The sequence below is a fragment of the Streptomyces sp. Pv4-95 genome (assembly GCF_045782725.1).
Taxonomy (GTDB): Bacteria; Actinomycetota; Actinomycetes; order Streptomycetales; family Streptomycetaceae; genus Streptomyces.
The window spans coordinates 7,894,843-8,122,554 of sequence record NZ_CP127172.1; the positions used below are offsets into that span (position 1 = coordinate 7,894,843).

Sequence of the window (227,712 nt, forward strand, 5' to 3'; positions counted from 1 at the left end):
GCCAGAAGCGCTCGTGGCCCGCCCGCCACTCGGCCACGGTGGCGTCCCCTTCCCCCTCGTCCACCACATGAGCGAGATCGACCTCGGCCAGTGGGACGACGCGCACGCCGGTGACCTCGATGACCGCGACCGGACGGTCGTCCGAGTCGACGACCACCGAACGGCTACCGACTTCCGGCAGGGGCTCCCCGCCGTGCTCGTAGTCGACGGCGAGCCCCGTCGTGGAGGTCTTGGAGCCGTTGAGGACGGCCGCGACCAACTGGTCGCGCAGCGGGCCGGGGAAGGCGAACTCGGTCCTGGGCATCGACGCGGAATTCCGGGACGAGGTGGCGTCATGCTTCATGCGCGCCACCGTATCGACCCGGCCGTGCAAGGGCGGCGAATCGGTCTGCTTCGGCTCGGGGCCCGAATCGTCCGGGCCCCGCTCTTGGAGTGGCCTCCAGTTCACATGTACGAGCTGTTTGGGGGATTGCCCCAAGCATTTGCCAGAAGATTTACGGATCAGCGTGGCAGTTGCAGTATGGGAGGGTGTGACTGTCGATGGACGAGGAGGCGGAGACGGTGGGCGGTGTACGCGGCCTGGACGGCAGCGCGGGGGATGTGGACTACCGAAGTATCGGCTCCGGCTATTCGAGCTTCCGTCGTCCGGACCCGCGCATCGCCCAATTCGTCGCCGACGCGCTGGGCGATGCCCGCAGGGTGATCAACGTCGGTGCCGGCTCCGGGTCTTACGAGTCGGTGGCACCCGCCGTAACGGCCGTGGAGCCGTCCGAGTCGATGCGTGCGCAGCGCGCGGCGTGCCTGCCCCGGGCGGTGAACGCGGTGGCGGAGAGCCTGCCGTTCGATGACGGGCAATTCGACGGTGCGATGACGCTCTTCAGCGTCCATCAGTGGAGCGACGTCGAGGCGGGCCTGCGCGAGATGCGGCGGGTGACCCGAGGCCCGGTGGTCGTGCTGACCTGCGATCCGGAGCTGGTACGGAATTTCTGGCTGTACGAGTACGCGCCCGAGGTGCTCGACACCGAGGCGCGTCGGTACCCGTCGATCGACGCATTGGCCGCCTCGCTCGGCGCGGTCGTCGATGTGCGGTCCGTGCCGATCCCGTTGGACTGTACGGACGGCTTCAACGAGGCGTACTACGGCCGCCCCGAGATGCTGCTCGATCCGGCGGCCCGGCAGGCATGCTCGGCCTGGAGTTTTGTCGACGACGGCGTGCGCGAGCGGTTCACCACGCGCCTGCGGGACGACCTGGATTCCGGTGCGTGGGACGACTGCTTCGGCCATCTGCGCAGGCAGGCGTTCTACGAGGGCTCGCTCGTCATCGTGCGCGCGACACCGCAAGAAGACGAGGAGCACCACCATGGGCGTACCTGATCGGATGGACGAGGAACTGCGCGCCCTGGGCCTGGTGGAGGCGCAGCGCAGAGCGGCAGCCCTGTTCGCCGAGGTCGAAGTCAGGCGCCTGGTGGCGCCCGGGGCGGGCGAGCGGGAGGTCAGCGACCGGATCCGGGACCTCGCCAACGAGATGTTCGGGACGACGAAACACTGGCACAAGCGGATCGTCCGTTCGGGCCCCAACACCCTCTTCCCGTATCGGGAGAATCCGCCGGACCGGGTCATCGGCGAGAGCGACATCGCCTTCGTCGACTTCGGACCGATCTTCGAGGAGTACGAGGCGGACTTCGGCCGTACCTTCGTCTTCGGTGACGACCCGGTCAAGCACCGGCTGCGGGAGGACCTCCCGAGCGTCTTCGCGGCCGGCCGACGCGCCTTCCACGCCGACCCCGACATCACGGGCAAGCAGCTCTACGCCGAGGTGGAGCGGCTGGCGGCCGAGTCCGGCTGGGCCTTGGGCGGCTGGCACGCCGGGCATCTCGTCGGGGAGTTCCCGCACGAGACGATCGACGGGGCCAGGACGGAGTCGTACATCGTGCCGGACAACGCCCGCCCGCTCCGTCGTACCGACCGGGCCGGCTGGCGCTGCCACTGGATCCTGGAGGTCCATCTGGTGGATGAACGCAACGGATTCGGCGGATTCTACGAGCAGTTGTTGGACCTGGCCTGACGGCGCCGATCGACTGCGGGCCCCGGAGGTGTGTCGCCGGTGGTCAGGCGGCGGCGAGGGAGATCTCGGTCGACTTGATCAGCGCGACGACGGAGGAGCCGGCGGCCAGTCCGAGGGCTTCGACGGCGTCCTTGGTGATGGCTGCGGTCAGCTCGCCTCCCTCGACGGAGACCTTGACCGAGCCCATGGCGTTACCGGTGGCGACGTCGGTGACGGTGCCCGCGATCTGGTTGCGGATGGAGAGGCCGTCGACGGGGGCGGTGGCGAGCGAGACCTCGGTGGACTTCACGAGGGCCTTGACCGCGGCCCCCTCGGCGAACCCGAGGTCCTTGACGGCGTCGGCGGTGATGGCTGCCGTGATCTCCTGTCCGCCGGCCAGCCGGACCCTCACGGTCGCCATGGCCTCGCCGGACGTGACGGACGTGACGGTGCCGGGGAGCTGGTTGCGGATGCTCAGACTCATGAAGAAACGCCTCGCAAAAGTCGGGGAAGGCAAGGCCGTTTGAAGCCCGCGCCATTGCTTACGCTACGCGATGCCGAATGCATCCGTGGGTGAGCCCATCGCAGCTGCCAGCCGAATGGCCCTGTGGGGCCGCATAACGTTGGCCGCCTGGAATTCGCCGGCCGATCCAGCCGCTGAGTGCCGTCTGACCAGTGACTTTCGGGGGAGTGGACGTTGAATCGGATGCCCGGCCGGCGTTCATGAATTGCAGATAGGGCATTTCCCGGCCGTCAATTGCCGCAGATGCAAACCATGGCGATTCGAAGATCACGCATTTTCCGGGCGCCCGCGCGGGGTGCGGCCGCGCCGGAAACTCGGGTCGCCCGTTTTCAGCCGGGAACTGACGGCGGATCGAGGCCGCCGTTGTCAGTAGACGTCTCGGACGTAGCGCCTGTCCGCGGCCAGGCGCCTGACGTACGCGGTTGCTTCGTCGTCGGCCATGCTGCCGTGGGTGGCGACGATGTCCTTGAGCGCCTGGTCGACGTCCTTGGCCATGCGGCCCGCGTCACCGCAGACGTAGAAGTGGGCGCCGTCCTGGAGCCATTGCCACAGACGGGCGCCGTTCTCGCGCATGCGGTCCTGCACATAGACCTTGTTGCGCTGGTCGCGGGAGAAGGCCAGGTCGAGGCGGTCGAGGTGGCCGGACGCGCGGTGCGCCTCCAGGGACGGGCGGTGGTAGAAGTCGGTGGCCTGGCGCTGCTCGCCGAAGAAGAGCCAGTTGGGGCCGGTGTGACCGCGGGCCAGGCGGTCTTCGAGGAAGCCGACGAAGGGCGCCACTCCGGTACCGGGCCCGACCATGATCATGGGGGTGGTGGCATCGGTGGGCGGCCGGAAGTGCGGGGAGCGCTGTACGAAGACCTGGACCGGGCCGTCGTCCGCGCACTCGGCGAGGTAGGTCGAGCACACTCCCTTGCGGTCGCGGCCGAGGTCGTTGGTGTAGCGGACGACGGAGACGGTGAGGCGGACCTCGTTCGGATGGGCGAGGGGGCTGGAGGAGATGGAGTAGAGCCGGGGCTGGAGGCGCTGGAGGACGCCGGCCCATTCGGCTGCCGAAGCGCGGACGGCATATGCGCCGACGACGTCGGCGGCCTGGCGGCCCCAACTCCACTTCGCCAGGGCGTCCTTGTTGTCGGGCCGCAGAAGTCGCCTCAGGTCGTGGCTGCCGGTTCGCTCGGCGACGAACTTGAGCAGCTCGGTGGTGATGCGGGAGATGTCCAGCCGCGTGCGCAGCGCTTCTTCGAGGGGGAGAGGCATGCCGTCCCCGAGGTCGACGGTCTCGTCGGGGTCCAGGCCGGTGAGCGCGAGCCACTCGGCGACGAGTCCGGCGCTGTTGGCCGGCCACACGCCGAGGGCGTCGCCGGCCTCGTAGGCGAGGTCGCCGTCGCGGGTGTCGAAGGCGAACTGCCGGACCTCCTTCTGGGAACCGGGCAGGCTCAGCAGCCTGTTGCCGACGAGGAGGGTGGCGAATGGAGATGCCTTGGTGTGGACGGCCGGTGCGGGAGCCGGTGGAGGGGAGAGGGTGCCAGGTGCGGCCGTGGTCGTCGCGGAGGGCTCGGGGGCTGTCCCGGGAGCCCCGTCCGCCGGCACAGGCTGCCTGCTGTCGGCTGTGGCGAGGGCGTTGACCACTTGGCCGAGCCACCGCTCGGCGGCCTCTTCGTAGTCGGGTTCGCAGTCCGTACGGGCGAGGAGGCGGGTGGCGCCGAGTTCGTCGAGGCGTTGGTCGAGGCGACGGCCGTGCCCGCAGTAATCGTCGTAGGCGGAGTCGCCGAAGGCCAGTACCGCATAGCGAATGCCCTCCAGCCGCCCGGTGTCCGGGGCGGACAGGGCCTGCCAGAAGTCGGCGCCGTTGTCGGGGGCGTCGCCGTCGCCGAAGGTGCTGGTGACGATCAGCAGATCGGTGTCGGTGGCGAGGTGGACCGGTGTGGCGTCCGCCATGGGCAGCAAATCGGGGGTCCGGCCCGCCTCGGCGAGGTGTGCGGCGGCGGTGGCGGCGAACTCCTCGGCGTTGCCGGTCTGCGAGGCCCAGAGGATGACCAGGCGGCGGGTCGGCACGGCCGTCCCGGGGGCCGGTGAAGTCGTCCGGGCGGGAACGGGATCAGGTGCCGCGGTGCGGGAGAACATGCCGGCGAGGACGCCGTCGACCCACTGGGCCCGGCCCGGTTCGAAGGGGGCGCCCGGCGGCAGGACCGGGACGCGCCCGTCGGGCGGGGCCACGGCGAGTCCGGAGAGGTATCCGGACAGGTAGCGGCGCTCCTGCTCGGCCAGCGGCGCGGGGGCGAGGTCGGCGAGCCCGAACAGCGTGGCGAGGGCGGAGAGGGCGGGAGCGGCGGAGTCCGCCGCGGCGGCCGGCTGGGCCGGTGCGGACGTCATGGGCGCTCCTTCGTGCGCGGTGCCCGCCGGGGTGGTCTCCGGTTGTGTATCCGGGCGGGACTCCGGGACCGGGCCGGCGGTCTTGGCCAGTGTGACGGCGCAGACCTTGAACTCGGGCTGGAAGGAGAGGGGGTCGATGGCGTCGTTGGTGACGGCGTTGATGCTGAGGTACTCGCCGAACAGGTCGTTCCAGTGGAAGGGGGCGAAGCAGGTGCCCGGGCGGACCCGGTCGGTGACCACGACGGGCAGGACGGCACGGCCGCGGCGGGAGGCGACCTCCAACCGGTCGCCCTCCGCGACCCCGAGCGCGGCGGCATCGTCGGGGTGGACCTCGACGAAGGGGCCGGGGTCGAGCTTGTTGAGTTTGGCGACCCTTCCGGTCTTGGTCATCGTGTGCCACTGATGTGGGAGGCGGCCGGTGTTGAGGACGAAGGGGTACTCGTCGTCGGGGAGTTCGGCCGCCGGCAGGTGCGGGCGGGCGAAGAACTGCGCGCGTCCGCTCGCGGTGGGGAACGCCAGGCGGGGGCGGGTGCCGTCCTCCCGTTCCAGCGGCGTCCGGCTGACGCCGTCGTTGAGGTAGCGGATCGGGTTGCGGTCCGGGCCGTCGGCGGCGGGCGCCGGCCACTGCACCGGGGTGGCGCGCAGCCGCTCGTAGGTCACGCCGCGCAGATCCCAGCCGGTCTTGGGGTTCCAGGCCCGCTTGAGCTCCTCGAACACCTCCTCGGAGGAGGCGTAGGTGAAGGCGTCGGCAAACCCCATCGCGCAGGCCACCCGGGCTATCAACTGCCAGTCGGGCAGGGCCTGTCCGGGCGGGTCGAGGGCGCCCTGGGCAAGTGTGAGGTTCCGCTCGGAGTTGATCAGGATGCCGTCGGACTCCGCCCACAGGGCCGCGGGCAGGACGACATCGGCGTAGGCGTTGGTCTCGGTGTCGGCGAACACGTCTTGTGTGATGACGAGTTCGGCGGCCTCCAGACCGGCGATGACGGTCTTGCGGTTGGCGACGGAGGCGACCGGGTTGGTGCAGATGATCCAGCACGCCTTGATGTCACCGGCGGCCATCTGCTCGAACATCTCGACGGTGCCGCGCCCGACCTCGGTGCGCAGGGAGCCCTCGGGTATCTTCCAGAGGTTCTCGATGAAGGCGCGGTCGTCATCGACCAGCACGGAACGCTGGCCTGGCAGGCCGGGTCCCATGTAGCCCATCTCGCGTCCGCCCATGGCGTTGGGCTGGCCGGTCAGTGAGAAGGGCCCGGAGCCGGGGCGGCAGATGGCTCCGGTGGCGAGGTGCAGATTGACCAGGGCGTTGGTGTTCCAGGTGCCGTGCGTGGACTGGTTCAGGCCCATGGTCCAGCAGCTCATCCACTCGCCGGCCTCGCCTATCCACTGCGCCGCCCGGCGGATGTCGCTCTCGGCGAGTCCGGTGATCTCGGCGACCCGGTCGGGCGGGTAGTCCGCGAGGAAGGCGGGTATCTCCGCCCAGCCCTCGGTGAAGTCGGCGATGAACTCCTCGTCGGTGTGCCCGTTCGCGACCAGCAGATGCAGCAGGCCGTTGAGCAGGGCGAGGTCGGTACCGGGCTTGATCTGCAGGAAGAGGTCGGCCTTGTCCGCCGTGGCGTTGCGGCGGGGGTCGACGACTATCAGCTTGGCGCCGGCGGACTTCACCCGGTCCATCATGCGCAGGAAGAGGATCGGGTGGCAGTCGGCCATGTTGGAGCCGATGACGAAGAACGTGTCCGCGCCGTCGAAGTCCTGGTACGAGCCGGGCGGGCCGTCCGCACCCAGCGACAGCTTGTAGCCGGATCCCGCGGAGGCCATGCACAGGCGCGAGTTCGACTCGATCCGGTTGGTCCGGATGAACCCCTTGGCCAGCTTGTTCGCGAGGTACTGCGCCTCCAGGGACATCTGCCCCGACACGTACAAGGACAGCGCGTCGGGCCCGTGCTCGTCCAGGATCGCCCGCAGGCGGCCCGCGACCGCCGCGATGGCCTCGTCCACGTCGGTCTCGGCCGGCTGATCGCCCCGCTCCGCGCGCACCAGCGCCTTGTCCACGCGCCCGGAGGCGGCCATCATGTCCGCGCTCGTCGCCCCCTTGGTGCACAGGCGGCCGAAGTTCGTGGGGTGTGCCTTGTCACCGGCAGCCTTCGCGGCCCGGCGCCGGCCGTCGCCGGGGTCCCGGGTCACATCGAGCACGATCCCGCAGCCGACCCCGCAGTACGAGCAGACCGTGCGGACGCTGTGGTCCGTCGCGCCAGTTGCCACCCAAACTCCACTCCGCGGTGTGTCCATCTCCTGAACCGGGCCGCCCCCGTCGGCGACGGCAGCCTAGGACAGCACCCTAGGAAGATCGAAATGACGCCCGCAGCGCCCGCCGACCCGCTGTTCACGGGTCTCCCCGAACGTCTGCGCGTCTTGCACCGCCAGGGCGACGCCACGGACCTTCCGGCCGGGGCCACCGTGTTGGCCACGGGCGGCCGTTCCCCTGCGCAGGCGTTCAGGATCGGCGGTTCGGCATGGGGGCTGCAGCTCCATCTGGAGGCCGATGGAGCAGGGGTGTACGAGGCGCCGGTCGACGCCTGCGCCGCGCTCCCCGAGGACGCGGCCATGGCCCGGGGCGAAGCGGCCACGGTCCCGGATCTGGTCGAGTCCTTCCCGGGCCAGGTCGCATCCGCCACGGACCTCGTCGAGGCCGCTCCGGCGGAACCGCCCGTCCTGGACGCGTACTGCGACGGCGTGTTCGGGCGCTTCGCCGCCCTGGTCGCCGACCGGGCGGCCCGGACCGCCAACAACACCTTCTTCACTCCTCGGGCCGCCACGTGGGAGGAGCGTTTCGCCGCGGACGGCCCCCGATACACGGCGGCCGTGGCCCGGATGGGGCTGCGTCCCGGTCAGCGTGCCCTGGACGTGGGCTGCGGCACCGGCCGCGCCCTGCCCGGGCTGCGGGCCGAGGTGGGCGCGCGGGGTGTCGTCCTCGGCGTGGACCTCACCCCCGCGATGCTCACGGCCACGGCGAAGGAAGGGCGTACAGGCATCGCCCGGCTGCTCCTGGCCGACGCCTGCCGACTGCCGCTGTGCGACGGTGCGGTGGACGGCATCTTCAGCGCCGGCCTGGTCGATCATCTCCCCGATCCCGCGGCGGGACTGGGCGAATGGGCCAGAGTGACGGCCCCCGACGGTGTCCTGCTGCTCTTCCACCCGTCCGGCCGGGCCGAGCGAGCCGCCCGCCACGGCCGCCCGCTGGATCCGGCCGATCCCTTGGCCGAGGAGAACCTGCGGCCCGCGCTGCACGCCGCCGGGTGGTCCCTGACCTGCTACGAGGACGCTCCGCGGCACTTCCTCGCCCGTGCCGTACGCGGTGAGCGGACGGGCTAGAACACCGGCAGCGCCAGCAGCGTTCCCGCGTTGAGCACGAAGAGCCGGTTCCCGTCCCCCGCGGTCGAACGGTTCTGCCCGCCGGTGAGCGGGTAGGTCTGGGCGACGCCGCTGGTGGAGCGGGGAAAGCCCGTGACGCCGGTGTCCCGGCTCTCCACCACCCATACGCTGTCCGCCTGAACGACCGGAGGCTGCCAGGGCGGCGCCACTCCCGCCACGATCACCGGGCTGTTCGCCTCCTCGCCGTTCGCGCGGAGGTAGCGCAGCGCATCGCCGTCCAGGACGAACACCACCCCGCCCGCGACGGTGGGCGGGCCCCAGCCGTACGCCCCACGCTCCACGTCGCGGTGCGGATTCTGGCTCCACAGCTCCTTGCCGTCGCTCGCGCGGATCGCCGCGAGGGTGTGGCCGCCGAGGAAGACCGTGCCGCTCTCGACGGCGGGGGCCAGGGCCGCCGTGGCCTGGCCCTTGCGGACCCACGCCTTCGCACCGTCGCGAGTGTGCACCGCGAGCACGTCGCCGGAACCGCTGCACACCACCAGGACGCCCGAGCCGAGCGCCGCCGTGGGACGCCCACCGGTCAGCGGCAGGGGAGGGCGCCGGGTCCACCGCACCCGGGCGTCTGCCGTCGCGACACAGCGCAAGGCCCCGTCGGACGTCAGGACATAGACGTGGTCGGCGTCGGCCGCCAGCAGGGCGCTCGCCTTCACGTCGGCGGTCCACATGGGGGCGCCGGTCGAGGCGACGTAGGTGCGCAGCACCCCGTCCGCGTCCGCGGTGGCCACCAGGCGTCCGGCGATGGAGAGATAGCCCGCGTCGGCGTGCGCGTCGCCCGCCCGCCACCGCTGCTTGCCGTCCGTGACCCGATGAGCGGCGATGCCCCCGCCGGCCGCCGCGCACACCACCACGTCCCGCACCGGAAGCGGAGGCGGTGATCCGGCGTCCGCCACTCCCGGAAACGGGCCCCACAGGAGCTGCGGTGTCCCGGTGTCGGTGCCGAGTTCGGCGGGCTTCGCCTTCGCGGCCGGCGGCACGTCGAAGGGGTCGGACGGGGCGGAGGGCGTGTCGTCACCGGAGAGCCACCACGCGGTACCGCCGGCGCCGGCCGCCAGCAGACCGCCGGCCCCTGCCAGGGTGAGCAGGAGACGTCGGCGTGAAGGGCGGGCGCGGTCCGCTCCCACCGTGGACGGGGACAGCGGCGGGGGGCCGGCCCGCCCGCCCTCGCCGACCAGCCGCCGGGCCACGGCCTCCCGTTGCCGGATGTCATCGGCCAACGGCCCGGCCTTCCACAGCCGTTCGGCGCCACGTGCCGGCCGGGCGGCATCGGCGACCTGCTCGGGACTCGGGCGGACCGCCGGGTCCTTGGCCAGGCACGGTGCCACCAGGTGGCGCAGGGGTTCCGGCACCAGCTCCAGGTCAGGGGTGCCGTGCACCACCTCGTACAGCACCGCCGACACCTCCGCGCCCGTGTACGCGGGCCGGCCGCCCGCCGCGAAGGCGAGGACCGTGCCGAGCGAGAAGATGTCCGCGGCCGGGCCGACGCGGCGTCCCAGCACCTGCTCGGGCGCCCCGTATCCGGGCGTGACCGGGATCTGCCCGGTCCGGGTCAGCGTCAGGCCGTGCTCGGGGCGGGCGATCCCGAAGTCGATGATGCGCGGGCCGCGTGAGGTCAGCACGACGTTGGACGGCTTCAGGTCGCGGTGGACCAGGCCGGTGGCGTGGATGTCCCGGAGCGTGTGGGCGAGGGAGCGCGCCAACTCCCGCAGCGGGGCGTCACCGAACGGCCCGAACCGCCCCACCGCGTCGTCCAGGGTGGGGCCGGCGAGGAACTCGGTGGCGATCCACGGCCGCCCCGACTCCAGCTCCGCGCCCAGCACCCGCGCGACGCCCTCGCTGGTCACCGCACGTGCGGTCTGCGCCTCCCGTACGAAGCGCCGGGCGAGATGTTCGTCGCCCGCCAGCTCGGGCAGCAGCACCTTGACCGCCGCGGGTTCTCCCGCCGCGTTCCGCCCGAAGTACACCTTTCCCATACCGCCTTCGCCGAGGACGCCGACGACGCGGTACGGGCCGAGGCGGAGTGGGTCGCCGGGGCCGAGCGGTTTCACGGTGATCTCTCCTTGATGGTGGGGCGCGGGGCCGGCGGCGCTCAGGCGAGCGGCAGGGCGAAGGTCTGTCGCTCCTCGCGGACGTACAGACGGCCGCGGCCGTGGTCGGCGGTCAGCACGGTCGCCGTGGTCTCGTAAGTCCAGACGGCACGGCGGGTGCGCAGATCCACCGCGCGCAGCCCCTTGTCGTCGAGGCTGTAGACGTACTTCTCGCCGACCACCGGGGGTACGTCGCGATTCAGCCGCCGGCCCGTCAGGCCCTTCTCCAGCCAGTTGAGGCTGCCGGTGGCGGCGTCGACGGCGACGATCCCGCGGTCCCCCTCCGTGCAGTAGACGACACCGTCGCGGAGGGCGGGCGAGCCGTACAGTCGGGCCTCGCCCGCGCTGCCGCCGACATTGCGGCGGTCACCGAAGAGCCATCCGATGCTGCCGTCGGAGACCTTGCCGGCCTCCAGGACCTTGTCGCCGAGGTAGACGTGCCGTTCGTCGTGGACGAGCGGGCTGGGGAGCTTCTCGTAGGAGGGCCCGGAATTCGACCACCGCTTCTTGCCGTCGGCGAGGGCGTGGGCCGACACATCCAGCGAATGCATGAACGAGTCGGCCTGGTACAGGAGGATGCGGTCCCCTTCGACCGCACCGCTGACCATCGGCGGTTCGTACCGGTCGGTGGCCGCCTCCACCGGGCTGCGCCAGCGTTCCCGGCCGGCGCGCAGGTCGACGGCGACCAGATACCAGCGTTTGCCGGAGGCGGCGCGCGCGACCAGGTACGCACTGTCCTTCACCACGCACAGCAGCTGATTGCGGGGCTCGTCCCCCGCGAAGGCCGACAACTCGACCAGGGGTTTGCCGGGTTGGCCGTCGGTGGGGTCGAGCTCCCACACGGCGACCTTGCCGCCCTCGTCGTGCTCGCGCAGCGCGTAGACCTTCGTGCCGTCGGTGGCCGAACGCCACGGGTCGGCGATGTTCGCCTGCCAGGTGGCCTCGCCGCTCTCGGGGTTGATGCCGGACAGCACGATGCCCGCCGGCACCGCAAGGCCGTGCCCCGCCAGTCGCACCTCGCCGCGGCTCTCCGGGCAGCGGATGAGGCTTGTCCACAGCCGGGACGGTGCCTTCACCTTTTTCGCCGGGCCCTCGTCGTCCGTGCCACCCGTGCCGCCGCGGCTGCCGAGCCAGGCCCAGACGCCACCGCCCGCCAGGCCGGCGCCGGCGAGTGCGCCGCCGCCGGTCACCGCCAGCATCCTGCGCCGCGACATGCCGGGGCGCGCCGGCACGGTATCCGGCACCGTCTCAGGGGGCGGGGGCGGCAGCCGGTGCGGCGGCTGCCGCCAGACGTCGTCGCCGCGGCGCGCGATCTCCCGCAGCACGGCGTCCGGCAGGACATCCGCGAACCGGTGCGGGCCGACGCCTTCCACGAGCGTTTTGGCCAGCTCGGCGGTCGTCGGGCGGTCGGCCGGGTTCTTGGAGAGGCAGCGGGACAGTACGGGGACGAGCTCCGGCGGGACACCGCCGAGGTCCGGTTCTGCGTACCGCACGCGGTAGAGCAGGTCGGTGGGCTGTCCGGAGCCGAACGGGCCGTGCCCGGTCACCGCGAAGACGAGGACGCCGGCGAGCGCGAAGACATCGCCCGCCGCCGTGTGTTCGAGGCCGGCGGCTTGCTCCGGCGACATGAAGGCGGGGGTTCCCACGGCGTCGCCGACGTGCGTGAGCGGCACCTCGCCGACCGCACGGGCGATACCGAAATCGATGATCTTCGGACCCGCTGCCGTCACCATGACGTTGGACGGTTTGAGGTCGCGGTGCACCGCCTCCGAGCCGTGCAACTGCTCCAGCCCCTCGGCCAGTGCGGCGCCGAGCACCCGCACGGCGGCCGCCGGCAGCGCGCCGCCGACGCTCACGGCGTCGTCCAGCGGCGGACCGAGCACATACTCCGTCGCCAGCCAGGGCATGGGCGCCGACGGGTCGGCGTCGTGGACCGCGGCGCCGTGACGGCCGCCGATGACGCGCGCGGCGTCCGCCTCCAGCTGGAAGCGGGAGCGCAGTGCGGTGTCCGAGGACAGTCGGGCGTGCAGCGTCTTGACGGCCACGGTGCGTCCACCGGCCGTTCGGGCCAGATAGACGGTGCCCATGCCGCCGCTGCCGAGCCGGGCCAGCAACCTGTAGGGCCCGACGGAGTGCGGGTCGTCGTGAAGAAGAGCGGACAGCATCGGTTCAGCGCACCTCTGCGGGGAGTTCCGTGGCGAGCGCGCTCGCCGCCTGCTCGGACAGCGCCGCGACGACGCGGCCCGGCAGCGGCACCGTCGCTGTCCCCTCGGCATGAGTTCCGTACGCGGCGCCGGGCGCCAACTCCGCCAACATCCGCGCAGGTTCGGGCCGCGCCGCCGGGTCCCGGGACAGGCAGGCCGCGATCAGCGGACGCAGCCCGGCGGGGATCTCGTCCCGCTCCGGCACGGTATGGCCGGTCGCCGCATACGCCAGAACGGCGCCCAGCGCGTGCACGTCGCCGGGCACATCGACCGCTCCGCCCGCGGCCTGCTCGGGCGCGAGACAGCCCGTGTCGAGGCCGGGCAGCCCTGCCCGCGGCGTGCCGTCGGGCGCCGCGGCGCGCACCGCACCGAAGCAGGCCAGCAACGGCCCGTACGCGGTGAGCAGGACGGACGCCGGGCAGATGCCGCCGTGCACCACGCCCAGGACGTGCGCCGACGCCAGCGCCTCGGCAAGTGCCGCGCCCAGGACGCGCACCGCCCCCTCGGGCAGCGGTCCGCCGTGCGCGCCGAGAGCCGCGTTGAGCGGCAGGACGGGACGGTAGGGCGAGGCGTGCCAGGGAAAGGCGGCGGTGCCGCCGAACTGCGCCACCGGCCAGAACCCGGGTTGCGTCAGCCGGTTGGCCCACTGCGCCTCGGCCGCCCAGCGGACCGGGTCGGCGCCCGGGGCGGGCAGGCTCACCAGGACGGTGCGCGCCCCGTCCGCACTACGCGCCAAGTAGCGGCGCTCGGGCACCGTACGCGCCTCGGCGGCCGAGTCCAGTCGCGCAAGCGTGACGTATTCACCGATCCGCGGTGGATCGTCCTGCCGCAGTCCCTCCATAGCCGTCCCCCTCAGCTACTCGTATCAGTATGTGAGCCTAGCGGCGGCCGTCACGGCACCGACCCGGGGGTCGGTTACGGGCCTTGGGCCCCGCGCGCCCTCAGGAGGGCAGGGGCGAGGAACGGCAGCGGCAGACAGTCGAGACGCATCCACCGGCATGCGAAGGACCTGACCGGGCACCCGGCAGGAAGGTCCTCGACCCAGGGAGTTTCTCGTGCTGGTCATAGGCATCGTCGCCGTCTGTGTCGTTCTTGCCGTCCTGGCCTTCCTCGTGCCTCGCCTGTCACGCCACCCCGAACGCGGGACCCGGCGCACCCTGGGAGCCGGTTCGCGTGTCGGAGGCAAGGCTCCCGGGATCCTGGGGCGGATCCTCAGCAAGTCCTTCCGCAGCAGCTCCAAGGCGGTGGGGCGCAGCGGCTCCGCCGGGCGACGCGCCCGAGGCCACCTGCCGTTCTAGAGATCCCGACCCCGTCGGCGGGTGCCCGCAAGGTGTCCGCGGGATCCTTCGACGGCCGGGGCGGTCGGCTGGATCACCAACTCTCGCCGCCACCGAACTCGTCGCGCTCACCGGCCGACGGCCACCTGTCCCCCCTCACGCCGCCGCATGGGGACCCGTCGCGCCGCCTATCCCCTCATCGGCTGCCCGCTCCGCCGGGCCGCGGTGGATCGGTGTCCGCGAGCCTGTCAGGGGAGCGCCCGTACCGCCGTTGCGTGCGGCGACGATCTCGGCCGCGATGGACAGGGCGGTCTCCTCGGGCGTGTGGGCGCCGAGGTCGAGGCCGATCGGCGAGCGGAGGCGGGCGAGTTCGCGCTCCGTGACGCCGGCCTCGCGGAGCTTGCGGTTGCGGTCCTCGTGGGTGCGGCGCGACCCCATCGCGCCCACGAACGCGACAGGCAGCCGCAGTGCCTCCCGCAACAGGGGGACGTCGAACTTGGCGTCATGGGTGAGCACGCACAGGACGGTACGGCCGTCGGTCTCGGTGCGCTGGAGGTACCGGTGCGGCCAGTCGACCACGATGTCGTCGGCCTCCGGGAAGCGGGCCCGCGTGGCGAATACCGGGCGGGCGTCGCAGACGGTGACGTGGTAGCCGAGGAACGCGCCCGTACGCACCAGAGCCGCGGCGAAGTCGATGGCACCGAAGACGATCATGCGGGGCGGCGGCACGCTGGACTCGACGAACACCGCGAGTCCCGCGTCGCAGCGCGACCCGGTCTCCGAGACGTCGAAGGTGCCGGTACGGCCGGCGTTCAGCAGGGCGCGGGCCTCCGCAACCGCTGTGCGGTCCAGCTCCGGGGACCCGCCGAGCCCGCCTTCGTAGGAACCGTCGGGGCGTACGAGCAGCGCTCTGCCGAGGAGTTCGGCGGGCCCCCGGGCCACGCGGGCGAGCGCGGCGGACTCGCCGTGGGCGGCGGCCACCAGCGCCGCCGCCCACAGTCGCCGTTCGTCCGGCGCGTCGGATCGCACCGGCGTGACCAGGACCTCGATGACCCCGCCACAGGTCAGCCCCACCGCGAAAGCGTCCTCATCGCTGTATCCGAACCGTTCGCGCGCCGTCACGCCGTCCTGGAGCGCCTGGGTGCACAGGTCGTACACCGCACCTTCCACGCACCCCCCGGAGACCGAGCCGATGGCCGTGCCCTGGCGGTCGACGGCGAGGGCGGCGCCGGGCCGGCGCGGCGCACTGCCGCCGATGGCCACGACCGTGGCGACGGCGAAGTCCCGGCCCTGCTCGACCCATCGGTTCAGCTCTTCGGCGATGTCCAGCATGTCGGTCTCCTCCTGTTGGGTGGGCCGGCGGCGCCGGCGGCAGCTCCGCCGGCGCCGTACGGGCTCATCCGGCGGCGGTCCCGCCTCCCGCCATCAGGACGCGGTCGGGCCGGATCGGCAGGGCCCGGTGGCGTACCCCGGTCGCGTGCCAGACGGCGTTGGCGATCGCCGCCGCGGCACCGACGATCCCGATCTCGCCGATGCCCTTGAAGCCGACCGGGTCGTCCGTGTCCGGGTCGTCCACCCAGTCCGCCTCGATCAGCGGTACGTCGGCGTTCGCGGCGAAGTGGTAGCCGGCGAGGTCGGCGCCGACGTGCCCGCCCGACGCCTGGTCCCTGATCGCCTCCTCGTGCAGTGCCATGGAAAGGCCCCAGGTCATACCGCCGATGAGCTGGCTGCGCGCGGTCAGCGGGTTGACTATCCGGCCCGCGGCGAAGATGCCGAGCATGCGCCGGACCCGTACCTCACCGGTGGTGACGTCGACGGCGACCTCGGCGAACTGCGCGCCGAAGGAGTGCCGTTCCTTCTTCGAGAGCGCGCCCACGGCCTCGGAGGTGTCCGACCGGGCGGTGATCCCCTCCGGTGGGATGTCGCCGCCCAGGGCGAGTTGTTCCCGCAGCTCGGCCGCCGCTGCTGTGACCGCCCAGGCCCAGGAGCGGGTGCCCATCGAGCCGCCGGCGATCATCGCCTGGCCGAAGTCACTGTCCGCGATCCGGGTCCGGATACGGCCCGGCTCCACCTCCAGCGCGTCCGCGGCGATCAGGGTCAACGCGGTCCGGGCCCCGGTCCCGATGTCCGCGGCGTTGATCCGTACGGTGAAGGTGCCGTCGGCCTCCGCCGTCACGGCAGCGGTGGACGGCATGGCCATCACAGGGAACGAGGCCGCCGCCGTACCGGTCCCGATCAGCAGGCGTCCCTCGTGGCGCACGCCGGGGCGTGAGTCCCGGCCCGCCCAGCCGAACCTGCGGGCGCCCTCTTCGAAGCAGGTCAGCAGATTGCGGCTGCTGAACGGCAGCCCGGAGAGGGGACCCGTGTCCGGTTCGTTGCGTGCACGCAGCGCGATCGGGTCGATGTCGCACTTCTCGGCGAGTTCGTCGAGCGCGCACTCCATCGCGAACGAGCCCGGCGCCTCTCCCGGCGCGCGCATGTATGTCGGGGTCGGCACATCCAGCGGCACCACTCGATTGACGCTGTGGTGCGCGTCCGCGTCGTACATCACGCGCCCCACATTGGCGCTCGCCTCGACGAACTCATGGATGGTGGACGTCAGGTTCTGGGCCTGGTGGTCGAACGCGCGCAGCCGCCCGTCGGTGTCGGCGCCGAGCCGGAGCCGCTGCGCGGTGGGGCTGCGGTAGCCGGTGACCGAGAACATCTGACGGCGGGTCAGTACGACGCGGACCGGGCGGTGCAGAACAGTCGTGGCCATCACGGCACACACCTGGTGCACGCGGAGTCCCTTGGACCCGAAGCCGCCGCCGACATGCTCGGACCGCACGCGCACCGAGGCCGGATCGAGGGAGAACAGATTGGCGAGCTCCGCCGCCACCCACATCGTGCCCTGATTGGAGTCGACGACGTCGAGCCGGCCACCCTCCCAGCGAGCCGTCGCCGCGTGGGGCTCCAGCATGGCGTGGTGCTCTTCGGGCGTGCTGTACTCCGCGTCCACGACAACGGCGGACGCGCTGAGTTCGGCCTCCACGTCCCCCTTCTCCGCGACGGAGTTCTCCGGCGTGTACGTACCGGGACGTCCGGCGGAGAACGCCACGTCGTGCGGCTCCTCGTCGTACCGGACCACCAGGGCCTCGGCGGCCTCCCTGGCCTGCTCGGAGGTCTCGGCGACGATCAGCGCCACCGGCCAGCCCGCGTACGGCACCCGGTCCTGCTGGAAGACCCCGAGGGTCGGGTCGGGCCGCCCCAACAGGCCCACGTAGTCGGTGTCGACGCGCGGGGCGTTCCCGTGGTGCAGGACGGCGAGCACACCCGGCATCGCCAGCACGGGGTCGGCCTCGATGGAACGGATCCGGCCGCGGGCAATGGTGGACAGCACCAGCCAGCCGTGGGCGAGTTCGGCGAAGGGGATCTCGCCGGCGTAGCGGGCCGCTCCGGTGACCTTGGCCAGTCCTTCGAGCCGGGTGTGTGAAGTGCCGACGGCGCCTGCGACCGCGGTCGTTCCGGTCGTCGTGGTCATCGGGCGGCCTCCTCGGTCAGCTCGGTCAGCACGGCTACGACGAGGTTGCGCATCAGGGTCACCTTGTATCCGTTGTCGGGCAGTGCCTCGGCCGCTGCGAGTTCGGCGTCCGCGGCGGCCGCGAACGCCTCGGCGCTCGCCGGACCCCCGGTGAGAGTCCGCTCGGCCTCCCGGGCCCGCCATGGCCGGGAGGCGACCGCCCCGAAGGCCAGGCGCACCTCGTGGACGACGCCGTCGCGGACATCGAGGGCGGCGGCGATGGAGCCGATGGCGAAGGCGTACGACGCGCGCTCTCGCACCTTGCGGTAGCGGGAGGTGGCGGCCACCGGAGCCGGCGGCAGGGTGATACCGGTGATCAGCGCACCGGCCGGCAGTGCGGTCTCCAGGTGCGGGGTGTCGCCCACCGGGAGGTAGAAGTCCTCGATCGGAAACTCGCCGGGCCCGTCCGCGGTTTCGTACGTGACGACCGCATCGAAGGCGGCCAGCGCGACGCCCATGTCCGAGGGGTGGACGGCCACACAGTGCGCGGACGCGCCCAGGATCGCGTGGTTGTGGTGCTCACCCTCGATCGCGGGGCAACCGCTGCCGGGTACACGCTTGTTGCACGGCTTGCTCAGATCGGGGAAGTATCCGCAGCGAGTGCGCTGGAGCAGATTTCCGCCGACGGTGGCCATATTGCGCAGCTGCCCGGAGGCGCCGGCCAGCACAGCCTGGGCCAATGCCGGGTAACGGCGGCGTACTTCGGGGTGGGCGGCGAGGTCGCTGTTGGTGACGGTGGCACCGATCCGCAGGCCGCCGTCGTCCGTGGTCTCGATTCCGTCGAGGGGAAGCTCGCGTACGTCGATGAGCAGCGCGGGCCGCTCCACCCCCGCCTTCATCAGGTCGACGAGGTTGGTGCCGCCGCCGAGGGCGCGTGCGGCGGGATCCGCGCCGAGCAGGGCGACCGCTCCCGAGATGTCCTCCGCGCGCTGGTAGCCGAATTCCCTCATGCCGTCACCTCGGTGTCCGTCGCGCCGGCGAGGTGGTCAGTGCCGACGTGCCCGTGCGGGGACGGAATCTGTGCGGCCCCGTCCTCGGCCGCCCGTGCGACCGCCTGAACGATCGACACATACGCGCCGCAGCGGCACAGGTTGCCGCTCATCCGCTCCCGGATCTCGTCAGCGGTCAGCGGCGGCACGCCCGCTTCCGGCCGTACGTCGGCACTCGCGGCGCTGGGCCAGCCCGCCGCGTGCTCCTCGATCACCGCGATGGCGGAACAGATCTGGCCGGGTGTGCAATAGCCGCACTGATAGCCGTCCAGGTCGAGGAAGGCCTGCTGCACCGGATGCAGCCGCTCGCCCTCGGCCACGCCCTCGATGGTGGTGATCACGCGCCCCTCCGCGGCGACCGCGAGCTGGAGGCAGGAGACCGCTCGGCGTCCGTCGAGCAACACCGTGCAAGCACCGCATTGGCCTTGGTCGCAGCCCTTCTTGGTGCCTGTCAGATCAAGGTGCTCGCGCAGTGCGTCGAGCAGGGTGGTGCGGTGGTCGACGGGCAGGGAGTGCTTTTCGCCGTTGATGTTCAAGGTGATGGCGCTGGACGTCGATAGGGCCATGATCAGCCTTCTTTCGCGTAAGTGTGCGCGGCGGGCGGCAGCCCTGGGGCCGAGGTCGTCGGCCGGGAGGCCGAGCTGTCACTGTCACGCGGGAGCGGGAGCGTCGTACGGGACGATCCCGGCGGAAGTACGGGAGGAGAGATGGCGCTGTGCGTAGGGCGGCGGGAGCCGGGGAGACCTGCGGGTCATGCGGTGGCACGCGGTCGGTCGCGCGGCCGCCACCTGTCCCCACCGGCCAAATCTGCCGCTATGGTGGACCCAAGCGGACAGCTGTCCGCCAGTCGTCAAAACTACCGGACAGTTGTCCGGTTAGCAAGGCCGACTCATCGCAGAACCATCCGTGAGTCCCGTGCGACGCGTGATTCCCGGAAGGAGGACACGTGGCCCCGGCAGAAGACGCGCCACTGCGCTCGGACGCGCAACACAATCGCGAGCGCATTTTGGAAGCGGCACTGGAGGAGCTGACACGGTCGGCCGACGCGCCGCTCAGCATGATCGCGAAGAAGGCCGGCGTCGGACAGGGAACGCTCTACCGCAACTTCCCCAACCGCGAGGCACTCGTGCTGGAGGTCTACCGCTACGAAGTCCAGCAGGTCGCCGACAGCGCGTCCCAACTCCTCCGGTCCCGCGCGCCCGACGATGCCCTGCGCGAGTGGATGAACCGCCTCGCCCAATACGCCATGGCGAAGGCGGGTCTTGCCGACGCGATGCGCCAGGCCAGCGCGCAGGGCTGCCTCGCCGGAGTGGGCCACGGCTCGGTCACCTCGGCCGTCACCCTCCTGCTGGAAGCCAACGAGGAAGCCGGGACCCTCCGCCCGGGCGTGACCCCCGACGACTTCATGCTCGCCATCGCCGGCCTCTGGCAGATCAGCCCGCACGGCGCCGACTGGCAGTCGCGCGCAGAACGCCTCCTGGACCTGGTCATGGACGGCCTCCGCGCCGGTGCGCCCGGAGCGTGAGCCGCGCGGCGCCGGTGCGACCGGCGCGTTGCCGACCCAGGTGCGCCGCAGGCCGGCCCTGCGGCGCACCCCCCTTGCGGTCACCGGCCCGATGAGGCGTCCACCGTCGACAGGGCTCCCAGCGCCTCCGGCAGCGCCCGGGCATGCACCACGCCCAGCCGTTGTGTGGCCCGGGTGAGCGCGACGTACAGGTCGCTCGGCCCCAGCTCCTCCGGCTCCACCACGATCACCGTGTCGAACTCCAGCCCCTTGGCCTGCCGGGGATCGATCAGCACCACCGGGCTGGTCAGGTCCGGCGAGGAACCGGCAGAGGCGTCCGGAAGCGCCGGCAGGAGGGCCTCGTGACGGGAGCGTGAGGCGATCACCGCAAGGCGGCCGTCCTCCCGGGCCTCCCGTGCGACGGCCTCGGCGACTGCTTCCGGCAGGTCCTCGGCGCGCTGAGCCCAAGGCAGTACACCGGTGGACCGGATGGAGCGCGGCGGCTCGAACGAGGCGTCGCCGGCCCGGGGGACCGCGGCTGCGACCTCCATGATCTCGGTCGGCGTACGGTAGTTGACCCCGAGCCTGACGTGCTGCCAGCGGTCGTCGACATACGGCGCGAGGACCGCCTCCCACGAACCGCAGCCACCCGGTTCCGCGGTCTGCGCGGGGTCACCGACCAGCGTCATCGAGCGGGTGGGACACCTGCGCATCAGCAGCCGCCACATCATGGCGGACAGCTCCTGCGCCTCGTCCACGATGATGTGGCCGAAGGCCCATGTGCGGTCGGCCGCGGCGCGTTCGGCGGCGCTGCGGTGATCGGCCTCCTCGTGCCGGTCGGCGAGCAGCTCAGCATCGACCAGGTCGTGTGCGGCCAGCACCTCCGAATCCTCGTCGTCACGGTCCTCGAACTCCTGCGTGCGCGAGCCGTAGGAGAGGTCGAGCACGCCCTGCGCGTAGGCGATCCGCTCCTGGCGTTCCGACTCGGCGGCGGCCTGCGCGGCGGAGTCGTCCTCACCGAGGAGCTCGGCGGCCTCGTCCAGCAGGGGCACGTCCCCCGGCGTCCATGCGCCGTCCGCACGGCGGATCGTCTCCGCTTCCGCCTCCGGGAGGTGGACCGGTTCGGCGAGGAAGTCGGCGACCAGCTGCTGCGCCGTGAGGGAGGGCCACAACTCCTCGATGACGCCGTGCACGTCGCGGCTGACGGCGACCGCCTTGCCGAGCTGGGCGAGGTCGTCGGGGCCGAGGAGGTTCGGCCCGCCGAAGGGGTCCGCGCCGATCCGCTCGGCCAGCTGAGCGGTGAGTGCGTCGATGACGTGGAACGCGAAGTGGGGACGGGCCAGATTGTGCGGCAGCCCGGTGTCCCGGGCCCGGCGCCGGGCCTCGCCCACCATGTCCGCGTCCAGCCGCAGCTCACCGTCCTCGTGGTCGACGACGATGACCGGGTCGGGCAGCGTCTGCCGGTCCCGGACGTAAGCCGCCAGCGCATCCGCCATCGCCGCGCCGCCCTTGACCTCGGCGGCCCGAGCGGTGTCGGTTCCCGTCGCGGTGACCCCCGGGAAGAGTTCGGCGGGGGAGGCGAGCAGGACCCCGGTCTCGCCGAGCGAGGGGAGCACCTCGGCGATATAGCCCAGGAACGCCGGGTTGGGCCCGACGATCAGCACGGCACGCCGCGCCAGCTGCTCCCGATGGGCGTAGAGCAGATACGCGGCACGGTGCAGCGCGACGACGGTCTTCCCGGTGCCCGGGCCGCCCTCCACCACAAGGACACCGTGATGCGGGGCGCGGATGATCCGGTCCTGTTCGGCCTGGATGGTCTGCACGATGTCGTGCATCCGCCCGGTGCGCGCCGCGTCCAGCGAAGCGAGCAGTACGGCGTCCGCGTCGGAACCCTCGTGGCCGGTGCGTTCGGAGTCGGCGAGGTCCAGGATCTCGTCGTGCAGGGCGGTGACCCGGCGGCCCTCGGTCGTGATGTGGCGTCTGCGGCGCAGGCCCATCGGAGTGTGCCCGGTCGCGAGGTAGAACGGACGGGCCACCTCCGCCCGCCAGTCGATGACCAGGGGCGTACGCTCCGCGTCATCGCGCCGGATACCGATCCGGCCGATGTGGTGGTCCTGGCCGTCACGGAACGCCAGGCGACCGAAGCACAGACCGTTCTCCCCGGAGTCGAAGGCCGCGAGCAGGCCGGCCTGCTCCGCCACCAGCACATCTCGCTCCAGGCGCGCCTGAAAGGTGCTCACCTCCTGCGGCAGGGCTCCCCGCACCGCCGCCTCGGCTCCGCTCCGCAGCTCGGCGAGACGCCCGTAAAGCAGATCGAGGAATTCTTGCTCGCTCTGTATTTCCGTGTTTGACAATGCAGCTCTGCTCCGATACTATTTGAAATGAAGATGAGGGTTCTGTTTTTGGCAAGTTCAAAACATAGAAGCCCCAAATATACGCAGAGATATACCCCGGCCGTCAATTCGGTGCGGGGTATTTTTGTCGCGCGGTGCGGGGGCGCGACAGGTCCGCCGTGGGGGCGGGGGCATCGGGTCGCAGCCCCCGATGCGTACAGGTCGGGGCAGGAGCGGGTTCTACGGACGATCCCCGCTCGACAAGAAGCCCCGCCCTACAGCTGACGTAGGTGGTCACGCAGCCTACGGGCGGCCTGCGCCATGAGGGCGTCGGCTCCGGGCTGGGTACTGGCCGGGACGATCGATTCGGTGAGAACGGCGATGGCGAAAGCCTGGCCGTCGGAGTGCTCGACGACACCGATCTCGTGGCGGAGATTGAGGAGCGTGCCCGTCTTGGAGGACCACGTGGTGGCGTCGGAGCTGAAATCCGGGGCGAGCCGGTGCCTGAGCACATTGTGGGCCATGAGATCGCGCACGCGCGCCGCCACTTCGGAGGGAATCTTCGATGGCGTCCACAGCGCCTGGAGCAGCTCGACGTAGGCACGTGCGCTCCCGGTGCTGGCGCGGGTGGTGTCGAGCTGCGGCACCCGGTGACCGCGGCCGGTGGTGCCGGCGTCGATGGCGAGGGTCTGGGCGAGGTGGGCCTGTGCGGCGTCGAAGCGCTCCGCGGGCGTGTCGGACAACTCGCGCATGCCGTGCCGGATGGTGAAGCCGCGCAGACCGAACTCCTGGAGGATGTCGGTGACCCGGCCGGGCGGGGTGAGCTCGAACAGTGCGTCGGCGGCCGTTCCGTCGCTCACGCAGGTGCTCAGGTAGAGCAGGTCGTCGATCGCGATCCGGGCGGGGTGCCGAAACCGGCTCAGCCCGGTGGGGCCGGGCGTGGTGATCCGCCCGGGTTGCACGTCGAGGACCGTCGCCCCGTCCAGCTCGCCCCGTCGGATCCGCTCCGCCGTGGCCAGCGCGAGCGGAACCTTGACCAGCGATGCCGAAGGCAGCTCGGTGTCCGGCTCGATTCCCAGCTCCTCACCCGTGTGCAGATCCCGCACGAGCGCACAGCACCGCATGCCGCCGTCGTGCAGCTCCCGCTGGATGTCACGAATCACCGTCGCTGAACTCACGCCGCCGTCCCGTCCGCACCGGCTGCCCGGGGCTCCGCGCTGAGGCAGCGGGCGATGGCGTCGCCCAGCCGCTCCGTGAGGTCCTGCGGATCGCCGTCCGCGGCGGCGAGGGCGAATCCCCGGCCGAGTGCGATCTCTCCGATGGGCCGCCAGGTCAGGGCCAGTTCGTCGGCCTGTGCGGGCGAGCACAGCAACAGGTCGCGGGTGCACAGGACTTCTGCGGCCGCGGACGTCAGGTCGTCCGCGGTGACGAGCTGCGCCGGCCGCAGACCCACCGCGTCGCGCAGTCGCGTCAGCGGGTCACGGATGTGCGGCACGTCGTCCTCCGGTTGGATCCAGATACGGCAGGCAGGGCCGACGGAGACTCGTCCGACACGCAGCGTTTCGAGGTAGACGCGCTTGACGCCGGGATCCTGGGCACTCGCCAGCCCGAGCGGCACCGACCATGCCGCCTCGTCCGGAGGCACTGCCAGCAACGCGGCACGCACCTGCTGCGAGTGCAGGAGTTCCCTGCGCCGAGCAGGCGACGTCACCCGCAGATCGAGTGTGACGCCATGCCCCCGGGCCTCGGCGACGAGGTGTGCGAGGCCGGCGGTGGAGCAGGTGCCGGGCACCGCGAGCCGCCACGGCTTGCGCTTGGCGGCTTCCGCCTCGTCCAGCAGCACATCGGCCGTCTGCACGAGCTGTCGGGCGGCCGGCAGCATCGCCCGGCCGAACGGGGTGAGGACGGCCCGTCGCGACGTGCGCTCGAACAACCGCTCACCGAAGCGTTCCTCCAGGGCGGCGACGCGACGGCTGGCCACCGACTGGGACATCCGGGCCGCGTCCGCGCCGACGGTGAAACTGCCGTACTCGCTGACGCTCACAAACGCACGGCACGCCCCCAAGAGATCCACAACCAGGACCCTATGCCAGATCGGCATGGAAGAGCGCATGAGGGTATTGGACCGCATCACCCGGCGCAGGTGAGGGTGCTTGCCACACACGACCACGCAACGGATGGGGTGTGCCACCCCATCCCCTGTGCGCCCTGCATACGGGGCACCCGGAGGTTTGGACCATGCAGCACACTCGCGCCAGGCGAGCCGTTCTCGGTGCGTTCGTCGCGCTCGCCCTCGTCCCGCTCGCGGCTTGCGGCGAAGGCGATTCCCGCGCCTCGTCGTCCCCGTCCGCGACGAAGGGACCGAGCACGGACGCGAAGCCGTCCGCCCGTGAGTTCAAGGAGCTCGAGCGCAAGTTCGACGCGCGGCTCGGCGTCTATGCCGTCGACACCGCAACAGGACGCGAGGTGGGCTACAAGGACGGCGAACGGTTCGCCTACGCCTCCACGTTCAAGGCACTGGCCGCCGGTGCCGTGCTGCGGAAGTACTCCCTGAACGGGATGGACCGGGTGATCAGGTACTCGAAGGACGACCTGGTGGCCAACTCTCCCGTCACCGAAAAGCACGTCGAGACCGGGATGAGCCTGGGAAAGCTGTGCGACGCCGCGATTCGATTCAGCGACAACACCGCTGCCAACCTGCTCTTCGAGGAGCTCGGCGGGCCCAAGGGGCTCGATGCCGCACTCGCGAAGATCGGGGACGACGTCACCAGGATGGAGCGCATCGAGCCGCAGCTGAGCCAATGGGACCCGGGCAGCACGCGTGACACCAGCACGCCCCGGGCGTTGGTGAAGGATCTGCGCGCGTATGTACTCGGAGACGTCCTCGGCAAGCCGGAACGCGCACAGCTCACGAAGTGGCTGAAGACCAACACCACCGGAGGCGAGCTCATCAGGGCCGGGGTGCCCAAGGAGTGGGTGGTCGGCGACAAGACGGGAATGGGCAGCAACTACGGGATCCGCAACGACATCGCCGTGGTGTGGCCCCCTGGCGCCGCACCCATCGTCATCGCGATCACGACGAACCGCAGCGAAGAAGGCGCCGACTACGACAACAAGCTGATCGCGGAGGCGGCATCCGTGGTCGCCAAGACGATGTCGTAACAGCATGCGGATGTGCCGCGGCGGGGGAGTGGGTGGGCGATGACCCGGCCGGGCTGCCGAGGGGGCGGTGTGCGACGGGCCGGGCAGCCGTGGGGCTGCCCGAGCCGAATGCCCGGCCCGCCCGGCAGTGAGGTCGACGAGGCTCAGGCCGAGAGCGCCGGCTCTTCCCACTCGGCGTCATGCGCGCAGGCGGCAGCGAGTTCGTCCATGGACACCTCCAGCACCGTCGCCAGAGCCGCCACGGTGAAGAAGGCGGGAGTCGGCGCCCGCCCGGTCTCGATCTTGCGCAGCGTCTCCGCCGAGAGCCCCGCCGCGGCGGCCACCTCCACCATGCTTCGGTCGCCGCGCGCCTGCCGCAGCAGCGCCCCGAACTGCTCTCCGCGCTGACGTTCCCACGGAGTCAAAGGAGTTCTCACCATGCCCGTGATTCTACCGGTATAAGAATTGGCTACAGGTGCGTGAGCAAGGGAGCTGCGGCGGCGCGCTCACCTCTCCTCGGATGCCAGCCCTCCTTCGCGCCCACCCCCTTTCCCGCGGTGATCTGCACCGCGGTGAAGGGGGACGCGCTGGTGCACGGCGTCCCCACCGACTACCGCTTGCGCGACGGGCGACCTGGTCAGCGTCGGCTGCGGCGTGGCGTCGGACGGCTGGACCCTGCTCACCACTGACGGCAGCCGAGCGGCGCACATCGAGCGCGCCGACGCGATCGCCGAGGACGGCCCCGCATTCTGACCCTGCCCTGACATCGGGAGACCGCCAACTCACTTAACCCACATCGTTGTTCACGCACATGCGAAGATGAGGCGATGTGGTCACGACTGCCGTTCGGTGACAAGTTGCGGAGCGAGCTGGGCTCACCTCGCAAGGCTCGGCGGCTGGGCAGCAGTCCGCGATCGCGGGTATGGCGGGTCGAGGTGTCCGGAGCACCCGTCGTGGTCAAGCAGCTCATCGACGCCCCTGAGGCCGCCGAGAGGTATGCCCGGGAGTGGGCAGCGCTCAAGCTCTCGGCTCACGTCGATCCGCCCGTCGTGCCGAAGCTCCTGGCTGCCGATCCGGATGAGAGAGTTCTGGTCCTGGAGTACTTGGAGCATCAGAAGCCCCGCGAGGACTGGGTGGTCGACTACGCCGCGGCGCTGGCCCGGCTCCATGCGTCCACCAGCGCCGACGCCGCGGGGGCCCTGCCCGTCTGGTCCGGCCCGACTCATGAGGACGTCGCCTCCTTCCTCGGGCTTGCACAGGCGCTCGGCGTCACGGTGCGCCCAGGGGTACGGGACGAGTTGGACGGCCTCGTGGATCGCCTGGGCAGTGCGCTTGGCCATGCCCTGCTGCATGGCGACCCTTGTCCCGGTAACGACATGCATACCGGCGACGGCATCAGGTTCATCGACTTCGAACAGGCGGCACTGGGCAACGGGCTCGTGGAACTCGCCTACCTGCGCATCGGGTTCCCGACCTGTTGGTGTGTCACTGCCCCGACGCAGCCGCTGCTGGACGCGGCGGAGGCCGCCTACCGCGTCGCCTGGCGCCAGGCGACGGGCGCCGATGTCCAGGACGGTCTCACCGACGCATGCGCCGGCTGGTTGCTGCGCGGTGATGCGCTGGTCCAGCGTGCCCAGCGCGGGACGACCGATCACCTGGCCAGGATCCCGAACCGCGATTGGCGCTGGGGCACAGTGACGGCCCGGCAGCGGCTCCTCCACCGCCTCGGAGTCATCAGCCGGATAACCGCCGACGGTGGAGACCTGGTGGGTCTGGGACATCTGGCCGCGGATGTGCGCAAGGGCATGCTCACCCGCTGGCCCAAACTCGAACCGCCGCCCGTACGACGTCCGTGAGGGGCTCGCCTCGCCATTCCTCAGGCGAACGAGCGGCTACTCCTCACTCCTGCTCCGCGCCATCAGCGCCGTGGGGTAGGAGGGGGAACAGCCGACTGATGAGGGCCACCGGTCGAGCGCCTTCGGGCCGGGCCAGTGGGCGTTGTTCGCGGTCCTGATAGGGCGCGAGCGCACGTCGGATCACATCGGCGACCCGGCTCATCTCTTCGGGTGTCAGGTAGGCGATGGCGCTGAACGCTTCGTCGTGGCGCCACTCGTGGGGCGCCTTGCCGCGTTGGGCGAGCCATCGCTGCCAGCTCTCGTCCTCCAGCCCTCGGGCCAGGTCGCCGAACGGCTCCGCTGCGGGCCCGCCGGCATCGGGGGCGTGCTGCCGCAGACGCCAGGGGCGTGCGCGGCCCCCGCTGCGGGGGGCTTCTTCGATGTACCCGTGACGCGCGAGCTGCCGTAGGTGAAACGAGCAGAGGCCAGAGCTGTGGCCGAGCCGGGAGGCGGCTTCGGTCGCCGTGACGGCGCCGACTTCGGCGAGCAGGCCCAGCAGGGCTGTGCGGACTGCGTGCTCACGCAGTTCTTCGCCGGTGCCGGTGCCCGCATCGGCAGTCCGGTCGTTTGAGGCGTCCAGGTCATCTTCAGTCACTTTGCAAACTCTGCTACTTTGCAAAGAACTTGGCAAGCAGTCCTTGCTGAAGACATCGCTGCGGTGACCTCCGCGGCATCTATGGCCTGCGCGACAGGGGGAGACAGCCATGACCGTTCATCACGAGCGGCTCCGTCCCGTCGACCGGCGAGTCCGTGTGCAGGGCCGCCCCGTCGACACCTATCCGGATCTGCCACCGGAGGCGCAACGGGGTGCGGTTCGCAGGGTCACGGTGGTGGGCGAGGAGGTGCTGAGCCGTCCGTGCCGGGAGGTGACCGGGTTCGGAACGCCGGAGCTTTCGGCGTTGATCGACGACATGTTCCTGACCATGTATGTGGCCGACGGCGCGGGTCTGGCTGCCAACCAGGTTGGCGTCGACCTGCGTCTGTTCGTGTACGACTGCCCGGACGACTCCGGGATCCGGCATGTCGGTCACATCGTCAACCCGGTTCTTGACCTCCCCGATCCGGGCAGCCGCCGACTCGTTGACGACTCCGAGGGCTGCCTGTCCGTGCCCGGTGCCGCCATGGCCGTTCCCCGCACCGATCGTGCGGTCGTCCGCGGGTACGACCAGGACGGCGACCCTCTCGTCATTGAGGGGACGGGGTACTTCGCCCGATGCCTGCAGCATGAGAGCGACCATCTCGCCGGCCACACGTACCTGGACCGGCTCTCCAAGCGCGACCGCAAGGAGGCCCTGCGGCAGATGGAAGTTCGCCAGGAGGATGTCTTCGCCCGGCGCGCGGCCAAGGCAGCCGATCTGGATCGGTAAGGCGCCCCGCCGTTGGGTGCCGTCCTGCCCCCTTCACCATCACTTTCGCCAGAACAGGTGATGCGTCACGCCGCTCGGGCTGGGCACGACATCGAGGTGGAACCGGTCGAGCAGTTCATCGGGTGATTCCCAGAGTCGTGATCCGGATCCGAGCGGAACCTGCGAGACCACCACATGCAGGGTGTCGACGAGGTCGGCGTCGAGGAACTGCCGGATGGTGGTGGCCCCGCCGCCGAGCCGGACGTCCTTGCCCTGGGCGGCTTCCCGCGCCCGCGCCAGAACCGTGGCCGGGTCGTCGTCGACGAAGTGGAACGTGGTGTCGGAGAGCGTGAACGACGGACGCTTGTGGTGGGTCATCACGAACACCGGGGTGTGGAACGGGGGCTCGTCACCCCACCAGCCGCGCCATTCATGGTCCTGCCAGGGCCCGCGCTGGGGCCCGAACTTGTTGCGGCCCATGATCTCCGCGCCGATATTGCGCGGGTAGTCCCGCGTGAAGTAGTCGTCGAGACCGCGGCTCCCGCCGGGTTCGGTGCGCATGGGCCAGCTCGCCGTGGCGCCGGCCCAGGCGAAGATTTCCCCGGGATCGGCGTCGCCGAACGGTCTCTCCAGGCTCTGATGCTCACCGGCCCCGAACCCGTCACGCGAGACGTTGAAGTTCTGGACTCTCAGCAGCTGCTCCACGTGTTTCCTCCTGGTTGTCGACAGAGGTGAGACTGCGCGGGCCGGGCAAATTCATCGCCGCGCCCGGGTGCGGTGGGCGGGAGGGGGCCCGTAGCGCCCAGACCCTGCCTCGTTCCGGTCGGGTAGCGGCGTCCGGCTCGGGACCAGACCACCACCCTGCTCCCCTGACGCCACGTCGGATGTACGCCGCCCATCCAACCCGGCCCGATCTCCCGAGCGCGACCACCAATCCGGCGAATGGTCGAGGTCAGATGGCTGTGGAGGGTGCGGCCCGGTTTCTTTCGCCCCCCAGGTAGGCGGGCCAGGCCCCAGGCAGCGGAGTGACCGCGCGCGCCGGGGACACTTGAAGGTACGCGTATCCGCAGCATCGACGGGGGAGCACAGATGACCGCCATTCATGTGACGGAGTGGGACGAGACCGACGGCAGGGGAGTCCCCGCGGTCTTCGTGCACAACATCTTTACGTGGGGCAGCGACGAGGCGTACGGCTTCGTCGCCCAGCGGTCGCTGGCCGACCGCTATCGCCTGCTGCGGGTGGACCGCCGGGGTTACGGCCACAGCCCCGACACCGACCAGAGCGACTTCGACGCCGACGCCGACGATCTGGTGGAGCTGCTGGCCCGGCAGGACGGCGGTGCCCACTTGGTCGGCCACGGCAACGGCGGTCTGGCGGCCATGCTCGCCGCGGGGCGCCGCCCCGACCTCGTGCGCTCCCTGACGCTGATCCAGCCTGCGGCGTTCTCCGCAGCCACCGGACACCCGGTGATCCAGGAAATGCTGCACCGGGTACGGGACAGCGCCGGCGTGCCGGATTCGGTCACGCCCGAGCAGTATCTGCGTGCTTCCACGGAGGGGCTGGGGATGGCCATGCCGGACCCCACCCCGCAGCGCCTTCGCGCGGTGGCCACCTCGATGCACGAACGCCCGGTGTGGGAAGCGGTGGTGCCGCTGAGCCCGTTGCGGACCGCCCCGTGGCCGACGTCGGTGATCTGCGGAACCTGGCAAGACGCGCCGGAGCTGTACCGCAGGTACGCGGGTGAACCGCTGATCGCCTGCGCCGAGGCCGTGGCCGAAGCCGTCGGCGCCCGTCTCCTACGTGTGGCCGGCTACTACCCCCACACCCAGCAACCGGCCACCGTTAACGCCGCCTTGCGGGAACTGTGGGGGTAGGGCGGGGTTGACCGGGCGGCGGGCCTGCATGCGGTTGTTCGTCCCGTCGAGAGCCAACCCACGGGGCTTGTCCTCGTGCACCGCGGGCTTCAGGGGCGCGCGCAGGACTCATCCCAGGAATGCCGCCGTGGTCGCCACGAACCGGTCGGCGTCGTCGAGCCACGGGTAGTGGCCCGCCCCCGGCTGCACCACGAGCCGGGCGTCAGGGAATACGCCCGCGAACTCGGCCGCCGACCGAGGTGGGCTGTTCATGTCGAACTCTCCCGCGAGAAGGAGGACGGGGGCCTCGCAGCCGGCGAGCGTCGCGCGAGTGATCTCCGGGCGGAAGGCGCCCTCGGCCGCGAAGAGAGCGACGGCCTCCTCGTTGCGCGGCCGGCCGGCCGCATGGTGCTTCCGGGCCTCGCTGTCCCAACGGCCGTAAAGGAAAGGCGCGATGGCTTCCCAGTCGCTGCCCGCGCCCTCGGTGATCGCCTCCAGGGCGGCGAACGCGGCAGGGAACCACGGCTCGTTCTTACGAAGCCGCGCGAGCTCGCGGCGCATGTCCCCCGTGACCGCGATTCCGACAGCACGAGTGCTGGGGCCGATCAGGGCGAGCTTGCTGATCCTGTCCGGATGTCGGGCCGCGTACTGCGTCGCGATGTTCGTGCCTGCGGAATGGCCGAGAAGGGCCATTCGGGGGAGTCCCAGGTGCTCGCGCAGCGCCTCGACGTCGTCGACCAAGGAATCGCAGCGATAGGACGAGACGTCTTCGGGGAGCGCGGACCGACCGGTGCCGCGCAGGTCCGGAAGGATGAGCAGGTGGTGCCTGGACAGCCCGCCGAGGTCGCCGAGGTAGCGGGAGTCCGCGGGTCCTCCCGGCAGGCAGACGACCGGCGCGCCGTCGCCGAGGACGCGGTAGGCGAGCCGGGTCCCGTCAGGTGCGGAGAAGGAAGGCATGACGGATACCTTGTCAGCCATAACCAGGTAATACAACCGGGTTATGGTTGTGGAACCAGGTATAAATCCGAGCTATGGCAAGGGAAGAGATGACGCCTCAGAGCGCCGAGAGGCTGACCGAGGAGCAGGCCGAGCGGATGCTCGCCGAGATGAACGACGTCATCCGGGCGGGCGAGGAGATGCGGAAGCTGCGGGCCGAGATGATCAAGCTGTTCGCCGGTTTCGGCTGGACGCAGGAGAAGATCTCCCAGCTCACGGACATGAGTCAGCCGGCCGTCTCCAAGCAGGTGAGCAAGCACAAGACGGGCGACCCGCTGCCCCCGATGGAGTTCTCCCTCGACCAGCACGACGCGCCCTGGCTCGAAGGGCGCCTGTGGGGCCTCGCCGAGGAAATCGCCGAGACCTCCGACCACACCGCTCGCTGCACACGCTGCCTCAACGCCATCGCGCGGGGAAAGAAGCGCTTGACGCCTCAGAACGTCGATGAGCTACGGCGCCTCGTCGAAGAGGACCTGATACTGCGTCGGGCAGAGCTGCCCACCGGCTACCGGGATGCGTACGACGAGATCAGCCGCGGTCTCGACGTCCCCGCCCGCTCGAAGATCGCTACCAGGACTCCCGCATCCCTGCGCCGCGCCCTCGCTCGCCAGATCCAACGCGACCGCCTCAGGGGGGAGGGCTGAGGGCTGCCACCGAAATGAACGCGTCGAGGACGGGTTGCCCGCCCCGGCGGTGTCACGGCAGAGCGGTCGCCCATGCTGTGAGCGCGGCGAAGTCATCGCAGCCAAGGCCGAATCGGGGATCGACGCGGTGCAGCAAGGCAGGTCCGTCGTGGTGCTCCGTCACCCACGTGCGATCAGCCTCCGTGATCTCATCGTCGATCCAGGCGAATGCCCGGCCCTTCGCCCACGCGACGATCTCCGGCGTCTTCCAGAACACACCGACCGGAGGCACCGGCCGCGGAGAGGGCCAGGGGATGAAGGGCATCTCGGGCAGTCCCAGGACCGGTGCGATGAAGGCGTTGGCCTCTTCCTCCCATGTCGTCGCCCATATCAGCTCGAAGGGCAGCGCTTCCAATGCCGGGCCGTGAGCCGGGTTGAGCCACACCCGCAGCGGTTTCACGGGCTTGTTCGGCAGCCCCCACTCAGTCAGCCGGTGCCGCTCGGCGGTCTCCCAGCGAGGTGTCAGAAGCCGATGGGTCTCGTAGCCCTCGGGCCGTCGGTGCGGCTTCGAGGCATACGGATTCAGCGGCCCGTCGACATCCACCAACAGCGCTGGGCGCACCAGCTCACCCCCTGGTTCTGCCGTGAACGGTAGCGGCCGACGCCGGCGACGCCCAGGGAGATTCCGTCAGGCAGCGCTCTCCTCAGATCTGGGCTCAGCGGCGCTGGGGCGATCCTGAGAGGCAAGCAGCGATCATGGCGTCGTGGCCGTCCCGGCACCGTTCAGCGATCTGCCAGTTGGTTCCGCCCTGGCCGATGTTCAGCTCCAGCCGCCGCCCACCGCCCGGTGGGACAGGATCGAGGTCAGCAGTGCCTTGCGCAGGCCGGGGACGAAGTCGTCGAACCGTTGCGCCAGGGCTTTGAGGGTCTCCTTGTGCGCGCGCCGCTCCCGTCCGTCGAACAGGACGCTCGCCTCGCCTTCGGTGCACAACAAGGCGGTGGCCAGATCCTCAAGCGCTACCGTCGATGGATCCGGGTCGCTGAGCACCGCGCTGCGGGTCGCCTCGCGCAGGGCGAGCAACTGGTCCGGAGCGGTGGGAACGACGTGGTGGGTGGCCAGCGGACCGAGCCGCCGATGCTCGGGCTCTCGGATCACTCCCGCTGCGAGGAGTTGTGAGCGCATCGGCGCCTCGGCCGTGTGGGCCTCGTCGTGGATCAGTCCGAGCCAGCGTTCGGGCCTGTCGGCGGACACCTGGCCCCATACCTCGGCGAGGAAGGTATCGGCCGGTGGCTCGGTTCCGAGCCGGAGGGCCTTGCCGTCGTCGGTGCCGACCAGTCGGGCATCGACAAGTTCGGTCAGCGCCGCGGCACGCAGTCGCTGTCCGCGGAACTGCAGGTCGGCAGTCGTGAAGTCGTTCTTGGCGGGGTTGTAGGCCATCAGGTAGATGCGCTGAGGCAGGGTCAGGTTCACCGGGTGCGCTGCTCCTTCGCTGTGGTGCGTCGTCAGCTGTCGATGATGTTCACCGAGTTTTCCACGCGCGCACCCCAGTACCCAGCGGGGCGAGGGCTGTCTCTCGCCGGAGTTCGAGACGACCCACGGCCTCCGGTCCACCGGAGGCCGCTCCCGCCGCCGTTTCGGCGGTGCCGTCCCCATCTGACGGCGTCGCGTCCTGGAGGCGTTGCACGTACGCATCATCACGAAGGGCGCCCCGCTGCCCTGGAACGACTACGCGATGGGCGTCGGCTGCGGTGGCAACGTCGAAACCGAGTCATTCGACATCGACCTCGACAAGGGCAGCCCCCACCGTCACCGCCAAGAACGGCCGGCGCGACTTCCCGTACAAGACCAGTGAGTCCGACCCGGAGGTCTTCTGCGTCACCGCCCATATCAAGGCGTATGACGTCCGCTGGGACCTCGTCCTGGGCTGGTCCAGCGGCGACCGTACGAGTGCCGGCGCCGGCCGCCCCGGCTACGACCACCCGCTGGGTGGCGGCGAGTGGATCGCGCGGGAGGAGCATTGACTTCCGCTCCCGGTCCCAGGGTGCGGGTCCCGAGGGAACCATGCAGGCGACGGTTCCGCGCCTCCTTGCAGAGGGCACCCACCCGGCCGGCTGGGCATCTGCATTCCGCGTCGGGGCCGTCCGTCGGAGGTAGCGGTCCTCAGCAGGCCAGATCCCCTCGGCGCCCGCCGGACGGGGGCGGTACCTTGCCGCCATGTGCATCTCGACAGGTGAGGCCGCGTTTTCCGGCACGATGGTGTACAGCGGGCGCCAGCACCACCGCGTGCACGGCCTCGTCCACGTCCTGGGCTACCGAAACACGGCCGTCAACCTGGCGGACGGCCCGAACGCCATGCTGCTGCACCTGCCCACCAGGCAGCTCACACCCCAGCACTTCCTCTCCGTCGGGCGCGCCGCCGACATCCTGGACCGCATGGTCGCTGCCGTGGAGCAAGTCGCGGCCACAGCCGACGGCATCGCATGGATGAGCGTGGAACCACAGTCCGTCCAGGTATTCGACCACGACGTCTACACAGTGCTCCTGGCAGACGACCCCAGGGCGGTCCTCGCCGCGCTGTGGCGGGTGCCGCCGCACCGGCGCCCCGATCTCGACCCGGATCTCCTGGACTTCTACGCCGAACACTTCCCCGACCACACCATCGCCGTGTGCTGCTTCGACAACGCCGACGCGCAACGCGCCAAGCCCTTGCTGCTGTGGTACCCGCCCCTCGACCCCGACCGGCTGACCGTGCCGGCCCTGGACAGCCACACCGGTAAGGCGCCGGACCTCGACGCCGCCGTGCCCGTGGACCACTGGGTTCTGTTCTCCACCGACCAAGCTCCCTCCGACTGGGGCGCACCCGTCGTGTACCCCGGGGACATGCGCCACCGTCTGCGCGCCTTCCTCCCCACCGCCGTCGTCGGCCGGCATTACGGTCGCGGGCAGACACTGCCCAACGGAGACTTCACCATCAGTCACCGCGACCTGCTCACCGGCGGCCTCGACCGCATCGAGCGCCTGCCACCGGCCCGCCGCTGAATGATCAGGAGCAGATCCTTCCCACGTGCCGTCAGATACGGACCAGCATCTTCCCGGTGTTCCGGCCGCTCATCAGGCCGAGGAAGGCGTTCACCGCATTGTCGATGCCGTCCTCGACGGTTTCCCGGAAGGTGATGCCGCCGCCGGTCAGCCAGCCGCTCATCTCGCGGGCGAAGCGGGGCCGGAGAGCCGCGTGGTCACCGACCTCGAAGCCGCGCAGGGTGAGCCGCTTCTTCACCACCTCGATCAGGTTGCCCGGTCCGGGCGTCGGCTCGGTGGCGTTGTATCCGGAGATGGCCCCGCACAGCGCAGCTCGACCGTGCGGGTTGAGCGCGTCGATGGCGGCTTCCAGATGGTCGCCTCCCACGTTGTCGAAGTACACGTCCACGCCGTTGGGAGCGGCCTTCATGAGCTGCTCCCGTACGCTGCCGTCCTTGTAGTTGAAGGCGGTGGTGAAGCCGAGTTCGTCGGTCAGGTACTGCACCTTTTTGTCGGAGCCGGCGCTGCCGATGACGACCTTGGCGCCGCGCAGCCGGGCGATCTGGCCTGCCAGGCTGCCCACTGCGCCGGCGGCTCCGGAGACGAACACGGTGTCACCCTCGCGCAGCTCGGCGATCTCGGTCAGTCCGACGTAGGCGCTGAGTCCGGGCATGCCGAGCACGCCCAGGAAGGCGGAGTCCGGTACGCCCTCGGCCCGTTGGAGCCTGGTGAAGAGCCCGGAGTGGGCGACGGCAGCGGTGCGCCAGCCCAGGTTGCTGAGTACGAGGTCCCCTTGGGCCAGCCCGGCCGCGCGCGACTCGACGACCTGGCCCACGGCCCCGCCTGTCATCGGCTCGTTCAGTGGGTAGGAGGGGATGTCGGGGTCCCCGGCGCCCATGAGAGCCCGCATGTAGGGGTCCATCGAGAGGTAGGTGTTGCGGACCAGGACCTCGTCGGCGCCAGGTAACGGCAACGCCCGCTCCACCAGGCGGAAGTCGTGTGCGGTGGGCCGGCCCACGGGGCGGGCGACCAGATGCCATTCCTGTGCGGTTGCGGTGCGTGTCATGAGCTGAATTCCTTCCCCAGGAGCTGGCTAGGCCCGCCAACTCATCTGCCCAGGCTTGGAGTTGAGGGGTTGTGGCTCGGTGCTTCCTCCCCATGGGGGGCTGGTGCTTCGATTTCAGAAACACTACCCTCTCCGGTGATTCGAAAATCGAAGCATGGGAGGGAGTGGGATGCCCGAACGGATACCGCCACTGGAGGCGCCCTACCAGCCGGAGACCGCGGCAATATTGCGTCGGATGATGCCCGGCGACGAGGAGCCCCTCGCGCTCTTCCGTATGTACGCGCGCAACCGGCATCTCGCCGAAGCCCTGCACAGCTACGGCTCCTACCAGCTCAGCCGCCGGCTCGGCCTCGGGCTGCGCGACCGCGAAATCGTCATCGACCGCACCTGCGCCCTGTGCGGCTGTGAGTACGAATGGGGTGTGCATGTGACGCGCTTCGCCGCACGTGCCGATCTCACCGCCGCGCAGATCGGGTCTCTGACCCACGGCACGAGCACGGACACCTGCTGGACAGCCGAACGCGACCGGCTGCTCCTGGACGCCACGGATGCGCTCCACACCGACCACGACATCGACGACGAGCTGTGGACCCGCCTCAGCGCCGAGTTCACCCGCGAGCAGCTCCTCGACCTGTTCATGCTCTGCGGCTGGTACCACGCCATCAGCTTCACCGCCCGCGCGGCCAGGCTCGCATCGGAACCTGACACACCCCGCTTCCGCGACTTCCAGCCACCTGGCGTGGCCGCGCGGAGTGGGCCCCGTAGGTGACGTGAGCCGCGTTCACCACCCTGGTTCGGGTGGTGAACGGCGGTGTTCCATCTGGTGAGCGGATGACGCAGCGGCTCCCGGCGGCACTCGTCGGCCTCTCCGGCCGGGGCCGTTCAGCCGAGGATGAGCGGGAGCTTCGCGGCGAAATCGCCCAGTGCGGCGGTCTCCGCTTCGGTCGGGGTGTGACGTCCGGTGCCGACCAGCAGCGCGTCCTTGTCGGAGAACGAGACGGGGAACGCGGTCCCGGCGATTTTCTCCAGCGCCGCTCGTGCGGCCGCGAGGGTCTCGGCGGGCGGCTCGTCGGCCGATGGCAGATGTGCGATCAGATCCAGGTGGTGCAGGGTCCATTCGAGGAGGTACGCGGAGAGGTAGTCGCCGGTGGTCAGCACCTGGTCGCGGGTGCTGACGCGGACGGAGGGGTCGGCGAGTTCGGCGGCGCGGCCCGCGGCCGAACCGACGTCGTCGAGATGGAACTTGAGCCACCGCGGCTCGCCGTATGCCGCGGCCAGCCGGGGGATCAGCGCATCGAGCGGGTCCTCTCCGGTCGGGGGTTCGACGAGTTCCCAGTAGGTGACCGCGTCCACGGTCGGTTCGGCTTCGGTGGGCGTGACAAGGGTGATCAGAACGTCCTGGGCATCGATGACCAGGTGACACGCCAGGTCACGCACGAGCCAGCCGGCGCAGCCGGACGGCCGCTCGAAATCCTCGTCCGGGAGTTCGGCGACCGCGGTGCGCAATGCCGCCCAAGAGCGTGAGAAGAGATCCACTGCGGCACGGTAACGCCGGACCGAAACACGGACAAGCGCATTTCGGACGGTCGGCTCGCGCGCCCAAGGCACGCCGGATCCGGCCGCGTCACCCCTTGTGCACCGAGGTGCTTCTCCGGGTGGGTGCACTCGCGGGGGCAGGGTGGCGAACCAGCAGCATTGAGGGTGGCCGTCGCGGGCCGAGCGCTCCGCCGCAGTCGGTCTTCCGAGTGGGGGAGGTCGGTGCCGGGGCTCTCGTGACCCGGGTAGGTGATGCGCAGGCTGTGGGTTGCAGGGCGGCGCACCGAACGCCACGGCCGCACTGGACGAGCCCAACCGCCGACCGTACCGATGGCCTAGGTCTCCGGTCCTCATTCCGATGCCCACCAAGATCACCCGGAAGCCCGATGCCGCGGCCGTGGGGCGGGAGCCATCATGCCGGTGGAGTCCTGCCAAAGGAGAGCATCATGTCGTTCCCGGAAGACCTCACCTACCCCGAGCCTCGCTATCACGGTGACAGGGGCGAGGTGAATGCCGCCTTCCGTCCGGCCAACACCCCGCCGGACATCTCCTCGCCCGGTGGTGGCTCGACGCACTACCTCGCCACCAACGAGTCGACCGGCGGTGAATTCGGTCTGTACAGGGTGGATCTGGGTGCACGGGCCGCCGGGGCCAAGACCCACTTCCACAAGGCCATGTCGGAGTCCTTCTACGTCCTCTCCGGCGAACTGGAGCTCTACAACGGTGAGAAGTGGGTCACGGGCCGCGAGGGGGACTTCCTCTACGTACCGGTCGGTGGCCTGCACGCGTTCAAGAACGTGACCGACGAGCCGATGTCGATGCTCATGCTCTTCTCCCCGGGTGCTCCCCGCGAGGAGTACTTCGAGCGGGTGGGGGAGATGGCGCAGCGCGGCGGCGAGGAACTCAAGCAGTTTCGCATCCGGCACGACAGCTACTTCGTGGAGGACTTCGCGTCCGGGGCGGAGTAGTCCGGGACGTTGCAACCCGGCCGCTGCTTCCGCCGTGACGGCCCCCGCCGAGAGGCGTGATTCGGAAGTGATGGAGCGGTAATACCCAGCCGGATGTTTGGCTCCGGGCGGCCGTCCCCGCCCACTTCGGGCGCGACCGCCCCGCATCCGGTTCCATCGGTGGTGTCAGCGGCAACGCACGCGCGACGGCGAATCGATCTGGTGCTGCCTCAGTGCACGGCCACCACCCCTGCTCGCCGTCTGCCTGCGATCACAAGTGAGCTATATCCGGCCATGGTTGGTTGCTTCGCGCGTCCCCGGTATGAGGCGTACGCGGGCGGGGCGCGGAAGGAAGGGCGGCCGGCTGGACGGCAGGCCCTGCGCCGCGTGGGGGGACCGCGATGGCTGCGCTCAGTGACTTTTGTGGCGTTCGTGACGACGGTGTGCTCGTGCTTCGCCTGTTTCATGTGCGCTGTGTGTGCTTCGTGCGCCCTATGTGCGCCCCTGTTGTGGGCGTGACGGGGCTGCATGCTGAGTGGAGTCGCTTCGCCGGGTCCCGTATCCGTCGGTTCCCGGTCTCCGCCAGGCTCATCAAGGAGAACGTCATAGACCCGACGGTGTTATCGCCCCAGCTCCTGTCCCTGCCGTTCCCGATACGTACGAATCCGCATGACGCCGCGGCCGAGCAGAACCTGTGCGGCTGGGCCCGCCGGATGGGCCTGGTGCGAACGCCCGAGGCCGGAGCCCGGTTCGATGCCGCCCGGTTCGGAATATTCTCCGGCTACGTCCACCCCGACGCGTCCCCCGGCCGGCTCGCTCTCTACAGCAAGTGGATGGCCTGGCAGTTCCTGGCCGACGACCAGTACGCGGACGGCAGTTACCGCACCGCGGAGAGCTGGCAGAGCGCCACCGACCATCTGTGGCCGGTGTTCGCCACCGGCCAGGCGCCCGAGGGGGCAAGCGCGCTGGCCCGGGGGCTGGCGGACATCCTGGGAGCTGTCTATCCGGACATGTCTGCGCGGTGGCGGGAGCGCTTCGTCGAACACGCGCAGGAGACATTCCGCGCCGTGGTCGCGGAGAACCAGCGCCGCCATCAGCGGACGAGCGCCACGGTCGAGGAGTACGTGGTGAACCGGCGCGCGGTCAGTTCCGTACTCCCGTGCCTGGCGATCGACGAGTTCATGGCCGGGGGTGAACTCCCGGAGGACGTCCGCCTCAGCGGCCCCTACCAGCGCCTGGTCCAGGCCGCGACGGACGTCGCCGCCTGGACGAACGACCTCTACTCCTGGCCGAAGGAGGAGGCCGCCGGTGAGGTCGACAACCTTGTCCTGGTCCTGGAGAGCCCGGGGCGGCTCACCCGCCGGGAGGCCATCGATGCCGCGGCCCGGTGGATAACAGAACGCGCCGACGACTTCGTCACGGCCCAGCAGGCCCTGCCCGCCGTCCTGGAGGCGCTGTCTCTCGATCGGGATGCGCGGCGCACCGTCGCTCGGTGTGTGTCCTCGATGCGGAACTGGATGGCCGGGACCTGGAAATGGTCCAGCGAGTCGGCCCGCTACACCACCTTCGATCCGGACGCCGCCGGACGGATCCCCGCCTACATCGACGACCTGCTGCGCCCGTCGCTCTGAAGGCGGCCGGAGCATGCCGATTGGCCACGACCAGGACGGAGCGGGCGAGAGATGACGGTGCACACCGACAGTCCGGACCAAGATGGTGATCTTCGATTACAGGGGGCCGCGTTACTCGCGCCACAGCGGCCCCTACCGGCGGGCGGTGAGGGAGGGGACCGCTCATTTCCAGCGGACGAGGCCCCGGAAACCCCACTCGATCTGGACCGGCTGCGCGGGGACATCGACGCCCACCTGGCCCGCTTCGTGGAACTCAAGAGCAGCGCGGAGAGTGCGGACCGCGATGGAGTATTCCCGCATGACCTGGTGGAGGTGCTCCGGTCGTTTCTGCTGTCGGGCGGGAAGCGAATACGCCCGGTGCTGTGTGTCGTCGGGCATCTCGCTGCCGCCGGCAGGGTGAGCGGGCCGCTGTTGAGGGCCGCTGCCTCACTGGAGATGTTCCATGCGGTCGCCCTGATCCACGACGACGTCATGGACGACTCGGGCACCCGGCGGGGCCGGCCCACCGTCCACCGGACTCTCGCCGCCCGCAACAACGGGCGACCGGACGCGGAACGCCTCGGCGCCAACGCCGCCATACTCCTGGGCGATCTCGCCCTGGTGTGGTCGGGCGAGCTGCTGCACACCGCCGGGCTGACGCCCCGCCGGCTCACCGATGCCCTGGCCGTCACGGACGCCATGCGCACCGAGGTCCTCTACGGCCAGTACCTCGACGTCCTCACGGCGGGCCGACCCACCACCGAGACCACCCGTGCGCTGAAGGTCTGCCGCTACAAGACCGCCAAATACACGGTCGAGCGGCCCCTGCACCTGGGAGCCGTACTCGCCGGCGCACCGGCTTCCCTGCTCGCCACACTCTCCGACTACGCCCTGCCGGTCGGGGAGGCCTTCCAGCTCCGCGACGATCTGCTGGGCACGTTCGGCGATCCCGCCGCGACAGGTAAACCGCGCCTGGACGACCTTCGTGACGGGAAGAACACCGTCCTTCTCACCCTGGCCATGCAGCGGGCCGACCCCGGCCAGCGGCATGTCCTGCGCACCCTGGTCGGAGTGCCCGGCCTGGACGAGAGCGACGCCGCCCGTATCCGTCGCATCCTGGAGGCCACCGGCGCGCGCGGCGCCGTCGAACGCCTCATCCACACCCGCCGCGAACAGGCCCAGCACGCGCTGGACGCCGCCTCGTTGCCCGCCCCTGCCGAAGACGCGCTGCGCCGGATCGCCCGCGCCGCCACCGTGAGGACCGCATGAACACCATCGCTCCGCCTCCCATGGCCCCCGGCTCCGTGCCCGTACTGGGCCACATTCCCCACTTGGCGCGCACCCCGCTGGGCTTCTTCCAGCAGCTCCAGCGCTACGGGCCCCTCACCCGGATCCGTCTTGGCACTCACCCCGCCTACGTGGTGACCCACCCGGACCTGGTCCGGCGCATGCTGGTCCACGATCACAAGTCCTTCGACAAGGGAGGGCCGCTCTACGACAAGGTCCGGGCGGTCACCGGCAACGGACTCATCACCTGCCCGGCCCATGAGCACGCCCGCCAGCGGCCCCTGATGCAGCCCGCCTTCCATCCCGCGCGCTTCCCGCGCTATGCGGAGATCATGAGGGACTCCACCGCGGAAGTCTGCGAAGCGTGGCGTCCGGGCCAGACCGTCCCCCTCACCCAGGAACTCCTCAGACTCACCGCCCTGGTGACCTCACGCACCCTGGTCTCCGCACCCCAGGGCGCCCCCGCGGCCGCGCAGATCGCGGAGTCCTTCCCGGCCATCGCACAGGGCCTGTACTGGCGCATGATGATCCCCGGCCCGGTCTTCCCGAAGATCCCCTTCCCGGTCAACCGGCGCTTCGACCGGCATTTCGCGCTCACCCGCGCCGCGCTCGACGACGTCATCACCCACTACCGGACCACGGAAGCCGACTACGGTGACCTGCTCTCCATGGTCGTGGCCGCCTGCGAGGAGGAACCCGACCCGCAGGAAGCCGTCTACGACCAGGTCATCACCATCCTCGCCGCGGGTATGGAGACCACCGCCGCCACCACCGTCTGGATGCTGCGCCTGCTGGACCGGCACCCGCACGTGATGGCCAAGCTGCTGGCGGAACTCGACGAGGTCCTGGAGGGGCGCCTGCCGGGCAATGACGACATCCCCCGCCTCCCGTACACCCAGAACGTCCTGACCGAGACCCTGCGCCTGTATCCGTCAGGGTGGCTCGTCAGCCGCGTGGCCACTGCCGACGTCCACTGGGATGCGGGGCACATCCCTGCCGGCGCCGACGTGTTCTTCAGCCCCTACGCGCTGCACCGGGTCCCGGAAATCTTCCCCGACCCCGAGGTCTTCGACCCCGACCGGTGGAGCCCCGAACGGGCAACCACCGTGCAGCGTCAGGGTTTCCTCGGGTTCGGTGCCGGCCGCCGCAAATGCATCGGCGACACCTTCGGCACCACCGGCGCCACGATCGCCGTCGCCTCCATCCTCAGCCGCTGGCGCCTGCATCACCAGAGCAGCACCAGCAAACCCACACCTCGCATCGTCCTGATGCCCCCGCCCACCCCCGCTGTTCTTGAGGCTCGCTGAACAGACCCGGGGGAGGTGCTGGTGCCAGGGAGAGCCGGCCGGGACCCGAAACGGCCCGGGCCGGCCATCCGGACGACGGAAAGCAGTGGGGCAACACCATGCGCGGGGCGGAGGGGCGCACGACGGGGCCTGGGGTCCTTGCCTTTCCGCTCTGCGCAGTGTGAGCTTCGCCGACCTCAAATCAGTTGCGGGCACCCCGTGACCCGCCGAACCATGGGCGACATGAGCGGCGACTATGTGATCAGAGAAGTGCGGGTGGAGGACTGGCCCTCCGCGAAGGAACTACGTCTGAAGGCGCTGAGAGATCCGCTGGCTCCCCTCGCCTTTCTGGAGACCTACGAGCAGGCTCAGGCTCGGCCCGACGACTTTTGGAAGGACCGCACGGCGAGGGGCGCCGAAGGAGGGCCGAACCGGCAGTTCATCGCCGAAGGGCCCCTGGGCGAGTGGGCGGGCACGATGACCGTGCTGGTGGAAGAGCCCGGAGCGGAGGACTTCGCCGGCGGGATCATCGAGCGGCGTCAGGCCCACATCGTCGGTGTCTTCGTGTGTGAGGAGTGCCGGGGCGGCTCGGTGGCGCAGGACTTGTTCCGGGCCGCGGTCGACTGGGGACTGGCGCAGGAGGGCGTGAGCCGCGTGCGGCTGTTCGTGCACGAGAAGAACGGTCGCGCTGAGGCGTTCTACCGCAAGGCCGGGTTCGTGCGCACGGTCGCCGTGGGCGATGAGTACGAGATGGAGTACCGCCCGGCCGCCTGACCTGCCGTCGCCTGGGGCCGCGCAGCTTTCACCCATGAGCGACGGCTTGCTTGAGCATGTGCGCGCGGGGCGTGCGTACCCGTTTCTCTTTCCCGGGTCGGACAGGCGCCGCCTCCCGCGAATGGTCGGTCCGGGCATGATGATGGGGCACGAAGACCTCCTGGGCGGCGGGGCCGGTCCGGACCACTCCACCGCACAGGAGGTCTTCGCCATGGCACCGAAGTGGCAGGGCTGAGAACCCTCGTGGTCAGTTCGCCTTGTCGGCCGAGCCCTGGCCGGTGAACGGACAGCGGCCGGCATCCGGTACTTCCGCCTGGGCGGAGGATGGCGATGTGGTGGGCTCCGCATCGGCTGTGGCTCCAACTGCCATGGTCGAAGCGGGTGTTCGCGGCGTGCATGTCATCGGTAGTGGGCCGGGTGAGTAGCCCAGCTTCACCACCGGCCTGATCCGGGCGCCCGGAGTGAGCCGCAGACTCCACCTGGCACAGATGGTGGCCACGGCCAGCGTCGCCTCGTTCAGGGCGAAGGTATCCCCGATGCACTTACGGCTCCCGCTGCCGAACGGGACGAACGCGCCACGCGGCACCTCTGCCGCCCGCTCCGGCAGCCACCGGTCCGGGTCGAAGACCGCCGGGTCGGCGAACAGGGCCGGGTCGTGCTGCAGCAGATGTGGGCTCCACACCAGGGTGGTGCCCGCGGGAAGTGCCACTCCCGCGAGCCTGGTCGCGACCGAGGTGACCTCCGTGGTCAGCCAGACCGGCGGATACATCCGCAGCGACTCCGTCAGAACCCGCCGGATGTACTCCAGGTGGGGCAGGTCGGCTTCGCCGGCAGCCCGCCCGCCCAGCACCCGGTCGGCCTCCGCGTGTACCCGTGCCTCCACATCAGGTCGTTCCGCCAGAACCTTGAAGGTCCACGACAGCAGGCCCGCCGTCGTGGCCACCCCGGCCCCCAGCATGGTCAGCACCTGGTCATGGATCTCCTCGTCGCTGAACGACTCCCCGCCCTCGTCCCGGTGCGTTATCAGCGACGTCAGCAGATCGTTCCCCGGTGTGTCCCGCGCCCGATAGTCGGTGATGAACCCCTCGATCACCTCGTGCAGTCGGCGTAACGACTTCGCGAAGGCCCGGTTCCCCCGGGTCGGCAGACGGTGCAGCCGCGCCGCCCGGGCGAAGATCTGCACGAACAGCCCGTCAAGGACCACGGGCAGATCCTTCTCCATCGCGGCGACCGCGTCCGTCGAATCGGTCGCGAACATCGTCCTGATCGCGACGCGCGCCGCGATCACCCGCGCCTCGGCGGAGAGGTCGACCACCGCCCCCGCACGCCAGGTCGAGGTGGCGTCCTCGATCTCCCGCATCATCATCGGGACGTACTGCCGCAGGCTCTCCCGGCTGAACGCGGGCCGCAACAGCCTCCGTTGGCGCGGATGATCCTTCCAGAAACACGTGATGAGACCATTGCCCGCCACCTGCCGCAGCGCATCAACGAAGGCGCCGCCCCGGTCGAACGTACCCGGGTCCAGCAACACCTCGCGTACCACCTCAGGACTGCACGCCACATATGCGCGGCGCGGCCCCAGACGCACCTCCACCAGATCGCCGTGGCGGCGCATCCGGCCCAGCAGCCCCAACGGATCCCGGTACAAAGCAGCCCCATGCCCCAGCAGCGGCAATGCTCCGGGCAGACGCCCCGACGACGCCTCCGGAGCGTCCTCCGCAGCACGAGAAAGGGACGCCGTGTGCTTGCTCTGGCTCATCGAGTACAACCACCAAGGTGAGAGAACCGCCGGACAGGACCCCCGCAGCCACGAAACTCCCGATCGCGGGCGGACATCCCTGATCATCAACGCACTCACGCCCCGGGCGACAGGCACATACCAGCCCACCTGATCTACGCCACCAGCGTCTGCGGCCGCGTGGATTCCCACGGGCAGAAGACGCGGGGGAGAAACGTGGCGCAGGAAGGTGACGCCCCGGCCGGCACAGTCGAACTCCTGGGCCGAATCGGGGCGTTGTCTCCTGTGGATGGTGGTGGTTGTCTGTGCTGGCGCCCGTCCGCTCCTGGTGGGGGCCGGGGTTACCGGCCCGTGCTGCCGTCGATCTGCTCACGCAGGATGTCCGCGTGGCCGGCGTGCCTGGCGGTCTCCTCGATCATGTGCACCAGGATCCAACGCATCGACGGCGGCGGCGTCTCACGCAGCGAGCGGACTCCGGTCCGGTTCAAGTCCTCGCATGCCGCCGCAATGCGGTTGCTTCTCGCGGACGCGTCCCGGTAGGCCACCAGCGCGTCGTGAACCGTCTCGTCCGCGCACGAAGCCTCGTCATCCCACGGGTCGGTCCCGGTGCCTTCATAGGCCCATGTGAACCAGTTGTGTTCGACTGCCGTCAGATGCCTGACCAGCCCGAGCAGGCTCGTGCCCGAGTCCACACCGGGCTTGCGGGCTTCCTGCTCCGGGACGCCGACCACCTTTGCCGCGACGGCATCGCGAAGGTAGTCGAGGAAGGTCAGCAGCGTGGTCTTCTCGTCGGCTTTGAGCCCTGGCGGCCGCAGGTCGGCGCGCGAATCCGTCTCGGTCATCGCCCGAGGCTACGACAGGGTGGACGCGCGTCCACAGCCCTTTTTGCCGCCTTGTAGTGCCGGGCGCCCGGAAGCGTTCCGGACGGCTACGCCCGTCTCCCGCAACGGCGTGGGCGTGCGGCCGGAGGAGGGCGGCAGGCCGTCACGGCCGGGAGACCGGGCCCCTGAGCGGGGCCCGGCGAGGTCACTTCTTGAGGGGCTGGGTGAAGCGGAGCATGTTGCCGGCGGGGTCGCGGAACGCGCAGTCGCGGACGCCGTACGGCTGGTCCATCGGCTCCTGCAGCACCTCGCCGCCCGCGGCGCTGATGCGCTCGAAGGCCGCGTCGCAGTCGTCCGTCGCGAAGAGGACGCCGCGCAGCAGGCCCTTGGCCATCAGCTCCGCCATGGTCTGTCTGTCCGCTGATGAGGCGTTCGGATCTGCCAGCGGCGGTTCCAGGACGATGTTCACGTCCGGCTGGGAAGGAGCCCCGACGGTCACCCAGCGCATCCCCTCGAACCCGACGTCGTTTCGTACCTCCAGGCCGAGCACATCGCGGTAGAAGGGGATCGCCTTGTCGTGGTCGTCGACGGCGATGAAGGTGGTGGAAAGCTTGATGTCCATGCCGATCACGCTACGACTGAGCGGCGGGGTTTGCTTCTCCATTCCTGACCGGTCGCGTGTGGATCTTGGCGATGCAGGCGGGGATGGCCGCGCCGTGATCATGACTGCGGGCCCGATAGCCGCTCGGGCTCTCGCCGACGAGCTCGGTGAAGCGCGAGCTGAACGATCCCAGCGACGTACAGCCGACCGCGAAGCAGACCTCGGTCACCGAGAGGTCGCCGCGCCGCAGGAGCGCTTTGGCCCGCTCGATGCGGCGAGTCATGAGGTAGCTGTAGGGCGTCTCGCCGAAGGCGGCGCGGAAGCTGCGGGAGAAATGGCCCGGCGACATCAGGGCGTCCCGCGCGAGCGCCGGGACGTCGAGCGGCTCGGCGTACTCGCGGTCCATCCGGTCGCGAGCTCGCCGCAGCCGGACGAGGTCGTCGAGGTTCTGACGTCTCACCCGCTCAGTTTCCCACAGCGCCCGAGGCGGGGGAGGGCTACGAGCCGGCCACGTGGGTCCCGGCGATCGGACGGCGCCGCTGACCGGCCCTGATATCGGTGGCCGGACCGATCAGGAATGGAGAAGCGCCGGTCACGGAGGTGCGCATAGCGTGACCGTCATGGACAGCCCCATGGACGTCTTCGTCCTTGCGCCGAGGACGGTTCCGGACGTGATCAGCCGGACGGACGCCGTGCGGCCCCGGCCGACGCCGCGCGCTCGGCCGGCGCCTCCGCCGACCCCGACTCTCCGGTAGACAGCGGGCTGTGCCGCGATCGCGCCTCCGAATGGACCGTGCCGCGATCGCGTCGACCGAGCAGAATCAGACATACGGCTCGCAGCTGATCAGACCCAGCCAGGCGACGACGGACACCGCGAAGGCGGGCCCCGCCCAACAGATGGAGACACGATGAGCATGGCCACGAGGACGCACAAGAAGTCGCCTGCGCCGCACGTCGCCGACAGCCACGACCTGATCCGCGTGCACGGCGCCCGCGAGAACAACCTCAAGGATCTCAGCATCGAGATCCCCAAGCGCCGCCTGACGGTCTTCACCGGAGTCTCCGGCTCGGGCAAGAGCTCGCTGGTGTTCAACACCATCGCCGCGGAGTCGCAGCGGCTGATCAACGAGACCTACAGCTCGTTCGTGCAGGGCTTCATGCCGACGCTGGCGCGGCCCGAGGTCGACGTCCTCGAAGGGCTGACCACCGCGATCATCGTCGATCAGCAGCGGATGGGCGCGGACCCCCGCTCCACGGTCGGCACCGCCACCGACGCCAACGCGATGCTGCGCATCCTCTTCAGCCGGCTCGGGAAGCCGCACATCGGCTCACCCAACGCGTTCGCCTTCAACGTCCCCACGGTCCGGGCGAGCGGCGCGATCACCGTCGAGCGCGGCGACCGGAAGGCCGTGAAGGCGACCTTCACCCGCACGGGCGGCATGTGTCCGCGCTGCGAGGGCCGGGGCTCGGTCACCGACTTCGACCTGTCCGCGCTGTACGACGACAGCAAGTCGCTCAACGAGGGCGCGCTGACGATCCCGGGCTACAGCATGGACGGCTGGTACGGCCGCATCTTCAGGGGCTGCGGCCTCTTCGACGCGGACAAGCCGATCCGCAAGTACACCAAGCGAGAGTTCCACGATCTTCTCCACAAGGAGCCGACCAAGATCAAGGTCGAGGGCATCAACCTGACCTACGAAGGGCTGATTCCGAAGATTCAGAAGTCGATGCTGTCCAAGGACGTCGACGCGATGCAGCCGCACATCCGCGCCTTCGTGGAGCGGGCGGTGACGTTCGCCGTCTGCCCCGAGTGCGACGGCACCCGGCTCAGCGAGGCGGCCCGGTCATCGAAGATCAAGCGGATCAATATCGCCGATGCCTGTGCGATGCAGGTCAGCGATCTCGCCGACTGGGTGCGGGGTCTGCGTGAGCCGTCTGTCGGGCCGCTGCTGGAGTCGCTGCGGCAGACCCTCGACTCGTTCGTCGAAATCGGCCTCGGCTACCTCAGCCTCGACCGCCCGTCGGGCACGCTCTCGGGCGGCGAGGCGCAACGCACCAAGATGATCCGTCACCTCGGATCCTCGCTCACCGACACCACCTACGTCTTCGACGAGCCGACGATCGGGCTGCACCCCCACGACATCCAGCGGATGAACGACCTGCTGCTGCGGCTCCGGGACAAGGGCAACACGGTGCTCGTCGTCGAGCACAAGCCGGAGACCATCGCGATCGCCGACCATGTCGTCGACCTCGGCCCCGGAGCCGGCACGGAAGGCGGCACCGTCTGCTTCGAGGGCACCGTCGAGGGGCTACGGGCCGGCGGCACCATCACCGGCCGCCACTTCGACGACCGGGCCTCCCTCAAGGACACGGTGCGAAAGCCCACCGGAACGCTGGAGATCCGCGGCGCGACGACGAACAACCTGCGGAACGTCGACGTCGACATCCCGCTCGGGGTGCTCGCCGTCGTCACCGGAGTCGCCGGTTCCGGCAAGAGCTCGCTCGTCCACGGATCGCTGCCTCACCGGTCGGGGGCCGCGGGCGAGGACGTGGTGACGATCGACCAGAGCGCGATCCGCGGCTCGCGGCGGAGCAATCCGGCGACGTACAGCGGGCTGCTCGACCCGATCCGCAAGGCGTTCGCGAAGGCCAACGGCGTGAAGCCGGCGCTGTTCAGCGCGAACTCCGAGGGCGCCTGCCCCGCCTGCAACGGCGCCGGCGTCATCTACACGGACCTGGCGATGATGGCCGGAGTGGCCTCCACCTGCGTGGAATGCGACGGCAAGCGTTTCCAGGCCGAGGTGCTGGAGTACACGTTCGGCGGCCGTGACATCAGTGAGGTCCTCGGGATGTCGGTGGCCGAGGCCGAGACGTTCTTCGGTGCCGGCGAGGCGCGCACGCCGGCCGCGCACAAGATCCTCGTCCGGCTCGCCGACGTCGGCCTCGGCTACCTCCGACTCGGCCAGCCGCTCACCACGCTGTCCGGCGGCGAGCGGCAGCGGCTCAAGCTGGCCACCCACCTGGCAGAGAAGGGCGGCGTCTACGTCCTCGACGAGCCGACCACCGGCCTCCACCTCGCCGACGTCGAGCAACTGCTCGGCCTGCTCGACCGGCTCGTCGACTCCGGCAAGTCCGTCATCGTCGTCGAGCACCACCAGGCGGTCATGGCGCACGCCGACTGGATCATCGACCTCGGGCCCGGGGCCGGCCACGACGGCGGCAAGATCGTCTTCGAGGGCCCGCCCGCCGACCTGGTCGCCGCCCGCTCCACCCTCACCGGCGAGCACCTCGCGGCCTACGTCGGCAGCTGACCGGACCCGCACGGACCCGGTGGGACGAGCTCTGCAGGCCGCTTCGACTCGTCCCACTCGGTCCGGTCCGGCTGCGGACGTCCGCGTAGAGGCGGAGAGAACCGGCCGTACACGGGGGCCGGTTCAGGGCTCGGGCAGCCCTCTCACCGGGGCTCGAACCAGGTCGGGCCGGGCTCCGCGAGCCAGCTACCCTTGCCGCATGACGATGCACAAGGCCGTCCGTGTGAGTGTTGAGGCGATGCTCGAGGACCTCAGGACGCTCGTGGAAGTCGAGTCTCCCTCGCGCGATCTCGACGCCTTGAGGGCATCGGCCGAAGCCGTCGCCGCGGTCATCGAAAGCCGCCTCGGCGGACCGGCCGTCCTCGTGGAGAGCGCGGCCGGGCCGCATGTGCACTGGTCGGCCGGTGGCGACCCCAAAGTGCTGATCCTCGGTCACCACGACACCGTGTTTCCGCTCGGCACCCTTGAACGCCGCCCCTTCAGGGTCGAGGACGGGCATGCGACCGGCCCCGGTGTCTTCGACATGCTCGGTGGTCTGGTGCAGGCCATTCATGGCCTGGCGGCGCTCGACGACCTGTCAGGTGTCGAGATCCTGGTGAACGCCGATGAGGAGGTGGGTTCGCGTTCCTCGCGCGCGCTCATCGAAGAGCGCGCTCTCGCCTGTGGGGCGGTGCTGGTGTTCGAGGGCGCGGCCGATGGCGGAGGCCTGAAGACCGGCCGTAAGGGCTGCGGCACGTTCCAGGTCTCCATCGCGGGCCGGGCGTCGCATGCCGGCCTCGAACCCGAAGCAGGGGTCAACGCCCTGGTGGAGGCGGCACATCAGGTCCTGGACATCGCCGCGCTGGGCCGACCTGACATCGGCACGACCGTCACCCCGACCGTCGCGTCCGCGGGCACCCTGGACAACGTCGTTCCCGCGGAGGCGACCGTCATCGTCGACGTCCGGGTCGAGTCGGCCGAGGAGAAGGAGCGGATCGAGTCCGCGTTCGCGGCGCTGGCCCCACATCTCGACGAGGCGGAGATCGCGGTCGAGGGAGCCGTCGGCCGGCCCCCGATGCCCGAATCGACGTCGACCGAGCTCTTCGCCGTGGCAAGGAAGCTGCTCCCCGGCCTCGAAGGCAAGGCGGTCGGCGGCGGCAGCGACGGCAACTTCACGGCCGCGCTGGGGGTGCCCACACTGGACGGTCTCGGAGCGGTCGGGGGCGGCGCCCACGCCGACCACGAGTACCTGGTGGTCGACGCCATGGCCGAGCGCGCGAACCTTGTCACCGGCCTGGTGAAGGCTGTTCAGAAGGGCACCGCCCACGAGAGCGAGTAGTCCCCTTGGCGATCCGTGCGCGATCAGGAGAGGCCGCGGTCCGTTTTTGAGACACGCCTTCAGCAGCGGCGGGTCTGGTAGGGGACGGGGGACAGGCGTGGTTCGGCCGGTGCCGGGCACCGCGGCCAGGCGATGAGAAGCGTCAGCGCGATACCGCCGGCGACCACGAACAGGGCCGTGCTGATCCCGTCGGCGGTGGCGATGCGCAGCCGCTCGCCGGAGAGGCCGTCGAGGCCGGCGGTCGCGACCAGGACGAGGAGGGCCAGGCCGACGGCCGCGCCCACGCCGGAGCCGGTGGAGGCGATACCGGAGGCGATGCCCTGTTCGCGGTCGGAGATTCCGCTGGCCGCGGCGATGAACATGGTCGTGAAGACCACGCCGTCACCGATGCTGAGCGCCACCAGTCCGGGGATCAGTTCGGTGTACGTGCCGTCCGGCGTGATCGCGAGGCCGAGCCCCACCGCGCCCAGCGCACCGATGGCGAGGGCGGCGACCAGGGTGCCTCGAAGGCCGAACCGGGTCACGAACCGGCCCGCTGCCGTCGAGCCGGCGACGACCACCGCCGTGGGAATGAGAAAGGCGGCGCCGGTCTGCAAGGCGTCGTAGCCCAGGATTTCCTGGAAGTAGAGGGACAAGAAGTAGAGCACCGAGCCGAACGTCGCCATGAACATGAACGCGATGACAGAGCCGGTGACGAGGTCGCGGTGCGAGAGCAGCCGGGGCGGCATGAGCGGATCGTCGCTGCGCCGCTCGACGAGGAAGAAGACACCGATCAGCAGCACCCCCACCGCGGCGCTGACGAGGATGCCCGGTGAGAGCCAGCCCAGTCCGGGGCCCTGCACCAGTGCGAACACGATCAACGTGACGCCCAGGGTGACGCTGAGCGCACCGGGCAGATCGAACGTGCGGCCCTTCTCGCGCTCGCCGTCCCGGGAGATCACCACGAACGTCAGCAGCAGTGCGGGTCCCGCCAAGGCCACGTTGACCAGGAACACCGCTTCCCAGCCGAACGCCTGGGTCAGAAGGCCACCGAGCAGCACGCCGATCACGAGTCCCGCGGCGCCGGCGCCGCCCCAGACCCCCAGAGCGCGATTGCGCATCCGGCCTTCCACGAAGGTGGTGTTGATGAGCGCCAACGTGGTGGGGAAGACGAGGGCTCCGCCAAGACCCTGCACGGCACGGGCGGCGAGCAGCGTCCCTGGCTCGGTCGAGAGTCCGCCCGCGAGAGCTGCTGCCGCGTAGAGACCGAGGCCGGTGGCCAGAATGCGGCGACGCCCCAGCAGATCGGCCGCCCGCCCGCCGAACAGCAGGAAGCCGGCCGAGGCCACCGCGTAGGCGCTGATGACCGACTGGAGTGTCTGCGCTGAGTACCCGAGGTCGCGCGCGATGTCGGGCAGTGCCACCACCACGATGTACTGGTCGAGCGAGACGATCAGCATGGCGAACGACAGGAGCGCCAGTGTCGCGGTGTCGCGGTTCCACCCCAGACCGCCGGGCACGGATGACGTCTCGATGCGGCGCAAGAGGAGCACTCCTGGTGATCGGGCAGGTCTGCGCGTACGGCCGGCGGGACGCCCAGCCGGTTCGGAGGTGATCCTCGCCGTGGGCAGACACCCGCCGAGACCCTACACAGCTCACCGGCCTCGACCTGTCATCAACACCGGGGCAATCGGAGGGCCACCACAGTCGGTCGCAGCTCCGGTGGCCTGCATGGGAGTGCCGCGAACAGCTGCTACTCCGGGGGCCCGCTCGTCACCTTCCGATGCCGGCTCCGGGCGCGGGGTGCGGCCGATAGTCGGCGATGATGACGCCGGTGGCGGATGTGGTCGTCTCGACGACATCGAACCCGGTGGGGGAGAAGCCGTCGGTGAACAGGCGGCGCCCGGAGCCCAGCACGAGCGGGTGGATGCAGAGCAGGTATGCGTCGACGAGGCCGAGCGGGGAGAGGGATTTAATCAATGCGCCGCTGCCCATGATGTGCAGGTCATCGCCCGGGGCCTTCTTCAGGTCGGCGACCGCCGCAGGGACGTCGCCGCTGAGCAGCGTGGAGTTGGGCCACGGCAGCGGCTCGGTCAGGGTGTTGGACGCGACGTACTTGGGGGCGTTGTTGAGGGCGTCGCGGAACGGGCTGTCCTGGGTGTTCCAGTGGGTCAGAACGTCCTGGTAGGTACGGCGGCCCAGGAGGTACCCGCCGCTGGCGGTCAGGCGCCGGCCCCACGCCTTCGCGATGGCCTCGTCCCCGTCCCGTTCGGCGGCCCAGCCGCCGTGGGTGAATCCGTCGCGGGTGTCCTCATCGGAGCGGCCTGGGCCTTGCGTGACGCCGTCCAGGGTGACGTGGTTGATGGCGACGATCCTCATGGCACTCCTCCTGCTGATAATGGCGACAGACATGACCTAGGACTGCGGATCATGGAAAAACTCATCGGTCCGTGCCGGGCCCTTCCGGTCCACCCGACACGTCCCGTGACCGCTGCGCACGGCCCGGCACCCCTTTGCCCACGTCAGCGCCCCTCCGCGGTGGATCCGCCGCGCTTTATCAGCCGATAAAGAAGGTTGTTCTGAGGTACAGTTGCCTTGGTTCGCTCATAGAGGTGGAGGGAGGCGGGTTCGGATGCTGGCCGTGGATGTGCGCCAGGGACTTCGGCAGGGTCGCACCGTCGAGGAGGCCGCCTCCCGGGCCTGGCGCTATTCGGAGCAGACCATCGTGCAGCACGGCGACTTCCTGCTCGCCTTCGTCGACGGCAGTGTGTGTGTAGGGGCCTTCGAAGTGCTCGGCAACACTCCCGGAACCGACGGCAAGTACGTCCTCGACCTGGCCCCGACGCCGCGCTTCCAGTGGGCGCTTGGGCACCGGCTTCCGCTGCCGCCCGGACGTAATCCCGCCCGGATTCTCACCGGCCAGCATCTGCGGGCCTTCCTCGACGCCGACCCGCACTACGCCCACCAGACCGGCCAGGACTGAGCCGAAGGGATCCCGCACCGAGATGGCCAGCCGCACACCCGACCCCGTCGAAACCCTGCTGAAGTCCGGGCCACGCCGCACCACGCTGCCGGAGCCGGCGCAGCGGGCCCGGTTGCGCACCGACTACGGCCTGAGCCAGGCCGAGGTCGCCGAGGCGCTCGGGGTGGCCCGCAATACCGTCGCCGGATGGGAGTCGGGCCGCAGCGAACCCCAGGGCGCGACCCGCGCCGCGTACGCCAAGCTTCTTGAGGGGATGGCCGCGCAACTCGCCCCCCGGCCCGGGGATGCGCAGCCGACGCAGACCGCGCAGACCGGCCAGGAACCGCCGGCGCGAGCGAGCGCCGCGCAGCCGGGGCCCGCCCGCCCGGCCGCCGACAGCCGACGGCAGACTGCCCCCGGTGGACCGCGCGTGAAGACCGCGCCACAGGCCACGGCGACCGCCCCCGCCGACCGGCGCCGCGGTCCGCGTGCGAAGGCCGCGCCGAAGGAGACGGCCGCTGTCCCTGCCGACCCGCGCTTCGCCGACGGCCCCCTCGCCGTGCTCGACGGTGACGGTTCGGCCTACGGCGTCGACGGCATCGTGCTGGACAGCCCGGCCACGGATCTGCCCGCTCTGGTGGACTGGGCGCTGCGGGAGGCGAAGCTGGGCGCGACGCGCTTGCACCGGCACGGCAAGGACGCCGACCCGCTGATCGTCCTCACCGCCTCGGCCGCCGGCCGTTTCGGCCTTCCCTCTGTCCTCGAAGACCGCCGTGGCCTGCGTCTGCCCGACGACCACCCGGTGGTGCGGGGGCTCGCCCGCGCCGAGTGGCAGCTCACCCGCCGGGGCTTCGGCCCCTGGGCCAGGATTTACCGGCCCGCCCAGGAGGGCCGACGCCAGTGCGTCCAACTGGCCGTCCTGCCCTGGGGCGCGCTCGACACCCGGGCATGGGGCGACGCCGACCAGCTGGACGCTCCCGAACTCGCCCGGGTCCTGGGCGACTACGCCACCCGCGTGATCACCCCGCGCGGGTCGGCCGCGGTCTGCGGTCTGGAGCTGATGACCGCCCTGCGTCCGCCCACCCGCCCGGTCAAGGACGAAGCGGCCGGCACCTGGGTCTCGGGCCCCAACTCCGGCGCTCTCACGCAGGCGGTGGACCCGGCCCCGCCGGAGGCCCCGGACGAGCATCCTGTCGTCGCCTCCTTGTATCCCCGCGGCCACCGGCGCACGGCTGCCGAAGTCCTCGACGAGGAAGCCTACGAGTGGATCCGGGACCCGGAACTGCTCACCGACGGCGAGTGCGCGCGGCAGTTCGCGGTCGGCGTCGACGTCAACATGGCCTTCGCCGCCGCCGCCAACCGCCTCACCCTCGGCCTGGGCGCACCCGTCCACGTCAAGGCCCCGGCATTCGACAAGACGGTGCCCGGCAGCTGGCTGGTCGACCTCTCCCACATCGACTTCGACCCGCGCCTCCCCAACCCCTTCACCCCGCACGGCGCCCGTCCCGAGGGGCCCGCCTGGTACGCGACGCCGACCGTCGCGTACGCCGCCGAACTCGGCCACGACGTCAGGCCGATCGAGGCCCATGTGCGCCCCGAGAGCGGCCCGTATCTGGACGCCTGGTACACCCGGCTGCGCGATGCCTACATGGCCGTCATGGAGCGCCTCGGCGTCGTCTCCGGGATGAGCGAAGCGGACTTCCTCGCTGCGATGGAGCACCACAAGGACGCCGACCCCGCCCAGGCCGCCGTACTGTCCGCGATCAAGGCGACGGTCAAGGGCGGCATCGGCAAGCTGCGCGAACGCCCGCAGGGCGCCGGTTACCGGCCCGGGCAGCGCTGGCCGTCGTTGGAGCGACCCACCTGGCGGCCCGACATCCGCGCCGCGGTGATCTCCGCCGCCCGCATCAACATGCACCGCAAGATGCTCAAACTCGCGGAAGGCGCCGGACTGTTCCCGATCGCCGTGCTGTCCGACTGCGCCGTCTACCTGTCCGACGGGCCGGGCCCGCTCGACTTCCTGCCGCGCACGCCCGACGGCAAGCCGCTGCCGGGCGGCTTCCGTCTGGGTGTCTCGCCGGGCATGGTCAAGCACGAAGGCACGCAGTCGATGATGTGGGCGGCGCAGATGCTCGATGAGGGCCACAACCCCGCCCGGCACATCAAGGGCGCCGACGCCGCCGCAGACGGGGAGTAGGGACCGTGGGCATCTTCAGCGACAGCATCGAGAAGGCCACCGCCAACACCTTCACCCGGCCCCTCCCCAAATCCCCCCGGGCCCAGATGCGTTTCCTCGTCAAGAGCGAGAAGGGCACCAAGGCCGCCGCCGAACGCCTGGGCGTCTCCCAGCGCACCGTCGAGCGCTATCTCACCGGCCAGATCAAACGCCCCCGCAAGGACCTCGCCGCCCGCCTCGCCGAGGAAGTGCGCAGACGCTGGCAGCCCCGCATCCGCGAGCGGGCCACGAAGCAGGCCGCCACGACCGGCGGCATCGTCATCGAAACCCGCGCCCGCCTCGGCTTCACCGCCGCTCCCGGCAGCACCGACGACGCCCGGATCCGCCTGATCACCCAGCACCTGCCCCCCGCCTACGCCGCCCGCCTCTTCGACGCCCACGCCGCCGGGGCGAACGATCAGCAGCTCCAGGCCATCGCCGCCGAAGGCTTGCAGGAGATCTACTTCAAGGACCGCGGCCGCCGGGCTCCCGGGTTGCAGGTGGAGTTCACCGACATCGACTACGTCGAGATGGACTTCTAGGGCTTCGGTTCCGGCCGCTGTGCCGCGCCCCGCCATAGGATCGCCGGTATGGCACTGCGTCCCGTTCAGGTGAACATCAAGGCTCTTGATACCGCGGCGGTCGGCCGGTTCTGGGCGGAGGCGCTCGGCTGGAGTGCTTACCGCCTCGGCGTGGTCACCTACGTCGGACCCGCCGGCGGCCCCGTATGGCCGGACCCGGTCGCCGTCTGCGTCGATGTCATTCCCGTGCCGGAACCCAAGCCGACGGCAAAGAACCGTGTGCACCTCGATCTCGCCACCACTTCCGCGGCCCATCAGGCGGAGTTGGTCGAGCGCCTCCAGGCTCTTGGTGCGACGCCCGCCGACGTGGGCCAGGGAGACGTGCCATGGACCGTTCTCGCCGACCCGGAGGGCAACGAGTTCTGCGTGCTGGAGCCTCGGGAGGTCTACCGGGACACCGGGCCGATCGCCGCAGTGGTGGTCGACTGCGCGGATCCGCGTGCCATGGCCCGGTTCTGGGACGAGGCGATGGACTGGACCCTGCACGAAGTGACCGACGAAAGTGCGGTGTTGCGCTCCTCCAAGGGTGTCGGCCCGTATCTGGAGTTCCTTCGCACGCCCGGCGGGAAGACCGTGCCGGACCGCGTCCACCTTGACCTGCTGCCGTATCCCGGTGACGACAAGGCAGCGGAGGTGGCCCGGCTGAGGGCCCTCGGCGCCACCGACCTCGACGTCGGCCAGGGCGACGTCCCGTGGACGTGCCTGGCCGACCCGGAAGGCCACGAATTCTGTGTCCTCGCCCCGTCCTGACACGGAGCCTCGGCGACAGACACCCCGACATGTGAGCCTCGGGTGTTCACGCGCAAGGATCCCGGTCGTCCGTGCCGTGGTAGCAAGTGGGCGCGTAGGAAGGGCTGTTGTCGCCGCGCCATTGCCTTCAGTCGAGCGTGATCCGAGCGGCTATCGGCAGGTGGTCACTTCCGGTGGCGGGCAGGGTGCGGACGTGGTCCACGGTCGCCGAGCGGGCCATGACCTGGTCGATCCGGGCCACGGGGAAGTCGGCGGGGAAGCTGAAGGCGAAGCCCCGTTCCGCGGCGTTCATCCGTGAGGTCAGCGGTGCCAGCCCACGGTCGTCGACCGTGCTGTTGAGGTCGCCCAGCAGGATCACCGACTGCAGCTTCTCGGCGGCCACGGCCTTGCCCAGCAGGCCGGCGCTCTCATCGCGCCGGGAGGATGCCAGGCCGCCCGCGCCGACGCGGACCGAGGGCAGGTGCGCGACGTACGCCGCGATCTCGCCGTGCGGCGTGTGGACCACGGTCCGCAGCCCGCGGTTCCACGTCTCCATGAGTCCCCGGGGTCTGATGTCCAGCAGTCGGCTGTCGGTCAGCGGATGCTTCGACCAGAGGCCGACGGTGCCCCGGACGGCGTGGTGCGGGTAGTCCGTGGCGAGGGTCCTCTCGTAGACCGGAAGTGCCCGGGGCGTCAGCTCCTCCAGCGCGATGAGGTCGGGCTCGGCGCCGGCCAGGGCGCGAGCGGTGCCCGCCGGGTCGGTGTTCTCGTCGCTGACGTTGTGCTGCACCGCCACCACCTCGTGTGCGGCGCCGTCCGCCTCGGGCAGGAGCAGTCCGCCGAAGAGGTACGTCCAGGCCACTGACGGCAGGAGCAGGGCCACCAGCGCCGCGGCCGAACGGCGCAGCAGGGCCAGGCCGAGCAGTACCGGGACCATCAGGCCGAGCCATGGCAGGAACGCCTCCAGCAGGCTGCCGACGCGGCCCACGGAGTTGGGCACGGCCCGGTGGAACGCGAGCAGCCCGGCGGTCAGCACCGCGAGTGCGGCCGGCACCCGCCCCCGTCGCCAGGCCGACCGACTGCTCGCATCTCCCTTCGCGTCCTCGTCGGAAGCGCATCGTCCGGTCCGGCGACGCCCCCACCACGAGGTTCCGGTCTTCCCCCTCGATGCCTCCTGACGCTCAGCCCGCGCGTGCTCCACCATGGCTTCCCTCCGTTCGACCTGCTCCGCCCAAGACGAGCCGGCGGGGTGGATCAGTTCTGCGCCCCACGCGTGTGTGCCGCGGTCCAGGTCCCGTGGGGAGCGCAGCGCGGCACGGAGGGCGCTCGTTTGCGCAGGTCAGAGCGCTGCCGTCAGGGATGTGTCAAGGGCGGGCGCCGGGCCGTAAGGAAGGCGTCAACGGGCGCGGCGAACGGCCGAAAACACGCTTTCCTCAAGAGGTCAGATTCCGACCCGGATCTCTTTCAGGAGTGCCTGATGGCCGACGTGGCCTTCATCGTCACCACGATCGCGGTTTTCGCGTTGGTGGCGTTCATCGCCAAGGGGGTGGCGAAGCTGTGACTGCCGAAAACATTGTCGGCCTGATCGTGGCCGTCGCGCTGCTGGGCTACCTGGTCCTCGCCCTTGTGTTCCCGGAGAGGTTCTGAGCACAGAAATGAGCCCCGTCCTCGCTGGTGTGCTCCAGCTGCTCGCGCTGATCGCAGCTCTCGCGCTGGCATACCGTCCGCTCGGCGACCACATGGCCCGCGTCTACTCCTCTACCCAGCACCTGCGGGTGGAGAAGTGGATGTACAAGGCCATCGGCGCCAATCCCGACGCCGAGATGCGCTGGCCCGCCTATCTGCGCGGGGTACTGGCCTTCTCCGCGGTCGGTGTCCTGTTCCTCTATCTGCTGCAGCGGCTGCAGGGCAGTCTGCCCGGGTCGCTCGGCTTCTCCTCGATCGACCCGGACCAGGCGTTCAACACCGCGGCGTCGTTCGTGTCGAACACCAACTGGCAGTCCTACTACGGCGAGCAGGCCATGGGCCACGTCGTGCAGACCGCCGGGCTGGCGGTGCAGAACTTCGTCTCCGCCGCCGTCGGCATCGCCGTGGCCGTGGCACTCGTACGCGGCTTCGCCCGGTCCCGCACCGGTGAGCTGGGCAACTTCTGGGCCGACCTGGTGCGCGGCACCGTCCGCGTCCTGCTCCCGATCGCCGTGCTCGGTGCGCTCGCGCTGGTCGCGTGCGGCGCGATCCAGAACTTCGCCGGGATCCACGAGGTCGGCCGGTTCATGGGCGGCACCCAGCAGTGGAACGGCGGCGCGGTCGCCTCACAGGAGGCGATCAAGGAGCTGGGCACGAACGGCGGCGGCTACTTCAACGCCAACTCGGCCCACCCCTTCGAGAACCCTGACGGGATCTCCAACCTCCTCGAAGTCTTCCTGATCCTGCTGATCCCCTTCGCGCTCACCCGCACCTTCGGCCGGATGGTCGGCAGTCTGCGGCAGGGCTATGCGATCCTCGCGACGATGGCGACCATCTGGCTCGGCTTCACCGCACTGATGATGTGGACCGAGTTCGCCCACCACGGTCCGGCGTTCGACATCGCCGGCGGTGCGATGGAGGGCAAGGAGACCCGCTTCGGCATCGGCGCCTCGGCGATCTTCTCGGTGGCCACCACGCTGACCTCGACGGGGGCGGTCAACTCCTTCCACTCGTCCAACACCGCACTGGGCGGCGGCATCAACATGCTGGGCATGCAGCTGGGCGAGATCGCCCCCGGCGGCGTCGGCTCGGGGCTGTACGGCATGCTGGTCCTCGCGATCATCGCGGTGTTCATCGCGGGCCTGATGGTGGGACGTACGCCCGAGTACCTCGGCAAGAAGATCGGCACCCGCGAGATCAAGCTGGCGGCCTGCTACATCCTCGTCACCCCGGCGCTGGTGCTCTGCTTCACCGCCGCGGCGATGGCCCTGCCCACCCCGGTGCATTCGATGACCAACTCGGGTGCGCACGGCTTCTCCGAGATCCTCTACGCGTACACCTCGGGCGCCAACAACAACGGCAGCGCTTTCGCCGGCCTGAACGCCGATACGCAGTGGTTCAACACCACCATCGGACTCGCGATGCTGCTCGGCCGGTTCCTGCCGATGGTGTTCGTGCTGGCGCTGGCCGGCTCGCTCGCCGAGCAGCGGCCGGTCCCCGCCACGGCGGGCACGCTGCGCACCGAGAAGCCGCTCTTCACCGGGCTGCTGGTCGGCACGATTCTGATCATCACCGGTCTGACCTACTTCCCGGCCCTGGCGCTGGGACCGCTCGCCGAAGGACTGGCGTCATGACCCTCGACGTAAAGAAACACGACGACTCCGTTTCCACCACCGCGCCGGTACCCGCACCGCACGCGGACCGGCCCACGGGCAGCGGGCCCGGGACCGGCCGGGTCGGCGGAGGGCTGTTCGACCCCGAACAGCTGATCAAGTCCCTGCCGGACGCGATACGCAAGCTCGACCCCCGGGTGATGGTCAAGTCCCCGGTCATGTTCGTGGTGCTGGTCGGCTCGGTGGTCACCACCGTCCTGGCGGCCAAGGACCCGGGCGACCGGTTCGGCTGGGCCATCGCGGCCTGGCTGTGGCTGACCACGCTCTTCGCGAACCTGGCGGAGGCGGTGGCGGAGGGCCGCGGCAAGGCGCAGGCCGACACCCTGCGCAAGGCCAAGACCGACACCGTGGCGCGACGGCTCAACGGGGAGGCCGAGAAGCGGGTGCCGGGGACGGACCTGCGCATCGGAGACCTCGTGGTCTGCGAGGCGGGCGACATCATCCCCGGAGACGGTGACGTCGTCGAGGGCGTGGCCTCCGTCGACGAGTCCGCGATCACCGGTGAATCGGCTCCGGTGATCCGGGAGTCCGGTGGTGACCGCTCCGCCGTCACCGGCGGGACGAAGGTGCTCTCCGACCGCATCGTCATCAGGATCACGACGAAGCCCGGTGAGACCTTCATCGACCGGATGATCAACCTCGTCGAGGGGGCCGCACGGCAGAAGACGCCCAACGAGATCGCGCTCAACATCCTGCTCGCCTCGCTCACCATCGTCTTCCTGCTCGCGGTCGTCACACTGAAGCCGTTCGCCCTCTACGCGGGCGCCGACAAGCAGACGTCGATGATCGTGCTGACCGCCCTGCTGGTCTGCCTGATCCCGACGACGATCGGCGCCCTGCTCTCGGCCATCGGCATCGCCGGTATGGACCGCCTCGTCCAGCGCAACGTCCTGGCGATGTCTGGACGCGCCGTCGAGGCGGCGGGCGATGTCTCCACCCTGCTGCTGGACAAGACCGGCACCATCACCCTCGGCAACCGCCAGGCCGCCGAGTTCGTCCCGGTGGGCGGCACCACCGAGGCCGAGGTCGCGGACGCCGCCCAGCTCTCCTCGCTCGCCGACGAGACGCCCGAGGGCCGCTCCATCGCCGTCCTCGCCAAGGAGAAGTACGGTCTGCGCGAGCGCCACCAGGGCGAGCTGGAGCACGCCGAATGGATCGCCTTCACGGCCCAGACCCGCATGTCGGGCGTCGACGTCGCAGGGCGCAAGGTCCGCAAGGGCGCGTCCGGTTCGGTCGCCGCCTGGGTACAGGAGCGCGGCGGCACCGTCGCCGACGACGCCGACACGCTCGGCAACGCCATCTCGCAGGCCGGCGGCACGCCGCTGCTGGTGGCCGTCGAGGACGACAGGGGCGCCCGGGTCCTGGGCGTCATCCACCTCAAGGACGTCGTCAAGGACGGCATGCGGGAGCGGTTCGCCGAGCTGCGCCGGATGGGCATCAAGACCATCATGATCACCGGTGACAACCCGCTGACGGCCAAGGCGATCGCCGACGAGGCCGGGGTGGACGACTTCCTGGCGGAGGCGACGCCCGAGGACAAAATGGCGCTGATCAGGCGCGAGCAGGCCGGCGGCAAACTCGTCGCGATGACCGGCGACGGCACGAACGACGCCCCGGCGCTGGCCCAGGCGGATGTCGGGGTGGCCATGAACACCGGCACCTCGGCCGCCAAGGAGGCCGGGAACATGGTCGACCTGGACTCCAACCCGACCAAGCTCATCGAGATCGTCGAGATCGGCAAGCAACTGCTGATCACCCGCGGCGCGCTGACCACGTTCTCCATCGCCAACGACGTCGCGAAGTACTTCGCCATCATTCCGGCCATGTTCGCGGTGGCCTACCCGGGCCTGGACACCCTCAACATCATGCGGCTGGCCTCGCCCGAGTCGGCGATCCTCTCCGCGGTCGTCTTCAACGCGCTGGTCATCATCGCGCTGGTCCCGCTGGCCCTGAAGGGCGTGCGGTACCGGCCGATGGCCGCCGACCGGATGCTGCGCCGCAACCTCGGCATCTACGGTCTGGGCGGGCTGATCGCACCGTTCATCGGCATCAAGATCATCGACCTGCTCCTTTCCCTCATCCCTGGCATCGGGTGACCACCATGAACAACTCTGTAGGAAACACCGCACGGTTGATCTGGGCCGGGCTGCGGGCCCTGCTCGTCCTGACCGTCGTCTGCGGCGTCGTCTACCCGCTCGCCGTCACCGGTGTCGCGCAGGGCCTCTTCAACGACAAGGCCAACGGCTCCCAGATCACCGCCGGCGGCAAGGCCGTCGGCTCCGAGCTCATCGGTCAGCGCTATGACCTGCCGCTGCGAAAGGGCGAGGAGACCCCCGCGCCGGACCTGCGGTGGTTCCAGCCGCGCCCCTCCAACGGGCTCGGCGTGAACAGCGCCAACACCCGCTACGAGCTCATCCTCTCCGGGGCGACCAACCGCTCCGGCGACAACGAAGACCTCGTCAAGTGGGTCACCGACGCCAAGGCCGCCGTCGTCAAGGACAACTCGGTGGGCGGCTACCAGGTCCGTCCGGCGGACGTGCCGGCCGAGGCGGTCACCTCCTCCGGCTCCGGGCTGGACCCCCAGATCTCCCCCGAGTACGCACAGCTCCAGATCCACCGCGTCGCCGCGAGGAACAAGCTCGGCCTCGATCAGGTCGAGAAGCTGGTCGAGGGCCACACCGACGGCCGGATCCTCGGCTTCGTGGGTGAGCCCACGGTGAACGTCCTCCAGCTGAACATCGCGCTCAAGGAGCTGATCGCGAAGAGCTGAGGGCATGAGCCGCAAGCAAGAGACGGCAGCCGCCGGGCCGTGGAACGTCCACGGGTCCGGCGGCTTGCCGTCGTCTCGCGGCGGCAATGACGCTCATGGCCCTCCCAGGGGCCACCGTGCCCACGGAAGCGAAACGGATCATTCCTGGTCCGCGGGGGACAAATGATCGACTGTCCGTGGCGTCCGTGCGCGGGCCGTCCATGTGCGGGTGTAGGAAGGAGCAGGCAGGAGCAGGAGCAGGACAGGGCGCCCGATCCGGCGCGTACGTGAGAAGGGACCATGGATGTTCCGCAAGGTACTCGTCGCGAACCGTGGTGAGATCGCCGTTCGCGCGTTCCGCGCCGCCTATGAGCTGGGCGCGGGCACGGTGGCGGTGTTCCCCTACGAGGATCGCGGCTCGCTGCACCGCCTGAAGGCCGACGAGGCGTACGAGATCGGCACGACGGGCCACCCGGTGCGGGCCTATCTGTCGGTCGAGGAGATCCTGGCCGCCGCACACCGGGCCGGGGCGGATGCGGTGTATCCCGGGTACGGCTTCCTGTCCGAGAATCCGGACCTGGCCCGGGCGTGCGAGGAGGCCGGGATCACCTTCATCGGTCCCAGCGCAGACATCCTGGAGCTGACCGGTAACAAGGCCCGCGCCGTCGCCGCCGCCCGCGAGGCAGGGGTGCCGGTACTGGGCTCCTCGCGGCCCTCCACCGACGTGGACGAGCTGATCGACGCCGCGACGGAGGTCGGCTTCCCGGTGTTCGTCAAGGCGGTGGCCGGCGGTGGCGGGCGCGGGATGCGGCGGGTGGAGGACCCCGCCAAGCTCCGGGAGGCGATCGAGGCGGCGTCGCGCGAGGCCGAGTCCGCGTTCGGCGACGCGACGGTGTTCCTGGAGAAGGCGGTCGTGGACCCGCGCCACATCGAGGTGCAGATCCTGGCCGACGGCCAGGGCGGCGTCCTCCACCTCTACGAGCGCGACTGCTCGGTGCAGCGCCGGCACCAGAAGGTCGTCGAACTGGCGCCGGCCCCCCACCTCGATCCCGAGCTGCGAAGCCGCATCTGCGCCGACGCGGTCGCCTTCGCCCGAACCATCGGCTACCGCAACGCCGGGACCGTCGAGTTCCTGCTGGACCGCGACGGCAACCACGTCTTCATCGAGATGAACCCGCGCATCCAGGTCGAGCACACGGTCACCGAGGAGGTCACCGACGTAGACCTGGTGCAGTCGCAGATGCGCATCGCCGCCGGGGAGTCGCTGGCCGACCTCGGCCTCACGCAGGACAGGATCTACGTACGGGGAGCGGCGCTGCAGTGCCGGATCACCAGCGAGAACCCGGCCAACGGCTTCCGCCCCGACACCGGAACCATCAGCGCGTACCGCTCCCCGGGCGGCTCCGGCATCCGGCTCGACGGCGGCACCGCGTTCGTCGGCTCCGAGATCAGCGCCCACTTCGACTCCATGCTGGTGAAGCTGACCTGCCGGGGACGCGACTTCGACACGGCGGTGCGACGCGCCGGCCGTGCGATGGCCGAGTTCCGCATCCGGGGCGTCGCCACCAACATCCCGTTCCTGCAAGCGGTGCTCGACGACCCCGACTTCCGTGCCGGCAGTGTCACCACCTCGTTCATCGAGGAACGTCCGCATCTGCTGACCGCACGCCACTCCGCGGACCGCGGCACCCGCCTGCTCACCTACCTCGCCGACGTCACCGTCAACAAACCGCACGGCGAGCGGCCTCGCCTGATCGATGCCACGGCCAAGCTGCCGGACGTACCCGACGGCGAGCCGTCCGCCGGGTCGAAGCAGCTGCTCACCGAACTCGGCCCGGAAGGCTTCGCCCGCCGCCTGCGGGAGGCGTCCGCCGTCGCCGTCACCGACACCACCTTCCGCGACGCCCACCAGTCGCTGCTGGCCACCCGGGTGCGCACCAAGGACCTGCTGGCCGTCGCCCCCGCGGTGTCCCACACCCTGCCGCAGTTGCTGTCGCTGGAGTGCTGGGGCGGCGCCACCTATGACGTGGCCCTGCGCTTCCTGGCCGAGGACCCGTGGGAGCGGCTGGCGCAGCTGCGCGAGGCGGTGCCCAACATCTGCCTGCAGATGCTGTTGCGCGGCCGCAACACCGTCGGCTACACCCCGTACCCGACCGAGGTGACCGATGCCTTCGTGGAGGAGGCCGCGGCGACCGGCATCGACATCTTCCGGATTTTCGACGCGCTCAACGACGTCGGACAGATGCGGCCCGCCATCGACGCCGTACGCGCCACCGGAACCGCCGTCGCCGAGGTGGCGCTGTGCTACACCTCGGACCTCTCCGACCCGGCGGAGAAGCTCTACACCCTGGACTACTACCTTCGGCTCGCCGAGCAGATCGTGGACGCCGGAGCGCACGTCCTGGCGATCAAGGACATGGCCGGGCTGCTGCGCGCCCCGGCAGCCGCACGCCTCGTGACCGCGCTGCGCCGGGAGTTCGGCCTGCCGGTGCACCTGCACACCCACGACACGGCGGGCGGCCAGCTCGCCACCTACCTGGCCGCCATCGACGCCGGTGTCGACGCGGTGGACGGGGCCGTGGCCTCCATGGCGGGCACCACCTCACAGCCCTCCCTGTCCGCCATCATCGCCGCGACCGACCACTCCGAGCGGCCGACGGAACTGAGTCTGCCCGCGGCCTGCGCACTGGAGCCGTACTGGGAGACCGTTCGCCGGATCTACGCACCGTTCGAGGCGGGCCTGGCCGCCCCCACCGGGCGCGTGTACAACCACGAGATCCCGGGCGGGCAGCTCTCCAACCTCCGTGTCCAGGCACGGGAGTTGGGCCTGGGCGACCGCTTCGAGGAGATCGAGTCGATGTATGCGGCCGCCGACCGCATCCTCGGCCGTCTGGTGAAGGTGACACCGTCGTCCAAGGTGGTCGGCGACCTCGCACTGCACCTCGTCGGCGCGGGCGTCACGCCGGAGCAGTTCGCCGCGGACCCCGGGGAGTACGACATCCCGGCCTCCGTCATCGGGTTCCTCCGGGGCGAACTCGGCGACCCGCCCGGCGGCTGGCCCGAGCCGTTCCGCTCCAAGGCACTGAGGGGCCGCGTCGAGGCCGCGCCGGTCGCCGAGCTGTCCGAGGAGGACCGCGAGGACCTGGAGAAGGACCGCAGGGCCACCCTCAACCGGCTGCTCTTCCCCGAACCGACCAAGGAGTTCGTGAAGCAGCGCGACGCCTTCGGTGACACCGGCGTTCTGCCCAGCACGGACTTCTTCTACGGGTTGCGTGCGGGCGAGGAACACGTCGTGGACCTCGAACCGGGTGTGAAGCTGCTCATCGAACTGGAGGCGATCGGCGAGGCGGACGAGCGCGGTATGCGCACGGTGATGACGACACTCAACGGTCAGCTCCGGCCGGTCCAGGTACGCGACCGTTCGGTCGCCTCCGACCTGCCGCCCGCGGAGAAGGCCGACAAGTCCGACCCGCGGCACGTCGCGGCGCCGTTCGCGGGCGTCGTCACGCTGGCGGCGCAGGCGGGCGACCAGGTCGAAGCGGGCGCGACGGTGGCGACGATCGAGGCGATGAAGATGGAGGCGGCGATCACCGCACCGGTCGCCGGCACGGTGGGGCGGCTGGCGGTCGACTCCGTGCAGCAGGTGGAAGGCGGCGATCTGCTGATCGTCATCGCCCAGTAGGGCGGGTGAGGCCGGTGGCCGGCGCGCGTGGGCCGATCGCGTACGTACCGAGAACGCCACGGCGTTCGGCCCCGGCCTCCGGCCGACGACGGCCGGGGCAGAGTTGACCCGCGCCTCACGAGCTGGTGAAACAGGTGAGCCGGGCGAGGTGGACGTCCAGAGGCTGCACTCGTCCCGGCAGAGTCTCTTGGAAATCCCACCAGCGGATGGCCGCGATCTCGTCGTTGGGCTCGAACTCGCGGAGTCCGGCGCTGTGACCGGTGAACAGGGCGCCGTATTCGGCGCGCCGGTCGGGCGCGAGCGTAAAGCCGGCGTAGCCGGCGAACCTGAGCCGTCCGGCGGGTGCGTGACCGGTCTCCTCCAGCAGCTCGCGCGCGGCTGCTCTGCGTGGGGATTCTCCGGGATCGATGCGTCCTCCTGGCAGTTCCCAGGACTGCCGGAACCGGTCGAAGACCATCAGGACGCGATCGCCGTGCCACAGCGCCACCAGCGAGAACGGCAGCGGCGCGTCGAGGGGCGGTGCCTCTTCCGTCCCGGAGGAGAAGGAGGTCAGGGCATTTCCGCGATCGTCAACGGCAAGCGGCGGGCCTTGTGAGGTCGACACCTCGCAATGATGCCCGCCCCGTCCTCAGCGCCGCTACGGAGCCGATTCCGTCAGGCCGCCGGACGCGCCGCGGCCTCGGGGTCGACGCGTCGAGCGTGATCACCCCTCCTCGTCGAGCATGAAGGTTCCGTACTCCGGCTTCCCCACGCGCTCGTAGGCGCAGTACTGCACGCCCACACTCGTGGCGCGGGATTCCGTGAGCCTCCAGGCGGTGGCGGCAGCGCCCTGGCTGAAGAGGGGCTTGCCGGTGCCGAGGACCACGGGGTTGACGAGCAGCCGGTACTCGTCGACGAGGTCGTGTTGCTGGAGGGTGGCGATGAGGTCACTGCTGCCCTGAGTCATGATCACGCCGTCGACCTGCTTCTTGAGCTGCGCGACGGAGTCCGCGGCGTCGCCCTTCAGCAGATGGGAGTTGTTCCACTCCAGGCTGTCGAGGGTGCGCGAGGCGACGTACTTGGGCATGGAGTTGAGCTTCACGGCGATCGAGTCGTCCTCGTTGGTCACGCGGGGCCAGTGGGCGGCGAAGATGTCATAGGTCTTCCGGCCGAGCAGGAGATGGTCGGCGGACTGCTCGAATACCCGCGTCATGAGGTCCATGAAGTCGTCGTCGACGTACGGGACCTGCCAGCCGCCGTGCGCGAAGCCTGCGTCGACATCCTCGTTCGGGCCGCCGGGGGCCTGCATGACGCCGTCCATGGTGATGAATGCGGTCACGATCAACTTGCTCATGGTGCTGCCTTCCGGGTGTGGGAAATTCGCCGGTACCAGGATTGACTCCAGGACCGGCGAGAACTCATCGCCGCGCCGCGTGATCAGCCGTCCTGGGCGCATCACGTGATCGTTTGCGGTGCTCCACGCAACCGGGAGCAGGTCGGCCGGCAGCGGAAGCGGCCGGGGCAGAGCTTCGGTGACCCCGAATGGCGCGGCCATGACAGCAGCGGCGGCGGCGTGATGGACTGAGATCCGTGATCCGGGGCCCGTCCGCGTCCCGGGACGACCGGCCTTCGGCGAACGGTTGGTGGTGTGCCGTCAGTCACCACTGCGGGGCGTCGACCAGGGTCGTTGTGGAATCGGGGGTAGCTGTGACGGCAGACGAGCGCACGTCGCGCGGGAGCGATGTCGAGGAGACCACTTCGCCGGAGGAGCGCAGGTCGCACGTGGGGGATCGCTCCTCGCACGAGGAAGAAGGATCACCCCAGGGAAGCGACGGGGGTGACGCCCCGCCATCTGCGCAGGCTGCGGCGGAGCCGGAGTTACCGCGCCCATCCCCGTCCCCGCTGCGGGACCGCACGCACTGGGTGACGCTGGTCGTGCTGCCGCTCATCGGTGCCGTCGGCTTCTGGGCCGTGCAGGGATTGTGGGACTGGGCCTGGCGTTCGATCAGCGGCCCACCCGGCCTCACGGCGTTCGCCTCGCACGCCGTCGGGGGAGAGCACCTCTACCTCGATCCGATGGAGTCCGCGGACCCCGCGACGAAGTGCAAGCGTGGCGTGCCGGTCGCCGCGCCGGGCAATCCCGCGAGCCTGCCCATCACCCTGCAGGCCAAGACGGACGAGGCCATCATGGTCATCGGTGTCGAGGTCAACGTGGTGTCCAGCGAGCCCTCGCCGACGGACGGGACGGTCGCCGAGCCGACGGGCTGCCCGGCAACTCTCAAGGGCCGCGCTTTCGACGTCGATCTCACCCGGGTCCCTTCACCGGTCACACCTGCCGGCAAGTCGGGCAGCCACCAGGCCACGGACCTTCCCTTCACCGTCACCGCGGAGGACCCCGAGCAGCTGAACCTGCGGCTCCGCCCGGGCGGCAGGGACGTCCGGTTCACCGTGAAGGTCGAGTGGGTGGCCGACGGCAAGTACGGCAGTGTGACGCTCGAAGGTGACGAGAACCGCGAGGGTGACGGCGAGCCGGGCTACCGGGTGATGGGCCGGGGCGACTCTTCCTCGGCGCCCGGGAGTCCTGAAGGGCCGTCACCGTCTCCGTCAGCGAACACCGGAAGCGGGTCTCGTTCCAGCGGCTGAGAAGCCCGCCGGTCGCGCGTACGGACGGGTCGTGAAGCAGGCGCGCGTCTCAGGTGGAAGCGGTCCCGGGACTGACGACCTGCAGGGAAGCGCCCAGGTCCCGGAGGGCGGCGAGTTGGTCGTCGGGCGTGCCCGTATCGGTGAGGACGGTGTCGTACGCGGCAGCGGTGCCGTAGGCGTACGTGGCCGTCTTGCCGAACTTGGAGTGGTCGACCAGCAGCAGAGCCTCGTCGGCGGAGGCGAGCATGGCTTCCTTGACGTCGGCGTACGCGCGCAAGGGGTGGAAGAGCTGACCGTTCTGCACGGCGACCGCGGACATGAGGGCGACGTCGGCGCGGATGCGGGAGAGCGCGCGGGTGACCTCGGCGCCGGTACAGGAATTGAATTCGCTCTCGTACGTGCCGCCGAGAAGGGTGATGGCGACACCGGGCGTGACGCTGCCCAGGCGTTGGGCGATGCCGATGGAGTTGGTGATGACGGTGAGTCCGTCGATCCGGCCGAGGTGGGCCAGGGCGTCGGCCAGAGGGTAGAGAGTCGTGGAGTCGTCGATGAGGACGGTGCTGGCGGGGCGGATGCGCTCGGCCACGGCGGCGCTGAGAGCGGTCTTGGCCGCGAGGGCGGTGGACTCACGGAAGCGGGTGGCAACCTCCATGGTCAGGGCGGGGAAGGCCAGCGCGCGCCCCCGTTCCTTGCGCAGGAGGTGCCGTCCCGCGAGGTCGTCGAGGTCGCGGTGAATGGTCATCAGACTGACGTCGAAGCGGGTGGCGAGATCGTCGATACGGGTCTCGCCGTGGTCGACGACGTACTGCAGGACGGCCTGCCGCCGCTCTTCGAGAGCGGCCTGCGACAGTCGCGCCTTTGCGGACACGTGGCCGCCCTCCTCTCCTGCGCCGCCCCGGACGGCCGGCTCCGCCGCGGACGGACCCAGGGGCCGACCGCCGTACGGTCACGGGCCGCCGCGGTGAACGCCGCTCGCGCTGCTCGTTCACCGCTCCAGCCGTACTCGCTCGGCGGCCGGTTGTCCGCCGCACCGAGCCGTCGGCGCGGTGCGGACGACTCGGCGTTGAGGTGTCGGCAGGCACCTGTGACCTTGATCTCCGAGTTTTGCACATGGCTCGGCGGTGACGAAATGAAGTCGCCGCAGGAGCCGGGAGCCCGGGAGCGCTGAGTGGGGGGTGGGCCACGGACTCCTGCCCGCTACTTCTGCGGGTAGACCACGCTCTTGACCGCGGTGGCGTCCCGGGTGCCGACCGTCAGCGCCTGCTCGGCGTCTTCCAGGCCGTAGCCGTGGGTGGCCAGCGGGTCGAGCCGGACGCGGCCGGAGGCTGCCAGGGCGATTGCGGCGGGCCAGGTGTTGGCGTAACGGAAGGTGCCGGTGATCTCCAGCTCGTGGCTCTGGACCTTGGCCAACGGCAAGGGCACCTCGTCGCCGCCCATACCGATCAGGACAGCGCGACCGGCCCGGCCCAGGGCGCGGATCGCCTCGTTGATGGCGCCGGGGATGCCGCTGCACTCCAGAAGGACATCGGGGGTGAAATCGAGCTCGGACACCGGGGTCTGCGCGACGTTCACGGCAGTGGCCCCGAATTCCCGGGCGAGTTGCAGGCGGTGCGGGACGATGTCGGTGACGACCACCTCGGACGCCCCGAAGGCCAGCGCGGTCTGGGCGGCGATGAGGCCGACCGGCCCGGCGCCGGTGACCAGGATCCGGTCACCCGGGGCGACCCGGGCCTTGCGACAGGACGACACGCCCACCGAGAGCGGTTCGAGAAGGGCGGCCGCCTCGTCGCTCAGCGAGTCCGGTACCGCGTGTGCGAACTCCTCGTGCACCGCCACGTACTCGCAGAAGACACCGTCCACCGGAGGGGTGGCGTAGAAGACCATCTCGGGGCAGAGGTTGTACCGGCCGAGGCGGCATTCGGCGCAGGAGCCGCAGGGCGTGCCGGGCTCGATGGAGACCCGCCGGCCCACCTCGTGCCGCTCCGCGCCGGGGCCGCGGGCCACCACGGTTCCGGCGGGCTCGTGACCGAGGATCATCGGCGCGGTCATGACGAAGTCACCGATCCGGCCGTGGCGGTAGTAGTGCACATCGGATCCGCAGGTGCCGACCGCGTCGACCCGGACGAGGACCTGGCGCGGCCCGGGGGAGGGGGCCGGGCGTTCCTCGATGACGAGCTGTTCGGGGCCCTGGAGTACGGCGGCGCGCATGGTGGCGGGTGTCTGGAACATTGCGGGGGTGCGACCTTTCAGGAGCGGGCTGGAGGTGTGTCCACCATCGGCAGCCGGGTGCGTGCGGGGGAGGGGCGAGGAGGACTGTCAGGCGAGGGTCCCCGGGACCGGTTCCTCTGACCGGCTTCCCTCGGTGACGGTGTGGGCTTCGGGGCGCATGCCGTCGCCGGGCGAGGTGACGTACAGGCAGAGCACCGCGTTGACGAGGAGCAGTCCCGCGTAGATCCACATGAGGCCCTGGAATCCGAACGTGCTGTAGGAGACGGTCCCGATGAGCGGGCCGACAGCGACGCTCAGACCGGCGCCCAGCGTGTAGACGCCCATCACCTGGCCTCTGCGGTCCGGTGCCTGAGTGATCATCATCGCGGGCAGGGGAACGTAGCCCGCAAGGCCGGCTCCGTAGACGGCGACCGCGAGGGCGGCCACGGGGAAGTCGTAGCCGGCCGCCGCGGGAAGGTAGTAGCACAGCAGGCACCCGAGGGCCCCGAGCACACCGCCGAACAGAGCGCAGGTCTTGCGGCCGCTCCAGTTGTCACCGAGCACACCGAAGACCAGGAGGGCACCCAGGTTCGTGACCATCATGATCACGAGCAGGGTGTTCCACTCCCCGTCGCTGAACCCCAGATCCCTGACGAAGAACGGCATGAAGACCCACATGCCGAAGGAGGGCGTGGTGTTGATCAGCCGGATGATCAAGCTGACCCCGAGCTTCGGCTTCTCGAAGAGGATCTTGAAGGTGCCCAGCAGCTCCGTACGGGCATCGCGGCCCGGCGCCAGCCCCGTGAGGCCGGTGCGCTCGCGCAGCAGGAGCAGGACGATCAGGGAACCTGCGGCGACCATCGCCAACGAGAGCCACAGCGTCGGGTAGAAGCCGATCATCGGCATGGCCGCGGCGAACAGGAAGGAGCCGATGATGGGATAGCCGGAGCTGTAGGCGAACCAGAACCAGCCGACGGCCTTGCTCTGGTGGTCCTTGGGGGCCACCGCCATGATCCAGGACAGAAAGCCGTAGGCGAACATCGGGTAGCCGAAGCCGCGCACACCATAGGTGATCATGACGAGGTCGTAGCTCTCGGCCGGGATGGCCACCGTCAGCATCAGGACGTGGAAGACCACCCAGATCCCGGCGCCGATCGCCATCACCCGCCGCGGGCCCCATCGATCGGACAGCAGGCCGGCGCCCAGGAACGAGGCGATGGCCGCCGTGACGCCGTAGACGGTGATGATCGCGCCCGCGCCGGTCTCCGAGAACCCGAGGTCGGTCCCGAAGAACTTCGACAGATAGCTCGTCTCGACGCCATCACCGATCATGAAGAACAGCAGGCCGACGTAGCCCCAGACGAGCGGTTTGGGGATGCCGATCCGGTCGATCGGATGGCGCCGGTACGAGGTTTCTGTGCGTGTGCTCATGGCTGTGTCACTCCTGCCGGCGTGGTGTGCGTCCTTCGGCCGGTGCCCGTGAAGGGGGCTCCGGTCTCGGTGAAGTCGTCCTGCGTGGGGATGTCGCGGATACCTGGGCCGAGGCCGAGCGCCGCGAGCCCCGTGAGTCGCTCGACGGCAGGGGGCCGACCAGGGCCGTTGGCGACGACTGCGCGCAAGGGCTCGCTCCTCATTTCCTGGTGGATTGCCGTGGACAGTAGCCATGAAGTTACGGTGCCGCAAGCGTTTACATCTCATTAAATGTGTGAAATCTTGCTTGCGAGAATCACTGAAAACGTGGCCTGAAGTGGGGGAGGTGGCTCCGGCGCCGCAGCGGCCGGCTCAGCGTCCAGGGGGCCGTTTGGGCGGCCATCTCAGGTGGGCTGGTCGGTAGCCTGCGGCCGTGGGAATCGAACGGAGCCCTGACCGCTGGTTGGAAGACACACGGACGTCCTACGCACCGTCGCAGCGAGCTGTGCCGTTCAGGTGCGCAATCTTCTGGAGGCGACGCCCGCTCAGCGGACGGCCCTGGCGCACTTCGCCGACCTGGTGCGCAGCCGCGGAGGCGGGCCGGTCGCAGACGTGGGATGTGGGCCGGGCAGGATCACGGCCCACCTGCTTCACCTGGGTGTGGACGTGTTCGGGATCGACCTCTCACCCGGGATGATCGAGGTGGCCAGGACGGGACCGCGTCGGGCTCCGGCTCGCGGACGGCTCCACGACGGACCTCGACCTCGCTGACGGCTCGCAGGCCGGCCTGATCGCCTGGTACTCGCTCATCCACATCTCCGACGAGGAGATCGCCTCGGTCCTCGCGCACTTCCGGCGCGTGTCGCGGCCGGGTGGGCCACTGCTCCTCGGCTTCCACGTCGGTGATGAGCCGGAGTTGACGACGCGGGGCCTCAGCGGCGTGGCCGAGGGGTACGCCGAGGCTGGGCGAGCGGCTTCAACAGGCTTACGTGGTGAGGGACTCGGCGGTCCTACACATGCTCCTTTTGCCGGGCGGGACGACAGGGCGAACGCGGCTGGGACGGTTTCGTCCGGCTGGGCCCGCCTGAGGTTTCACAGCAGATCTCCGCACATGCTCACACCGTCGGCCGTGGTGTGTCACCGTCCGGGCCGGTCTGTTCGCACGACCGAAACATCGCGTTCGCAGACCGCGGTGCCGTGTCGGCCCCGCCGTCTCAGACTCCGGTCAGCGGCGTTGACATCCCTTCCGCGGCCTGTCTAACTTACGGCGCATCTCGGTCATGAGTGTCAGCGACAAGCCCTGGCTGGCTGGCCGGCAACCCTCGCATCGCGGTGGGGTGCCCCAGGTGACGACCGGACCGGACGATTTTTCGGTAAGCGCGAGGCCCCGCGGGGCGGACTTGGTGATGGTGACGGCGATGTACGCAGCTCCGGAGACGGCCGCATGGCGGCGCTACGGTCGCGTCGTGACGTCCGTGAACCGTCCGGTCGATCTGCTCCGCGTCAACAGTGCCCTGTGTAGGGCTTCCTGTCGTACCGTCCGCCACGGCTCGTCCGTGGACGGCAGCTGAAACGTCGTCGTTCCGACCCGCATCGCACGGAACGGACGCATCGGACGCATCGGATGCGTCGGAGGCATCCGGTTCATCTGCTGCGACGGACGTTTCTGACGTTCTGACGCCCTGAGGGCCGTGGCGTTGGTTTCGCCCCTCACTTCCCTGCCCCCGTGCCGCTCCTTCCCCGGCGCTACGGCGTGCGCAGAGCCATGTCTCTGCATCGCGCCGTAGCCACCCTGGCGGCCGGGGTGTTCATACCTGCTGGAGTCCTCCATGAGTGAACGTGTCGGCTCTGCTGTGTCCTCCGGCTCAGCACCCCCCATCGAGGCGGCTCCCCGTCCCGAGCCCTCGCCACCCCTACCGCCTCGGCCGCCGGCGCCGCAGCGGGTGCTTCCGCTGCGGCGCCCCGGGCGGTGGATCGCCACGGTGATCGTGCTGGTGCTGGTCGCCCAGATCGTGCACGGGCTGGTGACCAACCCCTTCTACCAGTGGGACCGGTTCCTGTACTGGTTCGTGCGTCCCACGATCATCGACGGGCTGTGGATCACCCTCCAAGTCGCCGCATACAGCGCGGTGTTGGGGCTGCTAGGCGGTATTCTGCTCGCGTTGGCCCGGCTCTCCGCGAGCCCGGTGCTGCGCGCGATCAGCTGGACCTACGTCTGGCTGCTCCGCTCGGTGCCGCTGATCGTCGTGCTGCTGTTCCTCTACAACTTCAGCGCCCTCTACAAGACCCTCAGCCTCGGTGTGCCGTTCGGCCCCGCCTTCGTCACCTTCGACGAGTCACGGCTCGCCACCGACATGGTCGTCGCCGTCATCGGACTCAGCCTCAACGAGGCGGCGTACGCGGCGGAGGTCGTCCGCGGCGGCCTCCTCTCCGTCGACCAGGGCCAGCACGAGGCGTCGGCCGCGCTCGGTCTGCCGAGGGGCTACCAGTTCACGAAGATCGTCTTTCCGCAGGCCCTGCGCTCCATCACCCCGAACTACGTCAACCAGCTGATCGGCCTGATCAAGAGCACCTCGCTGGTGTTCTACGTGTCGCTGCTCGACCTGTTCGGCTCCGCGCAGAGCATGGGTGCCACCTACCCCGGGGACATCGTTCCGCTGCTGCTCGTGGCCACCGTCTGGTACCTGATCCTCACGAGCCTGGTGTCCGTCGTCCAGTTCTACGTCGAGCGGTACTACGCCCGGGGCGCCACGCGCAGCCTGCCGCCGACCCCGTTGCAGAAGCTGCGGGCCGGTCTGCGCGATCTGAGGGCCCGTCTACGCAGGGAGGCCGCCGTATGAGCACCGAGACCACCAACACCTCCGGCACCGGCGCGTCCACCGAGACCGCCAAGACGACCGAGAGCACGAAGGCCGTGAAAACCGTGGGGCCCGCCAGATCAGCCGAGGTCCTCGGGACGGGCCCCGCCACCGTCGAAGTGCATGACGTGCACAAGTGGTACGGGGCCCATCAGGTCCTCGACGGTGTCGAGTTGACCGTACGGCCGGGCGAAGTGACCGTGATCCTGGGGCCGTCCGGATCCGGCAAGTCCACGCTGCTGCGGGTGATCAACCACCTGGAGAAGCCCGAGGTCGGCCATGTCAGCGTCAACGGGGAGCTGATCGGTGTACGCCGCCACGGTGAGCGGCTGAAGGAGCTGAGCGAACGGGCCATCCTGACGCAGCGCAGCCGCATCGGCTTCGTCTTCCAGAACTTCAATCTCTTTCCGCATCTCACGGTGCTGGACAACGTGGCCGCGGCCCCGGCCGCGTCCGGCAGGCTGAGCAGGCCGGAGGCCAGGGATCTGGCGCGCGAACTGCTCGGTCGGGTGGGGCTCGCGGACAGGGCCGGTGCCTATCCACGGCAGCTGTCCGGCGGCCAGCAGCAGCGCGTGGCCATCGCCCGCGCACTGGCCCTGCGTCCCGGAGTCATCCTCTTCGACGAACCCACCTCGGCACTCGACCCCGAACTCGTCGGTGAGGTGCTGGCCGTCATCAAGGATCTGGCCACCAGCGGTACCACCCTCGTCGTCGTCACCCACGAGATCGGCTTCGCCCGCGAGGTGGCCGATCGCGTGGTCTTCATGGACGGCGGCCGGATCGTCGAGCAGGGGCCGCCGTCCGAGGTGCTCGACCACCCCGAGCACGAGCGGACCAGGGATTTCCTGAGCAAGGTGCTCTGATCCCGGCCGTCGGCCACCTGCCGCCCCCGAACCAGCGGCCCGCCGGGTCCGCGTCCCCCACACCTTCATCACGCCCCACCGCACACCGAATAAGGACTGCCATGTCGCCCCTCAGCCTTCGAAGCCGCCTCCTCCGAGGTCTCACCGCGGGAACCGCCGCCGCCTCCCTCGCCGCCGGGCTCGCCGGATGCGGGGGCGACAGCGACGCGTCCACCCACCCCGACAGCGCAGCGGACGGAACCGTCACCGTCGGCGCGGTCTCCAACGGCGCCGCCAAGGAGACCGAACTCAAGGTGTCCGAGGTGAAGTCCATCAGCGCCAAGCTGCCCGCCTCCGTCGCCAAGAGCGGCAAACTGGTGATCGGTGTCGGCGCCCTGCCCTCGGGCTCCGCGCCGCTGACCTACGTGGGTGACGACCAGAAGACCCTCACCGGCTCCGAACCCGACTTCGGCCGGCTGGTCGCCGCGGTGCTCGGCCTTGAGCCGGAGCTGAAGAACTTCACCTGGGAGAACCTCTTCGTAGGTGTCGACAGCGGCAAGGTCGACCTCGCCGTCTCCAACGTCACCGACACCGAGGAGCGCAAGAAGAAGTACGAGTTCGCCTCCTACCGGAAGGACAACCTCGCCTTCGAGGTGCCCAAGGCGAGCAAGTGGACCTTCGACGGGAACTACAAGGTTCTCGCGGGCAAGACCGTAGCGGTCGGGGCCGGCACCAACCAGGAGAAGGTCCTGCTGGAGTGGCAGGCCAAGCTGGCGAAGCAGGGCAAGAAGCTCACGGTCAAGCACTTCCAGGAGAGCAACAGCACCTATCTGGCGCTGAGCAGCGGGAAGATCGACGCCTACTTCGGCCCGAACCCCTCGCTCTCCTACCACACCACCCGAGTGGCGAAGACCCCCAACCCGACACGTATCGGGGGCACTTACTCCGGTGCCGGTGCGTCCCTGCAGGGCCTGATCGCGGCCACCGCGAAGAAGGACAGCGGCCTGGCCGAGCCGGTCGCTGACGCCATCAACCACCTGATCAAGAACGGCCGGTACGCCAAGTGGCTGGCCGCATGGAACCTCTCCAACGAAGCCGTCACCAAGTCCGAGGTCAACCCGCCCGGCCTCCCGACCGACAACTCCTGACTCATCTGCCCCGGCCTCGGCCGGGGGACACCCCAGTTCACCGGTGCACCCAGGGGCCTCCGCCGCCACGCCCAAGGGCGGCGGAGGCCCCTGGCGCCCCGGCCCGCCCGCATCAGGCCGGGCCGCTGCCTGCGGAGATACCGGAACACCATGCCCACCAGCGTCCTTCCCACCCCTGACATCGCCCCGTACGACGAACCCGCCCTCGAAACGGCGCGAGTCGGGCCCGACGACGTACCGGAGGTCCCCCAGCCGATCGCGGGAACCGGCCGGGACCCGTGCTGGTGCGCACGCGTGACGCGCGGGCGGAACAGACCGGGGCCACGGACCGTTGACCCCGAAGACGTCGAGCCGGAAGGGCGGAGGTGACCGCGGATGATCCGTCAAGCGCGCCTCCGTGTCCCGAAGCTCGTCCCGAGCCGCCCCGTGCATCTGTACTCGCGGCCCCATATCGACCTGCACCGCGTAGCCGGCGCGCTCTGTTGCTCCTGACCTGCTACCGCGCGGCCCGACCCACTGGGTGAGGGCCTGCTCTCTCGTACGGTCGATCAGGAAGGCACCCTCTCTCGTGACCTCATCACGCTCTACCCTGCCCGCTTCGCCCTCCCCACTGCACCTCGCCGTCGCCCTCGACGGCGCCGGCTGGCACCCGGCCGCCTGGCGCGAGCCGGTGTCCCGGCCCCGGGACCTGCTCACCGCCGGCTACTGGGCCGACCTCGTCGCGGAAGCCGAGCGTGGGCTGCTCGACTTCGTGACCATCGAGGACGGTCTCGGGCTCCAGTCGTCGGAGTTCACCGGGCCCGACGGGCGCACCGACCAGGTGCGCGGTCGTCTGGACGCGGTGCTCATCGCCGCCCGTACGGCCCCCCTGACCCGGCACATAGGAATCGTGCCGACCGTGGTGGCCACGCACACGGAGCCGTTCCACCTCTCCAAGGCGATCGCGACCCTCGACTATGTGAGCGGCGGCCGCGCCGGGCTGCGCGTGCAGGTGACGGCCCGCCGGAACGAGGCCGCGCACTTCGGGCGCCGTGCGATTCCGCCGCTGCGTGTCGAGGACATCGACACGCCGGCCGGCCGGGAGGTGGCGACCGACCTCCTCGACGAGGCCGCCGACTACGTCGAGGTGGTGCGCCGGCTCTGGGACAGCTGGGAGGACGATGCGGAGATCCGGGACGTCGCCACCGGCCGTTTCATCGACCGCGACAAGCTCCACTACATCGACTTCGCGGGCAGGCACTTCAGTGTCCGGGGCCCGTCCATCACGCCGCGGCCGCCCCAGGGCCGGCCGATCGTCAGCGCCCTCGCCCACCGGTCCCTCCCGTACCGGCTGGTGGCCCGCTCGGCAGATCTGGGATACGTCACTCCGCACGACACCGCCCAGGCCCGCGACATCGTCGCGGAGATCCGCGCGGAGCAGACCGCGGCCGGCCGGGCGGATGAGCCGCTGCACCTCTTCGGTGACCTGGTGGTCTTCCTGGATGACGACGCAGCGGCGGCGGTGGCCCGACGTGAGCGCCTCGACGACCTCGCGGGCCACCGGTACACGAGCGACGCTCCGATCTTCACCGGGACGCCCGTCCAACTCGCGGATCTGCTACAGGAATTGGAGACAGCCGGGCTGACCGGATTCCGGTTGCGTCCCGCCGTCGTCGGCCATGACCTCCCGCAGATCACCCAGGGCCTGGTCCCCGAGCTCCAGCGCCGGGGCGTCTTCCGGCGTGCGTACGAGGCCGACACCCTGCGCGGCCTGCTCGGACTCGCCCGCCCCGCCAACCGCTACGCCGCCGCAGCGGCCGACGCCGTCACCGCCTGAGCCGGAGGACCGTACGACATGAGCAAGCCGCTGAAGCAGATCCACCTGGCCGCCCACTTCCCCGGCGTCAACAACACGACGGTGTGGAGCGACCCCGAGGCCGGCAGCCACATCGAGTTCAGCTCCTTCGCGCACTTCGCGCGGACCGCCGAACGCGCCAAGTTCGACTTCCTGTTCCTCGCCGAGGGGCTGCGACTGCGCGAACAGGGCGGCCACATATACGACTTGGACGTCGTGGGCCGGCCGGACACCTTCACGATTCTCACCGCACTCGCCGCCGTCACCGACCGCCTCGGGCTGACCGGCACCATCAACTCCACCTTCAACGAGCCCTACGAGGTGGCCCGCCAGTTCGCGAGCCTGGACCACCTCTCCGACGGACGCGCTGCCTGGAACGTCGTCACCTCCTGGGACGCCTTCACCGGCGAGAACTTCCGGCGCGGCGGCTTCCTGCCGCAGGAGGAGCGCTACTCGCGGGCCAAGGAGTTCCTGGCCACCACCCACGAGCTCCTCGACTCCTGGAGCGGGCAGGAGATCGTCGCCGACCAGCGGTCCGGCACCTTCCTGCGGGACGCACAGGCCGGGGCCTTCGTGCACAAGGGGCAGCACTTCGAGATCGAGGGACAGTTCAACGTGCCGCGCAGCCCGCAGGGCCGCCCGGTGATCTTCCAGGCCGGTGATTCCGACGAGGGACGGGAGTTCGCCGCCGCCGGAGCCGACGCGATCTTCAGCCGGTACAGCACCCTCAAGGAGGGCCAGGAGTTCTACACCGACGTCAAGGGCCGCCTCACCAAGTACGGACGGGGCCACGACCAGCTGCTGATCCTGCCCGCCGCGACCTTCGTCCTCGGCGACACCGACGCCGAGGCAAAGGAGGCCGCCCGTGAGGTTCGCCGCCTGCAGGTCAGCGGCGCCACCGCGATCAAGCACCTGGAGTTCGTCTGGAACCGCGACCTGTCCGCGTACGACCCGGACGGCCCGCTGCCCGACATCGATCCCGACCTCGGCGAGCACACCATCGCCCGCGGCCGCGCCCAGGTGCGCATGTACCGCGACCCGCTGGCCACCGCCCGCGAGTGGCGCGAGCGCGCGGCCGCCAACAACTGGTCGATCCGCGACCTGGTCATCGAGACCGGCAACCGCCAGTCCTTCGTCGGCTCCCCGGCCACCGTCGCCGAGACGATCAACGACTTCGTCCAGGCGGACGCCTCCGACGGCTTCATCCTCGTCCCGCACCTCACCCCCGGCGGCCTCGACGGCTTCGCCGACACGGTGGTCCCGCTGCTCCAGGAGCGCGGCGTCTTCCGCACGGACTACGAGGGCACCACCCTGCGCGACCACCTCGGGCTCGCGCACCCGGACGCCGAGACGCCCGATGTCCGGGTGGCCTCATGAAGTTCCTGGCCATCACCCTGATCGTGCACGCACCCCACCCGGTGACCGGGGTGCAGAAGCCGACCCGGGAGCGCTTCCGCGAGGTGGTCGACAACGCGCTGCTGGCCGAGGAGCTGGGCTTCGACGGCTTCGGGGTGGGGGAGCGGCACGAGCGGCCGTTCATCTCCTCCTCGCCGCCCGTCGTGCTGAGCCACCTCGCCGCGCTCACCTCGCGGATCCGGCTGTTCACGGCGGTCACCACTCTCAGCCTCCTCGACCCGGTGCGCGCGTACGAGGACTACGCGACGCTGGACCATCTCTCCGGCGGGCGCCTGGAGTTGATCGTGGGGAAGGGCAACGGAACCGCGCAGCGCGAGCTGTTCCACGTCACGACCGAGGACCAGTGGGACCGTAATGCCGAGAGCTACGAGGTGTTCCGGCACCTCTGGCGCCAGGACAAGGTGACGGCGGCGACGCGGTTCCGCCCGCCGCTCGCGGACGCGGAGGTGTGGCCGCGGCCGCTCCAGCAGCCCGTCAGGGTCTGGCACGGCAGTGCGACGAGCAAGGAGTCGGTCGATCTCGCCGCCCGCTACGGCGATCCGCTCTTCTCCGCGAATGTCACCCACCCCATCGAGCCGTACGCCGAGTTGATCCGCTACTACCGGCAGCGCTGGGAGCACTACGGCCACGACCCGGCCGCCATCGCCGTCGGTGCGGGAACGGCCGGCTTCTATGCGGCCCCCACCTCCCAGAAGGCGATCGCCGCCTACCGGCCGGTCTTCGAGGGGCAGCTGGCCCTCCAAAAGCGGCTGGGCGCGGAACCGGTCTTCCCGACCCTGGAGGACTTCGTCGAGCGCAGCTCCGCGCTGATCGGCAGCCCGCAGCAGATCATCGAGAAAGTGCACCGCTACCACGAGCAGTTCGGGCACACCGTCCTGCATCTGCACGCGGACGCGAGCGGTCTCAGCGACACCCGCCACCGGGACTCGCTCGAACTCTTCCAGTCCGATGTCGCGCCCGTGCTGCGCAGGGAGATCCCCGATCCGCCGTTCCCGTGGAGCCCGGTCCCGGCCGAGCCCCCGCGGGCCGCCGCCCCGCCGCCCGCCGACCGCTGAGGAGCCTCCCATGTCCGGCATACCCCTGGGGATTCTCGACCTGGTCCCGATCTCGTCCGGCTCCACCGCCGCCGAGGCGCTGCACCGCTCCATCGACCTCGCCCGGCAGGCCGAGCGGTTCGGCTACACCCGCTACTGGTTCGCCGAACACCACCTCAACCCGGGGGTGGCCGGCACCTCTCCCGCCGTGGTGCTGGCGCTCACCGCCTCCGCCACCTCGACGATCCGGCTCGGCTCCGGGGCGGTGCAGCTCGGCCACCGCACCGCGCTGTCCACGGTCGAGGAGTTCGGCCTGATCGACGCCCTGCACCCCGGGCGGCTCGACCTGGGGCTGGGCCGCTCCGGCGGCCGCCCGCCCGGGCAGCCGACCGCCCCGCTGCCCACCGCGACCCCGGTCGTCGACGGGCGCGCACCGAACGGTCTGCGGATCCCGCCCCGCTTCTCCTTCGCGCACCTGCTGGGCTCGCCCCGGGTCGCGCTGCACCGCACACTGCTCCAGCAGCCGCAGGCCGAGTCGCAGGACTACGGCGAGCAGATCGACGACATCCTCGCGCTGCTGGCCGGTACCTACCGGTCCGCGGACGGCATCGAGGCACATGTGGTGCCGGGCGAGGGCGCCGACGTCCAGGTGTGGATCCTGGGCAGCAGCGGCGGGCAGAGCGCCGAGGTCGCCGGCCGCAACGGTCTGCGCTTCGCCGCGAACTACCACGTCAGCCCGGCGACGGTGCTGGAGGCTGCGGAGAGCTACCGCGCCTCGTTCCAGCCGTCGGAGGTGCTCGACAAGCCGTATGTCAGCGTCTCGGCCGATGTCGTCGTCGCCGAGGACGACGCGACCGCCCGCGAACTGGCCACCGGCTTCGGCCTGTGGGTCCGCAGCATCCGCACCGCCGAGGGAGCCATCGAGTTCCCCACGCCGGAACAGGCCCGCGCCCACTCCTGGACCGAAGCGGACCGGGCACTGGTCGCCGACCGCGTGGACACCCAGTTCGTGGGCACCCCGCACCACGTCGCCGACCGGCTCGAACAGCTCCAGGAGGCCACCGGTGCGGACGAGTTGCTGATCACCACCATCACCCACGACCACGCCGACCGGGTGCGCTCCTACCAACTCCTGGCCGAGGAGTGGCAGCGTCGCTGAGACGGGGGCCGGAGGGGGCTCAGCCAGCTGTCGGTACAGCACTCTCCCCGCCCACCGTGCCGAGCACAGGGGCGGGGAGAGGAGCAGCGCCGGCCGGGCCGACGGTGCGGTCACAGGCCGAGCATCTCCAGAGGCGCGGTGTGCGTGATCTCCGCAATCCGCTCGGGAGTCAGACGTGCCCGGACGAAGGACTCCTGGCTCCACTCCAGCCATGGCTCGATGTCCATCTGGGACGGCTGGCCCAGGTCCGAGCTGTAGACGACCCTGGGGAGGAGCGACAGGACGTCGGCGAAGTCGGTCTCGTCCTGGTAGCCGAGGAGACGGGTGAGCGCGGTCTGCTCGGTCCATACCTGTTCCGCGGCGGCCACCTCCACGAGGTCCTTGCAGGTCAGCCCGGTCATCGGGTTGGCGGGCTGATTCAGCATCAGACGGGGCAGGCCCAGCCGTACGGCCTCGTCGACCAGGAGCCGCACCTCATGGGCGTCGGCGTGGCCGGTGGAGATGACGACCGGCAGGTCCCGCGCGGCGCGCAGGATGTCACGGACCTCCGGGCGCAGCCTACGGCTGCCGTCGGCGACGGTGAGCGGGCGCTGGCCGTCGCCGAGGAGCGGATGGGAGGGCGTGCGGGTCAGCCGGCTGCGGTGGGTGCGGCCGGTGACCGTGGGCAGGTGGACGATCAGGCGCAGCCCGCTGTCCTCGCCGTGCTGGATGACGGCCTGTTCCACGGCGCGGGGGTCGAATCCTCCCGCCAGATCGTTCAGGACGATCGAGCCGGAGACGGGCAGGCCCTGTTGGCGGGCCTCCCACGCCTGGGCCGCGGTCGAGCCGAGGTGGTTCTTGAGGACGACCCAGCCCCTGTGCTCGGCGTAGAGCGCACCGGCGGTGGTGGCGGTGTGGCGGCGCAGATACGCGTCCGGACCGACGTGGTAGTGGACGTCGATGAAGCCGGCGTCCCGCGGTGACAGGGGGAGGGGCCGGCCATCGGCCGGCTGCACAGTGGCTTCGGTCGGTTCAGCGGTCGCCATGTTCGCCTCCGTCCTCCCACGGGCGGGCGTAGCCGAAGCGGGCACGTGCCTCGTCCAGCCGTGCGCCGCCGAGCGCGGCTTCGCGGATACGGGCTTCGGTGCGCTCCACGGCCTCGGCGCGGCTGATGACCTCCTCGACGAGGTCGGCGGGGATCCGCAGGGCGCCGTTGTCGTCGGCGACGATCCAGTCGCCCGGGCGTACCGGCGTACCCGCGATGTCGACCTCGGCGCCGGTGCGGTCGAGCACCACCCGGTTCTTGCCGCTGACCATCGTCACATCGGTGCTGAACAGCGGATACCCGGCGGTGCGGCTCTCCTTCACATCGCGCACCGAGCCGTGGACGACCGTGCCGGAGACGCCGCGGTGCAGCGCGACGGAACTGAGGAGCGAGCCCCAGTTCGTGCAGGTGTGGCTGCCGCCGTTGTCCACGACGACGACCGAGCCCGCGGGCACGTCGTCGATGTAGTTGGCGGCGTTGTGGAAGGTGGTGTCGTCGTCGATGGCGCGGTAGCGGACGGTGAAGGCCGGTCCGCAGGCGATGCTGCCGGGGGTGCGTGTCGCGATGCCGGGCAGTACGCACGGCGGTGTGCGCAGGCTGTCCATGGCATCCGAGAGAGCGGCGGTGTCCAGGCGGGACAGGCGCTCACGCAGCGCTTCGGCCTCCGCAGGAGCGGCGGTGGTCATGCGGATTCCTCCGTGTGCGGGTGACTGCGGCCGCCGAGGTGCCGGGCGAGGGACCAGGCCGCGAACTCGGCGAAGTAGGTGGTGACTTCGGCCCCACGGTTGGGGACGGTCAGGTGGTCGGTGTGCTCACCGGTCTCGTCCCGGATGAGGCAGGTGAGGGCGACCGTTCCGGTGTAGGCGCTACGGTCCCCGCTCTCCCAGTCGGCCGACAGGACGACGCTCAAGGAGCGCGAGCCGTCGCTGCTGTGGCGTTCGCGGGCCAGTTCCGCGGCGAAGACGCCCCCGGTGAGCCGGTCGTCCAGGTCCAGGGCGAGGTCGCGCTCGTCGAGGAGCAGCGCCAGCTCCTGGACCGCGGTGCGGTCCCGGTCGGTGACGATGTGGTCGGCGAGCGCCGAGTCCAGACGCTTGGACAGGTCGTCGGCCGCCTCGGGTGGGCAGCCGAGCCGGATGTCGACGTACGGGTAGTGCCAGCGGTAGGCGGGCTTGACCGCGACACCGCTGTCCCGCACCAGGTCATCGACCAGGGCCGCGGCATCCGCTTCGATGATGCCGAGCGTCCGACGGAAGACGGTGGCCACCGCGGGCGGCGCGGGGACGTGCGGCAGCCCGTCGCGCAGCACGGACTCCAGCATCGGAAGGCATTCGCGCGGCGGACCGGGGAGCATGATCACGGAGCTCCCCTGGGCCTTGGTGTGGCAGCCCCACGCGGTGCCGTTGGGGTTCGGCAGCAGATCGGCGCCCTCGGCGAACAGCGCCTGCCTGCGGTTGTCGTCGTGGATGGCCACGCCGAAGCGGGTCAGCCGTTCCACGACCCCCTGCCATGCCTCCTCCCGGTGCTCCAGCGGGCGTCCCAGCGCGCGGGCGACGGCACTGCGGGTGACATCGTCGGAGGTGGGGCCGAGCCCGCCCAGCACCACGATCACGTCATCGCGGCCGAGGGAGGGGCGGATGGCGTCGGCGATGGCGGCCTCGTCGTCGCCGATGGTGTGGCGGACGCGGACCGGGATGCCACGCTCGCCGAGCATGCGGGAGGCGTTGCCGGCGTTGGAGTCCTCCAGGTCGCCGCGGAGCAGCTCGTCGCCGATGGTGATGACGGCGGCGGTCGGGGTGTGCGGGACCTCGCCGCAGGCATCGATGACCGCCTGCGCCGCTTCGGAGGTGGTGGCATCGCCGCCGAGGTCGTAGGTGACCCGGTCGCGCCGGCGGGTGACATGACGTACGGCGTCCTGGATGCTGCCCGCCTCGTCCTTGAAGCCGAGGTGCTCCAGCATCAGGCCGATGGTGAGGAACGCCGCGGCCGGGTTGGCGCGCCCGCGTCCGGCCATCGCCGGGGCGCTGCCGTGCACCGGCTCGAAGTAGTTGCCGGACTCACCGATGTTGGCGCTGGGCGCAAGGCCCAGTCCGCCCATCACACCGCCGCCGAGGTCGGAGAGGATGTCGCCGAACATGTTCTCGGCGACGATCACGCCGAAGCGCTCCGGGCGGCGAGCCATCCACAGGGCGACCGCGTCCACATTGAGGACCTCGAACGAGATCTCCGGGTAGTCGGCGGCGATCGCCTCAAGGCGTTCCAGGACGTACGCGCTGCTGCGCCGCAGGACGTTGGGCTTGTCGGCGAGGGTGACCCGCTCGTAGCCCTGACCGCGGGCGGTCTCGAAGGCGAAGCGCAGGATGCGGTCCAGACCGTGCGAGGTCTGCAGTCGAATACTGGCGGTGGCACCGGGGCGCCCGCTGCGGCGGACGTTGGGGTGTTCGGCGACCAGCGGCCACATCTCGTCCGGGACGTGGTTCCAGTCCAGGCCCGCGTACAGGCCCTCGGTGTTCTCACGGACCACACAGAAGCGGTACGGGGTCCCGCCGCCGAGGTAGTTCTCGACCGGTCGCAGATTCGCGAACAGGTCTAGGCGCTGGCGGAGTTGGATGATGGGAGAGATGTACTGCGGTGCGGACTCGCGCAGTTCGGGAGCCAGTTCCGCGAGTGCCTCGCGGCGCGGCTTGCTGGTGGTGGCGCCGAGCAGCACGGCGTCACTGCGGCCGATCAGGTCCCAGGTGCGGTCGGGCACGGGGGTGCCCTCGGTGCGCCAGCAGTCCCAGCCGATGTCGCCGAATTCCAGGTCGAGGGGCAGGCCGAGGGCCTCGATCACCGGCAGCGCGGCGTCCAGGACCTCCGGTCCGATGCCGTCGCCGGGCAGGACCGCGACGGTCTTGCGGTTCATGACTGTTCAGCTCCCAGGAAGCGGGTGATGGTGTCTCGGGTGAGGTCCGGCCGGTCGGCGTGCGGACGCATTCCGGCTTGCGGAATACCGGCCAGGTGGTGCTGCGGGCGGGGGCCGGTGGCCAGGTGCTTGCGCTGCACGAGCAGGGACTGTTCGCCGTACACGTGCAGCAGGGCGCCGGGGAAGCGCCGTACGGGCTCCCGGACGTCGGCGTCGTGCAGCAGTCGCAGGCCGGCGGAAAGCCGCCGTTCGGCCAACTGCTGCGTCTCATAGTGGAGTTGACTGCGATCCGATCCGGAGTGCGGTGCCGCGGGGCCGGGTTGCAGGCCGGGGCCGCGGACGACTTCGTCGAGGAGGCCCAGTGCCGCGGGAAGGCCCTGGGCGGCGACGGCGGCGGCAATCCGCTCCAGTTTCGCGTTCAGCTCGCCGTCGGCGAGGGTGGGGCCGGAGAGCAGCAGCACCCTGGCCCGGTGGGTCCACTCGCGGGAGAGCAGTGCCTGGACAACGGCGCCGCCCAGGGCGTTGCCTACCAACACATCGGGGGCCGTGGCCGACAACGGGTGGCAACCGCCGTCCTTCCTGTCGCTTCCGGATGGGCCACCGCCGTCCGGTGCGAGGTACCGCGCCCAACGGTCCACGAGCGCCGCCAGGTCGTCGCCCTCTCTCAATAAGGACAGGGTGTCGTAGATCGTGATCCGATGCCTGGTGGCGATCAGCGGCTCGGCGACCTGCCGGAAGAACGCGCCGTGGTCCCAACGGGGCATCACGGGCGCGAGGACGACAGCGTGGCGTGGTGCACCGGAGTCGCCCATGGTGGTGCGGGTGGGTACCGGCGCGGCAGCGCGCGCCGACTCCGGGTGCGGGGGACGCGAGGTCACCGGGCGCCTGCCGCGGTCAGCTCGCGGGCCGCCGAGAAGGCGTCGCCGATCCGGTCCACGGGGAGCTTGGCACGCTCCTCGACGGACAGGTCGAAGTGCCCCAGAACGAGGTCCGGCAGCGGCAGTGAGGGCGCGGCCTCCGCGATCTCGGACTCCATGCGGTGGGCGAGGCTGAGGATCCGGCCGAGGTCGTAGGCATCGGTGTCGGCGCCCCGGCCGAGGTAGGCGAGCCACTGCTCGGTCACCAGGTTGCCCGGTCCCTTGCCCATGCCCAGGACGGAGGAGTCGATCCAGGTGGCGCCCGCGTCCACGGCCGCGATCGCGTTGGCCAGCGCAAGACCCAGGTTGTTGTGCGCGTGCAGACCGATGGCCGCGTCGGTCACCGAGCGGACCAGGGTGACCAGTTGGGACACCTCGCCCGGCAGCATGCTGCCGTTGGAGTCGGCCAGATAGACCACATCGGCGCCGGCGTCGCCCGACATGGCGGCGAGGTCGACCAGCCGGCGCCGGTCCAGCTGGCTGACGCGGGTGATGTTGACGGTGGTGGTGAAGCCCAGGCCGGCGGCCCGGGAGAGCATGGCGAGGCCGGGTTCCGGCGTGCCGGAGGGCAGGCAGAACCGTACGAGACGGACGCCGGCCTCGTACATCCGCGGAAGGTCGTCCTCGGTGATGTTCTTCGGGTGCAGGATCATGCAGAGGCGGTCGGGGGAGACGACCTCGGCGAGCGCCCGTATGTAGTCGTCCGCCCCCACGCCGGTGCGGCCGATGCCGGGCTTGGGCTTGAACGAGCCGTTGCGGTAGCCGATCTCGATCCACTCCATGCCGGCCGCGACGCTCTCACGGGCGTGGTGCAGGGCGTACTCGAGTGGGAAGTCGAAATTGTTCCGGTATCCCCCGTCGCGCAGCGTCACATCAAGATTAACGATCATTACCCCTCCATGTATGGCGCATGCAGTTGGCGGGGTGGTAGTCGACGTACTGGATCCGTCGGGACACGACGGATTGCATGAGAATTGACACGCAGACTTTCGGCGGGATTCTCCCCAAAACGAATCCCGCAGCACCCCGTTGGCGAACTTCGCGGCGCGGCCGTCCAGAATTTTCAGCCGGAAAACACGTCGGCGAGGCAGAAACCGGAAGTTCGTTGACGCAAAACGTACCGCATGGATTCCAGTAAAGCGCAATGGCAGGGTAAAGAATCATCCATGCCGGAGCTTTCGGTGCTCTCCCGCAACCTTTCGGCGAACCTGCGTACTTGTCGCGGTAAGCAACTCCAGCCGGGCCGGGTCGGCGTTTTCTCGCAGGGCGAGAAACATGCGAATGGTGATGGGCTCCCCGTTGAGCGGGAGCAGCGTGATCCGGCGGGAGGACACCGTTTCGGCCACCGTCGGATACACCAGGGTCCAGCCGGTCGAACCCGCACCGATCTCGGCGAGGGTGTCCTGGAGTCCGGTGGAGGGCGGGCCGAAGGCCGGCTCGAAACCCGCGGCGCGGCAGGCGGTGACGACGGTGTCGAAGAGCACCGGGTTCTCTCCGCGGGAGGCCATGCGCAGAGGCAGTTCGGCAAGGTCGGCGAGGTCCAGACGGTCACGGTCGGCCAGCGGGTGCGAGGCGGGCAGCGCGACCACCAACGGGTCGTACCAAAGGGTGAGAAGACGCAGGCCGGGTGCGCTTTCGATGCCCCGGACGAAGGCCGCGTCCAGCCGACCGGCGCGTACTTCCTCCAGGCGCGTGTGGGCGTCGAGGGTCTGGAACTCGAAGCGGGTGCCCGCCCCGCGGTCGGGCAGCGCGTCCAGGAAGTCGTCCAGGCGCTGGCCCAGGGCGGAGCTGATACCGACGCGGAACGTGGCCGCGCTCTGCGCGACCAGTCGCCGGGCCTTGGTGGCGAAGGAGTCCAGTGCCTTCAGCAGTTCGCGGCCCTCGGGAAGGAGGGCCTGGCCGACCGCGGTGAGTGCGACGGTGCGGCCGGAGCGGTCGAAGAGCTGGGTGCGCAGTTCCCGCTCCAGCCGGCGCACCTGCTGGCTGACCGCGGGCTGGCCTATGTGCAGCCGCTCGGCGGCCCTGCCGAAATGCAGCTCATCGGCCACGGCTACGAAGTACTGAATCTGGCGCAGTTCCACAGGATCCCCCTACCACTCAGGGCGATCCCTATGATTGAAAGTGAAACGTTCCCTCGCTGCGGGATCGCCGCGAGGGAATCTTCGCACACCGAGGAGCGGAACCCGCCATCGGGCGGGCCCGCTCTCACGGTTATGTGGTTTCCGGCACCGCAGTCGGTGCTATTACTCGGCGGTAGCCCCCAGCAAATCGCCGGCCCTGTCGTTGTCGCGACGGAATTCTTCCGCTCGATTTTCTGCACGGGACGCCTGCCGTGCGGCAAGTGAAAGGAACAAGGCGAAGGCGCAAATTCCCGTTACCGCGGCGGCCAGCACGAACCAGCCCAGGGCGAACAGGTCGCCCGACGGCAGCCGGCTGGAGAGGAAGATTCCCAGCGAGGCCGCCAGCAGCTGGAGCGCGCCCATCAGGCCCGACGCCGAGCCGGCCGTCGAACGGAAGGTGGTCACCCCGGCACTCATCGACAGCGGCAGCAGGAATCCGTTGCCGAAGGTCATCACCGGCATGAAGACCAGCACCAGCAGACCCCAGGGCGCGCCCGCACCGCTCAGCCCCAGGCCGAGCATCATCAGCGCACCGGCGAGGAAGAAGCCGTGGCCCATCCACAGAAGCTGATTGACGGGCCGCTTGCGCACCAGGGCGCGGGAGGTGAGGTTGCCCGCCACATACGCGATCGAGACGGTGATGTAGCAGTAGCTGGTGGTCTCGGTGGCCAGCCCCATCTTCTCGAAGACCAGCGGGGAAGCAGCCAAGTAGCCGAAGTAACCGCCGTACGCCACACCGAGGTTGATGGTGTATGCCCAGAACAGCGGGCGGGCCAGCAGCTTCGGGTACCCCTTGAGCGTCGCGCCCAGATGCTTGCTGCGCCGCTCCGGCGGCAGGCTCTCGGGGATCGAGGTGACCATCACGACCAGCGTCGCGAGGCCGATCAGCGCCGTCACCACGAACGGCGCACGCCAGGAGACGTACGTGGTCAGATAGCCGCCCACCAGCGGGGCGACGGACGGGGAGACGCCGACGATCGGCATGACCGTGGCGAACATCCGGGCCGCGTCCTTCTCCTCGTACAGGTCGCTGATCACGGCCCGGCCGAGCACCATGCCGGAACCGGCGCCCAGCGCCTGGAGAAGCCGGCCGGCGCCGAACACCTCGACCGTCGGCGCCATGGCGCACACCAGAGAGGCCACGACGAACAGGCCGAGGCCGGAGACGATGACGCCCTTGCGGCCGTACGCGTCCGAGATCGGCCCGTACACCGCCTGCGAGACCGCGATGCCGATCATGAACGCGCTGAACGTCCACTGCACGGACGCGACCGGGGTGTCGAAGGCATGCGCGGTGGCCGGCACGCCCGGCAGATTGATGTCCGAGGCGAACAGGCCACCGGCGTTCAGCGAGCACAGAACGGCGAGCAACAGCGCGTAGGGCGTGCGTCTTGTTGCGGTCTTCATGACGACTGGCAACTTCCTTGGTCAAGAGCAGGGGTCGGGGAACGATTCACCCGGTGGGACCGGTGGCCGGGCGAACGCCGGCGCCCGCAGACCGAAGTGGCCCCGGTGCAGCGGCTGTCAGAGGCCGTTTCCGGGCCGGGAACGGGGGAGGCCGGCCCGGAAACGGCGGGGGAGGCCGGGCCGCATCGGAGGGCCCGCCGGGTCTCAGCGCTTGGCGGCGCGGGCGGCGAGCGTGTCGCCGCCGATCGACCAGCTGTCGGTGGCGATCTCCTGCACGGTCACCCACACACTCTCCGGCTTGCTGCCGGTGGCCTTCACATACGCGTCGGTCAGCTCACGGACCAGCTCGGCCTTCTGCTCGGCGGTCTTGCCGGGGGTCTGCTGCACGTGGATGAGAGGCATGCTGTTCTCCGAGGGATCGAGGTCGAACGCTGACGTACGGTCCCGGGCCTGCAGGCCGGGGAACCGCCGTGGGTCCAGTCCAACACCAGGCCGAGGGCCGTCCAAGACGCAATCCGATCTGGCACGATCACGAATCGTGATGCGTCGGCGCGGTGGGCACGTCCGGCCCGCCCGGAGTCGTCGCAGGGATGCGCCGGCAGGGCAGAGGCCGGGTAGGTCCGGCAAGTTGTCGGCCGCAAGTGCGTTTCTGAGCCGCGGAGTTGGCGGCCACCGGGTGCAATCCGGGCATGGGGCCGGTGGATTCACCGGTCACGCCACTGCGCCTTCCGATACGGCTTCCGGGCGTGTAGCCGCGCGCTTACAATGTGCCGTCGACAGGGCAGTGCGGGAACTCGGGGGCGGGGCTGAGGACTTGGCGACACGGGTTGCGGCCGGCACGGTCATCGCCGGCCGGTACGAGCTGGTCGAGGGCTTGGGCATCGGTGGTATGGGCGAGGTCTGGCGGGCCCGCGACCTGGGCCTGAACGTCGACGTGGCCGTCAAGTCCATCCGGATGAACCCCCAGGACACCACCGAGCCGCACCGGTCCGTCCTCGCGTACGCCCGCAAGGAGGCGCAACACGCCGCCGCCCTGCGCGACCATCCGAACATCGTGGCCGTCCACGACGTCGTCGAGCACGAGGGGCTCCCGTGGACGGTGATGCGTCTCGTGCGGGGGCAGTCCGTTGCCGAACTGCTGGCGGAAGAACCCGACGGACTCTCCGTTGAGCTGATCGACCGCATCGCCCGGAGCGTCCTCGCCGCGCTCGCGGCCGCGCACGGCGTCGGGATCACCCACCGGGACATCAAGCCGCCGAACGTCATGGTCACGGACGGCGGTGACGTGCTGGTCACCGATTTCGGAATCGCCAGACACCACGCCGACACCAAGATCACCATGACCGGGGCGGTCGTCGGCACGGCCGCGTACATCGCCCCTGAGCGGCTGAAAGGCGTGGAGAGTCCGGCCGGGGACCTGTGGTCTCTGGGCGTGACGCTGTATCAAGCGGTCACCGGCATTTCCCCGTTCGACCGGGGCTCGGTGCTGTCCACGATCCATGCGGTCGGCCACGATCAGCCCGATGAGCCCGTCGGTGCCGGTCATCTGACAGCGGTCATCATGGCGCTGCTCGACAAGGACCCGAAGACCCGTCCCGGCATCGACGCCGTCCTGCACATGCTGGACGGGACGCCGCGCGGCGACACGAAGGTGCTGCCGCCGGAGAACACCGGCCCGAGACGCATGTGGATACGTCCGGTGCTGTCCGTACTGAGCGTCGGCGCGGCCGGGCTGCTGGCCTTCGTGGTCGCCTCCCAATTCCGTGAGCAGGACCGTCCTGCCGACAGGTCCTCGGACTCGTCGGTGAGCGCGACAGGCGCCGACAGCCCGTCACCTACGCCCACGCCAGCCGGCACACTCACGTCGAAGTCCACGCCCACCGAAGGCCGCAGTCCGGGGCCGGACGCGGGCGCATGCAACGCCGCGGTACAGACCGCCGGAAACGCCCTGCAGCTCTCCAGCATCGCGCTGGGCGATCCCAACCGCAGTAGGGCCGACAAGGCCCACGACGGCAGCGCGGCGCTGCGCGACGGCGCCGATCAGGTCACGGATCTCGCCAACCACGCCACCGAGGCGGCGGTCAGGTCGAAGCTCCACGCCATAGCGGGGGACTTGAAGACCCAAGCCGACGGGCTCGATGCCCAGCTCCCGCGCGTCGTGGAAGGCCGCCTCGTCAACACCAAGGCCACCGACCTTGCCATAAAGCACTTGAAAGAGGATGTGGGCGACCTGAAGTACCTCTGCTGGAAGTGAGGCCCCGCCCACGGACTGCGATGTGGCTCAACTCATGGCCACCGCAAACAGACCGACAGACCGACAGACAAGGGTAGAGATGATCCAAGGAAAGAAGCTCGGCCTGATCGTCACCGGTGTGGCCGTCGTGGCGGCGATCGGTGTGGGGGCCGCCGTGGGGCTCAGTGGCGGTGACGACAGCGGGGAGCAGGAGGAGGCCAAGCCGAAGGCGAAGCAGTCGGCCGATATTCCGGGGTTCTGCACGGGCGACGCAAAGAACTGGAACGCGAGCACGGGCATGTGCGTCATCACTCACGTGGCCGGATGCCAGAACCAAAATCAGATGATGGATATCAACAACAAGCTGGCCAAGGAGAATCCGATCGGGTCCTCCGGGTACCACAGCGATACTCCGGTGATTCCGCTGCTGCAGCAGTTGACGACCCTGACCGACCGAGCGCTGGATCAGCCCCACGTCCCGGCGCCGATCAAAACGGCCCTGCAGAAGCAGGCCGAGGACCTCAAGAAGGAAATTGATCTCTACAAGCAGGAGGGTGACTGGGCGAAGGTGGACCTGGATCGCGGCCTGAAGAACAGCCCGAGCATGGCCTGCATCGACTTTGTCGCCGATCTGGCGGACCGCAAGTCCGCCGGCTGACGCCTGCGCAGTCCGGTCCACATCGTCATGGCGCGTGGCTAGGATTCGGAGCCGGCTTTCTCCATCGAGTCGTCCCAGGCAATCCTGTAGTACCTCAGCCGGTCGTCTTCCGCGACCAGTCGCATGCCGACTGCCGTCATGACGTGCTGGGAGGCGATGTTGTCGCGGCCGGTGTCACCTTGCACGCTGCTGACGCCCTGGGTGCGCGCGAACGTCAGCAGAGCCCGCAGGGCCTCGGAGGCGTAACCCTTGCCGTGCGCGGACGAGATGAGGCCGTAGCCGATGGTGACGCTACCGTTCTCATCCGGCCTCCCGTGGAAGTCGACCCCGCCGATGGCGCGCCCGTCCTCGCGGCGACGGATCACGTACGTGCCGAACGGCTGGGGATCGCCGGTGCTCGTGCAGGTACGCAGGAAGCGCTTGGCGGCGGACGCGTCTCCCTCCGCGGGATAGCCCGGCGCCCATCGTGCGGCGTCCTCAGGGTTGCCCGTCAACACTCGCTCCGCTTCCTCGGCGTTGAGGGGATGTAGCAGAAGCCGCGCGGTCACCAAGTCGCCCATGACAGGGGAGTATCACGTGTGCGTGGCGGACCGCACCGGCCAGGGTCCTTCATCGGGTGCGCAGTCGGTCGCCCGGCGGCGGGACAGCGGGGGGTTTGTAGCCGTCGTGGTCCTTGGGGTCGTTCGCGTGGCCGTCACCCAGCAACTGGTCGGGGAGCAGCAGGACGCGGGCTGTCCTGGACAGGATGTTCGGGTCGGAGCTGGGTCCGAGCCACGTGTCGACGTCTTCCGTCCGAGGGGCGCCCACCTGCTCGTGCACGGCGATGGTGCCGCACAGCAGCACGATGTCCGCCGAGTCCACCGCGCATACCGCGAGCTCCACTCGCGTCACCGGCAGGTACGGTGCCTTCTTGGTCGTGCGATAGGAGAAGTGCACCGCGTCCCCTCGATCCGGGACCTGCGGGTGAGGCCGCACCTCCCACGTCGTGATCTTGGCGGTGAGAGGGTAGGTCGCGTCGCCGCGCACCACTGTGACGGCTTTCGCTGCGGGGCCGGGCTCCCTCTCCTCGTCGCCTCCCGGAGCGAAACAGCCAGTCAGAGCGGCTGCCACGAAAGTGGATACGGCCGCCCACGCTGCCGTCTGAAAACGCCTTCCCTGCCGCTCCACGCGTCCCGCCCTTCCACCGGCCCACCGGCCCACCGGCCCACCGGCCCACCGGCCCACCGGCCCACCGGCCCACCGGCCCCGCCCTGAAGATCGGGACGCGGGCACTCGTGCGATGGTTCCGGGCGGGGATGAGGCGATGCACCGGATGACCTTGCCATTCTGAGCGTCGATGTCGGCGGCCGGCAGCCCCGCGCCAAGGGCCGCCCACGGGAAAGGTCTCAGCGGGTGCGGGCGCGGAGAGCCCGGTGGTATTCCTCGACCGCTTCCTCAAGGTCTCCCATGCGGTCCAACAGGCCGGGGGGCGTGCGTTCTTTCACGAGGGTCCGCAGTACGTAGTCGGGGGAGAAGCCCGCCGAGAAGCCGCTCGGGGCGTTGGCGGTGATCATGGCCTCGTTGGTGAACGGCATCGAGTCGTCGTCGGAGTGCCGGTACGTCCAGCGGCACGGCCGGAGCCTGAGCGCGGTCTCTCCGATGTACCTGACCGCGCCCTCGAAGAACGCGTCCCCGGCCGTCGACTCCAGTGCGGCGGGGCCGTCGAAGCGGTCGAGCACAAGCCGTTCCAGCGCCGACAGCGAAGCCGGCGAGTAGTCGAAAGGGAAGTCGGCGGGCAGCGGGCCCGTCCGCCATCGGTCCAGTGCGGTGCCCATGGGGGCGAGCCATTGGTCAAGACCCCGGCGGGACTCCTCGCTCGCATGGAGGCGGTCGTCCTCCATGTACCAGGCGAACGTCTCGGGTTCCGCCGTAGGAAGTCCGTCGCGCACCCAGTTGCCGACGGACACCGGCATCGGCAGGCCGAACTCTGCCAGCCCCTCGGCCTGTTCGGGCGTCAGCAGGAGCCACCAGGCGTCATAGGACTCCTCGTCCAGCTGGTGGAAGGCCCGTGGATCGTCGTTGCCGGGTACGAGGTCGCCGATGGCGTCGAAGGCGAGATTCCAGTCCATGTAGCGGGTGCTGTCCGAGAGATGATCCGCGTGGTGCCAGATCGACCGGCCATTGCGCCGGAAGTGCAGGTACTCGCCCTCTCCTCCGACCGTCACCAGCTGGACGTCATCGACCACCACCGAGCCGCCCGAACAGGCCGCCGCCTCGTGCAGCAGCTCCGCGTACCCCTCCTCCAGCTCGCCACTGACCTTCTCGGGCGTCTGGAAGCCGAGACCGCATTCGCCGATGAGGAAGGTCAGCTCCTCGGTGTCCTCGAATTCCTCGTCGAGGTCCATTCCGATATCGGCCGCCTCCGCCAGGCCGGCTGTGGCCTGTTCCTCCGTCGCAATGCCCAGCCGGACCAGGGTGTCCGCAAATCCATGAAGGGTGTGTCGTATTGCGTTGCTCATGACAATACCCTGGCATCTTCCGGACGAGGCGAAGGCCGCAGCGGCGGGCACCTCTACAGAACCTGCCAACTGTCCGGCTGTCTGCCGTCGATATCGGTGAAGCCGTATTCCCCGGCCAGCTGGGCGGAGCTGACCGACTGCTGGTTCCATCGGTGCCGTTCGGGGTCGGCGGCCAAGGCCGCCGCTGCCCGGCCGACATAGCGCGGTGATTCCGACTGGGCGAACCCTGCCGGTGCCGTCGGCGAGCCGTCCTCCCTGTGCGCGTTCAATGCCTCGCGCCAGTTCTCCTCGCGGACACCGAAGTTGTCCAGCATCATCTCCGAACGGAGCCAACCGGGCGTGAGCGCGACCGCGGTGGCTCCGAACGGCCGCAACTCGTGCCCCTGCGAGAACGCCAGCCGGTTCACCGCGGTCTTCGCCAGGTCGTAGAACACCGAGATCCGGTACGTCGACGCATTGAATTCCCTTGTACCGTCCGTCACTTCGACGAGCAGGCCGCCCGGCTCCTCGATCAGCAGGGGGAGGAGATGGTGGGAGGTGATCAGGTGGGTGTCGATACCGAGTCGGAGAATGCGCAGGCCGTCATCGAGACGGTGCTGCCAGATGGGAGTGTTCCAGTCCGCCGGCCCGCCCTTGAGACGTTCCGCGCCCCAGATGTCATTGATGAGGACGTCGATACGGCCGTGCTCGGCGCGAATGCGCTCGGCCAGGCGGCCCACCTGATCGGAGTCGAGATGATCGACCTGGACCGCGATGCCGGTGCCGCCCAGCCGGGTGACCAGCTCCGCCGTCTCCTCGATCGTCTCCGGACGGTCGTAGTCGGACCCTCCCGGGCCCCGCACGCTGCTGCGCCCTGTGCAGAACACGGTCGCGCCCGCTTCGCCCAGCGCGGCGGCGAAGCCACGTCCCGCGCCCCGTGTCGCTCCCGCGACGACAGCGACCTTCCCACGCAAAGCCTCAGGGTCCGGCAACCACACCATCCCTCGACTATCGCAGAGCTCCCGCGAACCTGTAGGCGGCACTCCGCGCGTTCCTGAGTTCAGACGCTGTCCCGGGTGACCGCGAGGAGCGCCATGTCGTCGGTGAGGCGACCGCCGGCGTGGCGTCTCACCTCGGCCAGCAGCGTGTCGAGCAGCGCATCCGGGCCGGCGAAGTCACGCGCGGCCATTCCGGCACGGGGGTCGTAGAAAACGCCTGCGCGGTTCCGCGCCTCGGTCAGGCCATCGGTGTACAGGAGGAGGGTCGCCCCCGGGGGGAAGGGCAGCGTGTCGGTCCGCACCTGAGAGGTGCCCAGATCCGCCATGCCCAGAGGGAGCGACGGCTCGGAAGGTTCCGCGCTGCGTACCTGGCCGGCGTGGAGCAGCAGCGGCGCCGGGTGGCCGCGGTTGACCAGCCGCAGCTCATCGCCGCGGTGCGGGATCTCCACGAGCACGCCGGTGACGAACCCTTCGGTCCGCTCGGGGCCCGCCCGCCGCTCCCTGTCCCGTCGCAGTGCACGCTCCAACCTGGCCGCGATCCCGACGAGCGTGGATTCCTCCTCGGCGGCCTCCCGGAACACCCCCATGGCCACGTCCACCACCTTGACCGCTTCCATGCCCTTGCCCCGGACATCGCCGACCAGGCAGCGAACGCCGTACGGGGTGTCCTGTGCGCTGTACAGGTCACCCCCGATCTGCGCGTCCTTCACCGCCGCCCGGTAGCGCACGGCGAGCCGCAGGGGCCCGATCGAGGCGGGCAGCTCCGGCAGAATGGCGCGCTGCACCGCGAGGGAGATTCTGCGGGCCGCCTCCAGACGCACCTTGCTGTAGTACATGAGGCGGTTGACGACGACGGCGAAGGCGGAGACGGTCGCGACCGCCGCCAGCTCGCTGCGCCCACCGGAATCCCCGATGAATCCGAAGTGGGTGAGCAGCGCGAAGTCGATGACACAGGCACTGACGCCCGCCAGGATCGTCGCGCGCAGCGACAGCAGGGCGGCGGCTGTCATCGGCGCAGCGGTATAGAAGGCCTCTCCGCTGAAATGCGGAGAGGTGTAGTAGTCGACGAGGGCGCCCACGGCGAGCACGACGACGGGCAGCAGCTGGAGGTGGCGGAGAAACCAGCGTCTGATGGTGGTGCGCCCGGTGCTCGGTGCCGTCACTACCCGCTCCCGCTCTGTCGCCGTGCAACATGCTCAAGCATCCTCGGGCCGGATTGCCACTGCAGTCGTGGAGCGGCCGTATGGGTACGTGCCGCATGGGCTGCATGTGCGGCGCCGGACGTTCCCCGGCGGGCGGCGTGGACTCGGTGGGTGCCAGGGGTGCGGGAATGCCCGTCACCGAGGGCGCGTGGTTCCCGGTGCCCGTGCCGCCGGCCTCTTCGGATGCGGCGTCCCGGCCCCCGGCCACGGCTCCCCGCTACGGCACGGCTACCTGCCGGAGGTGAAGGGCGCGGTCATCGGCGTGCGGGGACCGCTGCCGACGTTCACGCTGCTCGGCCTGCTCGGCCTGCTCGGCCTGCTCAGCCTGCTCGTCCGGTCCGTCCTGCTCGGCCCCGAGCCGCAGCGGTACGCCGGGCTTCCCGCACCCACTCGGACAGCGTGGCGAGTGCCGTGCACCCCTCGCAGCGACCGCACACGCAGGTGTGGGCCGCATGCATTGCGGCCACCGCCCCGTCGATGTCGTCCAGCATCGTCACGAGGCTCCCCAATGTGGCCGTCAGTGCCCTGATCCGGGCGTTCTGACCGCCGACCTGACGGCGGATGGCCAGCAGACGCTCGAAGTCCTCTCCGGAGACGGCGACCAGCTCCTGTCCGTCGACCACCATCGGCTGCGCCCGAGGCGCGTCAGCCATCGGCCCGTGTCCGTTCGACGGCGGCAGCGGAGGCGAAGACCGCGGCGAGCTCTTCCGCGGTGCGGGGGCCAGGCGTCGCGTCGTCCAACAGCCCGTGTGCGCGCAGCAGTTGGGCAGTCGCGATGCCCCACGGCAGCCGGAGACCGGCTGCCTGCAGCAGATCCGTGCGGGCCAGCATCGAGGGCGCGGGGCCGGCACGCACACCCGCCGGGGTGAGGAGCGCGGCGTCGTCTGCCCAGCGCAATGCCAGGTCCACGTCGTGGGTGGCCATCACCACGGTGGTGCCGCTGCTGCGAAGGGCGTCAAGGGCGGCGAGCAGCCGCTCCTGGCCGTCCGGGTCGAGTCCGGCCGTCGGCTCGTCGAGGATCAGCACCCGGGGCCGCATCGCGACCGCGCCCGCGATCGCGGTCCGTTTGCGCTGTCCGTAGGAGAGGAGGTGGGTGGGCCGGTCGGCCAGGGCGGTGATGTCCAGGGCGGCGAGCGCCTCGTCCACCCGGGCCCGCACCTCGCTGTCGGGCAGGCCGAGGTTCAGTGGTCCGAACGACACGTCCTGGGCCACCGACGCGGCGAACAACTGGTCGTCCGGGTCCTGCACCACCAGCTGGACGGTCGTACGCAACCGGGTCAGCCCCTTGCGGTCGTAGGTGACCGGGAGGCCCTCGACCGTCAACCGGCCGTCGCGCGGCCGCAGCCCGCCGCTGAGCAGCCGCATCAGGGTGGTCTTGCCGCTGCCGTTGCGGCCGAGCAGAGCGAGTGCACGGCCTTCGCACACATCGAAGTCGAGTCCCTTGAGCACGGTCGGGCCGTCCTCGTACGCGAAGGACGCGCCCCGCAGGGCTACCAGCGCGGTCTCGCTCATGACAGCGGCCTTTCCAGGACGAAGGTGAGGACGGCGAGCGCCACGAGCAGCACGACGCTGCCGGCCACGAACCGGGCGGAGACGCGGGCCTCGGGCACCAGGACGCGCAGGGTGCCGTCGTAGCCGCGCCCGGCGAGCCCGGTCTGCAGCCGTGCCGCCCGGTCGAAGGCGCGTACGAACGCGGTGGCGCCGAGGCCGGCGAGCGAACGCCAGGTGGCGGCCCGGGTGGTGTGCCCGAGCCGGGCCGCCTGGGCGTCGCGGATCCGGCGCACGGAATCGAGCAGCAGGAAGCTCATCCGGTACGTCACCAAGGCCACGTCCACCACCGGGGCGGGCACTCCCGCCTTGACCAGGCGGGGCAACAGATCGGACATCGGGGTGGTGAACGCGAACAGCAGGACGCCGAGCGACGCGGCCGAGGTGCGCAGCAGCAGCTGACCGGCGCGGACCGGCCCGCCGTCGGCCAGGGTCACGAAGCCCTCGGGCCCGCCGACCTGGATGAGCAGGGTGGCGGCACCGGTGACGCAGAAGCCCAGGGGCACCCGGTACGCGCGCCACAGACGACGGCCGGGTACGCCCGCCGGGCCCAGCAGCACGGTGAGTGCGGTGAGGAGGACCAGGGCGGCGCCGGGCCAGGGCGGCAGCGAGATCGCCAGCACGGTGAGCCCGAGCCCGAGCACGGCCTTGTCCACGGGGTGGCGGCGGCGCCAGCGACTGCTGTGCGCCGCCGCGTCGATCGGCAGCACGCGGTGGTCAGTCCCCTTGGGCTGCGGAGACTCCGGCGCCGCTCTCGGCGCCGTCGGCGTCCTGCTGGGCCTGCGCCCGCAGCTCGCCCTGGCGGCGGCCGCGCCGCAGACCGAAATAGTAGGCGAGGACGCCCGCGCCGATCGCGGCCTGGAGGGCGAACAGCGCCGACTCGATCTCGCCGGACGGCGGCTCGTACAGCGGAGAGAACCAGGGCTTGTAGTCGGGGTCGATCTCGGTGATCGCCGTCTCGGCCTGCGCGTCGGCGCCCGTGAAGGGCTCCTTCTTGTGGTCACCGAGTCCGAGGACCAGCGGCAGGACCGCCAGCGCGGCCACGAGCACCACCAGCAGGGTGTTGATCTTCGCGTTCCTGCTCATCGGGCCACCGCCTCGGTCTCGGTCTTCTCGGCCTTCGCCCGCTTGCCGGCGAGGAACACCCCGAGCCGGGTCAGGTCGCCCTTGCTGGACTGCACCAGGAGCCGCATGACGAGCACCGTCAGGAGCCCCTCGCTCACCGCGAGCGGGATCTGGGTGACCGCGAAGATGGTGCCGAACTTGCCGAGTGCGCCCAGGAATCCGCTGCCCGGGTCCGGGAAGGCGAGCGCCAGCTGCACGCTGGTGACGCAGTAGGTGGACAGGTCGGCGACGAAGGCTCCGAAGAACACCGCAACCATCAGCGGTACGTCGAAGCGGCGCAGCAGCCTGTAGACCGCGTATCCGGCCCAGGGTCCGACGATCGCCATCGAGAAGACGTTGGCGCCGAGCGTGGTCAGGCCGCCGTGGGCGAGCAGAAGTGCCTGGAACAGCAGGGTGATGGTGCCCAGCACCGCCATGATCGGCGGGCGGAACAGGATGGCGCCCAGCCCCGTCCCGGTGGGATGGGAGCAGCTCCCCGTCACCGAGGGCAGCTTCAGGGCGGACAGAACGAACGTGAAGGCACCGGACGCGCCGAGGAGCAGCGTGCTCTCGGGATGCGCCTTGACCTCACGGGTGAGTGACCGGACTCCGTGGACGACGAACGGCGCCGACGCGACGCCCCAGGCGACCGCGTGCGCCGGAGGCAGAAATCCCTCGGCTATGTGCATGGCTCAGCAGACCCTCTCCAGCACCTCGTGGATGGTTGAAGTGCCTTGGCCGGTCTCCTGGCTGACGGGTACCACCGCCCGGACTCCGCCTTCCCGGATCACAAGGACCCAGTGGCTGCCCGCGAGGGCTGGAGTCGGACTTCCCGATTCACAGTGGCGAGGGCCGCACCGGCATCACACCGGATTTCCCGTTCACCAAGGCGTGGTGACAGTAGTGCCAGGTCGGGTGCGGTGACAAGTAGAGCTGCCCAGGGCTCACCCCGTGCGCTCGCCACGCGCGGCGACTGCGTCTGCGGACACCGGCTGCCCTGAGAAGCAGCCCGGACGGCTTCGGTGGGGATTGCGCCTGTCCGACGGCCATCGCCGATCTGATGTCCCGTAGGACCACGGGTCCCGGGCGCTCCGTCCGCGCTCCCAGGGGAGGCAAGACCGTACTGCGGCTGACCGGGACAGGGCAAGGCGTCCGGCGAAGTGGGGAAGTCCGCTGCGGCGAGCCGTCACGCCGCTCGGTATCGCCGCCCCAGTCGCCCGCGCTCTCGGGTTCGTCGAACGCCCTCTGTGCGTGCGATGCGCGCGATCCGTACGGCCTCCTCGCCCATCAGCTCGGCAGCGTACGGACCAGCGCATCGCGCAGGCGGGTGCGCTCGGTGGCCATGAAGCGGTGCAGGTTACGTGAAGCGAAGGCGATCCGCTGAGCGCTGCGCCGGCGCTCCGCGTCGTAGCTGCGCAGGGCCGACCGCAGGCCGGCCTCGCCATGCGCGGCGACGGCCCGGGCGAGGGCCTCCGCGTCGAGGATCGCGGTGCACGCGCCCTGGCCCAGGTTGGGTGTCATGGCGTGCGCGGCGTCTCCGACCAGGGCGACCTTTCCGCGGTCGACGAAGGAGGGAAGGGCGGGGAACAGATGCCGCATCTCGTAGCGGATCCAGGTGGCCGGGTCGGTCTCGGCGAGTATCCGGGGGATGGGGTCGTGCCAGCCCTCGAAGAGTCGGCGCAGCTCCTGGGCGGTGGTGGCCTCGGGCACGGTGGCGTACCAGTTGGTTCGGCCGGGCTCGATGGGTGTCATGCCGAAGAACCGGCCGGTGCCCCAGGTTTCGCCGTGGAGTTCGCTCTCGAAGTCGGCCACGCCGATCCAGGCGACGGACCCGAGACGCCGGGGGCCGCAGCGCCGGCCGCCGGGACATGCGGCACGCACGGCACTGTGGATTCCGTCGGCGCCTACCACCAGGTCGGTGTCGGCCAGCAGAGCATCCACATCCCGGACGTTCTCGCCGAGCTTGAGCGGGACGTCCCCGAAAGCGCCCAACTCGGCCAGGAGTGCGTCGATCAAAGAGGGCCGGGAAATGAGAAGTTCGGGCCGGCCCGCTTTTCGCTCGATGCGCTCCAGCGGCAGACGCGCCATCACCTTCCCATGCGGGGTACGGATCCGGGCGCTCCGGTAGGGCACGGCCCGGGCGCGGAACGGCTCGCCCACCCCGAGGCGGTCGAGTGCGGCCTGCGCGGTGGGATGGATGCCGAAGGCGGTTCCGTAGCGCTCCAGCTCCGTCCGGCGCTCCAGAATCGTGACCGCCCAGCCGGCCCGGCGCAGCCCGAGCGCGGTCGCCAGGCCGCCCACCCCCGCCCCCACGACAACCGCCGTTCCGGTCATGCCGCCCCCTACGTCGCTTCGCATCCGATCGACTACCACATCTGTGGTACCACGGTTGGGGTAGTGTGGGCAAGGAGTCGAGGAGAGGGGCCTCAGGCAGTGAATCCGGACCGACGGGACCGCCTGCGGGATGCGGCCATGGGCGTACTGGCCGCCGCAGGTGGGCGAGGGCTGACGCACCGTGCGGTCGACGCGGCCGCGGACGTACCGCACGGCACGACCAAGAACTACTTCCCGACCCGGGACGCCCTCCTGCGCGCGGTGGCCGAGCGCTGCCTGGAGCAGTACCGCGACACCGCCGCACAGGTGGCCGCCGGTGCGCGGCCCACCGACCGCGAGGGGCTCGTCGCCATGTTCGGGGGCCTTCTCCGTAACGTCGCGGGTCCTGGCCGTCCCCGGCTTCTCGCCTACCTGGAGCTACAGGCCGAAGCGGCCCGCAAGCCCTGGCTTTCGACCGTCCTCGACCCCATCGCGACGTCGGACTTCGCCGGCTTGGAGGCGGCGCAGCGAACCGCCGGCCTGCCCGTCACCCCGCAGCGCGCCGCCGTCGTCACCCTCGCGATACACGGCGCCATCCCGCACCTCCTGGCCGATGGACCGGACACCCTGGCGGCCGCCGGCCTGGACGACCCCGACCGCTACGTCCGTGACCTCCTGGGGGCGGTTTACCCCGAGGACGGCAAGCGGCGACCGGTACACGGAACCTGATGAAGGTGTCTGACATGCGCTCACATCGAGGTGAATGCGTGGATCTCGCGTGCCTCAACCTCCCGGAATCGATCTCATGCGAGCATCCTTGATCCGGAGGCCGGGGCTATGGGCTCTGAGAAGATGACGCAATGTTCGATTTCGGCATTGGGGGCTACCAGCCGTCGTGGCTGAACGGCCGTAGTGAGGTCGTGGCGGAGCACGGGCCCCGCCTGGGTGCCCTTTCCCGCCGGACTCTGACAAGAGTCTGGATGGTCTGGGACCTGAGGGACGACGAATGGTTCAGTGACTGCCCGGTGCTGTTCGACTTCGATGGCGAGCAGATTGAGATCAATCATCAAAAGTTCGACGATCTCTCGCTCACCTGGAACATGATCGACCCCACCGGTCCGGTTCGGTGGCCCGGCTTCGCTCTGCAGTGGCGTTCCGAGCCTCTGCCCGAGTTGCAGGCTCTGCGAGGCCGTCGCCTCACGGGCGTGGAACTGCTCGAATGGCAGGCCAGGGACCTGGCCCAGGGAAATGTTGACGTCAGTTTCGTCTTCGGGACGGGCCGGGCAACGGTGTTCAACGCGCTCGATGAGAACGGGCTGACCTTCGACCCGCCCGGTCCGAATCAGCGGCCCCACGCGCTCCCCTGACACATCCGGCTTCCGGCGCGGGCTGGTCCGCGCGGGCGGGGCGCACACCGCTCGGTGTCAGGATGCCCGCGCTTCTGCTTCGTCAAGGAATGTGGCGACGGCGCCGAACCATTGCTCCGGATCCTCGAGGTGGGGGAGGTGTGAGCACTCGGGCAGGAGGACGAGCTGTGAGTCCGGCAATCCGGCGTCGAGGCTCTGAGAGCATTCCGGGACGAGTTCGCCGTACCGGCCTGCCAGGACCAGCGCCGGGACGGTGATTTCGGCAAGCCGGTCCAGTCGATCCCACGACGCCAGGGAGCCGCTGGGGCTGAGCTCGTCGGGCCCCCACATCTGGGAGTAGACGGGGTTGCCATCCATGTTCTCGGCCATCTGGAACATCTCCTGCGGCCAGGATTCGAGGCGGCACACGTGGCGTTGGTAGAAGGTGATGAGAGCCGCCTGGTAAGCGGGGGTGTCTCTCCTGCCGGTGCGATCGGCCTCGTCGAGAGCCGCGCGGGATTCCGGCGGTAGCTCACTTCTCAACCGGAGGAGCCCTTTCGCGGCCTGAGGGATACTCGCGGTCGTATCGGCGAGAACCAGGGAAACGACTCCCGAGGGCCGGCCCAGCATGTAATCGATGGCCAGCATGCCGCCCCACGACTGGCCGAGGAGATGGACGCGGTCCAAGCCCAGAGCGTCGCGCACCTGCTGCACTTCTGCCGCGTATCGTTCCGGGGTCCACAGGGACGGGTCATCCGGTTTGCCGGACCCGCCACAGCCGAGCTGATCGTAAAGGATCACTTGCCGACCGCCGTCGGTCAGCCGTGTGAGCGACCTCAGATACTGACTGCCGGCAGCCGGCCCACCGTGCAGCGTCAGCAAGGGAACGGCGTCCCCTGATCCATGGACTTCGGCGTAGATATTGCCATCCGGCAGCGGCAGGGTGTGGGTCTCCATGAGCACTCAGCAACAGGTACCACAACTCAAATGGTGTCAGTGCGCCGCCCCGCCCTTTCGCACGGACACAAGCGCGATGCGAGAACGCCGCACTCTGTCGATGCACGCCATTCGGGTGCATTCGCCATGGGAGCGGAATTCGGGCTGACTGACCTCAATCGCCGGACCCGAGCCGGCCCCGTAGAGTCCCGGGATACGCAACGGTATCGAGGCGCTGCGCTGGTGAAGGTGAAGCTGTCTCTGTGACTCGTATATCAAGCCGGGCGCCGAAAACCGGGGAGCGGCCGCGCGCGAGCACTCCCGCGTATGACACGAGAACGAAACGAGTTCAGGCCGGCGGTAAAGGGTGGCGTCAAGGTCTCGTCGTACCGCCACCGGGCCCGCCCACCGACGAAAGGAAGACCGAGTGGCCGATCGTGACGCAGGTACGGGAACGGGCACCCTCTTCTTCGCCTTCGCTCCCTGGATCATCTTCGACATCGTCGCCGGCCCCAGCACGTGGGGATACGCGGCCCTTGCCGGCTTGATCGCATCGGTCGTACTCACGATGCCCGACCTCGGGCGAGGGCAAGTCAACGTCCTGAACGTGGCCGGACTGCTCTTCTTCGCCGTCGTATCGGTACTGGCGCTGGTGCTGGACCGCGGCCAGGGAGACTGGCTGGAGGAATACGCCCAGGTGATCTCAAGCGGTTTCATCGCCCTGGTGGCCTTCGTCTCGCTCGCGTTCGACCCCTTCACGGCTCAGTACGCGCGGAGGTCAACACCCGAGGAGGTGTGGGACACCCCTCGGTTCAAGCAGGCCAACCGCGTCCTGACACTGGTCTGGGCGTGTGTATTCGCCGTCATCGCCCTCCTCGGGTGGCTCGCGCTGCGCTTCACCTCGGGGGACGACTGGCTGAACTGGGTGATTCCGGTCGCTCTCATCGTCCTCGCGGTCAGGTTCACCCGCGATTACGCTGCGCATAAGCGAGGTTGACATGAGTCGGGTGACGTCAAGGCCACCAGATGGGTGCTGCGGATACTGCTCGTGCGCCCGATCGGCCAGCCGAGGGCACGTCAGGTGGATGCTGCGGATATTGCGGACAGACCCCGGCCGGTACCTCCTGCGTGTGCCGGCGAACCGCTTCGGCCCGGCTCTGCACACTGGCCCTGGCTCCCGGGAATTCCCACCGCACGCGATCGTAATTGCCGAATGCCGCTCAGCACCTCAGACGGAGCAATCGCATCACCCCGTCAGAGTGATTACGCCCTGTCAGCCGGACTCCGGGTGGCGTGGTGCCCGTGGTCCCACGATGATCAGGCCAAAGCCCCGACGCCGGCACACTGCGCCCTGAATCGCCGAGGAGACGCCGATAACCATGAGCGAAACGGTTGGCAAACCACAGTTGTTCCGCGAACTCTCCGCCGAATTCGTGGGCACGATGGTCCTCATTCTGTTCGGGTGCGGCGTCGTGGCCCAGGTGGTGGCCGGAGGTGCCCTCACCGACCCGAAGGGTGGACTGGGAGACCACGACAGCATCGCCTGGGCCTGGGGCCTGGGCGTCACCCTCGGCGTGTACGTCGCGGCCCGCCTCAGCGGCGCCCACCTCAATCCGGCCGTGACGCTGGCCCTGGCCAGCTTCAAAGGGTTCCCGTGGGCCAAGGTCGTGCCCTACGCCCTCGCCCAGACAGCCGGCGCCTTCGTCGCCGCACTGCTGGTGCGCTGGAACTACACCGAAGTACTCGCGAGGGCCGACCCGACGCACACCATCAAGACGCAGTTCGTCTTCTCCACGCTGCCGGGGAACGGTTCGACGACGGCCGGCATCTACGAATGGGGCGCCTTCCGGGACCAGGTGATCGGCACCGCCCTGCTGGTGCTGCTCATCTTCGCGGTCACCGACCTGCTGAACACGCCGCCCGGCGCGAATCTGGCCCCGTTCATCATCGGTTTGATCGTGGTCGCCATCGGCATGGCCTGGGGCACCGACGCCGGTTACGCGATCAACCCGGCACGCGACTTCGGCCCCAGACTTGCCAGCTTCATCACCGGCTACGGAGGAGCCTGGCGAGATCAATGGGGCAACCTGTATTTCTGGGTACCCATCGTCGGACCATTGGTCGGTGGCGTCGTGGGGGCCGCGGTCTACAAGTTCTTCATCGGCAACTTCCTGTCCACAGCCGAGCCCGAGCCTCCGGGCCGGGTCCCGGCGCCGGAAGGCGAGTCCTGAGCCTCTCCTTCCTGTAGCGCACGCGTGAGTGGGCCCGCCTCTTCGTCCGAAGAGGCGGGCCCACTCACGCTGGATTCCTGGCCACGCCGGGTCGGGGGTGGATCAGTAGATGTTGGCCTCCACCGAGGGGCCGTCACCTCGGGTGCTGTTGATCTGGGCGCGCAGGGAGATCTCGTCGTAGATGCGGAACTCCTTCACGATCCGGCCATCCTGGATCAGGAACTGCGAGACGCCCAGCATGGTGACGGGCTTGTCGGTCAGCGGGCCGAAGTCGGGGGTGCCGCGGTAGGAGCCGTGCATGGTCCACAGGACGGCCACCCGCAGCCCGCCGTAGCGGGGGGAGAAGTTGGTCTGTACGTCCCGTACCTCGAAGCGTGCGTCGGGGAACGCGCCGACCATGGCCAGCAGGTCGCTCTGGTAGCGCTCGGGCCGGATGACGGTCCGGTCGCCGATCGTGTGCAGGAAGAGGTCGCGCACCATGAAGTCGTTGACCTTCTGCAGTCGGCGCTGCGTCCAGACCTCGTCGATGAACTCCAGGACCATCTCGCACTCGGGGCGGAAGTCGTCCGGGCGCGGTCCGCTGACGCCGACCTTGAGCACGTCCGTGGGCGGCTCCTCGGTCATCGACCCGCTGTATCCCTGGAAGCGCAGGGCGCGGGCCGCCTCGTCGGGGTCGACTCCGCGTTGCAGGCAGTCCGCGAGTTCGTCGCGGACCACCCATTCCTCGACCATGCGGCCACGACGGTAGAGGCAGTTGGCGACCGTCCGCTTGCGGATGCGGATGTTCCTGCCGCCCACGAGGTGCTCGTCGGCGGAGAAGATCAGGTGGGAGCTGAGGAAGGCGTCGTCTCCGCGCGCCTCCCACACCACGTCCTCGGCCTGGCCGATGTGCTGGGGAGTGCTGCCCATCCTCATGGTGCTGCCCTCGATGACACCGTCGCGGCCGACGACGGTGCCCAGGCCGGTGTGGACGATCGAGTCCGGCTCGTAGTTGTCCACGATGTACGACACATCGCGGCCGACCCAGATGCGGTCGGTCACCTCACGGATGAAGTCGTCCGGGTCCTTGTAGGGGAGGTAGGCGACGGGGTCGAGCGGCATGGCGAATGTCCTTTCCGGAACGGAGTGTGCGCGGGGTTCATGTATGCGTATGCATGGATCGTGGGCGAGGGCGGGCCTCTGGTGGGGGATCTGAGGGGCCGGCGCGGCCCCTCACCGGGGCATGGCGGTGTTCACCGGGCGAACTTGTCTGCCCCGAGTTGGCTCCGGTACGTCTCCGTCATGAAGGCGCTCACCACCACCAGGGCCAGCAGCGCGGCCGCCGCGAGGTAGACCCACACCGCGTAGATCGTGTCGAAGCTGCTGACCAGCAGTGCGGCGACGAACGGGGTGATGCCCATGAAGATGGAGAACGAGCTGTTGTAGGCGATGGCGCCGGCGCTGAACCTGGTGCGGGTGGCGAAGAGTTCCGCCGTGCAGACCGTGACGATGCCGGTGAGGAAGAACTCCGGGATGATGTAGATCAGTTGGCTCGCGACGGCCGTGCCGAAGGTGGCTTCCTCGCCGACCCGGAAGGCCAGCGGGACCAGCACGATGCAGGCGACGGCCCCCATGATCAGCATCGGTTTGCGTCCGATCCGGTCCGAGAGGATGCCGGCCAGGGGCAGCAGCGGGATGAGGACCGCGACCGAGATCGCGTTGGAGGTCAGGGCCATCCAGCGGGGCAGGCCCAGGGTGCCGGTCAGGTACTCGGGATAGAAGGTGACCCAGCTGTAGGAGAGGATCGCCAGCATCACCGAGACACCGCAGTAGGCGAGAATCGGCCGCCACTGCGTACGCAGCGCATCGCGGATCGGGGCCTTGACCACCTGGGTGCCGTCCTTCGTCGCGCGGACGAACTCCGGGGTCTCGTCGATGCGCCTGCGCAGCCAGATCCCGACCCCGCTCAGGGGGAGCGCGAGCAGGAACGGTATGCGCCAGCCCCAGGAGTCCAGTGCCGGGCCTTCGAACAACCAGCTGGTCAGTGCGGCGGTGCCGGCGCCGGCCAGGATGCCGACGAAGCAGCTGTTCGAGGCGTACGACGCGTAGTAGGCGCGCCGCCGGGGCTCGGCCCACTCCACGATGAAGGCCACCGCTCCCACGTACTCGCCGCCGGAGACCATGCCCTGGACGACACGCAGCAACAGCAGGCAGAGTGGTGCGAAAATCCCGATCTGCTGGTACGTCGGCAGCGCACCTATCAGGGCGGTGGTCACGCCCATGAACACGATCGTCCACAGCAGCGTCTTCTTGCGGCCCACCCGGTCTCCCCACCGGCCCACCAGGGTGCCGCCCGCGGGGCGGAACAGGCAGGCGATGGCGATGATCGCGTAGGTGCTCAGTACTGCGGCTGCCGGGTCGCTGTCGGGGAAGAAGGCGGGGGCGAGCACCGGGGCCATGAAGCCGTAGAGTCCGTAGTCGAACTGCTCCACGAAGTTTCCGATGCTTCCCGCGCCGATGGCTCGGCGTATCGCCTTCCGCTTCTCCCGGTCGACTTCCTCTGTGTCGACAGCGGCGGTGGGCGGCGCTGCAGCGGACATGGTTTCTCCGTTCGCGCGATGAGCAATGCATACGTATGAACTTGCGCCGAACACTAAGGAGCAGTGCAGGGGGCGTCAAGGGGTGAGTGGAAGCCACTCGGGGCGGTGGCCGGCACCCGGTCGGGGTCGGCACCGGGCGCCGGCCGGAGGCGGTCAGCGGCGGCGGTTGTCCTCGGCCGACCGTGGCGGGACGAGGGACCGGAAGGTGTCCATCAGGACGTGCGCCATGTTGTGGAGCACCAGCTGGGCGCCCGCTTGCTCGGCTGCCCTCGCGCCTTCGGCATCGGAAACGATCGTCATGACCGCCCGGCCCGCTTCGCCGGTGGCCCGATGCACCGTGGCAGTGAGCCCGTCGAGGACGTCCTGCCCGGGGAAGGCGCAGTCCACGGCCAGGTCGGCCGGGCCGACCAGCACCGCGTCCACGCCCGGTGTGGAGGCGATGTCCTCAGCGGCGGCACAGGCACGTGCCGTCTCGATCATCGCCACGACCAGGGTCTCGTCCGCGGCGGTCAGATGATCCGTCGCGGAGACCGCACCGAAGCGGCCCGCCCTGCTGTAGGTGGCGAATCCCCGAGTCCCCAGTGGTGGGTATCGGGCCGCCGCCACCGCGCGCCGGGCGTCCTGGGCGCTGTCGACGTGCGGATGAATGAGACCGGCCGCTCCCAGGTCCAGACAGCGCAGGGCGAGTGCCGGCTCGGATTCGCCGACGCGGACCAGGACGTCGATGCCCTGTGCCGCGGCCGCGGTCAGATGGTGCTGGAGCACGGTCATGTCGGCGGGGCCGTGCTCACAGTCGATGACCACGTAGTCCAGGCCGGCGACGCCCGCCATCTCCACCAAGGTCTCCGAGGGGAGCCGGAGCAGAGCGCCGTGCAGACGTTCCCCGGCGGCCAGCCGTTGCTTGAGTGAGCGGTGTCCCGCTCTCGCCGCCGTCATCGCGCCACCATCCCCGCCGAGAGGTCGATGTCGGCCCCGCACAGCCCCGGCATCCGCAGCATCGCGCTCACGGCGGCGCCGACCTCCGCCTCGGTGACCATGCGGCCGAGTGCGGATCGTGAGACGAAGGCCGTCTCCGCCGCCGCGTAGCTGCTGCCTGTCCGCTCGGCCTCCATACGGAAGTTGCGCTCCATCCGAGGCCCCGAGACGGGCCCGGGGGACAGGGAGTTCACCGTGACGCCCGAGGGGCCCACCTCGCCGGCCAGCGTCGTGGTCAGGCCGATGACGGCCATCTTGGACGCGCAGTAGGGCGTGCGCCGCAGCAGGGGACGCTTTCCCGACACCGAGGCGATGTTGATGACGTCCCCCGCGCCTCGCTCCGTCATGGCGGGCAGGAAGGCGCGGCACATGAGGAACACGCCGCGGACGTTGACGTCGAAGACCTCGTCCCAGTCGTCCGCCGATATCTCGGTCAGCGGGGCCACCGGTCCCGCGATCCCGGCGTTGTTGACCAGGATCGAGATCTCCTCGCCGGCGAGAGCATCTGCGAGCGCCTCGACATCGAAGGGCCGGGAGACGTCGCAGATCCGGTAGGTGACGTCGGGGCCCAGGAGCGCGGCCGTCTCCTTGAGGGGGCCCTCGCTGCGGCCGGTGATCACCACGCGCGCGCCGTCAGCCAGGAGGCAACGCGTGATGGCCCTGCCGAGCCCGTTGCCGCCCCCGCTGACCAGTGCGGTGCGCCCCGCCAGTGGGGCCGTGCCGGCCGTCACGAGGCACCCTCGTCGTTCCACGGCAGCGTGCCGTTGCCGTACTTCGCGGCCCGTACGTCACCGGAGCGTGCGTGCCCCTCGAACAGCTCGACACGCGAGGCGCGTCCGCACACCTCACCGAGAAGGGCGGACGAAGCCGTGTCCGTCACCTCCTGATACGTCACGGTCTTGAGGTACTTCCCGACCCACAGCCCGCCGGTGTAGCGCGCCGCGCCGCGGGTGGGCAGGACGTGGTTGGTGCCGATCACCTTGTCGCCGTAGGAGACGCAGGTGCCTTCGCCGAGGAAGAGCGCGCCGTAATCGCGCATCCGCTCCAGTGCCTGGCGGGGGTTGTCGGTGAGGACCTCGACATGCTCGCTCGCGTAGGAATCGGCGATCTCGAAGGCTTCGTCGAGGGAGTCGGCCACCACGATCTCCCCGTGGTCCCGCCAGGCCGGCTCGGCGAAGTCCCTGGTCGGCATGCCGGGCAGCAGCCGTTCGATGTGCTGCTGCACCGTGCGGCCCAGTTCCTCCGAGGTGGTGACCAGGACAGCGGGGGAGTCCGGGCCGTGTTCGGCCTGCGAGAGCAGATCCACGGCGACCACGAATGGGTCCGCCTGATCGTCGGCGATCACCAGGATCTCCGTGGGACCGGCGAACAGGTCGATGCCGACCTCGCCGAACAGCTGGCGCTTGGCCTCCGCGACGTAGGCGTTGCCCGGCCCCGCGATCAGCGGCACCCGGCCGATGGTCTCGGTGCCGATGGCGAGCGCGGCGACGGCCTGGACCCCGCCGAGCAGGTAGATCTCCTCGGCGCCCGCCTCGTGCATCGCCGCCACGGTGGCGGCGGGTATCTCGCCCCGGATGGGCGGGGTGCAGGCGGCGACCCGGGGCACGCCCGCCACCTTCGCGGTCACGATCGTCATGTGCGCCGACGCGGTCAGCGGGTAACGGCCGCCCGGTACGTAGGCGCCCGCCCCGGCAACCGGCACGTGCCGGTGCCCCAGGCGCACCCCGGGCAACGTCTCGATCTCGATGTCGTGCAGGGAGTCGCGCTGCGCCTGGGCGAACGTACGCACCTGCTGCTGGACGAAGCGGATGTCGTCGATCACGGTCTCCGGTACCCCGGAGACGATCTTCTTGATCTGGTCGGGGCCGAGGCGGAAGGACTCGGGACTCCAGTTGTCGAACTTCTCGGAGTACTGGCGGACCGCTTCGTCACCCCGTTCGCGGATGTCTTCGAGGATGGCGTGGACGCGATCGGCGACGTCCGCGCGGCCGGCGCGGACCTGCCCGGCCGGCACGGGGGACTTCAGGAAACGAGGCATGGACGGCTCTCTTCCGGGTCGGATGGCGGCTGCGGTGACAGCGGTGAGTTGTGAGCGGTGAGGTGCTGAGGAATGGGGAGGGTCAGGAGGTGGAGGGGGCACAAGGGGCGGGCGATCGGTGGGCCGGTGGTCTGACGCGTTCCGCCGTCGCCAGCAGTTCCCGCAGGGCATCGGAGACGGCGTCCGGCCGCTGCCACGGCAGCAGGTGACCGGCACCGGACAGCTCGCGCAGTCCGGCGCCCGGCAGCGCCTCGGCGATCGAGCGGTGGAAATCCGGCGGGCACAGCGCGTCCCGCGTCCCGTGGAGCACGACCGAAGGGCACCGGGCACCGCGCAGCGCGCCGAAGGCGTCGGTGCGGGTCGCCTGGGCGGCGAGCTGGGCGCGGGCGACGTCCGGGCCGACGGCGTACGCCATGCCCCGGTATCGATCGGCCCACTCCGCCGACGGGGACGACACCTCGAACATGCCGGGCAGGGTCGTGTCCACGACCTCGGCGAACCGGCCGTCGGAGATCAGCTGGTCCATCGCGCGCCACATGGCGTACTGCTCGGGGCGAGGCGCGCCCGCGTTGGTCGACATCGCGCAGAAGCCCGCGATGCGGTCCGGGGCCCGGCGCAGCGCCTCGAAGCCGACGATGGCCCCCAGGCTGAGACCGACGAGGACGAACGGCCCGTCCACCGAGGACAGTGCCTGCTCCGCCGGCTCCCCGACGTCCGGCTCCGTCAGGGCGAGGTGGTGGACTTCGTGGCCCTCCGGGAAAACCACGTCGGACCAGAGGCTCTCGTCGCACAGCATGCCGGGGATCACCACCAGCGGCAGTGGGCCGGGCGCTCCGCTCGGGGACATGGCGGTCACCAGCGACGCGCGGAGCGGGGCAGCAGGGCGTACGGGGCGATGTAGCCGTTGTGGTCGATACCGAGCCCGGCGTCGGCGGCGCTCTTGAGGACCTCGTCGTCCCACTCCAGGCGCACCCGGCCGTCACCGGAGTTGACGACCAGGAGGTCTCCTTCCGAGTCGCCGACGTTGCGCACGCTGCGCCAGGCCTCGGGCGGAACGGAGAGGATGTCGCGCGGCCCCAGCGTGACGGATACCGCGTCCGTGCGGTTGAGGGTGACCTCCCACCGGCCGTCCTTGACGATCAGGGTCTGGGTCTCGCCCTGCCGGTGCAGCGAGACACCCTGGCCCGGGTCGGCGCGCAGCCAGGCGACGTTGTGCCCGTGCGGATTGAAGATCCGGGGTTCTTGGTGCGGGTCCTCGGTCATGCCGTATCCGATGACGCAACTCAGCCGCGCGCCTCCGCCCGGCAGGGTGCTGTCGATGAAGGGACGCTCGGACCAGATCAGCTCGTCCGTCGCCGCGACACGGCGCTTCATCTGCTCGGGGCTGTAGTGGCGCAGCCGGTCGATGTACTCCTGCTCCATGGGTTTGGTCAGCTCGGCGCCGGCCGGGATCTCGTCACCGGCGACGGTGTCGATCAGCTCGTTGTCGGCGCTGAGGTACAGGCCGTGCCCCTCGGCCTCGCGCAGCACGGACGGGCCCCAGATGATGCCGCCGGTGTGGTCCATCCCGAGCACCGTGAACATCCACCCGTTGTCCGGACCGGTGTTGGTGAAGCCACGGAAGATCCAGGTGGGGATGGACGCGATGTCCCCCGCCTTGAGCGGCAGTTCCCCTTCGGTGCCGTCGGCGCCCCACCGCAGGAGGTATTCGCCCTCGGTGCAGACGAACACCTCGGCCGTGTAGTGCAGGTGCAGGTTGTTGGTGATGCCGTGCGGCATCGCGGCCGCGCCGATGTTGAAGCCGTGCGGCAGGCGGAGATTGACGTGCTGGCCGGCGGCCTGTGAGACGCCGGGCCCGATCATCGCGTAGTTCTCCTTCCGGTCCGAGCCGGGCGTACGGCAGTCGATGAACGCCTGGTTGCAGGAGACGAAGTCACTGCGGCGGACCGTGCGGCGACCCAGTTCCGCGGCGGACACGACGACGTCGGGCATGGTTGTTCTCCTCTTCGAGCTACGTTGGAATACGTATGCATTTCCATGACAGATCCTCGACCAGGCAATGTCAAGGGTGTGGGCGGGCCCGTTTCAGCCGTATGTCACGTGCCTGGGCCAGGTGCGGGGTTGGGTGCTGCGCCTGAGGCCGGCCGAGGCGCGCCCCAACGCGTGCAGAGTGCAGGCGTATCGGGGGCGGCGGCTTTCGGGCAGGTGTGCCGAGGGTGCTCGGAAGGGGCCCGGTCCGGCGAGGGCTACATACGTATACTGAACGAGAGCGCCGAGGTCGGCGCACCGGGCGACGGAAGAGGGCCGATGGCGATCACGAGTCACGACGTGGCGAGACTGGCGGGCGTGTCGCAGCCCACGGTGTCCCGGGCCCTGCGGGACGACCACCGAGTGTCGGCCGCCACCCGCGAGAAGGTCAAGCGGGCCGCCGAGGCGCTGAACTATGTGCCCAGCGAGGCGGGGCGGACCCTGTCGACCCGTGCGACGCGTCGTATCGGAGTGATCGTGACCGATCTGACGAACCCCTTCTATCCGCACGTCATCGCGCCGCTGCACGACGAACTGCAGCAGCTGGGCTACCGCATGATGCTGATCACCGAGCGGTCCGACGAGGCGGTGGCGGCCGAGGACCTGCTCGATCAGTCCCTGGACGGCGTCGTCCTCGCGACGGCGACCACCGAGTCGCGCCTGCCGGCCCATCTGGACCGCCGCGGCATCCCCTACGTATTCCTCAACCGCGACACCGGCGAGCGGGGCGGCTACGCCTCCGTCGTCGACAACGAGGGTGGCGGCCGCCTGGTGGCCGATGTGCTCGTCGAGTTGGGGCACCGGCGTATCGCGGGCATCTTCGGCTCGGCGAACACCACGACCGGGCGGGAGCGTGAACTCGGCTTCCGACTGGCCCTGGCCGATGCCGGAATCGGACTGCCGGAGGACCGCGTGGTGCGCGGGGCCTTCGAGTACGACACCGGATACGAGGCGCTCCCTTTCCTCCTCGCTGCCGACGAAGCGCCCACGGCGGTCTTCTGCGGCAACGACGTCGTCGCCATCGGCGTCCTGAACGCGGCCATCGCGGCCGGTCTCCGGGTGCCGGACGACCTCACGGTCATCGGTTTCGACGATCTCCCCATGGCGGACTGGGAGGTGTTCCGGCTGACCACGGTCCGGCACGACCTGCGCGAACTGTCGCGCCAGGCGGCGCGCCTGCTGATCCGACGGGTCAACGGCGACGCCGACCCCGCAGGTGAACGCCTTGTCCTGCCGACGGAGTTCGTGCCCCGGGCCACGCACGCCCGCGTCACCTGAACCGTTGAACCTTTGCAGGCAGGGCCTGTCTTTCGGGGCGCCCGGAATCCGACGCCGGCAGCCCGGCCGAGGGCCCGCTCGCGGGAGGACGGTCCCGCGAGCGGCCGCCCTCCGGGCCCGGTGCCGTCAGCCCTGGTAGCTGTCCAGGCGAAGTGTGGCGGTGGCGCGGTGGGCGTCCATGCCCTCCGATGCGGAGATGACGTCGACCGCGTGCGCGAGTTGCGGGGTGGCGTCCCGGCTGACGCGCTGGTAGGTGAGGGGCTTGAGGAAGCGGGAGACCGACAGCCCGGCACTGTGCTTGGCGCCGCCGGCCGTCGGCAGCACGTGGTTGGTGCCCGCCATGCCCTTGTCGGAGTACGCCACGGTGCTCCACCGGCCGAGGAAGACCGATCCGTAGTTGGTCAGCCGCTGGTGGTAGAAGTCGTCGTCGGACGTCATGACCTCCAGGTGCTCCGGCGCGAGGTCGTCCATCAGCGTCGCGGCGGTCTCACGGTCGGCCGCCCAGGTGACCGAGCCGAAGTCGTGCCAGGCAGGCCCGGCGATATCGCGGGTCGCCAGCGTCTTCAACTGCCGCTCCACCTCTGCGATCACCTCCCGTCCGAGGTCCTCGGACGTGGTGACCAGGGCGGCCGGTGAGTTGGCGCCGTGCTCGGCCTGGCCCAGCAGGTCGGCGGCGACGAGGGCGACGTTCGCGGACTCGTCCGCGAGGACGGCGACCTCGGAGGGACCGGCCAACAGGTCGATGGCGACCGTGCCGAACAGCTGCCTCTTCGCCTCGGCGACGTAGGCGTTGCCGGCGCCGACGAGCATGTCCACGGGCGCGTCGTCCAGCAGGCCGAAGGCCATCGCCGCAAGCGCCTGGACGCCGCCGAGCACATGCAGGCGGTCGATCCCGGAGACGTGTGCGGCGTGGATCACGGCGGCGTTGGGGCGCCCGTCGGGACCGGGCGGGGTGCAGCCCGCGACGGTCGGGACGCCGGCGGCCTTGGCCACGTTGACGGTCATGAAGGCGCTCGCCGTGAGCGGGAACTTGCCGGCGGGCAGGTAGGCACCGACCCGGCCCACCGGAACGTAGCGGTGGCCCACGGTGAGGCCGTCCACCAGCTCCGTCTCGAAGTCGGTCAGACGCGAGCGCTGCGCGTCGGCGAACGCCCTGGTCCGCTCGGCGCCGAGCTCGATCGCCTCCCGCAGCGCGGCGGGCAGTGCGTCACCGCTGCGTGCGATCCGGTCCGCGGTGAGCGTGACGTCCGAACCGTCCCAGCCGTCCAGGTCGGCCGCGTAGCGCAGCACCGCGTCGAGCCCGTCCCGCTCGATGGTGGAGAGCATCTCGGAGACGGTGGCGATGACCTTGGGGTCGCGCTGGGCGGCGGGGGCGTCGACCGCCGGGGACTTGAGGATGCGGAAGGAGCCGTTGAGAGCGTCGAGGACGCGGGGCGTGTAGAGCATGGCCCGACGGTAGGCGCGCCCAGAACCCATGGACAAGGTGGGCAATACCTGTCGATGCCATAGGGTAAGCCTGTGACTTCGCACCCCATGACCCTGGCGCAGCTCCGAGCCTTCCAGGCGGCCGCGCGGTGCGGTTCCTTCACCGCCGCGGCCGCGGAACTGCGTCTGACCCAGGCCTCCGTCTCCGAGCTGGTGCGGCGGCTGGAGGAGGAGTACGGGCTGGTCCTGTTCTCCCGTGGCAGCCGGCGGCTGTCGCTCACGGGCGCCGGTGAGCTGCTGAAGCCCATCGCGGACGGGGCGATCGCGGCCTTCGACCACGCCGACCAGGCGCTGCGTGCGTTCGGCGGGCTGACCGGCGGCGTCGCCACATTCGGAGTGATGCGCAACGCCGAGTACTACCTGCTGTCCGACCTCGCGCAGACCTTCCACGAACGCTTCCCCGAGGTGCAGATCCGGCTGATCGGCCAGAACTCGGTCGATGTCGCCGCCGCGGTGGCTTCAGGTGAACTGGAGGCGGGCATCGTCGTGCTGCCGGTGGGCGTCACCGGGCTGGACGTACGTCCGCTGCTGCGGGACGAGGTCGTGATGGTGACGCGGGAGCCCGAGCGGTGGGGGAGTGCGGTACGGGGCGAGGACCTGGCGGCGGCGCCGCTGATCCTCTACGACGCGCACTACGGCTGGGACGAGCCCACCCGGCGCCAGGTGATGCAGCGCGCCCAGTCGGCCGGGGTGACGCTGAAGCCGATCATCGAGACGGAGCACGTGAGTTCCGCGCTGCGGCTGGTCGAGCGCGGCATGGGAGACACCTTCGTCTCGCGCGCGGTCACCAAGGGCCCCGACTTCCCTCCGGGCCTGCACCTGATTCCGTTCGAGGAGCCGGTGTTCGACACCATCGCCTCCATCACCCGCGACGCCGGCATCCTCTCACCCGCCAGCCGCCAACTCCTCCAGCTCGCAGAGGAGATGCTCCTCGCCGGCTCGTCGTGAGGGGGCGCTCGACGGCAGCAACGGAGGGGCGCCGCAGCCAGGCCGCCACACGATCGGAGGCCAGCTCCTAGGCGTCCTTTACCTGCGGCATCTCGCCGGCTGTCGTCGACATATCGATCACCGCGAACGCCGCGCCCTGCTGGTCCGTCAGGGCGGCGAACCTGCCGAAGGGGCTGTCCATCGGGCCGAAGTGGAGCCGGCCGCCCAGCTTCTGGGTCTTGGAGACCGCCTCGTCGCAGTCCGGGACGCCGAAGTAGACCTGGATGTACGAGGGGATCTCGGGTGGGAACTCCTCGCCCATGTTCATCCGGCCCAGGACCACGTTCTCGGGACTGCGGTCACCCACGCTGAAGATCTTGAAGTCCATGCCCGCGGCCTCGGGGCTGTCGCCCATGTCCATCCGCTGGGCCTCGTACGGGAAGACCTTCGGGAGGAACCCGTCCACCTTCCCCACATCCCGGCTGAAGACCTCGGCCCAGGCGTACGAGCCCGGCTCCCCGGTCTTCTCGAAACCCCTGTGCTCGTCCGGCTGCCAGATGCCGAAGACCGCGCCGCTCGGCTCCTTCGCGATCAGCATCGTGCCGAAGGCGCCGACCTGCATCGGCTCCATCAACAGCTCGCCGCCCGCCGACCTGATCTTCTCGGCGGTGGCCGCCGCGTCGGGCGACGCGAAGTACAGACACCACTGCGACGAAGCCTCGCCGCCCGGCGCCGGCGGGACCACGGCCGCGACGGCCTTGCCGTCGGAGTAGGCCTGCGTGTAGTTGCCGTACTCGGTGGACGACTCACCGAAGGTCCAGCCCAGCACGTCCCCGTAGAAGGTCTTGGCGGCCTCCACGTCGTCGAACATCGCGTCCGCCCAACACGGGGCGCCTTCCGGGTAATCAGTCATGCTCGATCGACTCCTGTGTCGTGTACGACGGCGTGCCCGTCCGACGCCGGGGCGAGCAAGCACCGGCGAGTACGGCAGCGACGGTCTCGTGGGGGCGTCTGCGAGACGACAGCCCGGATGCGGCAGCGCTCTATATGGAGATCGTTTCCATTCTGGCACAAAAGGGACGATCGGACAGCTCGGCTCGCATGGGGACACAGGCCGAACGAGGGCCTCTGGGCTCGTCCCTGTGAGCGGAGGTGAAGAGAACGACTCAAGCGGGGGCGCCGGAGGCTGCGACGATGATGCCGGTGAGGAGTTGGGAGCTTGCGCTCCTGACACCGAGATCCCGGCCCTGTTTCTGCGCGACGAAGGCGATCACCTGCGTGATGCCCTGGAAGGCTTTCTGTAGCCCTCAGGGCGCGATCGTGCCGCTGGCCTGCCACCTGACCGGCCCACTTCCAACTCGCCTTGTTTTACAGGTGCTCGTTCAGCGGTGGGCGGACCAACTGGTGGCGCGGCCGCGTACCCCGTTGTCACCCCTCCTGGTCGACTCCCTTGCGTCGCGGTACGACCTCTACGGGGCAGTGGGAGTGATGCAGCAGTGTGTGGGCCACGCGCCCCAGGCCCGAGCGCATGTTGTCGGATCGCCGTGCGCCCACGACAAGCAGGTCGGTGTGAAGGCTGGCCTCGACGAGGACCGCGGCGGCGGATCTGCCCGCTTCCACATCCGCGGTGATGTCGAGACGAGGGAATTCGGCACGGAGACCGGACACCAGGGCCGCTTCGACGTCGTCACGCCTGCGCGCGACCGCATCGACGTCGTCGGGCGTGGTGTCCTCGGGGCCGACGTGGGAGAGATGCTTTTGGACGCTCAACAACCGGAGGGACGCCTTGCGGACCTGGGCCTCGCGAGCCGCCCTGGCCAGCCAGGCGGCGTCGGTCGGCCCGTGGACCGCGGCCGTCACCAGTCCGGTCTCCGGCCGTTCGGTCTCGTCGCGCACCACGATGACCGGGACGGCGCTTCCTGCGGCCACGCCGAGGCTCACCGAACCCAGCTTGAGCGATCGGAAGCCGCCGCGGCCTCGGCTGCCGATGACGATGGTGTCGTGCGGTCCGGCCGTGGTGTGAAGGGCTGACACGGGCTCCTTGAAACTCAGCTCCTCGGTCACGGTCAGACCGGGGTAGCGCTGCTGTACCGCGGACAGGGTTTCGAGCAGCAGGGACCGTCCCGAGCTGCGAATGCGCTCGACCGTCTCGAACGAGGCGAACCGCGTCAGCCGGTCGAGGTCCGCCCCGAGCACGACCAGCAGCGGCAACTGGTGCCGGTCGGCCTCATCGGCTGCCCAGAGGGCGGCTGACCTGGCGCGTTGTGAATCATCGATGCCTACGACGATCTTCTTGGACTTCGGGCCAACGGGAGTGTCGGTGTCCATGTGGTCTCCTCCGGCCGTCGATCGGTCGCACACCCCTCACGCTCCCATTCGTCGAACTGACGGAGGCAGGGCCACGAAGGCCCCCGATAGGGCCGAAAGACCCTGGTGCCACGCGGGGTGCGGGAGGTGCCCCGTCCGGCCGCGGGCCGTCGGAGGTAGGTGCCGGCCGGGCGAGGACCGCTACGGAAAGCCGCGCCCGGCGCTTCAAGGCACCGGACGCGGCTCGGGGACGCTGCCCACCCGCGTGGTGCGGCATGGGCCGGGGACGTCAGACGAAGGCACTCTCGCCGGTGATGGCCTTGCCGACGATGAGGGTGTTCATCTCGCGAGTGCCCTCGAAGGAGTAGATGGCCTCGGCGTCGGCGAAGAAGCGGGCGACGTCGTAGTCGAGAACGATTCCGTTGCCGCCGAATATCTCCCGGCTCCAGGCCACGACCTCGCGCATCCGGGCGGTGACGAAGGCCTTGGCCAGGGAGGAGTGTTCGTCGCGGAAGATCCCGGCATCCTGCAGACGGGCCAGCTGGACGAGCATGCCCCAGGAGGCGGTGATGTTGCCGAGGCTCTTGACGAGCAGGTCCTGCACCAGCTGGAAACGGGCGATCGGGCGGCCGAACTGCCGCCGCTCCTTGGCGTAGGCGAGGGCGAGTTCATATGCGCCGATCATGACACCGAGGGCCTGCCAGGCGACGCCGCTGCGGGTGGCGCGCAGGATCTCCGCGACATCGCGGAAGGAGTCCACCCGCTGGAGCCGGTCGGCCTCCGGGACACGGACGTCGGTCAGGGTGAGATCGGCGTTCTCGACGATACGGAAGGCCGTCTTGTTCTCGATCTTCGTGGCCGAGAAGCCGGGGGTTCCCCGCTCCACCACGAAGCCCTTGACCTTGTTGTCGGCCTCGTCGCGTGCCCAGACGATGACCAGGTCGGCGAAGGTGCCGTTGCCGATCCACCGCTTGGCGCCGTTGAGGATCCAGTGGTCGCCGTCCCGCCGGGCGGTGGTGCGCATCCCGCCCGCCACATCGGAGCCGCCCAGGGGCTCGGTCATGGCGAAGGCGCCGATCTTGTCGAGGGCGGCCATCGCGGGCAGCCAGCGGTCGCGCTGCTCCTGGTCGCCGCCACGGTAGATGCTGTACATGGCAAGACCGTTGTGGACGCCGAAGAAGGTCGCGGAGGAGGCGTCGGTCCGGGTGAACTCCATGGAGAGCATGCCGACCAGCAGATTGCTGCCGGCGGGCAGCGGGTCGCCGTATCCCTCGTACGGGACACCGGCGAGGCCCGACCCGCGGAACGTGCCGATCAGCTCGCGGGGGAACTCCCCCTTGGCCCAGGCGTCGTTGACCAGCGGCTTCACCTCGGTGCGCATGAAGTCACGGGCGTGCAGGAGCAGCTTGCGCTCGTCGTCGGGCAGCAGGTTCTCGTAGGCGTAGAAGTCGGCGGTGAGACCGTCGGTCGCTTCGTTCTGCGGGTGGGTGGCGGTCATGACCGGGTCTCCTCGTTCTCGTTGCTGGTGGTGCCGGCGTTGTTCAGGGCGCCGAGGACGGCGAGCTGCTTGCGGTCGCGCTCCTGGCTGAGGTCGCGGTACGAGCGGGAGCCGTAGGCGTCCTCCACGGCCCTGATGAGCCGTTCGGTCTGGTCGGGGCTTTGCTCGGGGCGGCCGAGGGAGTCCCACATCTTCTGCATCGACGGGCCGATGTGCTCGGCCATGTGCCGGTAGCCGCCGGGGCCGCCGCCCAGGTGGGCGCCGAGGAAGGGGCCCACGGCCGACCAGCGCAGACCGAGCGAGTTCACCATGATCGCGTCGAGTTCGGACGGGCTGACCACACCCTGTTCCACCAGGTGGATCGCCTCGCGGCTGAGTGCGTTCTGCAGTCGGTTGCCGACGAAGCCGGGGATCTCCTTGCGCTCCACCACCGGGACCCGGCCGACCGAGTGGTAGAACTCCACCGCCCGGGTGACGGAGACCTCGCGGGTGCGCCGGCCGGGCACCACCTCCACCAGCGGCACGAGGTGCGGCGGGTTGAACGGGTGGCCGATCAGGATGCGTCCGGCGTCGTCGAGTTCCTCGGTGAAGGCGCTGGAGGGGATGGCGGAGGAGGAGCTCAACAGGAGCGCGTGGGGCGGGGCTTCACGTACAAGGGTGGCGAAGAGCTCACGCTTGAAGGCGGCGTTCTCGGGGCCGTTCTCCTGGACGACGTCGGCGTGGCGGACGGCTTCGACGACATCACTCACGAGGTGGACCCGGTCGGCGAGACCGGCGGTGTCGAGGCCCTGCCGGGCCAGCTGAGGGGCGGCCTCGGCCAGCGCCGTATCGACGGCTTCGGCGAGATCGGGGCGCGGATCGGTGACCCGTACCTGCAGTCCGTGCCCGGCGAACAGGGCGGCCCACGAGAGTCCGATGGTCCCGGCGCCGATCACGGCCACGGTGGTAGGTGTGTTGCTCATGGCAGATGCTTCTTTCGGTGCGCGGCGTCAGTGCGCGAGGTAGTCGTGCACCGGCTCGACCGGTGCCAGCGTGAGGTCGGTGAGGAGGTGGCTCGCCGAGACGATCTCGCGGACCGGGAGGTCGGCCAGCGGCGCCAGGGCATGCGCACCCAGCTGCAACCGGGCGGGGCCGGTCCAGGCGCCCTTGACGACCACATCGCTGATCTGCGTGCGGACCAACTGGGCCACCTGAGGCGCTCCGTCGTAGCCCGGCACCAGCTTGAGCATGTAGGTCGGCACGGTGATCTGGGCGGCCGCTTCGGCGGGGTCCAGCTCGTGGTGCTTGTAGCCCATCGTGGCGGTCGCCACCCGGACCGTGCCGTAGTCCAGGACGCCGACGAGCGCACCGTGGTCCACGTACAGGGCGGGTGATCCGACGGTCTTCGGGTAGGCACTTGCCTCGCGCCCGGAGGCGGTGGCCGCGAAGTTGTCGAGGTACATGGCGTGCAGGTACTCGCCCCGCTCGCCCTCGTGGCGGACCGGGATCGCCTGGCCGGATTCGGTGTACGGCCCGTACCCGGTGACGTCGCCCATCCGCATCACCTCGAAGCGGACCAGCGGTTCGTCGATCTCCAGCGGCTCGGGGACCACCGCGCGCAGCGCGTCGGGGTCGGTGCGGTAGACGATGTTGAGGTATTCGCGGTGGGTGAAGCGCGGGACGACCGGGGGATACGCCGGGTTGATCAGGGGAGTGGCGTGGTGCCGGACGACGTCCTGTTGCTGCATGGGGTGCTCCTCCTACTTGCCCTGCCAGACGGGGGCGCGGCGTTCGGCGAAGGCCGTCATGCCTTCGCGTACGTCGGCCGATGCGGCGAGGGCGGCCATCTCGTCGCGCTGTGCGGCGAAGGCGTCCGGCTCGGGAGTGCCGTCGGCGGCGTGGGCGATCTTCTTCACTGCCGCGAGGGCGAGTGGGGCGTTCGCCGCGAGCAGTCCGGCCAACTCCAGTGCCGTGGCGATCGTTTCACCGGCCGGTACGACCCGATTGGCGATACCGAGCCGACCGGCCTGCCGGCCGGAGACCGGCTCTCCGGTCAGCAGCAGCTCCATGGCCAGGTGGAAGGGGATCCGCTTGGGCAGCCGGATCGCCCCGCCGCCGGCCGCGATGAGGCCGCGCTTGACCTCCGGCAAGCCGAACCGGGCATCGTCCGCGGCGATGATGAGGTCGCAGGCCAGGGCGAGTTCGAAGCCGCCGCCCATGGCCCAGCCCTCGACGGCGGCGATCAGCGGCTTGGGCACCACTGTCTCGGTCAGTCCGCCGAAGCCGCGGCCCGGAATCTCCGGTGACTCACCGGCCAGTGCGGCCTTGAGGTCCATACCGGCGCTGAAGGTGCCTCCCGCGCCGGTGAGGATGCCGACCCGCAATGTCGTATCGTCCGTCAACTCATCCAGTGCGCTGGCGAGTTGAGTTGCCACGGACGCGTTGACCGCGTTACGGGCGCGGGGCCGGTCGAGGGTGATGAGGAGAGAGGTGCCGATCCTCTCGGTGCGGACCTCGGGGGTGGGGTCCGCGGGGCGGTCTTGGGCAGGGGTGGTGTCCGGTGTGCTGGGCATGGCCCGGTCCTTTGTCGTTCGGGTGTGGTGGGAAGAGCGGCGAGATGGCGGGTCGTCAGTTGCGGTCCGCCGCGAGCTCTTCGAAGACTTCGTCGGTGTGCTGGCCGGGCAGCGGGGCGAGCCGCCGGACCGAGCCGGGGGTGGCGGAGTAGCGCACGGGGATGCCGACCGAACGGATCGGGCCCTCACTCGGATGCTCGACCACGTCGAGGAGGTGGCCGTCGCGGACGTACGGGTCATCGGCGGCCCGGTCGAGTTCCAGCACCGGCGCCATGGGGACGCTGTGCTTGGCGCAGATCTCCTCCCACTCCGCGGTGGTCAGGCCCGGCGCGCACTGGGCCACCAGTTCCAGGAGCGGGTCGACATCGGCGTCCTCGGTGGCCGGGCCCGCCACCCGCGGGTCCTCGGCGAGGTCGGGGCGGCCGGCGGCGGTGAAGACGTCACGGAAGTTCTGCGGGGTGTACGGCACGATGCAGGCGAGCCCGTCGGCCGTCGCGACGGCCCGGTGGCCGCGCTTCATCGACAGGGGGAATCCGGTGTCGCCCTCCGCCGGCTCGTAGACATGGCCGGACAGATGCTCGACGAGGTTGAAGGCGAGGAGCGTGTCCGTCATGGGGACTTCGATGTGCTGGCCGCGGCCGGTGCGGTCGCGGTGCACCATCGCGGCGAGCACCGAGTAGACGATGGTCAGCGCGGCCACCTTGTCACCGATGATGGTCGGCAGATAGACGGGCCGGCCCAGCGCGCGGTTGGCCACGTCCACCAGACCGGAGGACGCCTGCACCGTTTCGTCGTAGGCGGCGTGGCCCGCGCGGTCGGAGTCGCTGCGAAAGCCCTGGGCGTGGGCGTAGACCAGACCGGGGTGGCGGTCGGCGAGATCTGCGTAGGTCAGGCCGAGCCGGGCCAGGGCGCCGGGGCGCATATTGGTGATCAGCACGTCGGCGGTGCCGATGAGCGCCAGCGCGCGCTCACGGTCGGCGTCGTCCTTGAGGTTCAGGGAGACGCTGCGCTTGTTGCGATTGACGTTCAGGTTGAGCGGTGTCATTCCGGGCGTGGTGCGGTACCGGCCCGACCGTACGGTGTCCGACGGGGACTCGATCTTGATGACGTCGGCGCCGAGATCTCCGAGGATCTGGGCGGCGTAGGGGCCCATCACCACCGTGGACAGATCGATCACCCGTACGCCGTCGAGCGGGCCGTTGGCGCTTTCGGCCGTGCCGTTCATCGTCACTCCTGCGGAAGTAGCTGTACTGCGAATGTTTCTGTCTTCGACGTTAGGTGAGAAGCCGCGGAATGAGAACGATCAAGAAACGAAGAATGGCATGACCGCAGTGGTCATGCCATTCCTCGTTCGGGTCGTGACGGGCGCGCTCAGGCGAAGAGTTCCTCGGCGAAGATGCGTCGCGCCGCGCGCACCAGCTCTTCGAGGTCGCCGCCGGCCTCCGCCCGGACCTTGCGGTAGAGCAGCCCGGTGGCCAGTTCGGGCTGGAAATCCACCACCGGCAGCACCTTCACGTTCTCCAGCCGGTACTGATGCATCGGACTGTCCGGGGACAGCATCGTCATGGAAAAGGCGAGGCCGCCCGATACCAATTCCGATGTTCCCGCGTAGTCCGAGCTGTTGATGCGAATTCTCTTCCGCAGCCCCGCGGAATTCAGCCGTGCATCGATTTCATCGAAGTACGCGGGCATGGCCTCGGGGGCGGTGGCCACATAGGGAAGTTGCTTCAGCTCGTCCAGGGTGACCGAGTCGCGGCCCTCGAAACGGTCGGCGGGGACCGCGGCCCCGAGCCGTTCCCGCATGACCTCGATGACGCCGAGCGAGGCGTCGGCGACCGGCAGCCGGGCCAGTGCGAGGGCCAGCCGCCCGTCCCGGACCGCCTCGGCGAGGCCGGTGGAGCGGCCGGGCCAGCGCTTGAGCTCGTAGGTTTCCTCGCAGGCTTCGGCCAGCTCCCGCACCCGCGCGCGGAGGTCGGGATGCACTCCGGAGGGCATCCCGATGAGCAGGGTGACGCGCGCCGGCCGGACGGCCTCCCGCAGGCGCCAGGGAATGGAGTTGACGCGTTCGAGGACGTCGCGCGCCATCGGCAGCAAGGCGGCGCCGGCCGGGGTCAGGGCGACGTGGTGCGTGGTGCGGTCGAAGAGGGGCTGGTCCAGCTCGCGCTCAAGGTCCTTGATCCGCTGACTCAGAGGGGAGGCCGCCATATGCAACTTGCGCGCCGCTTGGGAGAAATTCAACTCTTCGGCAACCGCTACGAAGTAGCGCAAGTGCAGCATGTCCACACGCTCACACTACCTGGGGCCGAGGCCGCCTTTCCTGGACGAGGGGGCCCGCGTACGCGCTCCGCGTGTCACTCGGAGCGCCGGTCGCGTGTCGAGTCGGTCAAGGCGTGCAGTGCGCGCAGGAAGCCGCGGCGGTCCGTCGCCGGGAGTGGGGCGAGGATGCGGTCCTCGGCCACGCGGATGGCGTCGCGTACCGAGCGGTGGACCCTGAGGCCGTCGTCGGTGATGGACAGCAGCCGCACGCGCCGGTCGGCCGCGTCCGGCACCCGGGTGATGAGCCCGGCCGCCTGGAGCTTGTCCAGGGTGGTGATGATGCGCGTCTTGTCCGCGCCGATGGCCTCGGACAGTGCCGCCTGAGTGCGGATCGGGCTGCTGTCGAGGGCGCCGAGCACCGCGTAACCCCACATGGAGATGTCGTGCTCGGCAAGGACCGGACGCTCTGCCTCGATCAAGGAGCGGAGCAATGGCTGGAGCATCGCGGCGAGATCGCGGCTCCTGTCGTCGGCGGTCATGGCGTCACGATACTCGTTGACAGATCATATGCTGAGACAGATCATAGGTGCATGCCTACTAATTGCCTCCGAGCCGCGAGCGGCGCCTCGCGGGATGCCGCAGCACCCCCGACGGGGGAAGAGGTCCGCGCGCTCGATGCCGACGCCGTCCGCACCAGCCTTGAGGTGGTGGCGCGGGTGACGCCGGCGGACCTGGACCGGGCGACCCCGTGCGCCGGATGGACGCTGCGCGACCTGCTGGCCCATATGACCGCTCAGCACTACGGCTTCGCGGCGGCGGCTCGCGGCGAGAGCGGCCTTGAGCCGTGGCGGCCGCGGACCGGCGAACACGACCCCGTGAGCGCCTACCGGTGTTCGGCCGAGCGGGTCCTGGCAGCCTTCGCCGAAGCCGGCGTCCTGGACGGGCACTTCCGCCTGCCGGAGATCGACGCCGAGCGTTCCTTCCGCGCTGCCCGGGCCATCGGTTTCCACCTCGTCGACTACGTCGTCCACTCCTGGGACGTGGCCCGAAGCCTGGATGCCACGGTGGACTTCGGCCCCCGCCTGCTCGATGCCGCGCTCGCCGTGGCCCGCGCGGTTCCCGACGGCCCCTCCCGCACCGCTCCGGCCGCCGCCTTCGCTCCCCGGATCCCGCACTCTCACGGCACCCCGTTGGAAGAGATCCTCACCCTCCTCGGCAGGTCACCCGCCTGGCCGGAGTGAAGCAGAGCGCCCGCCCGACCTCTCGTCGGCCACCGGCCGGCTCCGTTGCCGCCGGCGCACCCCGTCGAGCAGCCTCGTCCGCCGGTCCGGTGACATCGCCAGATCGGCACCGGTCAAGGCCAGCGCGGTCGCCCCGTCGAGCACCGCCCGGTCGGCGCCCGGGCTCTTGCCGTACGCGGTGAACTCGGGCGTGTGCTGCCTGGCGCCGCCCGTGTCGTAGCCGATGGTGGGATGGATCGTGGGGATGAGCTGGGAGACGTTGCCCATGTCCGTGGAGGCCATCGTCTCGCCCTGCCGGGAGGTCGCCGTGCGGCCCAGTTCGCCGAGCGCGGCCGCGTACGCCGACGTCATGTCCGGATCTTGGCGGAGATCGGCGAAGTCCCTTCCGTGACAGCGGAGTTCGAGTTCGGCCCCGGTGGCGAGAGCCCCCGCCTCGAAGCAGGCGCGCACCCGCAGCCAGGCCGCTGCGAGCTGTTCGGTGTCCAGCGCCCTGACCTCGCAGCGTGCGGACGTACGGGCCGGGATGACGTTGACGGCCTGGCCGCCGTCGGTGACGATCCCGTGCACGATCACGCCGGGCGGCAGTTGCTGGCGGAGCAGTCCGAGGGCGGTATGGGCGACCGTCATCGCGTCGAGGGCGTTGACGCCTTCCCAGGGGGCGAGCGCGGCGTGCGAGGGCTTGCCGCGGAAGGTGACGTCCCAGGAGCCGATGGCCAGCGAGGAGGCGCCGATGCTGTCGTCGGGGGCGGCGTGCACCATCATCGCGGCGGCCACATCGTCGAAGACCCCGGCGTCGAGGAGGTGCACCTTCCCGCCGTAGTCCTCCTCCGCGGGAGTGCCGATCAGCTTGACCGTCAGGCCGAGTTCGTCCGCGGCGGCGGCAAGTGCCAGCGCGGCGCCGACGGCCGCGGCTCCGTTGACGTTGTGCCCGCAGGCGTGACCTATGCCGGGCAGGGCGTCGTACTCGGCGCAGAATCCGATGACGAGGTCGCCGGTTCCGCGGGTGGCGACGAGGGCGGTGGGCAGGTCGGCGACGCCGCGGGTGACGGTGAAGCCGGCCGACTCCAGGAGGCCGGCGACCCGTGCGGCCGCGCGATGCTCCTGGAGAGCGGTCTCGGGTTCGTCGTGCAGGCCGTGGCTGAGGGCCACGAGCTGCCCGCTCCAGGTCCGCACGGCTTCGGTCACCGTCCGGTGCACGCCCCGGGTGTACGTCATGCGAGTTCTCCACTCTGTGTCGGCTGCGGTGAGTACGTCGCGACCGCCGCATGCGGGCTGCGGTAGCGCAGCGCGAGCGCCACGCCGACGGCCGCCGCGCAGGCGCACGCCCCCCAGCCCCACAGGTAGCCGGACTCCGCGATGAGTGCGCTGCCGCGCGAGGAGTTGGCCGCGAAGAACGCGCCGATCACGGCGGCGCCCATGGCGGCGCCGAGGGAGAGGGCCAGTTCGTTGAGGCCGACGGCGAGGGCGGTCTCCCGCTCCTCGACGACCTCCGCCGAAAGGGTCCGGGTGATCGACTCGAAGAGCCCGGTCGCCAGCCCCACGACGAGGGCGGAGGCCACGTACTGCGCGAGGGTGTCGTGGAAGAGGACCATCCCCAGGAAGCCCAGTGCGATCAGAGCGCCGCCGGAGGCGAGAACCAGGCGGTCGCCCAGGCGCCGAGCGAGGCGCGGGGTCAGCGCGGAACCGGCGAAACCCGCGGTCACCATGGCCAGCGAGATGGTGGCGATGGCCTGCGGCCCCAGACTCATGCCGTAGCCGGTCGCGGAGCGTGAGGAGCCCAGGAACAGTGCGTTCGCGCCGAGGAAGCCGATCGTGCCGAACGCCGCGCAGAACGTGTAACCGCTGACCACCGCGAGCCGCGGATTGCTCAGCAGCCGCACGCTGACCAGAGGGTGAGCCGACCGCCGTTCGACCGCCACCCACGCCGTGAGGGCGGCGACCGCCGCGACGGCGAGAGCGAGAGTGCGCGGCGCGCCCCAGCCCCACGTACCGCCCTGCGCGAGGAGCAGGACGAGCGCCACCAGGCCCGCGGTGAGCAGTGCCGCCGCCGGGTAGTGGAAGCGCCCGCCGCGCGGTGCGTCGCTGTCGGGCAGGATGATCCCCGCGATCAGCGCGAGAACGGCGAACGGGACAGCCGTCCACAGTCCCGCCTCCGCGTGACGCTCGCTCAGCGCGCCGGCCACGAGACCGCCCACGCCGATCGCGATGAGCAGAACGCCCACGAGGAGGGAGATTCCGGTCCGGTTCCGTTCGGGGGCGCGGGAGCGGAGGATGCCCACGAGGAGCGGGAAGAAGCCCACCAGGGCGCCCTGTAGTACGACGCCGACGGCGAGGGTCACGGGGGAGGGCCGAACGGCGATCAGGAGCGAGCCACCGGCCACCATCGCCAGGGCAACCCGCAGGACCTTGCGGTGCCCGTAGAGGTCACCGAGCCGGGAGAGCAGCGGCGTCATCACCGCGAAGGCCAGCTGGGACAGCAGGTAGATGTTGTTCTGCCCCACGGTGTCGATGTCCAGGCGCAGGCCGACCTCCGGCAGCAACGGCGTCAGATAGCCCTGGACGATGCCGCTGAACAGGATGACGACCGCCATCGTCGCGAGCATCCCCGGCCCGGCGCTCGGCGCCCCGGGCCCCCGCCCCGTTCCCGATATGCGTGTGGGCACAGCTTCACCTCTGGATCGTCTGGTGGCCGAAACCGAATGGTGGCTACTGTGCGGGCCGAGGTACGGACGGCCCCGAATATTCATGGATTCCTGCACATGGAGTGCTTCTGATGCGAGAAACGGTCACCGCAAGCGAACTCGACCTCGCTCTGGTGAACGCGCTCCAGCTGCGTCCCCGGGCCTCGTGGTCGGAGCTGTCGCCGCTGCTCGGGGTGACCGCCGGAACGCTGGCGCGGCGCTGGGAGCGGCTGACCGGAGAAGGGCTCGCCTGGGTGTACGCCGCGCCCGGCCGCGAGTTCACCCGCAACCGCTGTACGGCCTTCGTGCTGCTGCGCTGCCTCCCCCAGGACCGGTCCCGGCTGATGACGCGGCTGTGCGCGCTTCCCGAAGCGGTGACGATCGAGCTGACCGGATCCGGCAGCGCCGACCTGCTCCTCGATGTGCTCGCCCCCGATCTGGCCTCACTCAGCAGATTCCTCCAGGAGAGGCTGGACCGGCTGCCCGGCATCGTCTCGGTGAGCTGCCTGTTCGCCACGTCGCTCTACGTCGAGGGCAGCCGCTGGCGCCTGCGATCCCTGGACCCCGCCCAGTTGACGGCGCTCGCCGGTTCGGCGGCGGCGCGGGAGCCGGTCCGCACCCTCACGCTCGATGCCGTCGACCGCGCCCTGGTCGACGAGCTGGTTCGCGACGGCCGCCTCGGTCTGGCCGAACTCGCCACGCGTACGGCCACCAGCCCGGCCACCGTCCGCCGCCGGCTGCGCCGTCTGGAGGACTCCGCGATCCTGACCTTCCGCTGTGACGTCGCCACCGCACTCGCCGGGCATCCCGTCCCGGTCTCCCTGCTCGGCCAGGTGCCCGCGCGGGACATCGGCACCATCCACCGGGCCTTCGCCGCCCTGCCCGATTGCCGTCTGGTCGCCGCCGTGACCGGCCCCGCCAACATCTTCGCCACGCTCTGGGTGCACGACCTCGGTGACATCCAGCGGCGCGAGACGGCCCTGTGCGCCCGCCTGCCCACCCTCACGGTCACCGACCGCATCGTCGGCCTGCACACGGCCAAACGCATGGGCCACCTCCTCGACGACGAGGGACGCCGGATCGGCGTGCAGCCGATCTCCCCCTGGTAGGGGGCGAGGCGACGAACTGCCTGCAGCCTTCTTCCGGCCCAGCGTGGGGGCTGAGAAGAGCTAGTGAAACCCCTTACCGCCCAGGTCAGTTGAGTGTTCGGGGCGAAGGTCACGAGAGGGCGGTTCGTGTCGCCAGGACGCATCCAGGGCCGTCCGCGACGTGCGGCATGGTGCCGAGCGTCGCGGACGGCTGCTCTTCCCGGTTCAGGAAGCGGCCGGTCCCGTCTGGTTGATGACCGCGAAGACCCCGCCCTGCGGATCCTGCAGGACGGCCATCCGGCCCGCCATCATGTCGAAGGGCGGCTTGAGGACGTTGCCGCCGGCCCGGACCAACGCGTCGACGGTGCTGTCGGTGTCGTCGACGGAGAAGTACGTCAGCCAGTGCGAGGGGGTGCCCGGCGGCACCTCGATCCCGTCGAGGTTCTGCATGCCGCCGACCATGCGGCCGCCCGCCGAGAGCGAGAAGTAGCCTCCCGCGCCTTCCATGGGCGTGGCCTGGAGGCCGAGTGCGGCGGCGTAGAAGGACGACGCGGTGTCGGGGTCGCTGGTGTTGAGCTCGTTCCAGATGATCGCGCCGGGTTCGTTGACGACGCCGGCGCCATGGAAGTCCCGCCCCTGCCAGAGGCCGAAGACGGCGCCCGTGGGGTCGCTCACGATGGCCATCCGGCCGAGCTGTTGCACATCCATGCCCGGCATCTGCACCTGGCCGCCGCCCGAGGTGATCGCGGTCTCGGTGGCGTCCACGTCGGCGGTGGCGAGGTAGGTGGTCCACACGGGCGGCGGCATGGGGTCGGGCCGGCTGCCGTCCGGGTTCATCGCGGCCATGATGCCGGCGACCGGTTTGCCGTCCATGGTGCAGACCGCGTAGCCCCCTGTCTCGGGCGGTCCGACCTCTGCCTGCCAGCCGAAGAGGTCACGGTAGAAGTCCAGAGCGGCCTGCTGGTCGGGGACCATGAGATCGACCCAGCAGGGGGTGCCGGGTGGGTAGGGACCGGTGGCATCGGGCATGACGGGGCCTCCGTGGCGGTGGGTCGTTCCGACGTCCACCTTTGCCCGGCGGTTCGCCTCGCCATTCCTGGAGGCCGTACGCGGCAGCCGTTTGGGTGCGGCCAACCGGAGACCGTCGGATCGGGCGGCCACCCGTGGCCCCGGGCCGACGGCATCCCCGTGACATTTTGGCGAATGAATCTGACCTTCCAGTTATCGGGCCGCGCAAAATAGGCGGTGGAACACGGAACCGAAATCCGGAATGTTGCATTCTTAACCATCCCGTCGAGATATTTCTCGACAAGCGCGTACCTCTATGGCACTCTTCAACGGAGTCGTCATCTCGGGGGACACATTGACGGCAACGGGGGGAGACGCGATCTCTTCTGCATGCCTGCGCCCGACCAGCGTAGGTGTCGCAATCATGGGCTCTCGCAATCTCTGCGCGCGTCGCGCGTCTGCGTGCCCACAATCAACGGGGTTAGATTTCAGTGATAGCGGAAGAAGTCTACGATCTGGTGATGGATGACTTGTTCATCCGGGCCGATCATCTGGCGCCGGGGAGCTCTGTCTTCCTCAAACTCGAGGGTCTCAATCCGGCAGGATCCGTCAAACTCAAGACCGCCGTGGCTCTGGTTTCCCAGGCCGAGGAATCGGGCCGCGATTTCCCGCGCACCCGGCTGATCGAATCGACATCGGGAAATCTCGGTGTGGCGCTCGCCATGGTCTGCGCGGCAAAGGGATATCACCTCACCTGTGTGACGGACCCGAATGCCAACGCCCAGTCGGTGCGCCTGATGAAGGCGCTGGGGGCCGAGGTCGTGGTGATCGACCTGCGGGACGGCAACGGCGGCTTCCTGCAGTCCCGCATCGACTACATCGGCGAGCGTCTGCGGCGCGAGCCCGACACCTACTGGCTCAACCAGTACGCGAACCCGGCCGGCCCACAGGCCCACCGGGAACGCACGGGGCGGTCCATCTTCGAGGAGGTCGGCCACGTCGACCACGTCTTCATCGGGGCGGGCACGACCGGGACCCTGATGGGCTGTGCGGAGTTCTTCCGGCAGCACAGCCCCGACACCCGGATCATCGCGGTGGATTCCGTCGGATCGGTGTCGTTCGGCGGCGCTCCGAGCCGGCGCCATATACCGGGTCTGGGCACCAGCCGACGGCCGGAAATCCTGGATGAGGCGTTGATAGACGAGGTCGTCCACATCTCCGAGGTCGATGCCGTGGAAATGTGCAGAGCGCTCGCCGAAGAGCGCGGGCTGCTGCTCGGCGGATCGTCAGGAACGGTTCTCGCCGCGGTCAGCGAAAAAGCCAAGGACATTCCTGAAGGAAGCGTCGTGGTGGCCATCTCGCCGGACTTCGGCGAACGCTATCTGGAAACCATCTACAACGACGCATGGGTGGCCGAACGGTGGCCCGAGAACGAGTACCGAAAGATCTCGGAAATTTCTCGGGTCCGAGCCCGGGCCTGAGGAGAGGAATAGAAACGTGTTCGACTTCGATGTGGTGGCGGGCGAGACCGTTCGCGACGTGCTCAGCAGCAGACGTGCCGAGGTACTCGGTATCGTCAGCGATGCCTATCGCAGCCATGAGGCAGGGGAATCCATCAATCCGGATTCCTACTTCCTCCGCTTTCCCGAGAAGCCCGACTCCCGGATCATCGCGCTGCCCGCCTACCTCGGCGCCGATGTCCAGCTCGCCGGCATCAAGTGGATCGCCAGCTTCCCCAAGAACACCGAGGCGGGAAACCCCCGCGCCTCGGCCGTGCTGATCCTCAACGACTACGAGACGGGTTACCCGGTCGCCTGCCTGGAGGCCGCGAACATCAGCGCCGCCCGCACGGCAGCCTCCGCCGCCGTCGCTGCGACCGCGCTACGCCCGGGCGGCTTCGCCGGGACCCGTATCGCCGTCGTGGGCGGCGGCGTCATCGCCCGGAACATCTGCGACTACCTGCACGCCGCGGGCTGCGCGCCCGACGCCTACCTCGTACACGACCTCCACCAGGAGTCGGGACAGGCACTCGTGGAGCATCTGCGCACCACGCAGCAGCGTGCCGCCTCCTTCACCGACGACCTCGGCACCGCGCTGGAGGCGGAGACCGTGGTCTTCGCCACGACCGCGCTGGAGCCGTACGTCACCACTCCGTTCAAGCCCGGCCAGGTCGTGCTGAACGTCTCGCTGCGGGACCTGACCCCCGAGGTGGTGCTGGCGGCGGAGAACATCTTCGACGACGTGGACCACTGCATGAAGGCCAACACCTCGCCCCACCTGGCCGAACAGCTCACCGGCTCACGGGACTTCGTGACCGGAACGCTCGCCGGAGTCCTCAACGGCGATGTGTCGGTGGCCGCCGACCGCCCGGTGATCTTCTCGCCGTTCGGACTCGGCGTACTCGACCTCGCGGTGGGCGCGTACGTACTGCAGCAGGCGCGCGAGGCCGGCACCGCCATCGCGATTCCCCAGTTCTTCGGGGAGACGCGGCGATGGTGACCACACAGTCCCCGGCGGCGGCCGTACCGACCGCGCCGCCCGGCGGGCGGCACACCACCCTCGCCGTCGTCGGCGCCGGTTCACGCGGCCTCGGCATCATCGAGCGCCTGGTCAGCCACTGTCTGGCGGATCCCTTTCCGGTCACCGTCCATCTGGTGGACCCAAGGCCCCTGGGCCCCGGATTCCACCTCGACGACCAGCCCGACCACCTCCTGCTGAACACCGTCTGCACCCAGATCACCGCTTTCGCGGACGAAGAGATGGTCGAAGGACCCGCCCGCGTGGACGGCCCGTCCCTCTACGAGTGGTGTCGCGCAAGGGGCTTACGCCTGGCGGCCGACGGATACACCGTGCGCGAGGAGCGGGCGGGGGAGGGGGCGTCGGACGGTCGGGAGATCCGGCCCAACGACTTCCTGCCCCGTCGGCTGCTCAGCGAGTATCTGCTCTGGGCCGCACAGCGGATCGTCGCGGCGGCGCCCTCCTGCTTCACGCTCGTACGCCACGCCACCACCGCCCGCGACGTGCGGCCGGCCCCCGGTGGCGGGGAGATCGTCGTCCTCGACGACGGGGGCCGGGTGCACGCCGACGCGGCCTTCGTCACCGTCGGGCACCACTCCCTGTATCTGCCTGCCGAGCCGCCGCACGAGCCACGGCTGATCACCCGCCCGTACCCGCTGCCCACGGCCCTGGACGCCATCGCGCCGGGCGACCGTGTCGCGGTACTGGGCATGGGGCTGACCGCCATGGACGTCATCGCCTCGCTGACCCTGGGCCGAGGCGGGAGGCACGAGCCGGCCGAAGAGGGCGGGCTGCGCTTCATACCCAGCGGCGAGGAGCCGCTGATCGTGCTGGCCAACCGCTCCGGCTTGCCGTCGCGCAGCCGGCCCGTTCTCCACCCCGGGCGGGCCCGCTTCGTGCCCCTCTCGCTGACGCCCGACCGGATCCAGGAACTGCGTGAACGGCGCGCCGACGGCCGGATCAACTTTGCCGAGGACGTCCTGTCCTTGGTCGAGGTCGAGATGGAACTGGCCTACTACCGCACGCTGTTGGGCCGCAGATGTGACGACATCCTCGGCGTGGGCGCCGAGTTCGCCCGCCGTGTGGCCGAGTCAGGCTGCGACGGTCTGCTGGCCGAGCTGCGTGCGGAGCACGGCCCCTTCCCGCTGCACGGTGTCCTCACCGACCAGCTCACCGACCGGCAGTGGCCTGAACAGGGTGACTACGCCGAGTGGTTCACCCTGCAGATCGGGATGGACCTCGCCGAGGCCAGGGACGGGCTGGGCGTGAGCCCGGTCAAGGAAGCCCTGGAGGTGCTGCGGGACCACCGCGACGCTCTCCGGTCCGTCGTCGATGCCCCGGGCGTCGACGATCCCTCGCTGGACTACTTCTTCGGCGAGTTCGCCGCCACGGTCAACCGCCTGGTGATCGGCCCCCAATTGGACCGGTCGGTGGAACTGCTCTCCCTGCTGGACGCAGGGGTGCTCCGGGTCGGCCCAGGGCCTCGGCCCAAGGTCACCGCGCCCAGCGGACAAGGGCCCTGGCGTCTGGAATCCACCTGCCTCGCCCGCCCCGAGCGCGTCGAGGTCGACCACGTCGTCCTCGCCCATCTCGCCGAGCCCGGCGCCGACCGGTTGCCCGCCTCCCTGCTCGGCAGGCTCGTCGCCGCGGGCCGCGTCTCCACCATGGCGAGCCGCGGCACCCGGATCCCCGGACTGCATGTCACCCGGGAAGGCCGGGGCATCGGTTCCTCCGGGGACGTGCAGACCGGGCTGTTCTTCCTCGGACCGCACACCGAAGGCTCCAGCTACTACAACCACTACGTTCCGTCACCCGGCGCACCTTCCCGCGCGCTGAAGGACGCCGAACTCGCTCTCCGTACCGCCCTGCCCGCCCTTCCCGCGAGGACATCATGAGCAACCGCGAGACCTTTACCCCTTGGACCCGGGACTACCGTCCCGAGACCCGCGCCGCCCAGGGCGACGGCTGGCGCTGCCCGACCACCGGAGCCGTGCCGCCCCCGATCGGGCTGGGCGCGACCTTCGCCCGGGACGACCGCTACCGCACCCCCGCGGGCTTCGCCTATCTGCGCGATCAGGGAACGCCCGGCTACGAGCAGGTCGAGGACGTGGTCGCGGGCCTGGAAGGCGGCGCCGACGCGCTGGTGTTCTCGTCCGGCATGGCTGCCGCCACCGCCGTCTTCCAGGTCCTGCCCGCCGGGGCCCGCGTGGTGGTTCCGCAGACGATGTACTTCGGGCTCACGAAGTGGCTGCTGGAGTTCGGGGCACAGCGCGGCCTTGAGGTCGTCCGCGTTCCCATGAACGACCTGGACGCGGTGGCATCCGCGGTGGAGGCGGCGCCGACCGCGCTGCTGTGGGCGGAATCCCCGGCGAACCCCACCTGGCTGGTGACGGACCTGGCGGCGTGCGCCGAGATCGCGCACCGCGCGGGCGCGCTGTTCGGCGTGGACAACACCGTCCCGACCCCGGTGCACACCCGGCCCTTCGAGCTGGGCGCCGACCTGATCATGCATTCCGGCACGAAGTACCTCAACGGCCATACCGACGTCGTGGCCGGCTTCCTGGTGGCCGCGCCGGAGCACGCCGGAGACCGCGAGGCTCTTCAGCCCCTCTGGGAGCGGCTGCGTCTGCACCGGCGCCTCACGGGCCCGATCCTCGGCCCCTGGGAGACGTATCTGCTGATGCGCGGCATCCGCACGCTCTATCCGCGGATGCGTCAGATTTCGGCCACGGCCATGGAGGTCGCCGAGCACTTCGCCGAACACCCCATGGTCAGCCGCGTGGCGTACCCCGGCCTGCCCACCGACCCCGGTCACGAGGTCGCCTCCCGGCAGATGACCGGCGGCTACAGCGGGATGCTCTCCCTGCACGTCGCCGGGCCGTGGCAGCGCTCCCTGCGCGCGGCCGAACACTGCGAACTGTTCATTCGCGCCACGTCCTTGGGCGGGGTGGAAAGTCTGATTGAACACCGATACACCTTTGAGGGACCAGACAGCACTTCTCCCAAGGACATGCTGCGGCTGTCCATAGGTCTCGAGAGTCCGACCGACCTCGTGGCCGACCTGGAGCAGGCATTGGAACGCGCCGCTAAGGACGAATCTTGAGTTCTGACACCACCAACGCCGGCGGTGCCGGGGAAGCCGGTACCGCCGGTGACGCCGGCACCGCAGGCACTACGGCCACCGCATCGCCGCCGACCGGATCCGGGGCAGCGCCGGGCGGATCCGGTCAGCCGGCCGGCCGCCGCGGACTGCTGCGCGACATGTCGCTGTCCGCGGTCCTCGCCGGGTTCGTGGCCGTCGTGGTTTCGTATTCCGGGCCGCTGGTCATCGTCCTCGCCGCGGCCTCGGCGGGACATCTGGACCGGGCGCAGACCGGGTCATGGGTGTGGGCCATCTCCATCGGCAGTGGTCTGACCTGCATCGGGCTCAGTCTGCGGACCAAGATGCCGATTATCACCGCCTGGTCGACACCGGGCGCGGCCCTGCTGGTCACCAGCCTGGGGGCGTACTCCTACGCGGAGGCAATCGGGGCGTTCCTCGTCACCGGCGTCGTGATCACCCTGGTCGGGCTGACCGGGGTGTTCGGGTGGCTGATGCGGCAGATCCCCACGGCCGTGGTCTCGGCCATGCTCGCGGGCATCCTGTTCTCCTTCGGCACCGGCGTGTTCACCTCGCTGAAGACGGCACCGTGGATCGCCGGGGCCGTCCTGGTCGCCTATCTGATCGGCAAGCGGTGGCTGCCCCGGTACGCCGTGCTGATCGCCCTCGCCGTGGGGGTGGTGTTCAGCGCGGCGACCTCGCGGCTGAACATCCAGCTGGACCACATCGAGCTGGCCCGCCCCGTGCTGACCACACCTCAGTTCAGCCTTGCCTCGCTCATCGGCATCGCGGTCCCGATGATTCTGGCCACGCTGGCATCGCAGAACGCCCCCGGGATGGCCGTCCTCACCGCTTCCGGCTACCGGCCCCAGGACCGGCTGCTGATCGGCTCGACGGGCCTGGTGTCCACCGCACTCGCGCCCTTCGGATCGCACGCCATCAACCTCGCGGCGATCACCGCGGCGATCTGCACCGGTCCCGAATCGCACCGCGACCCCGAGCGGCGGTACGTCGCCGGGGTCGCGTGCGGTGCGTTCTACCTCCTGATCGGTGCGTTCGGCACGACCCTTGTGGTCTTCTTCGCCGGTCTGCCGAAGGAGTTGGTCGCGGCCATCGCCGGTGTCGCCCTCTTCGGCGCGCTGGCCGGCGGTCTGACCGGAGCGGTCACGGAGGAGAAGGACCGGGAAGCCGCCCTGATCACGTTCCTGGCCACCGCGTCCGGGATGACCCTCTTCGGCATCGGATCGGCCTTCTGGGGCCTGGTCTTCGGTGTCGTGGCACATCTCGTGCTGACCCGCTGGCGAGGGCGCTCGGCCACCGGCTGACCTCGCATCGGACAAGCGGCCGCCCCGGCATCATGCCGGGGCGGCCGTTTTCGTCCTCGGCGGCCGGCTCGCGCCGCGGTTCCGGTGCGCCGTCGAAGCACCCCGGGTCGCGGTCAGGGCGCGCCGCCCGCTCCCGTGCTTGTCCGCCCTTCCGGCTGATGGGCACAGCCATCCGGCGAGTCTGTGGTGGACGGGCCGCGTGGCCGGGGGAATCTGGGACCGAGGCGGTGAAACGGTGAGCGATGGGCGCGGCAGGGACCCGGTGAAGGCTGCCCCGGCGGGCCGGCCGGAGCAGGTTCCGTCGTGGACCCTTCCGTCCTGGTACACCGCGGTGGCCCGGCTGTCGCTGCTGATCCCGCTCGTCATCACGCTCGCCGCCGGCTCGCTCCCGGATCCCGTCACATTCGTCGTGCTGCTCCTCGTGTACGCGGTATGGAGCGTGCTGCGGGCCGTATGGCTCCGGGGACGACCGGTCGGGGCAGGCATCGCGGCCCGTGGGCAGACGGCGGTGGCGGTCGTCGCCGATCTGGGGCTGCTCGTCGGACTGACCCTGGCCTCCGGGGGACCGGACTCCCCGGTGCGCTTCGCCTTCTTCGTCTGGCCGGTGGCCACGGTGTTGTGGCGGCTGCCCAAGGCGACGGGCGCGGTCGGAGCGGGGTGTCTCGCCGCCTACGTCACGATGCTCGCCGCCTACGGTTTCGGGGGCACCAGGGCCACCGAGGGCGACGCCGCGGCCGAGGCCTCGCTCCTGCTGTGGACGGCGCTGGTGTGCGTGCTGATCGCCGCGATCCTGGCGCTCCGCGAGCGGCAGGTCAGCGCGCTGCTGGCCGCACGCCGGGCGCTGTTGCGGGACGCGATCGCGGCAGAGGCACGGGAGCGAGCCGTACTCGCCGACGCGCTGCACGACGGCCCCCTGCAGACGCTCCTGGCGGCCGGGCAGGACCTCGCGGAAGCCACCGGCGCCGGCCAAGCGGCCCCGTCCGTCCGCCGTGCGGACGAATCCGTCCATCGCACCGTCCGCGAACTGCGCGAAGCCGTCTTCGCGCTGCACCCGCAGGTGCTTTCCGCGGCAGGACTGGGGCCCGCGCTGCGCGCGGCGGGGGAGCGGGCGGCACACCGCGGAAGCCTCACCGTGCACTACGACCTGCGAGTGTCCGGGCATGTGCCGGGCGAGGAACTGCTGTACTCGGTGGCCAACGAGCTGCTGACGAACGTCGTGCGGCATGCGCGGGCGGCGACCGTGGACATCCGGCTGGAGACCGCGTCCGACGCCGTGCTGCTCACCGTCGCCGACGACGGCGTGGGAATCGATCTCGCGGCGGCCCGACGGAGTCCGGCCGAGGGGCATGTGGGGCTGGCCGGACACCGCGCGCGTCTGGAGGACGGGGGCGGCACCTTGGACGTGGTGCCCGGCCCTGACGGTGGCACCGTGGCGCGGGTCAGGCTCCCGTTCACCCCGGGCGACGACAACGGCGCTCCTGAGGAGGGCGCTACCCCGGACGGCGCCACGCCCGGCTGATCCGTCCGGCGCCGACGCGAATCCTGCGGATCGCGCACCGCACCACATACATCGCCGGGCCACGCGCGTCCGCCCGCTCCGCCCGCGTACGTCCGCCTGCCCGGTCCGCGCGTGCCAACTGCTCCATCGCGGGCCCCGGGCGCATGGCTGGGCCGACGGCGGGCAGCACGACCTCGACCCGCGCACCGCCGCGGCTGCCCGGCCCGATCCGTAGCCGTCCGCCCGCCGACTCCGCCGTCCGGCGGGCGATGTCCAGGCCCAGGCCGCTGGAACCCCCGCCGCTGTGGCCCCGCTCGGCGGCCCGCCCGTCACAGATGCCGGGGCCGCCGTCCTCGACGATCAGGGTCACCTGCGACGGCTTTGGGATGACCGTGCTCGCGGTCATCGGGGTGTGGTCGGGAGTGTGCGTCAGGACGTTCTCGACCAGCACGTCGATCACCGCGGCCAGGTCCGTCTCCGGGATCGCCACCCGGGGCGCCTCCGGTGCCGTCCGCACCTGCCATGTGCGGCCCTGTTCCTGGGCCAGCGGCAGCCAGAAGTCGACCCGCTCGACGACGACACGGTTGAGGTCCGTGGTGGCGGCCGATGCCTCGCAGAGCTCCCCGCGAGCCTCCTTGATGACGGCGCTGAGCTGCCCTTGGAGCCGTGTCACCGCCTCCAGCATCCGCCGCGACTCGGCGGGATCGGACAGTGCCTCGGCCTGCAGCATGAGGGCGGTGACCGGAGTGCGCAGCCGGTGCGAGAGGTCCGCGGACGCCTCCCGCTCGCGCGCCATCAGATGCGCGACGCGGCCCGCAAGATGGTTGAAGGTCTCGCCCATCACGCGGAGTTCGGACGGTCCTTCCGGGCGTACGCGTGCCGACAGGTCACCGGTACTCAAGCGGGCGGCGGCCGCGACGAGCCGGTCCACCGGCTGCACGATGGACCGCCCCAGCCGCTCGGCGAGGAACACCGCGGCCAGGGGCAGCACGACGAGCCCCGCGATGACGGCCCCACCGACGACGAGCAGCGAGTGCCACTGACCCGAGGTCTCGACCGCCACGGCGACCCACGCGGGCCGGTCGTGACGCGAATGGGTCGCCACCACGGCCACCCGGCTCGACCCGCACCACGTCGTCCGGGTCTCCGGGCCCGCGTTCGCCCCGGCCCGCAGCACGCACGGTGTGCTCTGGCCGTAGACCTGGCCGGGACCCATCGAGACGACCACGCGCGCCTCGGACACCTGTTCCTTGGCGACGGAGGTGATCAGCGCCTCGTCACCGGCCTCGTGGTGGTGCACCGCACTGGCCATGATCTGCGCGTTCACCTGCGCGAGGTGGTCCACGTCGGTCAGGTAGCTGTGCCGTACGTAGAGAACGAACGGCGTCGCAAACAACAGCAGGCACACGAAGGCGCAGAATGCGGCCAGCAGAGCGAGCCGCCGCCTCACGGCGGTGGCTCCACGAGCTTGATGCCGACACCGCGCACCGTGTGCAGGAAACGTGGCGCGGCAGCCGTCTCGCCCAGGTGCCTGCGCAGCCAGGAGAGGTGGACGGCGACGGTCTTGTCCGTACAGGGATAGTCCCCGTCCCAGATCTCCGTGCGCAGCTCGTCCTTGGTCACGACCCGGCCCGCGTTCATGGCCAGATACGACAGCAGGCGGAACTCCTTGGGCCGCAGCGGCAGGCTGCGCCGCCCCAGGTGGGCGGTGTGCCCGCGCAGGTCGACGGCCAGCTCGCCGACCTGCAGGTCCTCCTGCTCATCCGCCAGCCGGTAGCGCCGGCGGACCGCGGCCATCCGCGCCTCGACGAGTTTGGCCGTGTAGGGCTTGGTGACGTAGTCGTCCGCACCGAGCTCCAGCGCGCGGATGATCTGGGACTCCGCGTGCCGACCGGACGCCACGAGAATGGGGACCTGGGTGCTGGACCTGACCATCTTCAGGAAATCGAGCCCGTCCAGGTCGGGAAGTCCGAGGTCGAGAATGACGAAATCCGGATTCTCGGAGACGGCCATGCTCATGCCGCGGTATCCGCTGTCCGCGGTCAGGACGTCATGGCGGCGATCCCGCAGGCAGTGGGCCAGCGATTCACGTATGTCTTCGTCGTCCTCGATGAGTACGATCCGCAACGGGTCCATCACTCCACTGAACATTGTCTGTGCACGTCGCGGCACACAGGCCGCACGCACACCGCCGGTGTTCCGGCAACGGCGTCCTGCTGCGGTGCGGACCACCGCCGGACTGCCATGCTCACACGCGGCAATTAAAGGAAGGTAAAACCGGATTCGTGCCCGCACCGGCGGGTGTACATGGATCGCCGGGCGGGCCCCGTAACGGCGGCCGGGCGCCGCGGCGGGAATTGCCGTCGGCTTCGGAGCAACGGCTCAAGGAATGCCCGACGATAGAATTCCCCCAGAGGCGGGCAAAGCGCTGCCCCTCGTCACCGGGCAGAAGTGAGGAGCGGGTGTGAAGGAGCCGGACCGTGTGACGGTCGTCGTCGCCGACGACCACCCGGTCTACCGGGAAGGCATCGCCCGCGCGCTGCGCGCGAGTGAGCGGCTGCGGGTACTCGCCGAGACCGAGGACGGTCCCGGGACGATCGACGCGGTCGCCGCACACACCCCCGACGTCGCGGTCGTCGACTACCGACTCCCAGGTGCCGACGGCATCGCCGTCGTCCGGGCCCTCGCCCGGGACGGGAGTCCGACCCGGGTTCTGCTGCTGTCGGCCATCACGGACAGCGCGGTGGTCTATCGCGCCCTTCAGGAAGGGGCCGCCGGATACCTGTCGAAGGAGGCCGAGCGGGCGGAGATCGTGGCCGCGGTGCTCGAAGTGGCAGGCGGCGGGACGGTGCTGCCGCCGGCTCTGATGGGTGATCTGGCCGGTGAGATCAGGGCCCGGGCGGCCGATGAGCGCCCTGTCCTGAGCGAGCGGGAACAGCAGGTGCTGGTCGCTTTCGCCCGGGGCAGCAGCGTTCCCCGGATCGCCGAGGAGCTCTATCTGAGCACCAGCACGGTCAAGAGCCATGTCCAGCGCCTCTACGAGAAGCTGGAGGTCTCCGACCGGGCCGCAGCAGTGGCCGTCGCCATGCGGCGCGGTCTCCTGGACTGAAGCGGAGCGAGATGGCGCTGCCACCACCGCGCAGGTCGTCGACGGCCTGCGCAGGGTGCTCACGCGACGCACGGCGTCCTCTGTACGCATGGTGCTCACGGTGCCCTCAGCCGGACGCCGACACCGTGCACGCTGTGCACATAGCGCGGGCGGGCCGCGCTCTCGCCGAGCTTGCGACGCAGCGCCGAGAGGTGCACATTGACCGTCCGTTCGGCATGGAGCCGCCGGTCGTCCCACAGGAGTTCGGCCAGTTCGGCACGGCTCACCACACGACCGTTGCTGCGGGTGAGGTGGAGCAGCAGCCGAAATTCCGTGGGGCGCAGGTCCACTTCCCGCCCGTCCACCGTGACCCGGTGGCAGCGCACGCTGATCCGCAGCCCGCCCACCTCGACGTCCGGTTCGTCGGCGTCCCAGAGGTACAGGGTGTGCAGGTGCAGGGCGGCCAGTTCGGCCGAGCACGACGCGGGCATATAGCCCGCCGCCCCGGCGTGCAGCGCAGAAATGATCTGCTGCTCCTCGCCACGCACCACGACGGGCGCCGGGGCGCAGCACCGCAGGAATTCCCGCAGCGCGAAACCTTGGCGCGGCGGGAGATCCAGGTCGAGCAGGACGGCGTGCGGCCGGCGGTGTGCGGAGAGCCGGAGCGCCTCGGAGCAGCACCGGGTCAGATGGACCGTGTGCCGTCTCCGCTGCAGGACATGCAGCAGTTGCTGCCCGCGCAGGGAATTGTCGTCGATGATCAGGAGGCGTGCCACGGCAGGAATCCACCTCGCTCTCCGTGCTGCCGCGCCGGGGTCGGCGTACGGCACCTGCCGGATGTCGGGTACCTCCAGCCTCGCCGCCGTCCGGCCGGGCCGGTATCCGTCGATCGGACGCCGACAGGACGATCTGTCCCGGCCGATCGGGGGAGGCCGATCGGCCGGGGGCCCAGCCCCGGTCCGGCGGGCTCGCGGTCGCGCCGACGGTCGCCGAGCAGGCGATCATCGGCGTGAAGACGACCCCGGACGGCTGCACCTCGCTCGGGCGGCACCGGATCCGCCTGACGGGCGCATGCGGTGCGCCGTCGCACGCCGTCGGTGGTCGCAGAACCAACCCTGCGCACATACAGATTTTGACCTGCGTGAAACCTGGCAGGAGAGCATGAGGTCCGGAGCGCGAAGCGGGGCCCGCGTCTGCGTGGCCGTTGCCGCTTTGGTGACGTTTCCGCGGTCATAGGGCGGTGCGAAGGGGAGTGCCTGTGCGGATATTGATCGTCGAGGACGACACGGCGGTGCGGGAACTGCTGGCGCAGGGCCTGACGTCGCTGCACCACGAGGTCCTCACGGCCGCGAGCGGCTCCACCGGACTGGGTTTGGCCCTGACCCGGGCCCCCGACCTGGTCGTACTCGACCTCGGGCTGCCGGACCTCGATGGTCTGACGGTGTTGAAGATGCTCCGCACCGTCACCTCGGTCCCCGTCGTCGCCGCAACCGGCCGGGAGTCGGAGAATCAGGTCATCCGGGGTCTGGAGGCAGGAGCCGACGACTACGTCGTCAAGCCTTTCACCGCCGCCTTACTCAACGCACGGCTGAACGCGGTGGTGCGCCGGCGGCGAGGGGTGGAGGAGTCCGACCGTATGCGGGTGGGGCGGCTGGAGGTGGACTCCGGGGGCAGGCCGCCGCATTGAGCGGGCGGCCTCTGGAACTGCGGCCCAAGGAGTTCCAGCTGCTGGCCCATCTCGTCACTCATGCGGGCAGGGTGGTCGGCTGGCGCGAACTCCGTACCGAGATGTGGGGCAGCGATGTCCTGGGCGGGGACAAGACGCTGGCCGTCCACCTCTCCTCGTTGCGCCGCCACCTGGGCGAGTCGGCGGCGGTCCCGCGGTATCTGCACACCGTGAGGGGAGTAGGGCTGAAGTTGGTGGATCCAGTGGTCTGATGCGTCGCTGGGCGCATCTGGCACGTGGGGCCCCGCCGGGCTCAACGGGGTTGCTGGGGCACTCTGTTGGCGGGTATTTGGGCCGCCCAACGCCGGAGGACCGTGAGCCCGGTCTCCGCGATCCGCTCCCCGTCCTCGTGCAAGATGCTGACCCCGGCTGGAAGACGGGCAACCGGCCGTCGGGGTGTGCCAGGAGCGGGCCCCGCATCCCCGCATCCGTCAGGAACACCTCGCCCACCCCGACCTCCGTGAGTCCGCCGGCTCGGACGTCCGCCCCGAGCGCGGAGGCGAGCAGCTGTGCCCCCAGGCAGACGCCGAGCACCGGGATGCCCCGCGCGACGCACGTACGGATCAGTTGACGCTCCGCCTCCAGGAAGGGGAAGCGTCCGCTCTCGGTGACCCTCATCGGGCCACCCATGACGACCAGTCCGTCGATCTGGTCCGCCTCCGGCAGGGCATCGCCCGCGTAGGAACGGAACACCGCGGCGGTCAGGTTCTGGTGCAGAAGTGCCTGGCGGATCAGCCCCGGCCCTTCGAACGGCACGTGTTGCACCACTGCTACAGCCATAGGACAACTCCATTGAACGGGAGAGGGATCAGCGGGAGTCGCCGCACGCACTGCACCGGTGATTCCTCTTTACCGTTCGAGCGGTGCCGATCGCGTCGTGTGGTTCGAGCGGAACCTCGCGCGAGGAAAGTCCGTGCAGGGCACCGGAATTGTGCGCCCGGCGCGCGGTCGCCTCATGCAAGCATGTCCGTTCGAGTTCTGCCAACTCGCGGTGAAGGCGTGCGGATTCACTTCCGTGTCGGCGTTTGCCTTTCCCTAATGCTTCGTTGGTCTCCGTCGAAGGTGGGGCGTGATCTTCTTTGCGTGGTCAACCCTCGGGGGCTCGCATCCTGTGCGCGGGTGACCTGCCCAGAGGGCTCGGAAATCGCTGCTCGGAGGGAACATGCGTGGAACGGTAGGAATGTTTGTCGACTGTTCGGGTCTCACCTCTTGCCCGGCGGATGAGTTATCGGAGGAACAGGTTCAGGGTCTCCGTCCTGACGCCCTGGGTATCCGGGACGAGTTGACCGGTCTCGGCATGCCGCGGTCCGGTGCCGAACAGGTGGCAGCGGGGAATTCACCTCGACCGTCAGCTGACCGGAGCCCGTTGTGGACCCGCGGAAAAGAGGCAGCGTGAAGCCGGATGCACGGCGCCCCTTAGGGAGCCCCGCAGACGAACCATGGGCGGTCACGGTGGTGCGCTTCGCGCTCGCCCTGGTGTACCTGTGGTTCGGCCTCCCGAAGTTCTTCGCCGGCGCGAGTCCCGCCGAAGACCTCGCCGTCGCCACCGTCGAGAAGCTGAGCCTCGGCCTGATCGACGGGTCACCGGCCCGGCTCCTCACCGCGGCGGCCGAAGTGGGTATCGCGGTCGCGGTCGTCGTCATACCCAGAGCGGCCCTGGTGCCCTACGCCGTGCTCGCGCATGTGGCCGGGGCCTGCGCCCCGCTGCTGCTGTTCCCGGAGGTCACCTGGCGTTCGTTCGGCGTCGCCACTTTGGAGGGGCAGTACATCATCAAGAACGCACTCATCGTGGCGTCGGTGTGCGTCGCCTTCCCGCTGCGCGGCGCACCGTGGCGTACGTCGGGGCAACGGTCGGCCCTCGGGGACGCGCGCGGTGAGCAGGAGACGAGCCCGGCGGCGGTGCTGACGAGGTAGCAGGCCGGGTTCCGCGGTTCGGAGGAGGGGCCCTGAGAAACCCTGTGGGGCCGGCGCACGCCGGCCCCACAGGGTTTCTCAGGGCCCCAAGGCATCCGTGTCCGGCCACCGTGGCGGACCGCGGTCACGCCTCGCCGCGGCGGATCCGCCGGATGCACAGGAGGACCGGGATCACCGCGACGAGCAGGCACAGCACCGCCGAAGTGGTCTGCAACGGCCAGGGCGAGTTTGACCACCAGCCAGCGGACCCGTGAGACCGACTGCGACCAGACCATGCGATACGTGCCGCTCCCCCACTCCTGACCGATCAGCGGAGCGCCGAGGAAGACACCGCAGAGCACGGGCAGCGCCGGCAACACCATTCCCACGTCGCGCAGCGGCCAGGCGTAGGTCCGCCGGAGTGTGGCGAGCTGCGCGCAGTGGTCCGGCAGTGGGGACTGCGAACCGGTGCAATCGGCGAGGCGATGGGATGCGATGTAGGTGACCGCGCCGTGGTGCTGGACCGCTGCGTAGACGGCGAACACCACGGCGGCCGCCAGGCAGACCAGGTAGGCGGTGCGCTGCCGGCGCCAGGCCAGCCGGAGCAGACCGCGGGTGTGAGGGCCGGAGATGTCACTGGGGGCCGTGGCAGCCATGAGGGCTTCCCCCGAACCGACATGGGTGGTCCAACTCGACGTGGGTGGATTCGGTGATCATGGGTGGGGCGGCCGGGGCACCCAGATAGGCGAGGAGCAGTTTCGCCAGATCCGGTCGGGTGGTCGTCCACCTGCCGGGCACCGGCTCGTCCGGCCGCACGATCGCCGAGAGCCTGCCGAGGTGCTCCCGGCACGCGATGATCGACGGGTGGGAGAGCAGCGAAGCCTGCGACGCGTTGCCGAAGAGGCTGTGGTGCGCGTTGAGGATCCGGTCGGTCTCCCCGGCCAGGCGGAGGTTGCCGTGGCTGATCAGCACCAGGTAGTCGCAGGTGTCCTCCAGCTCCGCGATCACCTGGGACGACATCAGGACCGTCATGCCGTGCTCGGCCGCCTGCTGCCGCAGGGTCCGGGTCATGTCTCGCCGCACGCAGGGGTCCAGGCCGCTCATCGGCTCGTCCAGCAGGAGGAGTTCGGGGCGTCTGCCCAGCGCGAGGGCGAGCGCCACCCGGGTGCGCTGGCCGCCCGAGAGCGCACCGATACGGGCGGACAGGGGCACCGAGCCCTCCGCGACGAGGCGTTCGGCCAGGGCCTGGTCCCAGGTGTCGTTCAGTCCCCGTCCGACGCGGAGCGTCTCCTCCACCGTCAACTGCCGGTAGAGCGGCTTGTCCTGCCCCAGGTACCCCACCCGCCGACGGGCGGCGCATCCACTCGGTGGGTGGCCGAGCACGGCGACGGTGCCCTCGTTCGGGGCCAGCATGCCCGCGGCGAGCGAGAGCAGGGTGGACTTTCCGGCGCCGTTCGGACCGACCAGAGCGCATATCCGCCCTCGGGGCAGTTGGAAGGAACAGTCGCGAAGTGCCCAGCCCCGGCGATATCGGCGGCCCAGTCCCGTGGCTACGAGGGCGGCCGAGGCGTCGGTGGTGCGCGTGGACGCTTCCGTGGGGCCGGGGACGGCTGCTGCTTGGGTCACGGTGTCCTCCAGGCATGGTCGGTGACGCTGCCGGGATGCCGGTCGCCGCTGCGCCTGGTCGAACCGGCGGGTCCCGTGGGGCCGCGCGGGCCCCTGCTGCCGATGGTCGGATCCGTGCATTAGAGGAGTACTGGAGGAAGGTCATCCGTGGCTGAAAGGTGTGCTTGTGTATCGATTGATCCATGTTTTCTGGGCGGGGGCACGGAGTGGCCGAAGGCACGGCAGGCGAGGCGCGGCCGCATGGCGGCGCCTGCTGAGTCGTGTGCTGCGCTCCGCCGGCCCCGATTTAGCGTTCCGTTGAAACTCCTCCGGCACCCTGGCGCGGATCCCCGTTCATCGTCGTCCAGGAAGAGCGCTGTCACGCATGAGCAACCAGAAGAAGCCCGTCCGCACCGGCGCGCGTCGCCCCGCGAGCGCCGCCCTCCGCGCGCAGGCCCTGCGCGCCAAGGAGCGGCGGACGCTCCGGCGCCGCGCCGCCGCGGTCGCCTGCTGCATCGTGCCGCTGGCCGGTATCGGCGTCCTGGGCAAACTGCTCGCCGACCGCTCGGCCGACGACCCCTCCGTCGTGCGAGCAGCGAGCGGTCCCGTCAAGGTCCCCGCCGGCGCGGCGCCGAAGGACCCCACCACCCTCACCTACGGCTCGGCACGCGCCAAGAACACCCTTGGCGTGTACGAGGACCCGCGGTGCCCGATGTGCGGAATCCTGGAAAGGTCGGTGGGCAAGGAGGCGCGGCGCCTCGCCGACCAGGGCATCGTCAAGGTCGACTACCACTTCGCGGTGTTCATCGACCGGGCGGCCGGCGGAACCGGATCCCGTTTCGCCGTCAACGCCCTCGGTGCCGCCGCCGACCGGGACATGACGTGCTTTCAGCGATTGCACGAGGAGCTCTTCGCCCACCAGCCCGAAGAGACGGACGACGGCTTCGGGAACGCCGGACATCTCCTGGACCTCGCCGCCCGGGTCCACGGACTGCGTTCCCCCTCCTTCGACGCGGCCGTCCGCGATCTCCGGTACCTGCCGTGGGCGGAATCGGTCGGCAAGGAATTCCAGCGATCGGGTCCCGACGGCACACCCCAGATGGAACTCAACGGAAAGCGGCTCGACGTCTTCAACGACCGTGGTGATCCCCTCACCCCGAGCGAACTGGCGCGGCTGGTGCGGGAGCGAGGCGCCTGACCCCCGCGCCCCGGGCCCGGCCCACCGCTCAGCCGGCGTCCGGCACCGACGTTCCGTAGACGGCCCGGACCCAGTCGTCGCGGTACACCGTGTCGAGGTAGCGCTCGCCCAGATCAGGGGCGATGGCCACGGCCGTCGGGCCGGGCGACGGCCGTGCGGCCAGCCACTCGGCGGCGCCCGCGGTCACCGTGCCCGAGGAGCCGCCGAGCAGAAAACCCCTCGCCGCGAGCTGCCGGCACATCCGCACCGTCCGGGCCTCCGGTACGTGCACCACCTCGTCGACGACCGTGGGATCCAGCAGCGGTGGCCGTACTCCGGCTCCCAGGCCGGGAATGCGGCGCGGCGCGGGCGGCCGGCCGAACGACACCGAGCCGACGCTGTCCACCGCGACGATCCGCACGCCGGGGCGGTGCTGCCGGAACCAGCGGGCGCAGCCCATCAGGGTGCCGGTGGTGCCCGCGCCGACGAAGAGCACATCGAGCCGAGGGAACTCCGCGGCCAGCGCCGGTGCCGTCGTCTCGTAGTGGGCCCGCCAGTTCTGCCGGCTGGTGTACTGGTTGAGCCACACGAAGTCCGGGTGCGCGGCGAGGAGTTCACGCAGCGCGCTCAACCGGGCACCGAGCAGGCCACCGTGTCTGCCGGGCGTGTCGACGACGTGCACCGTCGCGCCGTACGCGGCCATCAGCTGCCGCGCGGTCTCGTTGCAGTTCCGGTCGGTGACACACACGAAGCGGTATCCGCGGCTGGCCGCGATGACGGCGAGCGCGATGCCGAGGTTGCCCGACGAGGACTCCACCAGCACCGAGCCCGGACCGATCACGCCTTCCCGCTCCGCCGCGCGGACCATCGCCGTCGCCGCCTTGAGCTTCACCGAACCGGCGAAGTTGAAGCCTTCGCACTTCAGATGGAGGCCCAGCCCCAGCGTCCGTCGCAGATCGATGTAGAGGTGTTCCTCGTTGTAGTCCAGGGGAGTCGAGATGATCGGCACGGTGGGCTCCGATGCGAGGTGGGCGGGGGCGCGGGCGACCGGCGGCTGTGCCGGGTCGCTCAGGGCCGGTGGGGCAGGAAGTCCTCGATGACCGTGTCGTCGCCCGCGGCCCGTACCCGGGCCAGCACATGGGCCGCCAGCGCGAGATCCAGGACGCCGAGCCCGAAGGGCGAGAACACCACCGGCCCGGCATCGCGCACCCGCAGCGTGCCGGTCAGCGTGTCGTGGAGCGTCCCGGCCACCAGACCGCTCGTACCGAACCGCTGGGCGGCCAGTTGGAGGGACGTACCCTCGCGCAGCGCGTGATCCACGTCGTCCACGACGTTCACGGCCCCGCGCAGCACCTCGGGAGCGAAATCGCGCAAGGAGAGATGAAGCACCAGCGGACCGTGCGCGAGGTCCCGCGGATCCGTCAGATGCGGTTCCCCGGCGACGGTGGCCACCAGCACCAGGTCGCTCTCCCGCAGCACGCCGGCGGCGTCGGACGCGGCCGTGGCCACGCCCATGGCCGGCACCGCCGCCAGTTCCGCCGCCAGGTCCGCGGCCCGCTCCGCCGAAGTGTCGTACACCCGCGTGGCGTCGAAGTCCCAGCCGTCCGCCGTGAGATGCCGGACGACCTGCCGGGCGATCAGGCCGGCGCCGATCACCCCGAGTCGCCGTGGCCGCGGACGGTGGGCCGACAGTCGGCCGGCGGCGAGGACGGCCGAGGCCGCGGTACGTGCCGCGCTGATGAGCGATCCCTCCAGACAGGCCACCGGACGCCCGGTCGCCTGGTCGTTGAGGAGGATGACGGCGGAGGCGCGCGGCAGGCCGGCGGCCGGGTTGGCGGGCACGCTGGAGATCCATTTGATGCCGTCGACCCCTGCTGCGCCGCCGAGGGACGCGGGGAGCGCGATGATGCGCGCGTCGGGGCGGTCCACGAAGCGGAGGAAGGCCGATGGCGGGTTCACGGTGTCGCCCGCGCCGTGCAGGCGGTACGCCTCCTCGATGACCTGGCCGGTCTCCTGCTCCCGGCCGCGCAGGACCGCATCGACCTGCGCGGCGGTGACGATGCTGAAGCGGTGGGGGTGGCTTGTGTTCAAGGGGTTTCCTTCCATTCATCGGCCGGCGGTCGGGGGCCTGGGGAGACGGTGCGGTGCCGGAGCGGGCGGCCGATCGGCGCGATGCCGGGCAGCGCGCGCCGGGCGGCGCCCCGTGACACCCGCAGCGCGTCCCAGCCGGGACCGCGGACCGGCAACAGGTCGGGGGACAGCAGCACTTCGCCCGCGTGGACCTCGGGCAGCAGGGCCCGGCCCAACAGATGGGACGCGCACTGGATGCCGCTGATCGCGACGCCCGTGATGCCGCTGCCGTACCGCCCGCTCTGTCCGACGACGAACAGCCCCGGCACCGGCGTGCGGTGGTCCGGGCGTGCGCCCTGTCGTCCCCACCTGGCCAGGCCGTACGGGGTGCCGCCGGAGGAGCCGGTGAAGCGCTGGTGGGTCAGTGCGCCCGCGTACTCGGCGTGTACCAGATGCGCGCGTACCGGCCCCAGCGCCGACTCCGCCGCGTCCAGCAGCAGCTCCCGCATCCGGGCCTTCTCGGCGCGATACGCGGGATCCCGGCGGTAGTTGCCGCCCTCCCCGGGGGCGAACCCGGGCGAGCAGGGGGTCATGATCTGTAGGTTGTGGTAGCCGGGCGGGCCGGTGTGTGGGGCGCCGGGATCCTTGGCGGAGGCGGTGGACACGAAGACGAAGGGGAGGCTGCGCGGGTGCCCCGACGCCAGCTCCTCGTAGGCCGCGTCGATGTCCCACCCGCGGTGCCACCACAGGTTCGCCGGCAAGGCGCGGGGAAAGGACGGCGCAAGCGCGGCGTAGAGGACGGCCACCGGGTGGCGCATGTGCGCCGTACGGGCCCGTCGCACGTACTGCGGGGGGAAGTGCTGGGGCCCCGTGAGGTCGAGCACCGTCCGCAGGTAGTCGGCTCCGGAGACCACCAGGGGAGCCCGGATGCGGCTCCCGTCGGCCAGCTGGACCCCAGCGGCCCGGCCGTCCTCGACGAGGATGCCCTCCACCCTTGTACGGGTGCGCAGTTCGCCTCCCGCTGCCTCCAGCGCCTCGACGAGGGCCGCGGCCAACCGCTGCCCGCCGCCCTCGGGGTAGCTCGCACCGCGCAGGTAGTGGTCGAGGACCGCGACGTGCCCGGCGACATCCACACCGGACGGTGGAGCCCCGTAGTTGCCGGACTGCGCGGCGAGCGCCGTCCGGGCACGCGGGGACAGCGCGCAGTGCGCGAACAGTGCGGCGAGCGGCCGGCGGGCCCAGCGCAGCACTCGCGGCGGAGCGCCCGCCGGAGACTCCTGCCCGTCACCCGGCCCGGAAGGGTCGAGGAGCGAGTCGCGCTGCACAGCGCCGAGCCGCGCACAGATGGTGGTGAAGGTGCGGATGCCGTCCGCGTCGCCGGGGAACGCTGCACACATCCGGTCGGTGTACGCCCGCCAGCCGGCCGGGACCCGGACCGTCGTGCCGGGGAAGGACAGCACGTCGAAGCCGTCGGGATCCAGCTCCCGGAACCGCACCCGGCCCGCCAGCCCCAGCCCGTGCAGCACCGCCGGGAGGATGCCGCCGGGACCGCAGTCGCCCAAATAGTGCACGCCGACGTCGAATTCGAAGGCGCCGCGGCGCCGGAAGACCTGACTGTTGCCGCCGGCGACATCGTGCTGTTCGAGCACGAGCACCCGCCGCCCCGAGGCGGCCAGGTACCCCGCGCACACCAGGCCACCGATGCCGCTGCCGACGATGATCGCGTCGTACGCCGCCCGGGCTGCGCCGCTCATGCCGGACCCTCCGGCTGTCCGGGGGCCACGGTGCCGGGCGGGCCGTCGGAGGGGAACGGCTGGGCGGCGACCGGATACGGGTGGCGCGCCGCGAGCGCGAGCTGGGTGCCGGAACGGGACAGCGGGACGCTGCAGATCCACCAGCCGGCCACGGTCTGCCGCCACCCCGGATGCCAGGACGGCAGCGGGGCGAGGCGCTCCGGTCGCCGGCCGGCCCTTCCCTGAGCCTTCAGCAGTGCCTCGGCCTCCGCCCATTCGCGTATCGACGCGGGTCTCCCGGCCGGGTGTCCCAGAAGTGAGCCGAGCCGCGACAGCGCGTGCCTCCGGGGCAGTTCGTGCTGGACGTCGATGCCGACCCAGCCGCCCCGGGTCAGCGCCACGGCGCCCCGCGCGCCGGAGTGCGACACCGACGCGTACCAGCCCGCGGCAGGCCAGTGCCACCGGCCGTCGGGTGAACGGGCGGGGAAGTGCAGCGGCGGCGGGCAGCCCTCCCGGACGTCCCCGGGCAGCGCACCGCCCAGCGGCGCGGGGAGCAACCTGCCGTGCCCTGTCGTTTCCGTTCCGCTGTCGCGCACCTGCTGTACGGCGCTGCGCAGCAGGCTCAATCCGCCCGGGCTGGTGTGTCGCCCGAGCGGATCCCTCGGCAACCCGTCCGTCCGGCTGAGCACGACATGGATCACCTGCCGCCCACCGGGCGCAGGGGCTTCCGCCACCGCGGGTGCCCGGCTCACCGGAGGAACCTGAAGCGCGGCAGGGCCACGGCGAACAGCACGGCCGCGAGACCCACCAGCAGCCCAGACGTCAGCAGCACAGCGGGTAGATCGGCGCCCCGCACCAGGACATCCTGGAAGGTCTGCAACGCGCGGCCCTGCGGTGTCCAGATGGTGATGTCCTGCATGAAGGAGGGCATGAACACGGACGGCACCATGCAGCCGCCCAGGGCGGCCAGGACCAGCACGGCGATCGTCCCGATCGAATTGACCTGGGTCTCGGTGCGGGCGAAGGACGCCAGCAGCAGCCCCATGGCGACCGCGCAGCACGCGGTCGCGGCGGCGATCGGCAGCAGGGCCACCGGATGCTCGCCCAGGTCCATGCCGAACACCCAGTGACCGAAAGCGGTGAGGGTGGCGACCTGCACCAGCGCGACGAGGAAGTAGGGCGTGATCTTGCCGAGCAGCAGCCGCCATCGAGGCACGGGGGAGGACAACAGCCGGCGGAAGGTTCCCTCGCGCCGTTCCGTCATCAGCGATCCGGCCATGACGGTGACGATGAAGAACACGTACATCACCGTGTAGGCGGGCACGTTCTGCTGATACACCGTGGGATACCGGGGCGGCGTCATGCCCTCCGGGTACGACACCTTCGCCTGCACGTCGGGCACCGTCAGCCGGGACAGCTGACGGCGCAGCTCGGCACGCCGTGCCGGGTCGGGGCTCGCGCGCATCTCCCGGGTGAGGGCCGACGCCGCCCGTGTGTGCACCGCGACGCCGCGCACCGCACCGTCCACGGCGGACTTGAGCGGGTCCACCGCCTGACGCGCGGCGCTCGGGTCGACGATCAAGGAGACTTTCGGCGTGCCGCCGTCCCCGACGGTGTCCCCGAATCCGGCCGGGATGACGACGGCGAGCGACTGGTCACCCTTGCGCACCTGCGCGGACGCCTGCTGCTGGGTGAGGGCACCGCCGCTTCCGTCGTCCGTCACCACCCGCAGGTCGTCACTGCCGCCCAGCGCCCGGGCCACCGCCCGTGCGGGGACACTGCCGTCCTGGTCGACGACCGCCACCCGCAACTTCGGTGCGTCGGAGCCGAGTTCGCTGAACGAGCCGCCCAGGGCGAGACTCATGACGGTGATGAACAGCACGGGGGACAGGAAGAGTGTGACGAGCGCTGCTCTGTCCCGCAGCAGAACCCGGAGCTCCTTGCGGATCATCGCGAACATCAGTGTTCCTCCCGTATGTCACGGCCGGTCAGGTCGAGGAAGAGGGACTCCAGCCCAGGCCGCTCCAGGCGCACCCCGGCCAGGGAAAGACCGTGCCGGGCGGCCGTACGCGGCAGATCCCGCAACAGCCGGTCGGGGGCGCCGGCCCGGACCCGCAGGACCGGGGTCCCGCCGGGGCCGGTGGTGACCGAGACCTCGCCGGCCCCGCGCAGCGCGTCGGCAAGGGTGTCGATCCCGCCCGCCAGGGCGGCGAGTTCGGACCCCGACGGGCTCCAGTACAGGACGCTCCCGCCCAGCGGCGCGAGCAACTCCTCCTGGCTGCCCTCGGCCAGTACGCGTCCCTGGTCGACGATGACGACGCGGTCGCACAACTCCTCGACCTCGGGCATGTAGTGGCTGGTGTAGACGACCGACATCCCGAGCTCGGTCCGCAGGGCCCGTACGGTTTCGAAGATCTGGCGACGGCTCTGCGCGTCCACCCCCACCGTCGGTTCGTCCAGGAAGAGCAATCGCGGCCGGTGCAGCAGCGCCGCGGCGATGTTCACCCGGCGCTGCATGCCACCGGAGAAGCCGGTGACCCGGTCGGCGGCACGGTCGGCCAGCGCCACCACCTCCAGCGCCCAGGCGATCCGCGACGCCCGTTCGTGGCGCGGCACCCGGTACACCTCCGAGAAGAACTCCAGGTTCTGCCGGGCGCTCAGCGACGGGTACAGCGCGATCTCCTGCGGGACCACGCCGATGAGGGGTTTGGCGCGTGCCGGAGCCGCCCACAGGTCGTGCCCGCACACCGTGACGGTGCCGCTGTCCGGGGGCAGCGCGCCCGACAGCATGGCGATGGCGGTGGACTTGCCGGCTCCGTTCGGGCCGAGGAAGCCGACGATCTCCCCCTCCCGCACGGACAGGCAGAGGGACGCGACGGCCTGCCGGTCACCGAACCGTTTGCCGATGTCCTCCGCTTGCAGGGCGTACGGCGTGGGCCGTTCGGGAGTGTCGGTCATCGGACTGCCTCCTTCGATACGACGAGCGAGACATAGCTCCCGCCGTAGGCGAAGCCGGAGACCAGGGCGTGGCCCACGTCCGAGCGCAACCCGCCCTGCGGAACAAGACCCGGAAGCCCGACGGGTGCCGCGTCGACGCCGCGCGTGCCGGGAATCCGGCCGTCGCCGAGTGCCGCCACCGCGGCCAGCAGCCCCAGTCCCGGAGCGGAGCCCGAGGTCTCGCCGAGCACCGCTTTGGGCGCGACGAGAGGGCGGGAGGCCAGGCCCGCCGCGTGCAGCGCGATGGCTTCCGTGTCGTCCACGGACGGACGGCCCATGGCGGCGCACGCCACCATGCCGACGTCGTCCGCCGAGATCCCCGCACCGTCCACCGCTCCGCGCAGCGAGCGGGACCACGCCTCGCCGTCGGGCCGCAGCCCGGCGATTCCGCTGTCGTCCGAGGCGAGGCCGAAGGCGGCGACGGTGGCCAGGGGCTCGGCTCCGGCTTCCTGCGCCGAGGCGTAGGACTCCAGGGTGACCGCCACTGCGCCCGCGCCGAGCACCGTGCCGTCACCGCCGAAGGGCCGGACCTCGGTGTCGCTGAGGAAGCCGGGGATCTTGACATGGCCGGCCAGGAGCGCCGCCGGGCACTCGTCGGCCACCACGACCACGACCCGGTCGGCCGCCCCGCGGGCGATCAGACGGGTGCCGTAGTGCAGGGCGGTGAGCGCGCTGGTGCCGCCGGTCGACACGGTGGCCGTAGGGCCGCGGAAGCGGTGCAGAATCGCCAGATGCCCGGCCGCGGCATTCACCACCGTGTTGGGGAAGTACCGCGGATTGGCCCCGGCCACCCCGTCGTCGAGCACCCCGCGGTGGAACTGCTCGACCGGAGTGATCGGCGCGAGGCCGGTGCCGAAGATGAGGCCCGTGGTGTCCGCGCGGGCACGGTCCGGGCGGCCGTGCCGCCGGTGCAGCTCCGCCACCACGGCGGCCGCCAGCCGGCTGGTGGGGTCCATGCGGCGCAGGACCGACGGGTTGACGCCCGCGGTGGCGGACGTGAGGTCCACGACCCCGGCCGGGCGCGATCCGTAGCCGGGCACCTCGACCCGTTCCCCGTACACGGACACTCCGTCGTGCAGCGCCGCCAGCAGCGCGTCGTGGCCGGCGGCGGAACCGGCCAGCCCCGCGATGCCGGTGATGCACACCCGGCGGGGGGCGGCGGCCGCCACCGCGGCGGGCGGCGGCCCGCCACCGCGATCCGGATCGCGCAGCACCACCGCGGCGTTGTTGCCGCCGAACGCGAAGGAGTTCGACACCACCACACCGGTGGGACGCAGCGCGGCGACCTCCGGAATGATGTCCAGCCCACTGGGGGAACGCGTCACCCCCGCCGTATTGGCCGTCGGCGGCTGGACGCCCTCGCGGACGGCGAGCGCGCAGACCACGGCCTCGATCGCGCCCGCGGCGCCCAGGGTGTGGCCGATCATCGACTTGGTGGAGCTCACCGGTGGTGGTGGATCGAACAGCAGCCGGATCGCCTTCGGTTCGACGCAGTCGTTGGTGGGGGTTCCGGTGCCGTGCCCGTTGATGTAATCGACATCGGCCAGCTCGTGCCCGGCCGAGGCGACCGCCGCGGCGATCGCGCGTGAGGCGCCGTTGCCGCCGGGATCGGGTGCGGTCTGGTGGTGCGCGTCCGCCGACAGCCCGTACCCGGCGATTTCGCACACGACCCGCGCACCCCTGGCGAGAGCCGTGTCCCGCCGTTCGAGCACGAGGAAACCGGCGCCCTCACCGAGACTCAGACCGGCCGAGCGGGTGTACGGGGCGCAGGGCGCCGGGTCCAGTGCCCCCAGACTGTTGAACCCGTGGAACGACAGGCCGGTCAGCGGATCGACCCCGCCGACCAGCACCGCGTCGGCCTCGTCGCTCCACAGCAGCTCCAGGGCGTAGCCGATGGCCACGGCGCCGGCCGCGCAGGCGTTGGACATCAGTGCACGGGGCCCGGTGAAGCCGAGCCGCGCGGCCAGCAGGTCGGCGACGCTGTGCAGGCCGTACCCCTTCAACAGCCGTACGTCGGCGTGGCGGAGCCCCCGGCCGCGCCACTGCGCGTGAAACCTCTCGATGCTGCGTGTGCTGCCGAGGCTGCTGCCGACGACCACACCGACGCGTTCCGGGGCGTACTCGGAGCAGGGCAGACCACTGTGGCCGGCCGCTTCGAGCGCTGCCGCCCGCGCCAGGGTGAAACACCGGTCCGTGCCCGGCTCGTCCGCAAGCGGCGCCTGTCCGCCGAGACGGGTGACCAGTCCGTCGGTGTCGACCACATCGACCGGCTTGATGCCGGCCGCGCCGCGTCGCACCGCGCGCCAGCACTCGTCGGTGTCGCGGCCCAGGGCCGAGACCATGCCGAGCCCGGTCACGACGACCGGCTGCGGCTCTCTTCCGGGAAGCTCCTGCTGTCCGTCTGCCATGTCAGATTCCGATCCGTTCCGACCAACTGCGGGGGAGGACGGCGGGCGAGGAGACCGTGACGAGGTCCACCGTCCGGCCGTCGGCGGTGGTGCCCTCCAAGGGCACGCCGGGCACGTCGAAGGGCTTGTCGAGCAGCCCGTAGGCCAGCTCCGTGGCGGAGCCGAGCGAGGGCGCCACTTGGTGCACGGTTCCGACCCGTTCACCCGCCGCGTGCAGCGCGGAGCCCGTGGCGGGCCGGTCCCCGGCGGGGGCGGTGAGCAGCACCAGTCCGCGTCGCGGCGCACCGGCCGAGCGGAGTGCCGCCGCACCGCAGAAGTCGTCCTCGCGCTCCCAGTCGACCAGCCATTCCAAGCCGGCCTCCCGCACCGACAGGCCCTCGGCGCAGCCGAGTTGCGGGTGGCGCACCTCGGTACGGGCCCGGTCGAGCCCTTCGGGGCCGACGCTGCCGCCGCCCAGCGCCCGGGCCCGCTCGGCGACCCAGGCCGCCGAGCCGGCCTCCTGGGGGAAGACCAGCAGATAGCCGTACTCGCCGGTGCTGCCGATGCGGGCGAGTACGCCGTCCGCCCCGCCTTCGTCGGGCAGCGCCACGGTGACCGCGCCGTGCAGCACGAGGCTGGAGATCTCGTACGGCACCAGCTCCTGCGCGATGCGCCAGGACCGCGGGCCTTCGAAGGCGATCGCCGCGTGCGTGCGGGAGAGGTCCGTGATCTCCACATCGGTGATGCCGGCCCCCGCGGCGACGGTCTCCAGCAGCCCCGCGAGTCCGGCCCGGGCAGGGGAGAGCAGCAGACAGCGGTCGGCGAGTTCGATGTGCGTGACGACGTCCCAGATGCTGCCGTCCTCGTTGAGCAGCAGGCTGTCCCGGGCGGTGTCCGGCTCCACGAAGCTGCTGTTGCGGGCCAGCGCCTGCTGGAGCAGGGTGGACCGCTCCAGCCCGCCGATTTCGACGAGTGCGCCGGCGGCGGACGGGCCGGGGGAGTAGTGGCCCACGGTCTCGCGGAGCCGGAGGTGATCGGTGTGCGTGTCGTGGGAGAAGGAGTTCATCACTGTGGCTTCCTCATCGGGGGGATGGCACCGGCCGCTTTCGGACCGGTCGGGGGACAGGAAAGGGACGCCGGCGCGGAGCTGCCGGAATGACGGCGCAGGTGGCGGACGGCCGACTCCTCGTCGTCGGCCAGCAGCAGCGGCATCCGCGTGCTGAACGGCAGGTGTGCCGGGCGGCGGGCGAACAGCGCCAGCAGGGGCCCGTGCGGTGTCCGGCGGATCAGCAACTCGTCCTCCGCGCGCAACGCGGCGGTCACCAGCCAGCGCCCGTCGGCCAGTTGGAGCGCGGCCTCGCGGCACCACTGCTGCCATGGCGCGGGGCGCTCCAGACGCCACAGGTCACCGGGACCGCCGGACGTCAGCGCCCGTGCCTCCCGGCCGGACGCCGGGGTCAGCCAGACCACCACGTCCTCGGTCCTGCCGCCCGGCTCCGCTGCCGATGTCACCACCGCCGACCACGGCCCCTCCGAGCAGTGGGCGAAGGACCAGGCCACGGCTCCCGGGACGGCCGCCCCGCCGCCCGCGGACGCTTCGCCGGTCCCCGAGAGCACGTCCCCGGAGAGCACCTCCTCCAAGAGCACGCCCTCCGACGCGTCGAAGGACCAGGCCGTACCGGGAGGCGACACACCCCAGCCCGCGCCGTGCCGCAGGTCTTCCCTGACGGGCTGCCGGGTCACCCAAAGCCCCGACCGCCAGGCGGCGTTGCTGCCGAAGGCGCGGAAGCGGGGGAACGGTGCGGCCAGTACGCGCACCCCTGAACTCCGCCAGGACACGATGCCGCCGCTCTCCTCACTGCACAGCACCTCGTCGTCGCCCGCCGCCATGCGGTGCACCGGCCGGCGGGCCGCGGTCGCCGCCACCCAGCGCCCGGCTCCGCGCGCCCGTGCCGCCGGCTCCCTGCGGTGCAGCGGGTGTTGCGGCACCGGCAGCGCACCGTCCAGTGGTTCGACGCCCGGGACGGCCACCGGCACACGGCCTTCGGCTTGAGCGCCGCCGCGCGAGACGTCGACGCGGTAGGCACAGCCCGGCGCGGAGTCCAGCAGCAGAAGGAGGGAGGAGAGCAGCCGGGCGCGGGTCCCGCCGTCCCACTCGACCGTCATCGACAGACCGGAGTACGGAGCCCGCCAGGACAACCTCCGATCCGGCGTCACCTCGTGCCCCGCGGCCGCGAAGTCGGTGGCGTCCGCGGGCCACAGATTGCGGCCCGCGGGTGCGCACACGGCCTTGGGCGACTGCCCCGCCACGAGAACGGACGAGCGCAGGCCCACGGTCAGGGCGGACCGCAGCAACGGCGCGCTCACCGGCGCCGGGTCCCGTACGGCGCGGGAAGACACCGCACCGCCGTCGGCGGACGCCGGTGCGTGGGGCGTCCAGTACAGCGCCTGGACGAGACTGCCGCCCCACAACCGGGAATCGCGAGTCAGGACACCCCCGGGACGCCGTTCGGCAACCGTCCAGCCGTCGTCCCACGTCGTCACCTCCAGCCGCCGCCCCACGGCCGACCTGCGCCAGCCTGTCGCATACGGCGGGCCGTTCACCGGCCACGGATCGGACAGCAACGGGCCGAGGTGCCCGTCGTGATGCAGCGTCACGGTGCCGTCGGGATCAAGGGACAGGCACAGTCGGCCGTTCCACACCGTGGCCGGCTCGCCGTACGCCGCTCCGCCGCCGGGCGCTGCCGGAGCGGGGCCCGCGGACGGGCCCTGCGCCGCCGCGCGGTCCTGCGCGTACGGTGCCTCGTGGACCGCCCCGTCCCCCACGGCCGTCGCGAACACCTCGCCCGTCCAGGGGTCCGCGTGCACCGCGACATGCGCCGTCCCGCACGACACCGCGCTGCGCACCGACGGCCGGCCGAGCGCCCGCGCCGATCCGACGACGAGCCCCGGGCCGTCGACGCCCGTGATGACCCGCCGCCACAGCTCGGCGTGCGGGAGATCCGGGGGCAGTACCTCAGGGAAGTGCCTGCGGAGCAGGGACACCAGCAGCGGCACCTGGTTCACCAGCTCCACCGAACCGTCCTCGTCCGGGATCCCGGCCCCCACCACGGAGCAACCGGCCTGCAGATAGGCGGAGTACGCCGCGCGGTTGGCGGGATCGGTGGTGAGCCGGATGGTGCGGATGCCTCGCGCGGCCAGCGGAGCGACGGCCTCGACGAACAGATGCGCCGCCGCGCTGCCGCCCCGGAGCGCGGGGATGAGGAAGAACATGTCCCCGAAGACCTCGCCGGGGCCCGCGGCGCGCTTGCCGCAGCTGTGGAACATGCCGAGCGTGCCCCGTACCCCGCCCTGCTGTTCGACGACGAGGAAGAGGGCGGTGCCCCGGTCGGCCAGTTCGGTCCGCACCATCGCGGCGTCGAGCTTCCGGTCGACCCGGTTCGGCCCGTCCGGGTAGCGGTTGTAGAGGTGCGCGATACCGGCGGCATCGTCCGCGCGGTACGGGCGCACCAGGAACTCACTCGGTGCCATGGGGCCCCCGTCCACGATGCGGTGGGCGGGGGGCCTCGTCCGGCTCGGTCGCGGGCGGGGCCCCGGCCGGGCCCCGCTGGGTGACGGTCAGCGAGCCCTCGGCGACCGTCATGCCGTCGCAGCGGGCATCGACCGCGACCGCGGTGAGCCCCCGGAACTCCCGGCCGAGCCGTGCCGACAGCACGAGCTGGTCACCGGGCACGACGAGCCGGCTGAACTTCATCCGGCGGATGGAGCCCAGATATCCGACCCGCCCCGCGGTGTCGGGGTCGGCCGCCGGATCCGCTCCGGTGGTCCAGGCAGCGGCATACACCACGGCCACCAGCTGGGCCATCGCCTCGACGATGAGGACGCCCGGCAGGATCGCCTGGTCCGGGTAGTGCCCGGCGAAGCAGGGTTCCGCGACGGTCACGTTCTTGATGCCCGACCCCGAGACGCCGGGATGTACGTCGTAGGCCCGGTCCAGCAACAGCATCGGTGCGCGGTGCGGCAGCAGGGCCCGTATCGCGTCCGAGGAGAACGCGAGGGCGGCGCGGTCCGTGCTCATGCGGCCGTCCCGCCCATGGGGATGCCGCCACGGCGTGCGACCACGCAGTCGGCCAGTTTGTTGATCGAGCCGAAGACCTCGCGTTCGTCGTCCGTGATGCCGACGCCCAGGTCCTCCTCGATGATCACGACGATCTCCAGGGTGTCCAGTGAGTCGAGTCCGAGGCCGCGGCCGAAGAGCGGTTGGTCGTCGCCGATCAGATCCGGCCGGATAGTGAGCCCGAGGCCCTCCGCCAACAGGACTTTCAGCCGGTGGTTGAGCGCCGCGCGTGCCGTGGCGCGGGCCAGCAGGTCGTCGAACGTCGTGCCGGTCATGCGAACTCCTCGAAGGCAAGGGCCTGTTGGGGCCACTGGGCGGGGTGTCTGTCACGTGATGAGGTCTGGTCGCGGAGATGCGGTCAGGGGAGAAGGCCGCCGTCCACCACCAGCACCTGGCCGGTGATGTACGCGGCCGAAGGAGAGGCGAGGAAGACGACGGCGGCAGCGGTCTCCTCGGGGCGCCCGGCGCGGCCGAGCGGGACGGCGGACACCAGGCGTTCCCGTGCTGCCGGGTCCATCGCGCGGAGCATGTCGGTCTCGGTGAACCCGGGAGCGACGACGTTGACGCGGATCCCGCGGCCCGCCACCTCGCGCGCGAGTCCCCGGCCCAGCGCCGCGACGCCGCCCTTGCTCGCGCTGTAGTTCAACTGGCCGGGAACTCCGGACACACCGCTCGTCGAGCCGATCAGGACGACGGCCCCGCCCTCGCGGTACATGCACTTCACGGCCTCCCTGCAGGTCAGAAAGGCCCCTGTCAGGTTCGTCCGCACGACGTGCTCCCACTTCTGCACGCTCATCGTGGCGAGGTAACCGTCGTCCGTGATACCGCTGTTGGCCACCGCGACGTCGACCTTCCCCCACCGGGAACGCGCCGTGTGGAACATGGCCCGGACATCGGACTCCTCGGCGACATCGCCGCGGACGACGATGGCCCGCCGGCCCATCGAGGTGATCTCCGTGGCGACCGCCTCGGCCGCGTCCGTGCGGGTGTGGTGGTGGACCGCGACGTCATGACCGGCCCGCGCCAGGGCGAGCGCACACGCACGGCCGATACCGCGGGACGCACCGGTCACCAGGGCCACCGGAGCGGCGGAGGCGGGGGATCGGGCCGTCATGACTCCACCGCCCGGGTGCCCCGCAACGGCGCCGGCCGGTTGCCGGGTGAACCGGCCAGCCGTCGGGTCAAGGCGGCCAGGGACGCGGGGGAGTCCACGACAGGCAACTGCGGCGTCCCCGGCATATGACGGGCCAGTCCCACGAGGACCCGCCCGGGGCCGATGGCCACCACCGGCTCCGGCCTGTCCAGCAGGACACCGGTCACCTCCCGCCAGCGCACCGGTTCGCACAGGCCCCGCACCAGGTCGGCACGGATCTCGGATGCCTCGCAGGACGGCCGGCCCCGGGAAGGCAGCCCCACCGGAACCCGCGGGGCATGGACGGTGACCGCCGCGACGGCTTCGCTCCACCGCTCCCGCACCGGCTCCATCAGCCTGCTGTGAAAGGCGTGCGAGACGTCCACCGCCTTCGCGCGACGGCCGACCAGATCGGAGAACTCCTCCACGCGGTGCCGGTCACCGGACACGACGAACTGCCGGGGGGAGTTGTCCGCGGCCACGTTGAGCCCCATCCGGACGGACCGGGCCATGAGGGCCACCCGCTCCCCGCCGCCCGCGGTGACGGCGCACATCGCCCCGTCCCCGGGAGCCGAAGCCATCAGCAGTCCGCGCTGCCGGGCCAGCGCCACGGCGCCGCCGAAGGTGAGGCTGCCGGCGGCGACGCAGGCACTGAGGGTGCCCACGCTGTGCCCGGCCACCGCGGAGGGCGTCAGGCCCTCGGCCTCCAGCCCCCTCCAGATGGCCACCGATGCGGTCACCAGTGCCGGTTGCGCGTTCTCGGTGGCCCGCAGTTCCTCCGCACTGCTGTCCCAGCACAGGCGACGCATGGGTATACCGAGTACGTCACTCGCCTCGTCGAAACAGGCGGCGGATTCGGGGTAGGCGGCGGCCATCGCTCTGCCCATCCGGACGGCCTGGCTGCCCTGCCCGGGAAACAACGGGGATACCGCGAAGCCCGGTTCTCTTTCCTGGTTCATGGCGCATCGCGCCCTTCCTGCGCCTGCCGACACAGTCGCCTCGTCGCTCGGCCGAAGAATTCCGTGCGCCGGCTCCGTTGGTGGAGCCGGCGGCTTGTTCGGCCACGCTATGGAGGCAAATGCCAAACGCAGGATAGAAGGGTATTAACGCTCGCCAATCACAGAATTGATCTTGCGCCGGGCTCTTGTGAGTCGGTTTCGTAGCCCCCTCCGCAATCGCTTACCGCACTGCAATGGAGACCGCGTACCGCGTATCGGGCCCATGTCGCCATAAGACGTGAAGCAATTCTTCATCCGAAGGTGATATTGCGCGGCTCGTCCTCCGGAGTCGAAGACCGCCGAGGTTCTTGCGGAAATCCTTATGGGCCCGTCGGTGCCCACCGAATGCGCCCGCGGCCAGCCCCCCACCCCGCATGCCCGCGGCCGGGAATCAGGAACTCGTGAGGATGACGAGTTGCCGGGTCGCGCGGGTCATCGCGACATAGCGGTCGACCGCGCCTTCGATGCCCTCACCGAACGCCTCGGGGTCGACGAGGACGACCAGGTCGAACTCCAGCCCCTTCGACAGCTCCGGGGTCAGCGACCGGACGCGGGAGGTCGCGCGGAGCGCTCCGGCCTCGATGTCACCGGTTCCGATGACGCAGGCGGTCCCGTCGGCATGCGCGGCGAGCCAGCCGTCGAGGACCGAGTCCAGATCCGAGAGCGACCCATGGCGGACGGGGGTGTCGCTGCTGCGAACGGAGGTGGGCACGTTGGCGTCCGGGAGCACGGCCCGGATGACCGGCTCGGCTTCCGCCATGATCTCTTCCGGCGTCCGGTAATTGATGCTCAGCGAGGCCACGTTGATCCGGTCGAGCCCGACCCGCTTCAGCCGTTCCTCCCACGACTCCGTGAACCCGTGCCTGGCCTGGGCGCGGTCCCCGACGATGGTGAAGCTCCTGGACGGGCAGCGGAGCAGCAGCATCTGCCACTCCGCGTCGGTCAGTTCCTGCGCCTCGTCCACGACGATGTGCGCGAACGGGCCCGCGAGCAGGTCCGGTTCGCTACCGGGCAGTGCGCTCTCGTCGATGAGGCTGTCCTGCAGATCCCTGCCGCGCAGCATCGTCACCGCGCCTTCGCCGTCGGCGTCGGCTGCGACCACGTCGTCGATGACGCGGGCCATGCGCTCGCGTTCCGCCGCCACGGAGGCCGCGTGCCGCCGCTTGCGCCGGGACGTCTCCGGGTCACCGAGCCGCTGCCGCGCCGCGTCCAGGAGCGGCAGGTCGGACACCGTCCAGGCCCGGGCGTCCTCGCGCTGCAGCTTCCGGACGTCCTCGCGGCAGAGCCAGGGCGCGCACAGCCGCAGGTAGGCGGGTACCGTCCACAGGTCTCCGACGAGGTCGGCGGCTTCGAGCATCGGCCACGCGCGGTTGAGGGTGGTGACCAGTTCCTCGTCGTGCAGGAGCGAGCGCCGGAACAGATCGGGTGACACGTCGTCGCCGTCGTGCTTGTCCAGCAGGATCGAGACCAGTTCTTCCCAGATCTGCTCGCGCGCTTCGTTGTGCGGACTACCCGGTTCTGCCGCTTGGAACGCCTCGGCCCAGTCGTCGGCGCTGAGCCAGACGTCCGACCAGGAGGTCGTGACCGTCATCCCCTTGGTGGGCGGCTCCTCGTAGATGCTGACGGCCTTCTCGATCGCCTTCACCATGTTCGCGGACGACTTCAGGAGTGCGACGTCCGGGTCCGGCTCCTCTCCCGCTCCGGCTCCCTCGGCGACCAGGTCGCGCACGGTGCAGGTCTGCACGCCCTCCTCTCCGAGGCTGGGGAGGACATCGGCGACGTAGGCGAGGTAGGGCTGGTGCGGACCGACGAAGAGCACGCCGCCCCGACGCTGCCCCAGGCGAGGGTCGGAGTAGAGCAGGTAGGCGGAGCGGTGCAGAGCGACCACGGTCTTTCCCGTGCCGGGACCGCCGTCGACGACGAGAGCCCCGCGGGAGCCCGCGCGCACGATGGCGTCCTGGTCGGCCTGGATGGTGGCCAGCACGTCCCGCATCCGGTCCGACCGGTTGGCGCCCAGGCCGGCGATGAAGGCGGACTGGTCATCGAGCGCGGCGTGCCCGTCGAGCCCGTCGGCGGTGAACACCTCGTCCCAGTAGTCGCTGATCAGGCCGCGGGTCCAGCGATACCTGCGGCGGCTCGCCAGACCCATCGGGTGGGCGTGGGTCGCCGCGAAGAACGGCTCGGCGGCCGGCGAGCGCCAGTCGACCAGCAGCCGGCGTCCCACGCTGTCGGTGAGGCCGAGCCGTCCGATGTACATGGGCTCGGCGCTGTCCGCGTCGACGATGTGTCCCAGGCACAGGTCCAAACCGAAGCGGCGCAGGGCGCGCAGACGACCGGTCAGGCGATGGATCTCCAGATCCCGCTCCATGGCCTCCCGGCCGACGCCGCCGGGTGCCCTGCGTTCGGCGTCCAGGCGGTCGGACAGTTCGGCGATCGTCTGCTCAAGGCTCTCCGCGATGGCCGCGAAATGCCGCTCGTCGTCGGCGATCAGGATCGGGTCGGCCTTGGGGGAGAGGCGGTCGGGAAGGTCGAACGCGCTGGTGGTCACGGGGTTCATGTCAGCGGCTCCGCTCTGCGGTGGCGCCTGCGAAGTCCGTCGGGCGCCCCTGCGCCGCGGCGCCGAGTGCCCGCAGCCGCAGCGTCGCCCCGACCAGCGGTTCGACGCCACCGCACAACCCAAAAATCGACAACAGCACACGCACTTCGTGAATCTCCGATTTCCGCAGGTTCTGGCTTTGGCCAGCGATTCTGCAGCACGACCAGGGCCTTGCCACAAGCCCCCCTGTGCGCTATACGTTGAGAATGGAAAGGAGTGGGTACTCCCCTTTCCCTCACCGTCCGATCCGGACGGACACCCTTCGCATCGCCTTCTCGCTTCCTCTCTCGCCCCCTTCTCGCCTCCTGCTCACCAAGCGGCAGAGCTCGCCGCATACGGCGCATCACGGCGCACGGGAACGGGCCACGTACGGGCGCACGCGTACGGGCGCACGCGTACGGGCGCACATGTACGGGAGAAGCGCGCCCGAGCCGCAGGTCCCCACCCCTCAAGCCATCACCGCCCCGCCAACCGGCCCATCCGGCTCGCAGCCCGGCCGCATCGGCGATGTGCTGGGGGGATGGGAGCGAAGACCGCCGATGTGCCGCCGGGGGCCTCCAAACGGGCCGGGGTCTTCCTCGCGGCCTCCATCGCGCTGTTCTGCATTCAGCTGGACTTCTTCGCGCTGAACCTGGCGATCCCCGGTATCGCCGCCGAACTGCGGGTGACCGTCTCCGCCGCCCAGTGGGCACTGTCCGCCTACATGCTCGCCATCGGCTGCCTGTTCATCGTCGGAGGGCGTCTGGGTGACCTCCTCGGCCGCCGCCCGGTCCTGCTCACCGGCATCGCGCTGTTCGCGGCCGCCTCCGTGGGCTGCGCGCTCGCCGGCAGCCTCGGCGTGCTGGTAGGGGCCCGCATCGCCCAGGGCGTCGGTGCGGCGCTGATCTTTCCGGGCTCCGTCTCCGTGATCACCAACGCCTTCCCCGACGCCACCAGGGCCCGCGCGCTCGGGGCCATGTTCGCCATCGCCAACGTGGGCACCGCGCTCGGGCCGTTCGTCGGCGGAGGCTTCACCGACGGTCCCGGCTGGCGGTGGATCTTCTGGCTGCTGGCGCCCCTGAGCGCCCTCGCGCTGCTGATCGCCCTGATGTACGTCCCCGACTCCCGCGACGACACCGCTTCCCGCCAGGTGGACCTGCCCGGCTGCCTCGCCGTCGTGACCGGCCTCGCCGCCCTGACGCTCGCCGTCGAACGCGGCAGCGCCTGGGGCTGGGACCACGCCCGCACCCTCACTCTGCTCGCCGTCGCCGTCGTGAGCGGCGCCCTCTTCGTGCTGCGCGAGCGCACCTGCCGCCACCCGCTGGTCGACTTCCGGCTGTTCCGCAACATCCCCTTCGACCTGATCACGCTCATGGGATCGGTCGCCAACATGGGCTATGCCGTCACCGTCTTCCTCGCCACCCTGCAACTCCAGCAGGAGCGCGGCCTGTCCGCCCTGCTCGCCGGGACCGTGTTCCTCGCGCCGGCGCTCATGGTGGCCTGCTCCGGCCCGCTGGGCCCCTGGCTCGCGACCCGGTTGCGCCCCACCACCGTGATGGTCCTCGCCGGGGCGGTCGCAGGCACCGGCATGATCGGTATGAGTCTGGTGTGGGCGTGGTGGCTCTATATCCCGGTCTTCACCTGGTGCGCCCTCGGCCTCGGCCTCGGCTGGACCTTCGCCAGCGTCGCGACGCAGCAGGTCATCGCGCCCGCCCGCGCCGGGGAAGCCTCCGGTGTCGTCCTCACCGCCCTCGTCGTCCTCGGGGCGATCGCGCTGGCCGCCACCGCGGCGGCGATCACCGCCCTCACCCCGGAAACCGGTCCGGAGGATGCCTACGACGCCATCCTGCGCACCGGCGGGGCGATCAGCCTCGCGGCCGCGGCCCTAGTGCTGCTGATCAGCCGCCGACTGGGCGTCCGAGGCGCACACCAGGACGAACGGCTTGCGGGGGGCCTTGGGGCAGGCTGAGGGCCGCACGGCCGCTGTCACCAAGTGAGAGTGAGCACCGCCACCCCCCGTCTGGATCGTCGACGCACTCGGCCGCCGCGGCGTCACAAGTGCATTCAGAGGCAGGGGAGTTCGTCCTCTCTCAAGCTGCCCGCTTGCGGCGACCGCTCCCCTCGGGCGTTCCGTTCGGATCGCCGAACCCTGGGTGTGTGAGCGCGCTCCTCACGTGAGGCGGCACCTTCGACAGCTTCTGTAACCTGGCGCCCACCGTGTGCCGAGGGGGCTGACCGTGGAGAACCTTCTGTCCGTGGCCATCGGGGCCGGTTTGGGCCTCATAGGGGCCGTGTTCGGTTCCTGGTTCACCGCGCGCAGGCAGGACCGCATGTGGCTCCGCGAACAGAAGCTCAAAGCCGGGGTTGGCTTCAACACGGCTGTCAGTCATCTGTTCGACTATCTTCGGGAAGCGCGGTTGGGTGACGACGGTGCCGGGGCCAACGAGTTGGTGGACCGGATGCAGGAAGCGCGGTCAGCTCTCTACCTGCTGTGCGCAGGCGAAACCGTCGATCTCGCTGATGCGCTCGCGCGGCGGGTCTGGAACACCCTGCCCACCGACGGCAGGGACGATCGCAAGGCCGATCACAGAGAGACACTGGAGCTCCTCCGTCGCTTCACCCAGCAGCTCCGGCGAGAGATCGTCAGATCGTAGTCTCCACTGAGTCATCGGGCGGAGCAGAGGGGTGTGCCGTTTCCCCGGGAGGTGCACCCGCCGCGACCTGTCCGGCACTTCGAGAAGGCGCATCGGCCGCGGATCCCCTTCAGAAGACCGAACTCTCGGTGCCGGGGCCAGGGCCTCGCAGCACATGCCGGTTGAGTGGATCGGGCGCTGCGTGGGCGGTCAGTGCCCGTAGGCGGGAGTGATGCTGCGCCACGGTGCCGGGCCGTGGGCCCGGCGAGATGTCGGCGACCATGCGGTAGGAACCGCGGTGGTCGGCACGCAGTCGAAAGGTCAGGTACCAGATCTCCGTGCCGGGCAGGCAGGTGAGCAAGCCGGCGGCGAGGTGGTCGCGGTCCGTGAGCCCCTCGGCGAGCAGCAGTACCTGACGGGTTGCACGATGGCCGCGCCACAGGAAGGTCACCGCACGGTGCGCCGGCTCGTCATGGACGGCTTCGACCAAGGGAGTGCCCTCCCTCTCGGCGCATTCCCAGAACTCCGCGGTCAGCATGGTGCGTTCGGCGGGATCTGCCGTGGCCAGGCGAGCGGCGAGACGGGAGATGCGGGGGCTGGTGGCTCCGTGCGGCACCGGAAAGCGAGCGCCGCGCGGCGTCCCGCATGCGAGCGGGGCTTCGGGGCTCATCCGTCGCTTCCCCCGCCCGGCTCGGCGCCCGGCCGGTCGGCGCCGCGCACGCCGGGTGTGCAGGCCGTCGGGCCCGTTCGGCGCGGGCGCGGTGTTCGGTGCGGCCGGGGGAGGTGGTCTCGATGTGCCATCCGCGGAAGCTTTCCGGTCGGTGAGGAGTGCGGCGGTACGGGGCGCTGTCGGGTGTCCCGCCCGGCGCGCAGGCGTGGCGGGCGGGACGTGGCGGCGCGGGCGCTGTGCCACCGTGCGGTGGCGCGGCCTCAGCGGGCGAGGCGGATGCGGTGCAGCAGATCCTGGCCCTCGGGGCCGGAACCGGATTTCTCGACCACGTACGCCGTACCGTCGGCCACCTCGATGTGGTTGGGGTTGGCGCCGGTGGCCACCGTCTCGACGACGGCTCCCTTGCGCGGGTCGACGACCGTGACGGTGGCGGCCGTACGGTTTGCGGCCAGGACACGGCCCGAGCGACGGTCGACGGCGACGGACAGCGTGCCCGCCCCCGTCGGCACGGTCTTCGTGACGGCTCCCTTGCGCAGGTCGATGACCGAGACGGTGCCGGCGGTCTGGTCCGCCGAGTAAGCGGTACGGCCGTCCTTGGAGAGTGCGACCGAGATCGGGCCGTCACCTGCCGGGATGAGGCGCGGGTCCTCGGCATGCGGGGCGACCTCGATGATGCGGTCGCCCGCGAGGTCGGTGGCGTAGGCGGTCCCGGTGCGCTCGTCGACCGTTATGCCGGCGGGGCTCGCGCCCTCGACCGTGGTGCGCTTCTTCTCCTTGAAGCTACGGGTGTCGAAGGCGACGATGCTGCCGTCGCCGAAGCCGCTCGCCCACGCCAGGTTGTGCTTCTCGTCGACCACGACCTCGCGGGCGTGCTTCACGCCGGGAAGGGTGGCGAGGTGCTTGCCGGTGCGCTGGCTGTAGACGGCGACCGAGTCGTTGCGGGTGTTCGTCGTCCAGACGGTGTTGTGCTCATCGTCGACGGCGACGCCGTAGACCGCCTCGACGGCGCCGGTCGCCGGGTCGGTGACCGGCGGCGTGTAGGTCGCCTCGGCCTTCAGGGTGCGCGGATCGACCTTCACCAGGCGGGAGTTGGTGACGGGCGGACGACCGACGGAGGAGGTTGCCCACAGCACATGGTTCCGCTCGGAGTACGCGGACTGGTACAGGCCCGTCACGAGGGGCGCGGAGTCCGCGGCCGGGGCGGAGTGGTGGCCTGCCTCCGCGGACGCGCTGCCGGCGAGGGCCAGGGTGCTGCCTGCGGCGAGGGCCACGGCGATCGCGGAGGCGCGCCGGATGCGGCGGGTGAGTGCGGTCATGCTGCGTCAGTCTCCTTGAGGAAGCCGCCCCTGGGAGAGGCGATCAGGAGCTAAGTTAGCTTAGCCTTACCTAACTTTTGTACTTTCAGTTATGTGGCGTGCGCCACAATCATGCGCCTAGTGGGGATGGTTGGGGGATCCCCGCCTTCTGTCTCCCGGAGGGCTCGGGGAGCTGTTTGTCCCCTCTGCGTGCGCCCGGCGCCCCTGTCGGGAGGGTGGCGCCCACCTCCTTCAAGGTAAGGTCACCCTAAGTTGACCCTCGCTTCGTTCGGAGTCGCTCCGCATGCCCATGTCCGTGCCCCCCGTGGCCACCCTCCGCCGTCCTCCCCGGATGGCGCGCCCGCACCCGGTGCCGCGCCTCGTGGAATCCGGCTGGACGCCGCCCGCGCCGGGCGATACCGAGGAGTTCTGGGCCGATGTGCGCCGCCGCGGCACCCCGCTCGTGCTGCTCGACCCCGAAGGCAGCGCCGAACACGCGGCGGTGACCTATCTGTGGCGCGGTGGCCCCGGGACGCGTGCCGTGCAAGTGCTGCCGAACAAGCTGGGTGACCCGCGGGCGCCCGGGGACAACCTCATGGAGCAGGCGCCCGGCACCGACGTCTGGCACTGGACGATCCGCCTGCGGCGCGACTGGCGCGGCACATACGACTTCTTCGTCGACGAGGGTGACGGCCCCGATTCCGACAGCCCCGGGTACTTCCCGTGGCTGCGTACCCAGCGTCGCACCGACCCCTACAACTCCCGCACGCTGTCCCGTCGTTGGGACGGCGACCCGGTGTCGTACGCCGCTCTGGCCGGGGCGCCGGACGGGGCGGTCTGGGAGCCGCGGCAAGGGGTGGCACGTGGGCACGTCAGCGAGCACCAGGTGGCGAGCGCGCACCTCGGTGCGCAACGGCGCGTCTGGCTCTACGAGCCCGCTCCGACCGCGACCGCGACCGCGAGGAATCCGGGGAAGCTGCCCGTCCTCGTCCTGCTCGACGGTGAGCACTGGCAGCCGCAGCTCGGCATCGCGCACCTGCTCGACAACCTCATCGCCGACGGCCGGATCCCGCCGCTCGCCGTCGTCCTGCCCGATTCCGTGGACGCCGGCACCCGGTGGTCGGAGCTGGCCTGCCGTCCGGAGTTCGTCTCCTTCCTGGCGGAGGAGCTGCTGCCGTGGACGGCCGAACGGCTGCCGATCACCGACGATCCCGCGTGCACGGTCGTGGCAGGACAGAGTCTCGGCGGACTCACCGCCGCCTATGCGGCGTTCTCGGCTCCGCACCGCTTCGGCAACGTACTGGCCCAGTCGGGATCGTTCTGGTGGCCGGATGGGCCCGACGCGGAGTGGCTGACCGGTCGTCTGGCCGAGGCCCCACGGCTGCCCGTGCGGTTCTGGCTCTCCTTCGGCGAGCAGGAATGGGTGGCGCTCCCCGCTGCCCGGCGGCTGCGGGAGACCCTTGCCGCCGCGGGCTACGACGACGCCGTCTACCGCGAGTTCAACGGCGGACACGACTACCTGTGCTGGCGCACCGAACTGGCCGACGGCCTGGTGGACCTGCTGTCCCACGGCTGAGGCCCCTCCCGGCCCGCGCCCTCACCGGCGCACCGCGCAGGCTGCGGTGTAACCCTCCGGGACCTGGATGTCCTCGATCCGCCAGCCGGAGGGTTCGGCAGGGTGCGTGCCCGTGCCCAGGTGCAGGGCGCGCAGGGCCTCGTTGGAGACGCCCTCTCCGGTCGCCTTGAGGCGGGCTTCCTTGCGCGTCCAGCAGCGGGCGAAGGCCGAAGCGCGGGAGGCGGCGGGCAGGGCGGCCAACTCGTCCTGCTCCGAGGGGTGCAGAGCACTCGCCACGTCCTCGGCCATCTGTCGGGTGGGGACCCGCTCGATGTCCACGCCCACCGGACGGGCCGCCACGCCCAGGAGGGCCAGCCCGCCCGAGTGGGAGAGGGAGAAGTGCACCGTGGCGCCCCGCGGACCGGTGACGGCGGGGCGGCCGTGCGGGCCGCCGCACCCTGGGCACGGCAGCCGGGTCAGGGCTACCCGGGCCGGTGCCGTGCCCAGGTACCCGCCCAGCACGCGACGCAGCGCCGTGTGCGCGGCGACGTACAGCGCACGGTCGGCGGGCCGGTGCAGCGCCGCCGCCCGGTCGCGCTCACCCTCGTCCAGCACGGACAGGTCGAGCCCCTCGCCCGGCTTCGGTGCCGTGACGAGCCACAGGTGGGGCCCCTGCGCCGGATCGGGCACTACGTGCGGCGACGACGGCCGCCATGCCCGGGGCACGGCGGCCGTCCCGCTCACGGGGTACCCGCCGTCACCCGCTGCACGCAGGCGTCGTGCGGGGCAGGCCCGAAGCGGGGGTTCCAGCCGTGCGGCGGGATCTGCCAGGCCGGCCACAGGGAGAGCTGCTCCTGCGCGTTCTCCAGCACCAGGTGGGTGTCGTGGCCTTCCGGCCCCGGTTCGAACGGACCGGACCACGGCGTCATGAGTCGAGCTCCTTGAGGCGGGCCGCCAGGACGGCGGCGATCTCGTCGAGTTGCCGGTCCTGCATCAGCTGCGGATGGGTGCAGTCCAGATCGAGGTTCGCGATCGTGCCCGTCACATGCGGTTGCCACGCCTCGCGGGTGAGCCAGTCCTCGGCGCGCGGAGCCGCGGCCGTGAAGAACAGCAGATCGCCGGCGAAGGCCCGGTGCCGGTGTTCGCGCATCATGCGCGCGTGGTTGGGCACGATGTCCACGATCTTCGACAGGGTGTGCTCGGACAGCCCGGCCAGTGGGCTGCCGGCCCGGCGCAGCGTGGCCAGGACGTCGTCGCGGGTGCGTTCGCCGGTGCGGTCGAAGCCCGCCATGCGCAGCACGGCGGTGAGTGCGTCGCCCTCCTCCGGTGCGGGCCGCCCCCGCCACTGCTCGGCGGGGAACGCGTCGAGCAGCGCCAGCAGTTCGACCTCCTCGCCCTCCTCCTGGAGGCGGACGGCGACGGTGTGCGCGAGGACGCCGCCGACGGACCAGCCCAACAGCCGGTACGGTCCGTGCGCCTGGACGGTACGCAGATGGCGGACGTAGTCGGCGGCCTGCTCCTCCAGAGCGCGCGGCAGCGGTTCGTCGCGGACCAGGCCACGCGCCTGGACGCCGTGGACGGGCTGATCGGGCCCCAGGCGGGCGGCCAGTCCGGCGTAACACCAGGCCATTCCGCCGGCCGGGTGGAAGGTGAACAGCGTGGGCTGCTCGTTCCCGGTCCCGGCGCGCAGGGGCAGCACGACGTCCAGGGCGTCCCCGGACGCCGGGCCGGAGCCGTCGAGGCGGTCGGCGAGCGCCGCGGGGGTCGGTGCCTCGAAGAGCGAGCCGATCGTCAGCTCGGCGCCGAACTCCTCGCGGACGCGGGCCACCAGCCGCACGGCCAGCAGGGACGTGCCGCCCAGGTCGAAGAACGCGTCGTCGGGGCCCGCCGATTCGAGTCCGAGCACCTCGGCGAAGAGCCGTGTCAGTGCCTCCTCCCGGGGGCCGGCCGGGCGACGGGAGCCACCACCGCCGGCGAAGACCGGGGCAGGCAGCGCCCGGCGGTCCAGCTTGCCGTTCGGGCTGAGCGGGAAGGCGTCGAGGGCGATGACGGCCGCGGGCACCATGTGCTCAGGCAGCACGCGCCCCAGTCCGGCCCGTACGGCCGCGGGGTCCGCGCCTCCCGTCACATAACCGATGAGCCGTTGCTCGCCGGAAGGGTCGGTGTGCACCAGCGCGCAGGCGCCGTCCACCGCGTCGTGTGCCGCCAACGCGGCCTCGATCTCACCCGGTTCGATGCGCTGGCCGCGCAACTTCACCTGGTGGTCGGTGCGGCCGAGGTACTCGACCTCGCCCCGCTCCGTCCAGCGCGCCAGGTCGCCGGTTCGGTACATACGGCTGCCGGGCGGGCCGAACGGGTCGGCGACGAACCGGGTGGCGGTGAGATCGGGGCGGTTCAGATACCCCTCGGCAAGCTGCCGGCCTGCCAGGTACAGCTCGCCGGGCACACCCGGCGGGCAGGGCCGGAGCGCCGCGTCCAGCACGTAAAGGCGGGTGTTCCACACCGGCTGCCCGATCGGCACCGCGCCGGTCCCGTCCGGGGTGCAGGTGTGGTGGCTGACGTCGACGGCGGCCTCGGTCGGGCCGTACAGGTTGTGCAGGCCGACGCCGGGCAGCTCCCGAGCGAAAGCGCGCGCGGTGTCGCGGGGGAGGGCCTCGCCGCTGCAGAACACGTGGCGCAGCGTCCCGCATCCGGCCGCGTCCGCCCCGGCCAGGAAAACCTGGAGCATGGACGGTACGAAGTGGCAGGTGGTGACGGCCTGTTCGGTGATGAGCCGGGCCAGATACAGCGGGTCCTTGTGGCCGCCGGGCTCGGCGACGACCAGCGTCGCGCCCTCGCGCAGCGGCCAGAAGAACTCCCACACCGATACGTCGAACGACGAGGGCGTCTTCTGCAGTACCCGGTCGTCCGCCGTCAGCCGGTAGGTGTCCTGCATCCATCGCAGCCGGTTGTCGATCGCCCCGTGCGAGACGACAACGCCCTTGGGGCGGCCGGTGGATCCGGAGGTGTAGATGACGTACGCGGGGTGGGCGGGGGTGAGCGCCCGGCCCGGGTTGACGGCCGGGTAGGTGGTCAGATCGAGCCCGTCCAGGACGACGAGCGGTGTCGCGGTGTCCTGCGGCAGCCGTCCCGCCCGGTCGGTGACGGCGCACACCGGGGCGGCGTCGTCCAGCATGTAGCCGATCCGCTCGGCCGGGTAGTCGGGGTCGAGCGGCAGATACGCGGCTCCGGCCTTCACCACGGCGAGCAGGGCGATGACGAGGTCCGCCGAACGCGGCAGGGAGACCGCGACCACCGCGCCGGGCCCGGCGCCGAGTGTCTTCAGATGCCGGGCCAGCCGGTTGGCGCGGGCGCTCAGCTCGGCGTAGGTGAGAGAGGTCTCGCCGTACACCAGCGCCGTGGCGTCGGGGGTCCGGGCCGCGCGCGCCTCGATGGGACCGATCAGGGTCGTGGGCGGCAGATCTCGGTCGGTCCGGTTGAACTCGTCGACGACCAGGGCGAGTTCGGCGGGAGTGGCGATGCCGTGTGCGGCGAGGGGAGCGTGCGGGTCGCCGGTGGCCAGCCGGTCGAGCAGGTGCAGGAAGCGCTCTTGGTGGGCGGCGAGATCGGTGTCCTCATAGAGGGCCGGGTTACCGTCGTGGTCGATGCGCAGGCCGCGGCCGTCGGCACGGTCGTAGACATTGACGGTCAGATCGTCCACGGGGCCCGCCGAGAGGTTCCGGGCCCGTGCGGTCGCGCCGGCGAAGTCCACGCCGTAGTCGAACGGCATGATGTTCACGAGCGGCCCGACCAACGCCCGGCCCTCGCCGAGCAGTCCGAGATCGCGGCGGATGTCCTCGTAGCGGTAGCGCTGGTGCCGGCGGACCTGCCGGATGCCCAGCACCACCTGCCGGACCAGGCCGGCGAAGGTGGCCTCGGGGCCGACGGTCAGCCGCAGCGGCAGGACGTTCATGACCATGCCCGGCACGCGAAGGGCGGACGAGCCCATCCGGCCCATCATCGGCAGCCCGAGGACGACATCGGACTGTGCCGTCGCGCGGGAGGTGTAGAGGGCCTTGGCGGCGATCAGCACATCGGGCCAGGTCGCCCGGAGCCGGGCGGCGAGATCGCGTACCGCCTCCGTGGTCTCCTGCGGCAGGTAGGAGGTGCGGCGGCGGAAGGTGCGCGAAGGCAGTGCGTCGCGCCCGGCCAGCCGCGGGGTCTCGGGGCGGTCGGCGAAGGCCCCCGACCAGTGGGCGCGGTCGGCGGCGAAGTCAGCCGACGTCCGGTAGTCCGTGTCCTGCGAGACGAGTTCGGCGAGAGTGCCGAAGGAGCGCGGGCCGGGTCTCTCGCCCCGCACGAGCGCCGCGTACACCTCGGCGGTGCGGCGGACGAGGAGGGAGTAGCCGAACCCGTCCATCACGACATGATGGATGCGCTGGTACCACAGCCACCGCTCCTCGCCGACGCGGAACAGTGCGTGCCGGAAGAGCGGCGGGGCCGACAGGCTGACGGGCGCGTCGAGGTCGGCGCGCATCCACCGCTCGGCCGTCGTCACGGCGTCGGCCTCGGCGCGCAGATCCTGCACGGTCAGGGGGAGTTCGACCTCGTCCAGGATGTGCTGCCGCGGGCCGTCCGGGGTGTCCTCGATGCGTACGCGCAGGGCGTCGGCCTCGGTGGTCACCACCCGCAGGGCCTGCGCGAAGAGATCCGGGGCGATCGGTCCGTCGATCTCCAGGCACTCCGCGGTGTTCTGCGCGGGGCTGAGCGGGTCGAGGGCCTGGGCGTACCACATCCCCGACTGCGCGGCCGTCAGCGGCAGTTCGGTGTCGGGGGTGCCGGAGAGCGCCGGGGCGCCGCCGGTGAGCAGGACCGTCACGGGGTGACCCCCAGCAGCGGCGCCCATGCCTCGATGGCCGGGCGCTCGGCGAGGTCCACGAAGGTCGCCGCGACGCCGTGGTCGCGGCGCCAGCGCTCGACGAGCGCCATGATGCGGACGGAGTCCAGACCGTAGTCCACGAGATTCTCGTCGAGCGGAATGTCCGCGGGAGTCTCGCCGAGGGAGTCGGCGACATCGCTGCGGATCTGTTCCAGGGTGAGCGCCATGGCGGGTCGGTCCTCCGTGAAGAGCGCGTCGGTGGTGGTGACGACCGCGCAGCGGCCGGCGGCCCAGCGCAGCGCCATGTCGTGGTCGTCGCGGGAGAAGTCGGCGACGGCGTCGGCGACGACGAATGCCTGGATGTCGCGCATCCACGCGTCGCACGCGCTCATGAGCACGCCGATGTGCGCGTACACCCCGATGATCACCAGCTGGTCGCGGCCGGACTCGCGCAGCAGCGCTTCGAGTTCGGTGCGTACGAAGGCGCTGTACTTCCACTTGGTCAGGACCGTGTCACCGGCCTGCGGCGCGAGCGCCTCGGGCATGGCGAGGGCCTGCGGGTCGTCGGCGACTCCGGGGCCCCAGAAGTCCAGCTGCAGCCCTCGCTCCTCGGGCGTCTGCCCGCCGCGCTGGGCCGAGTAGACGACGGGCACGCCGAGGCCGCGGCACCGCTCCACCAGGTGTGTCGCGTTGCCGAGCATCCCGGTCAGGGGCTGCTCGTCGGGCGGGAAGGCGCCGAGGAAATGGTTTTGCAGGTCGTGGACGAGCAGTACGGCGCGCGCCGGGTCGGCCGTCCAGGCGACCCGGTTCGCCGGCAGCTCGTCCCCGGCCGGCAGGGGGTAGGGGGCAATGGCGGGAAGTGCCATGGGAGCGGGCCTCTCAGTGCTGCTCGGTGGTGGCCGCGGCGGACCGCAGCCCCTTCTTGCTGACCTTGCCGATCCCGGTCTGCGGGAAGGCGTCGACGAACTCGACGAGGTCGGGGACCTTGTAGGCGGCGACGCCCCGTTCGCGGACGAAGCGTTTGACGGCGACGGACTTCAGCGGTTCGGCGTCGGCGCGCAGGATGACGTAGGCGAGTGTGCGTTCGCCGAGGTAGGCGTCGGCGACGGCCACGACGGAGACGTCGTGCACGGCCGGGTGGGCGAGGATGATGTTCTCGACCTCCTCGGGCGCCACCTTCTCCCCGCCCCGGTTGATCTGGTCCTTCGCCCGGCCCTCGACGACGAGGTGACCCGTGGCGGTGCGGCGCACGATGTCGCCGGTGCGGTAGAAGCCGTCCTCGGTGAAGGCCGTCGCATTGTGCTCGGGGGCCCGCCAGTAGCCGCGGATCGTGTACGGCCCGCGGGTGAGGAGATGGCCGAACCCGCCCTCCGGGACCTCGTGTCCGGCGTCGTCGACGATCCGGACCTCGTCGTCCGGGGAGATCGGCCGCCCCTGCGTGGTGACGACGGTCTCCGGATCGTCGTCGAGCCGGGTGTAGTTGACCAGGCCCTCGGCCATGCCGAAGACCTGCTGGAGCCGGCAGCCCAGCGCGGGCTCCAGCCGGCGGGCCGCCTGCTCGCTGTACTTGGCCCCGCCCACCAGGACGACCTCCAGGCTCGACAGGTCGTACTCCGTCGTCGGCGCGGCCTCCGTCCACACCAGGGCGAGTGGCGGCACCAGACCCGTCAACGTGATCCGTTCCCGCTCGATCAACGAGAACGCCGTCGCCGGATCGGTCCCGGGGCACAGTACGGCCGTGCCCCCGGCGTACAGCACGCCGAGCCAACCGGGCGAACTCATCGGGAAGTTGTGCGCCGCGGGCAGCACCACGAGGTACCGGGTGCCGTCGTCGACACCGCAGATCTCGTTGGACCCCCACAGCGAGTACAGGTAGTCGTCGTGGGTACGGGGGATGAGCTTGGGCACGCCCGTCGTCCCGCCCGAGAGCTGGAGGAAGGCCAGCTCGTGCGGTTCGGGCCCGTCGATCGTTCGGTCGGCGTCGCGCGGCACGTCGGCCAGCGCGGTGTGCTCCCCGGGGTCACCGACGACGAAGACGTGCCGCAGGCCCGGTGTCCGCGCCTGGACCTCCGAGGCGAGCTTCCGGTGGTCGAAGCCCGCGTGCCGGTCGGGGATGACATACGCCACGGCCTCGGTGAAGGAGCAGAAGTAGCCGATCTCGGTGTCGCGGTGCGCGGGCAGCGCGTAGACGGGCAGCGCCCCGACCCGGAACAGCGCGAGGACCACCTCGATGAACTCACCGATGTTGGGCAGCTGCAGCACCACCCGGTCGCCCTTGGTTATCCCGCGCGCCGCGAACCCGGCGGCCAGCCGGTCGGCGCGCTCGTCGAGCTCCCGGTACGTCCAGGTACGGCGCTCGGGTGCCGGGTCGACGAGGGCGATGCGGTCGGGGTGGGCGGCGGCCCGCTCGCGCAGCATCCGGCCGAAGGTCTCCCCCCGCCAGTAGCCGGCGGAGCGGTAGCGCTCGGCGAACTCCTCCGGCCAGGTGGGGGCGTCCAGGCCGGGCGTGGTGGCGGGGGCTCCCGCCTCGGTGCTCACAGCGAGGCTCCGACGGCACTGAGGAAGGTGCGGAACTTGGCGCCGGTCTCCGCGGTCTCGGCCTGCGGTGTGGAGGCGGCGACCACGCCCGCTCCGGCGAACAGACGCAGCATGCGGCCCTCCGCTTCGGCACAGCGGATCGTCACGACCCATTCGCCGTCGCCGTCCGCGTCCTGCCAGCCGACCATGCCGGTGTAGGGGCCTCGGTCGAAGGGCTCCGACGCGGCGATGACGCTCCGCGCAAGGCTGGTGGGGGTGCCGCACACGGCAGGCGTCGGGTGCATCGCAGCCGCCAACTCCAGGGCGGACACGGCCGGATCGGCCGGCTCACCGGTGATGGTCGTCGACAGGTGCCACAGGGCCGCGGTGCGCACGAGCGACGGCCGCTCGGGCACGTCCAGGCGCGTGCAGTACGGCGCGAGCGCCTCGCGCACGGCGTCGACGACGACGGCGTGTTCGTGGAGGTCCTTCGGCGATTCGAGCAGCGCGGCCGCCCGCCGGACGTCCTCGGCCAGGTCGGCGCTGCGGGGCGCGGAGCCGGCCAGCGGGTTGGCGGTGAGCAGCCCGCCGCGACGGGCGACGAGCAGTTCGGGGCTGGCGCCGATCAGGGTCCGGCCAGGACCGCTGGGGACGGCGAAGGTGTAGCCGGACGGATCGCGGCGCGCCAGCCGGCGCAGCATGGCGGGCAGATCCGGCTCCCGCGGAGCCGTCAGCTCCAGCGTCCGGGCCAGGACGACCTTGTCGAACTCCCCTGCCCGCATCCGGGCGACCGCGGCGGCGACGGCCTCGCCGTACCGCTCGGCCGAAGGCACCTCCCGCACCTGCCAGTCGGTGTCCTCGTCGGACGGGACGGGCAGCGCGATCAGCGGGTCCTGGTGCAGGGGCGGCGCCCATCGCACGGACCGCGGGACGGCGAGCGCCGGCGGCGCATCCGGGGCGAAGGGCAGCGAGCCGACGACGATCGGCGCCGGGTCGCCCGCGCTGCGCCGGGCGCCGAGCACGTCCGCCACCCGCTGTGCCACCGGCCGCGAGTCGTGCGGCAGGAGGGCGGCGGTGCCGTGGGCGAGCAGGGTGTGGCCGGGCGTGCCGAGGAACCGGTCCTCACCGGGGCGGTAGGCGTCGAGCAGGGCCGTCGCCGCGCCGGGGTCGAGCAGCGCGGGCAGCGTGGGGTCGGAGAGGGGCGCGGTGGGTTCGCGCAGCGAGGCAGACATGGGTGTCTCCAGTAAGGGGCACGAGCCGGAGTCAGGAGTGGGGGAGTGGCGGGGCACTTCAGCCCCGCAGCGTCGCTCCGCCGTCGACGTACAGCTCGTGCATGGTGATGTGACGGGCGCGGTCGGAGACCAGGAAGACGACGGCCTCGGCGATGTCGGCCGGGTCGGCGATCCGGCCGAGCGGGATGCCGGTGCGGTGCGCCGCCAGATCCCCTTCGATGACGCGCCGGGCGGCGGCCGCTTCGTCCGTGCAGCCGGAGTCGTTCCACATGGCGCGCTGCATGTCCGTCAGGGTCGAGCCGGGCGACACGGTGTTGCAGCGGACGCCCCGCGCGGCCACCTCAAGGCCCAGGCACTTGGTGAACATGACGGCCGCGGCCTTGGAGGCGGCGTAGGCGGACATGCCCGCGCGGGGGATCCCGGCCGCGTTGGACGCGACCGTGACGATGCTGCCGCTGCCCCGGTCGGCCATCCGGCGGGCGGCGGCCCGTGAGGTGTGCAGCACGCCGTTCGTGTTGACGGCGAAGGTGGCCGCCCAGTCCTCGTCGGTCAGCTCCAGGACGGTCGAACTCCGCAGGATTCCGGCGACGTTGACGGCGATGTCCAGCGGGCCGAGCACGGTCTCGGTCTCGGCGACGAGATGTTCGACGGCAGCGGGGTCCGTGACGTCGAGGGCGCGGGCGGTGATCTGCTCCGGGTACTCCGCGGCGAGCTTCTCGACTCCGTCGGGGGCCAGATCGGTGGCGACGACGTGGGCACCGCGCGCGACGAGCGCGCGCACCACCGCCTCGCCGATGCCCCGACCCGCCCCCGTCACGAGGGCGAGCCGGCCCGAGAGCTCCTGGTCGGCGCTCACTTGACCATGGCCTTGCGGATGTCGTTGAGCGTCGAGACGGCGGCCTCGGCGCCACCCAGGCTGGTCCACTTGGAGCCGTCGATCATGGTCACGTGCTTGTCGCTCACGGCCTTCAGCTGCCGGTAGGCTGGCTTGTCGGCCAGCTTGTCGAGCAGTCCGGCGTCCGGGCCGGTGCTGGAGAGGGTGCCGATGAACAGCCAGTCGCCGTCGATCTGCTGGAGGTTCTCGTCGCTGATCGGCGTCGAGTGGCCCTCGCCCTTCCGGTTCTGGAGGCCCGGCCGCTTGAAGCCGAGGTCCTTGAGGACGTCGCTGATGAACACGCCCTGCTGCATGACGGCCGTGCCCTTCGCCGAGTAGCGGGCGACGGACACGCGCGCCGTGGCGCGGGGGCCGAGGTCCTTCTTGAGCGCGGCGACCTTGGTGTCGTACGCGGCGAGGAACTTCTCGGCCCGGTCGGACTTGCCGATGGCCTTGCCCGTGAGGACGAGGGACTTCTTCCAGTCCTTGGTCTTGTCGATGGTGACGACGGTCGGGGCGATCTTGCGCAGCTGCTGGAGCACCTGCGCGTCCGCCGTCTGTCCGGCGAGGATGACGTCCGGTCTGGAGCGGATGACCTTTTCGAGGTCCGGTCCGGTCACCGCGCCCACGACCGGTATGCCCTTGGCCTGTCCGGCGAGATACCCGGGAGCGCCGTGCTGGCCACGCCCGGCGGTCAGCCCGACCGGCTTGACGCCGAGCGCGAGGGCCGAGTCCAGGTCCATCTCGCTGAGGGCAACGATCCGTCGGGGCGCGGCGGGCACCTTCACCTTCGTGCCGGTCGCGTCGGTGATCGAGGCCGGACCGGCCGTGCCCGGTGAGTCCCCGCCGTCGGTCCCCTGGTCGGGGGAGCCGCAGGCGGACACCGTCAACGCGCAAGCGGCGAGGAGGGTGGCCGCGACGACGGGGCGGGCGGCGCGACGGGAAGTGAAGAGCAACATGACGTGAAATCTCCGTTGTTCGACGCAGAGCTGATCCGCGCAGGACGGACTTCGCTGTGATGCGGTGAGAGCGATGTGCGGCACATACGCCTCTTTTTGGGCATAAAGGTGCCGCATGATCCACCCGGCCGGGGCGGGGTGAACTTAGGTTAGGCTAACCATATGCCAATTACACAAGGGGAGTGGCCGACAACAGACGGTTCCGGGGGCCTCCGGCGTGCGCCGTCCCCCTCGCGCCCCGCTCTTCGGGCAGCCACCGCGCTCTTCGCCCTGCTGCTGGGCCTGTTGCTGCTCTCGCTGCTCATCGGCACCGGCTCCAGCTCCGCCGCCCGCGCCTGGGACTACCTCAGCGGGGATCCCACCGCGCGAGCCGATGCCCAACTCCGGCTCGCCGTGATGGACGTACGCCTCCCGCGCACCCTGGCCGCCGTGCTCGTCGGTGTCTGCCTGGGCACGGCCGGGTCTCTGCTGCAGGCCGCGACCCGCAATCCGCTCGCCGAGACCGGACTGCTCGGGGTCAACTCCGGTGCGGCGTTCGCGGTGGTCCTCGGGCTGACCTTCTTCGGCGCGACGTCGTCCTCCGCCCTGTTGCTGTGGGCGCTGTTGGGCGGGATGGCCGCGAGCGCCGTCGTCCTGCTGTTCTCCGCGTCCGGACGCACGGCCGGCTCCCCGCTGCGACTGGTACTCGCCGGATCGGCTCTCGGGGCCACCTTCCACGGCCTGACCTCGTACGTACTGCTCGGGACCCAATCGACCTTCGACACCTACCGGTACTGGACGATCGGGTCCCTCGCCGGAGTCGAGACCGCCGACCTCCTGCCGCTGCTGCCGGTGGCGGGCATCGGCCTGCTCGTCGCCTTCGGGAGCGCCCGCCCCCTGTCCGCACTCGGCCTCGGCGACGACAGTGCCCGCTCTTTGGGCCACCGCCCCGGCCTGGTCCGCGTGGTCGTCGCGGCGGCCGTCTCGCTGCTGGCCGGCTGCGCGGTCGCGGTGGCCGGCCCCATCGCCTTTCTCGGGCTGCTCGCCCCCTATGCCGCACGGACACTGGCCGGGGCACAGATGACGGCCCAACTCGCCCTCTCCGCGCTGATCGCGGCCGACATCATGATCCTCGCCGACATCCTCGCCCGCGTCGTCATCCGGCCCTGGGAGACCCCGGTGAGCGTGCTGCTCGCCATGGTGGGCGGGCCGCTGCTCGTCTGGATAGCCCGCTCCTCCCGTCTGTCCACCGCAGGAGCCTCGACATGACCACATCCCTCACGGGCCCGGCGGTCACCCCGCCCGACAGCACGGTCCTGCGCACCGGCACCCTCTCCTGGCTCTTCCCACGCCGCAGCGCGCTCGCCGCCGCCCTCCTCGTCCCGCTGCTCCTGCTCCTCGTCGCCCTTGCCGTCACGGCGAGTTCGACGGGCATGAGCCTGTCCCAGACCCTCTCGGGGCTGCTGGGCGCCGGCGACGCCGGCACCACCATGATCGTGCGGGACTTCCGGCTGCCGCGCGTCGTCGTCGGCCTCATGGTCGGCGCCGCCCTCGGCCTGGCCGGCTGCCTCACCCAGACGCTCGCCGGCAACCGCCTCGCCACCCCCGACCTCATCGGGGTCAACGAAGGAGCCACCGCAGCCGTCGTCGCCACCGCGGCCGGCTCCGCGACCGGCATGGTCGGGGACTGGTGGCTCGGTCCACTCGGCGCGGTCGCCGCCGCCGTCCTCGTCGTGCTCTGCGCGGGCGGGGCGGGCAGCCGCGGCTACCGCGTCCTGGTGGTCGGCATCGGAGTCTCCACCTTCCTCGGGGCGGTGAGCGATCTCGTCATGTCCCGCGAGAACGACAACACCGCGGGCGGAGTGTTCCTCTGGGCCGTCGGGAGCCTCAACGGGCGCGACTGGGGGGTCGGCACTCCCTTCCTGGCCGCCCTTGTCGTCCTGGTGCCGCTCTCCCTGGCCGTGGGACACCGGCTCCAACTCCTGCGCTTCGACGACGACATGGCGTCCTGCCTCGGCGTCGACCTGCGACGTGTGCGGGCCGCCGCGCTCGCCCTCGCCGTGGCCCTGGCCGGGCTCGCGGTCGGCGTCGGCGGACCCATCTCCTTCGTGGCCCTGGGCGCCCCGATCCTCGCGCAGCGGCTGAGCGGCCCCACTCGCGTCCCGGTCCTCGGCTCCGCCCTGACCGGGGCCGCACTCATCGTCGCGGCCGACGCGCTGGGCCGCGTCATCGCGCCCGTCGAACTCCCCGTCGGCGTCGTCACCAGCGTCCTCGGCGGCCCCTTCCTCCTCTGGGTCCTCTTCCGCGCGGACCGGACCACCGGAAAGGCATGACCAGCATGACCACCACGTCGGGGCTCGAAGTGCACGGACTGAACGCCGGATACCCGGGCCGCGCCGTCGTCAAGGACGCCGAACTCGCCGTGCAGGCGGGGCAGGTCGCCTCCATCGTCGGCCCCAACGGCTGCGGCAAGTCGACCCTGTTGCGCGCCGTCGCCCGGCTCCACCGACCGGACTCCGGTACGGTCCGGGCCGACGGTGCCGACATCTGGCACCTGAGCCGCCGCCAGGCCGCCCGCCGCATTGCCTTGCTGCCCCAGACGCCGCGCGCCCCCGAGGCCGTGACCGTGGCCGGGCTCGTCCGCTACGGGCGCCACCCCCACCAGGGCCTGCTGCGGCAATGGTCGCGCGCGGATGAACTGGCGGTGCGCGAGGCGCTGGAGGCCACCGGCACCCAGGACCTCGCGGCCGAACGGCTCGACAGGCTCTCCGGCGGCCAACGCCAGCGCTGTTGGCTCGCGATGGCCCTCGCGCAACACACCCCCGTCGTACTCCTCGACGAACCCACCAGCGCCCTCGACCTCGGCCATGTCGTCGATGTCCTCGAACTCGTCCGCGAGGTCGCCGCGAGCGGCCGCACGGTCGTCATGGTCCAGCACGACCTGGCCGCAGCCGCCCGCTACTCCGACACCGTGATCGCGATGAAGGACGGCCGCATCATCGCTCAGGGGTCCCCGCGCGACACCGTTGACGAGGCTCTGGTCAAGGAGCTCTACGCCCTCGACGCCGACATCCTCCGAGCCCCGGGCGACGCCTCGCCGGTGGTCGTCCCGCGCTCCCGCACGGTGCTCTGACGCCGCGCCGTGCCAGGAGCGCGGCGGGCTGGCCCTCACAGCATCAGCCCAGTAAGGTAAGCCTTACCTAATGAGGAGGAGCGCTGATGAAGGTGAGCCGTCGCACGGAACCCACCACCGCGGAGCGTGCCCGCTCGATACTGGCGGCGGCTTCTTCGCTCACGGTCACCACGGAGGGCGGGCGAAACAAGCTGCTCGGCGCGCACACGGTGCAGTCCTCGGGCCGGCTGACGCTGGCCGAACCCCGGGTGAGCCATTGGCGAACCGATCTCGCGAAAGCGCCCCGAGGGGACCTCGCCGCGGAACTGGAGCTCACCGACGTCGCACCGATTGCCGTCCGCCGGCGTGTTCGTGCGCGGCTGACACTGCGGGGACACCTCTCCCCACGCGGACCCGCTGAAGGTTGGCCATTCCGACCCGTGCACGCCGCACTCGCCCTGGGCGGCGACATCTTGTGCATCGACCCGGAAGAGCTGGCCGCCGCCAAGCCCGACCCGCTGGCGCGGTACGAGGCGGATCTGCTCGCCCATCTGGACGCGGCGCGCACCGACACCGCGACACGGCTGGCAGCCCTGCTTCCGGCCGGACTCCTTCTCGGCGTCACCCGGGTCCGTCCGGTGCGACTCGACCGCTACGGCCTGGTGCTGCGGCTCGAAGACACCCGCGGCGGAATCGATGCCCGACTGCCCTTCTCGGCGCCGGTGAGCCATTGCGGCCAGGTGAAGCGGGAGATCCGCACCCTGCTCGCGCGCGCCGCCGCCCCGAGCCGCCCCGCCCGGCGGCTCCGCGCATGCTCATGACTGCGCGCCCCGGCCGGTCACCCGCGACGCGGGCCCACGCCGCGCCCACCGGACAGGTGGCGGCGATCATCGCCGCCACTCCGGCCGCGATCGCCCTCTACACGCCTCCGCCACCTCCACGCCCCGAACCGGCCCCGCGCCGCGACCCGCTCCAACGGCCCGCGGGCGACGCTGCGGAGCTGGCCGCCGAAACCCCGCCCCGGATTGACGAAGGTGGCGTCCCTGGTCAACCACCCCTCGCGGAGGGGCAATTGCGCCGCTGTCACGACGGTCCTTGGCGCCCTGACACCGCAACGCGTACACCCGGCAACACGCTGTACCGAAGGCGCCAGGAATGCGTGAGGGGGCCGGAAATGCCGAACGTCCGAAAGGACACGGCGTAGGGCCCCTGTGCCGTATGCGACGCGGCATCGCTTCGAGAGGGACTTGTCCGTCCACAGCGGGGACAAAAAGCAATGGCAAGGAGGTCAATCACTCCTTGCCACTTTTAATGTATAGCGCACCGGGGGCCTTGCGGCAAGCCCCGGGTCGTGATGCAGAATCTCCGATCGAAGCCGCAACCTGCGGAAATCAGCGCTTCCCGAAGTACGTGCACTCTCCTTCACGTACGGGTCTCGCGGGACGCCGAACCGCCGGTACGCCACGCGGGCGGTTACGCACGCGGCGCCAAGTGCGGGGCGTGCCGCCGGAATGCGCTGAGCAGCCGGCGAAATGCAGGCTATTGAATTGGGGGGTCCTCATGATTGACGTGATCGTGGTCGGCGGCGGTCCGACCGGCTTGATGCTGGCCGGCGAGCTGCGGCTGCACGGTGTGCACGTGGTCGTGCTGGAGAGGGAGGTGGAACCGACCAGGGTCGTCCGCTCGCTCGGTCTGCACGCGCGCAGCATCGAGGTGATGGACCAGCGCGGCCTGCTGGAGCGGTTCCTCGCGGCCGGCAAGCAGTACCCGGTCGCCAGCCTCTTCGCCGGGATCACCAAAACCGCGCCGGACCGGCTGGACACCGCACATCCGTACATCCTCGGTATCCCGCAGACCGTCACCGACCGGCTGCTGGCCGAGCACGCCGCCGAGGTCGGCGTCGAGATCCGGCGCGGCTGCGAACTGGTCGGGCTGAGCCAGGACGCACATGGGGTGACCGCCGAGCTGGCCGACGGCACCGAGTTGCGCTCGCGCTACCTCGTCGGCTGCGACGGCGGCCGCAGCACGGTGCGCAAGCTGCTCCGCGTCGGCTTCCCCGGAGAGCCCGCCAAGGTCGAGACGCTGTTGGGCGAGATGAAGGTGGCCGTGCCGCCGGAGACGCTGACCTCCGTGATGGCCGAGGTCCGCAAGACCCAGATTCGGTTCGGTGCCATGCCCCTCGGGGAGGACCTGTACCGCGTCGTCGTGCCTGCGGCGGGGGTGGCCGAGGACCGCTCGGTTCCGCCGACCTTCGAGGAGTTCAAGGAGCGGATGAGGGTGACCGCCGGCACCGACTTCGGCGTGCACTCGCCGCGTTGGCTGTCGCGTTTCGGGGACGCCACCCGGCAGGCCGAGCGCTACCGGGCCGACCGTGTGCTGCTGGCCGGCGACGCGGCGCACATCCACCCGCCGGTCGGCGGGCAGGGGCTCAACCTCGGTGTCCAGGACGCGTTCAACCTCGGCTGGAAGCTGGCCGCCGAGATCCGCGGCTGGGCGCCGGAGGGGTTGCTGGACAGCTATCACACCGAACGACACCCGGTGGCAGCCGACGTGCTGGAGAACACCCGCGCGCAGATGCAGCTGATGTCCACCGAGCCGGGCCCCCGGTCGGTGCGGCGTCTGCTGACGGAACTGATGGACTTCGACGAGGTGAACCGGCACCTCATCGAGAAGATCATCGCGATCGGGGTCCGCTACGACTTCGGCGAGGGACATGAACTGCTCGGCCGACGGCTGCGGGACGTGGAGCTGAAGCGCGGTCGCCTCTACGGGCTGATGCACGCCGGCCGCGGCCTGCTGCTCGACCAGACCGGCAGGCTCTCGGTGGCGGGCTGGGCGGACCGGGTCGACCACGTCGTCGATGTCAGTGAGGAACTGGATGTGCCGGCGGTGCTGCTGCGGCCGGACGGACATGTGGTGTGGGTCGGCGAGGACCAGCAGGATCTGCTCCGTCTGCTGCCCAACTGGTTCGGCACTGCCGCTGGTTGAGCCGGCAGGGTCCGGCCGATGCGGACATGCGAGAGGGGCCCGCGCCTGGCGGGCCCCTAGGGGATGCTGTTGTCGGTGGTACGCCCAGTACGAGGACGCTCCTCCGCCTTGCTCCCCGGCTCACTTCCCCCTGGTAGTCCCGTGCTGCCTCATCAGCAGCCCGGGAATACCGCTGCCGGGGTTTCGAAGGTCCCCTGCCCCTTGACCTTGATCAGGCCAACGGCCTTCTTGCAGGGCCAGCTCATCTTCCAGGTACTGGTGGCCCGGTCGCCGTCGCTGATGGTCTCAAGCCTGTCGTACGACGACGAACCGCCCATGCGATACCCGAGCTGCGCCTTGACGTTCGCGCCACCCTTTTTGGTGTAGAAGACATCGATGGACTGGGGCCGGCTGTTCATGGCGATACAGAGCTGTCCCTTGCTCAAGGTGGTGCACTTGACATGGTCCGACCCCGACATCACCTTCTGCGACGCGTGGGTGGGCGACGCCTCGGCCCCAGCCGCATGAGCCGGAACGGTGAGAAGCGAGAAACCGACGGCCGCACACGCAGCGGCTGCCATCGAGACACGACGAATCATGGAAATCCCCCCTGGTCAGTGGTGTTCTGACGATACAAAAGATCAAACACGTGCGCGACCATTTTCGGGCACACCTTCAGCCTTGTTCGACCCAGAGGTAGGAGGGTCTGTCCCGTGCAGGCGCCCGGTTCGGCGCAGGTCAGGTGCGTGGCCGGGTGATTGACTCTCCCACCGTGGGAGAGCCGAGGGTGGGGCACATGTACGTCGACGACGAGGTGCTGTGGAGCATCGGCGAGGTTGCGCGGAAGACCGGGCTGTCGGTGAAGCTCATCCGGCACTGGTCCGAAATGGGGCTGGTGCCGCCGGCCGGGCGGACCCCGGCCGGATACCGCGTGTTCGCCCCTGAGTCCCTGGCCAGACTGGAGCTGGCGCGGACCCTGCGGGACCTCGGGCTCGGCCTCCCGGCGATCCGGGAGGTACTCGACCGCGAGCAGACCTTGGCGGAGGTGGCCGCGGCTCACGCCGACGCACTGGGGGAGCAGATCCGCCTGCTGCGCTCGCAGCAGGCGGTGCTGCGCTCCGTCACCCGCCGCGGAACCACTGCAGAAGGACTCGCCTTCATGAACCGGACTGCCCGCCTGACCGCGGTCGAACGCCGCACGATCATCCATGAGTTCGTGACGGAGACGCTCGGAGACCTGGACGTACCGACCTACCGCCGCGGCCTGCTGGCCGCCACCCCGGAACTTCCCGATCACCCCACGGACGAGCAGGTCGACGCCTGGATCGAACTGAGCGAGCTGGTGACGGACCCCGCTCTGCGCTCCGGAATGCGCCGCATGGCGCAGTACGCCGCCGAGCACGCCCCCGGCGAACACGACGACGACACCCTCCGGGCCGCACAGCGGGTCACCGACGACTGGACGGAACGGGTGCACGGAGCGATGCGTGAGGGGATCGCCCCGGACTCACCGGCGGCCGACGCCGTCGTCGCGGCCGTCGTCGCGGTCTGGCTCCCCACACAGACACAGATCCAGGCTGGTGATGACGTGCGCGCCGACGGCCCACCGGCACGGCGCCTGCTGCTGGAACAGCTCGAAGTCGCCTCCGATGTGCGCGTCGAGCGCTACGGGCAGCTGCTGTGCATCATCAACGGCGCGCCCGCGCGGCCGAGTTTGGCAGCGGCCGGCAACTGGCTGATGACTGCACTGCGTACCAATCCCGAGCCCGGAGCGCGCAGCACGGAACTCGGCGCACTCTACGACGCAGGGGCCGACGCCTGGGAACCGGCGGGCCTGCTCGACGCCTGCGAGCGCGTGCTGCGCACCGTGGGAGGTCTCGTCTCCGCAGTGGACCCGAGCATGTTCGCCCTGCCGACGCCATGCGCCGACTGGGATGTTCGCACCCTGCTCGACCTCCTGGTGTGGGAGAACCTGCTGTGGTCCGGCATGGCCGACGGCGCGCCGCCCTCCGACTTCGCCGCCGACCACCTCGGAGAGGACCACGTCGCGGCCTTCCACGCCGCCGCGCACAGCGCACTCGCCGCGTTCCGCCGCCCGGGCATGCTGGAACAGCGGTACGGCCCGGCTCCTGGTCGGCGAGTCGTCGAGCAGCTGGTCATCGAGATGCCGGTGCACGGCTGGGACCTGGCCACGGCCATCGGACATCCGCGCGACCTCGTCCCGGATCTCGCGGAAGCGGCGCTCCCGGTGGTGCAGCAGATCTACGGCAGCCTGCCCCGCACCGAAGGCGGCTCCTTCGCCCCGCCCCGGCCGGTTCCCTCCGGCGCGACCGCACTTGACCGTCTGGCCGGCTGCCTCGGCCGGACGATCACCTGAGCCCCGACCACCTCGGGAGTGGTCGGGGCTACGCGGCCGGCCGTGGCCGCATTGCCGGGTTCACGGACCTGCTGCTCAGGTGCCCTGGCTCACGACCGGCCGACGGAGCTGTCGTCCACCGGCTCCAGCGCCTCCCGTGTGGGTGCCGGGATCGGGGTCGATTCAACAGCGCGAGCCCGCCGGAAGCGCCCGGTGAGGTAGCCGGCCACCGGCTGGGTGTAGCGGGCGGTGAGGGGCCCGATGATGACCAGTACGAGGACGTAGGCGGTGGCCAGGGGGCCGAGGGCCGGTTCGATGCCGGCAGTTACGGCGAGCCCCGCGATGACGATGGAGAACTCGCCCCGGGCGACGAGTGTGCCGCCGGCCCGCCAGCGGCCCTTGACGGAGATCCCGGCCCGGCGCGCGGCCCAGTAGCCGGTGGCGATCTTCGTCGCGGCCGTGACGAGCGCCAGGGCGAGGGCGGGCAGGATGACCGGCGGGATGCTGGCGGGGTCGGTGTGCAGGCCGAAGAAGACGAAGAACACCGCGGCGAACAGGTCGCGCAGCGGACTCAGGAGGTTGTGCGCGCCCTCGGCGACCTCCCCGGACAAGGCGATGCCGACCAGGAACGCGCCTACGGCGGCGGAGACCTGAAGCTGCTGGGCGATACCGGCGACCAGCAGGGTCAGCCCGAGCACGACCAGGAGGAGCTTCTCGGGGTCGTCGCTGGAGACGAAGCGGGAGATGACCCGTCCGAAACGTACGGCGAGGAAGAGGACCAGGCCCGCGACCCCGAGTGCGATGGCGAGGGTGAGGCTGCCCGCGGCAAGGCTCACCCCGGCGAGCAGAGCGGTGATGATGGGGAGGTAGACGGCCATGGCCAAGTCCTCCAGCACCAGAACACTCAGGATGACCGGGGTTTCCCGGTTGCCGAGACGGCCCAGATCGCCCATCACCTTGGCGATGACACCGGAGGAGGAGATCCAGGTGACGCCCGCCAGGACGACGGCTGCGACCGGACCCCAGCCCAGGAGCAGGGCCATCCCCGCGCCGGGCAGGGCGTTGAGGGTGAAGTCGACGAGGCCGGCCGGGTACTGGGTTTTCAGGTTGGAGACCAGGTCGCTCGCCGTGTACTCCAGGCCGAGCATCAGCAGGAGCAGGATGACGCCGATCTCGGCACCGATGGCGACGAACTCCTCGCTCGCCCCCAGCGGGAGCAGCCCGCCCTCGCCGAAGGCGAGACCGGCGAGCAGGTAGAGGGGTATCGGGGAGAACTGGAAGCGTCCGGCGAACCGGCCCAGCAGCCCCAGCGCGAGGATGATCGCGCCGAATTCGATCAGGAATATCGCGGAGGAGTGCATACCGTTCAGTCCCGGCCGAGGATCGTTGCGGCGGTCTCGACACCTTCGCGTGTGCCGATCACGATGAGGGTGTCTCCACCGGCGAGGCGGAAGTCCGGTGCCGGTGACGGGATCGCCTCGGCGCGCCTGAGGACGGCCACGATGGACGCGCCGGTCTCGGTCCGCATCCGCGTCTCGCCCAGCACCCGCCCGTTCCAGTACGAGGTGGACGAGAGCTCGATCCGCTCCGCGACCAGCCCCAGGTCCGTTGTCGAGAGCAGGTTCGGGCTGTGGTGGGACGGCATCAGCGCGTCGATCAGCGCGGCGGCCTCCGACGCGCTGAGTTTCGCCGACAGGGCGCACTCGTCGGGGTCGTCCCGGTGGTAGGTGTTCAGCGTCCGGTTGCCGTCGCGGTGCGCGATCACCGAAAGGCGACGGTGCTCACGGGTGGTCAGGTCGTAGCGGACCCCGATCCCCGGTAGCGGAGTGCTGCTCAGACGTGGAACGGGCATGGGAAACCCCCAAAGGTGTGCTGTCACGTACCGAAGGCGGGAACGTGAGTTCTGCCTCCAGCAGCCACCCTATCGACACGTAATTCACCGTGATTTGCGATGAATCATGTGCTGTATGTGCGAAATTGCAGTGGCATGGCATGTGCCTGGCGCAGTACGAAGGCGCGCCTCCCGTGCCCTCGCGTACCGATCAGCCCGTCCAGCGCCCCGTCAGGAAGGTCAGGGCGAACACGGTGCTCAACGGTGTGACCAGGCAGAGGTAGGCGGTCTTGATCCGGGGGCTGCGCAGGCTCCAGGCTGCCAGGGCGATCCACAGCGGCCACCACAGGAGGGCGGCGCGGGGGACCGAGGTGTACCAGTAGGACGTTCCCAGCGCGCAGAGACTGAGGGCGACGTAGACGGTCTCGGGCCAGCGGCGTTTGCGTGCCAGCACGATGAGCAGGACCAGGCCGGTGACCATGGCCGCGAGTTCCGCCTGGAACATGAAGGCGTACCCGGTGCTCTGGGCGTGGTCGAAGGCGTTGTGCCAGGTGTTGGCCCAGGCTTCCCACGGGGCGTGGAAGGTGCGGAACCAACCACGCTCCTGCGCATGCTTCCAGGCCATCCAGTCACCGGTGTGGGCGTGCAGATACCAGCTGAAGAGGGCCAGGGGGAGTGCGGGCAGAGCCAGCCACGGCAGGGAGCGCAGATCACGGATGCTGCGTGCGGTGAGTAGGAAATGCGTGACGAGTGCCGCGGCGAGGAACAGTCCGCTGACGCGTACGGCCGTGGCCGCAGCGGTCAGCGTCATCGCCAGGGGCCAGTTGCGGCGTTGAGCGGCGAGCCAGGCGGGCAGGGCCAGGGCCAGGAAGAGCGCCTCGGTGTATCCGACGGCCAGGAAGACGGCGCACGGCGAGAGCAGGAAGAACAGCACGGTGCGCCGTCCTGCCTCGGCGTCGGGCAGGTGGTGCCGGGTGATGCGGGCCAGGGCCAGCACGGCGACCGCTCCGGAAACGAGGGAGATCAGCAGTCCGGCCGACGTCCAGTCCGGCACGATGAAGTGGACCGCGCGCAGCACGAGCGGGAAGCCGGGGAAGAAGGCTTCCCGGTTGTCCCAACCGGGCTGCCATGGCCCGGCCCCGCCGGGAAAGTAGCCGTCGCGCGCGACATTGAGGAAGTGGTCCCAGTCCCAGTGCTGAAAGGGCGCGAGGGGCGGGGTGGGGTCGTGGGCGACGGGGTCGGAGGGGAACAGAAAGCGGGCGCAGTAGGCCGTGATCCAGATCGCTATTCGGGTCAGCAGATACAGCCACAGGATGTCGCGGTCGGCCGGGCTGGGACGCCACGCCGCGGGGCCGCGCACCTTCCAGCGCACACGGCCGGTCCGTTGGGCAGGTTCAAGGAGGCGCGGCAGGCGGCGGGAACGTGCTGGAGGGTGGGGGGAGGCATGGGGGCGCTCGCGCACCTCGGAGGGCATAGCAGGCATAACGGACTCCTATGGGTATGCGCAGGCACGCCGGATCGCCCGGTGACGGTCCGCCGGGGTGGGCAAGAGCGAGCTGGATCAGGGCGGCGAAGTGGCCGCTTCCTGACCGCTTCCTGGAGGCGGCGACGTGGCCGTTCCTTGAGCAGTGTGGGAAGGCGGTGCCGTGGCCGTCCTGGAAGCAGTGCTCGAAGGTGGCTCCGTACTCATGCCTGGAGCGGTGTACGAAGGGGAGCCGCTGCGTGTGGACCCAGGGGTGGGCGAGGTGGAGGTGCCGGGCTCGGTGGGTACCGGCGAGGGCAACCGGTCAGGGGACGGCCTGGGAGTGACGGCCGGGCCCACGGGTGCCGACGGTCCGGGGAGGAGCGCCACAGCGGTGGCGCCGCCGCCGAAGGCCAGGCACGCGACCGTCACCAGCGCGCCGACGCGTCGCCGCCGCGCCCGCCGCCCGCGCGCGACGATCCGGTCCACCGGCGCGGTCACGGCATGATCCTGCCCGGTGCCGGCCGCCTGCCGGAACAGGGACCGCAACGGGTCCTGGAGCTCAGACACCTGGCGCCTCCTCAATGCGCGGGTCGTGCAAGCGGTGAGCGAGTGCCTTGCGGCCACGGCTCAGATGCGTTTTGACCGTGCTCGACGACAGGCCCGTCTCGCCGGTGATCTGCTCGACGGTGAGATCGCACAGGTAGTGCAGAGTCAGCGTGCGACGCTGCTGGACGGGTAGTTCACGCAGCGCCTCGACCAGCGCGACCTGCGCGGGCTCCGGCCCTTCGACATGTGGTGGCGCACCGCTGCGCCGCCACGCGTCGGCGCTGCGGCGCAGGTATCGCCACCGGCTCACCGCCAGCCGCCAGGCGACCGTGCGGATCCACGCCTCCGGCTGTCCGTCCCGGTCGAGCTGCCGACGGCGGCTCCACCCCTTGACGAATGCCTCCTGCACCACGTCCTGCGCCTCGTGCAGGTCGCCGAGCATCACGTACAGCTGTCCCGTGAGCCGCGCGACCGTCTGGGCGTAGAACTCCTCGAACTCCTCGACGGTCAACAGCCTCTCCCGGATCTCTCGCTTCACCTGCTATACGCCCCGCGGGAGGCATCCGGTCGACACGCAAGGCGGGGAAAATGAGTGAGCGTTGTCACGGAACGAAATCGTCCCGGCGTGCATCAGTGGACGTTCGCCGCATCGGCCTTCCGGCGTGGTCGGACGTGCGGGCGTCGGTCCGTTCCGTAGGCTCGGCCGGCATGGAAGAACCGTTGCCCTTCATCCATCATCTCGGTGTGTTCGCTTCGGATTTCGAGGTCAGCGAAGCCTTTTACACCGCGGCCCTCGGCCCGCTGGGGATCACCATCGGATACCGGGCCGCCGGTGTCGCCGAGTACTGGGATCAGGAGCGCGACACGCCCTCGCTGTCCCTTGAACGTGCGGAGAAGGAGTCCGCCGTCACCCGGGGCGTCCACATCGCTTTCACGGCGGTCAGCCGCGACGCGGTGGACAGCTTCCATGCGGCAGCGTCGGCGGCGGGTGGCACATCGCGACACACGCCGCGGCGTTGGAAGGAGTACCGCGCCTACTGCGCGTTCGTCAGTGACCCGGACGGCAACAACATCGAAGCCGTCCACAAGGAGTCTTCCTGACGCTCCGGGTGCTGGTCGAGCTGCCCATGGCCGGGTGCGCCCGCGGACGCACCGATCAACCGGCTTATCGTTCCCGCATGACAAGCGCACCCCGCCTGGAGAAGATCACCCCGGACAACCTCGACCTCGCTGTCGACCTGCGGGTCCGTCCGGACCAAGGGCACCTGGTCGCACCGGTCGTGAAGTCGCTGGCCGAGGCGTACGTCCACCCCGGCACAGCCTGGCCCCGCCTCATCCTTGACGGGGACCGGGCCGTCGGCTTCCTCATGGCCTTCTTCGACATCGACTGGGCCGGTGACGGCACGGCAACGGACCTCCGCTCCGGCCTCTGGCGCCTCAACATCGCGGCAGGCGAGCAGGGTCGGGGATACGGCCGCTTCGCGGTCGAGTCCGTCGCAGCCGAAATCCGCCGTCGCGGCGGCACCCGCCTGACCACCTCCTGGCATCCGGGCGAGGACGGGCCCGAAGGCTTCTACCTCGGGCTCGGATTCCGGCCGACGGGCGAGACGAGCGGCAGCCAAACGGTCGGTGAGCTGAACCTGCGCCAGGAGTAGCACCATCGGACAGAGGCTGGGACGAGCTGTAGCGCCGGGGTCTCGTGGCTGTTGTTATTCGCGGCGGGAGCAATCATCCTGCGTCGGCGGCGTCCAGGAGGTGTTCTCCGTTGTTGCGGACGTCGTTGACCGCCGTTGAGACGGCGCGGGCGTCGAGGTGCCCGTGTGCGGGGGTGGTCAGGAGCGCGCGCAGGTCGTCGGGGTCGTGATGGGTCGGGTCGAGCCACTCGTCGTAGTGGTCGGACGCGATGGCAAGAGGCATGCGCGGGTGGATCCGGCCGGCGGCGTCCCGGGCCTCGGTGGTGATGATGGTGCACGACACGCACCAAGCGGCCGGATCGTCGTCCGCGGCAACGGCGGGGTCGCGCCAGAACTCGTACAGTCCCGCCATGGCCATGACCTCGCCGCTCTCGGGGGTGATGAAGTACGGCTGTTTGCGGGGCTTCGCCTTTCCTTCCGCGGGCAGCTGCTGCCACTCGTAGAAGCCGTCCGCGGGCAGCAGGCAGCGGCGTTTGGCGAAGGCGCGACGGTAGGCCGGCTTCTCGTGGACCGTCTCCACCCGCGCATTGATCATCTTCGCGCCCACGTTGAGGCTCTTCGCCCAGGACGGCACCAGCCCCCAGCGCAGCGGCCGCAGCCGCCGTTCGATCTCACCCGTCCCGCGGTCCGGTCGCTCCAGCACCGCCCACACGTTGTCGGTGGGGGCGACGTTCCAGCTCGGAGCGAGGAGTTCTTCCGGGTTCCACCGGCTGACGTGGAAGAGACCCGCCAGGTCCTGTGGACTACGGGTGGCAACGTATCGACCGCACATGAACCCACCCTGCCACTGCGGCGGCCGAATGGTGGATCACTCGGTGCCCGAAGCGCTTCGGCGTCGCGCTTGGCGGTCGCCGAGGCGCTGCGCGCCGTCTTCGTGTCGGCCCTAGGCCGCCGCGTCTTCCGCCGCGTCCTCCGGCTCGTGGGCGTGCTTGAGGGCGGATCGCGCCGTGACGGCGTCACCCGGGCAAGCAGCCCAGTACTCGTGGCACGACACCGTGACCACCAGGTCGAGCTGCCGGGCGCGCAGCGCTGCGACCTGGGCCTTTTCCTCCTCCGCATAGCCGGGGGAGTCCTCGCGCAGCCGGGGGCGCCAGAAGTCGGCGCCGTGGCCGGCCAGTGGCTCGGCCGACCAGGGAAGCCGCTCGTACAACGCATGCAGATCGGCCTGGACCTGGTGCAGCTTCCGCTGGGCGTCGAGCAGATCCTGAGGGAAATCGAAGGTGTCGGCCACACCGAGAGAATGTGCTCAACCGTTCGAGTTCTGCGGATTGCGCCCCGCGCGTCGGGGCGGCTTCACCCGTCCAGCCGCTGAACGCGTGGGCCGCTGGGCGTCACAGCTCCTCGTGGATGCGGTTCAGGTCGGCGGTGAGCGCATCGAGCCAGATGACCGAGTCGATGAGGAGCGCGGCGGCGACCGCGCGCGGGTCGTGGTCCGAGCTGTTGCGCGGAACGGGCGGTGCCACGTCCAACAGGCCCCGGATGTCGAGGTGTTGGGGACCTACGCGTGGTGGGCCCTGCTGGGTGCGCAGGTGCTGGGCCAGGGCGCGGTAGTCGGCCGCCGTGTTGCCGGCCGCGTGCCGTAGCCAGGCGCCGACCTCATGGTGGGTGATCCTGCCCGGGCGGCCGGGCAGCAGACGCTCGCCGCGCCGGGCGTCCGCCGCGGCCACCAGCACCGCGGGCCAGTCCGGCTGCCCGGCCACGTCGTGCCGCGGCTCGCATTGATACTGGGCCAGGCTCTCCCGGGCGAGGCCCAGGGCGCGATTGACCATGAGAACGGTGGTGTCGGACGTCCCGACGGTGTCACTGTGCTCGACGACCCGTGTGGTGGTCTGTCCGATGGCGTCGGCGACGGCGGAACACAGCGCCGCCATGCTTCTGCGCACCTCGCTCCCCGCGCCCCGTGGCCAGGCCAGCAGGCCGCAGGTCAGCCCGATGACGCTGCCGACCAGGACATCCAACAGCCGTACCGGCGCGAGCTGCCAGGTGACGGGGGCGACCTGGGCGAACAGCGTCGCCACGACCAGGGTGAAGCCACCCTGCGCCCAGGCCAGTCCGCGCAGCGGTCCCACGATGAACGCCGTCAGCATCACCACCGGAAGCACCAGCGCGTACACCGTGATCCGGTCGTGGACCAGTGCCAGCAGCCCGCCGGCCAGCACCGCGCCGACCAGCGTGCCGATGAGCGCCTGCCGGACCGCGGACCAGGTCTCCAGGCTGGTCGTACGGGTGAGCGTGAGCGTGGCGAGCAGCACCCAGAAGCCGTGCTGGAGGTCGAGGAGCCCGGCGATCGCACGGGCCGCGGCCAGGCCGAGTGCGAACCGGCAGGCGTTCTGGAAGATCACCGAACGGGGGGTGAGGTGGGCGCTGAGCCGATGCCACCACAGTTCGAGGGCGTGTGCCCGCGCATAAGTGAAGGCGTGTCCGGCAGGGTTCCGGTCGACGGATCGGTCACCGAACAGGAGCCGGGTGGCCAGGGCGAGGACGACGGCGCTGTCGGCGGCCTGCACCACCAGTGACCGGCGGCGCAGGAAGGTCAGTCGGTCGTCGGAATTCAGCCGCACCAACGTGTCCACGGCCCGGTGGGTGCGGGCGGGGACCAGCCGGCTCTGCAGGGCCGCCGTGGACGGCCCCTCGCCGGGCTCCAGATTCTTCCCCGCCCGTAGCGCGTCGGCTGTCTCGCGGGCGGCGGCGCTGATGCCCTGGAGCAGCGCCACGGTCTCCGGGCGGTAGGTGCGCGGCCCCGCCGAGGCGTGCAGGGCCTCCAGCCGGGCCAGCAGCGTGCGGGCGGTCTCGGCGGCGTGGCCCATCGCCTTGTGACGCAGTCCGGGGGAGGCGGGCAGATCGGCCGGGGGGACCCGGGACGGGCGCAGGGCGTCGCCGGCCGCGTGTGCGCGAGCGAGCTGCGCCACGGGGGCGGGCCCACCGTGGTGATCGGCCAGCACGGCGGCTGCGTCGGCGGCATCGGCCAGCAGCCGGCGGTAGGGCGGGGTGTCGGGTTCGGGCAGCACGAAGCGCTGGGCCAGCGCGAGCAGTGCCGCGCCCAGCAGGAAGCCGGACAGCCGCTGGCCCAGGGCCTCCGGGGCGTAGGGCGGGAAGCAGGGCAGGATGTAGAGCAGTTGCATCCCGGGCGCTGCGCCGGCGATCCGCGGCCCTGTGGTGCCCGCGTAGGCGACCAGGAACCCGATGACGAGCATGCCCAGGACGGCAGCCCAGGTCTGTACGGCGAGCAGCGTGCCCAGCGTGATGAGCGCGAGCCCCGCGGGCAGCGCGGTGAGGGTGGTCGCCGCGCGCTGCCGCCCGGACCCCGGGATGCGGGCCAGCACACCGAGCGATACGACGGTGAACGTGGCGTACACGGACATGACCGTCCGGTCGAAGCCGTAGCGGCAGAGGTAGAAGGCGATGCAGGCGGCGGCCGTCACGCGGACCGCGGTGCCGACGATCGTGTGCTGCCCGCGCAGGCCCTGCCTGCCGTGCTTCAGCACGTGGCGCAGCCTGCGCCGTGCCGCCTGGACCGGCTCGCCGGCCGTACGCCGCGGGGAGCGCGGGGGCTGTCCCTGCTGCGGGCTCACCCCTCCACTATTGGCCAGCTGCTCGGGGTCCGCACCGCGTCGTCCTCGGCAGCTGCCCCGCGCAGCGGCGGTCCGCAGGGGAGGTAGGGCGCCGACGAGGAGGACGCGGCCCGCGCACATCGATGCCGTTCGGGTGAGTCGTGGCCCGACCCGGCATCCGACACGGCCCGAGGAGGAAGAAAGGGGGCGGTGGCGGATACCTCGACCTTGGGGACGGTGTGGTGAGCGGACGGTCCGGGCCGTTTTGGGAGGGCGTGCAGGGGCGCGCGCCGCTGCCTCGGGCGGCGGCCACTCTGGGGCTGGAATTCCTCGACGCGGACGTCGAGAACGGCACCATCGAGCTTGCCTTCACCGCGACCGAGGACTTCACCAACCCGGTGGGCAACGTGCTGGGCGCCTTCCTCGCCGCGATGCTCTACGACACCGTCGGCCCCGCCCTCCTCGCGACCCTCGCACCGGACGAATTCCAGTCCACTCTGGAACTCCACACCCACTTCCTGAGGCCCGTCCGCCCCGGCCGGATCCTCGGAAAGGGGCGCGTGGTGCACCGGGCAGGCGACATCGCCTTCCTGGAAGCCATCCTCACCACCCCCGACGGGACGACGATCGCGACCGCCGGAGCCACCGCCCGTGTCATCCCCCTCGGCCAGGCACCGACCTCGGTGTGACGCCCGCGGCGATCGGACGGGCCGCCTGGCCATGAAGACCTCCCGTCCGCAGGCGCCCGCTCCGGCGAAGAGCTCGGCGCTGAGACCGAAGGAGCGGGCGCCCTGGTGACGCTAAAGAGGGGCGAGCCCTGCGGAGCCGGCGCGGCGTCGGCGGCGTCGAGGATGTTGCGGAAGGTGCGGGTGATGATCGGCCGCGCGACGTGCCGGGTGAGGACGGCGCCGACCACGGGGACCGGGATCTCGGCACGCGTCGTCCAGCACACCCGGGTACCGCCGTCGACCTCGGTGAACGTCATCCGGCCGAGTTCGTGCCTGGACGGCGGCAGACTGCGCTCGACGACGTACTCGGTGGCGTGCGGCGGCTCGTAGCGGGTGATGCGTTCCCGGAACCAGCCGATCAGCCAAAGGTGACCGCGCACCGCACCGACGCCGTACGGTGCGGACTCGCCGCGCCGGGTCAGGCGGCAGCGCAGCACCAGGGGCGAGCGCGTGTAGTTGGTGGTCGTGGTGAGCCAGGCGAAGACATCCCCGATCGGTGCGGCGATGACGCGCTCAACGGTCATGGTTTCCACGGCTGGTGACCTCCTCGGTCGAGTGGACGCACCACATTGGCACGCTGCAGCTTGTCCGGATTGCGGATCCCGTACAGGCCGGTGATCCGACCGTCGTGGATCTCGAACGCGACCAGCCAGTCGAGTACACCGCCGGTGAGGAACCGCGCCGCGGGCATGCCGTTGTACGCGGCGTGCTCGACCCCCGTCGCCGCGCCGCTGGTACGGGTCACACGGAGAACGAACCGGGCGACTTCGGAGCGCCCGGTGATCGGGCGGCGGGCCGCGACCACGTTGCCGCCGCCGTCGGAGATCTGTACGACATCGGGCGCCAACAGGTCCATCAGCGCCTGGATCTCGCCGGTCGCCGCCGCGAGCAGGAACCGCTCGACGATCTCCCGGGTCGCGTCCGATCGGGGCTCGAAACGACGACGCCGTGCGTGGACGTGCCGGCGTGCGCGATGGGCGATCTGACGGACGGTGGCCTCGGCCTTGCCGACGGAGGCGGCGCTCGCACCATGGGAATCGCTTCTTTGGACTGCTCTAACCCGCAGGCTACGAGGGACGTTTCTGATGCTCGATGTACTCCTTGATGATCGGCAGGGGTGCTCCGTCGCGGGATGCGGCGAAGTGGGAGTGCGTGCCCCACAGGTACCGGTGAATGTGGGCGGGGAACTCCTGGCGCAGTCTGCGAGCGGAGACGCCCTTGAGGGAGCCGACCAACCGGGAGATGGCGATCTTCGGCGGGTAGAGCCCCAGATGTTTGGCTCCCAGTACGCTGATCCGCGTGAAGGTCGTGGCGCAGGTGAAGCTGGTGCCGGAGGCCGGTCAGGTCGCCGCGCTGTCCGCGACTCTGCGCACGGTCAACGATCTGGCGTGCTGGGTCTCCGAAGTGGCGTTCGCCCGTGGTGTGCCGCGTGAGTACGAGTTGCGCAAGCACACCTATCCGCACCTCAAGGCCTCCGGGCTGGGGGCGCAGGCGGCGCAACACGTGATCAAGAAGGTGCGCGATGCGTACACCACGCTGCATGCCAATATCCGGGCCGGGAACCTCGGGAAGCCGAAGTCGAAGCGCCGGATCAAGGCCGAGTCGAAGCCGATGGTGTTCCGGTCCGATGCGGCGCAGCCGTATGACGACCGGTGTTTGAGCTGGCAGTACGACCTGCAAACGGTATCGATCTGGACCACCGCGGGGCGCATCAAGAACGTCCGCTTCGTCTGCTCGGCCGACGCCCTCAAGTTGCTCCAGCAGCACCGGCAGGGTGAATCTGACCTGATCGAGCGTGACGGCGCCTTCTACCTGGTCGCCACCTGCGACATTCCCGAGGCCGAGAGTTACGAGCCGGACGGCTGCATCGGCGTGGACCTCGGCATCGTCAACATTGCCACCACGTCCACCGGCTACCAGGCCGCCGGGCGCGGCCTGACTCGCTACCGCAAGCGGCAGCTTGCCCTGCGCAAGAAGCTCCAGAAGAAGTGCACCAAGTCCGCCAAACGCAGGCTCAAGGCCCGTTCCCGCCGCGAGCAGAGGCACGTAAAGAACACCAACCACATCATCGCCAAGACGATTGTGACCGAGGCTGAACGCACCTCGGCCGGGATCTCCCTGGAAGAACTCAAGGGAATCCGGCAGAGGGTACGGCTCCGTAAGCCCCAACGGGTCGCACTCCATTCCTGGGCCTTCGCCCAGCTCGGAGATTTCATCGTCTACAAGGCCAAGCGGGCAGGTGTGCCCTTGGTCTTCGTTGATCCCGCGTACACGTCGCAGACCTGCGCCGGGTGCGGCCACGTCGACAGGCGCAACCGTGTCGACCAGGGGCTTTTCATCTGCCGGGGGTGCGGGGTCGTTGCCCACGCCGACCGGAATGCTTCCCACAACATCGCCACCCGTGGCGAGAGCGTGTGGAATGCGGGGCGTGAGTCACACGTCCCTGCCACCCCATAGGGTGTCTGGACGGAGGAGCCCACCCCAACAGCCAGTTGGGCACTACCTCCAAGCCCGGTCCTTAAGGGCCGGGTCAAGTTGACTGCGCCCTCGATGCGATCGCCCCTGCGCAGCCAGAGTTCGCCGATGACGCAACTGCTCGCCCGCAGTGCCGTGTCGCCAGGATGAGACAGGGATGCGTGGAGCAGGTCGAGACGGCCGGTGATGCGTGAGCCTCTGAACTCGACCCGTCCCCGCGCACGCAGGCACCGCGCCCGCACATGCGCTCCCACGTTGAGGTTCTGCGCGTCCAGCGCGATGCCGTCGGGGTTGTGGAAGACGGCGTCCTGAATGTTGATCCGCCCGGTGACGGAGGCACCGGTCAGGCGTACCTGTCCCTGCGCGCGCATCTGCGGCGCCCACAAGTCGGCCTCGATCGTGGCCTGGTTGAGCTGCAGCACCGGTTCGGAGTCGTCCGCCGCTGTGAACTCCGCCTGCTCCATGAACAGCGCCCCGGAGATCTGCGCGCCGCCGAGCCGCACCGGCCCCTGCATACGGCAGCCCGTCAACCGCAGCGCCCCCTGGATCCGAACGCCCTCCGAGGTGAGGCCCGGCAGAGCGGACTTGCCCAGATCGAGCTGGCGCAGCTGGGCACCGTTCAGGTCGGGAACGCCGTCGAATCGGCAGTGACGCAGCAGGATGGCGGCGTCGATCGTGGCGTGATCGATGCTCAGCACGCCGGTGATCCGTGCACCCGTGATCTTGAGCGCGGCGACTTCTCCGTCCTCCTGCGGAGCCTTGATCAGCAGGCTCCGCAGCACACTTGCCCGCACTGTCCGCTCGGCGCCCCAGGTGTCGCCGAGCGCCGGATCCTCGTTCTCCGCAGTACGGAAGTCCACCGACTCGCCTCGCGGGAAAGCCCGCCATACACGCAGCTCGGTGGGTGTCAGATCATTCGTCTCGCTCACGACGGGACTCTGACCTGCTGCGTTCGAGCTGTCAATTGCCCTGCGGAAGGGCCATGTTGTCCGGATCCGGAGTCGTCCCGATCCGACCGTCCCCCTATGGCGCATGGCGCATCCCGCTTCACCCCTCCCGGAGACCCCCGCCCGAACGACGGCCGGCCCGGGGGTTGGCCGTGCTGTCGTCAGAGGTGCCGGTAGCCCCGGCGGCGTGTGACAGCAGTGGCATGCTCCTCGTTATGTATGAACATCCGAGGGGTAAGTCGACGCCGGGGTTGTGGGGGCGTATTGCGTGTGCCTGGGCGATTGCCTTCGCCGCGCTTCACTTCTATTGGGCGCTGGGCGGCTGCTGGGGCCTGAGCGTTTCGGCAGGGCCCTTGGCCGAGGAACGCCCCTGGTGGTTCGTGGTGGTGGGCCTGTGGGGTGTGGGCTTGCTGTGCCTGGTCGGCGGTGGGCTGGGGTGGCTTCTCGCCCTTTCGTGGCCCGGGGGCCTGGCAGGCAGGGCGGTCCGGGCGCTGGGCTGGTGTGCTTGCGCAGTGTTGTTGTTGCGCGGGGTCGCGGTCGAGGTGCTGCTGCTGACGGATGCAGGGGGCTCGGGGATTGCTGTGAGCGCGGAGCAGCGGTTCTGGACGCTGGTGCTGTGGAATCCCTGGTTCCTGGCCGGAGGGCTCGCTTTCGGTCTTGCCGCCCGTGCGTCCGGGAGGGCGAAGGGCGCCAAGAGCGGCCTCGCCTGACGGTACGTCGGGGCAGGGTGCCTGCGATCGACAGAGAAGGCGTGCCTGGGCACACGTGCTGGAGCAGGTAGGGGCGGGCCCCCTCCACCGCCGCCATGCCCGAACCCCATCGATCCCTCGCGCTTCTCGGCAATACCGCTCGTTGCCCGACCAGCCGGTCGCCTGCGTGTACGCGGGAAGGCGGGGGAATGGATGCTTTACGGTGGCTTGATGCGACTTGTTCCCTGGTGGACCCTGGTGTCTTCGGGGTGCGCGCCCGTCGTCCTGGTCGGTGCCTGGGTGATCGCAGCGCTGCTCCAGGGGCCGGGCTACGAGCCGGTCACTCAGACGATCAGCATCCTGGGGGCGGACGGCGCGTCCGGAAGGTGGGTGCTGAACGGCGCGCTGATCGCCCTCGGGATCTGTCATCTCCTCACCGCCTGGGGGCTGCGGGCAGCTTCCTTCGCCGGACGTCTGGCGTTGGCTGCCGGTGGGGTGGCGGCGATCGTGGTGGCACAGACCCCGGCCCCCATCCGCGGTGGCTCCCTCGGGCACGGTTTCGCGGTCGCGATCGGCTTCACACTCCTGGCGGTATGGCCGGTACTGGCCGCTGATCGCGGCAAAGCCGTGCCATGGGCACTTCGGCCCGCAGCGTCGATCACGGTGACCGGGCTGATGGCGGTGGGCGCCGCCTGTTTCCTGATCGAACTACAGGGCAACGGCGCCGCCGGCGTGGCTGAGCGCGCCCTGACGACCATGCAGTCCCTGTGGCCGTTCGTGGTCGTCGTTTCCTGCCTGCGTCACCCCCGCCGGCCATGAACATCCGGCTCGGGAGTTCAGGCCCGAACGCGCCGCGTGACGGCACCCGGAGAGCACATGGGCGGTGCCGGGCCGGAGGGTCCTGAAAAGCGGTCGCCTTGGGTGATCCGGTTCAGCAGACTCGGACCGTGGATCGATTGACGGAGATTGCGGATCGACTGACCGAAGTCGGCGGCGTGGTCGGCGTATGCCTGGGCGGCAGCCGGGCGAGAGGGACACACCGCCCCGACTCCGACTTCGACCTCGGCTTGTACTACCGGCCTCCACTGGACACTGCTGCCCTGCGCCTCCTGGCGGCCGAGCTGACCGGAGGGCCGGTGGAGGTGACGGAACCGGGCGGCTGGGGACCGTGGGTGGACGGCGGGGCATGGCTGACCGTTGACGGCTGCCCGGTCGACTGGATCTACCGCGACCTGGATCGCGTGCACCGGATCTGGGAAGAGTGCCGGGCGGGCCGCTTCGAGGTGGGCATCCAGGCCGGTCATCCACTCGGCGTGTACTCCCCCGCGTACGTCGGCGAGGTGGCCCTCGGGCGAGTGCTCGCCGACCCCGGTGGCGAGCTGCGGCCCATGCGGCGGGAGGCTCGCCGGTATCCGGAGCCGCTGCGCGCGGCACTGATCGCCAACGCGCTGTGGGAGGCTCCGTTCACCTTGGCCAATGCCCGTAAGGGAGCGGCTCGCGGCGACGCCTATTACGCCGCCGGCTGCCTCTTCCGCGCGATCGGGCTTCTCGTGCAGGGACTGCACGCCCACGCGGGTTGCTGGGTGTTGAACGAAAAGGGGGCGGTTCGGTCCGCAGGAGAGCTTCCGGCCGCTCCCGCGGGTTTCGCCGCGCGGTCTCATGAACTGCTGGGCACGCTCGGCACGGCACCGGCCGTACTCTCCGCCACGCTTGACGCCGCTGACAGGCTGACCGCCGAGGTATGCGAGCGGCTCGCGTCCTGAACTCCGAGGGAGGCGGGCTACGACGAGTTCTGCCCCTCGTGGAGCCTCGAGGGCGCCGGAGAAGGCGCTGTTCGTTCCGAGCCGGGCCGGCCGTGCTGCCGTGCGGTGGCCGACCACGCGTGACAGGGGCCCGGTGCAGTCGTTGATCAAGGTATGAGTGCACTGAGGAAGATCGTCACAGGTATGGGTGCGACGGCTGCGGCTGTTGGTCTCGTCTTCGCCGCCGGTCCGCCGGCGGCAGCCGCCGGCAAGTGGTGTAACCACTCCGTCTGCATCGAGACCTATGACTCGGGTACCTACCTCGGCCGGGTGGAAGTCTCCGTCGTCAACACCAACCAGCCCCACCGGATTTCCGCGCGGGTGTGGACCACCAACGGGTGGAGCGCCAGGACGAAGGCCGAGGACGTCGCCAAGTTCCGGACCTACCGCGACCAGGCATACCCCCAGCGCCACTTCCCGGCGGGCACCCGGCTGTGCGCGGAGGGCTTCCGGGGTGGCGAAAGCGTTGGACTGCCCTGTGTGACGATCACCAACTGACCGCCCCAACAGGGCCCGTCCGGCGAAACGCGGAGATGGGTGCGGCTCAAGCAACCGAGCCGGTGGTCGACGGCGGTACCTCGACGACGAAGAACAGGAAGCAGGGTTTGGTCGAGAGGTCATGGAAGCCGTCGGGGAAGAGTTCACGGGCGGCCGGGTCGGGCTGCGGCTCGCTGATGACGGAAATGCGGAAGCCGGCGCTGGTGAAGGCATCGGTCATCGCCTGCAAAGACTTGCGCCAGAACCTCATCGGGACGGACCGCCCGTTGAACGTCCAGTCGAAGGTATAGCTGGTGGTCGCGAAGTAGTCCGGCCGAGGATCCTGGATCGTGTACGCCACGATGGGGTGGTCCACCGATGCGATCAGCCGGCCGCCCGGGCTGAGCACTCGCCGTAGCTCGGCCAGCGTGGGCCCCCAGTCCTCCAGGTAGTGCAGGACCAGCGACGCGACCACGTCGTCGAACGCACCGTCGTCGAACGGCAGGCGGTCTCTCAGGTCGGCCACGTGCAGGGCTACGTCATCACCGAGCCGCCTCTTGGCCAGTGCCAGCATCCCGGTGCTGCCGTCGATGCCGGTGACGACGGCGCCGCGGTCGCGGAGTGCGGCGGACAGGGGGCCCGAGCCGCAGCCGGCGTCCAGGATCCGACGACCGGCCACGTCTCCGGCGAGGGCTAACACCGCGGGCCGCGCGTAGTACGCGTTCACAACGTTGTTCTCGGTTTCCGCCGAATACGCCTCGGCGAAGCTGTCGTAGTCATTCGCCCGGGCCGGATCGGCAGGCCGGGCGAAGCTCTCGGGCACGTCGGTTACGGGTTCCATCGGCGCAGCCTAGTAGTCGGTCGACCGCCGGCGTCGGGCCCCGCACCCGGTCGGTCGTCTACTGCGGCTCCGTCGCGAGCTGGATGAGGTTGCCGCAGGTGTCGTCCAGTACGGCGGTGGTGACGGGGCCCATCTCCAGGGGCTCCTGGGTGAAGCGGACGCCGAGGCCCCGCAGGCGCTCGTACTCCGCCTGCACGTCGTCGACGGCGAACTGGGCGAGCGGGATGCCGTCCCCCACGAGCGCGTCCCGGTAGGTCTTGACGGCCGGGTGGCCTGCGGGCTCCAGCAGAAGCTCGGTGCCGCCGGGCTCGTCGGGCGAGACCACGGTCAGCCACCGGTCCTTCTCGCCCACCGGGACGTCGTGCTTCTTCACGAAGCCGAGAATCTCGGTGTAGAAGTGCAGGGCCTTGGCCTGGTCGTCGACGAAGACGCTGGTCAGATGGATTTTCATGGGGTGTTCTCCTCCGGAGCGGATGTGTCGGGCACGAGCCATCGCTCGGCTATCTGCCGCAGCGGGGCCGTGTTGAGGTCGTGGAACTTGTAGCGGCCCTCCCGCCTGGTCTCGACGAGTCCGGCAGCCTCCAGCACGGCGAGGTGCTGGGAGACCCCCTGGCGCGAGATGCCGAGCTGATGCTTCATGGTCAGCCGCGAGCAGATCTCGAACAGTGTCTGTCCGGACTTTTCGGTGAGCTCGTCGAGGATGGTGCGACGGGTGGGGTCGGCCAAGGCTTTGAAGAGGTCATCGGCCACAGCCACCATGATAGGCAACTCTTCACTTGCCTATCAAGTCGAGGCGCGCCACATCCCGAGCTGGGTGGTGACGAGCTGCTGGTCGAGGGCACCGGAGTGACTGCCACGGCCGTCGGATCGTGGCCACGTGTGTAGGTGTCGGGAGCACGGGGAGGACGAGTGGCCGTCCGGGATGTGGCTGTCCGCGGGCGCCCTGGAAGCGGACCGGTGCGTCAGACCGCCGTGGGCAGATCCGTTCGGGCGAGGCCGTCGGCGATGGGGGCGGCCGCCGTGCGCAGCATGCCGATCGCCTGCTCCAGCAGCGGATTCGGGTCGGCCGCACGGTGCAGGGCGAAGACCCGGCGTACGTGCGAGGGGTCGGCGAGCCGGATCGCCTGTACCTCGGGTGACTCGATCATCGCCAGTTCGGGGACCATCGCGACGCCCAGTCCCTTGCGTACGAGTTCGTACGGCAGGTTGTAGTCGTTGGTGCGGAAGAGGACCTCGGGGCGGAAGCCGCCCTCCGCGCAGATGTGGAAGAGCGAACGCGCCGCGTCCGTCCCCTCCCGGTAGCAGATCCACCGCTCGTCGCTCAGGTCCCCGATCCGGATGCGCCGGCGCCCGGCGAGCCGGTGGGCCATCGGGACCAGGACGTACAGGGGCTCCTCCAGGATCAGCGTCATCGCCAGGTCGGCCGGCCACTTGTGGGGGACCGTGCCGTACTCGAAGACCACCGCGAGATCCAGCCGGCCGTCCCCCACGGCGGGTGTGACGGTCTGCGGATCGCCCTCCTCGTAGCGGACGTCGACCTGGGGGCGGTCCCGCAGGAAGGCGGCCAGCACTTCCGGCACCAACCGGAAGCCCGCCGACCAGAAGCTGCCCAAATGCAGCCGGCCGCGCTCGGCGGTCGCGAAGGAGCGTGTCTCGTCCTCCGCCGCCTCCAGCTCGGCGAGCAGCCGCGCCGCCCTGCGGGCCAGCTGGGCGCCTGCCGCCGTGGGCCGCACACTGCGCGGGGATCGCTCGAAGAGCGCTACGCCCAGGGTGCGTTCCACCGAGGTGATCTGCTGCGACACCGCGGACGGCGTATAGCCGAGCCGCTTGGCGGTGGCGCGAAGCGAACCGGTCGCCACCACATCGCGGATCGCCTGAAGCTGGATCGGGGTCAGCATCAGCAGAACTCCATCGGTATCAGCATCAGCGGAACTTAACAGCCTCGAGCGCCGGTCGGCCAGAGATCCGAGTGGCCCGGACGCAGGCAGCGGCCCGCAGAGGGGGCGGCATCGAGCATCAGCTCACCTGTACGGCACGTGCGCAAACAGTCACTCTTTTTCATCTTGTCCCGCCGCGCCGGGTGGCGCAGATTGTGCGGTCAGAAGCCCAGCCGATCGAAGCGCGAGGACGACTCCATGGACATACGGCCCGCGGAACGGTGCGTCCGCGTACGCAGGAGGCGCCGTGGCACCGCCGCCGCACTCGTCCTGGCCGCACTGCTGCCGCTGGTGGGCGGCTGCGGTGCCGCGGGGGCCGTGGAACGGTCGCCGGTACGGGCACAGCACAAGGATCCCGCCCTCCACGCGCTGCTACCGGAGAAGATCCGCAAGGCCGGGAGCCTGAAGGTGGCCGAGGGGGACGACTACCCGCCGCTTGTCCAACTCGGTCTGGACAACAAGACGCTGGTGGGTATGGAGCCCGAGCTGATGAAGGCGATCGGGCAAGTGCTCGGAGTCGACGTCGAGTTCTCCAAGTCCAGTTTCGACAGCATCATCGGAGGGGTCCGGTCCCACCGCTACGACCTGGCGATCCAGGCGATGCTGGACAAACCGGAGCGCCAGGAGCACGTCACCTTCGTCGACTACTTCCGTACCAGCAGCTCCATCCTCGTCGGCCAGGACGACAGGAAGTCGATCAGCTCCCTCGCCGACCTCTGCGGCCGCGCCTCCGCCGTGGAGCAGGGCACCTCCCAGGTCGACGACGTCGTCGAGCAGAGCAAGAAGTGCACCCGTGCGGGGAAACCCGCGGTCGAGGTGCTGGTCTTCCCCGACTCGGTGGGCTGCTTCCAGGCCCTGTCCACAGGACGTACCGACGCCTTCGTCGGCGGCTCGCCCACCGTCACCTACCAGGCCGAGCAGTCCGGCGGACGGCTCTTCGAGGTCGGCGAGCCCTACCGCTTCCTGCCCTACGGAATCCTGGTGAACAAGGATGACAAGGCCCTTGCGGAAGCCGTCCAAAAGGCCCTGCAGAAGCTCATCGACAACGGCGCCTACCGCCAGATCCTGAAGTACTGGAAGGTCGAATCCGGCGCCCTTCGGCGCGCCACGGTGAACGGAGGCACGGCATGACCGCGCAGACCAAGTCCGCCATCCCTCCGGTGACCGGCAAGGAGGCTCCCGCCGGCCACACTGCGATCGAGGCCGTACCACTGCGCCGACCCGGGCGGCTGCTTCTGTGCGCGGCGTTGCTCTTCCTGCTGTTCTTCCTGGTGGAGGGCTGGGCCACCAACCCACGGATGCAGTGGCACACCGTCGGGGAGTTCCTCTTCGCGCCCGTTGTCATCGAGGGGCTGGGGACCACCCTGCTGCTCACGGTCGTCGCGATGCTCATCGGTGTCGTCGGCGGCATCGTGCTGGCTGTCCTGCGGATGTCGGACAACCCCCTCCTGGCGAGGATCAGCGGCCTCTACATATGGGTGTTCCGCGGCACGCCGCTCCTCGTCCAACTGCTCTTCTGGTACTTCCTCTCCGCCATCGTCCCCAGGATCGGCTTGGGCATCCCGTGGGGTCCGACCTTCGTGGATTTCGACACGAACCTGCTGATCACACAGCTCACCGCAGCCTTCCTCGGCCTCGGTCTGCACGAGGCCGCGTACATGGGGGAGATCGTGCGCGCCGGCATCACCTCCGTCGACGGCGGACAGACGGAGGCAGCACACGCCTTGGGAATGACCCGTCGTCAGACCCTGCGGCGCATCGTCCTCCCGCAGGCTCTGCGCGTGATCATCCCGCCCACCGGCAACCAGGCGATCTCCATGCTCAAGACCACATCGCTGGTGTTCGCCATCGCCGTTCCGGAGCTGCTCACCTCGGTCCAGGGCATCTACTCGCGGACGTTCCAGCAGGTCCCGCTGCTGACCGTCGCCTGCATCTGGTATCTCGTGGCGACCTCCGTCCTGAACGTCGGCCAGTACTACCTCGAACGCCGCTTCACCCGCGGCTCCCTCCGGGAACTGCCGCCCACCGCCCTGCAGCGGCTGCGCGCCGCCCTCGCCACGAAGCAGGAGCCCCAGACATGACCGCAGAGACGACCGCGGGCACGACCCCCGAGGTAACCGGAGAGAAGGCCGCAGACATGACGACCACCGGCATCGAATCCGTGGTCAGAGCCGAGGGCGTGCACAAGAGCTTTGGCGAGGTCCAGGTGCTCAGGGGCATCGACCTGGCGGTCGCGCCCGGTGAGGTGATGTGCCTCGTCGGGCCGTCCGGCTCCGGGAAGTCCACGTTCCTGCGCTGCATCAACCACCTGGAGTCCATCGACGCCGGCCGCCTCTGGGTACGCGGCCAACTCGTCGGCTACGAGGAGCGCGACGGAAAGCTGTACGAGCTGAAGGAGGCCGCCGTCGCCCGGCAACGCCGCGATATCGGGATGGTCTTCCAGCGCTTCAACCTCTTCCCGCACATGACTGCGCTGGAGAACGTCATGGAGGCGCCCCTTCGTGTGAAGCGGGAGCCCGGGGCCGAGGTCAGGGAACGGGCGGAGACGCTGCTCGACCGGGTGGGGCTCGCGGGCAAGCGGCACAGCTATCCCGCACAGCTCTCCGGTGGCCAGCAACAGCGCGTCGCCATCGCCCGCGCCCTGGCGATGCGACCCGCCCTGATGCTCTTCGACGAGCCGACCTCGGCCCTCGACCCCGAACTCGTGGGGGAGGTACTGGATGTCATGCGGGGCCTGGCCGATGACGGGATGACCATGATCGTTGTCACGCACGAGATGGCCTTCGCCAAGGAGGTGGGCGACTCGCTCGTGTTCATGGACGGGGGAGTGGTGGTCGAATCGGGCACTCCCGCAGCGGTCCTGGACACCCCGCGCCAGGACCGCACCCGGGAATTCCTCAGCAAGGTCCTTTGACGCCTCCCGCAGTCCACCGAGCCCCGGGACGGGCGGGACCGGCCTCAGCAGCCGGCCACCCGCCCGGCCCCCGCACCTCGACCGCATCATCCACGACCGCGCCATCCGGGAATCCCTATGACTCGTGCAATCGTTCTCGGCGCCGGAGTACTCGGCGCCTCCGTCGCCCATCGGCTCGCCGCCGCCGGCGCCGATGTCACCGTCATCGAGTCCGGCGGGCCCGCCGCCGGCACCTCCGGTGCGACGTTCTCCGTGGACGTCACTCATCTGAAGACACCGCACTCCTACTACGAACTCAATCGCCTCAGCTCCGCGGAACACATAGCCCTTGGCGAGGAACTCGACGGCCCTGCCTGGCGCCACCCCATGCCTCTCGTCCAATGGGGCAACACCCCGGACGAACAGCACACCCTCCGCGAGCGTGCCGAGCGGCTGCAGTCCTGGGGACACCCTTGCCGTTTCGTCGACCCGAAGGAGCTGCGCGAGCTGGCTCCCGGCGCCGACCCCGCCGCCTGTACCGGGGACGAACTCGTCGTCCACGACCACGCTTCCTGGTACGACGCCCCGCGGCTGGTGCGTCACCTCCTGGACCGTGCCGCCCTGCAGGGAGCCGTCATCCACTACGGGGTGCACGCCACCGGCCTGCTGCGCATTGGTGACCGCGTCACCGGTGTCGTGGCGGGCGCCCGCAGCTGGACCGCTGACCAGGTCGTCAACTGCACCGGCCCGCACGCCGGCAGCATCGCCGAACTCGCCGGTGTGTCCTTGCCGATGACGCTCTTCCCCGGGCTCGTCGGCGAGAGCACTCCGGTACCCGAAGCCGCGCTCGGAGCCATCCTCGCCGCCCCCGGAGTGGATCTGCGCCCCGCGCCGGACGACCGGGTGCTGTCCATCTCCTGGGAGATCGACGCGCGGCTGCCCGACGCATCCGAAGCAGCCACAGCCCGCCCCGACCTGGAACTGGATCTGCACCGCCGAGGCCAGGCCGTACTCGCCGCGCTGCGCTCCGCGCCCCGGCTCGCCGGCGTGCGTGTCGGCGTACGGCCCGTACCGTTCGACGGACTGCCGCTGGCCGGGGCCCTGCCCGGCGCGCCCGGCCTCTATCACCTCGTCTCGCACAGCGCGGTGAATCTCGCACCGCTGTTGGGCCGACTCGCTGCCGAGGAGATCATGGCCGGCGGCCCGGATACGGCGGGCGCCGGCGTCCTGGCGGCGTACCGGCCCGACCGCTCGACGGCCGCCGATGTCCAGGACGAGAGCCTGCGGACGATGAGCAACCGGTCCGCACCGGCCGCTCACTGACCGGCCACCGGATGACCCGGCGGGACGCCTGCCCGGGCGGCCCGCCGGCCGGTGACGACGTCGCCGTGCCGGCGGACGCTCAGTCGGCGACCAGGCGATAGCCGTAACCGGTGCCGGACCGGCTGGCCCGCTCGTCGTTCTCGCGCTGCCGCCGTACGACGTAACTGCCGGGCGCCATACCGGTGCCGCCGTGTTCGGGGTGGATCAGGTAGGCGACCGCCGTGGTCTCGATGAGTCCGAGCGCCAGTCCGCCGCGGTCGCGGACCCCGGCCGTCCACCAGCAGGTGCCGGCGTCGGCCACCAGGGTGTGCGGATTGCCGCCCGCGGCGCTGCGCAGCAGTTCGATCCCGGCAGGGGGCACCTCCCGCCGTTCGGCGAACGGCGGCACGCTGATGCTGTCGGCGAGGAATGCGTGCGGGACGACGATGAGGTCGCCCTGGGCCTGGAGACCGTCGATGACCGGGATGGTCACCTCGCGCTCCAGATGGCCGAGGACGTCGAGGCCGGTGCGCGTGGTGAGTTCGGCGAGGGTCAGCTGAGTGTGCTGTGGCATGGGTGCATCACCTTTGGATGTTGAGGGGGTGGTGGAAGGGGAAAGGCTGTGCGGCGTCAGGTGCGCCGCAGGAGCCGGGAGTACTGGTCGCCGGTCAGGCCGTAGGACCAGCCGGCGGCCGCGACGGGGTCGCCGATGTCGGCGGGGACCCCCAGGCCGTAGCGGCGTCGTCGTCCGTCCGGTTCGACGGAGCCGTTGACGACGAGCAGTACGCGCGCGGGGCGGCCCCAGACCTGCCGCGGTACGTGGTAGAGGTGCAGGTCGGAGCCGGGGTTTCCGGGGTCGGCGGCGCTGCCGACGAGTTGCAGCCCGGCCTGTTCGATGTAGGCGTCCCAGCCGATGCGTTCGATGGCGCAGCGGCGTACTTCGACGTTGGCCTCGCGGTGGATCCGTTCGACGGTGGGGTCCGTGATCACCCAGGCCGGTACCCGCGTGCCGTTCAGGGCGTACAGCTCGGCGCCGTCCGCGAACCGCACCGCGGGGCTGTCCGGATGGTGCAGCCGTACCTCGCCGTGCCGTCCGCCGGGTGCCGGTTCCGTGTGCACCTCGGCCGGCCGTTCGGCCATGACGCAACGGCCGCGGCCGGGCCACCACCAGCCGGTCGAGCGCGCCAGGGTTGCCCAGAGGGCGAGTTGGCGGGTGTCACTGTCGCGGTAGCGGGCCAGGCCGATGCGTGCCTGGATGTCGTGGTGGGCGATCCAGTGCGCGTCGTGCTGGCCGTACCAGGTCAGCGCGGTCGGGTCGTCGGACGTGGGCAGCAGTCCCGTACGCATCGGTGCCCGCACCGCGTCGCTCACCGAGGCGGCCAGCGCGTCGCGCACGGTGGCTGCGAGCACATCGCCCAGTGGTACCCCGGCGTCGATGGCTTCCTCAGGGCTCAGGGTCCTGGCCGGCGGCAGGCCGCTCGGGTACCACTGCCAGGGTGGTGCGGCGCGGCGGGTCCGTGCGTCCATACGGGTCCGCAGGTCCGACTGGAGTGAAGCGAGCCGGGCGGCGAGCGGCCAGTCGGCGCCGTGTGCCGGGGAGGATTCCGACCGAAGCAGTGCGGGCCGGAAGACCTGCGGGTCGTCGCGCAGTGCTGACCGGGCGGCCGTCGGGGACGGGACCCAGACGAACTGCGGCCGTGGTGCGCCGATCCGGCGGTACAGCTCGGTGACGGCGGCCTCGGCTCGGGCACGGTCGGCCGGTTGTGTGGAGAGGGCGTGGGCGAGCCAGTCGTCCCGAAGGGCGCACGCCAGGCTCAGGCGTTCGCGGCTGGGGAGTTGGCGCGTATCGGGGAGCGGGCTGCGGGCGAATTTCCCGCGCGAAGAGAGCACCGGGCTCACCGGAGGGTGGCGGAGTCCGCCTTTCCATGGGTCATGGACGGGATCGTGGCAGGTACCGGTGCCTTTCGGCAAGGGATTATCGGCAGGGGATTGCGTGCCGTTCGGATGCAGCGAGCAGCTGCGCCGACGACGGCGTCGACGCAGCTGCCCTCAGAGGACACGGTGGTGTGGTGCCTCAGTTGCAGTTCAGGTTTGTCCGGACACTCAATTGCCCACCTTGTCGGTGGAGTTGATCGCCGATGCCGTCGCGACGGACGGGGCGGGGAGTGTCTTCTTACGCGTTGCGGCAGAGACCGCCAGCGTGACCGCGACGTTCAGGACGAGCGCGATGATGCCGACGTTGAGGTCCTTGACCGCCTGGGGCAGGAAGGGGAGCAGGGTGCCGATGGTGACGCCGGTGAGGGTGACGGCGGCGACCGTCGCCACGCCGGTGAGGATGCCGGCCGCGGCGCCCTGCTTGGTGACTTCGGGACGGCGCAGGAGGCTGCCGAGCACTGCCGGGAAGAGCTGGGTCACCAAGGCGTATCCCATGAGGAGCAGGGAGACGAGGGAGCTGCCGCCGTTGAAGGTGAAGTACAGGGAGACCAGGGCGAGTACCGGGACGAGCACCTTCGCCAGTCCTGCGACCTGCGCGTCGCTGGTGGCCGGCCGAGCGACGCGGTAGACGTTCTTGGCCAGGCAGGTCGCCGAGGTCATCAGCAGGAGGGAGCCGGGTACGAGAGCGGTCAGGAGGCCGGCTCCGCCGACGATGCCCACGAGCCAGGGCGGGAAGGTCGCGGTGGTGATGCGCAGCAGGGAGAGGTCGGCGTCGGCGCCCTTCAGGCCGGGCACGACGAGGATCGCGGCGAAGCCCGCGAAGAAGACGAACAGCAGCACCAGTTGGTAGAGCGGCATGAAGATCGCGTTGCGGCGGAAGACCTTCTCGTTCTGTGCGGTGTAGCTGGCGCTGAAGGTGTGCGGCCACATGTAGAAGCCGATGGCCGACAGCAGCACCGTGGACGCGAACCATGAGGCGCTCATCCCGCTGGAGGGCAGCGTGAGGAAGTCCGGCTTCGCGTGGTCGACGGCGTGGAACATGTTCCCGAGGCCGTCGAAGTAGTGCAGGGGCAGGTAGAGGCCCAGGAACAGCACGACCGCGAGGATCACGATGTCCTTGAGCAGCGCGGTCCATGCCGACCCGTGGATGCCGGAGATCGTCACGTACGCGGTCAGCGCGATGGTGCCGAGGACGATGGCCCAGTGTGAGGAGATGTGGCCGTAGGAGGCCACGGAGACGATGATGCCCAGCCCTTTGAGCTGCAGAACGAGGTAGGGGATCATGGCGCTGACGCCGACGAGCGCGACGATGCTGCCCAGCAGCGGGCTCTTGAACTTGGCCACGAAGAAGTCGGACTGCGAGATCAGCCGGTGTTCCTTGGCGTAGCGCCAGATCGGTGGCAGCAGCCAGTACGACAGCACGTAGGCCAGCGAGGCGTAGCAGAGGATGTAGTAGGCGGGCGCGCCCTTTCCGTAGGCCCAGCCCGAGGCGCCGAGGAACGTGAACGTCGTGTAGATCTCGCCGGCCAGCAGCAGGAAGACGAAGATCGTGCCGAAGCCGCGGCCACCTACCGACCACTGCTCCAGGTCCATGTCCTTGCCGCGCCGGGCGCGCAATCCCAGGGCGATGGATGCGGCGAGGAAGACGAAAATGACGGCGAGGGCGGTCATGTCGTGGGCTCCTCGCGGTTGGCGGGGTCGAGCCGGTAGATGACGGCCATGGTCGCCGAGATCAGGACGACCCACAGGACCAGCCAGAAGAGGATGAACGGCATCCCCAGGATGTACGGCGTCACCCGGTTGGCGAAGAAGATGCCGCCCAGGATCCCCACGAACGGGATCGTGCCGAGCAGATACAGGCGTTTCATGGGGGACGAGCCTCCTCAAGCGGCCGCGGCAGGCCGCAGGAACGTGTGGCAGGACCGCGAAGCAGTGGCGGTCGAGGTGGGCCGTGTGCCGGCGCCCGCGGATGGAGCGGGGAGCTGCCGGCGGCGCATGCGCGGGAATGGGCGCACGTGACCCTCGGGATCCAGAAGCTGAGGCGCGAGGAGTGGTAGCGTCACTTCTGCAATGTGGAATTACGTTTCCACTTCCATGGATTCAACGTTCCGCTCATGGGATTGTCAATGAATCCGGAGGAAATCCGCGAATATTGACATTTCGTTGAAATTCTCGACAGCGGGACATGTAGGGGTAATGGTGTCCTGAGCGGCCAATGCCCGGGACAGAAGTGATCTACGGATACATTCCGGCATGATCCGGTTGCAGCCGGCCCCAGGGCCGGGCCGGACATCGTCGGCACGTCCGGCGTACGGCCGATTCCGGGAGGCGGCGGAGTCCGACAGGCGACGGAGGCCGAATGCACAGGAACGGGCACCAGGCAGCCCACACTGCCCCGCGGCGGGCCCACCGTCTCCGGCTGGACCGGCGCAGCCTGGCCGTCCAGCTGCTGTGGGTGCAGCTGGGGCTCGTCGTCGTCCTTGTCGGCGTCGCGTTCTGGGCGCTGGTGCTCCAGTCGCGAACGGACATCATGCGCGAGGCGGAGAACCGTTCACGGGCGGTCGCCGAAGCGTTCGCCCAGGCACCGGGACTGGTGCAGGCCCTGGACGGGCGTGATCCCACCGCCGCCCTGCAGACCCGGGCCGAGGAGGCCCGCCGCAAGACCGGTGTCGACGCGGTCGTCGTGTTCAGCCCGCAGGGAATCCGCTACACGCACCCCGATCCGAACCTGATCGGCAAGCACGTGTCCGGCCCGTACAAACCCGCCCTCACGGACGGGACGTTCACCCGCACCTTCGAGGCCAGTACCGGCGTCACCGTCATCTCGATCGCACCGGTCACCCGCGACGACGGTTCGGTGGCCGGGCTGGTCTCGGTGGGGATCACCGTCAAGCGGCTGCAGAGCATGGAGGCCGCCCAGCTGCCGATGCTGCTGGGCGGCGCCGCCGGCGCGCTGCTCCTTTCGGCAGCCACCACCGTTCTGGTCGCCCGACGGCTGCGTCGACAGACCCGCGGCATGGGGCCGATCGAGCTGACGCGGATGTACGAGCACCACGACGCGGTGCTGCACGCGGTCCGCGAGGGTGTCCTGATCATGGACGCCGACCATCGGCTGTTGCTGGCGAACGACGAGGCGCGACGCCTGCTGGACCTGGGCCCCGGCCGGGAGGGGGAGCTGGTGACGGACCTGGGAATGGACCAGCAGACCGTCGACCTGCTGACCCGCAACGGCGCGGTCTCCGACGCCGTCGGCCTGGCCGGCGACAGACTGCTGGCGATCAACATCCGGCCCACCGACGCGTCCGGCGGCCCGGCGGGCAGTGTGGCCACCCTGCGCGACACCACGGAGCTGCGCGCGCTCTCGGGCCACGCCGAAGCCGCCCGGGAGCGACTGCGGCTGCTCCACGACGCCGGGGCCCGGGTCGGGACCACTTTGGACGTGCGCAGGACAGCCCAGGAGATGGCCGAGGTGGCCGTACCCCGCTTCGCCGATGTCGTCAGCGTCGAACTCGCGGATCGGGTCATGCGGGGCGACGAGCCGACGGTCCCGGGCGACCCGCTGCGGCGCACGGCGGTCAGCGTGGGCAGGCCACGCGGACACGCGAAGCCCGAGGGCACCGCACCGGAGGGCGAGGACACCTTCCCGGTGGACGAGCGGGTCACCTACTCCTTGCCCGCCCCGCAGGCCCAGGCGATGCAGACCCATCAGGCGGTGTTCGACCCCCATCTGGCGGAGCTGGAGGGGTGGCTGGAGGGCTCCGGGCGCGCCGCCCGGGTCCGGGAGCTGGGCCTGAGATCTCTGATCGCCGTGCCCGTCCGGGCTCGGGGTGTGGTGCTGGGAGTGGCCAACTTCTGGCGCTACCAGGATTCCGATCCGTTCGACGAGGACGACCTCTCCCTGGCCGAGGAGCTCGTGGGCCGGGCGGGCGTCAGCATCGACAACGCCCGTCGGTTCACCCGAGAGCACACCACCGCCGTGACGCTGCAACGCAGTCTGCTGCCCGGGGCGCTGCCGCACCAGGAAGCGGTGGAGGCGGCGTACCGCTACCTGCCGGCCCACACCGAAGGGGCCGGGGTGGGCGGCGACTGGTTCGACGTCATCCCCCTTCCCGGCGCGCGGGTCGCGCTGGTCGTCGGAGATGTCGTCGGGCACAGCCTGCACGCGGCCGCCACGATGGGCCGGCTGCAAACCGCCGTCCAGAGCTTCTCCGCCCTGGACCTGCCCCCTGATGAACTCCTCGGCTGCCTCGACGAACTGGTCACCAAGATCGACGACAACGTCGGACCGGAGGCCGCCCAGATCTCCGGAGCGACCTGTCTGTATGTCATCTACGATCCGGCCTCGGGGCACTGCACCATCGCGACCAACGGCCACCCCGGGCCCGCGATCGTCCGGCCCGACGGCACGGTCTCCTTCCCCGAGATCCCTGTCTCACCGCCGCTCGGGCTCGGCGGCGAACCGTTCGAGAAGGCCGAACTGGACCTGCCCGAAGGGAGCCGGCTCGTCCTGTTCACCAACGGCCTGGTCGCCGACCGGAACCGCGACATCGACACCGGGCTGCAGCAACTGCGCCAGGCGCTGACCGGGCTGCCGGACCGCACACCTGAGGACACCTGCCAGGGCGTCCTGGACGCGGTGCTGCCGCCCCACCCGACCGATGACATCGCCCTGCTCGTCGCCCGCACCCAACGGCTGGACGCGGAGGACATCGCCGAGTGGGAGGTCGAACGCGATCCGTCCGCCGTCGCCCGGATCCGAACCGAGGCGGCCGACCGGCTGGCCGCGTGGGGCCTGGAAGAGGTGGGCTCCGCGACCGAACTGATCCTCAGTGAGCTGGTCACCAATGCGATCCGCTACAGCACGGGCCCCATCAAGGTCCGGCTGATGCGTACCCGCACCCTCATCTGCGAGGTGGCCGACGGCAGTACCACCGCCCCGCACCTGCGCCGCGCCGCGACGACGGACGAGGGCGGCCGCGGGCTCTACCTCGTCTCCCGGTTCGCTCAACGCTGGGGTACGCGATACCTGGACCGAGGAAAGATCGTCTGGACCGAACAGTCCCTCGTCGCCGACGCCCTGCCCATGAACGGCGTCACGGACGAGACCTTGCTGGATCAGTGGGACGACTCGGGCTGGTGACGACCGGACCCGACCGCTCATCGCCGGGTGAGCGACAGGGGATGACGTCACGGCTCTTGGCGACTGACACTGACCACCCGTCGGAGTGACGCCCGCCAGCTGATGCCGCAAATGACCCACCACCCCCTGGGCATGCCCGGAGTGGGATTCCGTGCGGGCGGCCTCCTCTACGGAGGGCCCTCCAGGCCAGGTGCGGTGCCCTGGCCTAGAGTTCGGGTGTGCCGTCATACAGCATTGGTCAGGCAGCGAGGCTGCTGGGCGTGAGTTCGGAGACCGTTCGCCGGTGGGCGGACAGCGGGCGGCTCGGCATGGACCGGGACGGCTCGGGGAACCGGGTGATCGACGGGGTGAGCCTGGCGGCGTTCGCGAAGGAGCGGGCCACCGGCACGCATCCGGTGCCGGACGCCGTGCCCACCTCCGTACGCAACTCCTTCGTCGGGATCGTCACCGCGGTGCGCTCCGACGAGGTGGCCGCGCACGTCGAGATCCAGTCCGGTCCGCACCGGCTGGTCTCCCTGGTGACCCGGGAGTCCGTCGACGAACTCGGGATCGTCGTCGGCGTCACCGTCACGGCAAGGGCGAAGTCGACGAACGTCCACATCGACCTTTCCTGACCAGCGGGGACGCATCGGCGGCAGAGAAGCCCGGCACCCAGGGTTGGCCTTGTGGCAGTCGCCGACCCCTGCCGGGCCGACGCAGAAACGTAGGGAAATGGCTCAACGCCTCGGTCCGGGCCGCGGCGCCCGACCGCCACTTTGATTACTGTCGTGCCGCGCGAGAGGAAGCCGTGGCCCGTCATAATTGCTCCATGGGAAAGAGCTACGACCGGATATCCGGCAGGCTGCGTACCTTCATCGAGGCGCAGCACATCTTTTTCACCGCGAC

205 protein-coding genes, 4 pseudogenes and 2 riboswitches (2 of these 211 cut by a window edge) are annotated in these 227,712 nt (G+C 70.5%); of the genes and pseudogenes, 87 read left to right on the top strand and 122 right to left on the bottom strand.

Annotation, left to right across the window (positions count from 1 at the left end; genetic code table 11):
• Positions 1–343 carry the 5' portion of an ASCH domain-containing protein gene (locus QOM21_RS34665; protein WP_407555053.1) on the bottom strand. It extends 113 nt beyond the left edge of the window, so 343 of the gene's 456 nt are visible here — the first part of the coding sequence; its start codon is at positions 341–343; its stop codon lies off the left edge, out of view.
• 197 nt (positions 344–540) lie between these two features.
• Between QOM21_RS34665 and QOM21_RS34670 the strand changes: the two genes are divergently transcribed.
• The gene (locus tag QOM21_RS34670) at positions 541–1,374 is read left to right on the top strand and encodes a class I SAM-dependent methyltransferase (protein WP_407555054.1); all 834 of its coding nucleotides are present in this window, start codon (positions 541–543) and stop codon (positions 1,372–1,374) included.
• Complete coding sequence (locus QOM21_RS34675; protein ID WP_407555055.1) at positions 1,361–2,065, top strand: M24 family metallopeptidase; 705 nt, start codon at positions 1,361–1,363, stop codon at positions 2,063–2,065. Before QOM21_RS34670 ends, QOM21_RS34675 begins: the two co-directional genes overlap by 14 nt.
• A 43-nt stretch (positions 2,066–2,108) precedes the next feature.
• Here QOM21_RS34675 and QOM21_RS34680 read toward each other — a convergent pair whose 3' ends face one another.
• Complete coding sequence (locus QOM21_RS34680) at positions 2,109–2,528, bottom strand: molybdopterin-binding protein (RefSeq protein WP_407555056.1); 420 nt, start codon at positions 2,526–2,528, stop codon at positions 2,109–2,111.
• Positions 2,529–2,933: 405 nt separating this feature from the next.
• Complete coding sequence (locus QOM21_RS34685) at positions 2,934–7,223, bottom strand: molybdopterin-dependent oxidoreductase (RefSeq protein ID WP_407555057.1); 4,290 nt, start codon at positions 7,221–7,223, stop codon at positions 2,934–2,936.
• 63 nt (positions 7,224–7,286) lie between these two features.
• On the opposite strand from QOM21_RS34685, the gene QOM21_RS34690 reads away from it, so the two are divergent.
• Complete coding sequence (locus tag QOM21_RS34690) at positions 7,287–8,306, top strand: methyltransferase domain-containing protein (RefSeq protein WP_407555058.1); 1,020 nt, start codon at positions 7,287–7,289, stop codon at positions 8,304–8,306.
• Here QOM21_RS34690 and QOM21_RS34695 read toward each other — a convergent pair.
• From QOM21_RS34695 to QOM21_RS34705, 3 genes are read right to left on the bottom strand one after another with little or no spacing between them, the layout of a single operon-like run.
• Positions 8,303–10,411 carry a protein kinase domain-containing protein gene (locus tag QOM21_RS34695; protein WP_407555059.1) on the bottom strand — a complete coding sequence of 703 codons (2,109 nt, stop codon included), beginning with the start codon at positions 10,409–10,411 and terminating at the stop codon, positions 8,303–8,305. The two genes, QOM21_RS34690 and QOM21_RS34695, sit on opposite strands and share 4 nt — an antisense overlap.
• A gap of 41 nt (positions 10,412–10,452) precedes the next feature.
• Complete coding sequence (locus tag QOM21_RS34700) at positions 10,453–12,615, bottom strand: protein kinase domain-containing protein (RefSeq protein ID WP_407555060.1); 2,163 nt, start codon at positions 12,613–12,615, stop codon at positions 10,453–10,455.
• Positions 12,616–12,619: 4 nt separating this feature from the next.
• Positions 12,620–13,495, bottom strand: coding sequence for a serine/threonine protein kinase (locus QOM21_RS34705; protein WP_407555061.1), 876 nt, complete (start codon positions 13,493–13,495; stop codon positions 12,620–12,622).
• A gap of 214 nt (positions 13,496–13,709) precedes the next feature.
• On the opposite strand from QOM21_RS34705, the gene QOM21_RS34710 reads away from it, so the two are divergent.
• Positions 13,710–13,952: a DUF6411 family protein gene (locus tag QOM21_RS34710; RefSeq protein WP_407555062.1), complete on the top strand. Its 243-nt coding sequence runs from the start codon at positions 13,710–13,712 to the stop codon at positions 13,950–13,952.
• Positions 13,953–14,087: 135 nt separating this feature from the next.
• Here QOM21_RS34710 and QOM21_RS34715 read toward each other — a convergent pair whose 3' ends face one another.
• The 4 genes from QOM21_RS34715 to QOM21_RS34730 all read right to left on the bottom strand — a co-directional run bounded on the left by QOM21_RS34715 (position 14,088) and on the right by QOM21_RS34730 (position 19,045).
• Positions 14,088–15,263 carry an XdhC family protein gene (locus QOM21_RS34715; protein WP_407555063.1) on the bottom strand — a complete coding sequence of 392 codons (1,176 nt, stop codon included), beginning with the start codon at positions 15,261–15,263 and terminating at the stop codon, positions 14,088–14,090.
• A gap of 64 nt (positions 15,264–15,327) precedes the next feature.
• Positions 15,328–17,451 (bottom strand): xanthine dehydrogenase family protein molybdopterin-binding subunit, encoded by a 2,124-nt coding sequence (locus QOM21_RS34720; RefSeq protein WP_407555064.1) that lies wholly within the window; start codon positions 17,449–17,451, stop codon positions 15,328–15,330.
• Complete coding sequence (locus QOM21_RS34725) at positions 17,448–18,440, bottom strand: FAD binding domain-containing protein (RefSeq protein WP_407555065.1); 993 nt, start codon at positions 18,438–18,440, stop codon at positions 17,448–17,450. Before QOM21_RS34725 ends, QOM21_RS34720 begins: the two co-directional genes overlap by 4 nt.
• Positions 18,437–19,045, bottom strand: coding sequence for a (2Fe-2S)-binding protein (locus QOM21_RS34730; RefSeq protein ID WP_407555066.1), 609 nt, complete (start codon positions 19,043–19,045; stop codon positions 18,437–18,439). Before QOM21_RS34730 ends, QOM21_RS34725 begins: the two co-directional genes overlap by 4 nt.
• 380 nt (positions 19,046–19,425) lie before the next feature.
• Between QOM21_RS34730 and QOM21_RS34735 the strand changes: the two genes are divergently transcribed.
• On the top strand, positions 19,426–20,004 hold the full coding sequence (locus QOM21_RS34735; protein WP_407555067.1) for a TetR/AcrR family transcriptional regulator: 579 nt from the start codon (positions 19,426–19,428) through the stop codon (positions 20,002–20,004).
• Positions 20,005–20,084: 80 nt separating this feature from the next.
• On the opposite strand, the gene QOM21_RS34740 is transcribed toward QOM21_RS34735, so the two are convergent.
• The 3 genes from QOM21_RS34740 to QOM21_RS34750 form a co-directional block, all read right to left on the bottom strand.
• The gene (locus tag QOM21_RS34740) at positions 20,085–22,322 is read right to left on the bottom strand and encodes a HelD family protein (protein ID WP_407555990.1); all 2,238 of its coding nucleotides are present in this window, start codon (positions 22,320–22,322) and stop codon (positions 20,085–20,087) included.
• Positions 22,323–22,591: 269 nt separating this feature from the next.
• A complete protein-coding gene (locus QOM21_RS34745) occupies positions 22,592–23,440 on the bottom strand; it encodes a serine hydrolase (protein WP_407555991.1) in 849 nt (282 codons plus the stop codon).
• A 50-nt stretch (positions 23,441–23,490) separates the two neighbouring features.
• Positions 23,491–24,417 (bottom strand): LysR family transcriptional regulator, encoded by a 927-nt coding sequence (locus QOM21_RS34750; RefSeq protein WP_407555068.1) that lies wholly within the window; start codon positions 24,415–24,417, stop codon positions 23,491–23,493.
• A gap of 137 nt (positions 24,418–24,554) precedes the next feature.
• On the opposite strand from QOM21_RS34750, the gene bla reads away from it, so the two are divergent.
• The gene (gene bla, locus QOM21_RS34755; RefSeq protein WP_407555069.1) at positions 24,555–25,478 is read left to right on the top strand and encodes a class A beta-lactamase; all 924 of its coding nucleotides are present in this window, start codon (positions 24,555–24,557) and stop codon (positions 25,476–25,478) included.
• A 143-nt stretch (positions 25,479–25,621) separates the two neighbouring features.
• Here bla and QOM21_RS34760 read toward each other — a convergent pair whose 3' ends face one another.
• On the bottom strand, positions 25,622–25,897 hold the full coding sequence (locus QOM21_RS34760; protein WP_407555070.1) for a helix-turn-helix domain-containing protein: 276 nt from the start codon (positions 25,895–25,897) through the stop codon (positions 25,622–25,624).
• 54 nt (positions 25,898–25,951) lie between these two features.
• Here QOM21_RS34760 and QOM21_RS34765 point away from each other — a divergent pair.
• Positions 25,952–26,132 (top strand): annotated as a pseudogene (locus tag QOM21_RS34765) (M24 family metallopeptidase); the annotation flags it as partial.
• Positions 26,133–26,284: 152 nt separating this feature from the next.
• On the top strand, positions 26,285–27,313 hold the full coding sequence (locus QOM21_RS34770; RefSeq protein WP_407555071.1) for an aminoglycoside phosphotransferase family protein: 1,029 nt from the start codon (positions 26,285–26,287) through the stop codon (positions 27,311–27,313).
• Positions 27,314–27,356: 43 nt separating this feature from the next.
• Here QOM21_RS34770 and QOM21_RS34775 read toward each other — a convergent pair whose 3' ends face one another.
• Positions 27,357–27,947 (bottom strand): winged helix-turn-helix domain-containing protein, encoded by a 591-nt coding sequence (locus tag QOM21_RS34775; protein ID WP_407555072.1) that lies wholly within the window; start codon positions 27,945–27,947, stop codon positions 27,357–27,359.
• A 109-nt stretch (positions 27,948–28,056) separates the two neighbouring features.
• On the opposite strand from QOM21_RS34775, the gene def reads away from it, so the two are divergent.
• The gene (def, locus tag QOM21_RS34780; protein ID WP_407555073.1) at positions 28,057–28,719 is read left to right on the top strand and encodes a peptide deformylase; all 663 of its coding nucleotides are present in this window, start codon (positions 28,057–28,059) and stop codon (positions 28,717–28,719) included.
• A 39-nt stretch (positions 28,720–28,758) separates the two neighbouring features.
• Here the strand turns inward: def and QOM21_RS34785 are convergent, their stop codons facing one another.
• On the bottom strand, positions 28,759–29,403 hold the full coding sequence (locus QOM21_RS34785) for a dihydrofolate reductase family protein (RefSeq protein WP_407555074.1): 645 nt from the start codon (positions 29,401–29,403) through the stop codon (positions 28,759–28,761).
• Between the two features lie 384 nt (positions 29,404–29,787).
• Between QOM21_RS34785 and QOM21_RS34790 the strand changes: the two genes are divergently transcribed.
• Positions 29,788–30,573 carry an alpha/beta fold hydrolase gene (locus tag QOM21_RS34790; protein ID WP_407555075.1) on the top strand — a complete coding sequence of 262 codons (786 nt, stop codon included), beginning with the start codon at positions 29,788–29,790 and terminating at the stop codon, positions 30,571–30,573.
• Between the two features lie 108 nt (positions 30,574–30,681).
• Here QOM21_RS34790 and QOM21_RS34795 read toward each other — a convergent pair whose 3' ends face one another.
• The gene (locus tag QOM21_RS34795; RefSeq protein WP_407555076.1) at positions 30,682–31,509 is read right to left on the bottom strand and encodes an alpha/beta fold hydrolase; all 828 of its coding nucleotides are present in this window, start codon (positions 31,507–31,509) and stop codon (positions 30,682–30,684) included.
• A gap of 74 nt (positions 31,510–31,583) precedes the next feature.
• Here QOM21_RS34795 and QOM21_RS34800 point away from each other — a divergent pair, with 74 nt between their 5' ends.
• Positions 31,584–32,192 (top strand): sigma-70 family RNA polymerase sigma factor, encoded by a 609-nt coding sequence (locus tag QOM21_RS34800; RefSeq protein WP_407555077.1) that lies wholly within the window; start codon positions 31,584–31,586, stop codon positions 32,190–32,192.
• A 52-nt stretch (positions 32,193–32,244) separates the two neighbouring features.
• On the opposite strand, the gene QOM21_RS34805 is transcribed toward QOM21_RS34800, so the two are convergent.
• Together QOM21_RS34805 and QOM21_RS34810 are read right to left on the bottom strand one after the other, a co-directional pair.
• Positions 32,245–32,796 (bottom strand): hypothetical protein, encoded by a 552-nt coding sequence (locus QOM21_RS34805; protein ID WP_407555992.1) that lies wholly within the window; start codon positions 32,794–32,796, stop codon positions 32,245–32,247.
• A gap of 195 nt (positions 32,797–32,991) precedes the next feature.
• Positions 32,992–33,642, bottom strand: a complete 651-nt coding sequence (locus QOM21_RS34810; protein WP_407555078.1) for a GPP34 family phosphoprotein — start codon at positions 33,640–33,642, stop codon at positions 32,992–32,994.
• Positions 33,643–33,838: 196 nt separating this feature from the next.
• Between QOM21_RS34810 and QOM21_RS34815 the strand changes: the two are divergent.
• A pseudogene (locus QOM21_RS34815) lies at positions 33,839–34,193 on the top strand (transcriptional regulator); the annotation flags it as partial.
• Positions 34,194–34,386: 193 nt separating this feature from the next.
• A complete protein-coding gene (locus QOM21_RS34820; protein ID WP_407555079.1) occupies positions 34,387–35,211 on the top strand; it encodes a hypothetical protein in 825 nt (274 codons plus the stop codon).
• Between the two features lie 31 nt (positions 35,212–35,242).
• Here QOM21_RS34820 and QOM21_RS34825 read toward each other — a convergent pair whose 3' ends face one another.
• Complete coding sequence (locus tag QOM21_RS34825) at positions 35,243–36,256, bottom strand: NADP-dependent oxidoreductase (protein WP_407555080.1); 1,014 nt, start codon at positions 36,254–36,256, stop codon at positions 35,243–35,245.
• A gap of 169 nt (positions 36,257–36,425) precedes the next feature.
• Between QOM21_RS34825 and QOM21_RS34830 the strand changes: the two genes are divergently transcribed.
• Positions 36,426–37,025 carry a carboxymuconolactone decarboxylase family protein gene (locus tag QOM21_RS34830; protein WP_407555081.1) on the top strand — a complete coding sequence of 200 codons (600 nt, stop codon included), beginning with the start codon at positions 36,426–36,428 and terminating at the stop codon, positions 37,023–37,025.
• A gap of 113 nt (positions 37,026–37,138) precedes the next feature.
• On the opposite strand, the gene QOM21_RS34835 is transcribed toward QOM21_RS34830, so the two are convergent.
• Complete coding sequence (locus tag QOM21_RS34835; protein ID WP_407555082.1) at positions 37,139–37,792, bottom strand: maleylpyruvate isomerase N-terminal domain-containing protein; 654 nt, start codon at positions 37,790–37,792, stop codon at positions 37,139–37,141.
• Positions 37,793–38,238: 446 nt separating this feature from the next.
• On the opposite strand from QOM21_RS34835, the gene QOM21_RS34840 reads away from it, so the two are divergent.
• Complete coding sequence (locus tag QOM21_RS34840; protein WP_407555083.1) at positions 38,239–38,760, top strand: cupin domain-containing protein; 522 nt, start codon at positions 38,239–38,241, stop codon at positions 38,758–38,760.
• Positions 38,761–39,356: 596 nt separating this feature from the next.
• Positions 39,357–40,370, top strand: a complete 1,014-nt coding sequence (locus tag QOM21_RS34845; protein ID WP_407555084.1) for a terpene synthase family protein — start codon at positions 39,357–39,359, stop codon at positions 40,368–40,370.
• 162 nt (positions 40,371–40,532) lie between these two features.
• On the opposite strand, the gene QOM21_RS34850 is transcribed toward QOM21_RS34845, so the two are convergent.
• Entirely contained in the window at positions 40,533–40,748 is a 216-nt protein-coding gene (locus tag QOM21_RS34850; protein WP_407556031.1) for a hypothetical protein, read from the bottom strand.
• On the opposite strand from QOM21_RS34850, the gene QOM21_RS34855 reads away from it, so the two are divergent.
• The 3 genes from QOM21_RS34855 (at position 40,728) to QOM21_RS34865 (ending at position 43,696) form a co-directional block, all read left to right on the top strand.
• Positions 40,728–41,618 (top strand): polyprenyl synthetase family protein, encoded by an 891-nt coding sequence (locus QOM21_RS34855; protein ID WP_407555993.1) that lies wholly within the window; start codon positions 40,728–40,730, stop codon positions 41,616–41,618. The two genes, QOM21_RS34850 and QOM21_RS34855, sit on opposite strands and share 21 nt — an antisense overlap.
• The gene (locus QOM21_RS34860) at positions 41,615–42,943 is read left to right on the top strand and encodes a cytochrome P450 (protein WP_407555085.1); all 1,329 of its coding nucleotides are present in this window, start codon (positions 41,615–41,617) and stop codon (positions 42,941–42,943) included. Before QOM21_RS34855 ends, QOM21_RS34860 begins: the two co-directional genes overlap by 4 nt.
• A gap of 222 nt (positions 42,944–43,165) precedes the next feature.
• On the top strand, positions 43,166–43,696 hold the full coding sequence (locus QOM21_RS34865) for a GNAT family N-acetyltransferase (RefSeq protein ID WP_407555086.1): 531 nt from the start codon (positions 43,166–43,168) through the stop codon (positions 43,694–43,696).
• 247 nt (positions 43,697–43,943) lie between these two features.
• On the opposite strand, the gene QOM21_RS34870 is transcribed toward QOM21_RS34865, so the two are convergent.
• From QOM21_RS34870 to QOM21_RS34885, 4 genes are all read right to left on the bottom strand, one after another.
• Entirely contained in the window at positions 43,944–45,542 is a 1,599-nt protein-coding gene (locus tag QOM21_RS34870; RefSeq protein WP_407555087.1) for a cytochrome P450, read from the bottom strand.
• Positions 45,543–45,775: 233 nt separating this feature from the next.
• Positions 45,776–46,276: a DinB family protein gene (locus QOM21_RS34875; RefSeq protein ID WP_407555088.1), complete on the bottom strand. Its 501-nt coding sequence runs from the start codon at positions 46,274–46,276 to the stop codon at positions 45,776–45,778.
• 184 nt (positions 46,277–46,460) lie between these two features.
• Entirely contained in the window at positions 46,461–46,877 is a 417-nt protein-coding gene (locus QOM21_RS34880) for a VOC family protein (protein WP_407555089.1), read from the bottom strand.
• Between the two features lie 10 nt (positions 46,878–46,887).
• Positions 46,888–47,262: a helix-turn-helix transcriptional regulator gene (locus QOM21_RS34885; protein ID WP_407555994.1), complete on the bottom strand. Its 375-nt coding sequence runs from the start codon at positions 47,260–47,262 to the stop codon at positions 46,888–46,890.
• Between the two features lie 502 nt (positions 47,263–47,764).
• Between QOM21_RS34885 and QOM21_RS34890 the strand changes: the two genes are divergently transcribed.
• Positions 47,765–50,167 carry an ATP-binding cassette domain-containing protein gene (locus QOM21_RS34890; protein ID WP_407555090.1) on the top strand — a complete coding sequence of 801 codons (2,403 nt, stop codon included), beginning with the start codon at positions 47,765–47,767 and terminating at the stop codon, positions 50,165–50,167.
• A gap of 199 nt (positions 50,168–50,366) precedes the next feature.
• The gene (locus tag QOM21_RS34895) at positions 50,367–51,485 is read left to right on the top strand and encodes a M20 family metallopeptidase (protein WP_407555091.1); all 1,119 of its coding nucleotides are present in this window, start codon (positions 50,367–50,369) and stop codon (positions 51,483–51,485) included.
• 59 nt (positions 51,486–51,544) lie between these two features.
• Here the strand turns inward: QOM21_RS34895 and QOM21_RS34900 are convergent, their stop codons facing one another.
• On the bottom strand, positions 51,545–53,008 hold the full coding sequence (locus tag QOM21_RS34900; RefSeq protein ID WP_407555092.1) for an MFS transporter: 1,464 nt from the start codon (positions 53,006–53,008) through the stop codon (positions 51,545–51,547).
• Positions 53,009–53,237: 229 nt separating this feature from the next.
• Positions 53,238–53,843 carry a dihydrofolate reductase family protein gene (locus tag QOM21_RS34905; protein WP_407555093.1) on the bottom strand — a complete coding sequence of 202 codons (606 nt, stop codon included), beginning with the start codon at positions 53,841–53,843 and terminating at the stop codon, positions 53,238–53,240.
• Between the two features lie 253 nt (positions 53,844–54,096).
• Between QOM21_RS34905 and QOM21_RS34910 the strand changes: the two genes are divergently transcribed.
• Genes QOM21_RS34910 through QOM21_RS34925 form a run of 4 tightly spaced genes read left to right on the top strand, consistent with a single transcriptional unit; the run spans position 54,097 to position 57,972 of the window.
• On the top strand, positions 54,097–54,447 hold the full coding sequence (locus QOM21_RS34910) for a hypothetical protein (RefSeq protein ID WP_407555094.1): 351 nt from the start codon (positions 54,097–54,099) through the stop codon (positions 54,445–54,447).
• Positions 54,448–54,469: 22 nt separating this feature from the next.
• Positions 54,470–56,623, top strand: coding sequence for a telomere-associated protein Tap (gene tap / locus QOM21_RS34915; protein ID WP_407555095.1), 2,154 nt, complete (start codon positions 54,470–54,472; stop codon positions 56,621–56,623).
• A gap of 5 nt (positions 56,624–56,628) precedes the next feature.
• Entirely contained in the window at positions 56,629–57,183 is a 555-nt protein-coding gene (gene tpg, locus QOM21_RS34920; protein ID WP_407555096.1) for a telomere-protecting terminal protein Tpg, read from the top strand.
• Between the two features lie 48 nt (positions 57,184–57,231).
• Positions 57,232–57,972 carry a VOC family protein gene (locus QOM21_RS34925; RefSeq protein WP_407555097.1) on the top strand — a complete coding sequence of 247 codons (741 nt, stop codon included), beginning with the start codon at positions 57,232–57,234 and terminating at the stop codon, positions 57,970–57,972.
• A gap of 127 nt (positions 57,973–58,099) precedes the next feature.
• Here the strand turns inward: QOM21_RS34925 and QOM21_RS34930 are convergent, their stop codons facing one another.
• Positions 58,100–59,005, bottom strand: coding sequence for an endonuclease/exonuclease/phosphatase family protein (locus tag QOM21_RS34930; protein WP_407555098.1), 906 nt, complete (start codon positions 59,003–59,005; stop codon positions 58,100–58,102).
• Positions 59,006–59,281: 276 nt separating this feature from the next.
• Between QOM21_RS34930 and QOM21_RS34935 the strand changes: the two genes are divergently transcribed.
• From QOM21_RS34935 to QOM21_RS34960, 6 genes are all read left to right on the top strand, one after another.
• Complete coding sequence (locus tag QOM21_RS34935; protein ID WP_407555099.1) at positions 59,282–59,512, top strand: hypothetical protein; 231 nt, start codon at positions 59,282–59,284, stop codon at positions 59,510–59,512.
• Positions 59,509–59,598: a K(+)-transporting ATPase subunit F gene (gene kdpF, locus QOM21_RS34940; RefSeq protein WP_055544543.1), complete on the top strand. Its 90-nt coding sequence runs from the start codon at positions 59,509–59,511 to the stop codon at positions 59,596–59,598. The genes QOM21_RS34935 and kdpF overlap by 4 nt, the downstream gene beginning before the upstream one ends.
• A gap of 8 nt (positions 59,599–59,606) precedes the next feature.
• On the top strand, positions 59,607–61,271 hold the full coding sequence (gene kdpA, locus QOM21_RS34945) for a potassium-transporting ATPase subunit KdpA (RefSeq protein WP_407555100.1): 1,665 nt from the start codon (positions 59,607–59,609) through the stop codon (positions 61,269–61,271).
• On the top strand, positions 61,268–63,406 hold the full coding sequence (kdpB, locus tag QOM21_RS34950; RefSeq protein WP_407555101.1) for a potassium-transporting ATPase subunit KdpB: 2,139 nt from the start codon (positions 61,268–61,270) through the stop codon (positions 63,404–63,406). Before kdpA ends, kdpB begins: the two co-directional genes overlap by 4 nt.
• 5 nt (positions 63,407–63,411) lie before the next feature.
• Complete coding sequence (locus tag QOM21_RS34955) at positions 63,412–64,080, top strand: potassium-transporting ATPase subunit C (RefSeq protein ID WP_407555102.1); 669 nt, start codon at positions 63,412–63,414, stop codon at positions 64,078–64,080.
• Positions 64,081–64,363: 283 nt separating this feature from the next.
• Positions 64,364–67,741 carry a pyruvate carboxylase gene (locus QOM21_RS34960; RefSeq protein ID WP_407555103.1) on the top strand — a complete coding sequence of 1,126 codons (3,378 nt, stop codon included), beginning with the start codon at positions 64,364–64,366 and terminating at the stop codon, positions 67,739–67,741.
• A gap of 115 nt (positions 67,742–67,856) precedes the next feature.
• Here QOM21_RS34960 and QOM21_RS34965 read toward each other — a convergent pair whose 3' ends face one another.
• Together QOM21_RS34965 and QOM21_RS34970 are read right to left on the bottom strand one after the other, a co-directional pair.
• Complete coding sequence (locus QOM21_RS34965; protein WP_407555104.1) at positions 67,857–68,345, bottom strand: NUDIX hydrolase; 489 nt, start codon at positions 68,343–68,345, stop codon at positions 67,857–67,859.
• A gap of 99 nt (positions 68,346–68,444) precedes the next feature.
• Positions 68,445–69,074 carry a dihydrofolate reductase family protein gene (locus tag QOM21_RS34970; protein ID WP_407555105.1) on the bottom strand — a complete coding sequence of 210 codons (630 nt, stop codon included), beginning with the start codon at positions 69,072–69,074 and terminating at the stop codon, positions 68,445–68,447.
• A gap of 569 nt (positions 69,075–69,643) precedes the next feature.
• On the opposite strand from QOM21_RS34970, the gene QOM21_RS34975 reads away from it, so the two are divergent.
• Positions 69,644–70,363: a hypothetical protein gene (locus QOM21_RS34975; RefSeq protein ID WP_407555106.1), complete on the top strand. Its 720-nt coding sequence runs from the start codon at positions 69,644–69,646 to the stop codon at positions 70,361–70,363.
• 49 nt (positions 70,364–70,412) lie between these two features.
• On the opposite strand, the gene QOM21_RS34980 is transcribed toward QOM21_RS34975, so the two are convergent.
• From QOM21_RS34980 to QOM21_RS34990, 3 genes are all read right to left on the bottom strand, one after another.
• Positions 70,413–71,231, bottom strand: a complete 819-nt coding sequence (locus tag QOM21_RS34980) for a DeoR/GlpR family DNA-binding transcription regulator (RefSeq protein ID WP_407555107.1) — start codon at positions 71,229–71,231, stop codon at positions 70,413–70,415.
• A gap of 329 nt (positions 71,232–71,560) precedes the next feature.
• Positions 71,561–72,592: an NAD(P)-dependent alcohol dehydrogenase gene (locus QOM21_RS34985; protein WP_407555108.1), complete on the bottom strand. Its 1,032-nt coding sequence runs from the start codon at positions 72,590–72,592 to the stop codon at positions 71,561–71,563.
• Positions 72,593–72,679: 87 nt separating this feature from the next.
• On the bottom strand, positions 72,680–74,002 hold the full coding sequence (locus tag QOM21_RS34990) for an MFS transporter (RefSeq protein WP_407555109.1): 1,323 nt from the start codon (positions 74,000–74,002) through the stop codon (positions 72,680–72,682).
• Positions 74,003–74,641: 639 nt separating this feature from the next.
• Here QOM21_RS34990 and QOM21_RS34995 point away from each other — a divergent pair.
• The 9 genes from QOM21_RS34995 (at position 74,642) to QOM21_RS35035 (ending at position 84,272) form a co-directional block, all read left to right on the top strand.
• Entirely contained in the window at positions 74,642–74,752 is a 111-nt protein-coding gene (locus QOM21_RS34995; RefSeq protein ID WP_407555995.1) for a hypothetical protein, read from the top strand.
• A 505-nt stretch (positions 74,753–75,257) separates the two neighbouring features.
• Positions 75,258–75,367: riboswitch (SAM riboswitch) on the top strand.
• A 443-nt stretch (positions 75,368–75,810) separates the two neighbouring features.
• Positions 75,811–76,821, top strand: coding sequence for an amino acid ABC transporter permease (locus QOM21_RS35000; protein WP_407555110.1), 1,011 nt, complete (start codon positions 75,811–75,813; stop codon positions 76,819–76,821).
• Positions 76,818–77,702, top strand: coding sequence for an amino acid ABC transporter ATP-binding protein (locus QOM21_RS35005; RefSeq protein ID WP_407555111.1), 885 nt, complete (start codon positions 76,818–76,820; stop codon positions 77,700–77,702). Before QOM21_RS35000 ends, QOM21_RS35005 begins: the two co-directional genes overlap by 4 nt.
• Before the next feature lie 101 nt (positions 77,703–77,803).
• Positions 77,804–78,829 (top strand): ABC transporter substrate-binding protein, encoded by a 1,026-nt coding sequence (locus QOM21_RS35010; protein WP_407555112.1) that lies wholly within the window; start codon positions 77,804–77,806, stop codon positions 78,827–78,829.
• A gap of 375 nt (positions 78,830–79,204) precedes the next feature.
• Entirely contained in the window at positions 79,205–79,321 is a 117-nt protein-coding gene (locus QOM21_RS35015; protein WP_407555113.1) for a putative leader peptide, read from the top strand.
• Between the two features lie 76 nt (positions 79,322–79,397).
• Entirely contained in the window at positions 79,398–80,645 is a 1,248-nt protein-coding gene (locus QOM21_RS35020; protein ID WP_407555114.1) for an LLM class flavin-dependent oxidoreductase, read from the top strand.
• 18 nt (positions 80,646–80,663) lie between these two features.
• Positions 80,664–82,040 carry an NtaA/DmoA family FMN-dependent monooxygenase gene (locus QOM21_RS35025; RefSeq protein WP_407555115.1) on the top strand — a complete coding sequence of 459 codons (1,377 nt, stop codon included), beginning with the start codon at positions 80,664–80,666 and terminating at the stop codon, positions 82,038–82,040.
• Complete coding sequence (locus QOM21_RS35030; protein WP_407555116.1) at positions 82,037–83,134, top strand: LLM class flavin-dependent oxidoreductase; 1,098 nt, start codon at positions 82,037–82,039, stop codon at positions 83,132–83,134. The genes QOM21_RS35025 and QOM21_RS35030 overlap by 4 nt, the downstream gene beginning before the upstream one ends.
• A 10-nt stretch (positions 83,135–83,144) precedes the next feature.
• Positions 83,145–84,272, top strand: coding sequence for an MsnO8 family LLM class oxidoreductase (locus QOM21_RS35035; protein ID WP_407555117.1), 1,128 nt, complete (start codon positions 83,145–83,147; stop codon positions 84,270–84,272).
• A 110-nt stretch (positions 84,273–84,382) separates the two neighbouring features.
• Here the strand turns inward: QOM21_RS35035 and QOM21_RS35040 are convergent, their stop codons facing one another.
• From QOM21_RS35040 to QOM21_RS35075, 8 genes are all read right to left on the bottom strand, one after another.
• Positions 84,383–85,297, bottom strand: coding sequence for a DUF6282 family protein (locus QOM21_RS35040; protein ID WP_407555118.1), 915 nt, complete (start codon positions 85,295–85,297; stop codon positions 84,383–84,385).
• Positions 85,284–85,982 (bottom strand): RraA family protein, encoded by a 699-nt coding sequence (locus QOM21_RS35045; protein ID WP_407555119.1) that lies wholly within the window; start codon positions 85,980–85,982, stop codon positions 85,284–85,286. Before QOM21_RS35045 ends, QOM21_RS35040 begins: the two co-directional genes overlap by 14 nt.
• Positions 85,979–88,198, bottom strand: coding sequence for an isocitrate/isopropylmalate family dehydrogenase (locus tag QOM21_RS35050; protein WP_407555120.1), 2,220 nt, complete (start codon positions 88,196–88,198; stop codon positions 85,979–85,981). Before QOM21_RS35050 ends, QOM21_RS35045 begins: the two co-directional genes overlap by 4 nt.
• Entirely contained in the window at positions 88,195–89,076 is an 882-nt protein-coding gene (locus tag QOM21_RS35055) for an alpha/beta fold hydrolase (RefSeq protein ID WP_407555121.1), read from the bottom strand. The genes QOM21_RS35050 and QOM21_RS35055 overlap by 4 nt, the downstream gene beginning before the upstream one ends.
• A complete protein-coding gene (locus tag QOM21_RS35060; protein ID WP_407555122.1) occupies positions 89,073–90,005 on the bottom strand; it encodes a hypothetical protein in 933 nt (310 codons plus the stop codon). The genes QOM21_RS35055 and QOM21_RS35060 overlap by 4 nt, the downstream gene beginning before the upstream one ends.
• A gap of 270 nt (positions 90,006–90,275) precedes the next feature.
• Positions 90,276–91,196 (bottom strand): LysR family transcriptional regulator, encoded by a 921-nt coding sequence (locus tag QOM21_RS35065; protein WP_407555123.1) that lies wholly within the window; start codon positions 91,194–91,196, stop codon positions 90,276–90,278.
• A gap of 162 nt (positions 91,197–91,358) precedes the next feature.
• Positions 91,359–92,642, bottom strand: a complete 1,284-nt coding sequence (locus QOM21_RS35070; RefSeq protein WP_407555124.1) for a multidrug effflux MFS transporter — start codon at positions 92,640–92,642, stop codon at positions 91,359–91,361.
• 204 nt (positions 92,643–92,846) lie between these two features.
• On the bottom strand, positions 92,847–93,044 hold the full coding sequence (locus QOM21_RS35075) for a 4-oxalocrotonate tautomerase family protein (protein ID WP_030413313.1): 198 nt from the start codon (positions 93,042–93,044) through the stop codon (positions 92,847–92,849).
• 412 nt (positions 93,045–93,456) lie between these two features.
• Between QOM21_RS35075 and QOM21_RS35080 the strand changes: the two genes are divergently transcribed.
• Together QOM21_RS35080 and QOM21_RS35085 are read left to right on the top strand one after the other, a co-directional pair.
• Positions 93,457–94,896 carry a protein kinase domain-containing protein gene (locus tag QOM21_RS35080; protein WP_407555125.1) on the top strand — a complete coding sequence of 480 codons (1,440 nt, stop codon included), beginning with the start codon at positions 93,457–93,459 and terminating at the stop codon, positions 94,894–94,896.
• 79 nt (positions 94,897–94,975) lie between these two features.
• Positions 94,976–95,533 (top strand): hypothetical protein, encoded by a 558-nt coding sequence (locus QOM21_RS35085; protein ID WP_407555126.1) that lies wholly within the window; start codon positions 94,976–94,978, stop codon positions 95,531–95,533.
• 38 nt (positions 95,534–95,571) lie between these two features.
• On the opposite strand, the gene QOM21_RS35090 is transcribed toward QOM21_RS35085, so the two are convergent.
• The 11 genes from QOM21_RS35090 to QOM21_RS35140 form a co-directional block, all read right to left on the bottom strand.
• Complete coding sequence (locus QOM21_RS35090; protein WP_407555127.1) at positions 95,572–96,093, bottom strand: GNAT family N-acetyltransferase; 522 nt, start codon at positions 96,091–96,093, stop codon at positions 95,572–95,574.
• A gap of 49 nt (positions 96,094–96,142) precedes the next feature.
• Positions 96,143–96,469, bottom strand: coding sequence for a hypothetical protein (locus QOM21_RS35095; RefSeq protein ID WP_407555128.1), 327 nt, complete (start codon positions 96,467–96,469; stop codon positions 96,143–96,145).
• 449 nt (positions 96,470–96,918) lie between these two features.
• The gene (locus QOM21_RS35100) at positions 96,919–98,031 is read right to left on the bottom strand and encodes a hypothetical protein (RefSeq protein ID WP_407555129.1); all 1,113 of its coding nucleotides are present in this window, start codon (positions 98,029–98,031) and stop codon (positions 96,919–96,921) included.
• Positions 98,032–98,084: 53 nt separating this feature from the next.
• On the bottom strand, positions 98,085–99,011 hold the full coding sequence (locus QOM21_RS35105; protein ID WP_407555130.1) for an SDR family oxidoreductase: 927 nt from the start codon (positions 99,009–99,011) through the stop codon (positions 98,085–98,087).
• A gap of 59 nt (positions 99,012–99,070) precedes the next feature.
• A complete protein-coding gene (locus QOM21_RS35110; RefSeq protein WP_407555131.1) occupies positions 99,071–100,171 on the bottom strand; it encodes a PP2C family protein-serine/threonine phosphatase in 1,101 nt (366 codons plus the stop codon).
• Positions 100,172–100,530: 359 nt separating this feature from the next.
• Positions 100,531–100,863, bottom strand: a complete 333-nt coding sequence (locus QOM21_RS35115; protein WP_407555132.1) for a hypothetical protein — start codon at positions 100,861–100,863, stop codon at positions 100,531–100,533.
• Positions 100,856–101,722, bottom strand: coding sequence for an energy-coupling factor ABC transporter ATP-binding protein (locus tag QOM21_RS35120; RefSeq protein WP_407555133.1), 867 nt, complete (start codon positions 101,720–101,722; stop codon positions 100,856–100,858). Before QOM21_RS35120 ends, QOM21_RS35115 begins: the two co-directional genes overlap by 8 nt.
• On the bottom strand, positions 101,719–102,468 hold the full coding sequence (gene cbiQ, locus QOM21_RS35125) for a cobalt ECF transporter T component CbiQ (protein ID WP_407555134.1): 750 nt from the start codon (positions 102,466–102,468) through the stop codon (positions 101,719–101,721). Before cbiQ ends, QOM21_RS35120 begins: the two co-directional genes overlap by 4 nt.
• A 7-nt stretch (positions 102,469–102,475) precedes the next feature.
• A complete protein-coding gene (locus QOM21_RS35130) occupies positions 102,476–102,844 on the bottom strand; it encodes an energy-coupling factor ABC transporter substrate-binding protein (protein ID WP_407555135.1) in 369 nt (122 codons plus the stop codon).
• Positions 102,841–103,551, bottom strand: a complete 711-nt coding sequence (locus QOM21_RS35135) for an energy-coupling factor ABC transporter permease (protein WP_407555136.1) — start codon at positions 103,549–103,551, stop codon at positions 102,841–102,843. The genes QOM21_RS35130 and QOM21_RS35135 overlap by 4 nt, the downstream gene beginning before the upstream one ends.
• A 29-nt stretch (positions 103,552–103,580) precedes the next feature.
• A riboswitch (cobalamin riboswitch) is annotated at positions 103,581–103,788 on the bottom strand.
• Positions 103,789–104,149: 361 nt separating this feature from the next.
• A complete protein-coding gene (locus QOM21_RS35140) occupies positions 104,150–105,196 on the bottom strand; it encodes an FAD-dependent oxidoreductase (RefSeq protein ID WP_407555137.1) in 1,047 nt (348 codons plus the stop codon).
• Positions 105,197–105,295: 99 nt separating this feature from the next.
• On the opposite strand from QOM21_RS35140, the gene QOM21_RS35145 reads away from it, so the two are divergent.
• Positions 105,296–105,904, top strand: coding sequence for a TetR/AcrR family transcriptional regulator (locus tag QOM21_RS35145; protein ID WP_407555138.1), 609 nt, complete (start codon positions 105,296–105,298; stop codon positions 105,902–105,904).
• Positions 105,905–106,035: 131 nt separating this feature from the next.
• Positions 106,036–106,542 (top strand): hypothetical protein, encoded by a 507-nt coding sequence (locus tag QOM21_RS35150; protein WP_407555139.1) that lies wholly within the window; start codon positions 106,036–106,038, stop codon positions 106,540–106,542.
• A gap of 57 nt (positions 106,543–106,599) precedes the next feature.
• Here the strand turns inward: QOM21_RS35150 and QOM21_RS35155 are convergent, their stop codons facing one another.
• A complete protein-coding gene (locus tag QOM21_RS35155) occupies positions 106,600–107,478 on the bottom strand; it encodes a proline iminopeptidase-family hydrolase (RefSeq protein ID WP_407555140.1) in 879 nt (292 codons plus the stop codon).
• Between the two features lie 406 nt (positions 107,479–107,884).
• Here QOM21_RS35155 and QOM21_RS35160 point away from each other — a divergent pair, with 406 nt between their 5' ends.
• Complete coding sequence (locus tag QOM21_RS35160) at positions 107,885–108,454, top strand: hypothetical protein (protein WP_407555141.1); 570 nt, start codon at positions 107,885–107,887, stop codon at positions 108,452–108,454.
• A 382-nt stretch (positions 108,455–108,836) separates the two neighbouring features.
• Positions 108,837–109,688, top strand: a complete 852-nt coding sequence (locus QOM21_RS35165; protein ID WP_407555142.1) for an MIP/aquaporin family protein — start codon at positions 108,837–108,839, stop codon at positions 109,686–109,688.
• A 102-nt stretch (positions 109,689–109,790) separates the two neighbouring features.
• Here the strand turns inward: QOM21_RS35165 and QOM21_RS35170 are convergent, their stop codons facing one another.
• The 7 genes from QOM21_RS35170 to QOM21_RS35200 all read right to left on the bottom strand — a co-directional run bounded on the left by QOM21_RS35170 (position 109,791) and on the right by QOM21_RS35200 (position 117,272).
• A complete protein-coding gene (locus tag QOM21_RS35170) occupies positions 109,791–110,789 on the bottom strand; it encodes an ester cyclase (RefSeq protein ID WP_407555143.1) in 999 nt (332 codons plus the stop codon).
• Between the two features lie 131 nt (positions 110,790–110,920).
• The gene (locus tag QOM21_RS35175) at positions 110,921–112,267 is read right to left on the bottom strand and encodes an MFS transporter (protein WP_407555144.1); all 1,347 of its coding nucleotides are present in this window, start codon (positions 112,265–112,267) and stop codon (positions 110,921–110,923) included.
• Positions 112,268–112,420: 153 nt separating this feature from the next.
• Positions 112,421–113,203 (bottom strand): HpcH/HpaI aldolase family protein, encoded by a 783-nt coding sequence (locus QOM21_RS35180; RefSeq protein ID WP_407555145.1) that lies wholly within the window; start codon positions 113,201–113,203, stop codon positions 112,421–112,423.
• The gene (locus tag QOM21_RS35185; RefSeq protein ID WP_407555146.1) at positions 113,200–113,973 is read right to left on the bottom strand and encodes an SDR family NAD(P)-dependent oxidoreductase; all 774 of its coding nucleotides are present in this window, start codon (positions 113,971–113,973) and stop codon (positions 113,200–113,202) included. Before QOM21_RS35185 ends, QOM21_RS35180 begins: the two co-directional genes overlap by 4 nt.
• Complete coding sequence (gene hisD / locus QOM21_RS35190; protein ID WP_407555147.1) at positions 113,970–115,280, bottom strand: histidinol dehydrogenase; 1,311 nt, start codon at positions 115,278–115,280, stop codon at positions 113,970–113,972. Before hisD (QOM21_RS35190) ends, QOM21_RS35185 begins: the two co-directional genes overlap by 4 nt.
• Positions 115,281–115,362: 82 nt before the next feature.
• The gene (locus QOM21_RS35195) at positions 115,363–116,127 is read right to left on the bottom strand and encodes an alpha/beta fold hydrolase (protein WP_407555148.1); all 765 of its coding nucleotides are present in this window, start codon (positions 116,125–116,127) and stop codon (positions 115,363–115,365) included.
• Between the two features lie 5 nt (positions 116,128–116,132).
• Positions 116,133–117,272: a cupin domain-containing protein gene (locus QOM21_RS35200; RefSeq protein WP_407555149.1), complete on the bottom strand. Its 1,140-nt coding sequence runs from the start codon at positions 117,270–117,272 to the stop codon at positions 116,133–116,135.
• Between the two features lie 315 nt (positions 117,273–117,587).
• On the opposite strand from QOM21_RS35200, the gene QOM21_RS35205 reads away from it, so the two are divergent.
• Positions 117,588–118,586 (top strand): LacI family DNA-binding transcriptional regulator, encoded by a 999-nt coding sequence (locus QOM21_RS35205; RefSeq protein ID WP_407555150.1) that lies wholly within the window; start codon positions 117,588–117,590, stop codon positions 118,584–118,586.
• 126 nt (positions 118,587–118,712) lie between these two features.
• Here QOM21_RS35205 and hisD (QOM21_RS35210) read toward each other — a convergent pair whose 3' ends face one another.
• Positions 118,713–120,032, bottom strand: coding sequence for a histidinol dehydrogenase (hisD, locus tag QOM21_RS35210; protein WP_407555151.1), 1,320 nt, complete (start codon positions 120,030–120,032; stop codon positions 118,713–118,715).
• A 72-nt stretch (positions 120,033–120,104) separates the two neighbouring features.
• Between hisD (QOM21_RS35210) and QOM21_RS35215 the strand changes: the two genes are divergently transcribed.
• Complete coding sequence (locus tag QOM21_RS35215; RefSeq protein ID WP_407555152.1) at positions 120,105–121,019, top strand: LysR family transcriptional regulator; 915 nt, start codon at positions 120,105–120,107, stop codon at positions 121,017–121,019.
• Positions 121,020–121,086: 67 nt separating this feature from the next.
• Here QOM21_RS35215 and QOM21_RS35220 read toward each other — a convergent pair whose 3' ends face one another.
• The 9 genes from QOM21_RS35220 to QOM21_RS35260 all read right to left on the bottom strand — a co-directional run bounded on the left by QOM21_RS35220 (position 121,087) and on the right by QOM21_RS35260 (position 130,150).
• Complete coding sequence (locus QOM21_RS35220; RefSeq protein WP_407555153.1) at positions 121,087–121,911, bottom strand: VOC family protein; 825 nt, start codon at positions 121,909–121,911, stop codon at positions 121,087–121,089.
• Positions 121,912–122,426: 515 nt separating this feature from the next.
• Positions 122,427–123,326, bottom strand: coding sequence for a universal stress protein (locus QOM21_RS35225; protein WP_407555154.1), 900 nt, complete (start codon positions 123,324–123,326; stop codon positions 122,427–122,429).
• 268 nt (positions 123,327–123,594) lie between these two features.
• Positions 123,595–124,803: an acyl-CoA dehydrogenase family protein gene (locus QOM21_RS35230; RefSeq protein ID WP_407555155.1), complete on the bottom strand. Its 1,209-nt coding sequence runs from the start codon at positions 124,801–124,803 to the stop codon at positions 123,595–123,597.
• Positions 124,800–125,765 (bottom strand): 3-hydroxyacyl-CoA dehydrogenase NAD-binding domain-containing protein, encoded by a 966-nt coding sequence (locus QOM21_RS35235; protein WP_407555156.1) that lies wholly within the window; start codon positions 125,763–125,765, stop codon positions 124,800–124,802. Before QOM21_RS35235 ends, QOM21_RS35230 begins: the two co-directional genes overlap by 4 nt.
• A gap of 27 nt (positions 125,766–125,792) precedes the next feature.
• Positions 125,793–126,530 (bottom strand): acetoacetate decarboxylase, encoded by a 738-nt coding sequence (locus tag QOM21_RS35240; protein WP_407555157.1) that lies wholly within the window; start codon positions 126,528–126,530, stop codon positions 125,793–125,795.
• Between the two features lie 12 nt (positions 126,531–126,542).
• Positions 126,543–127,355, bottom strand: a complete 813-nt coding sequence (locus QOM21_RS35245) for a crotonase/enoyl-CoA hydratase family protein (protein WP_407555158.1) — start codon at positions 127,353–127,355, stop codon at positions 126,543–126,545.
• 55 nt (positions 127,356–127,410) lie between these two features.
• On the bottom strand, positions 127,411–128,580 hold the full coding sequence (locus QOM21_RS35250) for a CaiB/BaiF CoA transferase family protein (protein ID WP_407555159.1): 1,170 nt from the start codon (positions 128,578–128,580) through the stop codon (positions 127,411–127,413).
• A gap of 146 nt (positions 128,581–128,726) precedes the next feature.
• The gene (locus tag QOM21_RS35255; RefSeq protein ID WP_407555996.1) at positions 128,727–129,632 is read right to left on the bottom strand and encodes a LysR family transcriptional regulator; all 906 of its coding nucleotides are present in this window, start codon (positions 129,630–129,632) and stop codon (positions 128,727–128,729) included.
• Between the two features lie 74 nt (positions 129,633–129,706).
• Positions 129,707–130,150, bottom strand: coding sequence for a MarR family winged helix-turn-helix transcriptional regulator (locus QOM21_RS35260; RefSeq protein ID WP_407555160.1), 444 nt, complete (start codon positions 130,148–130,150; stop codon positions 129,707–129,709).
• 51 nt (positions 130,151–130,201) lie between these two features.
• On the opposite strand from QOM21_RS35260, the gene QOM21_RS35265 reads away from it, so the two are divergent.
• Complete coding sequence (locus tag QOM21_RS35265) at positions 130,202–130,852, top strand: TIGR03086 family metal-binding protein (protein WP_407555161.1); 651 nt, start codon at positions 130,202–130,204, stop codon at positions 130,850–130,852.
• Here QOM21_RS35265 and QOM21_RS35270 read toward each other — a convergent pair.
• Positions 130,832–132,067 carry an amidohydrolase gene (locus tag QOM21_RS35270; RefSeq protein WP_407555162.1) on the bottom strand — a complete coding sequence of 412 codons (1,236 nt, stop codon included), beginning with the start codon at positions 132,065–132,067 and terminating at the stop codon, positions 130,832–130,834. The genes QOM21_RS35265 and QOM21_RS35270 overlap by 21 nt on opposite strands.
• Positions 132,064–133,443 (bottom strand): MFS transporter, encoded by a 1,380-nt coding sequence (locus tag QOM21_RS35275; RefSeq protein ID WP_407555163.1) that lies wholly within the window; start codon positions 133,441–133,443, stop codon positions 132,064–132,066. The genes QOM21_RS35270 and QOM21_RS35275 overlap by 4 nt, the downstream gene beginning before the upstream one ends.
• 182 nt (positions 133,444–133,625) lie before the next feature.
• On the opposite strand from QOM21_RS35275, the gene QOM21_RS35280 reads away from it, so the two are divergent.
• Complete coding sequence (locus tag QOM21_RS35280; RefSeq protein WP_407555164.1) at positions 133,626–134,642, top strand: Lrp/AsnC family transcriptional regulator; 1,017 nt, start codon at positions 133,626–133,628, stop codon at positions 134,640–134,642.
• A 204-nt stretch (positions 134,643–134,846) separates the two neighbouring features.
• On the opposite strand, the gene QOM21_RS35285 is transcribed toward QOM21_RS35280, so the two are convergent.
• A complete protein-coding gene (locus tag QOM21_RS35285) occupies positions 134,847–135,650 on the bottom strand; it encodes a VOC family protein (RefSeq protein WP_407555165.1) in 804 nt (267 codons plus the stop codon).
• A 500-nt stretch (positions 135,651–136,150) separates the two neighbouring features.
• Here QOM21_RS35285 and sbnA (QOM21_RS35290) point away from each other — a divergent pair, with 500 nt between their 5' ends.
• From sbnA (QOM21_RS35290) to QOM21_RS35315, 6 genes are all read left to right on the top strand, one after another.
• Positions 136,151–137,110, top strand: coding sequence for a 2,3-diaminopropionate biosynthesis protein SbnA (sbnA, locus tag QOM21_RS35290; RefSeq protein WP_407555166.1), 960 nt, complete (start codon positions 136,151–136,153; stop codon positions 137,108–137,110).
• A gap of 16 nt (positions 137,111–137,126) precedes the next feature.
• Positions 137,127–138,128, top strand: a complete 1,002-nt coding sequence (sbnB, locus tag QOM21_RS35295) for a 2,3-diaminopropionate biosynthesis protein SbnB (protein WP_407555167.1) — start codon at positions 137,127–137,129, stop codon at positions 138,126–138,128.
• Positions 138,122–140,041: an FAD/NAD(P)-binding protein gene (locus QOM21_RS35300; protein WP_407555168.1), complete on the top strand. Its 1,920-nt coding sequence runs from the start codon at positions 138,122–138,124 to the stop codon at positions 140,039–140,041. Before sbnB (QOM21_RS35295) ends, QOM21_RS35300 begins: the two co-directional genes overlap by 7 nt.
• The gene (locus QOM21_RS35305) at positions 140,038–141,249 is read left to right on the top strand and encodes a trans-sulfuration enzyme family protein (protein WP_407555169.1); all 1,212 of its coding nucleotides are present in this window, start codon (positions 140,038–140,040) and stop codon (positions 141,247–141,249) included. The genes QOM21_RS35300 and QOM21_RS35305 overlap by 4 nt, the downstream gene beginning before the upstream one ends.
• A gap of 146 nt (positions 141,250–141,395) precedes the next feature.
• Positions 141,396–142,571: a benzoate/H(+) symporter BenE family transporter gene (locus QOM21_RS35310; RefSeq protein ID WP_407555997.1), complete on the top strand. Its 1,176-nt coding sequence runs from the start codon at positions 141,396–141,398 to the stop codon at positions 142,569–142,571.
• Positions 142,572–142,806: 235 nt separating this feature from the next.
• Positions 142,807–144,090, top strand: a complete 1,284-nt coding sequence (locus QOM21_RS35315; protein WP_407555170.1) for a sensor histidine kinase — start codon at positions 142,807–142,809, stop codon at positions 144,088–144,090.
• Here QOM21_RS35315 and QOM21_RS35320 read toward each other — a convergent pair.
• Complete coding sequence (locus tag QOM21_RS35320; RefSeq protein ID WP_407555171.1) at positions 144,062–145,519, bottom strand: sensor histidine kinase; 1,458 nt, start codon at positions 145,517–145,519, stop codon at positions 144,062–144,064. The genes QOM21_RS35315 and QOM21_RS35320 overlap by 29 nt on opposite strands.
• A complete protein-coding gene (locus tag QOM21_RS35325) occupies positions 145,516–146,196 on the bottom strand; it encodes a response regulator transcription factor (RefSeq protein ID WP_393891025.1) in 681 nt (226 codons plus the stop codon). The genes QOM21_RS35320 and QOM21_RS35325 overlap by 4 nt, the downstream gene beginning before the upstream one ends.
• Before the next feature lie 337 nt (positions 146,197–146,533).
• Here QOM21_RS35325 and QOM21_RS35330 point away from each other — a divergent pair, with 337 nt between their 5' ends.
• Positions 146,534–147,178, top strand: coding sequence for a response regulator (locus tag QOM21_RS35330; RefSeq protein ID WP_407555172.1), 645 nt, complete (start codon positions 146,534–146,536; stop codon positions 147,176–147,178).
• A 95-nt stretch (positions 147,179–147,273) separates the two neighbouring features.
• Here QOM21_RS35330 and QOM21_RS35335 read toward each other — a convergent pair whose 3' ends face one another.
• Entirely contained in the window at positions 147,274–147,933 is a 660-nt protein-coding gene (locus QOM21_RS35335; RefSeq protein WP_407555173.1) for a response regulator transcription factor, read from the bottom strand.
• A 482-nt stretch (positions 147,934–148,415) separates the two neighbouring features.
• On the opposite strand from QOM21_RS35335, the gene QOM21_RS35340 reads away from it, so the two are divergent.
• On the top strand, positions 148,416–148,844 hold the full coding sequence (locus QOM21_RS35340; RefSeq protein WP_407555174.1) for a response regulator transcription factor: 429 nt from the start codon (positions 148,416–148,418) through the stop codon (positions 148,842–148,844).
• Complete coding sequence (locus QOM21_RS35345; protein ID WP_407555175.1) at positions 148,841–149,095, top strand: helix-turn-helix domain-containing protein; 255 nt, start codon at positions 148,841–148,843, stop codon at positions 149,093–149,095. Before QOM21_RS35340 ends, QOM21_RS35345 begins: the two co-directional genes overlap by 4 nt.
• A 265-nt stretch (positions 149,096–149,360) precedes the next feature.
• Here QOM21_RS35345 and QOM21_RS35350 read toward each other — a convergent pair.
• Positions 149,361–149,663, bottom strand: a pseudogene (locus tag QOM21_RS35350) (type 1 glutamine amidotransferase); the annotation flags it as partial.
• A gap of 612 nt (positions 149,664–150,275) precedes the next feature.
• Here QOM21_RS35350 and QOM21_RS35355 point away from each other — a divergent pair.
• Positions 150,276–150,797: a hypothetical protein gene (locus QOM21_RS35355; RefSeq protein WP_407555176.1), complete on the top strand. Its 522-nt coding sequence runs from the start codon at positions 150,276–150,278 to the stop codon at positions 150,795–150,797.
• Between the two features lie 612 nt (positions 150,798–151,409).
• On the opposite strand, the gene QOM21_RS35360 is transcribed toward QOM21_RS35355, so the two are convergent.
• Positions 151,410–152,402, bottom strand: coding sequence for an ABC transporter ATP-binding protein (locus tag QOM21_RS35360; RefSeq protein ID WP_407555177.1), 993 nt, complete (start codon positions 152,400–152,402; stop codon positions 151,410–151,412).
• 364 nt (positions 152,403–152,766) lie between these two features.
• On the opposite strand from QOM21_RS35360, the gene QOM21_RS35365 reads away from it, so the two are divergent.
• Positions 152,767–153,579: a DsbA family protein gene (locus QOM21_RS35365; protein ID WP_407555178.1), complete on the top strand. Its 813-nt coding sequence runs from the start codon at positions 152,767–152,769 to the stop codon at positions 153,577–153,579.
• 28 nt (positions 153,580–153,607) lie between these two features.
• On the opposite strand, the gene sbnA (QOM21_RS35370) is transcribed toward QOM21_RS35365, so the two are convergent.
• The 14 genes from sbnA (QOM21_RS35370) to helR form a co-directional block, all read right to left on the bottom strand.
• Positions 153,608–154,567 carry a 2,3-diaminopropionate biosynthesis protein SbnA gene (sbnA, locus tag QOM21_RS35370; protein ID WP_407555179.1) on the bottom strand — a complete coding sequence of 320 codons (960 nt, stop codon included), beginning with the start codon at positions 154,565–154,567 and terminating at the stop codon, positions 153,608–153,610.
• Positions 154,568–154,626: 59 nt separating this feature from the next.
• The gene (gene sbnB, locus QOM21_RS35375) at positions 154,627–155,664 is read right to left on the bottom strand and encodes a 2,3-diaminopropionate biosynthesis protein SbnB (RefSeq protein ID WP_407555180.1); all 1,038 of its coding nucleotides are present in this window, start codon (positions 155,662–155,664) and stop codon (positions 154,627–154,629) included.
• Entirely contained in the window at positions 155,646–157,382 is a 1,737-nt protein-coding gene (locus tag QOM21_RS35380; protein WP_407555181.1) for a phytoene desaturase family protein, read from the bottom strand. Before QOM21_RS35380 ends, sbnB (QOM21_RS35375) begins: the two co-directional genes overlap by 19 nt.
• The gene (locus QOM21_RS35385) at positions 157,379–158,113 is read right to left on the bottom strand and encodes a hypothetical protein (protein WP_407555182.1); all 735 of its coding nucleotides are present in this window, start codon (positions 158,111–158,113) and stop codon (positions 157,379–157,381) included. The genes QOM21_RS35380 and QOM21_RS35385 overlap by 4 nt, the downstream gene beginning before the upstream one ends.
• On the bottom strand, positions 158,110–159,321 hold the full coding sequence (locus tag QOM21_RS35390; protein WP_407555183.1) for an ABC transporter permease: 1,212 nt from the start codon (positions 159,319–159,321) through the stop codon (positions 158,110–158,112). Before QOM21_RS35390 ends, QOM21_RS35385 begins: the two co-directional genes overlap by 4 nt.
• Positions 159,321–160,319: an ABC transporter ATP-binding protein gene (locus QOM21_RS35395; RefSeq protein ID WP_407555184.1), complete on the bottom strand. Its 999-nt coding sequence runs from the start codon at positions 160,317–160,319 to the stop codon at positions 159,321–159,323. Before QOM21_RS35395 ends, QOM21_RS35390 begins: the two co-directional genes overlap by 1 nt.
• Positions 160,316–162,766 carry a beta-ketoacyl synthase N-terminal-like domain-containing protein gene (locus QOM21_RS35400; RefSeq protein WP_407555185.1) on the bottom strand — a complete coding sequence of 817 codons (2,451 nt, stop codon included), beginning with the start codon at positions 162,764–162,766 and terminating at the stop codon, positions 160,316–160,318. Before QOM21_RS35400 ends, QOM21_RS35395 begins: the two co-directional genes overlap by 4 nt.
• 1 nt (position 162,767) lies before the next feature.
• Positions 162,768–163,811 carry a hypothetical protein gene (locus tag QOM21_RS35405; RefSeq protein WP_407555186.1) on the bottom strand — a complete coding sequence of 348 codons (1,044 nt, stop codon included), beginning with the start codon at positions 163,809–163,811 and terminating at the stop codon, positions 162,768–162,770.
• On the bottom strand, positions 163,811–166,276 hold the full coding sequence (locus QOM21_RS35410; protein WP_407555187.1) for a hypothetical protein: 2,466 nt from the start codon (positions 166,274–166,276) through the stop codon (positions 163,811–163,813). The genes QOM21_RS35405 and QOM21_RS35410 overlap by 1 nt, the downstream gene beginning before the upstream one ends.
• Entirely contained in the window at positions 166,263–166,823 is a 561-nt protein-coding gene (fabZ, locus tag QOM21_RS35415; protein WP_407555188.1) for a 3-hydroxyacyl-ACP dehydratase FabZ, read from the bottom strand. The genes QOM21_RS35410 and fabZ overlap by 14 nt, the downstream gene beginning before the upstream one ends.
• Positions 166,820–167,137 (bottom strand): phosphopantetheine-binding protein, encoded by a 318-nt coding sequence (locus tag QOM21_RS35420; protein ID WP_407555189.1) that lies wholly within the window; start codon positions 167,135–167,137, stop codon positions 166,820–166,822. The genes fabZ and QOM21_RS35420 overlap by 4 nt, the downstream gene beginning before the upstream one ends.
• Positions 167,138–167,220: 83 nt before the next feature.
• Positions 167,221–167,976: a 3-oxoacyl-ACP reductase family protein gene (locus tag QOM21_RS35425; protein ID WP_407555190.1), complete on the bottom strand. Its 756-nt coding sequence runs from the start codon at positions 167,974–167,976 to the stop codon at positions 167,221–167,223.
• A complete protein-coding gene (locus QOM21_RS35430) occupies positions 167,973–168,953 on the bottom strand; it encodes an ACP S-malonyltransferase (protein WP_407555191.1) in 981 nt (326 codons plus the stop codon). The genes QOM21_RS35425 and QOM21_RS35430 overlap by 4 nt, the downstream gene beginning before the upstream one ends.
• 430 nt (positions 168,954–169,383) lie before the next feature.
• Positions 169,384–171,549 (bottom strand): RNA polymerase recycling motor ATPase HelR, encoded by a 2,166-nt coding sequence (helR, locus tag QOM21_RS35435; protein WP_407555192.1) that lies wholly within the window; start codon positions 171,547–171,549, stop codon positions 169,384–169,386.
• 559 nt (positions 171,550–172,108) lie between these two features.
• Here helR and QOM21_RS35440 point away from each other — a divergent pair.
• Positions 172,109–173,536, top strand: coding sequence for an MFS transporter (locus QOM21_RS35440; RefSeq protein ID WP_407555193.1), 1,428 nt, complete (start codon positions 172,109–172,111; stop codon positions 173,534–173,536).
• Between the two features lie 268 nt (positions 173,537–173,804).
• Positions 173,805–174,221, top strand: a complete 417-nt coding sequence (locus QOM21_RS35445) for a hypothetical protein (protein WP_407555194.1) — start codon at positions 173,805–173,807, stop codon at positions 174,219–174,221.
• Between the two features lie 109 nt (positions 174,222–174,330).
• On the opposite strand, the gene QOM21_RS35450 is transcribed toward QOM21_RS35445, so the two are convergent.
• Positions 174,331–174,870: an enterochelin esterase domain-containing protein gene (locus QOM21_RS35450; protein WP_407555195.1), complete on the bottom strand. Its 540-nt coding sequence runs from the start codon at positions 174,868–174,870 to the stop codon at positions 174,331–174,333.
• A 260-nt stretch (positions 174,871–175,130) separates the two neighbouring features.
• Positions 175,131–176,186: a YncE family protein gene (locus QOM21_RS35455; protein WP_407555196.1), complete on the bottom strand. Its 1,056-nt coding sequence runs from the start codon at positions 176,184–176,186 to the stop codon at positions 175,131–175,133.
• A 283-nt stretch (positions 176,187–176,469) separates the two neighbouring features.
• Here QOM21_RS35455 and fes point away from each other — a divergent pair, with 283 nt between their 5' ends.
• Entirely contained in the window at positions 176,470–177,741 is a 1,272-nt protein-coding gene (gene fes / locus QOM21_RS35460; RefSeq protein ID WP_407555197.1) for an enterochelin esterase, read from the top strand.
• Positions 177,742–177,762: 21 nt separating this feature from the next.
• Here the strand turns inward: fes and QOM21_RS35465 are convergent, their stop codons facing one another.
• The 8 genes from QOM21_RS35465 to QOM21_RS35500 all read right to left on the bottom strand — a co-directional run bounded on the left by QOM21_RS35465 (position 177,763) and on the right by QOM21_RS35500 (position 188,160).
• Entirely contained in the window at positions 177,763–178,464 is a 702-nt protein-coding gene (locus QOM21_RS35465) for a 4'-phosphopantetheinyl transferase family protein (RefSeq protein ID WP_407555198.1), read from the bottom strand.
• Positions 178,461–178,649, bottom strand: a complete 189-nt coding sequence (locus tag QOM21_RS35470) for an MbtH family NRPS accessory protein (RefSeq protein WP_407555199.1) — start codon at positions 178,647–178,649, stop codon at positions 178,461–178,463. Before QOM21_RS35470 ends, QOM21_RS35465 begins: the two co-directional genes overlap by 4 nt.
• Positions 178,646–182,494, bottom strand: a complete 3,849-nt coding sequence (locus tag QOM21_RS35475) for an amino acid adenylation domain-containing protein (protein ID WP_407555998.1) — start codon at positions 182,492–182,494, stop codon at positions 178,646–178,648. Before QOM21_RS35475 ends, QOM21_RS35470 begins: the two co-directional genes overlap by 4 nt.
• Before the next feature lie 80 nt (positions 182,495–182,574).
• The gene (locus QOM21_RS35480) at positions 182,575–183,444 is read right to left on the bottom strand and encodes an isochorismatase family protein (RefSeq protein ID WP_407555200.1); all 870 of its coding nucleotides are present in this window, start codon (positions 183,442–183,444) and stop codon (positions 182,575–182,577) included.
• A gap of 13 nt (positions 183,445–183,457) precedes the next feature.
• Entirely contained in the window at positions 183,458–185,116 is a 1,659-nt protein-coding gene (locus QOM21_RS35485; RefSeq protein WP_407555201.1) for a (2,3-dihydroxybenzoyl)adenylate synthase, read from the bottom strand.
• On the bottom strand, positions 185,113–186,327 hold the full coding sequence (locus QOM21_RS35490; RefSeq protein WP_407555202.1) for an isochorismate synthase: 1,215 nt from the start codon (positions 186,325–186,327) through the stop codon (positions 185,113–185,115). The genes QOM21_RS35485 and QOM21_RS35490 overlap by 4 nt, the downstream gene beginning before the upstream one ends.
• A 58-nt stretch (positions 186,328–186,385) precedes the next feature.
• Positions 186,386–187,183, bottom strand: a complete 798-nt coding sequence (locus QOM21_RS35495) for a 2,3-dihydro-2,3-dihydroxybenzoate dehydrogenase (RefSeq protein ID WP_407555203.1) — start codon at positions 187,181–187,183, stop codon at positions 186,386–186,388.
• Positions 187,180–188,160 carry an ABC transporter substrate-binding protein gene (locus QOM21_RS35500; protein WP_407555204.1) on the bottom strand — a complete coding sequence of 327 codons (981 nt, stop codon included), beginning with the start codon at positions 188,158–188,160 and terminating at the stop codon, positions 187,180–187,182. Before QOM21_RS35500 ends, QOM21_RS35495 begins: the two co-directional genes overlap by 4 nt.
• Positions 188,161–188,322: 162 nt before the next feature.
• Here QOM21_RS35500 and QOM21_RS35505 point away from each other — a divergent pair, with 162 nt between their 5' ends.
• From QOM21_RS35505 to rox, 5 genes are all read left to right on the top strand, one after another.
• On the top strand, positions 188,323–189,408 hold the full coding sequence (locus QOM21_RS35505) for a FecCD family ABC transporter permease (RefSeq protein ID WP_407555205.1): 1,086 nt from the start codon (positions 188,323–188,325) through the stop codon (positions 189,406–189,408).
• Positions 189,405–190,472, top strand: a complete 1,068-nt coding sequence (locus QOM21_RS35510) for a FecCD family ABC transporter permease (RefSeq protein WP_407555206.1) — start codon at positions 189,405–189,407, stop codon at positions 190,470–190,472. Before QOM21_RS35505 ends, QOM21_RS35510 begins: the two co-directional genes overlap by 4 nt.
• 5 nt (positions 190,473–190,477) lie before the next feature.
• On the top strand, positions 190,478–191,272 hold the full coding sequence (locus tag QOM21_RS35515) for an ABC transporter ATP-binding protein (RefSeq protein WP_407555207.1): 795 nt from the start codon (positions 190,478–190,480) through the stop codon (positions 191,270–191,272).
• Positions 191,273–191,358: 86 nt separating this feature from the next.
• On the top strand, positions 191,359–192,072 hold the full coding sequence (locus tag QOM21_RS35520; RefSeq protein WP_407555208.1) for a DUF2470 domain-containing protein: 714 nt from the start codon (positions 191,359–191,361) through the stop codon (positions 192,070–192,072).
• A 739-nt stretch (positions 192,073–192,811) separates the two neighbouring features.
• Entirely contained in the window at positions 192,812–194,239 is a 1,428-nt protein-coding gene (rox, locus tag QOM21_RS35525) for a rifampin monooxygenase (protein WP_407555209.1), read from the top strand.
• A gap of 152 nt (positions 194,240–194,391) precedes the next feature.
• Here rox and QOM21_RS35530 read toward each other — a convergent pair whose 3' ends face one another.
• Complete coding sequence (locus tag QOM21_RS35530; RefSeq protein ID WP_407555210.1) at positions 194,392–194,817, bottom strand: hypothetical protein; 426 nt, start codon at positions 194,815–194,817, stop codon at positions 194,392–194,394.
• 173 nt (positions 194,818–194,990) lie between these two features.
• Between QOM21_RS35530 and QOM21_RS35535 the strand changes: the two genes are divergently transcribed.
• On the top strand, positions 194,991–196,595 hold the full coding sequence (locus QOM21_RS35535) for a TIGR03086 family metal-binding protein (RefSeq protein WP_407555211.1): 1,605 nt from the start codon (positions 194,991–194,993) through the stop codon (positions 196,593–196,595).
• 89 nt (positions 196,596–196,684) lie between these two features.
• Here QOM21_RS35535 and QOM21_RS35540 read toward each other — a convergent pair whose 3' ends face one another.
• From QOM21_RS35540 to QOM21_RS35550, 3 genes are all read right to left on the bottom strand, one after another.
• Entirely contained in the window at positions 196,685–197,935 is a 1,251-nt protein-coding gene (locus tag QOM21_RS35540; protein WP_407555212.1) for a cation:proton antiporter, read from the bottom strand.
• Between the two features lie 5 nt (positions 197,936–197,940).
• Complete coding sequence (locus QOM21_RS35545) at positions 197,941–198,426, bottom strand: cation:proton antiporter regulatory subunit (RefSeq protein WP_407555213.1); 486 nt, start codon at positions 198,424–198,426, stop codon at positions 197,941–197,943.
• A 190-nt stretch (positions 198,427–198,616) separates the two neighbouring features.
• On the bottom strand, positions 198,617–199,888 hold the full coding sequence (locus QOM21_RS35550) for a mannosyltransferase family protein (protein WP_407555214.1): 1,272 nt from the start codon (positions 199,886–199,888) through the stop codon (positions 198,617–198,619).
• A 205-nt stretch (positions 199,889–200,093) separates the two neighbouring features.
• Between QOM21_RS35550 and QOM21_RS35555 the strand changes: the two genes are divergently transcribed.
• Positions 200,094–200,375 carry a hypothetical protein gene (locus QOM21_RS35555; protein ID WP_407555215.1) on the top strand — a complete coding sequence of 94 codons (282 nt, stop codon included), beginning with the start codon at positions 200,094–200,096 and terminating at the stop codon, positions 200,373–200,375.
• Positions 200,376–200,429: 54 nt separating this feature from the next.
• Here the strand turns inward: QOM21_RS35555 and QOM21_RS35560 are convergent, their stop codons facing one another.
• Positions 200,430–200,927, bottom strand: coding sequence for a SigE family RNA polymerase sigma factor (locus tag QOM21_RS35560; RefSeq protein WP_407555999.1), 498 nt, complete (start codon positions 200,925–200,927; stop codon positions 200,430–200,432).
• A gap of 122 nt (positions 200,928–201,049) precedes the next feature.
• Between QOM21_RS35560 and QOM21_RS35565 the strand changes: the two genes are divergently transcribed.
• Both QOM21_RS35565 and QOM21_RS35570 read left to right on the top strand, forming a co-directional pair.
• Positions 201,050–201,517: a VOC family protein gene (locus QOM21_RS35565; RefSeq protein WP_407555216.1), complete on the top strand. Its 468-nt coding sequence runs from the start codon at positions 201,050–201,052 to the stop codon at positions 201,515–201,517.
• A 77-nt stretch (positions 201,518–201,594) separates the two neighbouring features.
• Positions 201,595–202,071 carry a GNAT family N-acetyltransferase gene (locus QOM21_RS35570; RefSeq protein WP_407555217.1) on the top strand — a complete coding sequence of 159 codons (477 nt, stop codon included), beginning with the start codon at positions 201,595–201,597 and terminating at the stop codon, positions 202,069–202,071.
• A 73-nt stretch (positions 202,072–202,144) separates the two neighbouring features.
• On the opposite strand, the gene QOM21_RS35575 is transcribed toward QOM21_RS35570, so the two are convergent.
• The 3 genes from QOM21_RS35575 to QOM21_RS35585 all read right to left on the bottom strand — a co-directional run bounded on the left by QOM21_RS35575 (position 202,145) and on the right by QOM21_RS35585 (position 205,682).
• Positions 202,145–202,882 (bottom strand): SOS response-associated peptidase, encoded by a 738-nt coding sequence (locus tag QOM21_RS35575; protein WP_407555218.1) that lies wholly within the window; start codon positions 202,880–202,882, stop codon positions 202,145–202,147.
• Positions 202,883–202,993: 111 nt separating this feature from the next.
• The gene (locus tag QOM21_RS35580) at positions 202,994–203,341 is read right to left on the bottom strand and encodes a hypothetical protein (protein WP_407555219.1); all 348 of its coding nucleotides are present in this window, start codon (positions 203,339–203,341) and stop codon (positions 202,994–202,996) included.
• A gap of 100 nt (positions 203,342–203,441) precedes the next feature.
• On the bottom strand, positions 203,442–205,682 hold the full coding sequence (locus QOM21_RS35585; RefSeq protein ID WP_407555220.1) for an FUSC family protein: 2,241 nt from the start codon (positions 205,680–205,682) through the stop codon (positions 203,442–203,444).
• Between the two features lie 221 nt (positions 205,683–205,903).
• Here QOM21_RS35585 and QOM21_RS35590 point away from each other — a divergent pair, with 221 nt between their 5' ends.
• Positions 205,904–206,350: a PaaI family thioesterase gene (locus tag QOM21_RS35590; protein ID WP_407555221.1), complete on the top strand. Its 447-nt coding sequence runs from the start codon at positions 205,904–205,906 to the stop codon at positions 206,348–206,350.
• A gap of 125 nt (positions 206,351–206,475) precedes the next feature.
• On the opposite strand, the pseudogene QOM21_RS35595 reads toward QOM21_RS35590, so the two are convergent.
• The 3 genes and pseudogenes from QOM21_RS35595 to QOM21_RS35605 all read right to left on the bottom strand — a co-directional run.
• Positions 206,476–206,922, bottom strand: a pseudogene (locus QOM21_RS35595) (SRPBCC family protein); the annotation flags it as partial.
• The gene (locus QOM21_RS35600; protein ID WP_407555222.1) at positions 206,910–207,245 is read right to left on the bottom strand and encodes a hypothetical protein; all 336 of its coding nucleotides are present in this window, start codon (positions 207,243–207,245) and stop codon (positions 206,910–206,912) included. The gene QOM21_RS35600 and the pseudogene QOM21_RS35595, both read right to left, overlap by 13 nt.
• A gap of 211 nt (positions 207,246–207,456) precedes the next feature.
• Complete coding sequence (locus QOM21_RS35605; RefSeq protein ID WP_407556000.1) at positions 207,457–207,684, bottom strand: transposase; 228 nt, start codon at positions 207,682–207,684, stop codon at positions 207,457–207,459.
• 4 nt (positions 207,685–207,688) lie between these two features.
• Here QOM21_RS35605 and QOM21_RS35610 point away from each other — a divergent pair, with 4 nt between their 5' ends.
• The 5 genes from QOM21_RS35610 (at position 207,689) to QOM21_RS35630 (ending at position 212,800) form a co-directional block, all read left to right on the top strand.
• Complete coding sequence (locus QOM21_RS35610) at positions 207,689–208,846, top strand: RNA-guided endonuclease InsQ/TnpB family protein (protein ID WP_407555223.1); 1,158 nt, start codon at positions 207,689–207,691, stop codon at positions 208,844–208,846.
• A 1,180-nt stretch (positions 208,847–210,026) separates the two neighbouring features.
• A complete protein-coding gene (locus QOM21_RS35615; RefSeq protein WP_407555224.1) occupies positions 210,027–210,521 on the top strand; it encodes a DUF3995 domain-containing protein in 495 nt (164 codons plus the stop codon).
• A gap of 210 nt (positions 210,522–210,731) precedes the next feature.
• Entirely contained in the window at positions 210,732–211,319 is a 588-nt protein-coding gene (locus QOM21_RS35620; protein ID WP_407555225.1) for a DUF998 domain-containing protein, read from the top strand.
• Between the two features lie 128 nt (positions 211,320–211,447).
• On the top strand, positions 211,448–212,263 hold the full coding sequence (locus QOM21_RS35625) for a nucleotidyltransferase domain-containing protein (protein WP_407555226.1): 816 nt from the start codon (positions 211,448–211,450) through the stop codon (positions 212,261–212,263).
• A gap of 183 nt (positions 212,264–212,446) precedes the next feature.
• Positions 212,447–212,800, top strand: coding sequence for a hypothetical protein (locus QOM21_RS35630; RefSeq protein ID WP_407555227.1), 354 nt, complete (start codon positions 212,447–212,449; stop codon positions 212,798–212,800).
• Positions 212,801–212,846: 46 nt separating this feature from the next.
• Here QOM21_RS35630 and QOM21_RS35635 read toward each other — a convergent pair whose 3' ends face one another.
• From QOM21_RS35635 to QOM21_RS35650, 4 genes are all read right to left on the bottom strand, one after another.
• The gene (locus tag QOM21_RS35635) at positions 212,847–213,620 is read right to left on the bottom strand and encodes a class I SAM-dependent methyltransferase (RefSeq protein ID WP_407555228.1); all 774 of its coding nucleotides are present in this window, start codon (positions 213,618–213,620) and stop codon (positions 212,847–212,849) included.
• A 58-nt stretch (positions 213,621–213,678) separates the two neighbouring features.
• The gene (locus QOM21_RS35640) at positions 213,679–214,071 is read right to left on the bottom strand and encodes a VOC family protein (RefSeq protein WP_407555229.1); all 393 of its coding nucleotides are present in this window, start codon (positions 214,069–214,071) and stop codon (positions 213,679–213,681) included.
• Complete coding sequence (locus tag QOM21_RS35645; RefSeq protein WP_407555230.1) at positions 214,068–214,370, bottom strand: ArsR/SmtB family transcription factor; 303 nt, start codon at positions 214,368–214,370, stop codon at positions 214,068–214,070. Before QOM21_RS35645 ends, QOM21_RS35640 begins: the two co-directional genes overlap by 4 nt.
• Positions 214,371–214,582: 212 nt before the next feature.
• Positions 214,583–215,518 carry a LysR family transcriptional regulator gene (locus tag QOM21_RS35650; protein WP_407555231.1) on the bottom strand — a complete coding sequence of 312 codons (936 nt, stop codon included), beginning with the start codon at positions 215,516–215,518 and terminating at the stop codon, positions 214,583–214,585.
• A gap of 237 nt (positions 215,519–215,755) precedes the next feature.
• Between QOM21_RS35650 and QOM21_RS35655 the strand changes: the two genes are divergently transcribed.
• The 4 genes from QOM21_RS35655 to QOM21_RS35670 all read left to right on the top strand — a co-directional run bounded on the left by QOM21_RS35655 (position 215,756) and on the right by QOM21_RS35670 (position 219,773).
• Positions 215,756–216,688, top strand: coding sequence for an ABC transporter substrate-binding protein (locus tag QOM21_RS35655; RefSeq protein ID WP_407555232.1), 933 nt, complete (start codon positions 215,756–215,758; stop codon positions 216,686–216,688).
• Positions 216,685–217,638: an amino acid ABC transporter permease gene (locus tag QOM21_RS35660; RefSeq protein ID WP_407555233.1), complete on the top strand. Its 954-nt coding sequence runs from the start codon at positions 216,685–216,687 to the stop codon at positions 217,636–217,638. The genes QOM21_RS35655 and QOM21_RS35660 overlap by 4 nt, the downstream gene beginning before the upstream one ends.
• Positions 217,639–217,694: 56 nt before the next feature.
• Entirely contained in the window at positions 217,695–218,471 is a 777-nt protein-coding gene (locus tag QOM21_RS35665) for an amino acid ABC transporter ATP-binding protein (RefSeq protein ID WP_407556001.1), read from the top strand.
• A gap of 117 nt (positions 218,472–218,588) precedes the next feature.
• Positions 218,589–219,773, top strand: a complete 1,185-nt coding sequence (locus tag QOM21_RS35670) for an NAD(P)/FAD-dependent oxidoreductase (protein WP_407555234.1) — start codon at positions 218,589–218,591, stop codon at positions 219,771–219,773.
• A gap of 79 nt (positions 219,774–219,852) precedes the next feature.
• Here QOM21_RS35670 and QOM21_RS35675 read toward each other — a convergent pair whose 3' ends face one another.
• From QOM21_RS35675 to QOM21_RS35690, 4 genes are all read right to left on the bottom strand, one after another.
• Positions 219,853–220,326, bottom strand: a complete 474-nt coding sequence (locus QOM21_RS35675) for a hypothetical protein (RefSeq protein ID WP_407555235.1) — start codon at positions 220,324–220,326, stop codon at positions 219,853–219,855.
• Between the two features lie 56 nt (positions 220,327–220,382).
• The gene (locus tag QOM21_RS35680) at positions 220,383–221,642 is read right to left on the bottom strand and encodes a DUF6745 domain-containing protein (protein ID WP_407555236.1); all 1,260 of its coding nucleotides are present in this window, start codon (positions 221,640–221,642) and stop codon (positions 220,383–220,385) included.
• A 213-nt stretch (positions 221,643–221,855) separates the two neighbouring features.
• A complete protein-coding gene (locus tag QOM21_RS35685) occupies positions 221,856–223,358 on the bottom strand; it encodes a sodium:solute symporter (protein WP_407555237.1) in 1,503 nt (500 codons plus the stop codon).
• Positions 223,355–223,555, bottom strand: a complete 201-nt coding sequence (locus tag QOM21_RS35690; RefSeq protein ID WP_407555238.1) for a DUF3311 domain-containing protein — start codon at positions 223,553–223,555, stop codon at positions 223,355–223,357. The genes QOM21_RS35685 and QOM21_RS35690 overlap by 4 nt, the downstream gene beginning before the upstream one ends.
• A gap of 491 nt (positions 223,556–224,046) precedes the next feature.
• On the opposite strand from QOM21_RS35690, the gene QOM21_RS35695 reads away from it, so the two are divergent.
• The 3 genes from QOM21_RS35695 to QOM21_RS35705 all read left to right on the top strand — a co-directional run.
• A complete protein-coding gene (locus QOM21_RS35695; protein ID WP_407555239.1) occupies positions 224,047–226,827 on the top strand; it encodes a SpoIIE family protein phosphatase in 2,781 nt (926 codons plus the stop codon).
• Between the two features lie 218 nt (positions 226,828–227,045).
• The gene (locus QOM21_RS35700; RefSeq protein WP_407555240.1) at positions 227,046–227,441 is read left to right on the top strand and encodes a molybdopterin-binding protein; all 396 of its coding nucleotides are present in this window, start codon (positions 227,046–227,048) and stop codon (positions 227,439–227,441) included.
• 194 nt (positions 227,442–227,635) lie between these two features.
• Positions 227,636–227,712: the 5' portion of a pyridoxamine 5'-phosphate oxidase family protein gene (locus tag QOM21_RS35705; protein WP_407555241.1), read on the top strand. Its footprint extends 517 nt past the window's final position; 77 of the gene's 594 nt are visible here — the first part of the coding sequence; the start codon lies at positions 227,636–227,638; its stop codon lies off the right edge, out of view.

Coding starts and splice junctions, on each gene's coding strand:
- QOM21_RS34670 (WP_407555054.1), top strand. CDS start 541: ATGGACGAGGAGGCGGAGACGGTGGGCGGTGTACGCGGCCTGGACGGC.
- QOM21_RS34675 (WP_407555055.1), top strand. CDS start 1,361: ATGGGCGTACCTGATCGGATGGACGAGGAACTGCGCGCCCTGGGCCTG.
- QOM21_RS34680 (WP_407555056.1), bottom strand. CDS start 2,528: ATGAGTCTGAGCATCCGCAACCAGCTCCCCGGCACCGTCACGTCCGTC.
- QOM21_RS34685 (WP_407555057.1), bottom strand. CDS start 7,223: ATGGACACACCGCGGAGTGGAGTTTGGGTGGCAACTGGCGCGACGGAC.
- QOM21_RS34690 (WP_407555058.1), top strand. CDS start 7,287: ATGACGCCCGCAGCGCCCGCCGACCCGCTGTTCACGGGTCTCCCCGAA.
- QOM21_RS34700 (WP_407555060.1), bottom strand. CDS start 12,615: ATGCTGTCCGCTCTTCTTCACGACGACCCGCACTCCGTCGGGCCCTAC.
- QOM21_RS34705 (WP_407555061.1), bottom strand. CDS start 13,495: ATGGAGGGACTGCGGCAGGACGATCCACCGCGGATCGGTGAATACGTC.
- QOM21_RS34715 (WP_407555063.1), bottom strand. CDS start 15,263: ATGCTGGACATCGCCGAAGAGCTGAACCGATGGGTCGAGCAGGGCCGG.
- QOM21_RS34720 (WP_407555064.1), bottom strand. CDS start 17,451: ATGACCACGACGACCGGAACGACCGCGGTCGCAGGCGCCGTCGGCACT.
- QOM21_RS34725 (WP_407555065.1), bottom strand. CDS start 18,440: ATGAGGGAATTCGGCTACCAGCGCGCGGAGGACATCTCGGGAGCGGTC.
- QOM21_RS34730 (WP_407555066.1), bottom strand. CDS start 19,045: ATGGCCCTATCGACGTCCAGCGCCATCACCTTGAACATCAACGGCGAA.
- QOM21_RS34745 (WP_407555991.1), bottom strand. CDS start 23,440: ATGCGGTGCTGTGCGCTCGTGCGGGATCTGCACACGGGTGAGGAGCTG.
- QOM21_RS34750 (WP_407555068.1), bottom strand. CDS start 24,417: ATGCCGATCTGGCATAGGGTCCTGGTTGTGGATCTCTTGGGGGCGTGC.
- bla (WP_407555069.1), top strand. CDS start 24,555: ATGCAGCACACTCGCGCCAGGCGAGCCGTTCTCGGTGCGTTCGTCGCG.
- QOM21_RS34760 (WP_407555070.1), bottom strand. CDS start 25,897: ATGGTGAGAACTCCTTTGACTCCGTGGGAACGTCAGCGCGGAGAGCAG.
- QOM21_RS34770 (WP_407555071.1), top strand. CDS start 26,285: ATGTGGTCACGACTGCCGTTCGGTGACAAGTTGCGGAGCGAGCTGGGC.
- def (WP_407555073.1), top strand. CDS start 28,057: ATGACCGTTCATCACGAGCGGCTCCGTCCCGTCGACCGGCGAGTCCGT.
- QOM21_RS34790 (WP_407555075.1), top strand. CDS start 29,788: ATGACCGCCATTCATGTGACGGAGTGGGACGAGACCGACGGCAGGGGA.
- QOM21_RS34795 (WP_407555076.1), bottom strand. CDS start 31,509: ATGCCTTCCTTCTCCGCACCTGACGGGACCCGGCTCGCCTACCGCGTC.
- QOM21_RS34800 (WP_407555077.1), top strand. CDS start 31,584: ATGGCAAGGGAAGAGATGACGCCTCAGAGCGCCGAGAGGCTGACCGAG.
- QOM21_RS34820 (WP_407555079.1), top strand. CDS start 34,387: ATGTGCATCTCGACAGGTGAGGCCGCGTTTTCCGGCACGATGGTGTAC.
- QOM21_RS34825 (WP_407555080.1), bottom strand. CDS start 36,256: ATGACACGCACCGCAACCGCACAGGAATGGCATCTGGTCGCCCGCCCC.
- QOM21_RS34830 (WP_407555081.1), top strand. CDS start 36,426: ATGCCCGAACGGATACCGCCACTGGAGGCGCCCTACCAGCCGGAGACC.
- QOM21_RS34840 (WP_407555083.1), top strand. CDS start 38,239: ATGTCGTTCCCGGAAGACCTCACCTACCCCGAGCCTCGCTATCACGGT.
- QOM21_RS34850 (WP_407556031.1), bottom strand. CDS start 40,748: ATGCCCGACGACACACAGCACCGGGCGTATTCGCTTCCCGCCCGACAG.
- QOM21_RS34860 (WP_407555085.1), top strand. CDS start 41,615: ATGAACACCATCGCTCCGCCTCCCATGGCCCCCGGCTCCGTGCCCGTA.
- QOM21_RS34865 (WP_407555086.1), top strand. CDS start 43,166: ATGAGCGGCGACTATGTGATCAGAGAAGTGCGGGTGGAGGACTGGCCC.
- QOM21_RS34870 (WP_407555087.1), bottom strand. CDS start 45,542: ATGATCAGGGATGTCCGCCCGCGATCGGGAGTTTCGTGGCTGCGGGGG.
- QOM21_RS34875 (WP_407555088.1), bottom strand. CDS start 46,276: ATGACCGAGACGGATTCGCGCGCCGACCTGCGGCCGCCAGGGCTCAAA.
- QOM21_RS34880 (WP_407555089.1), bottom strand. CDS start 46,877: ATGGACATCAAGCTTTCCACCACCTTCATCGCCGTCGACGACCACGAC.
- QOM21_RS34885 (WP_407555994.1), bottom strand. CDS start 47,262: ATGGACCGCGAGTACGCCGAGCCGCTCGACGTCCCGGCGCTCGCGCGG.
- QOM21_RS34890 (WP_407555090.1), top strand. CDS start 47,765: ATGAGCATGGCCACGAGGACGCACAAGAAGTCGCCTGCGCCGCACGTC.
- QOM21_RS34895 (WP_407555091.1), top strand. CDS start 50,367: ATGACGATGCACAAGGCCGTCCGTGTGAGTGTTGAGGCGATGCTCGAG.
- QOM21_RS34905 (WP_407555093.1), bottom strand. CDS start 53,843: ATGAGGATCGTCGCCATCAACCACGTCACCCTGGACGGCGTCACGCAA.
- QOM21_RS34910 (WP_407555094.1), top strand. CDS start 54,097: ATGCTGGCCGTGGATGTGCGCCAGGGACTTCGGCAGGGTCGCACCGTC.
- tap (WP_407555095.1), top strand. CDS start 54,470: ATGGCCAGCCGCACACCCGACCCCGTCGAAACCCTGCTGAAGTCCGGG.
- QOM21_RS34925 (WP_407555097.1), top strand. CDS start 57,232: ATGGCACTGCGTCCCGTTCAGGTGAACATCAAGGCTCTTGATACCGCG.
- kdpA (WP_407555100.1), top strand. CDS start 59,607: ATGAGCCCCGTCCTCGCTGGTGTGCTCCAGCTGCTCGCGCTGATCGCA.
- kdpB (WP_407555101.1), top strand. CDS start 61,268: ATGACCCTCGACGTAAAGAAACACGACGACTCCGTTTCCACCACCGCG.
- QOM21_RS34955 (WP_407555102.1), top strand. CDS start 63,412: ATGAACAACTCTGTAGGAAACACCGCACGGTTGATCTGGGCCGGGCTG.
- QOM21_RS34960 (WP_407555103.1), top strand. CDS start 64,364: ATGTTCCGCAAGGTACTCGTCGCGAACCGTGGTGAGATCGCCGTTCGC.
- QOM21_RS34970 (WP_407555105.1), bottom strand. CDS start 69,074: ATGAGCAAGTTGATCGTGACCGCATTCATCACCATGGACGGCGTCATG.
- QOM21_RS34985 (WP_407555108.1), bottom strand. CDS start 72,592: ATGTTCCAGACACCCGCCACCATGCGCGCCGCCGTACTCCAGGGCCCC.
- QOM21_RS34990 (WP_407555109.1), bottom strand. CDS start 74,002: ATGAGCACACGCACAGAAACCTCGTACCGGCGCCATCCGATCGACCGG.
- QOM21_RS35000 (WP_407555110.1), top strand. CDS start 75,811: ATGAGTGAACGTGTCGGCTCTGCTGTGTCCTCCGGCTCAGCACCCCCC.
- QOM21_RS35005 (WP_407555111.1), top strand. CDS start 76,818: ATGAGCACCGAGACCACCAACACCTCCGGCACCGGCGCGTCCACCGAG.
- QOM21_RS35010 (WP_407555112.1), top strand. CDS start 77,804: ATGTCGCCCCTCAGCCTTCGAAGCCGCCTCCTCCGAGGTCTCACCGCG.
- QOM21_RS35015 (WP_407555113.1), top strand. CDS start 79,205: ATGATCCGTCAAGCGCGCCTCCGTGTCCCGAAGCTCGTCCCGAGCCGC.
- QOM21_RS35025 (WP_407555115.1), top strand. CDS start 80,664: ATGAGCAAGCCGCTGAAGCAGATCCACCTGGCCGCCCACTTCCCCGGC.
- QOM21_RS35030 (WP_407555116.1), top strand. CDS start 82,037: ATGAAGTTCCTGGCCATCACCCTGATCGTGCACGCACCCCACCCGGTG.
- QOM21_RS35035 (WP_407555117.1), top strand. CDS start 83,145: ATGTCCGGCATACCCCTGGGGATTCTCGACCTGGTCCCGATCTCGTCC.
- QOM21_RS35040 (WP_407555118.1), bottom strand. CDS start 85,297: ATGGCGACCGCTGAACCGACCGAAGCCACTGTGCAGCCGGCCGATGGC.
- QOM21_RS35045 (WP_407555119.1), bottom strand. CDS start 85,982: ATGACCACCGCCGCTCCTGCGGAGGCCGAAGCGCTGCGTGAGCGCCTG.
- QOM21_RS35050 (WP_407555120.1), bottom strand. CDS start 88,198: ATGAACCGCAAGACCGTCGCGGTCCTGCCCGGCGACGGCATCGGACCG.
- QOM21_RS35060 (WP_407555122.1), bottom strand. CDS start 90,005: ATGATCGTTAATCTTGATGTGACGCTGCGCGACGGGGGATACCGGAAC.
- QOM21_RS35070 (WP_407555124.1), bottom strand. CDS start 92,642: ATGAAGACCGCAACAAGACGCACGCCCTACGCGCTGTTGCTCGCCGTT.
- QOM21_RS35075 (WP_030413313.1), bottom strand. CDS start 93,044: ATGCCTCTCATCCACGTGCAGCAGACCCCCGGCAAGACCGCCGAGCAG.
- QOM21_RS35085 (WP_407555126.1), top strand. CDS start 94,976: ATGATCCAAGGAAAGAAGCTCGGCCTGATCGTCACCGGTGTGGCCGTC.
- QOM21_RS35090 (WP_407555127.1), bottom strand. CDS start 96,093: ATGGGCGACTTGGTGACCGCGCGGCTTCTGCTACATCCCCTCAACGCC.
- QOM21_RS35100 (WP_407555129.1), bottom strand. CDS start 98,031: ATGAGCAACGCAATACGACACACCCTTCATGGATTTGCGGACACCCTG.
- QOM21_RS35105 (WP_407555130.1), bottom strand. CDS start 99,011: ATGGTGTGGTTGCCGGACCCTGAGGCTTTGCGTGGGAAGGTCGCTGTC.
- QOM21_RS35115 (WP_407555132.1), bottom strand. CDS start 100,863: ATGGCTGACGCGCCTCGGGCGCAGCCGATGGTGGTCGACGGACAGGAG.
- QOM21_RS35120 (WP_407555133.1), bottom strand. CDS start 101,722: ATGAGCGAGACCGCGCTGGTAGCCCTGCGGGGCGCGTCCTTCGCGTAC.
- QOM21_RS35130 (WP_407555135.1), bottom strand. CDS start 102,844: ATGAGCAGGAACGCGAAGATCAACACCCTGCTGGTGGTGCTCGTGGCC.
- QOM21_RS35135 (WP_407555136.1), bottom strand. CDS start 103,551: ATGCACATAGCCGAGGGATTTCTGCCTCCGGCGCACGCGGTCGCCTGG.
- QOM21_RS35140 (WP_407555137.1), bottom strand. CDS start 105,196: ATGACCGGAACGGCGGTTGTCGTGGGGGCGGGGGTGGGCGGCCTGGCG.
- QOM21_RS35150 (WP_407555139.1), top strand. CDS start 106,036: ATGTTCGATTTCGGCATTGGGGGCTACCAGCCGTCGTGGCTGAACGGC.
- QOM21_RS35155 (WP_407555140.1), bottom strand. CDS start 107,478: ATGGAGACCCACACCCTGCCGCTGCCGGATGGCAATATCTACGCCGAA.
- QOM21_RS35165 (WP_407555142.1), top strand. CDS start 108,837: ATGAGCGAAACGGTTGGCAAACCACAGTTGTTCCGCGAACTCTCCGCC.
- QOM21_RS35170 (WP_407555143.1), bottom strand. CDS start 110,789: ATGCCGCTCGACCCCGTCGCCTACCTCCCCTACAAGGACCCGGACGAC.
- QOM21_RS35175 (WP_407555144.1), bottom strand. CDS start 112,267: ATGTCCGCTGCAGCGCCGCCCACCGCCGCTGTCGACACAGAGGAAGTC.
- QOM21_RS35180 (WP_407555145.1), bottom strand. CDS start 113,203: ATGACGGCGGCGAGAGCGGGACACCGCTCACTCAAGCAACGGCTGGCC.
- hisD (WP_407555147.1), bottom strand. CDS start 115,280: ATGCCTCGTTTCCTGAAGTCCCCCGTGCCGGCCGGGCAGGTCCGCGCC.
- QOM21_RS35195 (WP_407555148.1), bottom strand. CDS start 116,127: ATGTCCCCGAGCGGAGCGCCCGGCCCACTGCCGCTGGTGGTGATCCCC.
- QOM21_RS35200 (WP_407555149.1), bottom strand. CDS start 117,272: ATGCCCGACGTCGTCGTGTCCGCCGCGGAACTGGGTCGCCGCACGGTC.
- QOM21_RS35205 (WP_407555150.1), top strand. CDS start 117,588: ATGGCGATCACGAGTCACGACGTGGCGAGACTGGCGGGCGTGTCGCAG.
- hisD (WP_407555151.1), bottom strand. CDS start 120,032: ATGCTCTACACGCCCCGCGTCCTCGACGCTCTCAACGGCTCCTTCCGC.
- QOM21_RS35220 (WP_407555153.1), bottom strand. CDS start 121,911: ATGACTGATTACCCGGAAGGCGCCCCGTGTTGGGCGGACGCGATGTTC.
- QOM21_RS35225 (WP_407555154.1), bottom strand. CDS start 123,326: ATGGACACCGACACTCCCGTTGGCCCGAAGTCCAAGAAGATCGTCGTA.
- QOM21_RS35230 (WP_407555155.1), bottom strand. CDS start 124,803: ATGACCGCCACCCACCCGCAGAACGAAGCGACCGACGGTCTCACCGCC.
- QOM21_RS35235 (WP_407555156.1), bottom strand. CDS start 125,765: ATGAGCAACACACCTACCACCGTGGCCGTGATCGGCGCCGGGACCATC.
- QOM21_RS35240 (WP_407555157.1), bottom strand. CDS start 126,530: ATGCAGCAACAGGACGTCGTCCGGCACCACGCCACTCCCCTGATCAAC.
- QOM21_RS35245 (WP_407555158.1), bottom strand. CDS start 127,355: ATGCCCAGCACACCGGACACCACCCCTGCCCAAGACCGCCCCGCGGAC.
- QOM21_RS35250 (WP_407555159.1), bottom strand. CDS start 128,580: ATGAACGGCACGGCCGAAAGCGCCAACGGCCCGCTCGACGGCGTACGG.
- QOM21_RS35255 (WP_407555996.1), bottom strand. CDS start 129,632: ATGCTGCACTTGCGCTACTTCGTAGCGGTTGCCGAAGAGTTGAATTTC.
- QOM21_RS35260 (WP_407555160.1), bottom strand. CDS start 130,150: ATGACCGCCGACGACAGGAGCCGCGATCTCGCCGCGATGCTCCAGCCA.
- QOM21_RS35265 (WP_407555161.1), top strand. CDS start 130,202: ATGCCTACTAATTGCCTCCGAGCCGCGAGCGGCGCCTCGCGGGATGCC.
- QOM21_RS35270 (WP_407555162.1), bottom strand. CDS start 132,067: ATGACGTACACCCGGGGCGTGCACCGGACGGTGACCGAAGCCGTGCGG.
- QOM21_RS35275 (WP_407555163.1), bottom strand. CDS start 133,443: ATGGCGGTCGTCATCCTGTTCAGCGGCATCGTCCAGGGCTATCTGACG.
- QOM21_RS35280 (WP_407555164.1), top strand. CDS start 133,626: ATGCGAGAAACGGTCACCGCAAGCGAACTCGACCTCGCTCTGGTGAAC.
- QOM21_RS35285 (WP_407555165.1), bottom strand. CDS start 135,650: ATGCCCGATGCCACCGGTCCCTACCCACCCGGCACCCCCTGCTGGGTC.
- sbnA (WP_407555166.1), top strand. CDS start 136,151: ATGGATGACTTGTTCATCCGGGCCGATCATCTGGCGCCGGGGAGCTCT.
- QOM21_RS35300 (WP_407555168.1), top strand. CDS start 138,122: ATGGTGACCACACAGTCCCCGGCGGCGGCCGTACCGACCGCGCCGCCC.
- QOM21_RS35305 (WP_407555169.1), top strand. CDS start 140,038: ATGAGCAACCGCGAGACCTTTACCCCTTGGACCCGGGACTACCGTCCC.
- QOM21_RS35365 (WP_407555178.1), top strand. CDS start 152,767: ATGAGCAACCAGAAGAAGCCCGTCCGCACCGGCGCGCGTCGCCCCGCG.
- sbnB (WP_407555180.1), bottom strand. CDS start 155,664: ATGGAAGGAAACCCCTTGAACACAAGCCACCCCCACCGCTTCAGCATC.
- QOM21_RS35380 (WP_407555181.1), bottom strand. CDS start 157,382: ATGAGCGGCGCAGCCCGGGCGGCGTACGACGCGATCATCGTCGGCAGC.
- QOM21_RS35390 (WP_407555183.1), bottom strand. CDS start 159,321: ATGTTCGCGATGATCCGCAAGGAGCTCCGGGTTCTGCTGCGGGACAGA.
- QOM21_RS35395 (WP_407555184.1), bottom strand. CDS start 160,319: ATGACCGACACTCCCGAACGGCCCACGCCGTACGCCCTGCAAGCGGAG.
- QOM21_RS35400 (WP_407555185.1), bottom strand. CDS start 162,766: ATGGCAGACGGACAGCAGGAGCTTCCCGGAAGAGAGCCGCAGCCGGTC.
- QOM21_RS35405 (WP_407555186.1), bottom strand. CDS start 163,811: ATGAACTCCTTCTCCCACGACACGCACACCGATCACCTCCGGCTCCGC.
- QOM21_RS35410 (WP_407555187.1), bottom strand. CDS start 166,276: ATGGCACCGAGTGAGTTCCTGGTGCGCCCGTACCGCGCGGACGATGCC.
- fabZ (WP_407555188.1), bottom strand. CDS start 166,823: ATGAGCACGGACCGCGCCGCCCTCGCGTTCTCCTCGGACGCGATACGG.
- QOM21_RS35420 (WP_407555189.1), bottom strand. CDS start 167,137: ATGACCGGCACGACGTTCGACGACCTGCTGGCCCGCGCCACGGCACGC.
- QOM21_RS35425 (WP_407555190.1), bottom strand. CDS start 167,976: ATGACGGCCCGATCCCCCGCCTCCGCCGCTCCGGTGGCCCTGGTGACC.
- QOM21_RS35430 (WP_407555191.1), bottom strand. CDS start 168,953: ATGAACCAGGAAAGAGAACCGGGCTTCGCGGTATCCCCGTTGTTTCCC.
- helR (WP_407555192.1), bottom strand. CDS start 171,549: ATGAACCCCGTGACCACCAGCGCGTTCGACCTTCCCGACCGCCTCTCC.
- QOM21_RS35440 (WP_407555193.1), top strand. CDS start 172,109: ATGGGAGCGAAGACCGCCGATGTGCCGCCGGGGGCCTCCAAACGGGCC.
- QOM21_RS35450 (WP_407555195.1), bottom strand. CDS start 174,870: ATGAGCCCCGAAGCCCCGCTCGCATGCGGGACGCCGCGCGGCGCTCGC.
- QOM21_RS35455 (WP_407555196.1), bottom strand. CDS start 176,186: ATGACCGCACTCACCCGCCGCATCCGGCGCGCCTCCGCGATCGCCGTG.
- fes (WP_407555197.1), top strand. CDS start 176,470: ATGCCCATGTCCGTGCCCCCCGTGGCCACCCTCCGCCGTCCTCCCCGG.
- QOM21_RS35470 (WP_407555199.1), bottom strand. CDS start 178,649: ATGACGCCGTGGTCCGGTCCGTTCGAACCGGGGCCGGAAGGCCACGAC.
- QOM21_RS35475 (WP_407555998.1), bottom strand. CDS start 182,494: ATGTGGTACGCCCAGGCCCTCGACCCGCTCAGCCCCGCGCAGAACACC.
- QOM21_RS35480 (WP_407555200.1), bottom strand. CDS start 183,444: ATGGCACTTCCCGCCATTGCCCCCTACCCCCTGCCGGCCGGGGACGAG.
- QOM21_RS35490 (WP_407555202.1), bottom strand. CDS start 186,327: ATGTCTGCCTCGCTGCGCGAACCCACCGCGCCCCTCTCCGACCCCACG.
- QOM21_RS35500 (WP_407555204.1), bottom strand. CDS start 188,160: ATGTTGCTCTTCACTTCCCGTCGCGCCGCCCGCCCCGTCGTCGCGGCC.
- QOM21_RS35505 (WP_407555205.1), top strand. CDS start 188,323: ATGCCAATTACACAAGGGGAGTGGCCGACAACAGACGGTTCCGGGGGC.
- QOM21_RS35510 (WP_407555206.1), top strand. CDS start 189,405: ATGACCACATCCCTCACGGGCCCGGCGGTCACCCCGCCCGACAGCACG.
- QOM21_RS35515 (WP_407555207.1), top strand. CDS start 190,478: ATGACCACCACGTCGGGGCTCGAAGTGCACGGACTGAACGCCGGATAC.
- QOM21_RS35520 (WP_407555208.1), top strand. CDS start 191,359: ATGAAGGTGAGCCGTCGCACGGAACCCACCACCGCGGAGCGTGCCCGC.
- rox (WP_407555209.1), top strand. CDS start 192,812: ATGATTGACGTGATCGTGGTCGGCGGCGGTCCGACCGGCTTGATGCTG.
- QOM21_RS35530 (WP_407555210.1), bottom strand. CDS start 194,817: ATGATTCGTCGTGTCTCGATGGCAGCCGCTGCGTGTGCGGCCGTCGGT.
- QOM21_RS35540 (WP_407555212.1), bottom strand. CDS start 197,935: ATGCACTCCTCCGCGATATTCCTGATCGAATTCGGCGCGATCATCCTC.
- QOM21_RS35545 (WP_407555213.1), bottom strand. CDS start 198,426: ATGCCCGTTCCACGTCTGAGCAGCACTCCGCTACCGGGGATCGGGGTC.
- QOM21_RS35550 (WP_407555214.1), bottom strand. CDS start 199,888: ATGCCTGCTATGCCCTCCGAGGTGCGCGAGCGCCCCCATGCCTCCCCC.
- QOM21_RS35555 (WP_407555215.1), top strand. CDS start 200,094: ATGCCTGGAGCGGTGTACGAAGGGGAGCCGCTGCGTGTGGACCCAGGG.
- QOM21_RS35570 (WP_407555217.1), top strand. CDS start 201,595: ATGACAAGCGCACCCCGCCTGGAGAAGATCACCCCGGACAACCTCGAC.
- QOM21_RS35575 (WP_407555218.1), bottom strand. CDS start 202,882: ATGTGCGGTCGATACGTTGCCACCCGTAGTCCACAGGACCTGGCGGGT.
- QOM21_RS35600 (WP_407555222.1), bottom strand. CDS start 207,245: ATGGACCTGTTGGCGCCCGATGTCGTACAGATCTCCGACGGCGGCGGC.
- QOM21_RS35615 (WP_407555224.1), top strand. CDS start 210,027: ATGTATGAACATCCGAGGGGTAAGTCGACGCCGGGGTTGTGGGGGCGT.
- QOM21_RS35620 (WP_407555225.1), top strand. CDS start 210,732: ATGCGACTTGTTCCCTGGTGGACCCTGGTGTCTTCGGGGTGCGCGCCC.
- QOM21_RS35630 (WP_407555227.1), top strand. CDS start 212,447: ATGGGTGCGACGGCTGCGGCTGTTGGTCTCGTCTTCGCCGCCGGTCCG.
- QOM21_RS35635 (WP_407555228.1), bottom strand. CDS start 213,620: ATGGAACCCGTAACCGACGTGCCCGAGAGCTTCGCCCGGCCTGCCGAT.
- QOM21_RS35640 (WP_407555229.1), bottom strand. CDS start 214,071: ATGAAAATCCATCTGACCAGCGTCTTCGTCGACGACCAGGCCAAGGCC.
- QOM21_RS35650 (WP_407555231.1), bottom strand. CDS start 215,518: ATGCTGACCCCGATCCAGCTTCAGGCGATCCGCGATGTGGTGGCGACC.
- QOM21_RS35655 (WP_407555232.1), top strand. CDS start 215,756: ATGGACATACGGCCCGCGGAACGGTGCGTCCGCGTACGCAGGAGGCGC.
- QOM21_RS35660 (WP_407555233.1), top strand. CDS start 216,685: ATGACCGCGCAGACCAAGTCCGCCATCCCTCCGGTGACCGGCAAGGAG.
- QOM21_RS35665 (WP_407556001.1), top strand. CDS start 217,695: ATGACGACCACCGGCATCGAATCCGTGGTCAGAGCCGAGGGCGTGCAC.
- QOM21_RS35670 (WP_407555234.1), top strand. CDS start 218,589: ATGACTCGTGCAATCGTTCTCGGCGCCGGAGTACTCGGCGCCTCCGTC.
- QOM21_RS35675 (WP_407555235.1), bottom strand. CDS start 220,326: ATGCCACAGCACACTCAGCTGACCCTCGCCGAACTCACCACGCGCACC.
- QOM21_RS35685 (WP_407555237.1), bottom strand. CDS start 223,358: ATGACCGCCCTCGCCGTCATTTTCGTCTTCCTCGCCGCATCCATCGCC.
- QOM21_RS35690 (WP_407555238.1), bottom strand. CDS start 223,555: ATGAAACGCCTGTATCTGCTCGGCACGATCCCGTTCGTGGGGATCCTG.
- QOM21_RS35695 (WP_407555239.1), top strand. CDS start 224,047: ATGCACAGGAACGGGCACCAGGCAGCCCACACTGCCCCGCGGCGGGCC.